The sequence below is a fragment of the Oerskovia flava genome (assembly GCF_026163685.1).
Taxonomy (GTDB): domain Bacteria; phylum Actinomycetota; class Actinomycetes; order Actinomycetales; family Cellulomonadaceae; genus Oerskovia_A; species Oerskovia_A flava.
The window spans coordinates 457,251-687,936 of record NZ_JAOXSR010000001.1 but is presented as its reverse complement, the minus strand read 5'-3'; the positions used below and the strand labels follow the sequence as shown (position 1 = coordinate 687,936).

Annotated in this window: 201 protein-coding genes and 4 tRNA genes (1 of these 205 running past the window's edge); 40 read left to right on the top strand and 165 right to left on the bottom strand. The window is 71.8% G+C overall.

Translation table 11 applies throughout. The features are described from left to right. Window positions 1–470, top strand: partial view of a malonic semialdehyde reductase gene (locus tag OHL10_RS03040; RefSeq protein ID WP_265520672.1) — the 3' portion only. It extends 184 nt beyond the left edge of the window; only the last 470 of its 654 coding nucleotides appear in the window; its start codon lies beyond the left edge, outside the window; the stop codon is at window positions 468–470. Between the two features lie 48 nt (window positions 471–518). Here OHL10_RS03040 and OHL10_RS03035 read toward each other — a convergent pair whose 3' ends face one another. The 8 genes from OHL10_RS03035 to OHL10_RS03000 all read right to left on the bottom strand — a co-directional run bounded on the left by OHL10_RS03035 (window position 519) and on the right by OHL10_RS03000 (window position 7,775). Next, the gene (locus OHL10_RS03035) at window positions 519–1,358 is read right to left on the bottom strand and encodes a sulfurtransferase (protein WP_265520671.1); all 840 of its coding nucleotides are present in this window, start codon (window positions 1,356–1,358) and stop codon (window positions 519–521) included. After that, window positions 1,355–1,891: a ribosomal protein S18-alanine N-acetyltransferase gene (gene rimI, locus OHL10_RS03030; RefSeq protein WP_265520670.1), complete on the bottom strand. Its 537-nt coding sequence runs from the start codon at window positions 1,889–1,891 to the stop codon at window positions 1,355–1,357. Before rimI ends, OHL10_RS03035 begins: the two co-directional genes overlap by 4 nt. Beyond that, window positions 1,888–2,619: a tRNA (adenosine(37)-N6)-threonylcarbamoyltransferase complex dimerization subunit type 1 TsaB gene (gene tsaB, locus OHL10_RS03025; protein WP_265520669.1), complete on the bottom strand. Its 732-nt coding sequence runs from the start codon at window positions 2,617–2,619 to the stop codon at window positions 1,888–1,890. Before tsaB ends, rimI begins: the two co-directional genes overlap by 4 nt. A gap of 4 nt (window positions 2,620–2,623) precedes the next feature. Beyond that, entirely contained in the window at window positions 2,624–3,157 is a 534-nt protein-coding gene (gene tsaE / locus OHL10_RS03020; RefSeq protein WP_265520668.1) for a tRNA (adenosine(37)-N6)-threonylcarbamoyltransferase complex ATPase subunit type 1 TsaE, read from the bottom strand. After that, on the bottom strand, window positions 3,154–4,446 hold the full coding sequence (alr, locus tag OHL10_RS03015; protein WP_265520667.1) for an alanine racemase: 1,293 nt from the start codon (window positions 4,444–4,446) through the stop codon (window positions 3,154–3,156). Before alr ends, tsaE begins: the two co-directional genes overlap by 4 nt. 37 nt (window positions 4,447–4,483) lie before the next feature. Beyond that, window positions 4,484–5,419: a pseudouridine synthase gene (locus OHL10_RS03010; protein WP_265520666.1), complete on the bottom strand. Its 936-nt coding sequence runs from the start codon at window positions 5,417–5,419 to the stop codon at window positions 4,484–4,486. A 62-nt stretch (window positions 5,420–5,481) separates the two neighbouring features. Then, window positions 5,482–6,117, bottom strand: a complete 636-nt coding sequence (locus OHL10_RS03005) for a nucleoside/nucleotide kinase family protein (protein ID WP_265520665.1) — start codon at window positions 6,115–6,117, stop codon at window positions 5,482–5,484. Further along, window positions 6,114–7,775 carry a bifunctional ADP-dependent NAD(P)H-hydrate dehydratase/NAD(P)H-hydrate epimerase gene (locus OHL10_RS03000; RefSeq protein ID WP_265520664.1) on the bottom strand — a complete coding sequence of 554 codons (1,662 nt, stop codon included), beginning with the start codon at window positions 7,773–7,775 and terminating at the stop codon, window positions 6,114–6,116. The genes OHL10_RS03005 and OHL10_RS03000 overlap by 4 nt, the downstream gene beginning before the upstream one ends. A gap of 71 nt (window positions 7,776–7,846) precedes the next feature. Between OHL10_RS03000 and OHL10_RS02995 the strand changes: the two genes are divergently transcribed. Next, on the top strand, window positions 7,847–8,908 hold the full coding sequence (locus tag OHL10_RS02995; RefSeq protein ID WP_265520663.1) for a TIGR03560 family F420-dependent LLM class oxidoreductase: 1,062 nt from the start codon (window positions 7,847–7,849) through the stop codon (window positions 8,906–8,908). Window positions 8,909–8,958: 50 nt separating this feature from the next. On the opposite strand, the gene OHL10_RS02990 is transcribed toward OHL10_RS02995, so the two are convergent. Together OHL10_RS02990 and glmS are read right to left on the bottom strand one after the other, a co-directional pair. Continuing rightward, window positions 8,959–9,309 carry a holo-ACP synthase gene (locus OHL10_RS02990; RefSeq protein ID WP_265520662.1) on the bottom strand — a complete coding sequence of 117 codons (351 nt, stop codon included), beginning with the start codon at window positions 9,307–9,309 and terminating at the stop codon, window positions 8,959–8,961. A 20-nt stretch (window positions 9,310–9,329) separates the two neighbouring features. Then, complete coding sequence (gene glmS, locus OHL10_RS02985) at window positions 9,330–11,195, bottom strand: glutamine--fructose-6-phosphate transaminase (isomerizing) (RefSeq protein ID WP_265520661.1); 1,866 nt, start codon at window positions 11,193–11,195, stop codon at window positions 9,330–9,332. Window positions 11,196–11,390: 195 nt separating this feature from the next. On the opposite strand from glmS, the gene coaA reads away from it, so the two are divergent. Further along, window positions 11,391–12,338 carry a type I pantothenate kinase gene (coaA, locus tag OHL10_RS02980; protein WP_265521005.1) on the top strand — a complete coding sequence of 316 codons (948 nt, stop codon included), beginning with the start codon at window positions 11,391–11,393 and terminating at the stop codon, window positions 12,336–12,338. A gap of 17 nt (window positions 12,339–12,355) precedes the next feature. Here the strand turns inward: coaA and OHL10_RS02975 are convergent, their stop codons facing one another. The 7 genes from OHL10_RS02975 to OHL10_RS02945 form a co-directional block, all read right to left on the bottom strand. Continuing rightward, window positions 12,356–13,297 (bottom strand): DedA family protein, encoded by a 942-nt coding sequence (locus tag OHL10_RS02975; protein WP_265520660.1) that lies wholly within the window; start codon window positions 13,295–13,297, stop codon window positions 12,356–12,358. Between the two features lie 281 nt (window positions 13,298–13,578). Next, window positions 13,579–14,280, bottom strand: coding sequence for a peptide deformylase (locus OHL10_RS02970; RefSeq protein WP_425498917.1), 702 nt, complete (start codon window positions 14,278–14,280; stop codon window positions 13,579–13,581). Beyond that, window positions 14,277–15,641 carry a phosphoglucosamine mutase gene (gene glmM / locus OHL10_RS02965; protein ID WP_265520659.1) on the bottom strand — a complete coding sequence of 455 codons (1,365 nt, stop codon included), beginning with the start codon at window positions 15,639–15,641 and terminating at the stop codon, window positions 14,277–14,279. The genes OHL10_RS02970 and glmM overlap by 4 nt, the downstream gene beginning before the upstream one ends. A 157-nt stretch (window positions 15,642–15,798) precedes the next feature. Continuing rightward, the gene (gene rpsI / locus OHL10_RS02960) at window positions 15,799–16,287 is read right to left on the bottom strand and encodes a 30S ribosomal protein S9 (protein WP_265520658.1); all 489 of its coding nucleotides are present in this window, start codon (window positions 16,285–16,287) and stop codon (window positions 15,799–15,801) included. 47 nt (window positions 16,288–16,334) lie between these two features. Continuing rightward, window positions 16,335–16,778 (bottom strand): 50S ribosomal protein L13, encoded by a 444-nt coding sequence (gene rplM / locus OHL10_RS02955; protein ID WP_265520657.1) that lies wholly within the window; start codon window positions 16,776–16,778, stop codon window positions 16,335–16,337. Between the two features lie 217 nt (window positions 16,779–16,995). Beyond that, on the bottom strand, window positions 16,996–17,916 hold the full coding sequence (trhO, locus tag OHL10_RS02950; RefSeq protein WP_265520656.1) for an oxygen-dependent tRNA uridine(34) hydroxylase TrhO: 921 nt from the start codon (window positions 17,914–17,916) through the stop codon (window positions 16,996–16,998). A 52-nt stretch (window positions 17,917–17,968) separates the two neighbouring features. After that, complete coding sequence (locus OHL10_RS02945; RefSeq protein WP_265520655.1) at window positions 17,969–19,669, bottom strand: ABC-F family ATP-binding cassette domain-containing protein; 1,701 nt, start codon at window positions 19,667–19,669, stop codon at window positions 17,969–17,971. Window positions 19,670–19,788: 119 nt separating this feature from the next. Here OHL10_RS02945 and OHL10_RS02940 point away from each other — a divergent pair, with 119 nt between their 5' ends. Next, complete coding sequence (locus OHL10_RS02940; protein ID WP_265520654.1) at window positions 19,789–20,190, top strand: DUF5709 domain-containing protein; 402 nt, start codon at window positions 19,789–19,791, stop codon at window positions 20,188–20,190. Window positions 20,191–20,235: 45 nt separating this feature from the next. On the opposite strand, the gene truA is transcribed toward OHL10_RS02940, so the two are convergent. Continuing rightward, a complete protein-coding gene (gene truA, locus OHL10_RS02935) occupies window positions 20,236–21,183 on the bottom strand; it encodes a tRNA pseudouridine(38-40) synthase TruA (protein ID WP_265520653.1) in 948 nt (315 codons plus the stop codon). Here truA and OHL10_RS02930 point away from each other — a divergent pair. Then, on the top strand, window positions 21,182–21,973 hold the full coding sequence (locus OHL10_RS02930) for an ROK family protein (RefSeq protein WP_265520652.1): 792 nt from the start codon (window positions 21,182–21,184) through the stop codon (window positions 21,971–21,973). The genes truA and OHL10_RS02930 overlap by 2 nt on opposite strands. On the opposite strand, the gene OHL10_RS02925 is transcribed toward OHL10_RS02930, so the two are convergent. The 43 genes from OHL10_RS02925 to OHL10_RS02715 form a co-directional block, all read right to left on the bottom strand. Beyond that, a complete protein-coding gene (locus tag OHL10_RS02925) occupies window positions 21,965–22,693 on the bottom strand; it encodes an alpha/beta fold hydrolase (protein ID WP_265520651.1) in 729 nt (242 codons plus the stop codon). The two genes, OHL10_RS02930 and OHL10_RS02925, sit on opposite strands and share 9 nt — an antisense overlap. Before the next feature lie 88 nt (window positions 22,694–22,781). Further along, window positions 22,782–23,360, bottom strand: coding sequence for a 50S ribosomal protein L17 (gene rplQ, locus OHL10_RS02920; protein WP_265520650.1), 579 nt, complete (start codon window positions 23,358–23,360; stop codon window positions 22,782–22,784). A 54-nt stretch (window positions 23,361–23,414) separates the two neighbouring features. After that, complete coding sequence (locus OHL10_RS02915; protein ID WP_265520649.1) at window positions 23,415–24,434, bottom strand: DNA-directed RNA polymerase subunit alpha; 1,020 nt, start codon at window positions 24,432–24,434, stop codon at window positions 23,415–23,417. A gap of 172 nt (window positions 24,435–24,606) precedes the next feature. Beyond that, a complete protein-coding gene (gene rpsK / locus OHL10_RS02910) occupies window positions 24,607–25,011 on the bottom strand; it encodes a 30S ribosomal protein S11 (protein WP_265520648.1) in 405 nt (134 codons plus the stop codon). A gap of 100 nt (window positions 25,012–25,111) precedes the next feature. Further along, a complete protein-coding gene (gene rpsM / locus OHL10_RS02905; RefSeq protein WP_265520647.1) occupies window positions 25,112–25,486 on the bottom strand; it encodes a 30S ribosomal protein S13 in 375 nt (124 codons plus the stop codon). Window positions 25,487–25,712: 226 nt separating this feature from the next. Beyond that, the gene (gene rpmJ / locus OHL10_RS02900; RefSeq protein ID WP_003956441.1) at window positions 25,713–25,826 is read right to left on the bottom strand and encodes a 50S ribosomal protein L36; all 114 of its coding nucleotides are present in this window, start codon (window positions 25,824–25,826) and stop codon (window positions 25,713–25,715) included. An 85-nt stretch (window positions 25,827–25,911) separates the two neighbouring features. Continuing rightward, a complete protein-coding gene (infA, locus tag OHL10_RS02895; RefSeq protein ID WP_135973020.1) occupies window positions 25,912–26,133 on the bottom strand; it encodes a translation initiation factor IF-1 in 222 nt (73 codons plus the stop codon). 246 nt (window positions 26,134–26,379) lie between these two features. Beyond that, a complete protein-coding gene (gene map, locus OHL10_RS02890) occupies window positions 26,380–27,228 on the bottom strand; it encodes a type I methionyl aminopeptidase (RefSeq protein WP_265520646.1) in 849 nt (282 codons plus the stop codon). 18 nt (window positions 27,229–27,246) lie between these two features. Next, complete coding sequence (locus OHL10_RS02885; protein WP_265521003.1) at window positions 27,247–27,804, bottom strand: adenylate kinase; 558 nt, start codon at window positions 27,802–27,804, stop codon at window positions 27,247–27,249. A 20-nt stretch (window positions 27,805–27,824) separates the two neighbouring features. Continuing rightward, entirely contained in the window at window positions 27,825–29,123 is a 1,299-nt protein-coding gene (gene secY, locus OHL10_RS02880; RefSeq protein ID WP_265520645.1) for a preprotein translocase subunit SecY, read from the bottom strand. Window positions 29,124–29,387: 264 nt separating this feature from the next. Then, window positions 29,388–29,975, bottom strand: a complete 588-nt coding sequence (gene rplO, locus OHL10_RS02875; protein ID WP_265520644.1) for a 50S ribosomal protein L15 — start codon at window positions 29,973–29,975, stop codon at window positions 29,388–29,390. Window positions 29,976–29,977: 2 nt separating this feature from the next. Next, the gene (gene rpmD, locus OHL10_RS02870) at window positions 29,978–30,160 is read right to left on the bottom strand and encodes a 50S ribosomal protein L30 (protein WP_030151924.1); all 183 of its coding nucleotides are present in this window, start codon (window positions 30,158–30,160) and stop codon (window positions 29,978–29,980) included. Beyond that, entirely contained in the window at window positions 30,160–30,816 is a 657-nt protein-coding gene (gene rpsE / locus OHL10_RS02865; RefSeq protein WP_265520643.1) for a 30S ribosomal protein S5, read from the bottom strand. The genes rpmD and rpsE overlap by 1 nt, the downstream gene beginning before the upstream one ends. 52 nt (window positions 30,817–30,868) lie before the next feature. Further along, complete coding sequence (rplR, locus tag OHL10_RS02860) at window positions 30,869–31,240, bottom strand: 50S ribosomal protein L18 (RefSeq protein ID WP_265520642.1); 372 nt, start codon at window positions 31,238–31,240, stop codon at window positions 30,869–30,871. Window positions 31,241–31,242: 2 nt separating this feature from the next. Further along, on the bottom strand, window positions 31,243–31,779 hold the full coding sequence (rplF, locus tag OHL10_RS02855) for a 50S ribosomal protein L6 (protein ID WP_265520641.1): 537 nt from the start codon (window positions 31,777–31,779) through the stop codon (window positions 31,243–31,245). 20 nt (window positions 31,780–31,799) lie between these two features. Then, on the bottom strand, window positions 31,800–32,192 hold the full coding sequence (gene rpsH, locus OHL10_RS02850) for a 30S ribosomal protein S8 (RefSeq protein ID WP_265520640.1): 393 nt from the start codon (window positions 32,190–32,192) through the stop codon (window positions 31,800–31,802). Window positions 32,193–32,267: 75 nt separating this feature from the next. Continuing rightward, window positions 32,268–32,453, bottom strand: coding sequence for a type Z 30S ribosomal protein S14 (locus OHL10_RS02845; RefSeq protein WP_021480434.1), 186 nt, complete (start codon window positions 32,451–32,453; stop codon window positions 32,268–32,270). A gap of 1 nt (window position 32,454) precedes the next feature. Next, on the bottom strand, window positions 32,455–33,033 hold the full coding sequence (gene rplE, locus OHL10_RS02840; RefSeq protein ID WP_265520639.1) for a 50S ribosomal protein L5: 579 nt from the start codon (window positions 33,031–33,033) through the stop codon (window positions 32,455–32,457). Beyond that, window positions 33,033–33,374: a 50S ribosomal protein L24 gene (rplX, locus tag OHL10_RS02835; protein WP_265520638.1), complete on the bottom strand. Its 342-nt coding sequence runs from the start codon at window positions 33,372–33,374 to the stop codon at window positions 33,033–33,035. The genes rplE and rplX overlap by 1 nt, the downstream gene beginning before the upstream one ends. A 2-nt stretch (window positions 33,375–33,376) precedes the next feature. Next, the gene (gene rplN, locus OHL10_RS02830; RefSeq protein WP_056653778.1) at window positions 33,377–33,745 is read right to left on the bottom strand and encodes a 50S ribosomal protein L14; all 369 of its coding nucleotides are present in this window, start codon (window positions 33,743–33,745) and stop codon (window positions 33,377–33,379) included. A gap of 235 nt (window positions 33,746–33,980) precedes the next feature. After that, on the bottom strand, window positions 33,981–34,277 hold the full coding sequence (gene rpsQ / locus OHL10_RS02825; RefSeq protein ID WP_265520637.1) for a 30S ribosomal protein S17: 297 nt from the start codon (window positions 34,275–34,277) through the stop codon (window positions 33,981–33,983). Window positions 34,278–34,284: 7 nt separating this feature from the next. Then, entirely contained in the window at window positions 34,285–34,524 is a 240-nt protein-coding gene (rpmC, locus tag OHL10_RS02820) for a 50S ribosomal protein L29 (protein WP_265520636.1), read from the bottom strand. Continuing rightward, entirely contained in the window at window positions 34,524–34,943 is a 420-nt protein-coding gene (gene rplP / locus OHL10_RS02815) for a 50S ribosomal protein L16 (RefSeq protein WP_265520635.1), read from the bottom strand. The genes rpmC and rplP overlap by 1 nt, the downstream gene beginning before the upstream one ends. Before the next feature lie 3 nt (window positions 34,944–34,946). Further along, window positions 34,947–35,789, bottom strand: coding sequence for a 30S ribosomal protein S3 (gene rpsC, locus OHL10_RS02810; RefSeq protein WP_265520634.1), 843 nt, complete (start codon window positions 35,787–35,789; stop codon window positions 34,947–34,949). After that, window positions 35,789–36,160 carry a 50S ribosomal protein L22 gene (gene rplV / locus OHL10_RS02805; RefSeq protein ID WP_265520633.1) on the bottom strand — a complete coding sequence of 124 codons (372 nt, stop codon included), beginning with the start codon at window positions 36,158–36,160 and terminating at the stop codon, window positions 35,789–35,791. The genes rpsC and rplV overlap by 1 nt, the downstream gene beginning before the upstream one ends. A gap of 60 nt (window positions 36,161–36,220) precedes the next feature. Beyond that, window positions 36,221–36,502, bottom strand: a complete 282-nt coding sequence (gene rpsS / locus OHL10_RS02800) for a 30S ribosomal protein S19 (protein WP_123307980.1) — start codon at window positions 36,500–36,502, stop codon at window positions 36,221–36,223. A 14-nt stretch (window positions 36,503–36,516) separates the two neighbouring features. Further along, window positions 36,517–37,353, bottom strand: a complete 837-nt coding sequence (gene rplB, locus OHL10_RS02795; RefSeq protein ID WP_265520632.1) for a 50S ribosomal protein L2 — start codon at window positions 37,351–37,353, stop codon at window positions 36,517–36,519. 32 nt (window positions 37,354–37,385) lie between these two features. Continuing rightward, entirely contained in the window at window positions 37,386–37,688 is a 303-nt protein-coding gene (rplW, locus tag OHL10_RS02790) for a 50S ribosomal protein L23 (protein WP_265520631.1), read from the bottom strand. Further along, the gene (gene rplD, locus OHL10_RS02785; RefSeq protein WP_265520630.1) at window positions 37,685–38,398 is read right to left on the bottom strand and encodes a 50S ribosomal protein L4; all 714 of its coding nucleotides are present in this window, start codon (window positions 38,396–38,398) and stop codon (window positions 37,685–37,687) included. Before rplD ends, rplW begins: the two co-directional genes overlap by 4 nt. Window positions 38,399–38,403: 5 nt before the next feature. Beyond that, window positions 38,404–39,066 (bottom strand): 50S ribosomal protein L3, encoded by a 663-nt coding sequence (rplC, locus tag OHL10_RS02780; RefSeq protein ID WP_265520629.1) that lies wholly within the window; start codon window positions 39,064–39,066, stop codon window positions 38,404–38,406. Between the two features lie 14 nt (window positions 39,067–39,080). After that, window positions 39,081–39,389, bottom strand: a complete 309-nt coding sequence (gene rpsJ, locus OHL10_RS02775; protein WP_012867945.1) for a 30S ribosomal protein S10 — start codon at window positions 39,387–39,389, stop codon at window positions 39,081–39,083. Window positions 39,390–39,971: 582 nt separating this feature from the next. Further along, window positions 39,972–41,168 (bottom strand): elongation factor Tu, encoded by a 1,197-nt coding sequence (gene tuf, locus OHL10_RS02770; RefSeq protein ID WP_265520628.1) that lies wholly within the window; start codon window positions 41,166–41,168, stop codon window positions 39,972–39,974. A gap of 127 nt (window positions 41,169–41,295) precedes the next feature. Then, a complete protein-coding gene (gene fusA / locus OHL10_RS02765) occupies window positions 41,296–43,398 on the bottom strand; it encodes an elongation factor G (protein ID WP_265520627.1) in 2,103 nt (700 codons plus the stop codon). Between the two features lie 109 nt (window positions 43,399–43,507). Continuing rightward, window positions 43,508–43,978: a 30S ribosomal protein S7 gene (gene rpsG, locus OHL10_RS02760; protein WP_265520626.1), complete on the bottom strand. Its 471-nt coding sequence runs from the start codon at window positions 43,976–43,978 to the stop codon at window positions 43,508–43,510. After that, window positions 43,978–44,352, bottom strand: coding sequence for a 30S ribosomal protein S12 (gene rpsL / locus OHL10_RS02755; protein ID WP_021479869.1), 375 nt, complete (start codon window positions 44,350–44,352; stop codon window positions 43,978–43,980). Before rpsL ends, rpsG begins: the two co-directional genes overlap by 1 nt. 329 nt (window positions 44,353–44,681) lie before the next feature. After that, window positions 44,682–48,557: a DNA-directed RNA polymerase subunit beta' gene (locus OHL10_RS02750; protein WP_265520625.1), complete on the bottom strand. Its 3,876-nt coding sequence runs from the start codon at window positions 48,555–48,557 to the stop codon at window positions 44,682–44,684. A gap of 178 nt (window positions 48,558–48,735) precedes the next feature. Beyond that, window positions 48,736–52,260 (bottom strand): DNA-directed RNA polymerase subunit beta, encoded by a 3,525-nt coding sequence (gene rpoB, locus OHL10_RS02745; protein ID WP_265520624.1) that lies wholly within the window; start codon window positions 52,258–52,260, stop codon window positions 48,736–48,738. 414 nt (window positions 52,261–52,674) lie between these two features. After that, window positions 52,675–53,064 (bottom strand): 50S ribosomal protein L7/L12, encoded by a 390-nt coding sequence (rplL, locus tag OHL10_RS02740; RefSeq protein WP_265520623.1) that lies wholly within the window; start codon window positions 53,062–53,064, stop codon window positions 52,675–52,677. Between the two features lie 98 nt (window positions 53,065–53,162). Beyond that, window positions 53,163–53,690: a 50S ribosomal protein L10 gene (rplJ, locus tag OHL10_RS02735; RefSeq protein ID WP_265520622.1), complete on the bottom strand. Its 528-nt coding sequence runs from the start codon at window positions 53,688–53,690 to the stop codon at window positions 53,163–53,165. Window positions 53,691–53,997: 307 nt separating this feature from the next. Beyond that, window positions 53,998–56,574 carry a CHAT domain-containing protein gene (locus OHL10_RS02730; protein ID WP_265520621.1) on the bottom strand — a complete coding sequence of 859 codons (2,577 nt, stop codon included), beginning with the start codon at window positions 56,572–56,574 and terminating at the stop codon, window positions 53,998–54,000. A 21-nt stretch (window positions 56,575–56,595) separates the two neighbouring features. Then, window positions 56,596–58,386 (bottom strand): S8 family serine peptidase, encoded by a 1,791-nt coding sequence (locus OHL10_RS02725; RefSeq protein ID WP_265520619.1) that lies wholly within the window; start codon window positions 58,384–58,386, stop codon window positions 56,596–56,598. A 137-nt stretch (window positions 58,387–58,523) separates the two neighbouring features. Next, window positions 58,524–59,033, bottom strand: a complete 510-nt coding sequence (locus tag OHL10_RS02720) for a hypothetical protein (RefSeq protein WP_265520618.1) — start codon at window positions 59,031–59,033, stop codon at window positions 58,524–58,526. Beyond that, entirely contained in the window at window positions 59,021–59,662 is a 642-nt protein-coding gene (locus tag OHL10_RS02715; protein WP_265520617.1) for an RNA polymerase sigma factor, read from the bottom strand. Before OHL10_RS02715 ends, OHL10_RS02720 begins: the two co-directional genes overlap by 13 nt. Window positions 59,663–60,018: 356 nt before the next feature. Here OHL10_RS02715 and OHL10_RS02710 point away from each other — a divergent pair, with 356 nt between their 5' ends. After that, on the top strand, window positions 60,019–60,429 hold the full coding sequence (locus tag OHL10_RS02710; protein ID WP_265520616.1) for a DUF4383 domain-containing protein: 411 nt from the start codon (window positions 60,019–60,021) through the stop codon (window positions 60,427–60,429). A 5-nt stretch (window positions 60,430–60,434) separates the two neighbouring features. Next, window positions 60,435–61,037 carry a hypothetical protein gene (locus tag OHL10_RS02705; protein WP_265520614.1) on the top strand — a complete coding sequence of 201 codons (603 nt, stop codon included), beginning with the start codon at window positions 60,435–60,437 and terminating at the stop codon, window positions 61,035–61,037. A gap of 84 nt (window positions 61,038–61,121) precedes the next feature. Here OHL10_RS02705 and rplA read toward each other — a convergent pair whose 3' ends face one another. The 5 genes from rplA to OHL10_RS02680 all read right to left on the bottom strand — a co-directional run bounded on the left by rplA (window position 61,122) and on the right by OHL10_RS02680 (window position 63,958). Next, entirely contained in the window at window positions 61,122–61,838 is a 717-nt protein-coding gene (gene rplA, locus OHL10_RS02700; RefSeq protein ID WP_265520613.1) for a 50S ribosomal protein L1, read from the bottom strand. A 192-nt stretch (window positions 61,839–62,030) separates the two neighbouring features. Beyond that, entirely contained in the window at window positions 62,031–62,462 is a 432-nt protein-coding gene (gene rplK, locus OHL10_RS02695; protein ID WP_265520612.1) for a 50S ribosomal protein L11, read from the bottom strand. Between the two features lie 90 nt (window positions 62,463–62,552). Continuing rightward, window positions 62,553–63,389: a transcription termination/antitermination protein NusG gene (gene nusG / locus OHL10_RS02690; protein ID WP_265520611.1), complete on the bottom strand. Its 837-nt coding sequence runs from the start codon at window positions 63,387–63,389 to the stop codon at window positions 62,553–62,555. A gap of 135 nt (window positions 63,390–63,524) precedes the next feature. Further along, on the bottom strand, window positions 63,525–63,800 hold the full coding sequence (gene secE / locus OHL10_RS02685; RefSeq protein ID WP_265520610.1) for a preprotein translocase subunit SecE: 276 nt from the start codon (window positions 63,798–63,800) through the stop codon (window positions 63,525–63,527). A gap of 85 nt (window positions 63,801–63,885) precedes the next feature. Next, window positions 63,886–63,958, bottom strand: a tRNA-Trp gene (locus tag OHL10_RS02680). A gap of 296 nt (window positions 63,959–64,254) precedes the next feature. Between OHL10_RS02680 and OHL10_RS02675 the strand changes: the two genes are divergently transcribed. The 6 genes from OHL10_RS02675 (at window position 64,255) to OHL10_RS02650 (ending at window position 70,295) form a co-directional block, all read left to right on the top strand. Continuing rightward, window positions 64,255–65,445, top strand: coding sequence for a pyridoxal phosphate-dependent aminotransferase (locus tag OHL10_RS02675; RefSeq protein WP_265521002.1), 1,191 nt, complete (start codon window positions 64,255–64,257; stop codon window positions 65,443–65,445). Between the two features lie 112 nt (window positions 65,446–65,557). Further along, the gene (locus OHL10_RS02670) at window positions 65,558–66,511 is read left to right on the top strand and encodes an ABC transporter ATP-binding protein (RefSeq protein ID WP_265520609.1); all 954 of its coding nucleotides are present in this window, start codon (window positions 65,558–65,560) and stop codon (window positions 66,509–66,511) included. After that, a complete protein-coding gene (locus OHL10_RS02665; protein WP_265520608.1) occupies window positions 66,508–67,383 on the top strand; it encodes an ABC transporter permease in 876 nt (291 codons plus the stop codon). Before OHL10_RS02670 ends, OHL10_RS02665 begins: the two co-directional genes overlap by 4 nt. Further along, window positions 67,370–68,605 (top strand): sensor histidine kinase, encoded by a 1,236-nt coding sequence (locus tag OHL10_RS02660; protein WP_265520606.1) that lies wholly within the window; start codon window positions 67,370–67,372, stop codon window positions 68,603–68,605. The genes OHL10_RS02665 and OHL10_RS02660 overlap by 14 nt, the downstream gene beginning before the upstream one ends. After that, complete coding sequence (locus tag OHL10_RS02655) at window positions 68,602–69,258, top strand: response regulator (protein WP_265520605.1); 657 nt, start codon at window positions 68,602–68,604, stop codon at window positions 69,256–69,258. Before OHL10_RS02660 ends, OHL10_RS02655 begins: the two co-directional genes overlap by 4 nt. Window positions 69,259–69,278: 20 nt before the next feature. Next, window positions 69,279–70,295: an adenosine deaminase gene (locus OHL10_RS02650; RefSeq protein WP_265520604.1), complete on the top strand. Its 1,017-nt coding sequence runs from the start codon at window positions 69,279–69,281 to the stop codon at window positions 70,293–70,295. A gap of 2 nt (window positions 70,296–70,297) precedes the next feature. Here the strand turns inward: OHL10_RS02650 and OHL10_RS02645 are convergent, their stop codons facing one another. After that, window positions 70,298–71,059, bottom strand: coding sequence for a methyltransferase domain-containing protein (locus tag OHL10_RS02645; protein WP_265520603.1), 762 nt, complete (start codon window positions 71,057–71,059; stop codon window positions 70,298–70,300). 113 nt (window positions 71,060–71,172) lie between these two features. Here OHL10_RS02645 and OHL10_RS02640 point away from each other — a divergent pair, with 113 nt between their 5' ends. From OHL10_RS02640 to OHL10_RS02630, 3 genes are read left to right on the top strand one after another with little or no spacing between them, the layout of a single operon-like run. Then, complete coding sequence (locus tag OHL10_RS02640) at window positions 71,173–71,508, top strand: hypothetical protein (protein ID WP_265520602.1); 336 nt, start codon at window positions 71,173–71,175, stop codon at window positions 71,506–71,508. Continuing rightward, entirely contained in the window at window positions 71,498–73,084 is a 1,587-nt protein-coding gene (locus OHL10_RS02635) for a sensor histidine kinase (protein WP_265520601.1), read from the top strand. The genes OHL10_RS02640 and OHL10_RS02635 overlap by 11 nt, the downstream gene beginning before the upstream one ends. After that, window positions 73,081–73,746, top strand: coding sequence for a response regulator transcription factor (locus OHL10_RS02630; protein ID WP_265520600.1), 666 nt, complete (start codon window positions 73,081–73,083; stop codon window positions 73,744–73,746). The genes OHL10_RS02635 and OHL10_RS02630 overlap by 4 nt, the downstream gene beginning before the upstream one ends. 66 nt (window positions 73,747–73,812) lie before the next feature. Here OHL10_RS02630 and OHL10_RS02625 read toward each other — a convergent pair whose 3' ends face one another. Next, a complete protein-coding gene (locus OHL10_RS02625; RefSeq protein WP_265520598.1) occupies window positions 73,813–74,226 on the bottom strand; it encodes a hypothetical protein in 414 nt (137 codons plus the stop codon). 1 nt (window position 74,227) lies between these two features. Next, window positions 74,228–75,634: an aminoglycoside phosphotransferase family protein gene (locus OHL10_RS02620; protein ID WP_265520596.1), complete on the bottom strand. Its 1,407-nt coding sequence runs from the start codon at window positions 75,632–75,634 to the stop codon at window positions 74,228–74,230. 127 nt (window positions 75,635–75,761) lie between these two features. Here OHL10_RS02620 and OHL10_RS02615 point away from each other — a divergent pair, with 127 nt between their 5' ends. From OHL10_RS02615 to OHL10_RS02605, 3 genes are read left to right on the top strand one after another with little or no spacing between them, the layout of a single operon-like run. Beyond that, complete coding sequence (locus OHL10_RS02615; RefSeq protein ID WP_265520595.1) at window positions 75,762–76,577, top strand: hypothetical protein; 816 nt, start codon at window positions 75,762–75,764, stop codon at window positions 76,575–76,577. Further along, window positions 76,574–77,482 (top strand): hypothetical protein, encoded by a 909-nt coding sequence (locus OHL10_RS02610; protein ID WP_265520594.1) that lies wholly within the window; start codon window positions 76,574–76,576, stop codon window positions 77,480–77,482. Before OHL10_RS02615 ends, OHL10_RS02610 begins: the two co-directional genes overlap by 4 nt. Further along, window positions 77,469–77,843 (top strand): GntR family transcriptional regulator, encoded by a 375-nt coding sequence (locus OHL10_RS02605; protein ID WP_265520593.1) that lies wholly within the window; start codon window positions 77,469–77,471, stop codon window positions 77,841–77,843. Before OHL10_RS02610 ends, OHL10_RS02605 begins: the two co-directional genes overlap by 14 nt. Here the strand turns inward: OHL10_RS02605 and OHL10_RS02600 are convergent. The 3 genes from OHL10_RS02600 to OHL10_RS02590 are packed head-to-tail and all read right to left on the bottom strand — an operon-like array spanning window position 77,833 to window position 82,004. Continuing rightward, window positions 77,833–79,053: a UDP-N-acetylmuramate dehydrogenase gene (locus OHL10_RS02600; RefSeq protein ID WP_425498916.1), complete on the bottom strand. Its 1,221-nt coding sequence runs from the start codon at window positions 79,051–79,053 to the stop codon at window positions 77,833–77,835. The two genes, OHL10_RS02605 and OHL10_RS02600, sit on opposite strands and share 11 nt — an antisense overlap. 9 nt (window positions 79,054–79,062) lie before the next feature. Continuing rightward, window positions 79,063–80,427 carry an MFS transporter gene (locus OHL10_RS02595; protein ID WP_265520592.1) on the bottom strand — a complete coding sequence of 455 codons (1,365 nt, stop codon included), beginning with the start codon at window positions 80,425–80,427 and terminating at the stop codon, window positions 79,063–79,065. Continuing rightward, entirely contained in the window at window positions 80,424–82,004 is a 1,581-nt protein-coding gene (locus OHL10_RS02590; RefSeq protein WP_265520591.1) for an MFS transporter, read from the bottom strand. Before OHL10_RS02590 ends, OHL10_RS02595 begins: the two co-directional genes overlap by 4 nt. An 83-nt stretch (window positions 82,005–82,087) precedes the next feature. Here OHL10_RS02590 and OHL10_RS02585 point away from each other — a divergent pair, with 83 nt between their 5' ends. Then, window positions 82,088–83,197, top strand: coding sequence for a LacI family DNA-binding transcriptional regulator (locus tag OHL10_RS02585; protein WP_265520590.1), 1,110 nt, complete (start codon window positions 82,088–82,090; stop codon window positions 83,195–83,197). 3 nt (window positions 83,198–83,200) lie between these two features. Here the strand turns inward: OHL10_RS02585 and OHL10_RS02580 are convergent, their stop codons facing one another. The 7 genes from OHL10_RS02580 to OHL10_RS02550 form a co-directional block, all read right to left on the bottom strand. Further along, window positions 83,201–84,658 carry a YyaL domain-containing protein gene (locus OHL10_RS02580; RefSeq protein WP_265520589.1) on the bottom strand — a complete coding sequence of 486 codons (1,458 nt, stop codon included), beginning with the start codon at window positions 84,656–84,658 and terminating at the stop codon, window positions 83,201–83,203. A gap of 88 nt (window positions 84,659–84,746) precedes the next feature. After that, window positions 84,747–85,178, bottom strand: coding sequence for a MaoC family dehydratase (locus OHL10_RS02575; protein ID WP_265520588.1), 432 nt, complete (start codon window positions 85,176–85,178; stop codon window positions 84,747–84,749). After that, window positions 85,175–85,636, bottom strand: a complete 462-nt coding sequence (locus OHL10_RS02570; RefSeq protein ID WP_265520587.1) for an FAS1-like dehydratase domain-containing protein — start codon at window positions 85,634–85,636, stop codon at window positions 85,175–85,177. The genes OHL10_RS02575 and OHL10_RS02570 overlap by 4 nt, the downstream gene beginning before the upstream one ends. A 47-nt stretch (window positions 85,637–85,683) precedes the next feature. Next, complete coding sequence (rpmG, locus tag OHL10_RS02565; RefSeq protein WP_265520585.1) at window positions 85,684–85,890, bottom strand: 50S ribosomal protein L33; 207 nt, start codon at window positions 85,888–85,890, stop codon at window positions 85,684–85,686. A 50-nt stretch (window positions 85,891–85,940) separates the two neighbouring features. Continuing rightward, window positions 85,941–86,017, bottom strand: a tRNA-Met gene (locus OHL10_RS02560). Between the two features lie 62 nt (window positions 86,018–86,079). After that, window positions 86,080–86,152, bottom strand: a tRNA-Thr gene (locus tag OHL10_RS02555). A 191-nt stretch (window positions 86,153–86,343) separates the two neighbouring features. Beyond that, window positions 86,344–86,425: transfer RNA gene (locus OHL10_RS02550), tRNA-Tyr, on the bottom strand. A gap of 177 nt (window positions 86,426–86,602) precedes the next feature. On the opposite strand from OHL10_RS02550, the gene rarD reads away from it, so the two are divergent. The 5 genes from rarD (at window position 86,603) to OHL10_RS02525 (ending at window position 91,190) form a co-directional block, all read left to right on the top strand. Continuing rightward, window positions 86,603–87,595, top strand: a complete 993-nt coding sequence (rarD, locus tag OHL10_RS02545; protein ID WP_425498915.1) for an EamA family transporter RarD — start codon at window positions 86,603–86,605, stop codon at window positions 87,593–87,595. A 100-nt stretch (window positions 87,596–87,695) separates the two neighbouring features. Then, window positions 87,696–88,190, top strand: a complete 495-nt coding sequence (locus OHL10_RS02540; RefSeq protein ID WP_265520584.1) for a YajQ family cyclic di-GMP-binding protein — start codon at window positions 87,696–87,698, stop codon at window positions 88,188–88,190. Between the two features lies 1 nt (window position 88,191). Beyond that, on the top strand, window positions 88,192–89,094 hold the full coding sequence (locus tag OHL10_RS02535) for an HAD family hydrolase (protein ID WP_265520583.1): 903 nt from the start codon (window positions 88,192–88,194) through the stop codon (window positions 89,092–89,094). A 34-nt stretch (window positions 89,095–89,128) separates the two neighbouring features. Then, on the top strand, window positions 89,129–91,051 hold the full coding sequence (locus tag OHL10_RS02530; protein ID WP_265520581.1) for a hypothetical protein: 1,923 nt from the start codon (window positions 89,129–89,131) through the stop codon (window positions 91,049–91,051). A gap of 7 nt (window positions 91,052–91,058) precedes the next feature. After that, window positions 91,059–91,190: a hypothetical protein gene (locus OHL10_RS02525; protein WP_265520580.1), complete on the top strand. Its 132-nt coding sequence runs from the start codon at window positions 91,059–91,061 to the stop codon at window positions 91,188–91,190. Here OHL10_RS02525 and htpX read toward each other — a convergent pair. The 37 genes from htpX to OHL10_RS02340 form a co-directional block, all read right to left on the bottom strand. Beyond that, a complete protein-coding gene (htpX, locus tag OHL10_RS02520) occupies window positions 91,184–92,059 on the bottom strand; it encodes a zinc metalloprotease HtpX (RefSeq protein WP_265520578.1) in 876 nt (291 codons plus the stop codon). The two genes, OHL10_RS02525 and htpX, sit on opposite strands and share 7 nt — an antisense overlap. Before the next feature lie 178 nt (window positions 92,060–92,237). Beyond that, window positions 92,238–93,635 (bottom strand): FAD-dependent oxidoreductase, encoded by a 1,398-nt coding sequence (locus tag OHL10_RS02515; protein WP_265520577.1) that lies wholly within the window; start codon window positions 93,633–93,635, stop codon window positions 92,238–92,240. 227 nt (window positions 93,636–93,862) lie between these two features. Further along, window positions 93,863–94,339: an LpqN/LpqT family lipoprotein gene (locus OHL10_RS02510; protein ID WP_265520576.1), complete on the bottom strand. Its 477-nt coding sequence runs from the start codon at window positions 94,337–94,339 to the stop codon at window positions 93,863–93,865. A 187-nt stretch (window positions 94,340–94,526) separates the two neighbouring features. Further along, window positions 94,527–94,799, bottom strand: a complete 273-nt coding sequence (locus tag OHL10_RS02505) for a WXG100 family type VII secretion target (protein WP_265520574.1) — start codon at window positions 94,797–94,799, stop codon at window positions 94,527–94,529. A 117-nt stretch (window positions 94,800–94,916) separates the two neighbouring features. Continuing rightward, complete coding sequence (locus OHL10_RS02500; protein WP_265520573.1) at window positions 94,917–99,374, bottom strand: type VII secretion EssC family protein; 4,458 nt, start codon at window positions 99,372–99,374, stop codon at window positions 94,917–94,919. Window positions 99,375–99,377: 3 nt separating this feature from the next. After that, entirely contained in the window at window positions 99,378–100,076 is a 699-nt protein-coding gene (locus tag OHL10_RS02495; RefSeq protein WP_265520572.1) for a hypothetical protein, read from the bottom strand. Beyond that, window positions 100,073–101,839 carry a serine/threonine-protein kinase gene (locus tag OHL10_RS02490; RefSeq protein WP_265520570.1) on the bottom strand — a complete coding sequence of 589 codons (1,767 nt, stop codon included), beginning with the start codon at window positions 101,837–101,839 and terminating at the stop codon, window positions 100,073–100,075. The genes OHL10_RS02495 and OHL10_RS02490 overlap by 4 nt, the downstream gene beginning before the upstream one ends. After that, complete coding sequence (locus OHL10_RS02485) at window positions 101,836–103,602, bottom strand: FHA domain-containing protein (protein ID WP_265520569.1); 1,767 nt, start codon at window positions 103,600–103,602, stop codon at window positions 101,836–101,838. The genes OHL10_RS02490 and OHL10_RS02485 overlap by 4 nt, the downstream gene beginning before the upstream one ends. Then, entirely contained in the window at window positions 103,599–104,438 is an 840-nt protein-coding gene (locus OHL10_RS02480) for a PP2C family protein-serine/threonine phosphatase (RefSeq protein WP_265520568.1), read from the bottom strand. Before OHL10_RS02480 ends, OHL10_RS02485 begins: the two co-directional genes overlap by 4 nt. Then, complete coding sequence (locus tag OHL10_RS02475) at window positions 104,435–106,120, bottom strand: RDD family protein (RefSeq protein WP_265520567.1); 1,686 nt, start codon at window positions 106,118–106,120, stop codon at window positions 104,435–104,437. The genes OHL10_RS02480 and OHL10_RS02475 overlap by 4 nt, the downstream gene beginning before the upstream one ends. After that, window positions 106,120–108,552: a transglutaminase-like domain-containing protein gene (locus tag OHL10_RS02470; protein WP_265520566.1), complete on the bottom strand. Its 2,433-nt coding sequence runs from the start codon at window positions 108,550–108,552 to the stop codon at window positions 106,120–106,122. The genes OHL10_RS02475 and OHL10_RS02470 overlap by 1 nt, the downstream gene beginning before the upstream one ends. Further along, complete coding sequence (locus OHL10_RS02465) at window positions 108,552–109,850, bottom strand: DUF58 domain-containing protein (protein ID WP_265520565.1); 1,299 nt, start codon at window positions 109,848–109,850, stop codon at window positions 108,552–108,554. Before OHL10_RS02465 ends, OHL10_RS02470 begins: the two co-directional genes overlap by 1 nt. 13 nt (window positions 109,851–109,863) lie before the next feature. Further along, window positions 109,864–110,838, bottom strand: a complete 975-nt coding sequence (locus tag OHL10_RS02460; protein ID WP_265520563.1) for an AAA family ATPase — start codon at window positions 110,836–110,838, stop codon at window positions 109,864–109,866. A gap of 60 nt (window positions 110,839–110,898) precedes the next feature. Next, window positions 110,899–116,967, bottom strand: a complete 6,069-nt coding sequence (locus OHL10_RS02455) for an Ig-like domain-containing protein (protein ID WP_265520562.1) — start codon at window positions 116,965–116,967, stop codon at window positions 110,899–110,901. A gap of 219 nt (window positions 116,968–117,186) precedes the next feature. Next, the gene (locus tag OHL10_RS02450; protein WP_265520561.1) at window positions 117,187–118,233 is read right to left on the bottom strand and encodes a polyprenyl synthetase family protein; all 1,047 of its coding nucleotides are present in this window, start codon (window positions 118,231–118,233) and stop codon (window positions 117,187–117,189) included. Then, the gene (gene nuoN / locus OHL10_RS02445) at window positions 118,230–119,993 is read right to left on the bottom strand and encodes an NADH-quinone oxidoreductase subunit NuoN (RefSeq protein WP_265520559.1); all 1,764 of its coding nucleotides are present in this window, start codon (window positions 119,991–119,993) and stop codon (window positions 118,230–118,232) included. The genes OHL10_RS02450 and nuoN overlap by 4 nt, the downstream gene beginning before the upstream one ends. Next, window positions 119,990–121,576 carry an NADH-quinone oxidoreductase subunit M gene (locus OHL10_RS02440; RefSeq protein WP_265520558.1) on the bottom strand — a complete coding sequence of 529 codons (1,587 nt, stop codon included), beginning with the start codon at window positions 121,574–121,576 and terminating at the stop codon, window positions 119,990–119,992. Before OHL10_RS02440 ends, nuoN begins: the two co-directional genes overlap by 4 nt. A gap of 12 nt (window positions 121,577–121,588) precedes the next feature. After that, window positions 121,589–123,619: an NADH-quinone oxidoreductase subunit L gene (gene nuoL, locus OHL10_RS02435; protein WP_265520557.1), complete on the bottom strand. Its 2,031-nt coding sequence runs from the start codon at window positions 123,617–123,619 to the stop codon at window positions 121,589–121,591. A 10-nt stretch (window positions 123,620–123,629) separates the two neighbouring features. Next, on the bottom strand, window positions 123,630–123,929 hold the full coding sequence (gene nuoK, locus OHL10_RS02430; RefSeq protein WP_265520556.1) for an NADH-quinone oxidoreductase subunit NuoK: 300 nt from the start codon (window positions 123,927–123,929) through the stop codon (window positions 123,630–123,632). A 1-nt stretch (window position 123,930) separates the two neighbouring features. Further along, the gene (locus OHL10_RS02425; RefSeq protein WP_425498913.1) at window positions 123,931–124,815 is read right to left on the bottom strand and encodes an NADH-quinone oxidoreductase subunit J; all 885 of its coding nucleotides are present in this window, start codon (window positions 124,813–124,815) and stop codon (window positions 123,931–123,933) included. Next, complete coding sequence (gene nuoI / locus OHL10_RS02420; protein ID WP_265520555.1) at window positions 124,812–125,477, bottom strand: NADH-quinone oxidoreductase subunit NuoI; 666 nt, start codon at window positions 125,475–125,477, stop codon at window positions 124,812–124,814. Before nuoI ends, OHL10_RS02425 begins: the two co-directional genes overlap by 4 nt. Further along, the gene (nuoH, locus tag OHL10_RS02415; RefSeq protein ID WP_265520554.1) at window positions 125,470–126,798 is read right to left on the bottom strand and encodes an NADH-quinone oxidoreductase subunit NuoH; all 1,329 of its coding nucleotides are present in this window, start codon (window positions 126,796–126,798) and stop codon (window positions 125,470–125,472) included. The genes nuoI and nuoH overlap by 8 nt, the downstream gene beginning before the upstream one ends. Then, a complete protein-coding gene (locus OHL10_RS02410) occupies window positions 126,795–129,554 on the bottom strand; it encodes an NADH-quinone oxidoreductase subunit G (protein WP_265520552.1) in 2,760 nt (919 codons plus the stop codon). Before OHL10_RS02410 ends, nuoH begins: the two co-directional genes overlap by 4 nt. After that, on the bottom strand, window positions 129,554–130,915 hold the full coding sequence (nuoF, locus tag OHL10_RS02405; RefSeq protein WP_265520551.1) for an NADH-quinone oxidoreductase subunit NuoF: 1,362 nt from the start codon (window positions 130,913–130,915) through the stop codon (window positions 129,554–129,556). The genes OHL10_RS02410 and nuoF overlap by 1 nt, the downstream gene beginning before the upstream one ends. Beyond that, window positions 130,912–131,775 carry an NADH-quinone oxidoreductase subunit NuoE gene (gene nuoE, locus OHL10_RS02400; RefSeq protein ID WP_265520550.1) on the bottom strand — a complete coding sequence of 288 codons (864 nt, stop codon included), beginning with the start codon at window positions 131,773–131,775 and terminating at the stop codon, window positions 130,912–130,914. Before nuoE ends, nuoF begins: the two co-directional genes overlap by 4 nt. Beyond that, on the bottom strand, window positions 131,772–133,154 hold the full coding sequence (locus tag OHL10_RS02395; RefSeq protein ID WP_425498912.1) for an NADH-quinone oxidoreductase subunit D: 1,383 nt from the start codon (window positions 133,152–133,154) through the stop codon (window positions 131,772–131,774). The genes nuoE and OHL10_RS02395 overlap by 4 nt, the downstream gene beginning before the upstream one ends. Continuing rightward, window positions 133,151–133,942 (bottom strand): NADH-quinone oxidoreductase subunit C, encoded by a 792-nt coding sequence (locus OHL10_RS02390; protein WP_425498911.1) that lies wholly within the window; start codon window positions 133,940–133,942, stop codon window positions 133,151–133,153. The genes OHL10_RS02395 and OHL10_RS02390 overlap by 4 nt, the downstream gene beginning before the upstream one ends. Continuing rightward, on the bottom strand, window positions 133,939–134,490 hold the full coding sequence (locus OHL10_RS02385) for a NuoB/complex I 20 kDa subunit family protein (RefSeq protein WP_265520549.1): 552 nt from the start codon (window positions 134,488–134,490) through the stop codon (window positions 133,939–133,941). Before OHL10_RS02385 ends, OHL10_RS02390 begins: the two co-directional genes overlap by 4 nt. A 79-nt stretch (window positions 134,491–134,569) precedes the next feature. After that, window positions 134,570–134,932 (bottom strand): NADH-quinone oxidoreductase subunit A, encoded by a 363-nt coding sequence (locus OHL10_RS02380; RefSeq protein WP_265520548.1) that lies wholly within the window; start codon window positions 134,930–134,932, stop codon window positions 134,570–134,572. 76 nt (window positions 134,933–135,008) lie between these two features. Beyond that, the gene (locus tag OHL10_RS02375) at window positions 135,009–136,322 is read right to left on the bottom strand and encodes a geranylgeranyl reductase family protein (RefSeq protein ID WP_265520547.1); all 1,314 of its coding nucleotides are present in this window, start codon (window positions 136,320–136,322) and stop codon (window positions 135,009–135,011) included. Window positions 136,323–136,560: 238 nt separating this feature from the next. Next, entirely contained in the window at window positions 136,561–137,292 is a 732-nt protein-coding gene (locus OHL10_RS02370; protein WP_265520546.1) for a hypothetical protein, read from the bottom strand. Between the two features lie 5 nt (window positions 137,293–137,297). Continuing rightward, on the bottom strand, window positions 137,298–137,909 hold the full coding sequence (locus OHL10_RS02365) for a signal peptidase I (protein ID WP_265520545.1): 612 nt from the start codon (window positions 137,907–137,909) through the stop codon (window positions 137,298–137,300). Continuing rightward, on the bottom strand, window positions 137,902–138,384 hold the full coding sequence (locus tag OHL10_RS02360) for a hypothetical protein (protein ID WP_265520544.1): 483 nt from the start codon (window positions 138,382–138,384) through the stop codon (window positions 137,902–137,904). The genes OHL10_RS02365 and OHL10_RS02360 overlap by 8 nt, the downstream gene beginning before the upstream one ends. Beyond that, window positions 138,381–138,905 (bottom strand): hypothetical protein, encoded by a 525-nt coding sequence (locus OHL10_RS02355; RefSeq protein WP_265520543.1) that lies wholly within the window; start codon window positions 138,903–138,905, stop codon window positions 138,381–138,383. Before OHL10_RS02355 ends, OHL10_RS02360 begins: the two co-directional genes overlap by 4 nt. 13 nt (window positions 138,906–138,918) lie before the next feature. Continuing rightward, complete coding sequence (locus OHL10_RS02350; protein ID WP_265520542.1) at window positions 138,919–139,461, bottom strand: alternate-type signal peptide domain-containing protein; 543 nt, start codon at window positions 139,459–139,461, stop codon at window positions 138,919–138,921. A 195-nt stretch (window positions 139,462–139,656) separates the two neighbouring features. Continuing rightward, window positions 139,657–140,610, bottom strand: coding sequence for an SH3 domain-containing protein (locus OHL10_RS02345; protein ID WP_265520540.1), 954 nt, complete (start codon window positions 140,608–140,610; stop codon window positions 139,657–139,659). Window positions 140,611–140,715: 105 nt separating this feature from the next. Next, complete coding sequence (locus OHL10_RS02340) at window positions 140,716–141,414, bottom strand: demethylmenaquinone methyltransferase (protein ID WP_265520539.1); 699 nt, start codon at window positions 141,412–141,414, stop codon at window positions 140,716–140,718. Between the two features lie 42 nt (window positions 141,415–141,456). On the opposite strand from OHL10_RS02340, the gene OHL10_RS02335 reads away from it, so the two are divergent. Together OHL10_RS02335 and OHL10_RS02330 are read left to right on the top strand one after the other, a co-directional pair. Continuing rightward, window positions 141,457–142,812 carry an isochorismate synthase gene (locus tag OHL10_RS02335; RefSeq protein WP_265520538.1) on the top strand — a complete coding sequence of 452 codons (1,356 nt, stop codon included), beginning with the start codon at window positions 141,457–141,459 and terminating at the stop codon, window positions 142,810–142,812. 88 nt (window positions 142,813–142,900) lie between these two features. Continuing rightward, the gene (locus tag OHL10_RS02330) at window positions 142,901–143,452 is read left to right on the top strand and encodes a GNAT family N-acetyltransferase (RefSeq protein WP_265520537.1); all 552 of its coding nucleotides are present in this window, start codon (window positions 142,901–142,903) and stop codon (window positions 143,450–143,452) included. 272 nt (window positions 143,453–143,724) lie between these two features. On the opposite strand, the gene OHL10_RS02325 is transcribed toward OHL10_RS02330, so the two are convergent. The 8 genes from OHL10_RS02325 to OHL10_RS02290 form a co-directional block, all read right to left on the bottom strand. Next, window positions 143,725–145,224: a S1C family serine protease gene (locus OHL10_RS02325; RefSeq protein ID WP_265520535.1), complete on the bottom strand. Its 1,500-nt coding sequence runs from the start codon at window positions 145,222–145,224 to the stop codon at window positions 143,725–143,727. Window positions 145,225–145,322: 98 nt separating this feature from the next. Next, complete coding sequence (gene menD / locus OHL10_RS02320) at window positions 145,323–147,155, bottom strand: 2-succinyl-5-enolpyruvyl-6-hydroxy-3-cyclohexene-1-carboxylic-acid synthase (RefSeq protein ID WP_265520534.1); 1,833 nt, start codon at window positions 147,153–147,155, stop codon at window positions 145,323–145,325. After that, window positions 147,152–148,162 carry an o-succinylbenzoate synthase gene (locus OHL10_RS02315; protein WP_265520533.1) on the bottom strand — a complete coding sequence of 337 codons (1,011 nt, stop codon included), beginning with the start codon at window positions 148,160–148,162 and terminating at the stop codon, window positions 147,152–147,154. Before OHL10_RS02315 ends, menD begins: the two co-directional genes overlap by 4 nt. A gap of 36 nt (window positions 148,163–148,198) precedes the next feature. Beyond that, window positions 148,199–148,828 (bottom strand): TetR/AcrR family transcriptional regulator, encoded by a 630-nt coding sequence (locus OHL10_RS02310; RefSeq protein ID WP_265520532.1) that lies wholly within the window; start codon window positions 148,826–148,828, stop codon window positions 148,199–148,201. Next, the gene (locus tag OHL10_RS02305; protein ID WP_265520531.1) at window positions 148,825–149,151 is read right to left on the bottom strand and encodes a DMT family transporter; all 327 of its coding nucleotides are present in this window, start codon (window positions 149,149–149,151) and stop codon (window positions 148,825–148,827) included. Before OHL10_RS02305 ends, OHL10_RS02310 begins: the two co-directional genes overlap by 4 nt. Window positions 149,152–149,255: 104 nt before the next feature. Then, complete coding sequence (locus OHL10_RS02300) at window positions 149,256–149,882, bottom strand: DUF1349 domain-containing protein (RefSeq protein WP_265520530.1); 627 nt, start codon at window positions 149,880–149,882, stop codon at window positions 149,256–149,258. Then, complete coding sequence (locus OHL10_RS02295; RefSeq protein WP_265520529.1) at window positions 149,879–151,120, bottom strand: MFS transporter; 1,242 nt, start codon at window positions 151,118–151,120, stop codon at window positions 149,879–149,881. The genes OHL10_RS02300 and OHL10_RS02295 overlap by 4 nt, the downstream gene beginning before the upstream one ends. Continuing rightward, entirely contained in the window at window positions 151,117–151,662 is a 546-nt protein-coding gene (locus OHL10_RS02290) for a TetR/AcrR family transcriptional regulator (RefSeq protein WP_265520528.1), read from the bottom strand. Before OHL10_RS02290 ends, OHL10_RS02295 begins: the two co-directional genes overlap by 4 nt. A 128-nt stretch (window positions 151,663–151,790) precedes the next feature. On the opposite strand from OHL10_RS02290, the gene OHL10_RS02285 reads away from it, so the two are divergent. Beyond that, window positions 151,791–152,771, top strand: coding sequence for a 1,4-dihydroxy-2-naphthoyl-CoA synthase (locus OHL10_RS02285; RefSeq protein WP_265520527.1), 981 nt, complete (start codon window positions 151,791–151,793; stop codon window positions 152,769–152,771). 48 nt (window positions 152,772–152,819) lie between these two features. On the opposite strand, the gene OHL10_RS02280 is transcribed toward OHL10_RS02285, so the two are convergent. Together OHL10_RS02280 and OHL10_RS02275 are read right to left on the bottom strand one after the other, a co-directional pair. Further along, a complete protein-coding gene (locus OHL10_RS02280; protein WP_265520526.1) occupies window positions 152,820–153,050 on the bottom strand; it encodes a hypothetical protein in 231 nt (76 codons plus the stop codon). Window positions 153,051–153,197: 147 nt separating this feature from the next. Continuing rightward, window positions 153,198–154,265: a DUF3048 domain-containing protein gene (locus OHL10_RS02275; protein WP_425498910.1), complete on the bottom strand. Its 1,068-nt coding sequence runs from the start codon at window positions 154,263–154,265 to the stop codon at window positions 153,198–153,200. Between the two features lie 109 nt (window positions 154,266–154,374). Between OHL10_RS02275 and OHL10_RS02270 the strand changes: the two genes are divergently transcribed. Then, window positions 154,375–155,562: an AMP-binding protein gene (locus tag OHL10_RS02270; RefSeq protein WP_265520996.1), complete on the top strand. Its 1,188-nt coding sequence runs from the start codon at window positions 154,375–154,377 to the stop codon at window positions 155,560–155,562. A 47-nt stretch (window positions 155,563–155,609) separates the two neighbouring features. Next, the gene (locus OHL10_RS02265; RefSeq protein WP_265520524.1) at window positions 155,610–156,479 is read left to right on the top strand and encodes a 1,4-dihydroxy-2-naphthoate polyprenyltransferase; all 870 of its coding nucleotides are present in this window, start codon (window positions 155,610–155,612) and stop codon (window positions 156,477–156,479) included. On the opposite strand, the gene OHL10_RS02260 is transcribed toward OHL10_RS02265, so the two are convergent. Further along, window positions 156,443–156,760 (bottom strand): DUF4229 domain-containing protein, encoded by a 318-nt coding sequence (locus OHL10_RS02260; RefSeq protein ID WP_265520523.1) that lies wholly within the window; start codon window positions 156,758–156,760, stop codon window positions 156,443–156,445. The genes OHL10_RS02265 and OHL10_RS02260 overlap by 37 nt on opposite strands. A gap of 30 nt (window positions 156,761–156,790) precedes the next feature. Between OHL10_RS02260 and OHL10_RS02255 the strand changes: the two genes are divergently transcribed. Next, on the top strand, window positions 156,791–157,348 hold the full coding sequence (locus OHL10_RS02255) for a PLD nuclease N-terminal domain-containing protein (RefSeq protein WP_265520522.1): 558 nt from the start codon (window positions 156,791–156,793) through the stop codon (window positions 157,346–157,348). Window positions 157,349–157,354: 6 nt separating this feature from the next. On the opposite strand, the gene ccsB is transcribed toward OHL10_RS02255, so the two are convergent. The 6 genes from ccsB to OHL10_RS02225 all read right to left on the bottom strand — a co-directional run bounded on the left by ccsB (window position 157,355) and on the right by OHL10_RS02225 (window position 163,059). After that, on the bottom strand, window positions 157,355–158,362 hold the full coding sequence (ccsB, locus tag OHL10_RS02250) for a c-type cytochrome biogenesis protein CcsB (RefSeq protein ID WP_265520521.1): 1,008 nt from the start codon (window positions 158,360–158,362) through the stop codon (window positions 157,355–157,357). Continuing rightward, entirely contained in the window at window positions 158,359–160,215 is a 1,857-nt protein-coding gene (resB, locus tag OHL10_RS02245; RefSeq protein ID WP_265520520.1) for a cytochrome c biogenesis protein ResB, read from the bottom strand. The genes ccsB and resB overlap by 4 nt, the downstream gene beginning before the upstream one ends. Then, entirely contained in the window at window positions 160,215–160,988 is a 774-nt protein-coding gene (locus tag OHL10_RS02240; protein ID WP_265520995.1) for a cytochrome c biogenesis CcdA family protein, read from the bottom strand. The genes resB and OHL10_RS02240 overlap by 1 nt, the downstream gene beginning before the upstream one ends. Window positions 160,989–161,053: 65 nt before the next feature. Continuing rightward, window positions 161,054–161,701, bottom strand: a complete 648-nt coding sequence (locus OHL10_RS02235) for a TlpA family protein disulfide reductase (RefSeq protein ID WP_265520519.1) — start codon at window positions 161,699–161,701, stop codon at window positions 161,054–161,056. A gap of 52 nt (window positions 161,702–161,753) precedes the next feature. Then, the gene (locus tag OHL10_RS02230; RefSeq protein ID WP_265520518.1) at window positions 161,754–162,446 is read right to left on the bottom strand and encodes a histidine phosphatase family protein; all 693 of its coding nucleotides are present in this window, start codon (window positions 162,444–162,446) and stop codon (window positions 161,754–161,756) included. Window positions 162,447–162,534: 88 nt separating this feature from the next. Next, complete coding sequence (locus tag OHL10_RS02225; protein WP_265520517.1) at window positions 162,535–163,059, bottom strand: MarR family winged helix-turn-helix transcriptional regulator; 525 nt, start codon at window positions 163,057–163,059, stop codon at window positions 162,535–162,537. A gap of 211 nt (window positions 163,060–163,270) precedes the next feature. On the opposite strand from OHL10_RS02225, the gene OHL10_RS02220 reads away from it, so the two are divergent. Continuing rightward, entirely contained in the window at window positions 163,271–163,822 is a 552-nt protein-coding gene (locus tag OHL10_RS02220; protein WP_265520516.1) for a YceI family protein, read from the top strand. Between the two features lie 87 nt (window positions 163,823–163,909). Here the strand turns inward: OHL10_RS02220 and OHL10_RS02215 are convergent, their stop codons facing one another. Together OHL10_RS02215 and OHL10_RS02210 are read right to left on the bottom strand one after the other, a co-directional pair. After that, window positions 163,910–164,590 carry a redox-sensing transcriptional repressor Rex gene (locus OHL10_RS02215; protein WP_265520505.1) on the bottom strand — a complete coding sequence of 227 codons (681 nt, stop codon included), beginning with the start codon at window positions 164,588–164,590 and terminating at the stop codon, window positions 163,910–163,912. 151 nt (window positions 164,591–164,741) lie between these two features. Next, the gene (locus tag OHL10_RS02210; RefSeq protein WP_265520504.1) at window positions 164,742–165,026 is read right to left on the bottom strand and encodes a glutaredoxin family protein; all 285 of its coding nucleotides are present in this window, start codon (window positions 165,024–165,026) and stop codon (window positions 164,742–164,744) included. A 66-nt stretch (window positions 165,027–165,092) separates the two neighbouring features. On the opposite strand from OHL10_RS02210, the gene OHL10_RS02205 reads away from it, so the two are divergent. Beyond that, window positions 165,093–165,890, top strand: a complete 798-nt coding sequence (locus OHL10_RS02205; RefSeq protein WP_265520503.1) for an HAD family hydrolase — start codon at window positions 165,093–165,095, stop codon at window positions 165,888–165,890. A gap of 160 nt (window positions 165,891–166,050) precedes the next feature. Here OHL10_RS02205 and OHL10_RS02200 read toward each other — a convergent pair whose 3' ends face one another. Beyond that, window positions 166,051–166,149, bottom strand: a complete 99-nt coding sequence (locus OHL10_RS02200) for a 30S ribosomal protein bS22 (RefSeq protein ID WP_003792170.1) — start codon at window positions 166,147–166,149, stop codon at window positions 166,051–166,053. 154 nt (window positions 166,150–166,303) lie between these two features. After that, window positions 166,304–167,548, bottom strand: coding sequence for an acetoin utilization protein AcuC (locus OHL10_RS02195; protein ID WP_265520502.1), 1,245 nt, complete (start codon window positions 167,546–167,548; stop codon window positions 166,304–166,306). 174 nt (window positions 167,549–167,722) lie between these two features. On the opposite strand from OHL10_RS02195, the gene OHL10_RS02190 reads away from it, so the two are divergent. Next, window positions 167,723–169,099 (top strand): TrkH family potassium uptake protein, encoded by a 1,377-nt coding sequence (locus OHL10_RS02190; RefSeq protein WP_265520501.1) that lies wholly within the window; start codon window positions 167,723–167,725, stop codon window positions 169,097–169,099. A 92-nt stretch (window positions 169,100–169,191) separates the two neighbouring features. Next, window positions 169,192–169,863, top strand: coding sequence for a potassium channel family protein (locus OHL10_RS02185; RefSeq protein WP_265520500.1), 672 nt, complete (start codon window positions 169,192–169,194; stop codon window positions 169,861–169,863). 77 nt (window positions 169,864–169,940) lie between these two features. On the opposite strand, the gene OHL10_RS02180 is transcribed toward OHL10_RS02185, so the two are convergent. The 19 genes from OHL10_RS02180 to OHL10_RS02090 all read right to left on the bottom strand — a co-directional run bounded on the left by OHL10_RS02180 (window position 169,941) and on the right by OHL10_RS02090 (window position 206,354). Beyond that, window positions 169,941–170,681, bottom strand: coding sequence for a hypothetical protein (locus OHL10_RS02180; protein ID WP_265520499.1), 741 nt, complete (start codon window positions 170,679–170,681; stop codon window positions 169,941–169,943). A gap of 263 nt (window positions 170,682–170,944) precedes the next feature. Then, on the bottom strand, window positions 170,945–173,542 hold the full coding sequence (locus tag OHL10_RS02175) for an immunoglobulin-like domain-containing protein (protein ID WP_265520498.1): 2,598 nt from the start codon (window positions 173,540–173,542) through the stop codon (window positions 170,945–170,947). 152 nt (window positions 173,543–173,694) lie between these two features. Next, on the bottom strand, window positions 173,695–178,602 hold the full coding sequence (locus tag OHL10_RS02170; RefSeq protein WP_265520497.1) for a family 43 glycosylhydrolase: 4,908 nt from the start codon (window positions 178,600–178,602) through the stop codon (window positions 173,695–173,697). Between the two features lie 271 nt (window positions 178,603–178,873). After that, window positions 178,874–181,252 (bottom strand): family 43 glycosylhydrolase, encoded by a 2,379-nt coding sequence (locus tag OHL10_RS02165; protein WP_265520496.1) that lies wholly within the window; start codon window positions 181,250–181,252, stop codon window positions 178,874–178,876. 342 nt (window positions 181,253–181,594) lie between these two features. Beyond that, window positions 181,595–185,515, bottom strand: a complete 3,921-nt coding sequence (locus OHL10_RS02160) for an alpha-L-arabinofuranosidase C-terminal domain-containing protein (protein WP_265520495.1) — start codon at window positions 185,513–185,515, stop codon at window positions 181,595–181,597. A 193-nt stretch (window positions 185,516–185,708) separates the two neighbouring features. Next, on the bottom strand, window positions 185,709–186,743 hold the full coding sequence (yjfF, locus tag OHL10_RS02155) for a galactofuranose ABC transporter, permease protein YjfF (protein ID WP_265520494.1): 1,035 nt from the start codon (window positions 186,741–186,743) through the stop codon (window positions 185,709–185,711). Then, on the bottom strand, window positions 186,743–187,795 hold the full coding sequence (locus OHL10_RS02150; RefSeq protein ID WP_425498949.1) for an ABC transporter permease: 1,053 nt from the start codon (window positions 187,793–187,795) through the stop codon (window positions 186,743–186,745). The genes yjfF and OHL10_RS02150 overlap by 1 nt, the downstream gene beginning before the upstream one ends. A 77-nt stretch (window positions 187,796–187,872) precedes the next feature. After that, window positions 187,873–189,411, bottom strand: coding sequence for a sugar ABC transporter ATP-binding protein (locus OHL10_RS02145; protein ID WP_265520492.1), 1,539 nt, complete (start codon window positions 189,409–189,411; stop codon window positions 187,873–187,875). A gap of 173 nt (window positions 189,412–189,584) precedes the next feature. After that, on the bottom strand, window positions 189,585–190,601 hold the full coding sequence (locus OHL10_RS02140) for an ABC transporter substrate-binding protein (protein WP_265520491.1): 1,017 nt from the start codon (window positions 190,599–190,601) through the stop codon (window positions 189,585–189,587). A gap of 416 nt (window positions 190,602–191,017) precedes the next feature. Further along, a complete protein-coding gene (gene araA, locus OHL10_RS02135) occupies window positions 191,018–192,526 on the bottom strand; it encodes an L-arabinose isomerase (protein ID WP_265520490.1) in 1,509 nt (502 codons plus the stop codon). A 117-nt stretch (window positions 192,527–192,643) separates the two neighbouring features. After that, the gene (locus tag OHL10_RS02130; RefSeq protein ID WP_265520489.1) at window positions 192,644–193,408 is read right to left on the bottom strand and encodes an L-ribulose-5-phosphate 4-epimerase; all 765 of its coding nucleotides are present in this window, start codon (window positions 193,406–193,408) and stop codon (window positions 192,644–192,646) included. Window positions 193,409–193,481: 73 nt separating this feature from the next. Continuing rightward, window positions 193,482–195,098: a xylulokinase gene (locus OHL10_RS02125; RefSeq protein ID WP_265520488.1), complete on the bottom strand. Its 1,617-nt coding sequence runs from the start codon at window positions 195,096–195,098 to the stop codon at window positions 193,482–193,484. Window positions 195,099–195,234: 136 nt separating this feature from the next. Then, window positions 195,235–196,308, bottom strand: a complete 1,074-nt coding sequence (locus OHL10_RS02120) for a LacI family DNA-binding transcriptional regulator (RefSeq protein WP_265520487.1) — start codon at window positions 196,306–196,308, stop codon at window positions 195,235–195,237. Beyond that, complete coding sequence (gene proC / locus OHL10_RS02115) at window positions 196,308–197,144, bottom strand: pyrroline-5-carboxylate reductase (protein ID WP_265520486.1); 837 nt, start codon at window positions 197,142–197,144, stop codon at window positions 196,308–196,310. Before proC ends, OHL10_RS02120 begins: the two co-directional genes overlap by 1 nt. Window positions 197,145–197,243: 99 nt before the next feature. Further along, window positions 197,244–197,939, bottom strand: coding sequence for a hypothetical protein (locus tag OHL10_RS02110; RefSeq protein WP_265520485.1), 696 nt, complete (start codon window positions 197,937–197,939; stop codon window positions 197,244–197,246). A 136-nt stretch (window positions 197,940–198,075) separates the two neighbouring features. Further along, window positions 198,076–201,183, bottom strand: coding sequence for a family 43 glycosylhydrolase (locus OHL10_RS02105; protein ID WP_265520484.1), 3,108 nt, complete (start codon window positions 201,181–201,183; stop codon window positions 198,076–198,078). Window positions 201,184–201,328: 145 nt separating this feature from the next. Continuing rightward, window positions 201,329–203,284: an Ig-like domain-containing protein gene (locus tag OHL10_RS02100; RefSeq protein ID WP_265520483.1), complete on the bottom strand. Its 1,956-nt coding sequence runs from the start codon at window positions 203,282–203,284 to the stop codon at window positions 201,329–201,331. Beyond that, window positions 203,281–205,536, bottom strand: coding sequence for a glycoside hydrolase family 127 protein (locus tag OHL10_RS02095; protein WP_265520482.1), 2,256 nt, complete (start codon window positions 205,534–205,536; stop codon window positions 203,281–203,283). Before OHL10_RS02095 ends, OHL10_RS02100 begins: the two co-directional genes overlap by 4 nt. A 272-nt stretch (window positions 205,537–205,808) precedes the next feature. Next, window positions 205,809–206,354: a potassium channel family protein gene (locus OHL10_RS02090; protein WP_265520481.1), complete on the bottom strand. Its 546-nt coding sequence runs from the start codon at window positions 206,352–206,354 to the stop codon at window positions 205,809–205,811. A gap of 116 nt (window positions 206,355–206,470) precedes the next feature. Here OHL10_RS02090 and radA point away from each other — a divergent pair, with 116 nt between their 5' ends. Then, window positions 206,471–207,940: a DNA repair protein RadA gene (radA, locus tag OHL10_RS02085; RefSeq protein WP_265520480.1), complete on the top strand. Its 1,470-nt coding sequence runs from the start codon at window positions 206,471–206,473 to the stop codon at window positions 207,938–207,940. A gap of 66 nt (window positions 207,941–208,006) precedes the next feature. Then, complete coding sequence (gene disA, locus OHL10_RS02080; RefSeq protein ID WP_265520479.1) at window positions 208,007–209,092, top strand: DNA integrity scanning diadenylate cyclase DisA; 1,086 nt, start codon at window positions 208,007–208,009, stop codon at window positions 209,090–209,092. Between the two features lie 175 nt (window positions 209,093–209,267). Here the strand turns inward: disA and OHL10_RS02075 are convergent, their stop codons facing one another. The 3 genes from OHL10_RS02075 to OHL10_RS02065 all read right to left on the bottom strand — a co-directional run bounded on the left by OHL10_RS02075 (window position 209,268) and on the right by OHL10_RS02065 (window position 219,301). Continuing rightward, window positions 209,268–213,041, bottom strand: a complete 3,774-nt coding sequence (locus OHL10_RS02075; RefSeq protein WP_265520478.1) for a PQQ-dependent sugar dehydrogenase — start codon at window positions 213,039–213,041, stop codon at window positions 209,268–209,270. A 341-nt stretch (window positions 213,042–213,382) separates the two neighbouring features. Then, on the bottom strand, window positions 213,383–218,095 hold the full coding sequence (locus tag OHL10_RS02070; protein WP_265520477.1) for a discoidin domain-containing protein: 4,713 nt from the start codon (window positions 218,093–218,095) through the stop codon (window positions 213,383–213,385). Between the two features lie 477 nt (window positions 218,096–218,572). Further along, complete coding sequence (locus OHL10_RS02065; protein WP_265520476.1) at window positions 218,573–219,301, bottom strand: hypothetical protein; 729 nt, start codon at window positions 219,299–219,301, stop codon at window positions 218,573–218,575. A gap of 131 nt (window positions 219,302–219,432) precedes the next feature. Here OHL10_RS02065 and OHL10_RS02060 point away from each other — a divergent pair, with 131 nt between their 5' ends. After that, window positions 219,433–220,356, top strand: coding sequence for an HhH-GPD family protein (locus OHL10_RS02060; RefSeq protein WP_322645510.1), 924 nt, complete (start codon window positions 219,433–219,435; stop codon window positions 220,354–220,356). Between the two features lie 19 nt (window positions 220,357–220,375). Here the strand turns inward: OHL10_RS02060 and OHL10_RS02055 are convergent, their stop codons facing one another. The 4 genes from OHL10_RS02055 to OHL10_RS02040 all read right to left on the bottom strand — a co-directional run bounded on the left by OHL10_RS02055 (window position 220,376) and on the right by OHL10_RS02040 (window position 225,776). After that, window positions 220,376–222,343: a glycoside hydrolase family 127 protein gene (locus OHL10_RS02055; protein WP_265520993.1), complete on the bottom strand. Its 1,968-nt coding sequence runs from the start codon at window positions 222,341–222,343 to the stop codon at window positions 220,376–220,378. Between the two features lie 118 nt (window positions 222,344–222,461). After that, window positions 222,462–223,367, bottom strand: coding sequence for a carbohydrate ABC transporter permease (locus OHL10_RS02050; protein WP_265520475.1), 906 nt, complete (start codon window positions 223,365–223,367; stop codon window positions 222,462–222,464). Window positions 223,368–223,375: 8 nt separating this feature from the next. Further along, a complete protein-coding gene (locus OHL10_RS02045) occupies window positions 223,376–224,332 on the bottom strand; it encodes a carbohydrate ABC transporter permease (protein WP_265520474.1) in 957 nt (318 codons plus the stop codon). 127 nt (window positions 224,333–224,459) lie between these two features. After that, complete coding sequence (locus tag OHL10_RS02040) at window positions 224,460–225,776, bottom strand: ABC transporter substrate-binding protein (RefSeq protein WP_265520473.1); 1,317 nt, start codon at window positions 225,774–225,776, stop codon at window positions 224,460–224,462. Between the two features lie 318 nt (window positions 225,777–226,094). On the opposite strand from OHL10_RS02040, the gene OHL10_RS02035 reads away from it, so the two are divergent. Further along, entirely contained in the window at window positions 226,095–227,126 is a 1,032-nt protein-coding gene (locus OHL10_RS02035) for a LacI family DNA-binding transcriptional regulator (protein ID WP_265520472.1), read from the top strand. A 21-nt stretch (window positions 227,127–227,147) separates the two neighbouring features. Here the strand turns inward: OHL10_RS02035 and OHL10_RS02030 are convergent, their stop codons facing one another. After that, window positions 227,148–227,717 carry an amino-acid N-acetyltransferase gene (locus OHL10_RS02030; protein WP_265520471.1) on the bottom strand — a complete coding sequence of 190 codons (570 nt, stop codon included), beginning with the start codon at window positions 227,715–227,717 and terminating at the stop codon, window positions 227,148–227,150. Window positions 227,718–227,777: 60 nt separating this feature from the next. Next, a complete protein-coding gene (locus tag OHL10_RS02025) occupies window positions 227,778–228,728 on the bottom strand; it encodes a sugar-binding transcriptional regulator (RefSeq protein WP_425498908.1) in 951 nt (316 codons plus the stop codon). Window positions 228,729–228,892: 164 nt separating this feature from the next. Between OHL10_RS02025 and OHL10_RS02020 the strand changes: the two genes are divergently transcribed. Beyond that, on the top strand, window positions 228,893–230,641 hold the full coding sequence (locus OHL10_RS02020) for a glycerol-3-phosphate dehydrogenase/oxidase (protein ID WP_265520470.1): 1,749 nt from the start codon (window positions 228,893–228,895) through the stop codon (window positions 230,639–230,641). The last annotated feature ends 45 nt before the right edge of the window (window positions 230,642–230,686 follow it).

Sequence of the window (230,686 nt, the reverse complement as noted above, 5' to 3'; positions counted from 1 at the left end):
CGACCGCGATGAACACCGTGCCGCTGCGCCTGCTGCTCGTGCGTACGCCCGAGGCCCGCGAGCGCCTCGTCGGCCACATGAGCGAGGGTAACCGGGCCAAGACGCTCGCCGCGCCGCTGTCGATCGTCGCGGCCGCCGACCTGAACTTCCACGAGCACCTGCCCGTCCTCGCCCCGCACATGTCGGGCGTGCAGGAGAACCTCGCCGTGGCCGGCGAGGAGGGCCGGGCACCCATGGCACGGACCTCTGCCCTCATCCAGGTGGGGTACCTCGTCGTGGGGCTGCGTGCCGCGGGCCTGCACGTGGGGCCCATGACGGGGTTCGACGCTGCCGCGCTCGACGCCGACCTGCTGGCCGGCACCGGGTGGACGTCCCTCGTCGTCATCAACGTCGGCACCCCGGCCGGTGAGAACGCCTCGCACCCGCGCCAGACGCGGCTGGCCTTCGACCAGGTGTCCGCCACCCTCTGACCGACGCACCTGATCGAGGGAGCAGGCCACCCGATCAGGCCGCCCCCGTCAGCGACGTCCCGGTCCGACCTCTACCGGTCGGGCCGGGTCGTTCGACCACTGCGACCAGGATCCCGCCCACAGCGCGGCATCGACGCCCACGGCGGCGAGCGCGGCCACCTCGTGCGCGGCCGTGACCCCGGAGCCGCAGTAGACGCCGACCCTGGCACCGGGCACGGCACCGAGGCCCCGGAACCGTGCCGCCAGCGCGCTCTCGTCGAGGAACGTCCCGTCGGTCGTGAGGTTGTCGGCCGTGGGCGCGCTCACGGCGCCGGGCACGTGGCCGGCCCGCGGGTCGACGGGTTCGATCTCGCCCCGGTAGCGCTCGGCCGCACGGGCGTCGAGCAGGACCCCGGTGCCCGACGACGCCAGGTGCGCCGCGTCGTCGGGCCCGAGCACGGGCATCGCGCCCGGGCGCACGACGACGTCGCCGGGCTCGGGGACGACGTCACCGGTCTCGAGGTCCCGGCCCGCACGCAGCCAGGCCTCGAGCCCCCCGTCGAGGATCCGCACCTGCCCGTGCCCGGCCCAGCGCAGCAGCCACCAGGCGCGCGCCGCAGACGTCCCCCCGACCGCGTCGTAGACGACGACGTCGCTGTCCGCGCGCACGCCCCACCGGCGCGCGGCGGCCTGCAGCGCATCCACGTCCGGGAGCGGGTGGCGCCCGGACGCCGGGGACGCCGGGGCGGCGAGCTCGCTCTCCAGGTCGACGTAGACGGCCCCGGGAAGGTGACCGGCCAGGTACTGCGCGTGACCGTCGGTCCGCCCGAGCACCCAGCGCACGTCGAGCAGGACGCAGCCGGGCGCCAGCCCTCCGACCGTGACGAGCACGTCGGAGCGAGCGCTCACGCGGCGTCGTCCCCGGGCTCGCGCGGCCCCGGGACGACGGCGTCCTCGTGGGAGAGCTCGAGGCGCATCGTGTAGGCGTCGACGTCCTCGGGCTGGTAGTACCGCTTGCGGATGCCGAGCTGCTCGAAGCCGAACTTCGCGTACATCCCGAGCGCCGCGTCGTTGTCGACGCGCACCTCGAGCAGGACCGCCTCGGCACGCAGCACGCGGGCCCGGTCGATGAGGGCGGTGAGCAGCGTGGAGCCGATCCCGAGGTGCTGCAGGGCCGGGTCGACGCCGATGGTCATGATCTGCACGACGTCCCCGTCGTACCAGAGCCCGGCGTACCCGACGAGGGGCTGCGAGCCCGCGGCGTCGAGCCGCACCGGCTCGGCGGCCACGTACCAGCGGCCCTGGCCGCCGAGCTCGGCGGCGAGCATCCCGTAGGTCCACGCTCCCCGGCCGAAGAGCTCGTGCTCGAGCTGCACGACCCGCGCGAGGTCTGCGGCCCGCAGCGGACGCAGCCGGACGTCGTGGGTCCGGTGCGGGCTCATGGTCGGGCCCCGTCGGTGGCCTCCGTCGTGGCCTCCGTCGCGCGCTTGCGGGCGGCGGGCTCCTGGACGTCGGGGCGGCGCAGGTACAGCGGTTCGGTGGGCTGGTCCACACCCGCGTCGCGGCGGGCGAGCGCGAGGCGCGCGAGGACCGTGGCGTCGGGGACCAGGGGTGCGTCGTCGGCGGGCGGCAGGTCGTCCGGGTAGAGGGCGGCGCCCTCGCCGACGATGACGGCTCCCGCGGCGGCGTCGGCCAGCGTGCTCGCGGCGCCGACCCCCGGGCCCGCGACCGTCTCGACGACGGGCGTCGAGTGCGGCCCCTCGTGGGCCACCACCCGGTAGCGCGCCCAGTACACCTCGCGGCGGCGCGCGTCGGTGGCGACGAACACCTCGGTGCCGGGGGTCAGGCCGAGGTCGCTGACGGCCTGCGCCGCGATCGCGTCGAGGCCGCAGACGCCGAGCACAGGGATGCCCAGCGCGAGCGCGAGCGCTCGGGCCGTGACCAGCCCGACGCGCAGCCCCGTGAACGGGGCCGGGCCCGTCCCGGCGACCACCGCGCCGAGGTCCCGGCGGTCCGTGCCGGTCTCCGCGAGGACCTCGTCGAGCAGCGGGGCCAGCGACTCGGCGTGCCGACGCCGCTCGGAGGACTCACGACGGGCCAGGCGCTCACCGCCGTCGCCGACGAGCGCGACCGTCACCGCGGCCGAGGTGTCGAGTGCGAGAACTACCACGGCCTCAGCCTACTGTCCCGCGCCCGGCGACCTGGAGGTCTGCCGCGTCGAGCGCCGCCCAGCGCTGCCCGACGCCGCGCACCGTCACGGTCCGGACCCCCGCCTCGGGAGCGTCGTCACCGTTCGTGCTGTCGCCCCCCGCACCGCGCGGGCGGACGAGCTCGATCTCGAGGCGGTCCCCCGCGAGCGACTCGACGAGCCCCGCGCCCCACTCGACGACCGTGACGGACTCGTCCAGCCCGGAGTCGAGGTCGAGCGCGTCGATCTCGTCGAGCGACCCGATCCGGTAGGCGTCGACGTGCACCAGCGCCGGCCCTCCGGTCACGGACGGGTGCTCGCGCGCCACGATGAACGTCGGCGACGCGATCTGTCCGCGCACCCCGAGGCCGGCACCGATCCCCTGCGTGAGGGTCGTCTTGCCGGCCCCCAGGTCGCCGGTGAGGACGACCAGGTCGCCCGCCCGGAGCAGGCCGGCGAGAGTGCGGCCGAACGCCCGGGTGCTCTCGGCGTCGGGCAGGCGCAGGGTGGTCTCGGTCATGACAGGTACTCCCTCGTGGGGTGCGGGTCCTCGAGCGGCGGGTGGGTCTCGTCACCGTCGACGTGGACGCGCGGGACCCGTGACCCGAGGCGGGTGGTGATCTCGTAGCTGATGGTGCCCGCCGCCTGCGCCCAGTCCTCCGCCGTCGGCGCCCCACCCCGCGCGAGGCCCGCACCGGGCCCGAAGAGGGTGACGACGTCGCCCGCCTGCTCGGTCGCGTACGGTCCGAGGTCGAGGACGAACTGGTCCATGCAGACGCGACCGGCGACGTGCAGCACCCGGCCGGTGCTCCCACCTTGGGCGACGTCCTCGACCGGCCCGCCCACGAGGACCGGGCCGCCGGGGTGCTCCGGGAGCAGCCCGGACGCGTGCCGCGGCACACCGTCGGAGTAGCCGAGCGGGACCACCCCGAGAACCGTCTCCTGCGACGTCGAGTACGCGTGGGCGTAGGAGACGCCGTGCCCGGCCGCGACCCGCTTGACCGTCACGAGCTGCGCCTCGAGGGTCATCGCGGGCGTCAGCCCGTAGTCCGCCGACGTGCCGAGCTGCGGCACCGGCGACAACCCGTAGACCGCGAGCCCGGGCCGCACGAGGTCGTGGTGCACGCGCCGGTTCGTCAGCGTCGCCGCCGAGTTCGCCAGGTGCCGCACCTCGAGGTCGGCCCCCGCCCGCTCGGCGCGGCGGACCGCGTCGTCGAAGACCTCGGCCTGGTGCAGCACGGTCGGGTGCTCGGGCTCGTCCGCGAACGCGAAGTGCGACCAGATACCGACGACACGCAGCACACCCTCCCGCTGCTGGGCGACGGCCGACGCGAGGACCGCGTCCAGCTCGTGCGGCATCAGTCCGTTGCGGCCGAGGCCGGTGTCCACCTTGAGGTGCACACGAGCGGTGCGCCCGGTCGCGCGGGCCGCGGCCACCACCTCGTCCAGCGCCCAGGGTGCCGCGACGGACACGTCGACGTCTGCCTCGAGGAGCGCGGCCAGCGGCGCGCCCGGTCCGTAGAGCCAGGTGAGCACGCGCGCGCGCTCGCTCCCGATGCCGGCCGCACGCAGCGCCAGGGCCTCGGCGACCTGCGCCGCCCCGAGCCACGTCGCGCCGCCCGCGAGCGCCGCCGTCGCGCTCGGCACGAGCCCGTGCCCGTAGGCGTCCGCCTTGACCACGGCCATGACCTGCGCGCCCGGCGCGTGCTCCGCGAGCGTCCGCACGTTCCCGCGGATCGCGGCGAGGTCGATCACGGCCCGCGCGGGGAAGTACCCGGCGCCCTGGCTGCTCGGCAGGCTCTGGTTCACGATCACCGATTCTCTCACCCGTACCGCCCGGAGCGGGCTATCCCCAGGCGTCGAGCCGGCGGTCCGTGGCGAACAGGCGCGGCCGACCGCTCAGCGGGTCCGTGAACTCGACGGACCGCGACACGAGCTGCAGGGGGCGGCTGTAGTCGTCGGGCGCGACGTCGTAGGGCTCGGGGTAGAAGTTGTCGTGCAGGATCGGCACGCCGAGGCGGTTCATGTGCAGCCGCAGCTGGTGCGTCTTGCCGGTGTGCGGGCGCAACCGGTAGCGCCCGAGCGTCCCACGGACGTCCACCAGCTCAACATGGCTCTCGGCGTTGGGCTCCCCGGGCACCTCCGTGGCCCGCATGACGCCCCGCTCCTTGTGGATGCGGCTGCGAACGGTGCACGGCAGCGCGAGCGCGGGGTCGAACGGCGCGACCGCCTCGTACTCCTTGCGGACCTCCCGCCGCGCGAAGAGCTCCTGGTAGGCGCCGCGGACCTCGGGCCGGACCGTGAGGACGAGCACACCGGCGGTCACCCGGTCGAGGCGGTGCGCCGGGCTGAGCTCCGGCAGGTCGAGGTCGCGTCGCAGCCGGACGAGCGCGCTGCGGGCCACGAACGCGCCCCGCGGGATGCTCGCCAGGAAGTGCGGCTTGTCGACCACCAGCAGGTTCTCGTCGCGGTGCAGGACGGCGATCTCGAACGGGACCTCCGGCTCGACCGGCGGGTCCCGGTAGAGGAAGACGAAGCCGCGCGGCTCGTACGGCGTGCGCGCCGTGACCGGGCGGCCACGCCCGTCGACGACCTCTCCCGCGGCGACCTTCACCGCGAGCCGCTCGGCGTCACCGGGGAACCGGTGCAGGACGTAGTCGAGCGTCCGCGTGAAACGCGCCGTGCTCACCGGGTCGTGCGGGAGCACGAGCCGGGTCGCGTTGAGCCCGTCGCGCACGGGCAGCGGGCTGCGCGCGCGGCGGCCTGGCTCGACGGGGGGCATACGCACCACGGTAGCGGTGCCCCTGGTCCACGGCCGCACCGCGTGACGCCGGCGCGACGGCGTCACTCCGGGACGACGACGGCAGCGTGCCCCCGGCCCGCGGCCACCAGCCGGGCGTTGGCCTCGTCGGGCCCCAGCGTCCAGGCGCGCGCCGCTGCCGGGGACTTGCCGTGCCGCACGTGCCGGGCCTCGAGCCGTGCCCGTCGGACGTCGTCCGGCACGTCGAGGTACCAGACCTCGTCGAGGAGGGTGCGGACCTGGTCCCACGGAGCGCCGTCGAGCAGGAGGTAGTTGCCCTCGGTGACGACGAGGTCCGTCTCGGGGCCGACCCGCACGGCACCGGCGACGGGCTCCTCGATCTCCCGACGGAACTCCGGCGCGTACACGTCGCCGCGCCTCTCCCGCGGCTCGGCCAGGCGGCGCAGCAGCGCGACGTACCCCGCGGCGTCGAACGTGTCCGGCGCGCCCTTGCGCTCACGGCGCCCGAGCCGGCGCAGCTCGATGTCCGCGAGATGGAACCCGTCCATCGGCACGACGACGGTGCGTACGTCCGCCAGCGACGCCACGAGGCGGTCGGCGAACGTCGACTTGCCCGCACCGGGCGGCCCGACCACTCCGAGCAGCGCGGTACGACCCTCGGCGTGCGCGCGGGCGACGACCGCTCGGCTGCGGTCGACGAGCGTGTCTGCCACGGTCATCGGCCCGCTCCGGCGAGCAGGTCGGCAACCACGGCGGGGACGGCGTGCGCGACGTCGAGTGCCGCCACCGGGCCGCCGGGCGTCGCGCGCTCGGCCGCGCGCCCGTGCACGAGCGCGGCCGCCGCGGCGAGGCGCGCGGGCAGGTCCGGCTCGGTCAGGACGCCGTCGTGGTGCGCTGCGAGCAGCGTCCCGAGGATCCCGGCCAGGATGTCCCCCGACCCGGCGGTCGCCGACCAGCCCGGCGCGTCCGCCTGCGCGAGGACCGCACCCGGGCCGACGACGACCGTCGCCGACCCCTTGAGCAGCACCGTGGCGCCCGTGAGCTCGTGCGCACGCCGCGCCCACCGCAACGGCTCGGCCTCGACACCGCGGCGGTCCACCTGCTCGCCGCGCGTCCGCAGGAGCGTCGCGAGCTCGCCCGCGTGCGGGGTGAGCACCACCCACGGCCCGCAGCGCTCGGGCAGCAACGACAGCGCCCCCGCGTCGACGACCGCGGGCACCCGCCCGCCGTCCGTGCCGGACAGCGCGGCGCGGAAGCGGTCGTGCTGGCCGCCGTCGTCCGGGACACCGGGGTCCTCACCGTCCGCGCCGGCGGCGCCGGGATCTCCCGACGCCGGGACGCCCGGGCCGAGGACCCAGGCCTGGACCCGGCCCGGCCCGGGCACGGCCTCCGGGCGGGCGGCGAGGACGTGGCGCGCGACGTCGTCGGGACCCAGGTAGCGCACCATGCCCGCGCCCGTGCGGATCGCGGCCGTGGTCGCGAGCACGGCGGCGCCCGGGAAGGTCGACGTACCGGCGACGACGCCGACCACCCCGCGCGTGTACTTGTGGTCGCTCGTCCCGGGGACCACCCAGAGGTGCGCGACGTCCCCGGCCTCCAGACGGACCACCGCCGCCGCGGGAGCGGCTGCCCGGTCGAGCCCGGACCCGAGGTCGAGCCCGAGGTCGACGACGGCTCCCCGCCCGGCCAGGTACGTGGCGGGCGGCAGCAGGAGGCCAGGCTTCGCCGCGCCGAACGTCACGGTGCGGTCCGCGGGCAGGACCGGGCCGTCGACCGCACCGTCGTCGACGCCGATGCCGCTCGGGGTGTCCACGGCGACGACCCACGGTCGGCGCGGGTGGTCGGGCAGCGCGCCGAGCACGGCGACGACCAGGTCACGGGCCCTCCCCCGCAGCGGCCCGGCGGCGCCGATGCCGACCAACCCGTCGAGCACCGCGTCGGCGGCGAGCACCCGCTCCACACTCTCCGGCAGGGACAAGGGCACCTGCGAGGCCGGCTGATCGACGTGCTCGTCGGGAGCTCCGACAAGCTCCGTGACCGTCCCGCCGGCCCGACGCAGCGCCGCGAGGCCGTCGCGGTGAGCCCGTGCGCTCGTGCAGATCGCCTCGACGTGCACCCCGCGTCGAGCCAGGTACGCCCCGGCGAACAGCGTGTCGCCCCCGTTGTTCCCGGCGCCCACCAGCGCCACCACCCGGGCGCCGGTCACCCGCCCGTCCCGCCGTCCGCCGTCGGGCGCCACCACCGAGCGCCGGTGCGCCAGGTCGCGCGCGGTGATCGTCGCGAGCGCGAACGCCGCCCGCACCATGAGGGGGACACCGGCCGCGAGCAGCGGCTCCTCGGCGGCGCGGACGTCGGCCACGGACCAGGCTTCGATCATGGCCCCATCCTGCCGCGCAGACGCCTCCGACGCCGCGCGGAGGTCCCCGCCCGGAGGATAGATTGGCGGCCATGCGATTCGGACTCTTCATCCCGCAGGGCTGGCGCCTCGACCTCGTCGGCATCGACCCCATCGACCAGTGGGAGACCATGCGCTCCCTCGCCCGGCACGCCGACACCGCGCTCGCCGGGGACGGGCTGCCCGGCTCGGCCAACGCCTGGGAGTCGATCTGGGTGTACGACCACTTCCATACCGTCCCCTCCCCGACCGACCAGGCGACCCACGAGGCGTGGACGCTCATGGCCGCGTTCGCGGCATCGACCGAGCGCATCCGCCTCGGGCAGATGTGCACGTGCATGGCGTACCGCAACCCGGCCTACCTCGCCAAGGTCGCCGCGTCCGTGGACCTCGTCTCGGGTGGCCGCACCGAGATGGGCGTCGGCGCCGGCTGGTACGAGCACGAGTGGCGCGCCTACGGGTACGGCTTCCCGCGCGCCGGGGAGCGGCTCGCCGCGCTCGACGAGGGCGTGCAGATCATGGCGCAGATGTGGCGCGAGGGCTCGGCGACGCTGGCGGGCACACACTTCCAGGTCGACGGTGCGCTGTGCCACCCCCAACCGCTGCAGCACCTCGAGCTCGGCACCGCGGGCAGCGGCACGGACGGCACCGTCCCGAGCATCCCGCTGTGGATCGCCGGCGGCGGGGAGAAGAAGACGCTGCGCATCGCCGCGCAGCACGCCCAGTACACGAACTTCGATGGGTCCCTCGAGGGCTTCGCGCACAAGTCGTCGGTGCTCGAGGGACACTGCAAGGACCATGGACGCGACTACGGCGAGATCACCCGCTCGGCGGACTACAACGTCGTCATCGGCGCCACCCAGGCGGAGGTCGACGACCGGCTCGCCTGGATCGGCGACCACTACCGCGCGACCGTGCCCGCCAAGGCCGACGAGACCGTCGACTCGTTCCGCAACGGGCCGCTCGTCGGCACCCCCGAGCAGATCGTCGAGACGCTCACCGCGCTGCGCGGCCTGGGCATGACCTACGCGATCACGTACTTCGCCGAGGCAGCCTACGACCGCAGCGGCATCGAGCTCTTCGAGCGCGAGGTCATCCCGGCCCTCCAGGACTGACCCCGGTCCGCCCCGCCCGTCGAGCACGTCCGGCGGACGGGGCGGCCGCGTCAGCTCTCGGCGACGACCATCGCCGAGGCGATCCCGGCGTCGTGCGAGATGGACAGGTGGAACCGGGAGATGCCCAGCGCATCGGCGCGGGCGGCGACCGTCCCGCTGACCTCGACCTGCGGTGGCCCGCCGGGCACACGGTGGACCGTCGCGTCCTGCCAGCTCATCCCGCCGGGAGCGCCCAGCGCCTTGGCGATGGCCTCCTTGGCGGCGAACCGCGCCGCGAGGGACGACGGCGCGAGGTCCCGCTCGGCGGGGGTGAACAGCTTCTCCCGCAGCCGCGGGGTGCGCTCGATGGTCTGCATGAACCGCGCGACGTCGACGACGTCGATCCCCACCCCGATGATCATGGCGTCACTGTACGGCGGTGCTACTCGACCGTGACGGACTTCGCCAGGTTGCGCGGCTGGTCGACGTCGAGGCCCTTGGCCGTCGCGAGCGCGCAGGCGAAGATCTGCAGCGGCACGACCGCGAGCAGCGGCGAGAGCAGCGTCGGAGAAGCCGGGATCCAGAAGATCTCGTCGGCGTACGGCAGCACGGCGTCGTCCCCGTCCTCCGCGATGACCAGGGTCCGCGCGCCGCGCGCACGGATCTCCTGGATGTTCGAGATGACCTTCGAGTGCAGCCCCTCGCGCCCGCGCGGCGACGGCACGACCACGAAGACCGGCTTGCCCTCGTCGATCAGCGCGATCGGTCCGTGCTTGAGCTCGCCGGCGGCGAACCCCTCCGCGTGGATGTACGCGAGCTCCTTGAGCTTGAGCGCCCCCTCGAGCGCGACCGGGAAACCGACGTGCCGGCCGAGGAACAGCACCGAGGCGGCCTCCCGCATCGAGCGGGCGACCGCGCGGACGTACTCGCCGCGCTCGATCACGGTCTGGATCTTCGCCGGCATGGCGCGCAGGTCCGTGAGGATCTCGGTGATCTCGTCCGGGAACTTGTTGCCCCGCAGCTGGGCCAGGTAGAGCCCGAGGAGGTAGGCGGCCGTGATCTGGGAAAGGAACGCCTTGGTCGACGCCACCGCGATCTCGGGGCCGGCGTGCGTGTAGAGCACGGCGTCGGACTCGCGCGGGATCGTGGAGCCGTGGGTGTTGACGATCGAGATGACCTTGGCGCCCTGCTCGCGCGCGTGCCGCACGGCCATGAGCGTGTCCATGGTCTCGCCGGACTGGGTCACGGCGACGACCAGGGTCTTCTCGTCGACGATCGGGTCGCGGTAGCGGAACTCGTGCGCGAGCTCCACCTCGACCGGGATGCGGCACCAGTGCTCGATCGCGTACTTCGCGACATGCCCGGAGTACGCGGCGGTGCCGCACGCGACGACGATGATCTTGTCGACCGCGCGGAGCACGGACTCGTCGATGCGCAGGTCGTCGAGGACGAGACGACCTGAAGGATCGGTCCGCCCGAGCAGGGTGTCGGCGACGGCGTGGGGCTGGTCGTGGATCTCCTTGTCCATGAAGGACGAGAAGCCGCCCTTCTCCGCCGCGGCGGCGTCCCAGTCGACGGTGAAGCGCTTGGCCTCGGCCGGCTTCCCGTCGAAGTCGATCACCTCGACCGCGTCCGGTGTGATGGTGACGATCTGGTCCTGCCCGAGCTCGAGCGCCTCCTTGGTGCGGGAGATGAACGCCGCCACGTCCGACCCCAGGAAGTTCTCCCCCGACCCCAGCCCGACGACGAGGGGCGAGTCGTGCCGCGCGCCGACGACCGTGTCCGGAGCGGAGGCGTGCACCGCGAGCAGCGTGAAGGTGCCCTCGAGCCGCCGCGCGACCTGGGTCATCGCGGTCGTGAGGTTCTCGGCCTCGCGGTAGGCCCGCGCGAGGAGCTGGGCGGCGACCTCGGTGTCCGTCTCCGACTCGAACGTCACCCCGTCGGCGAGGAGCTCGGCCTTGAGGACGGCGAAGTTCTCCACGATCCCGTTGTGGATGACGGCGAGGCGGCCGTCGTCGGCCAGGTGCGGGTGCGCGTTGGTGTCGTTCGGCGCACCGTGCGTCGCCCACCGGGTGTGCCCGATCGCGGACGTGGCGGCCGGCATCGGGTCGCGCTCGATGGCGTCGGTGAGGTTGACGAGCTTGCCGGACTTCTTCGCGACGGCGACCGTGCCGTGGCCAGGGTCGACGAGCGCGACGCCTGCCGAGTCGTAGCCGCGGTACTCGAGCCGAGCGAGTCCTTCGAGGACGACGTCGAGGGGTCGCCCCGACGCTTCGAGGGGGCCTGCGTAGCCCACGATTCCACACATGGTCCAGGATTCTAGCCGCCTCGCCGAGCAGTCGGACGGAGCGACAGGTCGCGGTTCTTTGTTAGGGCCCCGGCGGATCACCTGACGCAGCGCGGCCGGATATCCGGCAGAATCTCCCGGGTGGCCCCCACACGCGATGCCTCACCGACCGAGAGCGCGACGGCGCACGCCGCCGAGCCTGCGAACGGCTCGGCCCTGGCGGCGCTCACCCCGTCGTCCCCCTACGTCGATCTCGACCGGTCCGCCTGGAGCAGGCTCTCGGAGTCAACACCGCTGCCCCTCACCGACGAGGACGTCACCCGGCTACGAGGGCTCGGCGACCCGATCGACCTCGCCGAGGTCGACGCGATCTACCGGCCGCTCTCGCGGCTGCTCAACCTGTACGTGACGGCGACAGGCGGCCTGCACGAGGCGACGTCGACGTTCCTCCGGGAGAGCTCGACCCGCACCCCCTACGTCATCGGGGTGGCGGGATCGGTCGCGGTCGGCAAGTCGACGACGTCCCGCATCCTGCGGGAGATGCTCGCGCGCTGGCCCGAGACCCCGCGCGTAGAGCTCATCACGACGGACGGGTTCCTGCACCCCAACGCCGAGCTCGCCCGGCGCGGGCTGATGGACCGCAAGGGCTTCCCGGAGTCCTACGACCGCCGCGCACTCATCCGCTTCCTGTCGAAGATCAAGGCGGGGCACGCCGAGGTCCGGGCCCCGGTCTACGACCACCTCACCTACGACATCGTGGCGGGGGCCGAGGCGGTCGTCCGCAAGCCTGACGTCCTCATCGTCGAAGGGCTCAACGTCCTGCAACCTGCGCGACCGAGCGCGACCGACGAGTCCACGGTCGCAGTCAGCGACTTCTTCGACTTCTCCATCTACGTCGATGCGCGCACCCGGAACGTCCGCCAGTGGTACGTCGACCGGTTCCTCTCACTGCGCCAGACCGCGTTCGCCCGGCCGGAGTCCTTCTTCCACCGGTACGCCGCGCTGTCCGACGCAGAGGCGACGGCCAAGGCACTGTCGATCTGGGAGTCCATCAACGCCCCGAACCTCGAGCAGAACATCCTGCCGACCCGCGGCCGGGCCACGCTCGTGCTCACGAAGGGCTCCGACCACTCCGTGCAGCGCGTCCGGCTCCGCAAGCTCTGAGCCGCCGACGCCGGGCGTCAGGATCCCCCGTCGGCCCGGGCGGACGCCCTTCTCGCGACCGACCCGGCGCTCTCGGCGCGCGGGACGACGGTCGCCGAGCCCGCCCGCTGGTCACGTCCGGTCGAGGTCTCCGGGCCACCGCCCTGCTCCGGGTCGGCCGGCACCCCGTCCGGCTCAGTGCCGTCGGTCGTCGGCCCGGCAGGGTCCAGACCCTCTGACACCGGCTGCTCGCTCGTCCGCCTGGACGCCTGCGGCTCGCTGCCGTCGACCGCGGCCGCATCACCCGTCGTCCGCCGCGAGCGGCGGACCACCCCGGGCGCGGGACTCAGCGCCGCCGGCGACGGCTGGGCCACGCGTCGCCGCGTACGCGCCATGATGATCTGGTCGATGACGACCCCGAGCACCACACCGAAGACGACACCGACAGCCATGGCGAGCAGCGGCTCGTGGCCCAGCCAGCGGGCGGCGACCAGGCCGATGACGACCGAGTACAGCGCCCAGGTGACGGCGGCGATGCCCGAGAACGCCATGAAGCGACGGCGGGGGTACCCGACGGCGCCGGCCGTCATGTTGACCGCCACGCGTCCGATCGGGACGTACCGCGCCGCGAGAATAAAGGAAGCACCACGGTTCGCCAGGGCGCGTTCCGCCCAGCCGACCGCCTTGCGACCCCGTTCACCACGCAGGAACGGGACGCGTTCGGTCCCGATGGCGCGGCCGATCGAGTAGGCGATCTGGTCTCCCGTCCAGGCTCCTAGCGAGGCCACGAGGAGGACGACGGCGAGGTTCGGTGCGCCTGTCGTCGCGGCGGAGACAGCCAGCGTGATGACGACGGACTCGCTCGGGATCGGAGGGAAGAACCCGTCGATGGTCGCGAACGCGTACATGGCGGGGTAGACCCACACGGACGACGCGAGGGCAAGGATCCACGTCTCCAGGTGGTCCAAGAACGTCGTCAAGGCTTCGAGCACAGTCCCTCGGTTCGTCGGTCGGCGCGGGTGCCGGACTGGCGGACGGCGCGATCGGGCGCCACTGCACCAGCGTACGGACCCTGGAGGATCGGTTCATCAGGGAGAACCCGGGTTCACCCCTGACACCTCACCAGCCTGCTCGACCAGGAGGCTCCGCGTCCTCCACCGAGCGGATGACTTCACAGCACCTGCCGTCCACCCAGAGGTTGCCACGGACGCCACCGGGCGACCCCGCCGGTCGCACGGCCAGGCCGACCGTGGACGCCGGCTCAGGTGGTCGCGAAGCCCAGCACGTGCGCGGCGCGGGACGGGTCGGGGTCGTCCGCCCAGTACCGCGCCAGGTTGTCGTTGGACGACAGGGACCGCAGCTCCGCGTGGTCGAGGTACAGCTCGCCGCGCAGGTGGTCCGTCTCGTGCTGCACGATGCGCGCCGGCCAGCCGGTGAGGACCTCGTCGATCTCGACGCCGAGCTCGTCGCGCCCTGTCAGCCGGACCGCGCGGTGCCGGTTGACCACGGCCTGCCAGCCCTGCACGCTCAGGCAGCCCTCGAAGAAGGCACGCTGCTCGGTGCCGACGGCCTCGTACCGCGGGTTGATCAGGACGCGGTACGGCACCGGGACGCGCTCACGCTCGTCGTCCGGGTCCTCGACGGGCAGGCCCGGGTCCTGGACGACCGCGATCGCCAGCCCGATGCCGATCTGCGGTGCGGCCAGGCCGACACCCGGAGCCGCGAGCATGGTCCGGCGCATCGCCTCGAGGAGGTCCTCCAGCACGTCGCCGAGCTGTCCGGTGTAGGGCACCGACGGCGTCCGCAGGACGGGGTTGCCGGCCTGGACGATCGGCAGCACTCCGTCCTCGAACCCCTGCAGGTACGTCGCCACGGCATCCCGGAGCTCGACGTCGACCCCGAGCTCGGCGCTCTCGTCACCGAGCGCTCGGTCCGCACCGGCCGGCCGAGAGCCGCCGGTCACAGCGCGAGTCGCTCGCGGACGACACCGGCGAGGTCGGCGGCGACCTCGTCGGCCTGGTGCTGCGTCGAGGCCTCGACCATGACCCGGACCAGCGCCTCGGTCCCGGAGGGGCGCAGCAGCACCCGCCCCGTGTCCCCGAGCGCCTGCTCCGCGCGCGCGACCGCCTCGCGGAGCACCTCGTCGGTGCCGGCGCGCGCCTTGTCGACGCCCGCCACGTTCTGCAAGGTCTGCGGGAGACGTTGCACGACCGCGGCGAGGTCGGCGAGCTTCTGGCCGGTCTGCTGGACGCGCGCCGCGAGGTGCAGGGCCGTGAGGACGCCGTCCCCTGTCGTCGCGTAGTCGGACATGATGATGTGCCCGGACTGCTCGCCGCCGAGCGTGAACGCCCCGGCCCGCATCTCCTCGAGCACGTACCGGTCACCGACGCCCGCCTGGACGGTCCGGACTCCGGCGTCGCGCATCGCGAGCAGCAACCCGAGGTTGCTCATGACGGTCACGACGAGAGTGTCCTGCGCCAGCCGGCCGGCGTCCTTCAGCGCGAGCGCGAGGACGCCCATGATCTGGTCGCCGTCCACGAGGACACCGGCGTGATCCACGGCCAGGCAACGATCGGCGTCACCGTCGAACGCCACCCCGAAGTCCGCCTCCGAGGCGACCACGACCGCCTGCAGCTGCTCCGGGTGGGTCGACCCGCACTTCTCGTTGATGTTGCGACCGTCCGGGCTCGCGTTGATGACGACGACGTCGGCGCCTGCTGCGCGCAGGGCGGCCGGGCCGACCTCGCTCGCCGCGCCGTTCGCGCAGTCGACCGCGATGCGCAGGCCGGTCAGCGGGGCGGAGTCGTCGCTCCCGCCGATGCTCTCGACGAGATGGCGGACGTAGGCGGCGCCCGACTGGCCGGTGTCGGTGGACATCCTGCCGACGGCGGCACCTGTCGGCCGGTCCCAGTGCTCACCGAGGCGCTGCTCGATGGCGTCCTCGACGGCGTCGTCGAGCTTGACCCCGCCACGGGCGAAGAACTTGATCCCGTTGTCGGGCATCGGGTTGTGCGACGCGGAGATCATCACCCCGAGGTCCACGCCGAGCGCACCCGTGAGGTACGCGACCGCGGGGGTCGGCACCACACCGAGGTTGACGACGTCCACCCCCGCGCTGGCCAGTCCCGCCGCGACCGCGGCGCTCAGGAACTCTCCCGATGCCCGGGGGTCCCGACCGACGACGGCGCGCGGCCGGTGGCCCTCGAACTCGCCCGAAGCGCCGAGCACGTGCGCGGCGGCTACGCCGAGGTCGAGCGCGAGCTCTGCCGTGACGTCCTTGTTCGCAAGGCCTCGCACACCATCTGTGCCGAAGAGTCGTCCCATCGCCATCCTTCCTCACCGGCCGCACCATGAACGTGCGCCCGTACCGCCGACACGCACGGCTATGCGTGCGGCACTCCGAAAACCACACAGGCGACCATCCGCAGCGCCGTGGAACAGATCCACGGCGCCACCGGATGGCCGCCTGGCAAGCGCTAGGTCAGCGCTTGGAGTACTGCGGAGCCTTGCGGGCCTTCTTGAGCCCGGCCTTCTTGCGCTCCACGACGCGTGCGTCGCGGGTCAGGAAGCCGGCCTTCTTCAGCGCCGGGCGGTTGTGCTCGGCGTCGATCTCGTTGAGCGCACGGGCGATGCCGAGACGCAGCGCGCCGGCCTGACCCGAGCTGCCGCCACCGGTGATCCGGGCGACGACGTCGAAGCGACCCTCGACGTCGACGAGCTTGAGCGGGGAGTTGACCAGCTGCTGGTGGACCTTGTTGGGGAAGTACCCCTCGAGGGTCCGGCCGTTGATCTTCCACTGTCCGGTGCCGGGCACGAGGCGAACGCGGGCGATCGCCTCCTTGCGGCGTCCCAGGGCCTGGGCCGGCGCGGTGATGCTCTGGCCGCGGCCCGAGGGGGCCGTGGTCTCAGAGGTGTAGGTGCTGGGGGTTTCGTCGTCCAGCGTGTCGATGTCGACGGTGGTCTCGGCCACTGGTGGTGTCCTCGCGTCCTTATTCTGTCCGCTACGCCCGAAGGCGATTACTGCGCGACCTGGGTGATCTCGAACGGCTGCGGCTGCTGGGCCGCGTGCGGGTGCTCAGCGCCTGCGTAGACGTGGAGCTTGCCGAGCTGGGCACGGCCGAGCGAGGTCTTGGGGATCATGCCGCGCACGGCCTTCTCCACCGCACGCTCAGGGTGCTTCTCGAGCAGGTCGCCGTAGGCGACAGCACGCAGACCACCCGGGTAGCCGGAGTGGCTGTAGGCCAACTTCTGCTCGCGCTTGTTGCCGGTCAGGGCGACCTTGCCGGCGTTGATGACGATGACGAAGTCACCACCGTCGACGTGCGGAGCGAAGGTGGCCTTGTGCTTGCCACGCAGCAGGGTGGCCACGTGGGTGGCCAGGCGGCCCAGGACGACGTCGGTCGCGTCGACGACGTGCCAGTCGCGCTGGACGTCGCCGGGCTTCGGAGTGTACGTACGCACGGTCGTAGCCTTCGTTTCTGTCTTCGGTGTCTTCTTCGGCGCAGGAGTCTGCGGCCGACGAGGTCGGTCGTTGTGGATCTGCCGTCCCGGAACGATCCGAGAGCCTGATCATCGATCGAGCGTCCGCGTCATGCAGCGAGTGGGCGCGCTAGTGACGACGGAAAGTCGAAAGGGAATCACAACGACTCAACAGAGTACCTTCCCGGAGCGCGGGCGGTCAAAGTGACGCCGACCGCAGGGTCCTCAGGCCAGGTCGGGCTCGCGCGCACTCCCCGCACTGGCGCGCCCTGGCCAGCGGTGCGCACGCCGCGCAGTACAGCTCCAGGGTGCGGCAACCAGGGTCCCCACAGTTCTCGTACCCCGCCGTGGCACCGCTGCACTCACGGCACTCGCCCAGCGGCGTCGTGGACTCGCCGAACTCGACGTGCATCCGCTCGTCGAAGACGTACAGGGAGCCCTCCCACAACCCGGCGTCGCCGAAGGTCTCGCCGTAGCGCACGATCCCGCCGTCGAGCTGGTAGACCTCCTCGAACCCTCGCGAGCGCATGAGCGAGGACAGCACCTCGCAGCGCACGCCACCGGTGCAGTAGGTGACGACGGGCCGGGTCTTCAGGTCGTCGTAGCGGCCTGAGTCGAGCTCGGCGACGAAGTCGCGCGTGGTCTCGACGTCCGGCACGACGGCGCCCTTGAACCGCCCGATCGCGGCCTCGAACGCGTTCCGACCGTCGAAGAGCACGACGTCGTCGCCGCGACGCGCCACGAGCTCGTTGAGCTCGGCGGGGGCGAGCCGCGTCCCGGCGCCGACCACCCCGCCGCCGTCCACCCGGAGCTCGTCCGCGGCGCCGAAGCTCACCAGCTCCCGGCGGACCTTGACGGACAGCCGGGGGAAGTCGTGGCCCGTCCCGTCGGACCACTTGACGTCGATGTCCCCGAACCCGGGGTACCGGCGGGTGGTCTTCACGTACTGCTTGAGGTTCTCGACCGTCCCACCCAGCGTCGCGTTGATCCCGTGCTCGGAGACGAGGACCCGGCCGACGAGACCCCAGCGTTCGCCCAGCGCGCTCTGCCACAGCTGGACCGCCGTCGGGTCCGGCAACGGGGTGAAGGCGTAGAAGAGCACGATCTTGTGGACAGCCATGCCCCCAGGATAGGAGCCCTCGCAGGCCCGGCCGGAACCGGTGCCGTGAGGGCTACCGCACCCGCTGCACCCGCTCGACGTCCCACACCGGCTCGGTCGACCACACCACCTCGCCGTCCCCGCCGAGCACGAGGAACCGGTCGAAGCCCCGGGCGAACCAGCGGTCGTGCGTGACCGCCACGACGGTTCCCTCGAAGGCGGCCAGGCCCTCCTCGAGCGCCTCGGCCGAGTGCAGGTCGAGGTTGTCCGTGGGCTCGTCGAGCAGCAGGAGGGTCGCCCCGCCCAGCTCCAGGAGGAGGATCTGCAGGCGTGCCTGCTGGCCGCCGGAGAGCGTCTCGAAGCGCTGCTCGGCCTGGCCGACGAGCTCGTAGCGGTCCAAGGCGCGGCTGGCCGGCTCGCGCCCCATGCCTGACCGCGCGCCGTCTCCTCGGTGCAGGATCTCCAGCAGGGTGCGCCCGACGAGGTCCGGGTGCACGTGGTTCTGCGCGAACCAGCCCGGCCGGACGCGAGAGCCCAGCACCGCCCGACCGGTGTGCGCCACCGGGGCCAGACCACCGGTGGGCACGGAGTCCGCACCACCGACCGGCTGGTGCTCCACGTCGGGGTCCGACCCGCCGCTCGCGAGGAGGCGCATGAGGTGGGACTTGCCGGACCCGTTCGACCCCAGCACCGCGACGCGCTCACCGAAGAAGACCTCGCCGTCGAACGGTCGCATGAGCCCCGTCAGCTCCAGCCGGTCGAACGTCACGGCGCGCTTGGCGGTGCGCCCGCCGGTCAGGCGAACCGTGACCCGCTGCTCCCGGGCCATGACCGGGGGCGGCCCCGCCGCCTCGAACTTGCGCAGGCGTGTCTGCGCGGCCTGGTAGCGGCTCGCCAGGCCGTCGTTGAACGCCGCCTTGTTCTTCAGCGTGTTGACCAGCGTCACGAGCTGGGCGCGCTCCTCCTCCCACCGCCGCAGCAGTTCCTCCAGCCGGTCCCTGCGTGCGGTGCGAGCCGTCGCGTAGGAGCCGAACCCTCCGCCGTGCACCCAGACCGTCCCACCGGCCGCCGTCGGCTCGACGGTCGCGACGTGCGTCGCCGTACGGGCCAGGAGCTCGCGGTCGTGACTGACGAAGAGCACTGTCTTGGGCGACGCGACGAGCGCCTCCTCGAGCCACCGCTTGGTGGGCACGTCGAGGAAGTTGTCCGGCTCGTCGAGGAGAAGCACCTCCTCGGGACCGCGCAGGAGCGCCGTGAGCACCAGCCGCTTCTGCTCGCCGCCGGAGAGCGTGCGCACCTCGCGCCACTGGGCCGAGTCGAACGGCAGAGACAGCACCTCGTCGGTCACCTCGTCCCACGCGGCCTCGGCCTCGTAGCCCCGCACGTCCGCCCAGTCCGAGAGCGCCTGCGCGTAGCGCATCTGCGCGGGGGTGTCGTCGACCGTCATGATGTCGAGCTCGGCCGCGGCCAGCTCGCGCGCGGCGTCGCGGATCGCGGGCTGCGCGAGGTCGACGAGCAGGTCACGCACCGTGCGCTCGTCGTCGACGCGTCCGATGAGCTGGCGCATCACACCGAGGCCGCCGCTGCGCGCGACGGTGCCGGCGTGCGCGTCGAGGTCACCGGCGACGATGGAGAGCAGGGTGGTCTTGCCGGCGCCGTTGGGACCGACGAGCGCGACCTTGGCGCCGTCCGCCACCCGCAGGGACACGTCCGACAGGAGCTGTCGACCGTCGGGCAGGTAGTAGCTGACGTCGCGGAGGTCGATGTGGCCCATGGGTCCATCCTCGCGCCCCGGAGACCCGTCAGACCACCTGATTGCCGAGCACCGCCGTGCCGCTACCTGGCCGATCCCCCCGACGTGCTGCCTGCACGACCTGGTGCCAGGCTGGAGGGATGACCGAGGACACACCAGCCACCCGGACCGACCCCGCGCTCGGCTCGGAGGGCGACATGAACCAGCTGCAGCCCGAGGAGACGCTCCTCGACCGAGGCGTCGCCGACGTGCTCGACGAGGGCTACTCCCCTCCGGAACGCCCGCGGAGCAACCACTGGGGCGAGACCGCGCTCGAGGAGTCCATGGGAGAGAGCCTCGACCAGCGGCTGGCCGAGGAGGAACCGGAGACCTGGGACGACGACCCGCTCAACCGCCCCGACTCGAGCAGGGCCGGCCGGCTCGTCGCCGACGCCGACGCGCTCGACGGCCGTGAGAACGACACGTACGCGGCGGACGCCGGGATCGACGGGGCCGGCGCGAGCGCCGAGGAGGCCGCCGTCCACATCGTCGAAGAACCCTGACCTCGAGCAAGCCCTGACCTCGAGGACCGGGCTCCCGGTCGCACCTCAGGTGCGGGCAACCCGTGCCCCGCCGGGGGCGTCGTCGACGTCCTCGTCCATCCGCAGGGCCCGGACGCGTCCGGCACGTTCCGCCAGCGCGTCGTCCGGCGGGTAGATCACCTCTTCGAGGACGAGCCCGTGGGCAGGCACGACGCCGGCGCCTGCGTCCCGTCGCCGGGCCGACAAGAGCTCTGCCGGCCAGGTCACGTCGCGCCGGCCCTCGCCGACCGCGACCGCCGCACCCACGAGCGCGCGCACCATGTTGTGGCAGAACGCGTCGGCGCGGACGTGGGCCACGACGAGGCCCGCGTCGACCCCCTCCGACGGCCGGTGCCACCGCATCTCCTGGAGCTCACGGATGGTCGTCGCCCCCGGCCGGGGCTTGCAGTAGGCCGCGAAGTCCCGCACCCCGCGCAGCGGGGCCATCGCCTCCCCCATCGCCTCGACGTCGAGCGGGCGCCGGTGCCACAGGACCCACGCGCGCCGCAGCGGGTCGCGGAGCGTGACGTCGTCGGCGATGCGGTACGTGTAGCGACGATGGAGTGCTGAGAAGCGGGCGTCGAACCCCGCGGGTGCCGGCCCGGCCCGGTGGACCACGACGTCGGACGGGAGCACTCCCCCGAGCCGGGCGACGAGCGCGTCGCCCGACGAACGCCCCGACCGGCCGGGCAGTGCGTCCCACTGCGCAGGCGTGAGATCGACGTGCACCACCTGCCCGCGAGCGTGCACGCCGGCATCCGTGCGTCCCGCGACCGTGACGCGGGGCGCCGCGCCCCGCAGGAGCGTCGCCAGACCACTCTCGAGCGTCCCCTGCACCGTCCGCAGCCCCGGTTGCACCGCCCAGCCCGCGAAGTCCGTCCCCTGGTAGGCGAGGTCCAACCGCACGCGGACCAGCCTCTCGTCGTTCGTCACGGCATCCCACGCTAGCCGGTCCGCGCCTACTGTTGCTGCCATGACGACTCCGGAGCCGACAGCGGGACCGGCCACCGAGCGGCGCACGCTCGCCGTCGACTGCGGCGGCGGCGGGATCAAGGCCAACGTGCTGGATGCGGCCGGCACGGCGCACGCCACCGCCGTCCGGGTCCCCACCCCGTACCCGCTGGCCCCTGCGCTGCTCGTCGAGACCATCGCGGAGATCGCGGCACGGTTGCCCGCCGCGCACCGCGTCACCGTCGGGATGCCAGGCATGATCCGCCACGGCGTCGTCGTGCACACGCCGCACTACATCACCCGCAGCGGGCCCCGCTCGCGCGTCGACCCGGCCCTCGCCGAAGCCTGGACGAGCTTCGACGTGCGGGCCGCCGTCGCCGAACGGCTCGGGATCCCCGCTCTGGTGCTCAACGACGCGGAGGTCCACGGAGCGGGCGTCATCGCCGCCTCCGGGCTCGAGCTGGTCCTCACCCTCGGCACCGGGCTCGGGTCGGCCCTGTTCCACGGCGGGCAGCTCGCGCCGCACCTGGAGTGGTCCCGCGCACCCGTTCGCCGCGGCGCGACGTACGACGAGTACGTCGGCGAGCCGGAACGGCGCCGCCTCGGCAACGGGCTGTGGTCACGGCGTGTGCTGGCCGTCGTCGACGGGTTGCGGCCCGTCTTCTGGTGGGACCGTCTCTACCTCGGCGGAGGCAACTCCCGGCAGATCACCCCGACCGTGCTCGCCCGGCTCGGAGACGACGTCGTGGTCGTGCCGAACTCCGCGGCCCTCGTCGGCGGCGCCCGGGCCTGGGACCTGCCGTCCTCAGCCTGACCGGCTCGCGAGCGTGTGCCGCGCGTCGAGCACCGCCCGGTTGAACGGGACGGGGGCGTCCAGGCTCACCAGGTGACGCGCCCGCGGCACGACGACGAGCTCGGCGGGGGCCCCAACGCCGGCCGCGGCGCGCAGGTAGGCCCGCTCCGACGTCCGGAAGTGGTCCCAGCGGCCGTTGACGATCCACACCGGCGACGTGGCCGCGCGCAGGGCCGACAACGGGTCGCAGGCAGCGACCTGCTCCAGGACGTCCGCCATGACCTCGAGCGCGAAGCCACCCGCCCCGACGTCACGGGCACCCTCGACGCTCAGGGTGCGGTCGACGAGGCGCTGGTTGAGGGCCGCCCCGTGGTCGGGCAGGCGCTCGATCCGGCGCGCCACGACCAACCAGCCCGCCCGCAGCGGCGAGCGTGGCGGGGTGCAGCAGCCGGCCGCGACGAGGCCCGCGACCTGCTCGGGCCGGCGCGCACGATGCTCGATCGCGACGTACCCTCCCAGGGAGAGCCCGACGACGAGCGCACGGCCACCGACGTCGTCGACACCGGACGCCACGGCGTCGACCGCCGCCTCGAGCGTGAACCTCTCCCCCCGCCGCTCGCCGTGGCCCGGAAGATCGACCGCCAACGCGGGCACACCGGCACGGTCCGCCGCCTCGAGCTGCGCACGCCACATGGACCGTGACGTCCTCGCGCCGTGGACGAAGACCAACGGGAGGCTCATCTGACCAATCTACGGTCCGGGCGTCCCGGGACGCGAGCAGGGCCCGGAACCATGCGGTTCCGGGCCCTGCTCGTCGGTGCGGGAGGAGTCAGGCCTTGGTGGCCTCGTCCTTGTCCTCGACCGGTGCGTCTGCTGCCTTGTCCTCGACAGGAGCGTCCTCGACGGGCGCGTCCTCGACCGGAGCAGCCTTCGCCGCGGTCTTCTTCGACGGCTTCTTGGCGTCCCGCTCGGCTGCCTTCTCCGCCTCGCGGACGACGGCCTGCTTAGGGCTCACCGGCTCGAGCACGAGCTCGATGACGGCCATGGGGGCGTTGTCGCCCTTGCGGTTGCCGACCTTGGTGATGCGCGTGTAGCCACCGTTGCGCTCGGACATCGCCGGGGCGATCTCCGTGACGAGACGGTGCACGACCGTGTTCGCGTCACCGGGCTGGTCGGGGCGGCGCGGCGTCTTGTTGTGGATGACGCGGGCGACCTGGCGGATCGAGTGCAGGTCACCACGCTTCGCCTTGGTGATGAGACGCTCGGCGAGCGGCTGCAGGCGCTTGGCCTTGGTCACCGTGGTCGTGATGCGGCCGTGCTCGAAGAGGCTGGTCGCGAGGTTCGCGAGGATCAGGCGCTCGTGAGACGGGCCACCGCCGAGCCGCGGACCCTTGGTGGGGGTAGGCATTGAATGTGCTCCTTGAAGTCGGGTCGCGCTCCCGGCGGGCCGGGGCGCGGAAGGTCAGTACTGCTGCTCGGTGTCCGAGAGCGCCGCGTCGTCCTCGTCGCCGTCGTAGTAGTCGGCGGCAGAGGGGTCGAAGTCCAGCGGGGAGTCCTTGAGGGCCAGGCCGAGCTCAGCGAGCTTCTCCTTGACCTCGTTGATGGACTTCGCGCCGAAGTTGCGGATGTCGAGCAGGTCCGCCTCGCTGCGGGCGACGAGCTCTCCCACCTGGTGGATGCCCTCGCGCTTGAGGCAGTTGTACGAGCGGATCGTCAGCTGGAGCTCCTCGATCGGCAGCGCCAGGTCCGCGGCCAGGGCCGCGTCCGTCGGCGACGGGCCGATCTCGATGCCCTCGGCCTCGACGTTCAGCTCGCGAGCGAGCCCGAACAGCTCGACCAGCGTCTTGCCAGCCGAGGCCAGCGCGTCGCGGGGCGAGATGGCCTGCTTGGTCTCCACGTCGACGACGAGCTTGTCGAAGTCGGTCCGCTGCTCGACTCGGGTGGCCTCGACCTTGTAGGTCACCTTGAGGACCGGCGAGTAGATCGAGTCGACCGGGATCCGGCCGATCTCCGCGTCGAACGACTTGTTCTGGTTCGCCGAGACGTACCCACGGCCACGCTCGACCGTGAGCTCGACCTCGAGCTTGCCCTTGTCGTTGAGGGTGGCGATGTGCAGGTCCGGGTTGTGGACCTCCACGCCCGCCGGCGGGACGATGTCCGCAGCGGTGACGACACCAGCACCCTGCTTGCGCAGGTACATCACGACGGGCTCGTCGTTCTCCGAGGAGACGACGAGGTTCTTGATGTTGAGGATGATCTCGGTGACGTCCTCCTTGACACCGGGCACGGTGGTGAACTCGTGAAGCACACCATCGATCCGGATGGACGTCACGGCCGCGCCGGGGATCGACGACAGCAGCGTGCGCCGCAGGGAGTTGCCGAGCGTGTACCCGAAGCCGGGCTCCAGGGGCTCGATGGAGAAGCGTGAACGGCTCTCCGAGATGACCTCTTCGGTCAAGGTGGGGCGCTGTGCGATCAGCACTGGTGTGTTCCTTTCAGTGTGCGTCCGCTATATGACGCATCACGGGCGACGCTGTGCCGGGCGGGACTCGGTCCACCCGTCCGGTGATGGCTGGTCGCGCCGTCGCCCCGCGCCGTCGAGCAGGCGTGAACCTGGTCGTGACGGGCGGGGCAACGGCGCGCAGCGCGGAGGATCAGACGCGGCGGCGCTTGGGGGGGCGGCAGCCGTTGTGTGCCTGAGGGGTCACGTCCTGGATGGACCCGACCTCGAGGCCGGTCGCCTGCAGGGAGCGGATGGCGGTCTCGCGACCGGAACCCGGGCCCTTGACGAAGACGTCGACCTTCTTGACGCCGTGCTCCTGGGCACGACGCGCAGCCGACTCCGCCGCGAGCTGAGCCGCGAAGGGGGTCGACTTCCGCGAGCCCTTGAAGCCGACGTGGCCGGCGGACGCCCACGCGATGACGGCACCCGAGGGGTCCGTGATCGAGACGATGGTGTTGTTGAAGGTGCTCTTGATGTGCGCCTGGCCGTGAGGGACGTTCTTCTTGTCCTTGCGGCGCGGCTTCCTGGCCGCGGTTGCGCGAGTCTTGGGAGGCATGTGCTCTTTCTCTCCTGGTCTGAGGTGGTCGGACCGCGAGGGACGGGCGGCGGCCGACGACGGTCGGCCGTCCGGACCCCGTCCGGCGGACTACTGCTGCTTAGCGGGCCTTCTTCTTGCCGGCCACGGTGCGCTTGGGGCCCTTGCGGGTACGCGCGTTGGTCTTGGTGCGCTGCCCGCGGACGGGCAGGCCGCGGCGGTGACGCAGGCCCTCGTAGCAACCGATCTCGACCTTGCGGCGGATGTCAGCGGCCACCTCACGGCGGAGGTCACCCTCGAGCTTGAAGCTGCCCTCGAGGAAGTCGCGGAGTGCGACGAGCTCGGTGTCGGCCAGGTCCTTGACGCGCAGGTCCGGGCTGATCCCCGTCGCTGCCAGCGTCTGCTGGGCGCGGGTACGGCCGACGCCGTAGATGTAGGTGAGCGCAACCTCGAGCCGCTTGTCGCGGGGGAGGTCGACGCCGACGAGACGTGCCATATGCCTTTCGGCTCCCTTGTCCTTCGTTCGGAGGTCTGTCGCACCACCCTCCCGCGATGTCCGCGGGCCCCGGCCTCCGAGCCGAGGGTTCCCCTGCTGCCGGCCAGCGGCCGGCCGTCAGGTTCGTGGTGGTGCGTGGAGATGAGCTGGCGCGGACGAGGTCCGCGGGCTCACCGGGTGATCGTGCTGCCAGCAGCAGACCGGCGAACCGGTCTCGCGTCGGGTCTCAGCCCTGGCGCTGCTTGTGGCGCAGGTTGTCGCAGATCACCATGACGCGACCGTGCCGGCGGATCACCTTGCACTTGTCGCAGATCTTCTTGACGCTGGGCTTGACCTTCATCAGTGTTCCTCCGCCGCCGCACGCCGCACCGGTGGTCCCGGCGCCATGGCGGCAGTTGTCTCGAGTGGTGGTTGCGTGACGACGACTACTTGTAGCGGTAGACGATCCGGCCGCGGGACAGGTCGTACGGGCTGAGCTCGACGACGACCCGGTCCTCGGGGAGGATCCGGATGTAGTGCTGCCGCATCTTGCCCGAGATGTGCGCGAGAACTCTGTGACCGTTGGCCAGCTCCACGCGGAACATCGCGTTCGGCAGGGCCTCGATCACGCTGCCCTCGATCTCGATGACACCGTCCTTCTTTGCCATATCCTCCGCTAACTCTCGTCTGAACTGCGTTCCCACGCGCCGACGCCTCGCGAGAGGAGTCGGGACGTGGATGTCGTGTGCGCCGTGGACCGGCGACAGATCCGGAACCTTCCCGGACCGATCGGCGCACACGGACTACACCCAGCGGACTATCCTACGGCATCTGACAACCGGATGAAACCACGGCGGTCGTCGTTCGCCCGGAGCATTCCCCGGCGGGTGGTGACCTGTGGCGAGCGCGGTCGGTCAGACCGGCAGCGCCACCTGCACACCCAGCGGTGCGAGCTCGCTCGCGCCGCCGTCCTCCGCCGTGAGGACCCAGATCCCGTCGTCGAGGATCGCGACGCTGTGCTCCCAGTGCGCGGCACGGGACCCGTCGTCGGTGACGACGGTCCAGTCGTCCTCGCACACCTGCGTGAACCGCTCGCCGCGCGTGACCATCGGCTCGATCGCCAGGCACATCCCCGGGCGCAGCCGGGCGCCTCGCTCACGGGTCCGGTAGTTGAGGACCTCAGGCGGCTGGTGCATCGCGGAACCGATGCCGTGGCCCACGTACTCCTCGATGATCCCGTACGGCACGCCGTCGGCCGCGGACGAGGCCGTGATCGAGTCCTCGATCGCACCCCCGACGTCGCCCAGGCGCTCCCCCGTTGCGAGGGCCGCAATACCGGCCCACATGGCGGCGCGGGTCGCCTCGACGAGCGCGACGTCACCGGGATCGGCACCGTCCCCGGAGGCGGCGTCGAGCACGAACGAGATCGCGGAGTCACCGTGCCACCCGTCGACGATCGCCCCGCAGTCCACCGAGACCACGTCACCCGCCCGCAGCTCGCGAGGGCCCGGGATGCCGTGCACGACCTCGTCGTTCACCGACACGCAGAGCGTCGCCGGGAACCCGTGATACCCCAGGAAGGACGGGGTCGCGCCGGCGTCGCTGATGACCACCGCCGCGAGGGCGTCGAGGTCCGCCGTCGTCATGCCCGGACGGACGGCCTCACGCACCGTCCGCAGGGTCTGCGCGACGACGAGCCCCGCCCGACGCATCGTGGCGATCTGCTCCGCACTCTTGTACTCGATCCGATCCCGGCCGAACACCCGCTGCCCCCGTAACGGTCAGCTGAGCAGCGGCTCGAGCGCCGCCACCAGCCGGCCGGTGACGTCGTCGATCGCGCCGATGCCGTCGACCTGAGCGAGCACACCTCGCTCCGCGTACGCCGCCGTCAGCGGCGCCGTCTGCTCGTCGTAGATGTCCAGCCGACGGGCGATCGCCTCCGCCGTGTCGTCCTCCCGACCTTCGAGCTCGGCCCGCTTGCTCAGCCGCGCGAGGAGCTCGTCGCGGTCGGCCGTCAGCTCGACCACCGCGTCCAGCGAGACGCCGAGTCCGTCGAGGATCGCGTCGAGCTCGACGACCTGGGCCGCGTTGCGCGGGTAGCCGTCGAGGATGAAGCCGCGCGCGACGTCCGCCTCGGCGAGCCGGTCTCGCACCATCGCATTCGTCACCGAGTCCGGGACGAGGTCGCCCTTCGCGCTGTACTCCTGCGCCAGACGCCCGAGCTCCGTGCCGCCCTTGATGTTCGCCCGGAAGATGTCACCGGTCGAGATGGCGGGCACACCGTAACGCTCGGCGAGCCGGGCCGCCTGCGTGCCCTTCCCGGCGCCCTGGGGGCCCATGATGACGAGTCGTGCGGAGCTCAACGGAGGAACCCTTCGTAGTGGCGCTGCTGCAGCTGCGAGTCGATCTGCTTCACCGTCTCGAGGCCGACGCCCACGACGATCAGGATCGAGCTGCCGCCGAACGGGATGTTCGTGGACACGCCCAGGCCGATGAGGACCAGCGTGGGGAGCAGCGCGACGAGCGCGAGGTAGATGGAGCCCGCGGACGTGATGCGGGTGATGACGTAGTCGAGATACTCGGCGGTGGGACGGCCGGCGCGGATGCCCGGGATGAACCCGCCGTACTTCTTCATGTTGTCCGCGACCTCGTCCGGGTTGAACGTGATCGCCGTGTAGAAGAAGCAGAAGAAGATGATCATCAGCACGTAGAGCGCGATGTGCAGCGGAGCCTCGGGCAGCGCCAAGTTGCTGGAGACCCAGATGACCCAGCCGGCCGACGGGTCGCCGAACTGCGCGATGAGACCGGGGACCGCGAGGATCGACGCAGCGAAGATGACCGGGATGACACCGGACATGTTGATCTTGATGGGGATGTAGGTGCTCGATCCCCCGTACATCTTGCGGCCGACCATGCGCTTGGCGTACTGCACGGGCACCCGGCGCTGCGACTGCTCGACGAAGACGACGAGCCCGATGACCAGGACGATCACCACGATCATGATCGCGAACGCCACGATGCCACCGGAGCCGCCCGCGATCGACCAGAGCGCGGTGGGGAAGCTCGCCGCGATGGAGACGAAGATGAGCAGCGACATGCCGTTGCCGACGCCGCGCTCCGTGACGAGCTCGCCGAGCCACATGATGAGGCCCGTGCCGGCCGTCATGGTGAGCACCATGAGCGCGAGCGTGACGAAGCTGTCGTCCGGGATGACGTTCACGGAGCAGCCCGTGAAGAGGAACCCGTTGCGGGCCGTGGTGATGACCGTCGTCGACTGCAGGACCGCCAGCGCGATGGTCATGTACCGCGTGTACTGGGTCAGCTTCGCCGTGCCCGACTGGCCCTCCTTGTGCAGGGCCTCGAAGTGCGGGATGACGACGCGCAACAGCTGCGTGATGATGCTCGCGGTGATGTACGGCATGATGCCGAGCGCGAAGATCGACAGCTGGAGCAAGGCTCCGCCGCTGAACAGGTTCACCAGCCCGAGAAGGTTGTTGCCCTGTTCCGTCTCGGCGATGCACTGCTGGACGTTGCTGAAGTCCACGCCGGGGGTCGGGATGAACGAACCCACCCGGTAGATCACGATGATCGCGATCGTGAACAGCAGCTTGCGCCGCAGGTCAGGCGTCCGGAAAGCCCGGGCGAATGCGCTGAGCACCTATCCTCCTGGCCCGCCGAGGCGGGATGTCGTGTCGCCGCGGAGCGGCGAGATCTGACGCACCGTGCACGGAGCGCCATGGGCACCCTAGCCGCTGCGGTGTGTCGGACGGCAATCGAACGATGAACCGATCCGTGATTCTACTGTGCTGGTGCTCCTGCGCGACCAGCTGTCCGCGTCCACCCGTGCTCCTGTCGGCGCGGATGGTCCATGGACGCAGACAGGGCCGACGGCGCGGCTGCGCCATCGGCCCTGTCCGTCAGGTCAGTCCTCCGAGACCGAACCGCCGGCAGCAAGGATCTTGTCCTTGGCCGCGCCCGAGTACGCGTCGACCGCGACCTCGAGCTTGACGGTGAGCTCGCCCGTCCCCAGCACCTTCACGAGCTGGCCCTTGCGGACAGCCCCCTTGGCGACGAGGTCCTCGACGGTGACGGAGCCACCCTCGGGGTACAGCGCGGAGAGCTTCTCCAGGTTCACGACCTGGTACTCCGTGCGGAACGGGTTCTTGAAGCCACGAAGCTTGGGCAGACGCATGTGCAGCGGCATCTGACCACCCTCGAAGCGCTCGGGCACCTGGTAGCGGGCCTTCTGGCCCTTGGTGCCGCGACCTGCCGTCTTACCCTTCGACGCCTCACCACGACCCACACGGGTCTTGGCCTTCTTGGCGCCGGGAGCCGGACGGAGGTGGTGCATCTTCAGCGTCCCGCCAGCACCGGCCTGCGCGACCTCGGCCGGAGCCTCGGTCTTCGCGGGGGCCTTCTTCGCGGGTGCCTTCTTGGCGGGAGCCTTCTTCTTCGGCGTCGTGGCCGCCTCAGCGGTCACTGCCTCGTCCTTCTTGGCCTTCTCAGCCATGATCACTCGACCTCCTCAACGGCGACGAGGTGCGCCACCGTCGCGACCATGCCGCGGATCTCCGGACGGTCCTCCTTCACGGCGGTGTCGCCGATCCGCTTGAGGCCCAGAGTGCGCAGCGTGTCGCGCTGATTCTGCTTGCCGCCGATGGCGGACTTCGTCTGGGTCACCTTGAGTCGAGCCATCACGCACCTACCCCAGCTGCGCGTGCACGCAGGAGCGCGGCCGGAGCCACGTCCTCGAGCGGCAGACCACGGCGCGCTGCAACAGCCTCGGGCTGCTCCAGGTTCCGCAGGGCCTCCACCGTCGCGTGCACGATGTTGATCGCGTTGGACGAACCGAGCGACTTGCTCAGGACGTCGTGGATACCGGCGCACTCCAGCACGGCACGCACCGGACCGCCGGCGATCACACCGGTACCTGGCGCTGCCGGACGCAGGAAGACGACGCCCGCGGCAGCCTCACCCTGGATGGGGTGAGGGATGGTGCCCTGGATGCGAGGAACCTTGAAGAAGCTCTTCTTGGCCTCCTCGACACCCTTGGCGATCGCGGCGGGAACTTCCTTCGCCTTGCCGTAGCCGACGCCGACGGTGCCGTCACCATCGCCCACCACGACCAGCGCGGTGAAGCTGAAGCGACGGCCGCCCTTGACGACCTTGGAGACACGGTTGATCGTGACGACGCGCTCGACGAAGGCGTTCTTCTCGGCTGCGTCACCACGGCGGCCGTCACGACGGCCACCGTCGCGGCGGTCGCCGCCACGCTGCCGGTCGTTGCGGTCGTTCGACTCGTTGGTGGCGCCCGTGGGGGCGCCGGTGCTGCTGCGCTGCCCTGCAGCCATCAGAGAATCCTTTGCTTCGGTGCCGATGGGACGGCGGTGGTCACGGAGTTCGTCACAGGGCCAGACCGCCTTCGCGGGCCCCGTCGGCGACTGCCGCCACACGACCGTGGTACTTGTTGCCCCCGCGGTCGAAGACGACGGAGTCGATGCCGGCCACCTTGGCGCGCTCGGCGACGAGCTCGCCGACCTTGCGGGCCTTGGCGCTCTTGTCACCGTCCAGCGCACGCAGGTCGGCCTCGAGGGACGACGCCGACGCCACGGTCTGACCGATCGTGTCGTCCACGACCTGAGCCGTGATGTGACGCGAGGAGCGGGTGACCACGAGACGCGGACGAACCGCGGTACCGGTGATCTTCTTGCGCAGGCGCAGGTGCCGCCGCTTGCGCGAGACGGACTTGCCCTTGCCCAGAACCTTGAGAGCCATCGCTACTTACCAGCCTTTCCGACCTTGCGGCGGACGACCTCGCCGGCGTAACGCACACCCTTGCCCTTGTAGGGCTCGGGCTTGCGGATCTTGCGGATGTTGGCAGCGACCTCGCCGACCTGCTGCTTGTCGATGCCGGCCACCGAGAACTTCGTCGGGCTCTCGACCGCGAACGTGATGCCCGCGGGTGCGCTGATCACGACGGGGTGGCTGAAGCCGAGCGCGAACTCGAGGTCCGAGCCCTTCGCCGTGACGCGGTAACCGGTACCGACGATCTCGAGCTTCTTCTCGTAACCCTGGGTCACGCCGGTCACCAGGTTGGCGAGCAGGGTGCGGGTCAGTCCGTGCAGGGAGCGCGAGGCGCGCTCGTCGTCGGGACGGGTCACCACAAGGGTGCCGTCCTCCTGCGAGACCTGGATGGGGGTGGGCACGGTGTGCTCGAGGGCGCCCTTGGGGCCCTTGACCGTCACCAGTGCGCCGCTGATCGTGACATCCACTCCGGCGGGAACCGGAACGGGGATCTTGCCGATACGAGACATGGCGTATCTCTCCTTTCCGATTACCAGACGTAGGCGAGGACTTCTCCGCCCACGCCCTTCTTGCCGGCCTGACGGTCCGTCAGCAGGCCAGAGGACGTGGACAGGATCGCCACGCCGAGGCCGCCGAGCACCTTGGGCAGGTTGGTGGACTTCGCGTACACACGCAGGCCGGGCTTCGACACGCGACGCACACCCACGAGGGAGCGCTCACGGTTCGGGCCGTACTTCAGCTGGATGGTGAGGTTCTTGCCCACGCGGGCGTCCTCGACGCTCCAGCCGGAGATGTAGCCCTCGGCCTGCAGGATCTCAGCAATGTGCGACTTCAGCTTGGAGAACGGCATGGTCACCGTCTCGTGGTGCGCCGAGTTCGCATTCCGCAGACGTGTGAGCATGTCTGCGATCGGGTCGGTCATCATTGGGCTTCAGCCCTTCCTCGCCGTGGTATCCGGGCGTTCCTCGTCGGAACGCCCGGACCTACGACGTAGTTGTTACCAGCTGCTCTTGGTGACGCCGGGAAGCTCGCCACGGTGGGCCATCTCGCGCACGCAGATACGGCACAGGCCGAACTTGCGGTAGACGGAGTGCGGGCGACCGCACTTCTGGCACCGGGTGTAGGCGCGCACCGCGAACTTGGGCTTCGCGGCCGCCTTGTTGATCAGGGCCTTCTTCGCCATGTCAGTTCTCCTTGAAGGGGAAGCCGAGAAGGCGCAGCAGGGCGCGGCCCTCGTCATCCGTCGTCGCAGTCGTCACGACCGTGATGTCCATACCGCGGACGCGGTCGATCTTGTCCTGGTCGATCTCGTGGAACATCGACTGCTCCGTCAGACCGAAGGTGTAGTTGCCGTTGCCGTCGAACTGCTTCGGCGACAGCCCGCGGAAGTCGCGGATACGCGGCAGCGCGATGGACAGCAGGCGGTCGAGGAACTCCCACATGCGGTCGCCACGCAGCGTGACGTGCGCGCCGATCGGCATGCCCTCACGCAGCTTGAACTGGGCGATCGACTTGCGGGCCTTGGTGACCTGCGGCTTCTGACCGGTGATGGCCGAGAGGTCGCGGATCGCACCCTCGATGAGCTTGGAGTCCTTCGCAGCGTCCCCGACACCCATGTTCACGACGATCTTCGTGAGACGCGCGACCTGGTTGACGTTCTCGTGGCCGAACTCCTCGCGGAGGCCGGCGATGATCTCGTCACGGTAGCGCGCCTTGAGACGCGGCGTGGCGGGTGCTTCGATGCTCGTCGTTTCAGTGCTCATCAGATGTCCTTACCGGAGCGCTTGGCGACACGCACGCGAACCGTCCGCTGGCGACCGTCACGCTCGACCTCTTCGCTGCGGTACCCGACCCGGGTGCCCTTCTTGGTCTCCGGGTCGACGACCATCACGTTGCTCACGTGGATCGGGGACTCGACGACCTCGATGCCACCGGTACGGGTGCCGCGCTGCGACTGCCCGACCTTGGTGTGCTTCGTGACGCGGTTGACGCCCTCGACGATGAGACGGTCCGAGTCCTTGAGGACCTCCAGGACACGCCCCTGCTTCGCCTTGTCCTTGCCCGAGATGACGACCACGAGGTCGCCCTTCTTGATCTTTGCCATGGTCAGAGCACCTCCGGAGCCAGCGAGATGATCTTCATGAACCGCTTGTCGCGCAGCTCGCGGCCCACCGGGCCGAAGATGCGGGTACCACGCGGCTCACCGTCGTTCTTGAGGATCACGGCGGCGTTCTCGTCGAACTTGATGTAGGAACCGTCCGGACGACGGCGCTCCTTGGCGGTCCGGACGATGACGGCCTTGACCACATCGCCCTTCTTGACGTTCCCGCCCGGGATGGCGTCCTTGACGGTGGCGACGATCACGTCGCCGATTCCGGCGTAGCGACGGCCCGAACCACCGAGAACGCGGATGCAGAGGATCTCCTTGGCACCCGTGTTGTCGGCGACACGAAGTCGCGACTCCTGCTGGATCATGTAATGAACTCCTGTCGTCGAGCCGGTTCTCACCTCGGCCGATGCCGGGCGAGCCTTGCCGAACGGATAGCTGTCAGTGCCGGGTCCCTCGCGGGTGAGCCGGCCAGGTGTGGGCGGTGGACCCGCCTACCCTGTTTTCACTGGTTGCCGCACCGCGGTGCGGCACGAGAACGATCGTGACGGACGGAGGGCACCGCCCGCCACGATCCTTCCCTGGCGACATGTCGCCAGGTACTTACTTGGCCTTCTCGAGGATCTCCACCAGGCGGAACCGCTTGGTAGCGGACAGCGGGCGGGTCTCCATGATGAGCACCAGGTCACCGACGCCGGCAGCGTTCTGCTCGTCGTGCACCTTGACCTTGCTCGTGCGTCGGATGACCTTGCCGTAGAGCGGGTGCTTGACCCGGTCCTCGACCTCGATCACGACGGTCTTGTCCATCTTGTCGCTGACCACGTAGCCGCGCCGCGTCTTGCGGTTGCTGCGCTGCTCCGGAGTCACCGTCTCGGCAACGCCGTTCGTCTTGTCGCTCATTCCAGCCTCACTCACTCACGCTCGGCGCCGTACGGATACCGAGCTCGCGCTCACGCAGGATCGTGTAGATCCGTGCGATGTCGCGACGAACGGCCTTGAGCCGACCGTGGCTCTCCAGCTGACCGGTGGCCGACTGGAAACGGAGGTTGAACAGCTCCTCCTTGGACTTCTTCAGCTCGGCGACGAGCTTCTCGTCGTCGAACTTGTCGAGCTCGCTCGGCGCCAGATCCTTGGTTCCGATAGCCATCAGTTGCCACCACCCTCGCGCACCACGAAACGGCACTTCATCGGGAGCTTGTGGATCGCGCGGCGCATGGCCTCGCGAGCCAAGGGCTCCGGGACACCGGCCAGCTCGAAGATGATGCGGCCGGGCTTGACGTTGGCGATCCACCACTCCGGCGAACCCTTACCGGAACCCATGCGGGTCTCGGCAGGCTTCTTCGTGAGCGGACGGTCCGGGTAGATGTTGATCCAGACCTTTCCGCCACGCTTGATGTGGCGGGTCATGGCGATACGAGCAGCCTCGATCTGCCGGTTCGTGACGTACGCGGGCTCGAGAGCCTGGATGCCGTACTCACCGAACGAGATCTGGGTGCCACCCTTCGCCGCGCCGGAGCGCGACGGGTGGTGCTGCTTGCGGTGCTTGAGCCTGCGCGGGATAAGCATCGCTCAGGCCTCCGTTCCGGACTCGGGAGCCGGCTTCTCGGCGGCGGGGGCCTCCGCGGCTGCGGCAGGCGCCTCCGACGGTGCCGATCGCTCGGCCGGACGCTCGTTGCGACGACCACCACGACGGTCCGCACCGCGCTCGCCGCCGCGCGGGCCGCCACGGCCCTGACGAGGAGCGGCGGTCGCCTGCTGTGCGGCGAACTCCTTCTCCGTCATGTCGCCCTTGTAGATCCACACCTTGACGCCGATACGGCCGAAGGTGGTGCGGGCCTCGTAGAAGCCGTAGTCGATGTTCGCACGGAGCGTGTGCAGCGGCACACGACCCTCGCGGTAGAACTCCGAACGGCTCATCTCGGCGCCGCCGAGACGCCCGGAGCACTGGACACGGATGCCCTTGGCCCCGGCGCGCTGGGCGGACTGCATGCCCTTGCGCATCGCACGACGGAACGACACACGGCTCGCGAGCTGCTCGGCGATCCCCTGGGCCACGAGCTGAGCATCGATCTCAGCGTTCTTGACCTCAAGGATGTTGAGCTGCACCTGCTTGCCGGTGAGCTTCTCCAGCTCGCCGCGGATGCGGTCTGCCTCGGCGCCGCGGCGGCCGATGACGATGCCCGGGCGCGCCGTGTGGATGTCCACGCGGACGCGGTCACGGGTGCGCTCGATCTCGACCTTGGAGATGCCGGCGCGCTCGAGACCCGTGCTCATGAGCTTGCGGATCGCCACGTCCTCACGGACGTAGTCGCGGTACCGCTGTCCGGGCTTCGTGCTGTCGGCGAACCACCGCGAGCGGTGGTCGGTGGTGATGCCGAGACGGTACCCGTGCGGGTGAACCTTCTGTCCCACTATCGGGCCCTTCCCTTCGTGTCTTCGCGCGGAGCGACCACCACGGTGATGTGGCTGGTCCGCTTGAGGATCCGGCTCGCGCGCCCCTGTGCGCGAGGGCGGAAACGCTTGAGGGTCGGACCCTCATCGACGAACGCCTCGGCGACGAAGAGCTCCTGCTCCTCGAACGCCACGCTCGCGCGGTCGGCCTTCACCCGGGCGTTCGCGATCGCGCTCTCCACGACCTTGCGGATCGGCTCGCTCGCTGCCTGCGGTGCGAACTTCAGCACCGCGACTGCCTCAGCGGCCTGCTTGCCACGGATGAGGTCCACGACGCGCCGGGCCTTCTGGGGCGTGACACGGACGAACCGCGCCTGCGCCTTGGCTTCCATTGCTGTCCTGCCTTCTTCTCTCTTATGACCGTCGGGGTCACGTCGCTGCTGACCCGGGGGTCAGCGGCGACGGCCCTTCTTGTCGTCCTTCACGTGGCCGCGGAAGGTCCGGGTGGGTGCGAACTCACCGAGCTTGTGGCCGACCATGGACTCGGTGACGAACACCGGGGTGTGCTTGCGACCGTCGTGCACGGCAAACGTGTGACCGAGGAAGTCGGGCGTGATGACCGACCGACGGGACCAGGTCTTGATGACGTTCTTGGTCCCCTTCTCGTTCTGCACGTCCACCTTCTTCTGAAGGTGGTCGTCGACGAAGGGGCCCTTCTTCAGGCTGCGTGGCATCTGTCAGGCTCCTATCAGCGCTTCTTGCCAGTACGACGGCGCCGCACGATCAGCTTGTCGCTCGGCTTGTTGGGACGGCGGGTACGACCCTCCGGCTGGCCCCAGGGGCTCACCGGGTGACGACCACCGGAGGTCTTGCCTTCTCCACCACCGTGAGGGTGGTCGATCGGGTTCATCGCGACACCGCGGACGCTGGGACGCTTGCCCTTCCAGCGCATACGGCCGGCCTTGCCCCAGTTGATGTTCGACTGCTCGGCGTTGCCCACCTCGCCGACCGTCGCGCGGCAGCGCAGGTCGACGTTGCGGATCTCGCCGGAGGGCATACGCAGCTGGGCGTACGGGCCGTCCTTGGCGACGAGCTGCACCGACGCACCAGCCGAACGGGCGATCTTCGCGCCGCCACCGGGCTTGAGCTCGATGGCGTGGATGACCGTACCGGTCGGGATGTTGCGCAGCGGCAGGTTGTTGCCGGGCTTGATGTCGGCGCCGGCACCGTTCTCGATGACGTCGCCCTGCTTCAGCTTGTTCGGCGCGATGATGTAGCGCTTCTCGCCGTCCGCGTAGTGCAGGAGCGCAATACGTGCGGTGCGGTTCGGGTCGTACTCGATGTGAGCGACCTTGGCCGGCACGCCGTCCTTGTCGTGGCGACGGAAGTCGATGACGCGGTAGGCACGCTTGTGTCCACCACCCTTGTGACGGGTGGTGATCCGACCGGTGCTGTTGCGGCCACCGCTCTTGGAGAGCGGGCGGACCAGCGACTTCTCCGGCTCCGAGCGCGTGATCTCGACGAAGTCGGCAACGCTCGCGCCGCGGCGGCCCGGCGTCGTCGGCTTGTACTTACGGATTCCCATGGGGATCTGTCCTCAATCTGCTCTCGTCCGGCTCAGCCGACCGGCCCGCCGAAGATGTCGATCGTGCCCTCGCGGAGGGTGATGATCGCTCGCTTGGTGTCCTTGCGCTTGCCCAGCCCGAAACGCGTCCGCCGGGTCTTGCCCTTGCGGTTGATCGTGTTCACGGAGGCAACCTTGACCGAGAAGATCTGCTCGACGGCGATCTTGATCTCGGTCTTGTTGGCTCGCGGGTCGACGAGGAAGGTGTACTTCCCCTCGTCCAGGAGCCCATAGCTCTTCTCGGAGACGACCGGCGCGAGCAGGATGTCGCGAGGGTCCTTGGTGGGGGTGCTCACTTCGCAGCCTCCTCGGTGTCGGCAGCCTCGACCTCGGCCGCTTCGGCCTCGGTAGCCACGGCCTTGGCGGACGAGCCCGTTGCCGGACCGGCCAGGAACGCGTCGAGCGCGCCCTGCGTGAAGACCACGTCGTCCGAGATGAGGACGTCGTAGGTGTTGAGCTGGTCCGCGACGAGCAGGTGAACCTGCTCGACGTTGCGGAGCGACTTCACGGTCAGCTCGTCGCCACGCTCCACGACCACGAGGACGTGCTTGCGGGGCGAGAGGAGCGCGAGGGTCGTGACGGCGGTGCTCGTCGACGGCAGGCCGTCGACGCCGAAGCCGGTCACCACGTGCACACGACCGTTGCGGGCCCGGTCGGAGAGGGCACCGCGCAGGGCAGCAGCCTTCATCTTCTTCGGGGTGCGCTGGTCGTAGCTGCGCGGCGTCGGGCCGTGGACCGTGCCACCGCCGGCGAACTGCGGCGCGCGGATCGAGCCCTGACGGGCGCGGCCCGTGCCCTTCTGCTTGTAAGGCTTCTTGCCACCACCGCGGACTTCGCCACGGGACTTGGTGTCATGGGTGCCCTGACGTGCAGCTGCACGCTGGGCGACGACGACCTGGTGGATCAGCGGGACGTTCGTCTCGACGTCGAACACCTCGGCAGGAAGCTCGGCGGTGCCGGTCTTCTTGCCCTGGGGGTTCAGCACGTCAACGGTCTGAGCGGCCATCAGGCTCACGCTCCCTTCGCGGCGCTACGCACGAGGACGACGCCACCCTTGGAGCCGGGAACTGCGCCCTTGACGAGCAGCAGGCCCTTCTCGACGTCGACCGCGTGGACGGTCAGGTTCTGGGTGGTCTGACGGACATTGCCCATCCGACCTGCCATCCGCATGCCCTTGAAGACGCGCGACGGGGTCGAAGCCCCACCGATCGAGCCGGGCTTGCGGTGGTTGCGGTGCGAACCGTGCGAGGCGCCCACGCCGGAGAAGCCGTGACGCTTCATGACACCGGCGGTGCCCTTGCCCTTGGTGGTCCCCGTGATGTCGACCGTGGTGCCGGCCTCGAAGGCCTCCGCCGTGATCTCCTGGCCGAGCGCGAACTCGCCAGCATCGGTGGTGCGCACCTCGGCGACGTGACGGCGCGGCGTGACGCCGGCCTTCTCGAAGTGCCCCTTGAGCGGCTTCGTGACCTTGCGCGGGTCGATCTGGCCGTAGGCCAGCTGGACCGCGGCGTAGCCGTCAGCGTCCTGGGTGCGGACCTGGGTCACCACGTTGGTGCCCACCGCGACGACGGTGACGGGCACGAGGCGCCCGGCCTCGTCCCAGACCTGTGTCATCCCGAGCTTGGTGCCGAGCACGGCCGTAACCGGCCGGGCGTTCTGCTGGGGGGTAGTCATGATGTCCTCCAGCCTCAGAGCTTGATCTCGATGTTCACGTCGGCAGGCAGGTCGAGTCGCATGAGCGAGTCGACGGCCTTCGGCGTGGGATCGATGATGTCGATAAGCCGCTTGTGCGTGCGCATCTCGAAGTGCTCGCGGCTGTCCTTGTACTTGTGAGGCGACCGGATGACGCAGAAGACGTTCTTCTCCGTCGGCAGCGGCACCGGACCCACGACCGTCGCACCAGCGCGGGTGACAGTGTCGACGATCTTTCGCGCCGAGCTGTCGATCACCTCGTGGTCGTAGGACTTGAGCCGGATGCGGATCTTCTGTCCCGCCATGGCGTCGTCTGACTCTCTCTCTCGAACCGCTAGCTGTCCGACCCCCGCGTTCGGGCGTGTCGCCTAGAGCGACATACCTGAGCGCGCACACCAGGAACGGTGCGGGGCCGTTGGATATGTGAACCAGAGCTCGCGCGTCGGGCGGAGTGCCCGTACCCGACGCCTCAGCACCGATACACAACGTTGTCGAGCCTGTGATGTGGAACGTGTGTTCCGCAGGGCGCTCGATCCATGTCGACAGAGAGCTCAACCCGCAGAACCCCGGTGAGTCCGGGGAACGCATCTCGACGGATCGCGAGGATCTCGAGAAGCGGTTCAACACACTGTTCGACACATGAAAGAACGCGCCCGTAACAGGCAACCTGAACAGTTTGCCACACGGATGCGCAGAAGGCTAATCGCGGGAGCGACCACCCTCTTCCGCACCGCTGGCCCACCCTCTGCCAGCCGCTGGCCGGCCGTGCGGACCAGCGGACCGGACTGCCCGGCACGCCGCCTGCCACGGCACGAGGGCCCGGGCACCTCGCGGTGCCCGGGCCCTCGTGACCGGCTGCTCAGCGGTGCAGCACGTGACGCGTCAGATCACTTGAGGATCTTGGTGACGCGGCCCGAGCCGACCGTACGGCCACCCTCACGGATGGCGAAGCCGAGGCCCTCTTCCATGGCGATCGGCTGGATCAGCGCGACCGTCATCTCGGTGTTGTCGCCGGGCATCACCATCTCGGTGCCCTCGGGCAGCGTGATGACGCCGGTGACGTCCGTGGTGCGGAAGTAGAACTGCGGACGGTAGTTCGAGTAGAACGGGTTGTGACGCCCACCCTCGTCCTTGCCCAGGATGTAGACCTGAGCCTCGAAGTCGGTGTGCGGCGTGATCGAACCCGGCTTCACGACGACCTGGCCGCGCTCGACGTCCTCGCGCTTGATGCCACGCAGGAGGAGACCGGTGTTGTCGCCGGCCTGCGCCTGGTCCATCTGCTTGTGGAACGTCTCGATGCCCGTGACCGTGGTCTTCTGCGGGGAGCGGATGCCGACGATCTCGACGTCCGAGTTCAGGTCGAGCGTGCCACGCTCGACCTTGCCCGTGACGACCGTGCCACGACCGGTGATCGTGAAGACGTCCTCGACAGGCATGAGGAACGGCTTGTCCAGCTCGCGGACCGGCTCGGGGACGTTCTCGTCCACGGCCTCCATGAGCTCGACGATCTTCGAGGTCCACGCAGGGTCGCCCTCGAGCGCCTTGAGGCCCGAGACGCGCACGACGGGAGCGTCGTCGCCGTCGTAGCCCTGACCGGAGAGGAGCTCACGCACCTCCATCTCGACGAGCTCGAGGATCTCCTCGTCGTCGACCATGTCGGACTTGTTCAGCGCGACCAGCAGGTAGGGAACGCCCACCTGGCGGGCGAGCAGGACGTGCTCACGCGTCTGCGCCATCGGGCCGTCGGTCGCCGCGACCACGAGGATCGCGCCGTCCATCTGTGCGGCACCGGTGATCATGTTCTTGATGTAGTCGGCGTGCCCGGGAGCGTCGACGTGAGCGTAGTGACGCTTGGGCGTCTCGTACTCGATGTGCGCGATGTTGATCGTGATACCGCGCTGCTTCTCCTCGGGCGCCGCGTCGATCTCGTCGAAGTTGCGCTGCACGTTCGCCGGCAGGTCCGGGTACGTGTCCGCGAGCGTCTTCGAGATCGCTGCCGTCAGCGTCGTCTTACCGTGGTCGACGTGACCGATGGTACCGATGTTGACGTGCGGCTTGGTCCGCTCGAACTTGGCCTTCGCCACTGGGGTCCTCCTGGGACTTGGGTAGATGTGCCGAACGATGGCAGTTGTTGACCAGAAGAGCCTACATCTGCGGGGCGTTGCGGTTTCCTACAGGTTGATGGTTGAGCAGGTCTTCGACCTGTGGGACTTACTCGCCCCGGGTCTTCTTGATGATCTCTTCGGCAACGTTCCGAGGGACCTCGGAGTAGCTGTCGAACTGCATCGAGTACACCGCACGACCCTGGGTCTTGGACCGGAGGTCTCCGATGTAGCCGAACATCTCTGACAACGGTACTTGGGCCCGGACGACCTTCACACCCGTCGCGTCCTCCATGGACTGGATCATTCCACGACGTGAGTTCAGGTCACCGATGACGTCGCCCATGTACTCCTCGGGCGTACGCACCTCGACCGCCATCACCGGCTCCAGCAGAACCGGGTCTGCCCGCTTGACGCCCTCCTTGAGGACCATCGAGCCAGCAATCTTGAACGCCATCTCCGACGAGTCGACGTCGTGGTACGCACCGTCCAGCAGTGTCGCCTTCACGCCAACGAGCGGGAAGCCGGCGAGGACACCGAGCTGCATGGCCGACTGGATGCCCTGGTCGACGCTCGGGATGTACTCGCGCGGGATACGGCCACCGGTCACCGAGTTGACGAACTCGTAGAGCTCGCCCTCGGAGGTGTCGAGCGGCTCGAAGGTCACCTGGACCTTGGCGAACTGCCCGGAACCACCGGTCTGCTTCTTGTGCGTGTAGTCGATCTTCTCCGTCTTGCGACGGATCGTCTCGCGGTAGGCGACCTGCGGCTTGCCGACGTTCGCCTCGACGCGGAACTCGCGACGCATGCGGTCGACGAGGATGTCGAGGTGGAGCTCGCCCATGCCGCCGATGACGGTCTGGCCGGTCTCCTCGTCCAGCTTCACGCGGAACGTCGGGTCCTCCTCGGCGAGCTTCTGGATCGCCGTGGAGAGCTTCTCCTGGTCCGCCTTGGTCTTGGGCTCGATCGCGACGTCGATGACGGGCTCGGGGAAGCTCATCGACTCGAGGATCACCGGGTTCGCGAGGTCGCAGAGGGTGTCACCGGTGGTGACGTCCTTCAGACCGATGAACGCGTAGATGTGACCCGCCGACGCGTCCTCGACCGGGTTCTCCTTGTTGGAGTGCATCTGGAAGAGCTTCCCGATGCGCTCCTTCTTGCCCTTGGTCGAGTTGAGCACCTGGGCGCCCTGCGAAACCTTGCCCGAGTAGACGCGGACGTAGGTCAGCTTCCCGAAGAACGGGTGGGTGGCGACCTTGAAGGCGAGCGCGGCGAACGGCTCGGTCGCGTCCGGGTGTCGCTCCACGACGACCGTCTCGTCCTTGACGTCGAGGCCCTCGATGGCAGGCACGTCGAGCGGCGTCGGCAGGTAGTCGATGACCGCGTCGAGCATGGGCTGGACGCCCTTGTTTTTGAAGGCGGAGCCGCACAGGACGGGGAACGCCTCGCCACGGATCACGAGCTCGCGGATGCCGGCCTTGATCTCGGCGATCGTCGGCTCTTCGCCACCGAGGTACTTCTCGAGCAGCTCCTCGTTGGCCTCGGCGACGGCCTCGATGAGGTCCGCGCGGTACTGCGCGGCCTTCTCGACGAGGTCCGCGGGGATCTCCTCGGTCTCGTAGGCCTCGCCGAGCTTGGTCTCGCCGCGCCAGACGAGCGCCTTCTCCTCGATGAGGTCGACGACGCCGGTGAAGTCGTTCTCGGAGCCGATCGGCAGCTGGATGACCAGCGGCTTCGCCTTGAGGCGGTTGATGATCGTGTCGACGGTGAAGTAGAAGTCAGCGCCGAGCTTGTCCATCTTGTTGACGAAGCAGATGCGGGGGACGTTGTACTTGTCCGCCTGGCGCCACACCGTCTCGGACTGGGGCTCCACACCCTCCTTGCCGTCGAAGACGGCAACGGCGCCGTCGAGCACGCGCAGGGAGCGCTCGACCTCGACCGTGAAGTCCACGTGGCCCGGGGTGTCGATGATGTTGATCTGGTTGTTCTTCCAGTAGCACGTCGTCGCGGCGGACGTGATGGTGATGCCGCGCTCCTGCTCCTGCTCCATCCAGTCCATCGTCGACGCGCCGTCGTGCGTCTCACCGATCTTGTAGTTCACACCTGTGTAGAACAGGATGCGCTCGGTGGTCGTGGTCTTCCCGGCATCGATGTGGGCCATGATGCCGATGTTGCGGACCTTGTTCAGGTCGGTCAGCACGTCAAGTGCCACGGTGTACTTCCCTCTTGTGTGGGGTTGAGACGGGGGCGCTGCTTCTACCGACAAGCCGGCCGGACCCGCCGACGGCCCCGGGGTGTCACCCCAGGGCCGGTCGGTCGGACTACCAGCGGTAGTGCGCGAAGGCCTTGTTGGACTCGGCCATCTTGTGCATGTCCTCGCGGCGCTTGACCGCGGCGCCGAGACCGTTGCTCGCGTCGAGGATCTCGTTCATCAGACGCTCGGTCATCGTCTTCTCGCGGCGGGCGCGCGAGTAGTCCGTGAGCCAGCGCAGCGCGAGCGTCGTGGAGCGCACGGGGCGGACCTCGACAGGCACCTGGTAGGTCGCGCCACCGACGCGGCGGGAGCGGACCTCGAGCGCGGGGCGCACGTTCTCCAGAGCGCGCTTGAGGACGACGACGGGGTCACCGTCGGTCTTCGAGCGGACACCCTCGAGGGCGCCGTAGACGATCGCCTCGGCGGTCGACTTCTTGCCGTCCATGAGGACCTTGTTGATGAGCTGCGTGACGACCGGCGACCCGTAGACGGGGTCGACGATGAGCGGCCGCTTCGGGGCGGGGCCCTTGCGAGGCATTAGCTCTTCTCCTTCTTGGCGCCGTAGCGGCTGCGGGCCTGCTTGCGGTTCTTGACACCCTGGGTGTCGAGCGCACCGCGCACGATCTTGTACCGCACACCGGGGAGGTCCTTCACACGACCGCCGCGCACGAGCACGATGGAGTGCTCCTGGAGGTTGTGGCCGACACCGGGGATGTACGCGGTGACCTCGACCTGGGAGGAGAGCTTGACACGCGCGACCTTGCGGAGCGCCGAGTTCGGCTTCTTGGGGGTGGTGGTGTACACGCGCGTGCACACACCGCGCCGCTGCGGGGAACCCTTGAGGGCGGGAGTCTTGGACTTCCCGACCTTCGAGGTCCGCCCCTTGCGGACGAGCTGCTGGATCGTAGGCACTACGTCTCCGTGTCTTCTCGAGCGGTGCCGGGGAGCCCCCGGCTGTGGTCTTCGGGCTTCAGGCGCCGATCGCATGCGGCACCTGCGGCGCGTCAAGCGCCGCAATCGCCACGTACCACCGGCTCGATGGTCCAGCTCTGTCCGCCCGCGAAGGTCGATCAGGTCCGGAATGCCCGCGCACTCACATCGGCCCACTGGAAAACATCACAGAGGGCCCGACGGCGCGGGCACGAGTTGCAAGACTACCCGCCACCGGGCGGGCAGTCAAAGACGGTCACGATGCAGGGAGGTGCGGGGTGCCCGACAGGTCGCCGGGCACCCCGCAGACATCAGCGGTAGTCGCCGAAGTCCAGGTCCTCGAGCGGGATCGCCTCTCCGGAGCCCATACCGAGGGCCGGGAAGTCGATCTCGTCGTAGCCGAAGCTCGGGTAGAGCTCCGTCTTGGCCTGCTCGGTCGGCTCGACGTCCACGTTGCCGTAGCGGGGCAGGCCCGTGCCGGCGGGGATGAGCTTACCGAGGATGACATTCTCCTTGAGGCCGAGCAGCGGGTCGCGCCGTCCGCTCATCGCGGCCTCGGTCAGCACGCGCGTCGTCTCCTGGAAGGAGGCCGCCGAGAGCCACGAGTCGGTCGCGAGCGACGCCTTCGTGATACCCATCAGCTCGGGACGGCCGGAGGCCGGCTGGCCACCCTCCGCCACCGCGCGACGGTTGAGGTCCTCGAACCGGCCGCGCTCGGCCAGCTCACCCGGCAGGAGGTGGGCGTCGCCGGAGTCCAGCACGGTCACGCGGCGCAGCATCTGCCGCACGATGACCTCGATGTGCTTGTCGTGGATGTCCACACCCTGGGAGCGGTAGACCTCCTGGACCTCGTCCACCAGGTGCTTCTGCGTGGCACGGGGGCCGAGGATGCGCAGGACCTTCTTCGGGTCCACCGCACCCTGCACGAGCTGGGTACCGACCGAGACGTGGTCACCGTCCGCGACGAGGAGGCGCGAACGCTTCGTCACCGGGTAGGCGATCTCCTCGGAGCCGTCGTCCGGCGTGAGCACCAGGCGACGCGTCCGCTCGGACTCGTCGATGGTGATGCGCCCGGAGAACTCCGCGATCGGCGCCTCACCCTTGGGCGTCCGCGCCTCGAAGAGCTCCGTGACACGGGGCAGACCCTGCGTGATGTCGTCCGCGGAGGCCACACCACCGGTGTGGAAGGTACGCATCGTCAGCTGCGTGCCCGGCTCACCGATCGACTGCGCCGAGATGATGCCGACGGCCTCGCCGATGTCGACGAGCTTGCCCGTCGCGAGCGAGCGCCCGTAGCACTTCGCGCACGTGCCGACCCGAGACTCGCAGGTCAGGACCGAGCGGACCTTGACCTCCATGACACCCGCGCCGATGACCGCGTCGATCGCCACGTCACCGGCGTCTTCCCCGGCCTTCGCGACGACGTTGCCGTCGGCGTCCTTGACGTCCAGCGCGAGGGTCCGCGAGTAGATGCTCGTCTCGACCTTCGCGTGCCGCACGAGACGGTCGCCGAGCTGCTCGGCGACCGGCAGCGTCAGACCGCGCTCCGTGCCGCAGTCCTCCTCGCGGATGATGACGTCCTGCGAGACGTCCACCAGACGACGAGTCAGGTACCCCGAGTCGGCGGTACGCAGCGCGGTGTCGGCCAGACCCTTGCGGGCACCGTGCGTCGCGATGAAGTACTCGAGGACGGACAGGCCCTCGCGGTAGTTGGACTTGATCGGGCGAGGGATGATCTCGCCCTTCGGGTTCGCCACGAGACCGCGCATACCGGCGATCTGACGGACCTGCATCCAGTTACCACGCGCGCCCGAGCCGACCATCCGGTAGACCGTGTTGCGCTCGGGGAAGTTGTCCTTCATCACCGTGGCGACCTTGTCGGTGGCCTGGGTCCAGATCTCGATGAGCTCCTGGCGACGCTCGTCGTCCGTGATCAGACCACGCTCGTACTGCTGCTGCACCTTGAGCGCGCGCGCCTCGTGCTCCTCGAGGATGGCGGCCTTCTCGATCGGGGTCGCCACGTCGGAGATCGCGATGGTGACACCCGAGCGGGTGGCCCAGTGGAAGCCGGCCTCCTTCAGCGCGTCGAGCGACGCCGCGACCTCGACCTTCGGGTACTTCTCGGCGAGCTCGTTGACGATCGCGGAGAGCTGCTTCTTGTCCACCACACCGTTGATGTACGGGTAGTCGACGGGCAGCGTCTCGTTGAACAGCGCGCGACCGAGCGTCGTCGGGAAGAGGATCGGCTGACCCTGCTCCCAGCCCTCGGGCGCCTCGAAGCCCGACACCGGCGGCACGAGGTCCGTGAGCCGGATCGTGATCTCGGCGTTCAGGTCCAGCGAGCCCTGGTCGAAGGCCATGATGGCCTCGGAGACCGAGCTGAAGGAGCGGCCGGAGCCCTCGGCCTCAGCCCTGTCGCTGGTCAGGTGGTGCAGACCGATGATCATGTCCTGCGAAGGCATGGTCACCGGACGGCCGTCCGACGGCTTGAGGATGTTGTTGCTCGAGAGCATGAGGATGCGCGCCTCGGCCTGGGCCTCGGCGGAGAGCGGCAGGTGGACGGCCATCTGGTCGCCGTCGAAGTCCGCGTTGAACGCGGCGCAGACGAGCGGGTGCAGGTGGATCGCCTTGCCCTCGACCAGCTGGGGCTCGAAGGCCTGGATGCCGAGGCGGTGCAGGGTCGGTGCACGGTTGAGCAGCACGGGGTGCTCGGTGATGACCTCTTCGAGGACGTCCCACACGACCGGGCGCGCACGCTCGACCATCCGCTTGGCGCTCTTGATGTTCTGCGCGTGGTTGAGGTCCACGAGCCGCTTCATGACGAAAGGCTTGAAGAGCTCGAGCGCCATCTGCTTCGGCAGGCCGCACTGGTGCAGCTTGAGCTGCGGGCCGACCACGATGACCGAACGGCCCGAGTAGTCGACGCGCTTGCCGAGGAGGTTCTGACGGAACCGCCCCTGCTTGCCCTTGAGCATGTCGGAGATGGACTTCAGCGGGCGGTTGCCGGGGCCCGTGACCGGACGACCACGTCGACCGTTGTCGAAGAGCGAGTCCACGGCCTCCTGGAGCATCCGCTTCTCGTTGTTGACGATGATCTCCGGAGCACCCAGGTCGAGCAGACGCTTGAGGCGGTTGTTCCGGTTGATCACGCGGCGGTACAGGTCGTTCAGGTCGCTCGTCGCGAACCGCCCACCGTCGAGCTGCACCATGGGGCGCAGGTCCGGCGGGATGACCGGGACGGCGTCGAGCACCATGCCGGTCGGCGAGTTCGTCGTCGTGAGGAACGCGTTGACGACCTTGAGGCGCTTGAGCGCACGGGTCTTGCGCTGACCCTTGCCGCTGCGGATGGTCTCTCGCAGCGACTCGGCCTCGGCGTCGAGGTCGAACGTCTCGAGGCGCTTCTGGATCGCGGCGGCGCCCATCGAGCCCTCGAAGTAGTTGCCGTAGCGGTCCTGGAGGGCGCGGTACAGCATCTCGTCGCCCTCGAGGTCCGCGACCTTGAGGTTCTTGAAACGGTCCCAGACCTGCTCGAGGCGGTCGAGCTCGGCGTCGGAGCGCTTGCGCAGGGACGCCATCTCGCGCTCGGCGGAGTCGCGCACCTTGCGGCGCGCGTCAGCCTTGGCACCCTCGGCCTCGAGCGCGGCGAGGTCCGCCTCGAGCTTCTGGGCGCGGGCGTTGATGTCGTTGTCGCGGCGGTCGGTGATCTCCTTCTTCTCCAGGTCGATCTCGTTCTGGAGGTTCGGGAGGTCTTCCTGGCGACCGTCGACGTCGACCGACGTGATCATGTACGCCGCGAAGTAGATGACCTTCTCCAGGTCCTTCGGGGCGAGGTCCAGCAGGTAGCCCAGACGCGAGGGCACACCCTTGAAGAACCAGATGTGCGTGACGGGCGCGGCGAGCTCGATGTGGCCCATGCGCTCACGACGGACCTTCGAGCGCGTCACCTCGACGCCGCAGCGCTCGCAGATGATGCCCTTGAAGCGCACACGCTTGTACTTGCCGCAGTAGCACTCCCAGTCCCGGGTGGGGCCGAAGATCTTCTCGCAGAAGAGCCCGTCCTTCTCCGGCTTGAGGGTGCGGTAGTTGATGGTCTCGGGCTTCTTGACCTCGCCGTGCGACCAGGCACGGATGTCGTCGGCCGTGGCCAGGCCGATACGCAGCTCGTCGAAGACATTGACGTCGAGCAAGGTGTCCTACTTCCTTCGTCTGCCGGTCGCGCCGTCCGTCCGGAGTGGCTCCGAGAGGTGGCGCGGTGTCGGCACGGTGGAGATGGGGTGTGTCAGGTGTCGGTCGGTGACGGTGGTGCCGGGGCCGCGGACCCGGAGGGGTCCGACGGCTGGTCCGGCACCACCGCAGCGCCCGAGATCAGATCTCGTCGATGCTGGAGGCTGCGTTGGGGCGACGGGACAGGTCGATCCCGAGCTCTTCCGCGGCGCGGTAGACCTCGTCGTCGGACTCCCGCATCTCGATGGAGACACCGTCGCTGGAGAGCACCTCGACGTTCAGGCACAGCGACTGCATCTCCTTGAGGAGCACCTTGAACGACTCGGGGATGCCCGAGTCGGGGATGTTCTCGCCCTTGACGATGGCCTCGTAGACCTTCACACGCCCGGGGACGTCGTCCGACTTGATCGTGAGGAGCTCCTGGAGCGTGTACGCGGCGCCGTACGCCTCGAGCGCCCAGACCTCCATCTCACCGAAGCGCTGACCGCCGAACTGCGCCTTACCACCCAGCGGCTGCTGCGTGATCATCGAGTACGGGCCGGTCGAGCGCGCGTGGATCTTGTCGTCGACGAGGTGGTGGAGCTTGAGGATGTACATGTAGCCCACGGACACGGCCTCGGGGAACGGCTCGCCGGAGCGGCCGTCGAAGAGACGCGCCTTGCCGTCGGGGCCCACGGTCCGCACGCCGTCACGGTTCGGGAGCGTCGTACCGAGCAGACCGCTGAGCGCGTCCTCCTGCAGACCGTCGAACACCGGGGTACCGACCGGCCGTCCAGGCTCGGACGTCGCCGCGATGTCAGGGACGTTCGCCTTCCAGGACTTGCCGTTCTTGCCCACGGTGTCCTCGGCGAGCGAGATGTCCCAGCCCTGCTTCGCGACCCACCCGAGGTGCGTCTCGAGGACCTGGCCGACGTTCATCCGGCCGGGGACGCCGAGCGGGTTGAGCACGACGTCGACCGGCGTCCCGTCCTCGAGGAACGGCATGTCCTCGACGGGCAGGATCTTCGAGATGACGCCCTTGTTGCCGTGGCGACCGGCGAGCTTGTCACCGTCGGTGATCTTGCGGCGCTGGGCGATGTACACGCGGACCAGCTGGTTCACGCCGGCGGGCAGCTCGTCGCCGTCCTCCCGGTTGAACTCGCGGACGCCGATGACCGTCCCGGACTCGCCGTGGGGCACCTTGAGCGACGTGTCACGGACCTCACGGGCCTTCTCGCCGAAGATGGCGCGCAGCAGGCGCTCCTCCGGGGTGAGCTCGGTCTCGCCCTTGGGCGTGACCTTGCCGACGAGCACGTCGCCGGCGCCGACCTCGGCACCGATGCGGATGATGCCGCGCTCGTCGAGGTCCGCGAGGACCTCCTCGGAGACGTTCGGGATGTCCCGCGTGATCTCCTCGGGGCCGAGCTTGGTGTCGCGCGCGTCGACCTCGTGCTCCTCGATGTGGATGGAGGAGAGCACGTCGTCCTGGACGAGACGCTGGCTGAGGATGATCGCGTCCTCGTAGTTGTGCCCCTCCCACGACATGAAGGCCACGAGCAGGTTGCGGCCGAGCGCGAGCTCGCCCTCGTCCGTGGCAGGGCCGTCGGCGAGGACGGAGCCGACCTCGATGCGCTGGCCCTCGTCGACCAGCACACGCTGGTTGTAGCTCGTGCCCTGGTTGGAGCGGCGGAACTTCGCGGCGCGGTAGCTGCCGGTCGTGCCGTCGTCGTTGGCCACGAGGATGAGGTCCGCGGAGACCTCGGTGACGACGCCGGGCTTGGTCGCGACGATGACGTCACCGGCGTCGACGGCCGCACGACGCTCCATGCCGGTCCCGACGAGCGGAGCCTCGGAGCGCACCAGCGGCACGGCCTGGCGCTGCATGTTGGCGCCCATGAGCGCACGGTTGGCGTCGTCGTGCTCGAGGAACGGGATGAGCGCGGTCGCGACGGAGACCATCTGACGGGGCGAGACGTCCATGTAGTCGACGTTCGCGCCGGGGACGATCTCGACCTCGCCGCCCTTGGTGCGCACGAGGACGCGCTCGTCGGTGAAGGCACCGTCGGCGTTCAGGCTCTGGTTGGCCTGCGCGATGATGTAGCGGTCCTCGTCGTCGGCCGTCAGGTAGACGACCTCGTCGGTGACCTTGCCGCCGGTGACCTTGCGGTACGGCGTCTCGATGAAGCCGAACGGGTTGATCCGCCCGTAGGACGCGAGCGAGCCGATGAGGCCGATGTTCGGGCCTTCCGGGGTCTCGATCGGGCACATGCGGCCGTAGTGCGACGGGTGGACGTCACGGACCTCCATGCCGGCGCGGTCACGGGACAGACCACCCGGGCCCAGCGCGGACAGACGACGCTTGTGCGTCAGGCCGGCGAGCGGGTTGTTCTGGTCCATGAACTGCGAGAGCTGCGAGGTACCGAAGAACTCACGGATCGACGCCACCACGGGGCGGATGTTGATCAGCGTCTGCGGCGTGATGGCCTCGACGTCCTGCGTCGTCATGCGCTCGCGCACGACGCGCTCCATCCGGGACAGGCCCGTGCGGACCTGGTTCTGGATGAGCTCGCCCACGGCGCGGATACGACGGTTGCCGAAGTGGTCGATGTCGTCGGTCTCGACACGCACCTCGATGTCCTCGCCGTTGCGCTTGCCGGGCATCGTCGAGTGGTCGGCGTGCAGCGCGGCCATGTGCTTGATCGTCGCGACGATGTCGGAGACGGACAGCGTGGAGTCGGTCAGCGGCGCGTCGATGCCGAGCTTCTTGTTCACCTTGTAGCGGCCGACCTTCGCGAGGTCGTAGCGCTTGGGGTTGAAGTAGAAGTTCTCGAGCAGCGAGCGGCCGGCCTCGACCGTCGGCGGCTCACCGGGACGGATCTTGCGGTAGAGGTCGACGAGCGCCTCCTCCGCCGTGTGCACGTGGTCCTTCTCGAGCGTGTCGAGGACCGCGGGGTACGCCGCGAACTCCTCGCGGATCTCCGACTCGGTCAGGCCGAGGGCCTTGAGCAGCACCGTGACGGACTGCTTGCGCTTGCGGTCGACGCGCACGCCGACGGCGTCGCGCTTGTCGATCTCGAACTCGAGCCAGGCGCCGCGCGAGGGGATGATCTTCGCGGAGAAGATGTCCTTGTCGCTCGTCTTGTCGGCGGTGCGCTCGAAGTAGACGCCCGGCGAGCGGACGAGCTGCGAGACGACGACACGCTCGGTGCCGTTGATGATGAACGTGCCGCGAGCGGTCATGAGCGGGAAGTCGCCCATGAAGACCGTCTGGCTCTTGATCTCACCGGTGGTGTAGTTCACGAACTCCGCGGTGACGAACAGCGGCGCGGCGTAGGTGAAGTCCTTCTCCTTGCACTCCTCGGCCGTGTACTTCGGCGGCTCGAAGCGGTGGTTGGAGAAGGAGAGCGACATCGAGGATCCGAAGTCCTCGATCGGGGAGATCTCCTCGAAGATCTCCTCGAGGCCGGACGTCGCGGGGACGTCCTGGCGTCCGGCGGCGTTGGCCGCGTCCACACGCGCACGCCACGAGGCGTTACCCAGCAACCAGTCGAAGCTGTCGGTCTGGAGCCCGAGAAGATCGGGGACCTCGAGCGGTTCGTAGATCTTGGCGAAGGAGACGCGCCGGGAAGCGGTGCGGTTCGCGATAGCGTCGGCGGACGGAGCAGAAGGGATGCGCGAGGCAGCCAAGAGGGGTCCTTCCCTGCAGATCGAAAAGCACGCAGCACCGTCGGGCTGGGCACGATCCCCCGCCTCGAGCCGACCGAACGGACGCGCACGTACGTCGTCGGGGGGCTCGGGTATCTGAGATCGTGGGCACAAGACAGCGCAAAGCGTTAGCATAGCCCTCGCGCGCGCCCACGTCCAGTCGGGTCCGCGCGCCACCACCGGACGGTCGCGCTGGGCGTCCGCGCACCCGGTGCTCGGCTCGCACGGGCTGCTCCGCCCGTGCTGTCGACCTCGTCGTCGACACCGGCCATGGTGGCACACGCGGGCCCGATCCGTGAAGCCCGCGCCCCGTGGACGCGGCGAGGCCCGCACCCGTGACGGGTGCGGGCCTCGCGCGGTCCTGCGTCCGGTCCCGTCAGCGCGGGACCGGGGGTGTCACTTGACGGTGACGGTAGCGCCGGCGCCCTCGAGAGCGGCCTTGGCCTTCTCGGCAGCGTCCTTGGCAGCACCCTCGAGAACGGGCTTGGGGGCGCCGTCGACGAGGTCCTTGGCCTCCTTCAGGCCGAGGCTCGTGAGGGCACGCACCTCCTTGATGACCTGGATCTTCTTGTCACCGGCGGCCTCGAGGATGACGTCGAACTCCGTCTTCTCCTCCTCGGCCTCGGCGGCAGCGCCACCGCCGGCAGCGGCAGGAGCGGCAGCGGCGACGGGCGCCGCGGCGGTGACCTCGAAGGTCTCCTCGAAGACCTTGACGAACTCGGAGAGCTCGATGAGGGTGAGGCCCTTGAACTGCTCGATGAGCTCTTCGGTGCTGAGCTTCGCCATGATGGCGTTCCTTTCGGTTGGTGCTCTGCAGCGGCCCCGTCAGGGCCCTGCTGGAAGCAGAGGGGGTGTGTGCGTGCTACCTGGTCTCCCGAGGGAGGTCAGGCGGCGACGCTCTCCGATTCCTGCTTCAGGCGCAGGGCATCGATGGTGCGCGCGGCCTGAGCCGTGGGCGCGGTGAAGAGGTACGCCGCCTGGTAGAGCGACGCCTTGAACGCGCCGGCCAGCTTGGCCAGCAGGACCTCGCGGGACTCGAGGTCCGCGAGCTTGGTGATCTCCGCTGCGGTCAGGGAGCGCCCGTCGAGGACACCGCCCTTGATGACCAGCGCGGGGTTCGCCTTGGCGAAGTCACGCAGACCCTTGGCTGCCTCGACCGGGTCACCGGTCACGAAGGCGATGGCCGACGGGCCCTTGAAGTCGGCGTCGATCTCGACACCGGCTTCCTTGGCCGCGATGGCGGTCAGCGTGTTCTTCACCACGGCGTAGGTTGCGTTGCCGCTGAGCGACCGACGCAGCTGCTTGAGCTGCGCGACGGTGAGCCCGCGGTACTCGGTCAGCACGGCCGCGTTCGACTCGCGGAACTGGTCCGTGAGCTCTGCGACTGCGGCTGCCTTGTCCGGCCTCGCCATGGCAATCCTTCCGGTGGTGGTACCACCGGCTCCGCGGCCTCGTCGTGACGAGACCGGGCGCGAGGCCCTGAGAACGAGAAAGAGCCCCGCGCAGGCGCGGGGCTCGTTGTGCAGGCCTGGGCCTGCTCGTCGATGTCGCTACCTGCGCTGGCCCCCGCTGTTCACGGAGCTTCGGTCTTCCGCTCACCACAGAAGGCTCTGGGCAGCGTCGGACGACCGGCGGTCTTGGGTACTCGGACATCGTACGGGACGACGGCGCGTGGTCCAAACCTGCCCGGGCGTCACCCGGACGGGCAGGCACCCGGGGTCACAGCACCAGCGGGCCGAAGCACACGAGCGGGACGGGCTCGGGCTCGTCCGCCACGGCCCGCGCGAGGGCGACGCCCGGCATCGCGCCGTCCCGCAGCTCGGCGTGCAGCGCCGGCATGACCCGTGCCGCGACGTCGTCCCGCAGCGGCGCCACGCTCGCGACCACCGCTCGTGCGCCGAGCCGGAGCAGGACGCTCGTCAGACCGAGCGACTCTCCCCCGACGCGCGGCGTCGACAGGCCCACCTCGCACGCGGAGAGGACCACGACCACACCGTCGAGGTCGATGCCGTCGAGCTCGTGGGCGAAGAGCGGGCCGTCGGCGAGCCGCAGGGACGAGAACAGCGGGTTGTCGATGTCATGGGTGCCGTGCGCGGCGAGGTGGACGACCCCTGCCCGCGGGAGGCGCGAGACCACCTCGGCGCACGTCGCCTGCAAGCCCGACACCACACGGGCGTCGTCCCACACCCCCGCGACGAGCTTCGCCTCCGCCGTGGCGAACCGCAGCCCCGGTCCCGCCACGACGAGCGCCTCGCCCGGACGTCGGAGCGGCAAGCCGTGGCGGAGGTCGACCCACGAGTTCGCCCACGTCCGCAGCCCGTGGCGGGACGGCAGGCTCGCCCACGGCACGGCCAGCAGGAGGTTGCGCGCCGCGACGTGAAGATCTCCGTCAGCACCCAGCGGGGCGACGAGGGCGTCGTCGAGCCAGGTCAGCGTGCGCTGCAGCGAGGACACTGCGGCCGCCCGCATCGGGGCTGGGATGAGAGCGTTCGAGAGCACCGCGAAGTCCGCCCGCGCGCGCCGCACCCGTTCGGCGACCGCGTCGAGGGGCGCGAGGCGGACCAGGCGCGAGCCCTCCCGCGAGACCCGCACGGCGACCACGTCCCCGCCCGACAGCACGAGGTCGGCGACCACCGCGTCCGACCCGTCGCCCGCGAGGGCCGCACGGAGCGCCCGGGTCGTCGTGGGCGCCGGGGTCCCAGCTTCGCCCCCGATCCGCCAGGACCGTCGCCGTGCCTCGTCCTGAAGACGACGCGCCTCGCGCAGGTGCTGCTGGCGCCGGAGCTGCTCCTCGCCGGCGCCGCTCGCGCCGATGTCCCGTGCCGACTCGATCTCGCGCCGGGCCGCGGTGAGCAGCGCGGCGAGCGCCGCGTCGGAGGGTGGCCGGACGCGTCCCGATCCGGCAAAGGTCGCGCGCCCGCGCTCCACCGCGTCGAAGACGTCCGCCGCACGACCCGTCCTGAGCGCGGCCTCGACGTCCAGGTTGCCGAGCCGGACGCCGTGGACCGCCGTAGCCGTCACCGCGTCCACCGAGCCGAGCCGTGCCCGGTGCTCCGAGATCGCCCGCTGGCCGCCCCGCACCGCGCGTACGCCGCTGCGCCGGTCCCCCAGCGCGAACGCCAGCTGCGCGCGGACCGCCTGGTGCTGCACCCGGACCGGGAAGGGGGCCCACCCCGGCAGCCGTGGGACCTCCGCGAGGACGTCGCGAGCCCGGTCGAGCCCGCCCGCGAGGATCTCCCACTCCGCCGCGTGGAGTCGGGCGGGCACGCTGACCCCGAAGCGCGCGACCGCCCCCCGGGCGTCGCCCTCGCGCGCCACGTCCAGCGCGAGGACGCTGCGCCGGCGCAACCGCCGCCGTGCCGCGTCCTGGCCCGCACGGTCGGACGCGAGCATCGCCTCGAGCTCCACGACGCGGGCGTACAGGCTCCAGGTGGTGTTCCCCGATCGCGCGTACAGACGGCGCGCCTGCCCCGCGAGCGCCCGGGCGTCGTCGTACCGACGCAGGCCGACCAGGCAGCGGGCGCGGTCGAGCAGCGCCTCGGCACGCTCCTGCGCCAGACCGTCGTCGGCGAGGAGCTCCGCCGCCTCGGCGAGGGCGACCTCGGCCTCCGAGAGCAGGCCGACCTCGTACAGCACACGGGCACGCCCCACGAGCGCGAGCCCGTCCGGACCGTCCGGCAGGAGCGTCACGGACTCGTCGAACGACTTCAGCGCGGCCGGCATGTCGCCCCGGACGTGGTGCATGTACCCGATGTTGTGCAGCGCGAACGAGACGTAGTGGTCGTTCTGGACCAGGCGGGCGTGCTCGAGCGCCGTCTCGTAGTCGGCGAGGGCCTCGTCGAGGGCACCGATGTCGACGAGGGCCGAGCCTCGGTTCAGGCTCAGCACCGTGCGGTCGCGATGATCGGCAGGACCGGCGAGCTCGAGGGCGACCGTCAGCGGCCGGACCGCTGCCTTGCTGTCCCCCGACCGGAGCAGCAGCACGCCGTGCTGACCGTGGACGAGGCCGCGGAGCCGGTCGTCGAGCAGGCCGGCGGCCTCCTGCGCCCGCGTCAGCACCTCGCCCCCCGCCTCGATGCTCCCCGTGAGCGCGTACACGCAGGCCGCCTCGCCCACGAGTGCGCGGACCCGGGTCTCCCGGGACCAGTCAGTGGCCCCGGACTCCACCTCCCACTGCTCGACGTCCCGGACGAGCCGACGGAACTCACGAGAGGCAGGGCGGACCTTCGACAACGCGTTGAGCTCCTGCGCCCGGCGGAGGCGGTCGGCGAACGCGCGACGCACGTCGTCGTTCACACGACCACCCCCGGGCAGGGGTCACACCGTGGTGACTCCCTGCGCGAACAGTCCCGGCACACGTCGCACAGCATCCCACGCCCCGGCGGTACGGTGCGCGGCGGCACCCCCGACACCCGAGCTGGGCTCCTGGGCGCCCTGCTGCGCGCGAGACACGAGGATCTCCCGGGCGATCTCCGCGGCGAGGTACGGCGCCGAGAACGACGTGCCGCTCCACGATGCGAACCCGCCGCCGAAGTCGTCCGGGTCGACGGACGAGCGCACCCCCGGGCCCAGGCGCTCGGGGAGGCGGACGGACGGCGTCACCGGACCGTCGATGGTCGTCGGCATCGTGCTGACGACGGCCGCGCCGGGCTTCACCGTGGTCACCCACGGCCCGTCGTTGCTGAAGACAGCGATGGTCGAGTCCGGGTTGGTCGCGCCCACGGCGAATATCGGGGTGTACTCGGGCTTGAGGTCCTCGGGCTTGCGGGGCACCGCACCGCCGTCGGTCCGGTCCACCCGCGGCGTCCACGCGGCGGGGAACATGGGCCTGGTCGTCCCGTCGTTCCCAGCGGCGACGACCACCACGATCCCTGCCCGGCGCAGCGCCCGCAGGACCCGCCGGAGCGGGCCGTCGTAGCCGTAGTCCTCCGGCTGCTCGTGGTAGTAACCCATCGCGAGCACCACGACGTCCACCGGGTGGTAGCCGTCGTCGCCCCGCAGGCCACGACGGTGGAAGCGCAGGAGCCGCCACAGCGTGTGGAGGACCTCCCACTCGGGCACGTCGCCCGACCCCCCGAACGCGCGGACCGACAGCAGCACCGCGTCCGGGCACAGCTGGTGCACGATGCCCGCCTGGAACGTGCCGTGCCCGGCGACCGGATCGAGCGGCCCCGTCAGCGGGTCCTTGCTCATGCCCCCGTACTCGGCGTCCTCCGAGTCGATCGTCGGGATCGGGAACGTGCCGATCGGCGACCCGTCGAGCTCGGCGTCCCGCACCACGACCGAGTCGGGTCCGTCCGACGGCTCCCCCGGCACGTACGAGCCGAACCAGGGGTGCGAGCCGACGCCCGTGTCGACGAGCGCGACGGCGGGACGCGAGAACCCGTCCGCCGTGACCCAGGGGTTCGGGCCGTCGGCGAAGCGGCGCGCCGGCGGCGGGGAGATGAGTCGGACCGGGACGAGCCCACCGGAGCCGGGTACGCCGTACTCGTCGACGGCGCTCACAGGGAGCGGCGTCGAGCGAGGTCGGGAGACCGGGACGAACGGGAGGGGGGTCGTGCGGCGCTGGGCACGCATCACGTGGTCGAGACCGACGGCGGGCGCCTCGAGCCCGTCGTCCTCGACGAGGTCGCCGAGCTCGCGGCCGATGCGCTCGAGCACCTCCCACGTGTCGGCCTCGACGTCGTCCGGACGGACAGGCACGAACCTCAGCGCGTAGCCGAAGGTGTCGTCGTCCTCCTGCGTGTCCTCCTCCGTCACGAGGTCGCCGAGGCGCCCGTCGTACACGACCTGGTAGCCCAGGTCGGCCGCGATGCGCCGGACACCGTCGAGCCACGTCGTCGCGTCCTCGCCTTCCGCCCAGACCGGGAGGGCAACCTCGGCCGCGGACCCGCCGGCTCGGAGCGTCGCGGGATCGGCGAGCTCCCGCAGGTCCGCGGGCGGCGCACCGCGCACGATGAGGCGGTCCGCCACGTAGGCCGTGGGTTCGACGCGGGAGGCGCCCGGGCTGCGCCGGACGCGCTCCGGGTCGAGGTGCCGGACGGGACGACGCCCTCCCGCGGCGTCGCGGACCGTGCGGGCATCGGGGATCTCAGGGGTCTCGCTCACGTGCTCCTCCTCGAGGACGAAGGTCTCGTCGCCGGCCGTGCGGCTGCGCCACGGTCCGGTGCACGCGACGGGGACCCGTCGCGCGGTTGTTCAGGGCCCAGGCGCCGCGGGTCGACCGCGGCACGGCACCGGGCGTGCTAGAGCTCGACGACGGGGGTGCTCACGGCCCCGCCGGCGCCGTCGGCGCGGCGGACGACGAGGCTCGCGGGCCCGCGCTCGACGGCGTCGAAGACGAAGCGGCCGTCGTCGTCGCTCGTCGTCGCGGTCACGCCACCGGGTCGGTGCAGCTCGACACGCAGCGACGTCGCCGGGGCCGCCCAGCCGTCGATGCGGATGCGGCCGTCGTCCGTCGGGGACAGCGAGATCATGACGGTGACCGCCTCCGACGTGAAGGTGATGGTGCGCGCCTCGACGGGCGGCGCGTCCCCCCGCACCGACGTCGCGGGTGCGCGGACGTACTCGAGCTCCATGACCTCCGCCTCGAGCCCGGCGAGCGTCACGGCGAACAGCGCGCGATCGACGAGACCGGCCGGAACCGGGTCGACGATCTCGGTCAGGCGCGCGAGGTCGTCCAGGAGGCGCAGGTCCACCTCGTCCAGCGGCTCGTCCGGGCTGTACCCGGACGGCGCGCTCCTCATGCCTGCCATGTCTCGGCCCCCTGCTCGGTCTCGAAGATGTCCCGGAGCTTCGCCAGGCACCGCCCACGGTTGGACCCGATGCTGCCGACCGGCATGCCGATCGCGCTCGAGATGTACTTGTAGTCAGGCCGGTCCGCCAAGGAGATGAGTCGTAGCAGGCGCCGGCAACGTTCCGGGAGCCGCTCGAGCGCGCCCCACAGCGCACGGTCGCGCTCGTTGCGCAGCACCTCGACCTCCGGCGTGGGGGCGGCGGACGGCAGCGGCGCGACGGCGCCGTCGTCGAGGTCGTCCGGGAGCTCGGTGCGCTTGTGCTGGTCGTCGCGGTGCTTGCGCACGGTCTCCCACGCGGCGCGCTTCGCGGTGATGAGCAGCCACTTGAGCACCGCGTGAGGTTCCTTGATGGTCTGCGCGTTGCGCACCAGCGCGACCCAGACGTTCTGCACGACGTCGTCCGCGGCCTCGCGGTCGACGCCCTGGGCCCGCACGGTGTGCCAGAGGAGCGGGGTCGCCTCGCGGACGAACTCGCCGAGCGCCTCGTGCCGGCCCTCGCGGTACTCGAGCAGCGCGATCGCGCCGCGATCACCGAGGCTCGTGGCCGGCTCGTCGACGGATGGAAGTTCCTCCGAGGTTCGTGTCATCCGAGATAGCACGCTCATTCGGTCGGGTCGGGTCGGGGCGCCCCCCGGATCAGCCGAGTCTAGGGCTGAGCAACGAGCGGGGACAAGCACGTGCATGGGCAGCCATCTCCTCCGTCCGTCCACGGCATCGTCGTGCGCGGGGCTCCGGCGGGGCCCGTCACCGCAAGAGAGGGACGGGCGGGACGTTTGATACAGACCCGCCGAGATCCCTGTGAGGCGGGTGCACGGGCGCCCCCCGCCGGGACCGGCACCTGGGGAGCCGGTCCTGACCCATCCGCCGCGGTCGGCGCTCCGAACCTCGGTCGTCTCCGCCCGTGGAACACCGTCCACGCACGAACCAGAAAGTGGGAACCATCATGACCTCGTCCCCGAACAGACTCCTGGGCGCCGTCTTCGGCGCCGTCTACCTGCTCGTCGGGCTGGCAGGCTTCGCCGTGACCTCGGGTGTGGGCTTCGCCGGCACCGAGGGCGCCAACCTCCTCGTCTTCGCCGTCAACCCGCTGCACAACGTCATCCACCTGGCGATCGGAGCGGCGCTGCTGCTCGCGGCGACCCGGTCGGTGTCTGCGGCCAGGTCCGTGAACACGACGGTCGGTGCGGTCTACCTGCTCGTCGGGGTCGTCGGGCTCTTCCTCGTGGGCTCGGCCGCCAACATCATCGCGCTGAACGGCGCGGACAACGTGCTGCACCTGGCGAGCGCCCTGATCCTGCTCGGCGCGGGCCTCGGCGCCGAGAAGTCCGCCGAGCGCCGGCCCGTCACGGCCTGACCCCCGTGCCGTCGCCCGTCTCGTCCCGAGCACCGGTCCCGACCGTCGCCACCACCGAGCCGCGTGCCCCGCAAGCGGACCCGCGCGGCGGACTCGACGTCCTGGCCGTCTCTGCGGCCTTCGCCGTGCTCGGGGCGGGGCTGGTGAACCTCGCCGTCGCCGCGGGCGACCTCACCAGCGCCGCCGGAGCGTGGGGGGCCGCGCTCGGCCTCGCCGAGGTCCTCTGGGCGATCGTCGCCCTCCGCCGGACGGGTCCGGCCATCTTGCGCGTGACGCTCGGCTCACTCCTCGCGGTGAGCGCCCCCGCCGCGTTCTCCACGCCACCCGCGTCCGGCCCCGCGGGAACGGCCGTGATCGCCGTCGTCGCGCTGCAGGTCCTCGGGGCCGTGCTCGTCGCCCGCTGGCTGCGCCGCGAGACCGAGCCCGCGCCCGACCACGCCGCCCCCGCCACCACGGACCGCACCGGCCGACGGGTGCTGGCCCTGTTCGCCGCCGCCGTCCTCGTCGCAACGCTCACGACCGCCGGCCTCGCGGACACGCAGGCCGGCGAGCACGCCGTCCCCCACGACCAGCACCGCCTGCCCGGTCTCGGCACCCACCACGGCTGACGCACGACCGCACGCACGAACGCCGACGGCGCGGCTCCCGTCCGGGAACCGCGCCGTCGGCGTCGGTACGAGGTCGCGCTGCCGTCAGGCAGCGTCCTCCTCGAGGAGCTTCGTCGTCTTGGACTGGTCCAGCGGGATGCCGGGGCCCATCGTCGTCGTCATGGTCGCCTTCGTGATGTAGCGGCCCTTCGACGAGGACGGCTTGAGCCGCAGGACCTCTTCGAGAGCGGACGCGTAGTTCTCCACCAGCGACTTCTCGTCGAACGAGACCTTGCCGATGATGAAGTGCAGGTTCCCGTGCTTGTCCACGCGGAACTCGATCTTTCCGCCCTTGATGTCCGTGACGGCCTTCGTGACGTCCATGGTCACGGTGCCCGTCTTCGGGTTCGGCATCAGACCACGGGGGCCCAGCACCTTGCCGAGGCGACCGACCTTGCCCATGAGGTCCGGGGTCGCGACGGCCGAGTCGAAGTCGGTGTAGCCGGCGGCCACCTTCTCGATGAGGTCGTCACCGCCGACCTCGTCCGCACCGGCCGCACGGGCCTCCTCCGCTTTCGCACCGTTGGCGAACACGATGACGCGTGCCGTCTTGCCGGTGCCGTGAGGCAGGTTGACCGTGCCACGAACCATCTGGTCCGCCTTGCGGGGGTCGACACCCAGGCGGAAGGCGACCTCGACGGTCGCGTCGTACTTGATGCTCGACGTCTCCTTCGCGAGGCGCACGGCCTCGAGAGGGGTGTACAGCCGGTCGAAGTCGATCTTGTCTGCCGCGTTGCGGTAGGCCTTGCTGCGCGTTGCCATCTGCTTCTCCTCGTTCGAGCAGTCGTGGTCTGCGGGTCCGCGCGGACCCTGCCACCGCTCGTCGGGTCGATCCCGTCGAGCGTGATACTTCAGTGGGCTCGGGCTCAGCCCCAGCACTCACTCTCGGTCTGAGCGACGTTCACGCTTCGGCAGAACTCGCTGGCGCTCGTCCTACCTCCGCGTTCATTGTGCTCAGCCCTCGACGGTGATGCCCATCGAGCGCGCCGTGCCCGCGATGATCTTCGAGGCGGCCTCGAGGTCGTTCGCGTTGAGGTCCTCGAGCTTGGTCTCCGCGATGGTGCGGACCTGTGCGGAGGTGAGCTTCGCGACCTTCACGGTGTGCGGCGTCGAGGAGCCCTTGTCGACGCCCGCAGCCTTCTTGATGAGCTCGGCTGCCGGCGGGGTCTTCGTGATGAAGGTGAAGGAGCGGTCCTCGTAGACCGTGATCTCCACGGGGACGACGTTGCCGCGCTGCGCCTCGGTCGCGGCGTTGTACGCCTTGCAGAACTCCATGATGTTGACACCGTGCTGACCGAGCGCGGGGCCGATCGGCGGAGCCGGCGTCGCGGCTCCGGCCTGGATCTGCAGCTTGATGAGGCCGGAGACCTTCTTCTTGGGGGGCATGCGTTTTCCTGACTCTCTGTTTCGTGGACCGACGCCGTGGGCGATGACCCGGTTGCAGGTGCTGTCGACGCGGGGGACCCCGCGACAGGCTCAGATCTTGGCGACCTGACCGAACGACAGCTCGACCGGGGTCTCCCGGCCGAAGATCGAGACCAGCACCTTGAGCTTCTGAGCCTCGGCGTTGATCTCGGAGATCGTGGCGGGCAGCGTGTCGAACGGCCCGTCCGTGACGGTGACCGACTCGCCGACCTCGAACTCGACCTCGAGCGGCGCCCGCTGCGAGGCGGTCGCGGGCTTGCCCGCCTCCGGCTTCGGCGCCAGCGTCGGGGCGAGCATCGAGAACACCTCGTCGAGGGTCAACGGCACCGGCTGGTGGGTGTGGCCCACGAAGCCCGTGACACCCGGGGTGTGCCGCACGGCGCCCCAGGACTCGTCGGTGAGGTCCATGCGGACGAGGACGTAGCCGGGGATCCGAACGCGGCGGACGATCTTCTTCTGCGCGTTCTTGATCTCGGCGACCTCCTCCATGGGGACCTCGATCTGGAAGATGTAGTCCTCCATGTTGAGGCTCTGGATGCGGTTCTCCAGGTTCGCCTTCACACGGTTCTCGTAGCCGGCGTACGAGTGGATGACGAACCAGTCACCCGGCTTCGTGCGCAGCTCGCGCTTGAACTCCTCGATCGGGTCGAGGTCGTCGAGCACGTCTCCGTCCTCGTCGACACGTCCCTCGGCCTCCGCGGCCTCGTCGTCGCCCTCGGGCTCGTCGGCGGGAGCGTCGTCCTCGGTAGGGTCCTGCGTGGTGGCGTCAGCCTCGACCGACGTGTCGGTCTCGGTGTCGGCAGGTGCGTCGGACTCCACCTCGGCGCTCTCGGCGCCGGGCTCGATGGGGTCGACGTTCTCCGTCTGGTCCAGCGACTCCTGGGACACTAACGAACCTGCTTTCTGCTGACTGCTACGAGTTCTGCTTCTGAAGGGGATCTCCTCGGCGCGCCGCGGCCTCGACCGTGCGTCCGCCGACCGGCGCCGCACCTGCTCCGGGCCGGGAGTTCCGTCGTACGGACGTCAGTCCGCGAAGATCTGGAAGGCTGCCCAGCCGATCCCGAGGTCCAGGACGGTCACGAAGGCCATGACCACCACCACGAACACGAGGACGACCGTCGTGTAGGTGATGAGCTCGGACCGTGTCGGGGTGACGACCTTCTTGAGCTCGGCGATCACCTGGCGGACGAACAGGGCAATCCGGGCGAAGATGTTGGGCTTCTTCGCGTCGCGGCCCTTCTTCACCCCGTCGGCGCGTGCGCCTTCAGCACCCACAGCCTCGGACGGCGATTCGCTCACTGTTCTTCCCCACGTGGTGTTGGAACTGAACCCCTCTTGGTGTAACCCGTTGCCGGACTACGCGCCCCCTCGCGGGAACGCTGTGCAGGGTAGACAGGACTCGAACCTGCAACCTGCGGTTTTGGAGACCGCTGCGCTACCAATTGCGCCACTACCCTTCGACGACCGACGCCCACCGCTCCGGACTCGCGCCGCAGGCACGACCCATGAGGGTGACGTCAACCACCGAAGGAATACTGTACGCGAGACCCGGCGCAGGGTCGAACCGCGAGCGAGACCGTCCTCGGGCTGCACCGTTTCCGGCACCTGGGACCCGCCCGGACCGGCGCGTGCGCGGACGTCCGTGACGCCGTCGGGGGGCATCTGACACGATGGGCGGGTGAGCCAGCCCACCTCCTCCGAGAGCCCTGTCAGCGCCACCACCTCCGGCCCCGGGACCGGTGACCGACGACGCGTGTCCGCACGCCTCGCGGCGATCGCACCGTCGGCGACCCTGGCCGTCGACGCCAAGGCCAAGGCCCTCAAGGCTGCGGGCCGCCCCGTGATCGGCTTCGGTGCCGGCGAACCCGACTTCCCCACCCCGCAGTACGTGGTGGACGCCGCGATCAAGGCCGCGGCCGACCCGGCGAACCACCGCTACTCCCCCGCCGGGGGCCTGCCGGCGCTCAAGACGGCGATCGCCGAGAAGACGCTGCGCGACTCGGGCTACGAGGTCGACCCGTCGCAGGTGCTCGTCACCAACGGCGGCAAGCAGGCGGTCTACCAGGCGTTCGCAGCGCTCGTCGACCCGGGGGACGAGGTGCTGCTCCCGGCGCCGTACTGGACCACCTACCCGGAGGCCATCCGCCTGGCCGGGGGCGAGCCGGTCGAGGTCTTCGCGGGCGCCGACCAGGACTACCTGGTGACCGTCGAGCAGCTCGAGGCCGCGCGCACCGACCGGACGAAGGCGCTGCTGTTCTGCTCGCCGTCCAACCCGACGGGCGCGGTCTACTCCCCCGAGCAGACCGCCGCGATCGGGCAGTGGGCGCTCGAGCACGGCATCTGGGTCATCACGGACGAGATCTACGAGCACCTGGTCTACGACCACACGGTCTTCACGCCGATCGTGCGCGCGGTCCCGGCCCTGGCGGACACGACCGTCGTGCTCAACGGCGTCGCGAAGACGTACGCGATGACGGGCTGGCGGGTCGGGTGGATGATCGGCCCCACCGACGTCATCAAGGCCGCGACCAACCTCCAGTCGCACCTCACGTCCAACGTCGCGAACGTCTCCCAGCGGGCGGCGATCGCCGCCGTCTCCGGCACGCTCGCGGCCGTGGAGGAGATGCGGGCGGCGTTCGACCGCCGCCGGCGCACCATGGTCTCGATGCTCTCGGAGATCGACGGCGTGGTGTGCCCGACGCCGCAGGGCGCCTTCTACGCGTACCCGGACGTGCGGGGGGTGCTGGGCAGGACGCTGCGCGGACGGACCCCGACGACGTCCGCGGAGCTCGCGGCGATCATCCTCGAGGAGGTCGAGGTGGCGGTGGTCCCGGGCGAGGCGTTCGGCCCCAGCGGCTACCTGCGCCTGTCCTACGCGCTGGGCGACGACGACCTCGTCGAGGGCGTCTCGCGCATCCAGCGGCTGCTCGCCGAGGCAGAGTAGCCACCCGGCACCACCGCGGCGGCCGTTCGTCCCGGGGTCAACCGTTCGACGGACCCCCGGGACGGACGAACGACCGTCGCGGCGCCGGTGCCTCCCGCGGGACGCTGGTCGTATGGACATCACCACGCCACCGGCGAGCGCCGCGCACGGCCCCGCGATCCAGGTCAGCGGCCTGCGCAAGAGGTACGGCACCAAGCAGGCCGTCGACGGTCTCGACCTGCAGGTCGAGCGGGGCGAGATCTTCGCCGTGCTGGGGCCGAACGGTGCCGGCAAGACGACGACCGTCGAGATCCTCGAGGGCTTCCGCAACCGCGACGCCGGTGAGGTCAGCGTGCTCGGCGCGGACCCCGCGACCGCGGGCCGCGCCTGGCGCAGCCGGATCGGCGTCGTCCTGCAGGACTCCCGCGACCAGGCCGAGCTGACCGTCGCGGAGATGGTCAAGCACTTCGCCACGTTCTACCCCCGCCCGCGCGATCCCGACGAGGTGATCGACGCGACCGGGCTGCGCGAGAAGGCCTCCACCCGCGCCCGCCAGCTCTCGGGCGGCCAGCGCCGCCGGCTCGACGTCGCGCTCGGGATCGTCGGGCGCCCCGAGCTGCTGTTCCTCGACGAACCGACCACCGGGTTCGACCCGCAGGCCCGGCGCTCGTTCTGGGAGCTCGTGGAGTCCCTGCGCCACGACGGCACGACGATCCTCCTGACGACGCACTACCTCGACGAGGCTGCGCACCTGGCGGACCGGGTCGCCGTCGTGCGGGACGGGACCCTCGCCGCGCTCGGCGCCCCGGACGCGCTCGGCGGACCCGACGCCCGGCGACCCGTCGTGCACTGGGTCGAGGACGGCGAGCCCCGTGCGGAACGCACCGCTCGGCCGACGGCCCTCGTGACCTCGCTCGCTGCACGCCTCGCCGGCCCGGACGGCGAGCTACCCGGCCTGCGCGTCGTGCGGCCCAGCCTCGAGGAGGTCTACCTCGACCTCATCGGCGCTGCCTCTCCCGTCGACGCACGGGCCGAGGAGCCCGCCCCCGCAGCAGCCCGTCCGACGCACGAGGAGATCGCACGATGAGCACCACGGCCGGCGCGAGCCCCACCACCGGCGCGGGACGCACACCCACCTCCGGGGCGGTACGCCTGCCGGGGACGCTGCGCCTCGGCCTGGACCGCACGGGCGTCGAGCTGCGCGCGTTCTTCCGCGAGCGCGACGCGGTGATCTTCATCTTCACCTACCCCCTGATCATGATGGCGATCTTCGCGACCGTCTTCGCGGGGCAGGACCAGGGCACGGCGGACGCCAGCGTGCCGTTCGCCCAGTACTTCCTGCCCGGCATGATCGCGACGGGCGTGATGCTCACGAGCTTCCAGTCGCTCGCGATCTCCATCGCGGTCGAACGCGACGACGGCACGCTCAAGCGCCTGCGCGCCACGCCCCTGCCGGCGTCGAGCTACTTCTACGGCAAGATCGGGCTCGTCCTCATCACCACGGTCGTGCAGATCTCGCTGCTGCTGGTCCTGGCCACCACCGCCTACGACGTCCCGATGCCGGACGACGCGGCCGCCTGGGGCACCTTCGCCTGGGTCTTCGTCCTGGGCACCGCGACCGGTGCCGTGTGCGGCGTGGCGTTCTCGTCGGTGCCGCGCTCCGGGAAGTCCGCGACCGCCGTCGTGACGCCCGTGGTCCTGGTGCTGCAGTTCATCTCCGGGGTGTTCTTCGCGTTCTTCGCGCTCCCGTCGTGGATGCAGACGATCGCGTCGCTGTTCCCCCTGAAGTGGATGGCGCAGGGGATGCGCTCGGTCTTCCTGCCCGACGAGGCGAAGGTCTTCGAGGTAGGCGAGTCGTGGCAGCACGGCGCGACGGCTGCTGTACTGGTCGCATGGCTCGTGGTGGGCCTGGTCGTGGGGGTGCGGGTGTTCCGGTGGAGGCGGCGTGACGACGGCTGAGCGGCCTGCGGCCGAGGGGTCGGCGCTCGAGACGATCGACGGCACGTGGTCGCGCGACGTCGTGTGGTGGGACGTCGCTTTCTACGTGATCGTGGCGCTCAGCGCCCTGGCCCTCTTCACCGCGGGCATCACGGGCACGGCGCGGACCGTGACCCTCCTGGTGCTCGGCGTCATCATGCTGGCCTACGCGTTGGTCGGCCGCCGGGCGGCGCGCTCGCGCGACCAGCGCCTGGCCGTCACGTACCTGGTGGTGCTGGTCACGGGCACCCTGGTCATCATCACGCAGGCCCCGCTCAACACGCTGCTGCTGTTCGTGGCGTTCACCCAGGTGTGGATGCTCTCCGAGCGTCTCGTGGTCTCGGTCGCGTTCTGCGTCGTGCTCGCGCTGGGGACGGCGGGGGCGCTCGCGTGGGACGACGGCATCGACCTCGAGCGGTTCTGGCTGGTGCTCCCCGAGATGGGGGTCGTGCTGGCGTTCGCGCTCGGGCTGGGCGTGTGGGTGGCGCACGCGCTGCGGCAGTCGGAGAAGCACGCGCGGCTCGTCGACGAGCTGCACGCGACGCAGTCGGAGCTCGCCCGCTCGCACCACTCGGCCGGCGTCGCGGCCGAGCGGGAGCGGATGGCCCGCGAGATCCACGACACGCTCGCGCAGGGCTTCACGAGCGTCGTCATGCTGTCCCAGGCGGCCGTCGCGGACCTCGACCGGGGAGCGTCGGGCGAGGCGCGCGCCCGGCTGGAGCTCGTCGAGGCGACGGCCCGCGACAACCTCGCCGAGGCGCGGTCGCTCGTGGCGGCGTTCGCGCCCGTGCCGCTGCAGGACGGGTCGCTGGCGGATGCGCTCACCCGTCTGGCACGCCGCTTCGAGGAGGAGACCGGGGTGCGGGTACGCCTGGACCTCGACGTCACGCCCGGCGCCGGCGGGCGGTTGTCGAGCGCGCAGGAGGTCGTCGTGCTGCGCTCGGCGCAGGAGGCGCTCGCCAACGTCCGACGGCACGCCGAGGCGCGCTCGGTGTCGCTCACGCTCGACGCGCAGGGCACCTCGGTGTGCCTGGCCGTGGTCGACGACGGTCGGGGGATCGCCCCGGACTCCGCCGAGGGGTTCGGGCTGCGCGGGATGCGCGAGCGGGTGGCGGCGAGCGGCGGCGACGTGCGGGTGGAGCCCGTGCCCGACGGCGGCACGGCCGTCCGGGTCCAGCTGCCCGCGGACCGGAGGACGGCATGAGCGCGGGGGTGATCCGGGTCCTCGTGGTCGACGACCACCCCGTCGTGCGTGCAGGGCTGGTCGGTCTCCTCGCGGCCGAGACCGACCTCGTCGTCGTCGGCGAGGCGGGCGACGGCCGGCAGGGGGTCGCGCTCGCGGCCGAGCTGTCACCGGACGTGGTGCTCATGGACCTGCGGATGCCCGTCCTCGACGGGGTGGGGGCGACCACGGAGATCGTCGGCGGCCCCCGGGCGACGGGGCCGGACCGGACCGGCGCGCCGCACGTCGTCGTGCTCACGACCTACGACACCGACGGCGACATCCTGCGCGCGGTCGAGGCCGGCGCCACGGGCTACCTGCTCAAGGACACCCCGCGCGACGAGCTCGTCGCGGGCGTCCGGGCGGCGGCACGCGGCGAGACCGTGCTGGCACCGCGGGTCGCGACCCGGCTGGTGACGTCCATGCGCCGTGGCGAGCGGCTCACGGACCGCGAGTCGCAGGTGCTCGCGCTGGTGTCCGAGGGGTTGTCGAACGCGGCGATCGGCCGCGAGCTCTACATCACGGAGGCCACGGTCAAGACACACCTGCTGCGGGCCTTCGCGAAGCTCGACGTGGACGACCGCACCCACGCGGTGACGGTGGCCCGACAGCGGGGCGACCTGCCGAGCACGTGAGGGGATGCGAGACTGCCACGGTGCGCGATCTGGCGAAGCTCCCCAAGACCCACCTCCACCTGCACTTCACCGGTTCGATGCGGACGGCGACGCTCAAGGACCTCGCGGACCGGTACGACGTCCGGCTCCCCCACGCGCTGCTCGACGGCGACCCCCTGCGCGTGCCCGCGACCGAGCGCGGCTGGTTCCGGTTCCAGCGGCTCTACGACGCGGCGCGCGCGTGTGTGCGGTCCGAGGCCGACATGCGGCGCATCGTGCACGAGGCCGCCGAGGACGACGCGGCCGAGGGTTCGGGCCGCCTGGAGATCCAGGTGGATCCGACGTCGTACGCCCCGTTCGTCGGCGGCATCACCCCGGCGGTGGAGATCGTGCTCGACGCCGCACGCACCGCGAGCGCCGCGACGGGCGTGGAGGTCGCCGTCGTGGTCGCCGCCTCCCGGATGCGCCATCCGCTCGACGCGCGCGTCCTGGCGCGGCTGGCGGCGCAGCACGTCGGTCAGGACGCGGGCGAGGTCGTGGGTTTCGGGCTGAGCAACGACGAGCGGCGCGGGGACACCGCGGAGTTCGCGCGGGCGTTCTCGATCGCGCGCGATGCGGGTCTCGCGCTGGTCCCGCACGGCGGCGAGCTGCTCGGCCCCGTGCACGTGCACGAGGTGCTGCGCGAGCTGGACCCGGACCGCCTCGGCCACGGCGTGCGGGCGGCCGAGGACCCGCGGCTTCTGGCGGACATCGTGGAGCGCGGGATCGCCCTCGAGGTGTGCCCCGCGTCGAACGTGTCGCTCGGGGTGTACGACGATGACGCGCAGGTCCCGCTGGGCGCGCTGGTCGACGCCGGGGCGCAGGTCGCGCTGGGCGCCGACGACCCCTTGCTGTTCGGCTCGCGCCTCGTCGCGCAGTACGAGTCCGCGCGCACCGACCACGGGTTCTCGGACGCGGAGCTCGCCGACCTCGCCCGGTCCTCGATCCGGGCGAGCCGCGCCCGGGCGGCCACGAAGACCCGGCTGCTCGCCGGCGTCGACGACTGGCTCGCGGACTGACCTCAGGTGCGGGTCGCGACCACGAAGACGCGGCGGAACGGCAGCACCGTGCCGTAGGCCACGCGCGGGTAGGCGGCGCGGAGCGCCGCCCGGTACGCGTCCTCGAACTCCGGACGCAGGTCGGCCGGCAGGGCGTCGAGCACCGGTCGTGCGCCCGTCGCGGAGATCCACGCGAAGACCGGGTCCTCGCCCGGCAGCACGTGCAGGTACGTCGTCTCCCAGGCGTCGACGTGCCACCCCGGTCGCGCGAGGACGTCGAGATAGGTGGCGGCGCCGTGCGCGCCGGACCGCACGACGTCCGCCGTGTACGCGGCGTACGGCGGGTGCGCGGCGAGCTCGGCCAGGAGCCGGTGGCTCGCGCCGTCCTGGTTGCCGGGCACGGAGAACGCGAAGGTGCCGCCGTCGTCGACGTGCTCGGTGAGCTCCGGCAGGAGCTCGAGGTGGTCGGGCAGCCACTGGTAGGTCGCGTTGCTGAGGACGACGTCCGCGCGACGCTCGGGCGGCAGGTCCCGCAGGTCGGCCTGCACGTAGGTGCCGCGGCGGTCCTCGGCGCGCGCACGGGCGATCATGGCGGGCGAGGCGTCGACACCGGTGATCTCGGCGTCGGGCCAGCGCTCCCGCAGGAGGACCGACAGGTGGCCCGGGCCGCACCCGAGGTCGAGCACACGACGAGCCTGCCCCGGTACTCTGGCCAGCAGCTCGACCATAGGCCGTGACCGTTCGTGCGTGAACTGCAGGTAGCGGGTCGGGTCCCAGTCGCTCATCCTGGCCTTTCTCGTCGTCAAGATTCTTGATCTCAAGATATCACCGTCTCTTCTCATCCGCTTCTCATCGGTACGACCGATACTGGGTCCATGAGCCGGCAGGTGATGAACCCATGAGACGTCAGGCCCTCCTCGGCGCGGTGCTCGCCGTCCTCGTCCTCGTCGGCGGCGTCGTCGGCGTCGCCGCGGTCACCGCCCGACCCGCGAACCTCGAGCTGGGCGACGTCGTCGTCATCACCCCCGTACCGGCCACCGAGACCCCCGGGTCACCGACCGACGAGCCCACCGAGCCCGCGCCCGAGGCACCGACCACCCCGCCCGACAGCACCCCACCACCCAGCACACCGCCGTCCCGCGAGGACGACGACCGCGTCACGCCCGCACCACCGACCGGCCATGACGACAGCGACGACGACGACGACGACGACGATGACGACGATGACGACTGAGCCCACCCGCCGCGTCCTGACCGTCCGCACGCGCATCCTCGCCGCGGTGCTCACCCTCAGCGCGCTCGCTCTGGTCATCGCCGGCGCGACGGCCTATACGCTGCAACGCCACCGTGTCGACGACCGCATCGAGGAGACGCTGAACCGCAGCGTCCTCGAGCTCAAGCAGCTCGCGCTCACCGGGGTCAACCCCGTCACCGGAGAGCCGTTCGACTCGCCCGAGGACGTCGTCGTCGCCGCGATCCAGCTCACGGTGCCCGCCGGCAACGAGGGAATCATCGGCCTGCGCAGCGGGCGGTCTCCGCTGGTCTCCCAGCAGGACGTCCAGCTGCGTCTCGAAGACGACGAGGCACTCGTCGCCGAGCTCACCGCTCTCGTCGACTCCGACCACGTCGTCCTGCGGACCGTCACCACCCCGACGGCGAGCTACCGCGCCATGGTCTTCCCGGTCCGTGCGGACGGTGGCACAGCTACCACGACCGGCGACGCGGCCTCCGTCGACACCGCACCCGCCGCACTCGTGCTCGCCTTCGACCGCGACGCCGAACACGCCGAGTTCAACGAGGTATTCGCGACGTACGCGCTCGTCGCACTCGTGGCGCTCGTCCTCATCGGAGTCGTCGGCTGGGTCGTCGCCGGTCGGCTGCTGCGCCCCATCCGCGTCCTCGCGCAGACCGCGCAGCAGATCGGCGACACCGATCTCTCGCAGCGCATCGGGGTCTCCGGCAACGACGACCTCTCCGAGCTCACCCGGGCGTTCAACGCCATGCTCGCCCGCCTCGACGAGTCCTTCGAGTCACAACGACGCCTGCTGGACGACGTCGGCCACGAGCTCCGCACGCCGCTGACCGTGGTCCGTGGTCACCTCGAGCTCATGGACCCCGCCGACGTCGAGGACACCACCGCGACGCGCGACCTCGCGCTCGACGAGCTCGACCGGATGAACCGGCTCGTGGACGACCTCGTCATCCTCGCGACGGCGGGGCGGCCCGACTTCGTGCGCCCCACCGAGGTCGACCTCGGGCGACTCACCGACGACGTCCTCGACAAGGCCCGCACCCTCGGCGACCGGCGGTGGCTCGTCGACGCGCGCACCGACGCCACGGCGCGCGTCGACGCGCAACGCATCACCCAGGCGTGGTTGCAGCTCGCGGCGAACGCCGTGAAGTTCTCTGCCCCCGGCTCGACCGTGGCCCTGGGATCGAGGGTGTCCGACGACGGTGCACACCTGACCCTGTGGGTCCGGGACGAGGGCGTCGGGATCGAGCCCGCCGACCTGGAGCGGATCTTCGAGCGCTTCGCCCGCGCCGAGCACGGCATCGAGGCGCGCGACGGCGCCGGCCTGGGCCTCGCGATCGTCACCGCCATCGCCGCCGGGCACGACGGGCGGGTCGATGTCGCGTCCGTGCGAGGGGCTGGGTCCACGTTCACGCTCGTGCTCCCGGTCGTGGCGTCCACCCCGGCCGTCGACGCGCCGCCCGCCCCGCCGTCGGCCCTGCGCACGGCACCGACCGCCGCCACCGCGCCGAGCGCACCCACTCCCCCGCTGCCCCCACCCGGAAGGACCGCACCATGAGCCAGATACTCATCGCGGAGGACGAGGCACGCATCGCCTCGTTCGTCGCCAAGGGGCTCCGCGCCGCGGGCTACGCGTGCAGCACCGTCACCACCGGGCGCGAGGCGTACGACCTCGCGGTCAGCGGGGACTTCGACCTGCTCGTGCTGGACCTGGGCCTGCCGGACCAGGACGGCTTCACCGTGCTGCGGCGACTGCGCGAGGCCCGCAGCGCCATCCCCGTCATCATCCTCACCGCCCGCACCTCGGTGTCGGACACCGTGGCCGGGCTCGAGGGCGGAGCGGACGACTACATGGCCAAGCCGTTCCGCTTCGAGGAGCTGCTGGCACGCATCCGGCTACGGCTGCGGAGCGAACCAGCCGGCGAGGTCTCGGTCCTGTCCCACGGCGGGCTCAGCCTCGACCTGCGCACACGCCGCGCCCGCGCGGGCGACAAGGAGGTCGACCTGTCGGCCCGCGAGTTCGCGCTCGCCGAGGCTTTCCTGCGCAACCCCGGGCAGGTCCTCAGCCGCGAGCAGCTGCTCTCGCGCGTGTGGGGCTACGACTTCGACCCCGGGTCCAACGTCGTGGACGTGTACGTGCGCTACCTGCGCAACAAGCTGGGCGCCGAGCACTTCGTGACGGTGCGCGGGATGGGCTACCGGCTCGCCGACGCGGCCTGACCGCGCACGCCGCCGCCCGCCCCGTCGACACGGGGCGGGCGGCGGCGTGCGTGGCTGGGAGGCCGGTCAGTCGGCCGACGGGGCCGAGTCCGCAGACGCCGGGGACGGCGCGGACGCCGGCGACGGCGGGGTCACCGGGCTGTTGGGCGACGCCGGGCTGTTCGGCGACGCCGGGCTGGCGGGCGACGCCGGGCTGGCGGGCGACGCCGGGCTGGCGGGCGACCTCGGCGACTGGGCCGACGTCGGGCTGTTCGCCGACTGCGCGGTGATCGTCGTGATCGACGACCCGTTCTGCACGTCGGTGGGGCGCGGCGAGACGGTGGCCGTGGGTTCCGGGGTCGACGTCTCGCCGACGGTCACGGCCGGCGAGACGGTCGCCGGCTCGGGTGCGGTGAAGGTGCCGTTCGCTGCCGCGACGGTCGCGCCGAGGCCGACGGCCCCGAGAGCACCGGTGACGATCCAAGCGTTGCGAGTCTTCATGTCACTCGTCTCCTTCGAGTCGTGGGGCACCCGCGGGGGGCGGGAGACCCGGTGTGGACGACCTGGTGGTCGCCGTGTGCTGAACAGCCTGGTCGGGCCGGGTGAGAGCAGCAGGAGCCGACGATGAGAGGGTTCTCAGGAACTCCTCCGCGACGCCGCACCACGTGTGCGCGAGCCGCCGGTCGGCCGTGCTCGCCGCGAGGGACAGCACGACCGCGGCCGCGCGGGCACGCAGCGACCGCGGGTCGACCGCACGGTCGAACGTCTCCAGGCAGCGCGCGACGAGCCCTGCGGCGCCGCCGTAGACGTCCGGGGCGAGGCTCGGCAGGACGGCGAGGTGCCCGACGAGGCAGGCGAGGTCGTCGACCAGGTGCCCGGGGCCGAGGGTGTCGACGTCCAGGAGGGTGCGCACGCGGTCGCCGTCGAGCACGATGTTGGCCTCGTAGTAGTCGCCGTGCGTGGGCACCACCGGCCCCGCGTCAACGTCGTCGACGATCGCGCGCACCGCCCGCTCGAGACGGTCGACCCGCTCCGCGTCGAGACCGTGCGTGGTCCGCGCGGCCCGGGCGTAGTGCGCGGTCCGCTCGGCCCAGGCCGGTCGTCGCGTGAGGTCGAGCGCCCCGGCAGGCAGGGTGGTGAGCGTGTCGAGCAGGTGCTGCGGGTCGATGGCGGACGCCTGGTCGCCCGGCGCCGTGGCGGCGAGGTGCTGCGCGAGGGACTGCCCGGCCGCCTCCTGCAGGACGACCACACCGTCGGCCGACCAGGTGCGCACGACCGGTGCCGCGGGCGTCCGCCCGTCGAACAGCTCGTGGCGAGCCACCAGGTCGCGCACCGTGTCCGGGCGGACGACCTTGACGTAGACCGTGCTGTCGACAGGGCTCTCGACCGGGCCGCGGCGCAGCCGTGCGCGGAGCACCGCCCGCCGCAGCGGACGGTAGGCGACCATCTCGACGGACGTGACGACGTCGGGCACCTCGCCCCGCGTGCGCGGCGACCGGGCGAGCAGCTCGCCGAGCGCGGCCGCGTCGCACGCGGTCGCGAGGCCCGGCAGGAGGGGGTCGACGGGGTGGCGCCACACGTGCACCGACCGCGGCCCGTCGTCGAGGCGGACCACGCCGTGGCGCGCGGCCGCGGCGGGGAGCGCGGCGGTGGTCGCGACGAGGTACTCGGGCGCGGACCGCCCCCGGCGGGCGACGACGTCGTACCCGACGCTCACCTCCGCGCCCGGCCGGGCGTGCACCTGGTGCACGCGCCAGGACTCCAGGCCCGCGCCGTCGGCCGCGAGCGCCGCGGCGAGCAGGTCGCCCGCCTGCGCGCCCGTGAGCAGGTCGGCGGCCGCCGCGCTCCGGTACCACGGCGCCGGGGGCGCGGGCGGGGCGGTGGGTGCGCTGCGGACGGTCGTCTCCATGCACCCATCCGACCGCGGGCCGGTGGGACGGGCATGAGCCGTGCATGAGAGACCTCTCATGCGACGTGGCGCGGGCGCCGCCGTCCCTGTTGACAGCCCGGGTCACCGATGAGATTGTATCGATGTGTTGATACAAACTGCTGCCGCACGCCGGCACGCCGGACTCGTCACGGTGGCGGCGCTCGTCGCCGCGGTGCTCGCGGCCCTCTCGGCGCTCCCTCTTGTGCGAGGCACCACGAGCGGCCTGGTGACCGGGGTCGTGCTCGGCATGGTCCCGGCCCTAGTGGGCGCCGTGTTCCTCGCCGTGCACGCCGTCGGCGAGCTCACCTGGCCACGGCCCACCGGAACGGTCCGCGCCGCGAGCCTCTCCCGCCGCACGGTGCGTGACATCGCGCCGCGCGGCCTGCGTGTCCTCGTGTGGTCGCTGACCGTCGCCGTCGCCGCCGCGGTCGTGGTCGGCGGGCTCACCGCGGCGCCCGACGGCCGGTCGATGAGCCGTGCCACCGAGACGACCATGAGCGCCGTGAGCCCCTACCCCGGGTGGTTCTACGGGGTGCCGCTGCTCATCGCCGCGATCGTGGTCCTGGCCGGCACGGAGGCCGTGCTGCGGCTCGTCGCGCAGCGCGCAGCGGTCGTCGGGGTGGACACTTCGTGGGACCTGGCGCTGCGTCGCCTGTCCGCGCACCGCATCCTGCGCGCGGCGCAGGTGCCGCTCGCCCTCACGCTGTCGGGCGTGCTCGTGCTCGGGTCGAGCGCTGCCGCTCGGCTCGACCACCCGGGGGTCGGCGTGCTCGCCGGGGTCGGCGCGCTCGTCTCGCTCGGGTCGGTCCTCGTCCTGTGCCTACCCGGCCGGGCGCCGGGCGACCCCGAGCACGCTGGAAGGACCGCCTCGGCGCAGGCCGCGGACGCACCTCTCCACGCGACCGCGGAGGTCACCCGATGAGCGTCGTCGCCCTGCTGCTGATCCTTGTCCCCCTCCTTCTCGGGGTCGCGCTCGTGATCGCGATCGCCTACGGCGTGGTGCGCCTCACCAGCCCGCGTCGCGAGGGGACCGAGGCCGCGGTCCGCGCCGCGCGCCACCGCGTGGCGCTCGTGCACGTCTGCGCATGGCTCGCCGTGCCCTTCCTCGCCCTGCTCGTCGTCGTCCTCGTCGGCGCGAGCCTCACCGCGCTGCCGGCCACCGTGGCCCTCGTCCCGGCCGTGATCGGGCTCGGCTACGTCGCGGTCTTCGCCGTCGGCGAGTCCACGTGGCGGCGACCTGCCGGCGAACGGCGCAGCGCGAGCCTCACCGCACGCAGTGTCGCGACGATCTCCCCGGTCACGCTGCGCCGGCTCACGTGGGGGTGGCCGCTCCTCGCGCTGCCCGGGATCGTCCTCGGCGGCGTGAGCGCCGCACCGACCGGCGAGCTGCGGCGGCTGCGGACGCTGCCCGACGGCGCCAGCACCTGGTCGTTCGGCGAGCCCTACCCGTCGTGGGCCGTCGGGCTCGCGCTCCTCGCCGCCCTGGTCGCGGTCACCGGGGCGAGCGAGCTGGTCCTGCGATCGATCGCCGCGCGTCCGGCCGTCCCCGACGTCCCGTCCGAGTGGGACGCCGACCTGCGGCGGCTGACGGCGCACCGCGTCCTGCGCGGGCCCGTGATCGTCGGCGGGCTGACCGTCGCGGGCCTCTACGCCTGCCTCGGCGCCGCGTGGACCTCCGTCGGGATGCCGGCCGTGGGGTGGTCGCTCGTCGCGCTCGCGATCGTGTGCGCCGTCGTCGCGCTCTCCGTCACGTCCCACCGCGCGGACGTCACCCTCGGTGACCCGTCGGGCACGAGCGACGCTGAGGACGACCGTGCCCGCCGGTGAGCTTCAGGTCGAGATCGACCTCGGCTCAGGCGTCCCCCCGTACGAGCAGATCCGCTCGCAGATCCTCGCGCACATCGCCGCGGAACGGCTCGTGGTCGGCGACCGGCTGCCGACGATCCGCGCCCTCGCGACCGACCTCGGCGTCGCACCGGGGACCGTCGCCCGCGCCTACCGCGAGCTCGAGGGCGCCGGGACGATCGTCACGCGCCGCCGTGCCGGGACCGTCGTCGCCGACGGGGCCGACCCCGGCGACGTGATCGCCCGGCAGGCCGCACACGCCTTCGTCCGCGCCGCGCGAGAGGCAGGGCTCGCGGACGAGGCGATCCTCGACGTCGTGCGGGGTGCCCTGCTCAGAGAGTGACGCCCACCAGCACGGGCTCGGGGACGAGCTGGATCCCGAAGGCGTCCACCACGCCGTCGCGCACGCTGCGGGCGAGCGCGAGGAGGTCCGCCGCGGTCGCGCCGCCGCGGTTCGTCAGGGCGAGCGTGTGCTTCGTGGAGAGGGTCGCGGGGCTCGCGGGACCCACCACGCCGTAGCCCTTGGTGAACCCGGCGTGCTCGATCAGCCAGGCCGCGGACGTCTTGACGAGCGACGGGTCGATCTCGCCGAGGCTCGGACCCGTCGTGGTGCTCGGCACCGACGAGCGCACGGGGTAGCGCGGCGCGTCGGCCGGCAGCAGGTCGGCCTGCTCGGCGGCGACGACCGGGTTGGTGAAGAACGAGCCCGCGCTCCACCGGTCGTGGTCCGGGCCCGTGTAGCCGGGCGACGCCGGGTCGGCGTCGAGCAGCATGCCCTTCGCGCCCCGCAGCGCGAGGACGGCAGCGCGCACCTCGGCGCTCGGTGCCCGGTCGCCGACCTGCACCTCCAGACGGCGCGCGAGCTCCGGGTAGGCGATCGGCGCGGAGAGCGAGCCGAGGCGCAGCTGCATGCTGACGTCGAGCACGACGTACCGGGGGGTCGGGTACCAGGGGCCGCCCTCCGCGTCCGCGTGCATCGACGCCTTGAGCAGCGACGTGCGGTACCCGAAGCCCAGCGAGCCGACCGGCAGCGTCCGCACCCGGGACTGCGCACGGTCCCACACCCGCACGGTCGAGACAGCGCCCGCGACCTCCTGGCCGTACGCGCCGATGTTCTGCACCGGGGCGGCGCCCAGCGTGCCGGGGATACCGGAGAGCGCCTCGACACCGACCCAGTCCTCCTCGACCGCACGCGCCACGAGCTCGTCCCAGTCCTGGCCGGCAGGGCCCGTGATGCTCGCGCCGCCGCACGTGTCCTCGGCGGCGACCGTGATGCCGCTCCGGACGTCTCGCACGACGATGCCGCCGAAGCCCTCGTCCGACACGAGCAGGTTGGACCCCCCACCCAGCACGAGCAGGGGTTCGCCCGCCTCGTCGGCCGCCCGCACGGTCTCGACGAGCTCCGCCTCGCTCGTCGCCTCGACGTAGCGGTCGGCGGGGCCGCCGACGCGCAGCGTCGTCAGCTCGGCGAGCGCCGGGGCGTAGGTCTCGTCGTGCCGCGCGCCTGTGGGACGGTCGAGCTCGGGCGCGGGCGTACGGGGGCTGTCGGTCACGCGTACAGCCTAGTTCGGCTGGCCCGTCGCGACGTCCTCGGCCGGGTCCTGCGCCCGGTCCTCCGCCTGGTCTCCCAGCCCCTGCGCCGGGGCCGCGGCGTCGGGCGCGAAGCCCGCCGCACCCGGGAGCGGGCGAGCGGCGCTGATCGCGAACAGGCCGACGACCACGGGGAGAGCGATGACCAACAGGGCCTCGCGATACCCGACCACCTCGGCGAGGAAGCCGATGAGCGGCGGACCGACGAAGAACGCCGAGTACCCGATCGTCGCGACGACGCTCACCCGGACCGCGGCGTGGCGCGGGTCGTCCGAGGCAGCGCTCATCCCCACGGGGAACCCGAGCGCGGCACCGGTGCCCCACAGCGCGACACCGACGAGCGCGGCCCAGAGCGTCGGGACGAGCGCGAAGATCGTCAGCCCGACCAGGGCGAGCCCGGCGGACACTCGCAGGATCGCGACCCGTCCGAACCGGTCGAGCAGCCCCGTGCCGAGCAGCCGCATCCCCGTCATCGCGGTGAGGAACACCGCGAGGCCGACTGCGCCCATCGCGTCGGACGTGCCGAACCCGTCCACGACCGCGAGGCTCACCCAGTCGTTGGCCGCACCCTCTGTCAGCGCGGCGGCGAGCACGACGAGACCGATGAGCAGGGTGCGAGGCTCGAGCCAGGCGCGGCCTGCGCTGCGGGCGTTCTCCGCGGCCGAGATCGGTGCGGCTGCCGTCGCAGGGTCCGCCGACGCGTCCGGCGCGACGTCGGCCTCGTGGACCTCACCGGCCGGGAGGAAGTAGCGCACCGACCACAGCACGGCGACCAGGCTCATCGAGACCGCACCGACGAGGTGCCACTGCACCGGCACGAACAGGGCGGCCGCGACGATGCCCACCCCGGCGCCGGCCATGGTGCCGAAGGAGAACCCGGCGTGGAACCGCGGCATGATCGCCTTGCCGAGACGCTGCTCGACCGCCGCACCCTCGAGGTTCATCGCGGCGTCCCACACCCCGGTGCCGACACCGAAGCAGAACAGCCCGACGCGCACCGCGAGCGGGGAGCCCTCCCCGACGCCCAGGACGGCCACGACCAGCCCGGCGGTGCTGACGGTGGCGAACACGACCACCGCGCGCGACGCACCGATGCGCTGGACGACCATCCCGGACAGCGGCAGGGCGATGAGCGAGCCCGTCGCGGCGAACAGCAGGAGCAGCCCCATCTCGGCCTCGGCAAAACCGAGGGAGTCCCGGACCGCGGGCAGCCGTGAGGCCCAGGACGCGAAGTTGAAGCCGTTGAAGAAGAAGACCGCGAAGACCGCCCAGGACGCCGTCCGGCTCGTGCGGTCCCCCACCTCGGCGACCGCGGCGGAGGAGCGGGCACGGCTCACGGGGAGGTCTCCTCACGACGACGGGCGGAACGGGCGCCGCGACGGCCCCGTCCCAGGCTACGACCCGGTGCCCGACGGCCACCACGCCTGCGGTGGGTGCCTCGCACGTCGTGCGCCTCGTGCCCGTCGGACGCGAGGTCCGCGGTCACCACGACGCGCGCCTGCTGGTGCTCGTCCCGCTGCGGCTCCTCCGGCTGCTGCGTGACCGACACCGGCGGCTCGCCGCCGGTGAGCTCCGCCGGCAGCGGGGCGACGGGCGTCGAGGGTGCGGGTGGCGCGACCTGACGTGCCAGGAGCACGCTGAGCACCATCGCGCCGACGATGAGCACGAGGGCGTGCCGTGCGCCGATCGCCTCGGCGGCGAGACCGAGCAGCGGGGGCGCGGCGAGCGAGGCCATCGACGAGAACGCCGAGACGACGGAGACGCGGCTCGCGGCCCGCAGGGGGTCGTCGGACGCAGCCGCGATCCCGATCGGGACCGCGAGCGCCGCCCCGAAGCCCCAGGCGACCACCCCGACGCCCGCGAGGAGCAGCGTGGGCGCGAAGCCGAAGAGCAGCAGGCCGGCGATCGAGGTGATGCCCGAGGCCCGCAGGACCGTGACCCGGCCGAAGCGGTCGATGAGCCGAGCGCCCGCGAGGCGCATGACGGTCATCGCGCCGACGAACGTGCCGAACACGATGGCGCCCACGGCCTCGGTCTGGTCGAACCCGTCGACGACGGCGAGGGACAACCAGTCGTTCGCCGAACCCTCCGAGAGGGCGGCCGAGAGGATGACGAGGCCGATGAGCAGGGTGCGCGGCTCGCGCCACGCGCCGAGTGCCGCGCCGAGGCGGGTGCGCCGCGGGGCGAGGCGGACACCGGCGCTCTCGACGTCGACGACGGCGTCGGCGACCTCGCCGTGCACCGCGGGCCGGTCGCCCGCCGACGAGGCGGGGCGACGGGCCGTGTCGTGCACGATCGCCGGGATGCTCACGAGGCGCCAGGCGGTGGCGACCGCGCCGGTCACGAGGAACTGGACGAGGACGGGGACGTCCGCGTACGCGCACGCGGCACCCACGAGCGAGCCCGCGACGGCGCCGACGCTGAACGCGGCGTGGAACTGCGGCAGGATCGTTCGCCCGATCCGGCGCTCGATGCCGGCGCTCTCGACGTTCATGGGGACGTTACCGAGCGCGAAGGCGACACCGGTGAGGAAGATGCCGCCGGCGAGCAGCTCGACGCTGCCGAGCGTCGGCCCGAGGCCGAGCAGCGTGAAGGCGGCGCCGAAGAGCGCCGCGGAGACGACGAAGGCGATGCGACCGCCGAACCGGTTGACGATGGGTCCGGCCGCGGCGACCGTCACGAGCGCACCGACGGCGCCCGCGAGCAGCACCACGCCGAGATCGGCCGGCGACATGTCGAGCGCGTCGCGCACGGAGGGGATGCGCACGAGCCAGCTCGACATCGTGATGCCGGAGAGGAGGAAGATGCCGAGCAGGGCCCAGCGGGCACGGGTCAGGGAGGAATCGCCCGGTCCTGCGGTTCGAATCGATTCGAGCCGACCGTCGGACCTGGGCTTCGAATCGATTCGAGGCATGGTCACCAGTCTGCGGGTACGCTGGCCGCGCCGTCAATCTACTTTTCTGCAGAACTGTTCGAAGATCTTGTGAGAGGAACGCGATGAACGGAGCGACGCCGCGCCCGGCGACCCCGACCCACGGGTCCCGGCCGACGCTCGCGAAGGTCGCCGAGCTCGCGGGCGTCTCGGTCTCGACGGCGTCCCTCGCCTTCTCCGGCGCCGGCCCGATCACCCCCGAGACCCGGGACCGGGTCCTCGCGGCCGCGGCCGAGCTGGACTACACGGGACCGAACCCGCTCGGGCGCCAGCTGCGGTCCGGCCGCTCGGGGATCGTCGGTGTCGTCATCGGCGACCAGCTCAAGCGCTCGTTCCGCGATCCCGTCTCGGTACAGGTCCTCGACGGGCTCGTCTCCACGCTCGGCGAGAACGGTCTCGGGGTCCTGCTCATCCCCGGGATCCCGAGCGACGACCCGGCCCGCGCCGTCGACCCCCTCGTGGAGAGCGCCGCGATGGACGTCGCCGTCCTCGTCTGGGGCGTCAGCAGCGACGACGCGACCCTGACAGCGCTCCAGCGCCGCGGGGTCCCCGTCGTGGTCGGCGAGGGCCGCGCCGTGCCCGGGGCGGGACTCGTGGGGATCAAGGACCGGGAGGGCACCGCCGCGGTCGTCCGCCACCTCGTCGAGCTCGGCCACACCCGGATCGCGGAGATCGCGCTGTCCTTCGGCACCGCCGAGCGCACGGGCCCCATCGATGCCGCCCGGCTCGCGCAGGTCGACCGCACGCCCACGGCCAACCGGCTCGCCGGGGTCCGCGACGCCATCGAGCCGGTCATCACGTGGGAGACCGAGGCGTCGCTCGTCGAGCACGGCAAGACCGCCGGCCTCGCCCTGCTCGACGTGCCGGTGCGCGAGCGGCCGACGGCGCTCATCGCCCACTCCGACCTCCTCGCCGCCGGGGCTCTGCTCGCGGCGCACGAGCTCGGGCTGCGCGTCCCTCAGGACGTGTCGGTCGCGGGGTTCGACGGCCTCGACCTGCCGTGGCTCAGCCCCGACGTGCTGACGACCGTGCACCAGCCGCTCGCCGAGAAGGGCGCCGAGCTCGGCCGCGCCGTCATCGCACTCCTCGCCGGGGAGAACCCGGCCCCGGTGCTGCTCGACGTCGAGCTCGTCGTCGGCAGCACCACCGGCCCGGTTCCCACCCCGGCCGACTGACCGTCAGCCGAGACCGCCGACCTGCAGAGGGTTCGAGCGGGCCGCAGCCATCAGGTACCAGGCGGTCGCACCGACGTGCTGGACCTGGAAGTACCCGAAGCCGAACCCCGAGTCCAGCAGGCTCGACGCCGCGACCACCCCTCCGGCCGTCGGGAGCGGCGTCCCACCCATCGTCTGGCCGGCGCCCACCTCGTCCTGCACCAGCCGTGTCTGGGCCAGGAGCGCCTCGGCGCTCACGGCGTCACCGGCCGCGTCCCGGTCGGCGAACGCCGTCGCGAGCTGCGCCGTCCCCTCGAGCCACACTCCCTGGGGGTGGACCGGCAGGTCGTTGTAGACCGCCGTCGAGGTCAGGCTCGCGCTCGAGAACGTCACGCCCGACACCTGCGTCCCGGCGGGGAGCTGCGACGTCCCGTCGCCCGCGACGTCGTGGGTGGCCAGCTCCGTGGCCGCCCACCCGAGCGCGCCCGCGTACCCGGGCTCGCGCAGGGCGAGCCAGCCCCACGTCTGCGGGTCCAGCGGGAGCGGGTCGCGGTTGATCTCGGTGCCGTCGTTCGTGCCGGTGTAGAAGTAGCCGCCGTCGGGCTCCCACATCCGGTCGACGAACGCACGCGCGTGGGCCGCCGCGCGCGTCCACCGACGGTCACGCGTGGCCGCCGCGAGCTGGCGGAAGAACGCGACGCAGTCGATGTTGTGCTCGGTCGACCCGTTGGGGATCGGGACGTCGTTCCCGTCGACCCCGAACGAGTACCCGCCGAGCGGCCGGCGCGACCACGCGTTGTCGATGATCCACTCGCCGATCCGGTGCGCCGCCCGCAGGTACCGCCAGTCGCGGGTCGCGGCGTGCAGGTGCAGGAGCGCGATGCCGGGCCACGCCATGTCCCCCACCGCCGTGCCGAGGAAGCCGAACTGCCAGCCGATGTTCGCCGTGCCGTCGGGCAGCACGAGGCCGTGGTCCTGCGGGCTGCCGTCGTAGAAGACGTACGGGCCGACGTTGTACGCCTGCCGCAGCCGGAAGTCCGTGTGGACCGGGTCGTTCTCCAGGGCGAACACGAGCCCGTCCCCGAGCCCCCGGGCGCGGTCGACGTACGCGGGACCGCTCGCGAGGTACGCGCAGATCGCGAGCGCGTTGTCGTAGACGAACGCGGTCGAGAACAGGCCGAGCTGGTCCGCGTAGGACTGGGCCAGACGCGGACCGGCGAGGTCGGGGTACGCGTCGGCGGCGGCGTCGAGGAAGCCGAGCGCACGCTCGACGGACCCGTTCGCCGAGGCCTGTGCCGAGCTCTGCGCGCTCGTGAGACCACCGGCGCGGGCAGGACGTGACGGACCTGCCGCCGCGGGGGCGAGCCCGGTCAGGACGAGCGCCCCGGCGCCGCCGAGCGCGAGGAACGCGCGGCGGTCGAGCTGGGGCCGCCCAGACGTGGAGGTCGAGGGTACGGGGGCGCGGTGCGCGGCATTCGCCATGATCGTCTCCTTTGACGTGCGACTGCCGCCCACTGTAGTGGGAGCGCTCCCAGAGTGGAAGGTCTCTCGCAGGGAGGAGAGGTGTGCGTCAGAGGCGGACGACGGCCTGGGACTTGCCGAGGACGCGCGCGCCCTCGAAGGTGACGGTCAGGTCGATGCGGACCGTGCCGGCGTCGGCGTCGATCACGCCCACCGTGCCGGTGACCTCGACGGTCGCGGTACCCGGGTTCGGCACGGCGACGGGACGGGTGAACCGGGTCTGGTAGTCCACGACCGCCCCGGGGTCGCCGGCCCAGTCCTCGACGAGCGCGACGGCCGCTCCCATCGTGAACATCCCGTGGGCGATGACGCCGGGGAGCCCGACCTGCTCGGCGAACGTGTCGTTCCAGTGGATCGGGTTGAAGTCACCGCTGGCGCCCGCATACCGGACGAGACGCGCGCGGTCGACCTCGATGCTGCGGGTGCCGATGACGTCACCGACGCTCAGGTCCGCGAGGACGGGCTTGAGCGCGCCGCTCATGCGTCGCCTCCCCGCACGGCCAGGGTGGAGGTCACGGTCGCGACGGGCGTCGTCGTGCCGTCCGTCGCGAGGGCGGCGATCTCCGAGCGCGTGGTGACCATCGCGAGGCCGGCGCGCTCGACGATCGAGTCCACGTGCAGCACCGTCACGAGCTCGTCGCCCGCGACGATCGGTCGGTGGTGCGTGAACCGCTCGTCGGCGTGGACGACGCGGGAGAAGTCGATCCCCGCCTCCGGGTCCTCGACGAGCTGCGCCTCGGCGCGCTGCGCGACGATCACCGCGAAGGTCGGGGGGGCGATCAGGTCCGGATAGCCAGCACCCCGCGCCGCCACGGTGTCGTGGTGCACGGGGTGGGTGGAACCGACGGCCGCGGCGAACTCGCGGACCTTCTCGCGGCCGACCGAGTAGGGCGCGTTCACCGGGTACTCACGGCCGGCGAAGTCTGCGTTGATCGCCATGTCTGCTTGCCTGCCGGATCAGCCGTCGGTTCTGGTGTCGCTCGAGATCAGCGGGTCTCGCGGTGCGCGGTGTGCTTGCCGCAACGCGGGCAGAACTTCGCGAGCTCCAGGCGGTCCGGGTCGTTGCGACGGTTCTTCTTGGTGATGTAGTTGCGCTCCTTGCAGTCCACGCAGGCCAGCGTGATCTTGGGGCGAACGTCTGAGCTCTTGCTTGCCACGGTAGTGCCACCTCTCGCGCCTCCGGAGGGCGCCATGTGCGTGCAGGCCGTACGGCGCCGGCCGTCGTACGGGTGTTGTCAGGAAGTGGTAGCGGAGGCGGGGATCGAACCCGCGACCTCACGATTATGAGTCGTGCGCTCTAACCATCTGAGCTACCCCGCCGCGTGACTGAACGCGAGGCCGTTCGCCAGTATTCCAGCGAATCGGCCCCGCGTCATCCACAGAGCCCCGAAAGGGAATCGAACCCTTGACCTTCTCCTTACCATGGAGACGCTCTGCCGACTGAGCTATCGGGGCGGCGCGGGAAACTTTACACGGGTTGAGGCCTGGTACGAAATCGGCGCCGTTGCAACGCTGTGGCGCTCCTCGAGTGCTCGTCGCACACGAGTCGGCACCACCGCGAGCACCCACCGGAACCCTACCTCGGCCCGCGCTGACCCGTGGATGACGACGGGGCGACACCTTCGCAGGTGACGCCCCGTCGGCTGTGGCAGGTGAGGGATTCGAACCCACGTAGTCGATGACGGCTGATTTACAGTCAGCTCCCTTTGGCCGCTCGGGCAACCTGCCGGTGTGGAGTTGTCGCTCCTGGTCGACGTCCCGTGTCCCGCCCGACAGAGTCGGGAGTGCGACGGGCCGTCTGGCGCAGCCGTGCTGCACCCCGGGGGCCAGGTAACAATAGCGCCCCACCGCCCGTGGCACGAAATCCGTTCCCCCGCCCCGCCGATCGCGACCTACAGTGAGCAGGTGAGCCACCCCGCCGGCAGCCCCGGCAGCCCGCCGCCCTCTCCCCAGGGGGCGGCATCGTCCACCTCGGGGACCGCGCCCCGCGGCGGCCTCGACCGGTGGGGCCTCGTGACCGGCGCCGGCGCCTACGTGCTCTGGGGCGCCATGCCCCTGTACTTCCCGCTGCTGCAGCCCGCCGGGGCGCTCGAGATCATCGCCCACCGCATCGTGTGGAGCCTCGTGGTCTGCCTGCTCCTGCTGGCCGCGACCCGCCACCTGCACGCCTTCCGGAGCGTGCTGCGCACCCCACGGACGCTGGGCCTCTTCGCCGTCGCGGGCGTCCTCATCGCGACCAACTGGACGGTCTACGTCCACGGCGTGCTCACCGGCCACGTGCTCGACGCCGCCCTCGGGTACTTCATCAACCCGCTCGTCACCGTGCTGCTCGCTGTCGTCGTCCTCGGCGAACGGCTGCGTCCCGTCCAGTGGGTCGCGATAGGCGTCGGGACCGTCGCGGTCGTCGTCATCACCCTCGGCCTCGGCCGGCTGCCGTGGATCTCCCTGACGCTCGCGGTGTCGTTCGGCCTCTACGGCCTCGTCAAGAACCGCGTGGGGCGGACCGTCCACGCCCTGCCCGGCCTGGCGGTCGAGACCGCGGTGCTCACGCCGCTCGCGGTCGTGTACCTCGGCTGGCTCGCCGCGACCGGGGCCGGCACCTTCGCGACCGAGGGCTGGGGGCACTCGCTGCTGCTGGCGTCCGCCGGGCTCGTCACGGCGCTCCCCCTGCTCCTCTTCTCGGAGGCGGCCCGACGCCTGCCCCTGAGCATCGTCGGCATGCTGCAGTACCTCGCGCCCGTCCTGCAGTTCCTCGTGGGGCTGCTCGTCTTCGGCGAGGACATGCCGCCGGCGCGCTGGGCAGGGTTCATCCTCGTCTGGCTCGCTCTCGTGATCCTCACGGTCGACGGGCTCCGCCACGCCCGGGTGACACGGCTGGCGGTCCGCCGGGCGGCGTGACCCGACCTGGACCTCCACGACCGGACATCACCCGAGCCGACGCGCGCGACCCGATACGGTGGGACCAGCACCCCGGACACCTGCACGAAGGAGACCCACCATGGCCGACTCGTCGTTCGACGTCGTCAGCAAGGTCGACCGCCAGGAGGTCGACAACGCCCTCAACCAGGCCTCGAAGGAGATCTCGCAGCGCTACGACTTCAAGAACGTCGGCGCCTCGATCGAGTGGAGCGGCGAGTCGATCGTCATGAAGGCGAACTCCGAGGAGCGGGTCCTCGCGATCCTCGACGTCTTCCAGACCAAGCTCATCAAGCGCGGCATCTCGCTCAAGGCGTTCGACACGGGCGACAAGGAGCCCCAGGCCTCGGGCAAGGAGTACCGTCTCGTCGGCACCCTCAAGGAGGGCCTGGCGGGCGAGAACGCGAAGAAGATCACGAAGATCATCCGTGACGAGGGCCCCAAGGCGGTCAAGACGCAGATCACGGGCGAGGAGGTCCGCGTGACGAGCAAGTCCCGCGACGACCTGCAGGCCGTCCAAGCGCTCCTCAAGGGCGCCGATCTCGACATCGCCCTGCAGTTCACCAACTACCGCTGACGTGAGTCCCGCGGCGCTCCGGGAGGGCCCGGCGCGCCGTCCACGCGTCGTGGCCACCGACCTCGACGGCACCCTCCTGCGCAGCGACGGCACGGTCTCGTCGCGCACCCGGGCGGTGCTGGCCGAGGTCGAGGCCGCCGGGGTCGAGGTCGTCTTCGTCACGGCCAGGCCACCGCGCTGGCTCGGCGCCCTGACCGACCTCGTCGGCGGGCACGGTCGCGTGATCTGCCTCGGCGGTGCCGCCGTGTGGGACCTGGGGGCCGGGGAGGCGCTCGACACGTGCGGCTTCGCGCCCGACGCCGTCGCCGGGCTCGTCGGCGACCTGCGCGCCGCGGTACCCGGGGTCGCGCTCGCGCTGGAACGCATCGACGGCCCGGTGTTCGACCCGTGGTTCCCACCGGGCGAGCCCGACCTCCCGGCCGCGGTACGGGCGGTCCCGGTCGAGGAGTCGCTCGGCACGTCGGGCTCCACGGCACCGGTCGGCAAGCTGCTGGCGGTCTCCCCCGCCGCGCTCTCCTCCACCCGGCCGGGCGACGTCGGGCACGCTGACGGAGCCGACGACGACGCCCAGCAGCAGCTCTTCGCCCGCGTGCGCGACGCCGTCGGGGAGCGGGCACACCTGGCCTACTCGGGCGCCGTCGGACTGGCGGAGCTCCTCGCCCCCGGCGTCACGAAGGACGCCGCGCTCGCCCGCTGGTGCGCCCGCCTCGAGGTGGACGCGGAGGACGTGTGGGCCTTCGGCGACATGCCCAACGACCTGCCCATGCTCGCGTGGGCCGGCCGCTCCTTCGCGGTCAGCAACGCCCACCCGCAGGTCCTCGCTGCCGCGAGCGACGTCGTCGGGCACCACGACGACGACGGCGTCGCCACGGCACTCGAGGACGCCCTCGCCGCGATCGGATGATCCGCAGCGCCGCGAGAGTCGCTATGCTCCGCGCGTGAACCGTCCCGAGCCCCTGCTCGCCACCGACGTCGCCGTCTGGCGACGTCGCCCGCGGACCCGCCGCCTGGCCCTGATCGCCGCGGCAGTTCCCGTGCTGCTCCTCGCCGCCCTCGTCATCCTCGAGGAGGACGACGGGAGCGGCTACCCCGCCACGCTCGTCGAGGACCCCTCCTACTGGATGCTGGGCGTCGTCTTCGGGCTGGCTCTCGCCGGGGTCGCCACCGCGTTCGCTCTGCCCGGCGCCACCCCGTGGCTGGCCGCCGGGACGTGCGCGCTCCTCGCCACCACCGCACCCGCGGACGCTCGAGAGGGCATGGTCGTCGTGTGGGGACTCGCCCTGCTCTGCGCCGCGCCCGGGATCGCGGACCTGATCGGCGTGGCCCGTCAGCGCACGGAGGCGGCGGGCTGGCCAGGTGCGAGTGCACCACCGGTCGTGCCGGTGGTGGCACCTGCGATCCGCGCGGAGCTCTACCGGCTGCGCGCTGCACGCCTCGCGTTCCCGGCGCTCTGCGCGCTCGGCGGCATCGCGGCGGTCTGGTATTTCGCGGCGGCCACCACCTCCGCGCAGGAGTTCCGCGCGACGGCGACCGTGGCGACGGGCACGGTCACCGCCCTCGACGACGACGCGCTCGAGGCCGACATCGAGGTCGACGGGCGCCGGTTCACGATCAGCACCGAAGGCGTCGAACGCGTCGTCGGCGAGCAGGTCGGCGTCCGGTACGACGCGGCCGGCCGTGCCGAGGCCGTCGACGACGTCGACGACCCGTCGGGGGCGCTCCTCCTGGCCGCAGGGCTGCTCCTCGCCCCCGTCCTCCTCGTCCGGGAGATCCGTCGCCGAGACGCGGTGCGTCGGATCCTGCGGGACGGGGGCGTCGCGCACACCGTGCTCGCGACGTGGAATGACGGGCAGCTCCTTCTCGTCACCGCCGACGGGGATCGACCCGTGGCACGGGTGCGCGACGTGGTCGGTCTGCAGCTGGTTCCCGAGCCCGAGGCGGTCTCGTCCGAGAGCAGGACGGAGCGTCCCGTGGCCGACGTCGACGACGACGAGCTCCTCCGCCTCGCGGTCGAGCTGGCGCACGGGGAGCAGTCCGACGAGGCACCGGACGCATCGCAGGCACCGGACCGGTGGCACCGGACTCCGGTCACGGTCGTGGGGCTCGTCGCGGACGGGCTGCCCGTGGCTCTCCGTGGCCCGGACGGCGCCTGGTACGTCTCCGAGGTCGGGGTGCTCCGCCCTGCGACCTCCCTCTCCCGCGACCTCGCCTCCGATCAGTCGACGCCCGAGCAGCCGACGCCGCCCGACGCCGGGACCGCCGGGTCAGAGCTCGGCCACGGGCCACGGGCGGGTGCCGCCGAGGACGCTGCGGGGCCCGTGCTCCGGCTCGCCGTCGCGACCGGGACGGTCGGCCCGTGGCTCACCGTGCCCGCGGTCGCCGTGCTCGCGGCGTGGTGGGGGACCGAGCTCCACCTCGTCGGCCTGCTCTTCGGGACCGTCCTGGTGTGGTCAGCGCTCGGCGGTTGGGCGTGGCTGGCCGAACCGTCGCTGCGGATCACACCCCGCGCGCTGGTGAGCACCGGACGGCACCTCGACGAGCACGTCCCGTGGATCGCCGTCGAGGACGTGGCGGCCGACGGGCAAGCCCTCGTCGTCAGGGTGCGCGAGACCGCGACGAGCGAGGCGGACGCCATCATGGTCGCGCCGCCGTCCGGGTTCGACGTGCTGCCCGGGACGACGGACCCTCGTACCGCCCGCGAAGCCATCCTGGCAGCACGCCGACGGAGCACGACAGCGGCTGCGCCAGACCAGCCGCTCGAGCGCATCCCCCGACGGCCTTCGCGCGCGACGCTCGTCGGTGCGGCCGGGGCGGTCGCCGCCGTCACGGGAGTGGTGCTCGGCGGTGGCGGCGCCTGGTGACGAGGTCATGACCGAGGGCACCCGGCAGTGGCGGAGCGCGACCATGCACGTGCGCGCCCTGCTCGACGAGCTCGACCCCTACGGGCTCGAACCTGGCCTCCCTGGACCTGGGACCTCGGAGGGCGGCGGGTCTCAGTAGCGGGTGATGCCGCCGCCCGAGCCTGCCATCTTCTCGAGCCGGGCGATGCGCTCGGACATCGGCGGGTGGGTGGCGAAGAGCTTGCCGATGCCGGCGCCACGGAACGGGTTGGCGATCATCAGGTGCGAGACGTCGACGAGGTCGCGGTTCTGCGGCAGCGGAGCGCGCTGGGTGCCGGCCTCGAGCTTGCGCAGCGCCGACGCGAGCGCCAGGGGGTCGCCGGTCAGCTTCGCGCCGTCCTCGTCCGCGTCGTACTCGCGCGTCCGGGAGATCGCCATCTGGATGAGCATGGCCGCGATCGGTGCCAGCAGTGCCATGGCGAGGCCGGCGAGCGGGTTGCCCCCGCGGTTGCGGTCCCCGCCGAAGAACATGAGGAACTGCGCGAGCGAGGTGATGACCCCGGCGAGCGCACCCGCGACGGACGACGTGAGGATGTCCCGGTTGTAGACGTGCATGAGCTCGTGGCCGAGCACACCCCGCAGCTCGCGCTCGTCGAGGAGCGTCAGGATCCCCTCGGTGCAGCACACGGCCGCGTTCTTCGGGTTGCGCCCGGTCGCGAACGCGTTGGGGGCCTGCGTCGGGGAGACGTACAGCCGCGGCATGGGCTGCCGTGCGGCCGTGGAGAGCTCCCGCACGATCCGGTACATCGCCGGAGCCTCCAGCTCGCTCACTGGACGTGCGTGCATCGCGCGGATCGCGAGCTTGTCGGAGTTCCAGTAGCTGTAGGCCGTCGTCGCCAGACCGATGGCGACGAACACCCAGAGCAGGTTCGACCGCGCCCCGAAGAGCGCCCACAGGCCGAGGATCACGGCCCACATCCCACCGAACAGAGCGGCTGTCTTCAGGCCGTTGAAGTGCTGATGACCCACATCGAGCCCCTTTCGTGCGTGCACGGGGCGCCCATCGGCGTCCCGAGAGGTCAACGTCCGGCGCAGGCTCGTCGTTCCCGGCCACCGCCTCGCCCACCGCACGACGACGGCGCCCCGCCCCGAGCTGGGGAGAGGCGCCGTCGGTCGGCGGTACGAGCCGCGCAGCGTGCGCGGGCGATCAGTCGGTCGTCGTGCTCGCGATGATCGTCCCGAGCGCGATCGAGACCATGTCCTCGCGCGGCACGACCTTCACGCGCTCACGGCCCTGGGCCTCGCCCAGCGACCGCTCGTGCGCGTCGAGCACCTGCCAGCCGCTCCACTCGATGACGTGGACGCCCCGCTCGGCGAGGAACTCGGTGATGGCGCCCGGCTCACCGTGGGGCGCCGTACGGCCCTCCGCGTCGGCGGCGGTGACGTCCTCGACGAGGTTGCGGATCGTCTCCGACGCGTCGGACTTGGTGTGGCCGATGAGGCCCACGGGCCCACGCTTGATCCAGCCCGTCGCGTAGACGCCGGGGACCTGCTCGCCGTCGATGTCGACGACGCGGCCCTCGCGGTTCGGGATGACGCCCTTGAGCTCGTCGAAGGGGATCTCCGGCAGAGGCGAGCCGTAGTAGCCGACGGCCCGGTAGACCGCCTGGACGGGCCAGTCGTGGTGCTCGCCCGTCCCGGAGACGGTGCCGTCGCCGTTGAGCTGCGTGCGCTCGGTCCGCAGCCCGACAACCGTGCCGTCCTCGCCGAGCACCTCCGCCGGCGCGTGCAGAAAGTGCAGGTGCAGCCGCCGCGAGGCCGTGTGCTCGCTCGGGTCCTTGAGCGTCCAGTCCGTGAGGGTCTTGACGACCTGCTTGGTCTGGTTGGAGGAGTTGATCGCGGCCATCGAGCCCTCGTCGAACTCGAAGTCCTCGGGGTAGACGATGACGTCGACGTCGGGCACGTGACCGAGCTCGCGCAGCTCCAGCGGGGAGAACTTCGCCTGCGCCGGCCCCCGGCGGGCGAAGACGTGCACGTCGGTCACGGGCGAGCTCTTGAGCGTCTCGTAGACGTTCGCCGGGATCTCGGTCGGCAGGAGGTCGTCCGCGTGCTTCGCGAGGATGCGCGCCACGTCCAGCGCCACGTTGCCGGCGCCGAGGACGGCGACCTGCTGGGCTTCCAGGGGCCACGTGCGTGCCACGTCCGGGTGCCCGTCGTACCAGGACACGAAGTCCGCCGCGCCGTACGAGCCGTCGAGGTCGATGCCCGGGATCGGCAGCGCGGCGTCCCGGATCGAGCCCGTGGAGAAAATCACGGCGTCGTAGTACTGGCGCAGGTCGTCGAGCTTGAGGTCGACGCCGTAGTCCACGTTCGCAAGGAGCCGGACGTCGCCGCGGTCGAGAACCTTGTGGAGCGCGACGATGATCTGCTTGATGCGCGGGTGGTCCGGTGCGACGCCGTAGCGCACGAGGCCGAACGGCGCGGGCAGGCGCTCGAACAGGTCGATGCTCACGTCGAGGTCCGTCTTGGACAGGATGTCCGCGGCATAGATTCCGGCAGGTCCTGCGCCGACGATTGCCACGCGCAGTGGACGGGTGCTGCTCACGAGGATGGGCGCCTTCCGATCGAGGATGAGTGGTCGTCCGCCGTCGTTCCGTGCGTCGCGCTGTGCGCGCTGCTCCGGCCCTGCGACTGGTCGGGCAGACCAACTCGATTGTACGACTGCGTCAGTGAACCCTCACTGTGCCAGCCAGTCTCGCCAGATGGATACCCCGTCTCGCGATGTGGCCCAATGTAACACCGGCCTCGACCCGGCCAGGGATGCGGTGGACCTCAGGCTGTGATGCGCAGGCTGTCCTGGATCGCACGGATCTCCGGCCACGTGCCGGCCATCTGGTGGCCCGCGCAGGTGCCGGTCGTCTGGACCATGTCGAGGACGGGTCCCCGGTCGACGACCGTCAGGCGGACGGCCTGCGCGAGCGTCCCGCCCTGCGCGTCGGGGAACGACGCCTCGACGCGGAAGCCCGGGAAGCCTGCGACGTCGCGCTCCTCCCGCCCGATCTCCGTGTAGCCGTCGACGCCGGTGAGCTTGCCGAGGAGCTCGGCGACCGCCTGCTCCAGGCCGTACTGGCGGCGGACGCGCGAGACGATGACGATGACGTTCGGCCGGAACGCCCCCGCCTCCACGTCCTTCGCGAGGGCGAGCGGCACGGCGACGTCGGGCAGCGGCTGCCACCCCTCGGGCTGGTCGATCCCCACCCCGACCGGTCCGGGGAAGTCAGCGCTGGGATAGGCGAGCTGGGTGCTCATGATGGTCCTGGTCCGTCCTTCGTCTCGGGGGACCCGCGGCGTGCCGCCCACAGGTCAGGTCGGCGCCGTGCGCCCGACACACGCGGCACGATACGCGACCCGGCACCGCTCGCTGCCGGCGCCGCCGCCCGCACGCGCGAAGGGCGCGAGATCCGAGGATCTCGCGCCCTTCGTTCCCGAACCGGCGTCAGCCAGCGTTCGAGGTGCTCTCCTGCTCCGCAGCGTTCTGCTGAGCACGGTTGCCCGCCTCGGCGAGCGCCTGCGACACGTTGTTCAGCGCCGTCAGGTGGATGCTCTGCCAGTCGTCGCGGAAGCGCGTGGCGTCCGGGCCCTCCCAGGCCGTCGAGGCGAGACGCGACGTGAGCGTGCTGGCGATCGTCTCGATCTCACCGGACTTCGAGTTCAGCTCGACCGAGAGCTGCCGGACCTGCTCGACATCAAGACCCCACATACCAGCCATGTCCTGCTCCTTCGTTCGGGGCCGCCCCCTGCGGGCAGCCGCTCATGTTCTCGACACAGAGAACTCAACCATGCATCGACGGGGTCGTACATGGGGACCGGTCCCCATGTCCCCGCCTCACTCCGGAAGCGCGACGTGCATCTTCCGGGCGCGACCCGACACGACGAGGAAGCCTCGCCCGACCGGGAAGTCTGCCCTGCGGATCCGGCCGAGCGACGTGCCGAGGAGCAGGTCGCCGTCCGTGTCCCCCGGGGTCAGCAGCAGGCCTGTGCGGCCCGCCTTGAACGGCTTGGCGAGCGACCACGCCTGGCTCCAGGTGGAGGTCTCGGCCTCGCCGACCACCAGCTGGCCTGCACGGACGAGCGCCTGCACGAACTTGTCGAGCGGCGTCTCGGCGGGGGTGCCCGTGAACTCGGTGATGCTCTCGACCAGCACCACGATCTCCCCACGGCCGACCCGCCCGCTCTCGACGGACTCCTTGAGGTTCTCGACGACCTTGACGACCTCCTCGGGCGACGTCGCCGCCACGTCCCAGCACGGCAGTCCCGAGATCGGGGTGCTGCGCGGGGAGAAGTACACGACGCGCGTGCCGGGACGCGACCGCGCGACGGCCTGCGCCATGGCCACGAGCGCCGTCGTGCGGCCCGACGACGGCGGCCCGCCCAGCAGCAGCGTGCCCTTCTCGGGCAGGCCCACCGGGGCGATGTCCATGTCGTCCAGTCCGAAGACCGGGGTACCACCGACCGTGAGCGGCAGCGCGTCCAGCGGGAAGGAGTCCGGCAGGCGCTCGACCCGTGGCGCCTCGGGCACGCCGTTGCGCACCATCGCGTCCTTGAGGCGGGCGATCTCACGCGACTGGATCGAGACGTTGGCGTCGCCGCCGAGGACGGCGACCTGCACCTCGTTGCCCTCGAGCACACCCCGTCCCGGCGGGGAGGCGGCCGAGAGGACATCCTTGGGGGTGCCGAGCATCATGTAGTCGTCCGCGTTGGCCAGGCGCAGCACGAGGCGGCGCTGGATGGTGGAGCCCAGGGACGTCGGCACCGACGAGGGCCGGTCCCCGGTGACCACGACGTGCACCCCGACCTGGCGGCCGTCGGTCGCGATCTGGGAGAACGCGGCGAAGACCGGGAACCACGGCGTCGACTTGTACTCGTACTCGTCCCGGAAGGCGCCGATCCCGTCGACGAGGAGCAGGATGCGGGGCTCGGTCGGCACTGACGCCAGCGCCCGGTACTCGCCGATGGTGCCCGCCCGGACGCTCGCGTAGCGCGCCGACCGCTCGTCGACGACCGTGCGCAGCATGCGCAGCACACGGGTCACGCGCTCGGAGTCGTCGCCGGAGATCACGGCACCCACGTGCGGCAGGTCTTCGAGCATGCGCAGGCCGTTCGCGCCGCAGTCGATGGCGTACACCTGCACGGGCCCACCGCGCGCCGTGATGGCGGCCGAGACGGCGATCGAGCGCAGCGCCGCGCTCTTGCCCGACCCGCCCGTGCCGTAGATCGCCATGTTCCCGTCGCGGTCCGGCTCGTAGAAGACCGTGGGCTGCTGCTGGGTCGTCGGGTCGTCGACGACCCCGAGCAGCAGCCGCTCGTCGGTGCGCGGGTTGGGCAGGAGCGCCAGGTCGTACGTCGTGGCGAGCTCGGGCAGCCAAGGCTTGCGAGGCTCCGGCACCGCCGCGGCGCGCGCCGCGGCGGAGATGGTTGCCACCGCGAGCGCGATGTCGTTCGGCCCCGGGTCGGCGACCTCCTCGACCTCGGGTGCCGGGATGTCCCACTTCACGGACGTGCCGAAGGTCATCTCCTCGACGTCGAGGCGCGGACGCTCGGGCTGGTCGGTCGTCCAGCCGCCGGCATAGCCCGTCTGGAACGGCGTGATGCGACCAGGTCCGGTCTTGACCGCTCCGCGGCCCGGGATGGACGGGTCGAAGTGCGCGGCCATGGGGATGCCGAGGATGTCGGTGGAGTCCCCCTCGTCGGCCATGCGCAGCGCGACGCGCAGGTTCGTGTTGGCCCGCAGGTTGTCCTTGATGACACCGGCAGGGCGCTGCGTCGCGAGGATGAGGTGCAGCCCCAGCGAGCGCCCTCGTTGGGCGACATCCACGACGCCGTCGACGAACTCCGGGACCTCGTTGACGAGGGCGGCGAACTCGTCCACCACGATGAGCAGGCTCGGCGGGGTGTCCGGGTCGCCGGTGCGCTCGAGGGAGATGAGGTCCTTGGCCTTCTTCCGGTTGAGCAGGTGCTCGCGGTAGCGCAGCTCCGCGCGCAGCGACGTCAGCGCACGGCGCACGAGGTGCGGCGACAGGTCCGTGACGAGCCCGACGGTGTGCGGCAGGTTCACGCAGTCGGCGAACGCCGCGCCACCCTTGTAGTCCACGAACAGGAACGTCACCCGGTCGGGGCTGTGGGCCGCGGCCATGCCGAGCACCCACGCCTGGAGGAACTCGGACTTGCCGGCTCCCGTCGTCCCGCCGACGAGGGCGTGCGGCCCCTGCGTCCGCAGGTCGAGGTGGAGCGGCTCGGTGCCGGAGTGCCCGACGAGCGCGCGCAGCGTCCCGTCCGAACGCCGACGCACGGGCGGGGAGCCGTCACGCACGGTGAGCGAGTTGTTCTCCCGCCAGCGCTCGACGAGCGCCTCGGGGTCGCTCACGAGCGACTTCCCCGCGAGCGTCACGTAGGACACCGACCGCGGGAGGTCCGAGTCGTCGTCGACGGGAGCGCCGACGTCGACCACCGGAGCGAGGATCCGGGCGAGCTCGTGCGCGGTCGCCAGGTCGACGGGCTCGCACTCGACGGGGAACGTCAGCCGGCCGACGCGCACCTCCCCCGTCGTCGAGCCGTCCGTCCCGGTGAGCACGAAGGTGCGGCAGGCGGCGGGCAGCTGCTCGACCGTCGGCGCGACCCACACGACGTGCACGCCCACGTCCGGCCCGCGCTCCACGAGGCGGGTCAGGCGTGAACGGTCCACCGGGGCGTCGTCCTCCACGAGCACGACGACGGTCGGCAGGACCGGCTCGGGCAGCTTCTCGGTCTCCTTGTGCGGGTCGAGCTCCCCGCGCCGCTCCGCCGGCCGGTCGAGGTCCGCCCCGCGCGAGCCGATGAGGTCCTCCAGCCGCGAGAGGAGCGCGGCGCCCGCACCGGGGTTGTCCGCCAGGTGCGCGCCGTCGAGCGGGCTGTGCGGCGACCCCGTGTGGGGCAACCACTCGAGCCACTCCCACTCGGTCCGCGAGCGCGGTGAGGTGATCGCGGTGAGCACGAGCTCCGCGGGCGAGTGCAGGGCGGCGAGCTGGACGAGCACACCGCGGCCCACGGCCGCCGCCCTCGCGCTGGGCCCGGCGATCCCCGTGGCACCCGCGGTGCGCAGGTGGGCGACGATCGGGACGCCGTCGATGTGGGCGCAGTGCGCCTGGAGCTCCTCGATCTCACGGAGGAACTCGGGCAGCGTGTCGGCGGACCCGGCGTCCTCGACCTGAACGCGGGAGACCCCGCGCCCCAGGCCCAGCCGGACGCTGAGGAACGCCCGGTGCTCCGGGCGGTGCGTCCACAGGAGCCCGCCGAAGCGCCGGACGGCGTCGAGGGTGTCGGCGACGGACGGCGTCTCGGTCAGGCGTACGGCACGCTCGACGGCGTGGGTGCGCTCGATCGTCTCGTGCATCGCCGTGACGGATTCCTTGAACTGCGCCACCTGCGCCCGGAACCGCCGCCGCCCCGTGATCTTCTGGTCGATGTAGTTGCCGATCATGATCAGCGGGCTGAGCGCGATGAACACGACGGACAGCACGTTCTGCCGGATCGAGAACAGCACCACGCCCATGAGGAGCGGGGCCACCATCGCGACGAGGGGGAACCGGGCGGGCTGCAGCGGCTGCGGCGGCTTCGGCGGGGCCAGCTCCCGCTCGGGGAACCGGGCGACGACGCGCGGCGAGCGGTTGAACTCGATGATCGGGCTCGACGGCACCACGGCGGCGGCGGTGCGCTGCAGCGCGACGACAGAGACCGTGGTCCCGCCGATCTCGACGGTGTCCGCCGACGTCAGGTGCGCGCGGGTCATCCGCTCGCCGCCCATGACCAGACCGTTCGCGGAGTTCGTGTCGACGATCTCGATCGACTCGCCGACCGTGATCCGCGCGTGGCGCTTGGAGACGAGCGTGTCGCTGAGACGGATGTCCATGTCCCGGTCGCGGCCGAGGTAGCTCGTGCCGACGGGCAGCGGGAACTCGCGCCCGGCGTCGGGCCCCTCGAGGACCCGCAGGACGGCGACAGCCGGACCGCGGTCCTGCCCAGGGCTCTCGAACTGTTCCGAGACCCGGACGATCGAGACCGTGGACCCCGACCGCAGGCCGGCCTCGATGAGGTCGCTCGTGGGGCTCAGGACTCGTCCCTGCGAGCCCCGTGCCGAGTCGGTCGTGACCTCGAGGCTGAGCCGGTCCGGCACCGGGGTCCCCGCGCGGGCGGGGTCGCCCGCGAACAGCGCCTCGGCGACGTCGCGCACCGACGCGGTGGCGTCGGCGGTGACGGCGACGTTGGTCAGGGACGCGTCGGGGCGGTGCAGGGTCAGCTTGATGCGCACGGGTCAGACGTCCTCGGTCAGGTCGAGCAGCGGGAGATCCTCGGTCGTGACGAGCCGGGACGCGACCGCGTACTCGACGAGGCGCGCACGACGGTTCGTCGCGAGCGCGCCCGGCCCTCCGCGCAGCCCCTTGACCCCGATCCGGTCGAGCTTGTCGCAGACGTTGTCGAGCTTGCGGTTGAACCGCGTCGTGGCCCAGCCGAGCCGCGCGGCCGCGCCGGCCGAGCTGGGGATCTCCGACAGCCCGGTGCCGTCACGGCGCAGCATCGGCTCCGCGAGCGCCACGATGAGCTGCTTCTGGCTCGTCGTGAAGCTGATCATGCCGATCGTCGTCGCGCCGGTGTCGGGGTCCTCGGAGCGGATCTCCTGGTACGGCGCGCCCTTGAGCTGGGCGAGGATCTCGTACGTCGTCGGGCCAGCGGTGAAGACGATCGACGTCGTGGGGAAGACGATCGGCAGCCGGTTGCCCGGCGACAGCCAGGACTGCACTCCCCCGCCCGCGTCACAGACCGTCGCGGAGATGAGCGTGCCGACGTTGACGAGCCACCACAGCCCGGCCTCGTACGTGATGCACAGGAAGCGACGGTGCAGGTACGGGTTGTCCTCGATGGCGAGGTCACCGTCACGGCCGATGTCGAACGTCGGGCCGTCCGGGTCGGCACGGAACCACTCACCGCAGAACTCGATCGCCAGCTCGCTCACTCGGACTCCGTCCTCACGCAGGTCTGCTTGGGGTACGCCGACGCCCGCCCGTCCCGCACGAGCGTCACCTCGACACAGGTCTCGGGGCCCTCGACCGGCACCACGGCGTCGAGGTCGGCAGGCTCCCACGGCCCGGCGCTGCCGGCGCTCAGCCTCCGCCACCGATAGGTGTCGCCCTCCTCGTGGGACGGGGACTCCCAGGTGAACGTCACCTCGTCGGTGTCGGCGTCGTAGGTGCCGTCCAGGTCCGTCACCGAGGGGACGAGCGCGCCGAGGTTGTCCTGGGGCGTGGACTCGCCGGAGCCTGCGCCCGAGCCGGCGTCATCCTCCCCGGGCGACCCGTCGGTCGACGTGCCACCCGCAGTGCTGCTCGCCGTCCCGGTCGGTCTCGGGTCCGAACCGTCGGACGCGTCGAGCACGGCGTAGCCCCCGATCCCGACGCCGACGAGCACCACGGCGGCGACGATCGCCGGCCACAGCGCACGGCGCCGGGTCGGGGCCTCCTCGCCGGGGGTCGGGGCGCCCACGACGTCGGGCGTGCGGTGCACCGTGTCCTCGACCGGCGCCGTTCCCCAGCGCGGGGCCGGGGCCACGACCGGCGGCGGGGTCCGCACCGGCGCGACGGGCGGCGCCTCCTGCGCGGACGCTTGCTGCGCGTACCCGGCGGGCGTGTGCTGCGGCAACGGCACCGGACCGAGGTCCGACGTCGGCGAGGTCCCCGCGGGGGCGACCGCACCGCTCGTGCCCGTGCCCGTGCCCGCAGCGTACGGTGTCGTCCCGGACGGCCCGGTGGCAGGGGCCGCGGGCCGCGCGCCACGTGGGTCGATCGCGACGACCTGGCGCAGACGGGTGCCTCCGTCGTCGTCCGGTTCCTCGACATGCACCTGACCGGACCCGTCGACGACGTCGATCGGCGTCACCGCGAGCGAGAGCTCGGTCTGCACCTGCTGCAGCGCCCGCGCGAACGCGAGCATCGTCGGGTAGCGGGACCCGGGCGCCTTCGCCATCGCCGTGCCGAGCGTGCGCTCGAGCGAGGCAGGGACGTCCGAGCGGCCGATCCGCGCGAGCGGCGCCTGCTCGATCCGGCTCATCAGGCTCGCGCTCGAGTTCGACCCGCCCGGCACCTCGAAGGGGGTCCGGCCCGCGAGCAGCGTGTACGTCGTAGCGGCCAACGCCCAGATGTCCGTGGGCAGGCCGCTCTGCGGCGGGTCGCCGAACGACTCCGGCGGGGACCACGGGATCGACATGCCCTCCGCGCGGGTCGCGTCGGCGAGGGTCGCGGAGATGCCGAAGTCCGTGAGGACCGGGTGCCCGTACTCCGTGACGAGGATGTTCGCCGGCTTGATGTCGCGGTGCACGATGCCGAGCTGGTGGGCCGTCTCCACGGCCCCCGCGATCTGCACCGCCACGCGCAGCGCCTCCGCCACGCTGAACCTCTCGGCGCGGTAGCGCGCGCCGAGGTTGGGGCGCGAGCAGTACTCCATCGCGAGGTACGGGCGGCCGTCGTCCGCGACGTCGGCCTCGTACATCGTGACGATCGACGGGTGCGTCGACAGCGTCGCCATGAGGTCGGCCTCGGCGTCGAACGCGGCCCGCTGCGCCTCCCCCGACCACTCGTGCAGCAGGACCTTGACCGCCACCCGCCGACGCGGTCGCTGCTGCTGGTAGAGGAAGACGTCGGAGAACCCGCCGGATCCGATGAGGGAGACGTACTCGAAGCCCTTGATGAGCGGTGGTGCGGACGGCGCGCGCTTGCTGCTCACAGAAGGCCTTCGAACGTCATCGTCACCCCGTCGCCGAGGTCGACGACGTCGTCCGTCGCCACCATGACCGCCTCACCCGGGTGCAGGCGCCGGGCGGGCTGCCCGGGCCGGAGCAGGGTGGTGCCGTTCGTCGTGCGGAGGTCGCTGACGAGCACGTGCCAGTCCTCGAGCCGGATCTCGACGTGCGAGCGCGAGATGTCCTGCTGCGGGCTGGCGACCGTCACGAGTCGCGGCAGCTCAGAGCTCTGCCCGCGCTGCGACCGCGGCCGACGACCGACGACGACGGACCGGTCCAGCTCGACGACCTGACCGTTCGACAGCACGACCCGACCGAGCGACGGCCGGGCGACGAGCTGGGCGTCCGACTCGAGCCCCCCGCCGCACTGCGCGCACGTGTCGCGCGACGGCGGGTTCGGGTGGCCCTGCGCGCAGCAGCGCGCGAGGATCTGCTGGTCGCTCGGCGTCGCGTCGAACGCAGGCCCCGCCTGCGCCCCGGGACCGGGGACGGGTGGTGCGGGCGGAGCCGGCGGGACGCTCAGCAGCTCGTCGGCGAGAGTCGGCTCGCCCGACGACGGACCGGGAGGTGCGTGCTCCGCGGCGCTCGCCGCCGCCGCGCGCAGGTCGGCGATCGCCGAGGAGAACACGGTGTGCCCGTCGTGGTCGTCGACCTCTGCGTCCGTGGGCGCCCCCGGTTGCTCGGGTACCGCGACGTGCGCGGCCCGTTCCACGGCGGCCGGGGTCGCCCCCGTCCACTCGCGGGGAACCCCGGAGATCACTCCGCTGCCATCAGCAGCGGGCAGGTCGGTCGGCGGACCCACCAGCGCGTCCAACGAGGAGGGCGCAGGTGCCGTGCCCGGCACGGGAGCGGGGACCTCTGGTGCGGCGGCGGACCCGGCGACGGTCGGCGGGCCGGGGACGGGCGGGCCCGCGTCGTCGTGCTCCTCGTCCGACTCCTCGACGCGGACAGCCGCCTCTTCGACGGTGCGCAGGACGGTCGACCCCCACAGGTGGCCGTACCCGTCGTCGCCGACAGGAGCGGCTTCCGGCTCGTCGTCCGGAGCACCTGCCGCGACGTCCGCCGGCAGCCCGAGCAGGTCGCCGACCGTGTCCGCGCCGGGCACCCCGGCGTCCGCGGCTGCTCCGGCCGGGACCTCGGCGAAGGTCATCTGGTCCGGGGCGATCGTCTCCTCCGATGCGGGCCCCCGGACGGAAACCACCTCCGGGGCGGGGGCGGGGTCCGCCGGTGGGCCCACCACGTCCGCCGCTGGGCTCACCACGTCCACCGCCGCCGAAGGTTCCACGAGCCAGGTCCGTACGCAGCGCGTCAGCACGATCCCGGCCACCACCGGGAGATCGTCGAGCGTGCCCGCTCCACCGGGCGGGGGCGGGACGTCGAGGGCGGTGCCGAGCTGGACGGACACCGACTCGACGCCCTCGAGCGTGCGCTCGGACCACGTCGTGACGTTCACGCCCGACACGTGCACGGACTCGCCGGCGAGCCCTACCGTGACCGACAGCTCACCACGCACCGCGACCTGGACCCGGCGGCCCCGGACGACGACCGCCGCGAACGGCGGGATGCTGCGCAGGCTCGAGCCGAACGCCCCGGTGAGGACCTGGATCAGCTCGACGATCCCGGCATCGCCGCCGAGACGACCCCACAGCTCGTCGAGGAGGCTCGGCGAGACGCCCTCCGGAAGGAGCACGACCGCCCCGTCCTTGACCAGACCGAACGCCGGACCCGTCTCGTAGCGCAGCGTCACGACACGTCCCCCATCTGCAGCTGAATCTCTCGTGGCAAGGTGTCCTCGTCCGCGAGGCCGTCGCCGTCCCGGGGCGTGGTGCTGCCCCCGTCGGTGTCCTGCCGCAGACCCGTGGCGTCGATGACGAGAACTGTGATGTTATCGCGCCCGCCTGCGGTGATCGCCTCGTTGACCAGCAGCTCTGCAGCGTGCTGCGGGTCGTGCTGCGCGAGCAGGATCTCGCTGATCCGCCCGTCCGAGAGCTCGCCGGTGAGCCCGTCGGAGCAGATGAGGAAGCGGTCCTGCGTGCGGATCGGGATGTACCAGTAGTCCGCCTGGGGTGCGAGAGCGGACCCCAGCGCCCGCGTCACCACGTGCCTGCGCGGATGGACCTGTGCCTGCGCCGCGGTGAGGAGTCCCGCGTCGATGAGCTCCTGGACCTCGGAGTGGTCGACGCTCACCTGCTCCAGGACGCCGTCAGAGAGGTGATAGGTGCGGGAGTCGCCCACGTTCACCACCAGCCAGTACGGCACCCCCTCCTGCTCCGCGACGACCACGCCCGTGATCGTGGTGCCGGCACCACGGCCCGGTGCCGTGGAGATCGCCCGGACGCCGTCCTGCGCCTCGGCGAGACGCACCCGGATGTCCTCGGGCGACACCGCTGCCTGCGCACCGAGCGGCCGCAGCGCGTCGATCGCCGTGGAGCTGGCGACCTCCCCCGCCTCGTGACCGCCCATACCGTCCGCGACGAAGAAGACGGAGCGGCCGGCGAGGAACGCGTCCTCGTTGAGCGTGCGGCGCGCGCCGCGGTGCGAGCACGCGCCCCAGCTCAGGTGGACCCCGGTCTCGGTGCTCACGAGTGCTCCCGCTCACGGACGACGACCCGGCGGTCCCCGACCTGGATCGTCGCACCCGGGAGGACCGCCACCCGTTCTCCAGGTGCCGCGACACGCGGGGCGGCGCCGTCGGGCTCCAGCACGGTCCCGTTGGTCGACCCGCGGTCCGTCAACCAGATCCCGCTGTGGTCCACGCGCAGCTCGGCGTGGGTCTTGGACACCGACCGCGTCGGGTCCTCGACCCGCACGAGCGTCCAGGCCTCGCCGGCCGGCGCCTGCGGGTTGCGGCCGAGCAGCGCCCGACCCTCGACGAAGATCTCCTCACCCGCCTCCGTCACGAGCACCACCCCGGACCGGGGCAACAACGTCGCCTCCCCGGCGGTCGAGCGCAGCGCAGCCGGGCTCATCCGGGTGCTGTCCCAGTCCGGGTCCTCGGTCCCCGGATCGGCGGGCGCCGGAGCCTGGTGGGTCGGGTCGTGGGGGGCCCGGGCGCCGGGCTGCCCGTGGGCCGACGGCGCAGGGCTGGGCGGAGCAGGCGGGGCGGGTGCGGGCGTCGGCGGTGCAGCCGGCGCCGGTGCCTGCTGAGCAGGCGCCGGCGTGGGCGGGGTGGAGGACGGTGCAGGTGCAGGTGCCATGCCCGGGACGCCGGTGATGAGCCCGGACCCGTCGACCGGGGCGGGCGCGGGTGCCGGGAAGCTCCACGGGTCGGGTGCCGGGGCAGACGGCGGGGGCGGGGTCACCGACGTCGCGGTGGCAGGCTGCGGCGGCTGGTGCTGCGGGGCGTGCTGCTGGGCCGGGTGCTGCGGCGCGGGCCGGACCTGCTGGGCGGGTGCCTGCTCGATGTCGGCCGCGCGGACGTCGAGCACCACCGAGCGCGCGACCTTGTCGTGCCAGCCCTGGCGGCGACCGGAGCTGTCGAAGGCCGGGGACAGGACGACGACGTACTGCCCGATGCCGAACGCGATGGAGCCCAGGCCGATGATGATCCACCGCAGCGCGGCGCGACCGAAGCCGATCGGCGTGCGGTTCTCGGCGTCGAGGGTGCGGATACCGAGGATCGAGTTGCCGATCGTCCGGCCGGTGCGGCCCTCCCACAGCCACAGCCCGACCATCGCCGCGAGGGACAGCAGCCCTGCCACGGCGATGTACCCGGTCAGCGCCTGGATCTGGTCGGTCAGCTCGGCCTCGGTCGTGCTCGCCATCATGTCGGCGCCGGCCGTCGCCAGACCGATCCCGATGACCAGCCCGGAGAGCGTACCGACGGCCAGCCCGTCGAGGAGGTAGGCGGCGAACCGGCGGCCCGTCCCGGCGGTCGGCGCCGAACCGACACCGCCGACGTTCCTTGGTCCGTCCAACCCTCGTCCACCCGACGGCCCCGTGGGCGCCGGTGCCCACGAACCGTCCGCACGTTGTGTCATAGCCATGACCTCCGGTTCCGTGGTGATGCCGAACGTGGGCGAGCCCGGCTCGGCGTACCGTGCCGACCCGCCTGCCGACCCGCCTGCCGACCCGCCCGCCGACCCGCCTGCCGCGTCGCCCGTCCGCGCACCGTACCCGAGCTGCACCTGGCCCACCGGCGCGGGCGGCGGTGGCGCGGCCTGCGCGCCGGTGCGGGGGAACGCCGTCCCGCAGACCGCGCAGAAGGCCGCCCCCGCCACCTGGGTGGACCCGCACGAGGTGCAGGTCGTCGTCCGACGCTCCATCAGCTGCCCTTCGACGGGGTACCCGGACGGCGCCGGAACCGCTCGATCTGGACGGACCGCAGGGACAGCGCCGCACGGATCCGCTGCCGACGGTTCACCGTGGACCGCATCCCGGTGACGACGCCGTCGACCTCGTCCCAGAACGCCGCGATCTCCTGGTCGCTCGGCTCCCCCGACCCGAAGACGGTGGCGTCCGCGCGGTGCGCGAGCCTGGTCGTCGGGGACTGCGCCGAGGGGAACGAGTCCGAGAGCAGGCCCGCACCCTCTCGACGGGTCGCCCCGGCCGGGACGCCCGTCCCGAGGTCGGTGGCGTTGTCGAGCACCTCGCGCCAGCCCCCGCTGATGCGGTCGACGGGGCGCTCCGCCTCGCGACGCCGAGCACGACGCCGACCCTTGTAGAGCAGGATCGCGATGATCGGGATCGCAAGCAGCACGAGGGGGATCGCGACGATCGCGCTGACGAGGAAGAGCTGTCCCCAGTCGAACTCGTCGGCGTCGGCGTCCTCCTCGGCGTCCTCGTCGTCGACCGTGCCGGACTCGGCATCGGCCGGCTCCTCGGGCGGCTCCGGATCCTCGAGCACGGGCGGCTTCGGCACGGGGTCGCTGCGCGGCTCCGGCTCGACCTGGTTGTCCTCGTCGGGCACGGCGTCCACGGGCACCCAGCCGTAGCCCTCGAACGCGATCTCGGCCCAGGCGTGCACGTCGCCGCCCGTCACGATGTACGGCTGCCCCGGCTCCCAGGCACCCTCGTCGGGGTAGAAGCCCATGACGACGCGCGCGGGGATGCCGGCCTTGTTCGCCATCAGCGCGAGGGCCACCGCGAACTGCTCGTCGTCGCCGATCATCTCGTCGGCGGCGAGCAGCGTCTCGATCCGCTCCGCGGAGTGGCCCGGGCGCGACGGCAGCTGGTCCTCGAGTCCGCTCGAGTAGATGCCCGTCGCCTCGAGCCCGTCCCGCAGGTTGAACAGGCGCTCGACCGGGTCGGTCGCCGAGCCCATGAACTGCTCGCCCTTGGCGTCGGCCGCCTGGGGCACGACGCTCGGCTGGGGGACCTCGACGTCGGCGACGGTGGCCGAGCGCAGGTCCTCCTCGGTCGGCTGCGGCGCGATGATCGCCTCGAGCCGGTACACGTCGCCCGGACGCAGGCCCGCCGTCGCCAGAGCCGTACCGGTCGTCGAGTTGTAGTAGGTGCTGTCCGCGAGCTCGCCCGCACGCTCACCGGAGAAGCTGATCCCCGCGAGGTACCCCGCGTCGGGCATCCAGTAGCCCTCGTAGCCCGTGACCTCGATGTCCAGCGTGGCCCGCGTGCCCTTCTCGAGGGTCGCGATCCGGTCCCCTGCGCGCGTGAAGACACCCGAGCCCGGGGCGCCGGTCGATGCGTCGTAGACGACGCCGCTGTACTCGTCGAGCGTCGCAAGCCGGACTCGCGCGCCCTCGGGCAGGCCGCGGACCGTGAACAGCTCGGTGTCCGTCATGTCCTTCGTGTACTTGCGGAAGCTCATGAGCGGGCTGACGTACTCGTGCAGGTCGAGCGGCGGCACGACCTCCTCGCGCAGCACGGTGCGCCCGGTACCCGGCGTCACCATCGGGGCGAGCAGGACGGCGGCGAGCGCGCCGACCGCGAGCATCCCTGCCCCCGCGCGTGCCCGGTGCCAGCGCAGCCTGCGCACCGCGGCCCGGCTCGCCTCGGTCGAGACCGGGTGCTGACCCATCCGCTGCTCGGTGACGCGCCAGGACGCCCACAGCAGACCGACGACGCCGAGAACCAGACCCTGGACGAGCGGCAGGGCCGGGATGATCGTGCCGAGCAGGATGACCCCGACGAGCAGGGCGACCGCGGGCAGGAGAGCCCATGCCGCACGGCGGGCACGCCACGCGATGGTTCCGGTGAGGACCCCGGCGACAAGGAAGAGCAGGTACGGGACGACGGCGAGGTCGGGGAACGACTGCAGCGGCGGGACCGTCGTGACGATCCCCTTCCAGCCGGTGACCGCGCCGAGGAGCAGCTCGCGGAAGGTCGTCAACGTGGGCAGCACGCCGCCCAGGGTCGTGCCGCGCAGCGCGAGCGCCCCGCCGAGGAGCAGGTAGGCCACGACCGTGACGGCCGCGACGCTGATCGCGGGCCAGCGGCGCCACGCACCGAGCCAGGCCACGCCGAGACCGACGAGGGCGCCGCCCAGCGCGGGCAGCAGGTACGAGGCAGTCCCCCAGGCGGGACCGAGCCCGATCATGGCGGCGACCAGGAACGCGAGGACGGCCAGGCCGTCGACGAGGCCGACGAGGCGCACCGCGCGCGGCGCCTGCGGGCCGTTGCGCCGGGTGAGCCGCGGAGACGTCCCCGTGCCGCCGGTCCCGCCGGTCGTCCAGGGCTCGCCGGTGTTGCCGGCGTTGTCGGGCGTGGTCGCGCCGCGGGTCGTGGTGGGAGCACTCATCAGTCGTTCAGCCTCCGCAGGGCGTGGGGCAGCTCCGCGAGATCCCCGAGGGTGAGCACGACGAGCTCGGCGATCGCGTGCCGGCTGAGCGAACCGCCGGGTACGCACTGGATCGCCATGACCCGCACGTCCTGGGGCAGGCGGGCGGACGCGGCGCGCAGCTCGGTGGGCGTGACCTTGCTGCCGACGATCAGCGCGACGACCGAGGCGTCGGCGACGGTCGACCCGGCGACCCGTGCGAGGTCGACGAGGCTCGTGCTCATCTCCTTGGTCTCGATCGCGGAGAGGTCGTCGAGCAGGCGGGTGCGGTGGTCACCGCGGAGCGACCCGTCGTTGACGAGCACCGTCAGGCCACGGTCCTCCTTGATGGCCTGCAGCCCGAGCGAGCCGCACACGCTCACGGCGAGCTCGAACTCGTCGTCGTGCGCGTAGTCCTGCGCCCGGGTGGAGAGCACGACCGCGAGGTGCGAACGCCGGGTCTCCTCGAACTGGCGCACCATGAGCTGGCCGGTGCGTGCCGTCGTCTTCCAGTGGATGTGCCGGCGGTCGTCCCCGGGGACGTAGTCGCGCAGGGCGTGGAAGGACACGTCCGAGTTGGAGATGTCCTGCGTGACGCGGCCCTCGAGGTCCCGCAGGAACCCGGTCGAGGAGCCTGCGAGGTTCTTGGTGCGTGGGTGGACGTAGAGCTCCTCGGGCTCGGTCCACACGACCGTGCGCCGCAGGAGCCCGAGCGGGTCGGCGCGCACCGAGCGCACCGGGCCCACGGGGATGACCGAACGTCGGTGCGTGGGCACCGCGAAGACCTCCTCGTGGGCGGCCTTCGGCCGCAGGCGCGGCACCGGGAACGACGCGACCCCGGCCCCCACCGGCAGCTCCATGATGGATGGCAGGAGCGGGCGCGCGGAGTCGTTGCGCACGTCCAGCCGCCCGACGGCGCGGTCCCCCACCGTGACCCGCTGCTGCGCCAGGTCGAGGGCGACCGTGTAGCGGAACCGGCCGAGCACGAACACGACGGCGCTGAGCAGCGCCACCGTCAGGAGCACCGCGAGGACCACGACCTCGATCCACACGTACCACAGGCCTGCCCACCAAGTCGCGATCGTCCCGGCGAGCACGGCCCAGCCGAACGGGCTGACGACCCCGAGGACGGGACCGACGGCGTCGGCCACCGGACGGACCACCGGTCGTACGACGGGCTCGAGGCGCTTGCCGAGCGGAACGGTCGCGGCGCGCACGCCGGACGCCGCCCGGCGCGGCGCGGTGCGGACGGCCGAGAAGGCCGAGGTGAAGGAGGTCATGGAGCTTTCCGGGTCAGGCCGAGCGACGTTCCTGCGGCGCTGCGACGTCCGCGAGGATACGGCCCAGGACGGCCTCGTTCGTGGCCCCGGCGAACTCCGCCTCGGGGTCGAGGACCAGACGGTGCGCCCACACCGGCTGCGCGAGCTCCTTGATGTCGTCGGGCAGGACGTAGTTGCGGCCGTGGGCGGCAGCCCACACCTTGGCGCAGCGCACGATGGCGAGCGCCCCGCGCACCGAGACACCGACGCGCGCCTCGCTCGCGTTGCGCGTCTCCTCGGCGAGCCGGGAGATGTACTCCAGCACCGCGCCGTCGACGTGCACGCGCGCCGCGAGGTCGGCCATCTCGGTCACGGCCTGGGTCGTGATGAGCGGCTTGAGCGTCTGGCTGCGGTCACGCACCGACGCCCCCTCGAGGATCTCCACGGTCGAGGCGTGGTCGGGGTAGCCGATCGAGGACTTCATGAGGAAGCGGTCGAGCTGGGCCTCCGGCAGGCGGTACGTCCCCGCCTGCTCGATCGGGTTCTGGGTCGCGATGACCATGAACGGGCGGCCCACGGAGTGCCCGACACCGTCGACCGTGACCTGGCCCTCCTCCATGACCTCGAGGAGCGCGGACTGTGTCTTCGGCGAGGCACGGTTGATCTCGTCGGCCAGCACGATCGACGAGAAGATCGGCCCCGGGTGGAAGTCGAACTTGCCCGTCTTCTGGTCGTAGATCGTCACACCCGTGACGTCCGACGGCAGCAGGTCGGGCGTGAACTGGATGCGGTTCTGCGTGCCCTGCACGCTCGCGGCGAGCGACCGGGCGAGCGACGTCTTGCCCGTCCCGGGGGCGTCCTCGAGGAGGATGTGCCCCTCCGAGAGCATGCACGTCAGCGACAGGCGGACCACGTGGGGCTTGCCCAGCACGGCCAGGCCGACGTTCGTGACCAGCCGGTCGAAGGTCTGAGCGAACCAGGCGGCCTGCTCGGGGGTCATCGTTGCCATCAGATTCCGTTCTCGTCGTGCTCGTCGGTCAGGTGTTCAGGGAGTGCGGGCACCCGGCGGTCACCACCGCACGGACTCGGACCGTTGTCCGTTGATGACGACCCAGACGTTGTGCCCGGCGTAGTTCGGGGATCCCGACCCGATGTAGCACTGGGTCTGGATCTCGCCGTTCGCCGGCACGTTCACCCACGAGGAGGCGAACTGGTGTGGGCCGCTCCGGAAGTCGGTCCAGCACTGGACGGTCTGCTGTCCGGTCGCCTCCCAGTTCTGCGTGACCACGTTGACGTACTTGCACGTCGGGTCGCTGCAGTTGCTGTTGCTCATGGAGTTGCCCTTCGCTGCGCGAGCAGAGGGTTGCGGACGCGGGTTCGTCGTCGCGCTCCTCGTCGCTGACGCGGTGCCGGTCCGGTTCGGCGCTTCGGTCTCCACGGCGCGAGCCTGGATCGAATGGGTCTGGTCGTAGCCGTTGCCGACCGTCCGCGAACCAGAGTTGGCGACGTTCTCCCAGCTACCGCCGTTGATACGGATCTGCACCCGGTAGCTCCGACCGTGCGAGCCCGGGTCGGTCCACGAGAGCTGCACCTGCTGTGCGCCGGACTTGGTGGCGCTGACGCCGGGCACCCGGATGTCGCCGTACGGTCGCACCGAGTTCGCGGTGGCGGCCGTTCCCGGTGTCTGCGAACCGTCGACGCCGGCGACTCCCCGGACCTGGATCGCATATCCCTGCCCGTTGGTCAGCCCGGTCACCCGCTTGTTCGCGGCGAGCCCTTGCCACCCTCCACCCGCGTTGTACTGGTACGTGATCTCGTCGGCGCGCACGCCGGTGCCCGACGCGTTCCCGAACTCGAGCTGGACGGTGCCGTTGGCCCCCGTCGCCGTCGCGCGCAGGCCCGAGACGGCGCCCGGGGCTGCGTACGCGCGCACAGGGTTGGACACCCCGCTGAACTCGGCCTCGCCGAACTTGTCGGTGGCCTTGTTGTGCGCCCGCACCCGGAACGTGTAGTCCGTGGTGTTGGCCGGGACGTTGAGCGTCTGCGACGTCGCGCCGCCGCCCGCCGTCGCGGTCTGCACGACGGAGTCCCCGCGCAGCGCCTGGACGGTGTAGGACGTGATGTCGGCACCGTTGTTGTGCGGCGCGGTCCACGTCACGTTCATCTGCGACTGCTCGCCGATCGACGTGCGCGTCACCGCCGGGCGCGCGGGTGCCGCGGGCTTGCCCGCCGGGACCTCGGCCGCGGACGCGCCGCCCCAGTCCGAGGGGTCCGGTGCCGCGTTCACGGCCTGGATCTTCACCGTGTAGGCGGTGCCGTTCGCGAGCCCGTCCCAGACCACCGAGGACCCGGTGACGCCTTCCTTGTACCGCTCGCCCGACGGCGGGGTCGGGACGATCTCGAGGTTGACCGACTCGATCGGCGAACGGTCCGTGTACGACGCGTTCTGCCACGTCACCGTGAGGCTCTCGTCACCGAACTCGAGCGACGGCGGCGACGGCGGGTCGGGCTTCTCGTCCGGACGCGCCATCTCGGAGGCCGGCGACGGCTCGGACGCGCCGACGTCGTTCGTCGCGACCACCGTGAAGGTGTACTCGACGTCGTTCGTCAGACCGTCCAGGGTGCACGTCGTCGTCGCGCACTCCTTGGAGTAGCCCCGGTCCGAGCGCACCGTGTAGCCCGTGATGTCGGCACCGTTGTTGTTCGGCGGCGTCCACGAGAGCACCACCGTCCGGGACCGCACCTCCTCGACGCTCGGCCGTGTGGGGGTGTCCGGCCGTCCGAGCACAGTGAGCTTGATCCGGCCCTCGACCTCCCGGTCGACGTCCTGCGTGGCGTCCTGGATGCGGTACCGCACCACCATGACGCCGACGAAGTTCTCGTTCGGCGTGACCTGGACGTTCGACCCCGAGACCACGGCCTCGCCGCTTCCGGTCTCGACGACAGCGGCGACGAGCTCGAGCGGGGTGTCCGGGAACGGGTTGGAGTCGTTCGCGAGCACCGGGACGGTCTCGGTCCGTCCCTGGTGCACGTCGTTCACGACGTCCTCGTTGGCCCGCGCGAGCGGGCGTGTCGAGGCGACCACCCGCACGGCGAGCGACCCGTCCACCGGTGGGTTCTCGCCGTCGGACACCGTCAGGGGAATGGTCGCCGACGTTCCCTTCGGCAGCTGGGGGGTGGCCTGCACGACGGCGCGGCTGCCCTCGACCGTGACCGTCAACCCGTCGGGCGACGCGCCGGCGGTGAACGTCAGCGGGTCGTCGTCCGGATCCGAGGCGAAGCGCCCGAGGTCGACCGACGCGTCCTCGCCCGCCGCGACCTCGACCGATGGTTCCCGCAGCTCCGGCGGCAGGTTCTCCGGCGGCAGGACCGTGATGGGGAGCGTCAGGACGGCCGTGTTCCCGTCGGGGTCGTCCGGACCCGACCCGTCCGTCACCTCGAAGGAGACGGACGCCGGTCCGGAGTAGCCGTCGTTCGACGTATAGACGATCGTCGACTCGTCCGGAACCTCGCGTGAGCCTTCACGCGCGGTCACCTTCGACTCCACCGTGAGACGCGGAGCGCGACCCTCGAGCACCACGACGTAGTCCGTGATGTCGATCGACAGTTCCTCGCCCGAGTACACCTCGAGAGGCGCGATGCCGGGGCGAAGTGTCGGCTTCTGCTCCGCGATGCCCGGCACGTGCACGAACGCGCGCGCCGTGAGGCCGTCGATGTCCGTGATCGTGTAACCCAGCACCTGACGCTCGGTCGCCAGCGTCACCGTGACGGTGCCGTCGTCCTCGACGACCGCGGTCTCCTCGTCGACGGTCACCTCGAGCTCGCTCGCGGCGCCGTCCGGGTCGTCGTCGTTGGCCAGGACGTCGACGTTCACCGACTCCTGCCCGAGGATCGACTCGAGAGGCACGATGTCGTCGCGGGCGATCGGCTTGAGCAGCGGCGCGTCCTGGTCGACCTCGACCGTGATCGCGGCCGACGCCCGGGCGCCGTAGGTGTCCTCGATGGCGTAGTAGAAGGTGTACGACCCGGGCTCCGAGGGGCTCGTGAGCACGACCCGGTCACCGACGACCTCGGCACCCATGTCGTGCTCGTCCTCGATCGCGCCGGGCACGAGCGCGATGACGTCCCCGTCCGGATCGGTGTCGTTCGCGAGCGCGTCCACGGCCACGGTGCGCTCGGGGCGGACCGTCACGATGTCGTCGACCGCGACCGGCGGCTGGTTGGTGTCCGCCGGGCGCGCGATCCCGACGCGGACGACCCCGGTCGCGACCTCGCCGCGGGCGTCGAGGAGGGTGTAGGTGAACTCGTCGGCGCCGCTCGAGCGCGCCCCCGCCTCGTACTCGATGAAGGCGCCGTCGACCCGCGCGATGCCCTTGTCACCCTGCGTCGAGATCTCCGTCAGCTGGACCGAGTCGCCGTCGGGGTCGATGCCGTCGAGCGGGACCGCGATGCGCACGCTGCTCCCGGCGAGCACACGGGCCTCGATGTCGCGCGGCTGGGGCGGGGAGTTGTCCTCACCGTCGCGGATGTGGATCGTGATCTGGGCGGAGTCCTCCTGCCCGTTCTCGTCGCGCACGCGGTAGATCGCGTAGACGGTCCCCGCCTCGTCACCTGCCTTGAACCGGACGAGGTCCTCGGACACGAAGATCTCGCCCTGCTCGGGGTCGACGCCCTGCTCGAACTCGTCCTGGAGGAACAGCGGGAGTCCGTCGGGGTGCGTGTCGTTGCGCAGCACCGGGATGCTCACGACGTCCCCCGTGCGCACCGTCGCCTCGTCGGCGACCGCGTTCGGGGGCTGGAGCTTGGTCGGCGGTCGGACGGGGATGACACGCACCTCGCCCGTCGCGGTCTGCGTCCCGTTCGACACGGTGTACTCGACGGTCACCGGGTCCGTCAGCCGGCGGATCTCCGTGACCCGCAGCATCTGGTGGCCGAGGATGGCGACGGTGACACCGGCGTCGTCCGGGACGCGGACCGACTGCACGACGAGCACCCCGCCGGCGGGGTCGGTGTCGTTGGCCAGCACGTCGACGAGAGTGCTCCCGCCCGAGGGCAGCAGCGCCGTGTCGCTCACCACGATGGGTGCGCCCTCGTCGTCGGAGGGCGGCAGCACGTCGACCCGCACGAGCCCGGTCGTCTCGTTCGGGCCGTCGGTGACGACGTAGGGGATGTCGTAGGAGCGGGGCTCGTTCGACAGAAAGCGGAACGTGCCGGCGTCGTAGTTGGGTGTGATCTCCGCGGGCTCGAACTCGCCGACCGAGGTCAGGCGCAGCGGGTCGCCGTTCGGGTCGGAGTCGTTGCGCAGCGGTTCGATCGTCACCGGCTCGCCCGCCTGGACGACGACGTGGTCCTGGACCGCGATCGGCGGCAGCTGACCGGCACCTGAGACCTGCACGAGCAGGCGGCCCTCGAACGGCATCCCGAACGAGTCGACCACCGTGAGGCTGACCTCCTTGCGCCCCGTGGACCCACCGCCGTCGCGGAACTCGACCGTGCCGTCGGGACGCGAGCGCACCTCGTCCCCGTCGACCGTCGCGGCCGCCGACGACAGGTAGAGGTCGTCGCCGTCGGGGTCGCGGAAGTACGGCAGCACCTTGATGGTGGCCGACTTGCCCTGCTCGACGACGAGCACCGGCTCGCCCGTCTGCTCCGGGGCGTTGTTCTCCTCCCACGGCACGACGCGCAGGCTCACCGAGGCGTCGACGCGGCCGCCGGGGCGACCGTCGTCGACCGTGTAGCGGAAGCCGGCGGTGCCCGTCGCGTCGTCCGGGACGACGGCCTGCAGAGCCGCGCCACCCATGACCTGCTGGATCTCGATGCCGTTCGGCTGGTCCCCGGCGAGCTCGGCCGTCATGACGTCACCGTCCGGGTCGACGTCGTTGGCGAGCACCGGCAGGACCGTGCTGCGCCCCGGACGCACCCCGAAGTCGTCGTCGGCAGGCACCGGAGGCTGGTTCGGCTTCGACCGGTCGAGCACGACCTGGTCGACCTGCTCGGGGGCGGAGTCGTCCGCGTCGGACTCCTCGCCCTCCGCCTGCTCGGGCATCGTCTGGTCCCAGTCGTCGACGAGCTCGAACTCGTCCGCGGCCATCCACAGCGTGCCGGCGGCGAGGTCGTTGAGGACGATGACGTCGCGGTTGACCCGGTACTCCAGGCGCGACTGCGGGTCGACGCCCTCGAGCCGCATGTCCAGGTCACGACCGGTGCCCTCGCAGTCGCGCAGCACCTGACCCGACTGCGACCATGCGCCGTACGTGCACCCGCCGAGCTGGACCGGCCGCGCCGGGACGCCCTCTGCCCGGCGCACCTGCGCGTCGCCACCCGCGAGCGGCTGCTGGACCAGCCCGGTGGCCGTCGCGACCGCGACGGTCTCGGTCGCTGGACCTGGCTGCTGCAGCCGGGCGGAGTCGCCCCCGTCGATCGCGACGGTCGCGTTCCCGGGCAGCACGAGCCGCGACTGCGTCCGGTTGAGGATCACGGGCTCGTCGCCCACCACGGTCACCGAGACCGCGTCGCTCGGCGAGACGGCGAGGCTCGTGGTCTCGACCCCGCTCGGTGCACCGCGTCCGGTCACCTCGACCGTCGTCAGCTCGCCCTCGGCCGGCACCGCGACGAACACGGTGCCGTCCTGCGCCACAGCCAGCTCGCCGTCGGTGCCGAGCTCCGCCGTCGGCTCCTGGAACTCCGCGTCGAACGACGTGATGCCGGCGAACGGCATGACCCACAGCAGGCCGGTCTCGCCGTCGTAGACGGCCGCCGTCGGCCCCCCGGCCTCGACCGTCCCCTCGGCCGGGAGCGCGGCCGTGCCGTCGAACTTCAGGCGTGCGATGTCGATAGGGCTGGCGCTCCCGGACCCGGTGTCGGCGAGCAGCACCCGGTTGCCGGTCTGCGCGACGTCGAACGACGCGCTGCCGGCCAGGAGGGTGCCGTCGATCGCCTGCGACTCGTAGTTGAAGCGGGCGAGCTCACCCCCCGACGTGCGGGTGACCCACACGCCGGAGTCGTTGAGCTCGACGTCGGCCGTCGGCTCGCCGTCATAGGTGACCGCGAGGACCACGAGAGCCGTGGAGAAGATCGAGACGGTGGTCGCGGACGCGACCGTCCGACGCTTGTCGTACAAGCGCGACAGGAAGCTCACAGATCCTCCGAGGATGTGGGGCGTCGCGACCGGCCCCGTGCTCCGCGCGCTCAGGGCGCGCGTACCGGTCGCGCTCAGAAGGATAACTGTCTTGGCCCGGTTTCGACCCCCACGTCCGATGGGGAGAACTACCCTCGGACGGCGCCTGCCTGTCGACAACAGCCACACCGCACCTGTCCGACCAGGTCAGGTGCAGGCCTGGTGCAGCACGGGTGAAGTTCAGGCCGTGCGATCCGCCAGGGCTTGGGCGAACGCGACGAGCGCGTCCTTGACCGGACCGGCCGGGAGCGTCGCGATCTCCTCGACGGCTGCGCGCGCCCAGGACACCGCGAGCGCGCGGGTCTCGGCGAGGACCTCGTGGGCGCGCAGCGCCTCGACGACCCGCGCCAGGTCCTCGTCCGAGGACAGGTCGGCGTCGAGCATCCGCACGAGCTCCACGTCGGCCGCGCTCGCGCCCGGTGCCGCGGCGCGCGCTCGCAGCAGCAGCCCTGGCATGGTCGGGACCTGCTCCCGCAGGTCGGTCCCCGGGGTCTTGCCCGACTCGGCGCCCGACGACGCGAGGTCCAGCACGTCGTCCGCGAGCTGGAACGCGACGCCCAGCTTCTCGCCGTACGCGCTGACCGTCTCGACGATGTCGGCGGGGCAGTCGCCGAACATCGCCCCGAGACGTGCCGAGGTGGACAGCAGCGACGCGGTCTTGTCCGCGAGGACCTGCAGGTAGTGCTCGACGGCGTCCTCGCCGGCACGCGGCCCGAGCGTCTCGTGGAGCTGGCCCAGGCACAGCCGCTCGAACGTCCGGGCCTGGATGAGGACCGCCTCGGGGCCGAGCTCGGCGACCGTCGCGGCCGCGCGGGCGAAGAGCAGGTCCCCCGTGAGGATCGCGACCGAGTTGCCCCACACGGCGTGCGCCGACGGCGCGCCCCGGCGCACGGGCGCCGAGTCCATGACGTCGTCGTGGTAGAGCGACGCGAGGTGCGTCAGCTCCACGACCACCGCGGCCTGCGCCACCTCCGGGCGCCCACCGTCGCCGAGCTCGCCGGCGAGGAGCGTCAGCAGCGGGCGGAGCCGCTTGCCCCCGGCGTCGACGAGGTGCCGGGCCGCGGAGTCGACGAGGTCCTCGGCGTGCGCGACGGCGTCGCGCAGCCGGTCCTCGACGCCCGCGAGCCGGGCCGTGAGCCGCTCGGCGAGCTCCGGGTCGGCCAGCGGGATGGCCGAGGAAGTCTCGGGGGGCGAGCCGAGCGGAGAGACGGGAGGTACGGAGGTCACGGTCTGAACTTAACCGCCTCGAGGGCAAGATCGAGAACCGGGGACGGAAATACACCCAGCGCGACGACCCCGACGACGCACAGGACGAGCGCGACGGTGGTGAATCCCTGCGAGCGGACGACGGTCACACCGGGCGCGAGGCCGCCGTCGGGCTCGTCGCCCGTCGCCTCCGGACGCCCTCCAGGCGTGAAGAACATCAGCACGATGATCCGTACGTAGAAGAACACGGCCACCGCGGACGTCAGCACACCGATGACGACCAGGACCCACATCCAGCCACCGCCGCCGATCGCGGCCTGGAAGGCCGTGAACTTCCCGATGAAGCCGGCCGTCAAGGGGATGCCCGCCATCGAGAGCAGGAACAGGGAGAACGCGCCCGCGAGCCACGGGCTGCGCTTGCCGAGCCCGGCCCACTCCACGAGATGGGTGGCCTCGCCGAGGACGACGTCGCTCTCGGGGGCGCCCTCGACCCCGGCAGTGCTCCCGGCCCCGGCAGTGCTCCCAGCGTCCGCAGCGCCCGCGGTGCCGACGGCCACCGCCACCGGCTCCCGCCGAGGGGCGCGCTCCCGCACGAGCGTCACGACCGCGAACGCGCCGATCGTGGCCAGTCCGTAGGCGAGCAGGTAGAAGACCGTCGCGCGGATCGACAGCGCGTTGAACCCGATGACACCGACGAGCAGGAACCCCGCGTGGGCGATGGACGAGTACGCGAGCAGCCGCTTAATGTCGGTCTGCACGACACCGACGACCGTGCCGACGACCATCGTGGCGATCGCGACGACCCACAGCCCGACGAGCACGTGGTCGAGCTGCTCTTGCGGCAGACCCGAGCCGACGACGTAGAGCACCCGCAGGAGCGCACCGAAGGCGGCCGCCTTGGTGCAGGCCGCCATGAACCCGGTGATCGGGGTGGGCGCACCCTGGTAGACGTCGGGCGTCCACGCGTGAAAGGGCACCGCACCGATCTTGAAGAGCAGCCCGGCGAGCACGAGGAACAGCCCCGTGAGCACCATCGCCCCGGGCGGGCCGAACGGCGACGTACCGCTCACGAGCGCCTCGAAGATGCGGGCGAGGTCGACGGACCCGGCGTACCCGTACAGGAGCGCCACGCCGAAGATGAACAGCGCAGAGGCGAAGGCGCCGAGCAGGAAGTACTTGAAGGACGCCTCCTGCGACAGGAGCCGACGGCGGCGGGCCATCGCGGAGAGCACGTACAGGGGCAGCGAGAGCACCTCGAGCGCGACGAACATCACGAGGAGGTTCCCCGTCGCGGGGAAGATCATCATGCCGCCCACCGCGAAGAGGACGAGCGGGTAGACCTCGGTCTGCTGGACCCCGCGGCGCCGCGCAAGATCCTCGTACGGTGTACCGGGCACCGCCGCGGCGGTGGGGGCGAACGCGTCCTGGCCGGTGGAGGTCCGGTCGGCGACGACGAGCAGCCCGAGGACGGCCAGCAGCAGGACGATGCCCTGCACGGCGAGCGCGAACGGGTCGACGACCATGGACCCGCCGAGGATGCGGACGCCCGGGACCTCGTTCGGCAGACCCTGCACCCGCTCGTCGCCCCACAGGACGACGACCGCGGCGAGCCCTCCGAGGAGGGCACCGAGCCCGAGGACGATCTGCACCGGCCGGCGGGCGCGGTCGGGGACGAACGCCTCGACGAGGACGCCGATGACCCCCGCCCCGAGGACGACGAGGACGGGGACCAGGTAGGCCCACTCGATGACGGGCGCCACGAAGGCGGTGTCCGGGGTCACGAGTCGCTCCCTTCACCGGCGAGGAGTTCGATGTCGGCGGACGGGTCGGTGATCCCGACCGCGCCCAGGGTGGTCATGGTGACCTCGGCCGGCTCCCGCACGAGCTCGAGGGCCGGGGCGGGGTAGAACCCGAGGACCAGCAGGCCGGCGACCAGGACACCCGCCACCCACTTCTCGCGGGCGCCCAGGTCGGGCAGCGCCTCGAGACCGGTGGGCACCGGGCCGGTGAACACCCGCTGGTAGGTCAGCAGCACGTACAGCGCGGCGAGGACGACGCCGAGGGCCGCAACGAGCGCCGCGGGGCGGCTGGCCGCGAACGTCCCGACGAGCACCATGATCTCGCTGACGAACGTAGACAGCCCCGGCAGCGACAGGGCGGACAGGCCCGCCACGAGGAACGTGCCGGCCAGCACCGGGGTCACGCGCTGCAGGCCGCCGTAGTCCTCGACCCGTTGCGATCGCTGCGGGTGCCGGGCGACGAGGAACCCGGCGATGAGGAACAGCGCACCCGTCGAGATCCCGTGGTTGACCATGTAGAGCGACGAGCCGGAGATGCTCAGCGACGTGAAGGCGAAGATGCCGAGCACGATGAACCCGAAGTGGGAGACCGACGTGTACGCGATGAGCCGCATGATGTCGGACTGCCCGATCGCCATGAGCGCGCCGTAGAGGATCGACACGACCGCGAGGACGACGATCGCCGGTGCCGCCCAGCGGCTGGCCTCCGGGAAGAGCGGCAGGCACAGCGTGAGCATGCCGAAGGTGCCGACCTTGTCGAGCACACCCACGAGCAGGGTGGAGGTCCCTGCCGGGGCGTGCTGCGCCGCGTCGGGCAGCCAGGTGTGCACCGGAAACAGCGGCGCCTTGATCGCGAAGGCGAGGAAGAACCCGAGGAAGAGCAACCGCTCGGCCACCGGGTCGGCAGGCTGCGCGGCGAGGCTCGCCACGAGGTTGTCCGTGAGGTACGCCTGCTCCCCTCCGGGGCCCCAGAAGTACAGGCCGACGACCGCCGCGAGCATGATGAGCCCGCCCGCGAGGGAGAACAAGAGGAACTTCACCGCGGCGTACCGGCGCTGCGCCCCGCCCCCGAACCCGCCGATCATGAAGTAGACGGGCACCAGCATGGCCTCGAACACGACGTAGAAGAAGAACACGTCGCGAGCCGCGAAGACCGCGACCATCAGCGCCTCGAGCACGAGGACGAGCGCGAGGTAGTGCCTCAGCTTGCGGGCGTCCTCACCCTGCTCGCGCCACGCCGCGAGGATCACCAGGGGCACGAGCACGACCGACAGCGCGACGAGCAGCAGCGCCACCCCGTCGACGCCGAGCGCGTAGCTCACGCCGAGCTGCGGGATCCAGGGGTAGGTCTCGACGAGCTGGTGCGTGCCGGCGGTCGAGGTGTCGAACGCCGTGAAGGCGGCGACGAGGAGCGCGACCTGCACGAGCGACGCGCCGAGGGCGACGCCGCGCACGGCCCGCACCCCGGTCGTGCGCACGGGCAGGAGCGTGGTGAGCCAGACGGCGGCCGCACCCACGAGCGGCCAGGCGACGAGCAGCGTGAGCCAAGGAATCTGTGTCGACATGATGGTGTCCCCTCAGCTCGTCGGACCGGTCAGGGCGTCGGTGGCGTCTGCTCCGCCCGACAGGGCGAGGACCACCGCGATCACCACCAGGAGGCCGGCGAGCATGATCGCCGCGTAGGACCGGACGAATCCGTTCTGCATGCCGCGCACCCTCTCCCCGATCGAGCCGACGAGGCCTGCCAGGCCCATCCACCCGCCGTCGACCATCTGCCGGTCGGCGTACACGAGCGAGCGGGTCAGGTACTGGCCCGGGCGCATGACGACCGCCTCGTTGACGTCGTCCTGGTACAGGTCGCGACGGGCGGCGCGGGTGAGGACCGATCCCCGCGGGACCGCCACGGGGACGCGGGTCGTCACGTATCGGCGCCAGGCCAGCAGCACGCCGAGTGCCACGAGCACGAGCGTGAGCGTGATGATCAGCCACACCGGCAGGACCGGGTCCTCGTGCGCGGCGTGGCCGGTGACGGGCTCCAGCCAGTGCACGAACCCGTCCCCGAACGCGAGCAGGCCACCGAGCGCGACCGACCCGACCGCGAGGACGATCATCGGCACCGTCATCAGGCGGGGCGACTCGTGCGGGTGCTGCACGACGCCGTCCCGCGGCCCGCGGCCGTGCTCGTCTCCCGACCCGTCGTTCCAGCGGCGCTCGCCGTGGAACGTCATGAAGAACAGCCGCGACATGTAGAACGCGGTGATGCCGGCACCGAGGAGCGCGACGCCGCCGAACACCCAGGCGCGCCACGGCTCGCCGTCGACCGGCACGAAAGCGGCCTCGATGATCTTGTCCTTGCTCCAGAAGCCGGAGAACGGGGGGACGCCGAGGATCGCGAGCCAGCCGAGGCCGAACGTGATCCACGTGACCTTCATCGAGGTGCGCAGCGCGCCGAAGCGCCGCATGTTCACCTCGTCGCCCATGCCGTGCATGACCGACCCCGCGCCGAGGAACATCCCGGCCTTGAAGAACCCGTGCGTGACGAGGTGGAAGATCGCGAACGCGTAGCCGATCGGGCCGAGGCCCGCGGCGAGGATCATGTACCCGATCTGGGACATCGTGGAGGCGGCGAGCGCCTTCTTGATGTCGTCCTTGGCGCAGCCCACGATCGCCCCGAACAACAGGGTGACACCACCGACGATGACGACGACGAGCTGCGCGGTCGGCGCGCCCTCGAAGATCGGCGCCGAGCGCACCACGAGGTAGACGCCCGCCGTGACCATGGTGGCCGCGTGGATGAGGGCGGAGACCGGCGTCGGGCCCGCCATCGCGTCCCCGAGCCACGCCTGCAGCGGGAACTGGGCCGACTTGCCGCACGCCGCGACGAGCAGCGCGAGGCCGGTCGCGGTGAGCAGAGCGACGTCCGCGGCCGGAGCCTGCTCGAACACCGTCGCGAAGTCCACCGCGCCGAAGGTCGCGAACATCAGCATGAGCGCCGCGATGAGGCCCAGGTCGCCGATGCGGTTCATGACGAACGCCTTCTTCGCCGCCACCGCGTAGTCGCGGCGGTGGTTCCAGAAGCCGATGAGCAGGTAGGACGCGAGGCCCACACCCTCCCAGCCGACGAAGAGCAGCAGGAACGAGTCGGCGAGGACGAGGATCAGCATCGCCGCCACGAACAGGTTGAGGTACGCGAAGAAGCGCCGCCGGTCCTGGTCGTGCGCCATGTAGGCGACCGCGTAGACGTGGATGAGCGTCCCGACGAACGTCACGAGCAGGACGAACGTCATCGACAGCGGGTCGATCCGCATGCCGACCGCGACGTCGAGGCCCCCCGCGGAGATCCAGTCGAAGAGACGGTGGTCCACGACCCGCTCCTCGGCCGGCAGGCCGAGCATCGTCACGACCACCGCGACGGCGACCGCGAAGGCACCGGCCGACGTCGCGACGCCGAACCAGGCCCCCCAGCGGTCGCTCCGCCGGCCCGCGAGGAGCAGGATCGCGGCACCGACGAGCGGCAGCAGGACGAGCAGGGGTGCGAGCTGGAGGCCCGGGGGCACCACGTCGGTGGCGACCACGATCTCGGTCGGCCCGATGGCTGACGACAGCATTCCGGCCCTCTCAGTTCTTCAGCAGGTTGACGTCGTCGACCGAGGCCGACCGGCGGGTACGGAAGATGGCGACGATGATCGCGAGACCCACCACGACCTCGGCCGCCGCGACGACCATGACGAAGAACGCGACGACCTGACCGGTGAGGTCGCCGTGGATCCGCGCGAAGGTCACGAACGCGAGGTTCGTGGCGTTGAGCATGAGCTCGACGCCCATGAACACGATGATCGCGTTGCGGCGCAGCAGAACGGTCGTGGCACCGATCGCGAAGAGGATCGCGGCGAGGTAGAGGTAGTTCGACAGCTCCATGTCAGCGCTCCTGCCGGTCAGAGGTGTCGGCACCGTCGGCGTCGTCCGCTGCTGCCCCGGCGGTCGTGTCCGCAGAGGCGTCCACGGACGTGTCCGCCCGCAGGGCGGGCAGCGCCCGCTCGGGCTCGTGCTCGAGCAGCACGTCCCGCTCGGCGGCGAGGATCGTCCCGGCCGAGCGCTCCTGGCCCCGGATGCGCAGCACGCGCGAGACCGAGAGCTCGATCGGCCGCCCCTGGGGGTCGAGCGCCGGGGTGTCCATGGCGTTGTTCTGCGCGTAGACACCGGGCGCGGGCAGCGGCGTCAGCCGCCCGCCCGTGGCGAGGGCAGAGACCTTCGCGTCCGCGACCTCGCGCTGGCCGATCCTCGGGGAGAGGCGGCGCTTGTGCGTGAGGACCAGCGCGGCGACGGCGGCCGTGACGAGCAGGATCCCGACGACCTCCATGGCGAAGACGTAGTCGGAGAACAGGATCCGGGCGAGCGCCACCGGGTTGGTGACGGCGTTGGCCTCGGTGAGCCCCACCGACGGCGGGAACGCCGTCTGGGCGACGACCCCGACGAGGACCGACCCCAGGCCGAGCCCGAGCAGCACACCGATCCAGCGCTGGCCCTTGATGGTCTCGACCAGCGAGTCCGACGCGTCCACCCCGACGAGCATGAGCACGAACAGGAAGAGCATCATGACGGCGCCCGTATAGACCACGATCTGCACGACGCCGAGGAACGGCGCCTCCTGCGCGATGTAGAGGATCGCGAGGCTGATCATGACGAACACGACGCTGATCGCGGCGTGCACGGCCTTGCGCGTGAACAGCAGGCCGAGCGCGGCCACGACCATGAGCGGGGCGAGGACCCAGAACAGCACCGCCTCGCCGGTGGACGCGGTCACCGGACCACCTTCCGGACCTCGGGCGCCGGCGGGGGCGGCGTGGGCGGGAGGCTCGGGTCGTCGGGACGGTGCTCGCGCACCCAGTCGACCTGCTCGGGCACGGGGCCGCTCACCTCGCCGCGGTAGTAGTCGGTGTCGGTCGTCCCGGGCACCATCGGGTGCGGCGCGGCGAGCATCCCGTCGCGCAGCGGCGCGAGCAGGTCGTCCTTCTCCCAGATGAGCCCGGCACGCGTGGGTCCGGCCAGCTCGAACTCGTTGGTCATCGTCAGAGCACGCGTCGGGCACGCCTCGATGCACAGCCCGCAGAAGATGCAGCGCAGGTAGTTGATCTGGTAGACGCTGCCGTACCGCTCGCCCGGGGAGCGGTGCGCGCCGTCGGGCAGGTCGGCGTTGTCCGCGCCCTCGACGTAGATCGCGTCCGCGGGGCAGGCCCACGCGCACAGCTCGCAGCCGATGCACTTCTCCAGCCCGTCCGCGTAGCGGTTGAGCTGGTGGCGGCCGTGGTAGCGCGGCTTGGTCGGGACCTTCTCGAACGGGTACTGCTCGGTCACCGTCGGCTTGAACATGGACGCGAAGGTCACGCCGAAGCCGGCGACCGGCGCGAACAGGTCCGCGACGCCCTTCTTCCTCGGCACGAGCGGCTCGTACGGCTCCTCAGCCACGATCTGCCTCCTCGGTGGTCTCGGTCTGGGTGTCGTCGGCGGTCTCGGGCACCAGTGCCCGGCCGCGGCGCGGCGAGGGCGGGAGCTGCTGCCCCGGCAGCGGCGGGACGGGGAAGCCGCCCGCGAAGGCGTCGAACGGCGGGGGCTCGGCGGCGGCCGGCTTCTTCTCCGGCCAGAACCACAGGACCGCGATCGCGATCACGGCGATCACCCCGCCGACGACGAGGATCGTGGTGGTGTCGATCTCGAGGAACTGGCGGGCACCCTGGGTGAGCGCCAGCAGCACGATCCAGGCGAGCGCGAAGGGGATGAGGCGCGTCCAGCCGAACTTCATGAACTGGTCGTAGCGCAGGCGCAGGAGCGTGCCGCGGACCCACACGAAGAGGAACATAAAGCCCCACATCTTCACGAGGAACCAGAGGATCGGCCACCAGCCCTCGTTGAACATGCCGTCGTTGACCGCGGACAGCGGCCACGGCGCACGCCACCCGCCGAGGAACAGCGTCGTGGCGATCGCCGAGACGTTGATCATGTTGATGTACTCCGCGAGGAAGAACCACGCGAACTTCATCGACGAGTACTCGGTCATGTAGCCGGAGACGAGCTCGCCCTCGGCCTCGGGGAGGTCGAACGGCAGGCGGTTCGTCTCGCCGATCATCGCGATGACGTAGATGACGAACGCCGGCAGGAGCGGCAGCGCCCACCACAGCTGTTCCTGGGAGTCGACGATCTGCGACGTCGACATCGACCCCGCCATGATGAAGACACCGACGAGCGCGAGGCCCATGGCGAGCTCGTAGCTGATGACCTGGGCGGTCGAGCGCACGGAGCCGAGCAGCGGGTACGTCGACCCGGACGACCAGCCGCCGAGCACGATGCCGTAGACACCGACCGACGCGCACGCGAGGAAGTACAGGACCGCGACGGGGAAGTCGGTGAGCTGGGCCGGCGTGACGAAGTCGGTGAACGGGATCCGGACCTCGGGCCCGAACGGGATCACCGCGAACGTCAGCAGCGAGCAGAACACCGCGATCATCGGGGCCAGCAGGTAGACGAACTTGTCGGCCGCCTTGACGGTGATGTCCTCCTTGAGAAGGAGCTTCATCGCGTCGGCGAGCGACTGGAGCAGGCCGAACGGGCCGTGCACGTTCGGGCCCGGCCGGACCTGCATCCGGGCGACGACCTTGCGCTCGAACCAGATCGCGACGAGCACGCTCGTCAGCAGGAAGACGATGATGAGGACGGCCTTGACGAGGTACGTCCAGAACGTGTCGTTCGAGAAGTCCGCGGAGACGCCGGGGACGGTTGCGGCGGTGATCACGCCTGCCTCCCCTCGTCCGTCGTGGTCGTGCTGCCAGACCCTGGGTGACTCATACCCCTCGCTCCTTGCGACACGTCGGCGGAGGCCCCCGGGGCGAGCGTCACGAGCGCGCCGGGACCGGCCGCCAGCGACTCGTGGACGAACGACCCGGCCGACCGCAGCGGCAGCCACACGACGTGGTCCACCATGTCGGTCACGACCACGGGCAGCGTGACGGACCCGCGGTCCGTCGCGACGCGGACGAGTTCGCCGTCGAACACGTCGACGGCGGCAGCCGTCGCGGCCGACAGCCGCGCCACGGGCCTCTTCGCGGTCCCGGCGAGGAAACGCTCGCCGTCCTGGCCGCGACCGGCGTCGAGCAGCAGGCGCCAGCCCGCGAGCACGGCGGTGCCGGGAGCGACGGCGGGCGGCTCGGCGGCCTCGACGGCCGGGGCCTCGGCCCGGGCACCGTCCCAGCCGCCGAGCTCGTCGAGCTCGCGCCGGACGTCGTCGACCGTGCGGGTGCCGAGCGTCGCCCCGGCGGCATCGGCGAGGGCATCGAGCACGCGGTGGTCGGGCATGGCGGAGGACTCGAGCGCCGCGGGGAACGGGCGCAGGCGGCCCTCCCAGCTGCAGAAGGTCCCCTGCTTCTCGACCGGCGGAGCCACCGGGAGCACGACGTCGGCGAGGTCGGACACCTCGGAGCGCCGCACCTCGAGGCTGACGACGACGGCGGCCGCGGCGAGCGCGCGTCGCGCGTGGTCGGGGTCGGGCAGGTCGGCGAGCTCGAGGCCGCCGACGACCACGCCGGCGAGCTGGCCCACCGAGAGCGCGTCGAGGATCTCCCCCGTGTCCCGCCCCGGAGACTCGGGGAGGTGGTCGACGCCCCAGGCGGCGGCGACGTCGACCCGGGCCGCGGGGTCGGCCACCGGCCGACCGCCCGGCAGGAGCCCCGGCAGGGTCCCGGCCTCGACGGCGCCGCGCTCCCCCGCGCGACGCGGGATCCAGGCGACGCGTGCCCCGGTGCCCTGCGCGGCGCGCAGCACCGCGGAGTAGCCGCCCGGCGTGGTCGCGAGCCGCTCGCCGACGAGGATGACGGCACCGGGCTCGCGCAGCGCGTCGGCGGCGTCCGAGAGCTGCGAGGCGGCGTCGAGGGTGCCCGACCCGCCGGCGATGCCGTCGAGCCACTCCGCCTCGGTCCCGGGGGCCGCGGGCAGCAGCGTCCCGTGGCAGCGCTCGAGGCCGCGGCTGGCGAACGGCGCGATCGAGTACACCTTGAGACCGTGGCGCGTGGCGCCCTTGCGCAGGCGCAGGAAGGTCACGCCCGCCTCCTCCTCGGCCTCGAGGCCGACGAGGAGGACCGCGGGCGCCTTCTCCAGCTCGCCGAACGTCACGCCGATGCCCGTGCCCGCCACCGCGTGGGCGAGGAACTGGGCCTCCTCCGCGGAGTGCGCACGAGCGCGGTGGTCGACGTCGTGGGTCCCCAGGACGACGCGCGCGAACTTCGCGTACGCGTAGGCGTCCTCGAGCGTGAGCCGACCGCCCGGCAGCACACCGACGCCGCCGGCGTCGACCGCTGCGCGCAGCGAGTCCGCCGCGACCTCGAGGGCCTCGGCCCAGGAGGCCGGCCGCAGCTCACCGCGGGTCGTGCGTCCGGCGGCGTCCACGTGACGGTCGCGCACGAGGGGGTGCGTCAGGCGGTCCGGAGCGCTCTGCCACGCGAACGCGAAGCGGTCCTTGTCGGTGATCCACTCCTCGTTGACCACGGGGTCGTCGCCCGCGAGCCGCCGCAGCACGGTGCCGCGACGGTGGTCGATCCGGATCGCCGAGCCGCACGCGTCGTGCTCCGCGACCGACGGGGTGGAGACCAGGTCAAACGGCCGGGACCGGAAGCGGTAGGCGGCGCCGGTGAGCGCGCCCACGGGGCAGATCTGCACGGTGTTGCCCGAGAAGTACGACGCGAAGGGCAGCCCCGACTCGTCCTCGAGCGCGAGCCCGACCGGCCGCTCGCCGTCGCGCCCGCGCGACTGGCTCGCGTACTCGTCGGCAGGGCCGCGCAGCAGCGCGCCCTCGTCCGTGCGCCCGTCGGACGGACCCGCAGGCTCGGCGAACCCGAGCACGTTCTCGTCGAACCGGCCGATCTGCTGCTGCGCCCCGCGCTTCTGCAGGTCGATAAACGCGTCGCCGGCGATCTCGGCGGAGAAGCGGGTGCAGCGCTGGCACAGGACACAGCGCTCACGGTCGAGCAGGATCTCGGTCGAGATCGCGATCGGCTTGGGGAACGTGCGCTTGACGTCGACGAACCGGCTCGTGGCGCGGCCGTTGCTCATCGCCTGGTTCTGCAGGGGGCACTCGCCGCCCTTGTCGCACACCGGGCAGTCGAGCGGGTGGTTGATGAGCAGCAGCTCCATCACCCCGTGCTGCGCCTTCTCGGCGACGGCCGAGGTGCGCTGGGTCTGCACGACCATTCCGGCCGTCGCCTCGAGCGTGCAGGACGCCTGCGGCTTGGGCATCGGCCGCACGTTGCCCTCACGGTCGGGGGCGGCGACCTCCACGAGGCACTGGCGGCAGGCACCGGCGGGGGCGAGCAGCGGGTGGTCGCAGAACCGCGGGATCTGGATGCCCACCTGCTCGGCGGCCCGGATGACGAGCGTGCCCTTGGGCACGGCCATCTCGATGCCGTCGATCGTGAACGTCACCTGGTCGGCCGGCACGGGGGCCTTGCCCTGCGGCGGCTGAGCGGCGGGCGTGCCGGGCTTCGGTGTCGTCGTCGTCATCAGTGGGCTCCCGCCGTCTGGACCTGCCGGGCACGCCTCGGGGTGTGGTCGAAGAGCGCCGAGGCCGCGGGGTCGAACGGGCACCCGCGCCCCGTGATGTGCGCCTCGAACTCGTCCCGGAAGTACTGCAGCCCGCTCGTGATGGGCGACGTCGCACCGTCACCCAGCGCGCAGAACGAGCGGCCGAGGATGTTGTCGCACGTGTCGAGCAGGACGTCGAGGTCGGCCTCGGTCCCCGTCCCGTCCTCGACGCGCCGCAGGATCTGCTTGAGCCAGTACGTGCCCTCGCGGCACGGCGTGCACTTGCCGCACGACTCGTGCGCGTAGAAGTCCGTCCAGCGGCTGATCGCGCGTACCACGCACGTGGTCTCGTCGAAGATCTGCAGCGCGCGCGTGCCGAGCATGGACCCGGCCGCCGCCACGGACTCGTAGTCGAGCGGGGTGTCGAGGTGCTCGGCGGTGAACAGCGGCGTCGAGGACCCGCCGGGGGTCCAGAACTTCAGCGCGTTGCCGTCGCGCACGCCGCCGGCCATGTCGAGCAGCTCGCGCAGCGTGATCCCGAGCGGCGCCTCGTACTGCCCCGGTCGGACGACGTGGCCCGACAGCGAGAACAGGCCGTGGCCCGCGGACCGCTCCGTGCCCATCGACGTGAACCAGTCGGCACCCTGGGCGACGATCGCCGGCACGCTCGCGACGGACTCGACGTTGTTGACGACGGTCGGGCGGGCGTACAGCCCGGCGACCGCCGGGAACGGCGGCTTGAGCCGGGGCTGGCCGCGCAGGCCCTCGAGGGAGTCGAGCAGCGCCGTCTCCTCGCCGCAGATGTACGCCCCCGCGCCCGCGTGCACGGTGACGTCGAGGTCGAACCCGGAGCCCTGGACGTCCTTGCCCAGGTACCCGGCCGCGTACGCCTCCTCGACCGCGCGCAGCAGGCGGCGGTAGACGTGCAGCACCTCGCCGCGGACGTAGATGAACGCGTGGTCGCACCCGATCGCGTAGGACGTGATCGCCACGCCCTCGATGAGCAGCTGCGGGCTCGCGAGCATGAGCGGGATGTCCTTGCACGTCCCGGGCTCGGACTCGTCGGCGTTGACGACGAGGTAGCGCGGGCCGCCGTCGGGCGGGGGCAGGAAGCCCCACTTCATGCCCGTGGGGAACCCCGCTCCCCCGCGTCCCCGCAGGCCCGAGGCCTTGACGGTCGCGACGACGTCGGCCGGGTCCTGGGCGAGCGCGGCCTTCAGGCCGTCGTAGCCGCCGTGCTCGAGGTACGTCTCCAGCGACCAGGACCGCTCGGCGCCCCAGGTCCGGCTGAGGATCGGGGTGAGCGGGTCGGGCGTGGGGCGTGCGGTGGGTGTGCTCATGCTCCTGCTCCCTTCGACGCGTCCGGCTCGCCCTCGGGCGTGCCCGGCTTGGCGCCCGTGGCCGAGTCCGCGGGGGTCTCGGGCTCGCGCTCGGCGCTGGACTGCTCTTCCCCGACGGCAGCCTCGCCTGCGGCGGCGCCCGCGCCCTGCGCGGGTCCGGCGGCGTCCGCGGGCCCTGCCGCCTCGGCCTGCGAGCCGCTGGGCGCCGACCAGCCGTTGTCCTCGGCGAGCCGCAGCCCCACGAGGGTCGGGCCACCCGCGCCGACGCCCTCGTCGGCCCGGCCGTCCGAGAACCCGGCGAGCACGCGGCTCATCTGCTTGAAGCTGCACACGCTCGCCGCCCCGCGCGTGGGGGCGACCTGCTCCCCCGCACGCAGCCGGTCGGCGAGCTGGGTGGCGGTCGACGGCGTCTGGTTGTCGAAGAACTCCCAGTTGACCATCACGACGGGCGCATAGTCGCAGGCCGCGTTGCACTCGACGCGCTCGAGCGTGATCGCCCCGTCGTCGGTGGTCTCGTCGTGCCCGACGCCGAGGTGGTCGGCGAGCTCGTCGAAGATCGCGTCGCCCCCCATGACGGCGCACAGCGTGTTCGTGCAGACCCCCACCGTGTAGGTGCCGTTCGGGTGGCGCTTGTACTGCGTGTAGAACGTCGCGACCGCCGACACCTCGGCAGCGGTGATGCCGAGGTGGTCCGCGCAGAACAGGATCCCGTGGCGCGAGACGTACCCGTCCTCCGCCTGCACCAGGTGCAGCATCGGCAGCAGCGCCGAGCGCGCCTGCGGGTAGCGCGCCACGATCTGGTCCGCGTCGGCGGTCAGCCGTGCGCGGGTCTCGGCGTCGTAGCCGGTGTCGGTCGTCATCGGTCCACCCCTCCCAGCACCGGGTCCAGCGACGCGACGGCCACGACGACGTCGGCGATCTGGCCGCCCTCGCACATGGCCGCCACGGCCTGCAGGTTGTTGAACGACGGGTCCCGGAAGTGGGCCCGGTAGGGGCGTGTGCCGCCGTCGGACACCAGATGCACACCCATCTCGCCGCGCGGGTGCTCGACGGTCTGGAACGCCTGCCCCACCGGCACCCGGAACCCCTCGGTCACGAGCTTGAAGTGGTGGATCAGGGCCTCCATGGAGGTGCCCATGATCTCCTTGATGTGCTCGAGCGAGTTGCCCATGCCGTCGGAGCCGATGGCGAGCTGGGCCGGCCACGCGATCTTCTTGTCCCCGACCATGACGGGCTGCCCGGCGGTGCGCTCGAGGCGCTCCAGGCACTGCTCGACGATCCGTAGCGACTGGTAGCACTCCTCCAGCCGCAGCACGACGCGGGCGTAGCAGTCCGCGTCGTCGGACACCGGGACGTCGAAGTCGTACGTCTCGTAGCCGCAGTACGGGTCGGCCTTGCGCACGTCGTACGGCAGGCCGGCCGAGCGCAGCACCGGACCGGACAGCGCGAGCGCCATGCACCCGCTGAGGTTGAGGTGCCCGACGCCGACCAGGCGCGCCTTGAAGATCGGGTTGGCCAGCATGAGGTCACCGAGCTGGGCGAGGTACCCGCGGATGAGCGGGTCCGCGCGGCGCACCTGCTCGACGAGGTCGGGCGGGACGTCCTGCACGACGCCGCCGGGGCGGACGTAGGCGTGGTTCATGCGCAGACCCGTGACGGCCTCGAAGATCCGCAGGATCTCCTCACGCGCCGTGAACGCGATCGTCATGACCGTCGTGGCGCCCATCTCGTTGCCGCCCGTGCCCAGGCACACGAGGTGGGACGCGATGCGGTTGAGCTCCATCATGAGGACACGGATGACGCTCGCCCGCTCGGGCACGTCGTCGGTGATGCCGAGCAGCTTCTCCACCGCGAGGCAGTAGGCGGTCTCCTGGAACAGCGGGGCGAGGTAGTCCATGCGGGTGCAGAACGTGACGCCCTGCGTCCACGTCCTGTACTCCATGTTCTTCTCGATACCCGTGTGCAGGTAGCCGATGCCGCAGCGCGCCTCGGTGACGGTCTCGCCGTCGATCTCGAGCATGAGGCGCAGCACCCCGTGCGTCGACGGGTGCTGGGGGCCCATGTTGACGACGATGCGCTCCTCGCCGAGCTGCGCGGCCTCGGCGGCGATCTCCGCCCAGTCCCCGCCCGACGCCTCGAAGCTCGGGATCGACGGGTCGAGGTCGTCGGCCGGTGCGCGGGTCGCGTGCGGCGCCGCCCCTGCGGGCGCGCCCGACGTGCCGGATGTGCTGGTGCTCACGAGTACGACCTCCTCTGGTCCGGCGGGGGCACCGTGGCGCCCTTGTACTCCACCGGGATGCCGCCGAGCGGGTAGTCCTTGCGCTGGGGGTGGCCCGGCCAGTCGTCGGGCATCTCGATGCGGGCGAGCGCGGGGTGCCCGTCGAAGACGATGCCGAAGAAGTCCCAGGTCTCGCGCTCGTGCCAGTCGTTCGCCGGGTACACGGCCGTCGTGGACGGGATGTGCGGGTCGGCGTCGGGCACCGCGACCTCGAGGCGCAGGGTGCGACCGTGCGTGATCGACGTCAGGTGGTAGACGGCGTGCAGCTCGCGGCCGACGTCGTGCGGGTAGTGCACGCCGCTGACGCCCAGGGTCATCTCGAACCGCAGGTCCTGGTCGTCGCGCAGCGCCTGGACCACCTCGAGCAGGTGGTCGCGGTGCACGTGCAGCGTGAGCTCGGCGTGCGGGCCGGGCGGGTCCACGACCACCCGCTCGACGGCGCGCTCGAGGGGTGTGCCGCCGTCGGCCAGCACCTCGCCGAGGACGTCCACCACCTCGTCGAACCAGCCGCCGTAGGGTCGGGCGCTCTGACCGGGCATCGCGACGGGCTGCACGAGCCCGCCGTAGCCCGAGGTGTCCCCCGAGCCCTGGCCGCCGAACATGCCCGTGCGGACCTCGACGACCTCGAGGGTGCGCGGCGCGGCGCCGGCGACGAGGTCGCCGCTGCGCGGACCCATGACCTCCTCGGGCTGCGGCGCGGGCTTCGCTCCCCCGCCCGCGGCCTTGTCCGCCGGGGTGTCGGCCGTCATCGCAGCAGCCCCTTCATCTGGAACGTCGGCGTGGCCTCGAGCGCCGCGGCCTCGGCCGCCTTCGCGGCCTCGACCCGGTTGACGCCGAGCGGCTCCGCCTGGATCTGCTCGTGCAGGGCGAGGATCGCGTTGATGAGCATCTCGGGGCGCGGCGGGCAGCCCGGCAGGTACACGTCCACCGGCACGATGTGGTCGACGCCCTGGACGATCGCGTAGTTGTTGAACATGCCGCCGCTGGAGGCGCACACGCCCATCGACAGCACCCACTTGGGCTCGCTCATCTGGTCGTAGACCTGCCGGACGACCGGCGCCATCTTCTGGCTCACACGACCGGCGACGATCATCAGGTCGGCCTGGCGCGGCGAGGCACGGAAGACCTCCATGCCGAAGCGCGACAGGTCGTAGCGCGACGCACCTGCCGCCATCATCTCGATCGCGCAGCACGCGAGCCCGAACGTCACCGGCCACAGCGAGGCCTTGCGGAAGTAGCCCGCGAGGTTCTCGACCGTCGTCAGCAAGAAGCCCGAGGGAGCCTCCTCGATCCCCATGTGCGTTCCTCTCCCTAGCCGTTGCGGCGCGTGCGCGCCAGGTGCCGGTGCGCCGGAGCCCGCAGGCCCGGCCGAGGTCTCAGTCCCACTCGAAACCACCCCGGCGCCACTCGTAGACGAACGGGACGGTGATCAGCGCGAGGAAGCCCAGGGCGGCGACGAGCCCGAACGTCGCCAGCGTGGCGAAGTCCACCGCCCACGGGTAGAGGAAGACGATCTCGATGTCGAAGACGATGAACGTCATCGCGACGAGGTAGTACTTGATGGGGAACCTGCCGCCACCCACCGCCAGCGGCGTGGGCTCGATGCCGCACTCGTAGGCGTCGAGCTTGGCGCGGTTGTATCGCTTGGGGCCGATGATCGCGCTCGCGGCCACTCCGCCGAGAGCGAGCACGGCACCGATGCCCATGAGGACGAGGACGGGGACGTAAGGGTTGGTCATCGCTCTGCTCTCCTCGAGTGGGGGCTCGTGGTGCACGGGGTGCGGGTCGGCGTCGTTGCCGCCCGACGGGTGGTCGTCATGCCGATGGCACCACCCTCGTGAGCCCCGCGATGACGCGGTCGATGACGTCGCCGCCCCGGGGCTCGTAACAGTCGGACAGGAGCTTGAGGACGAAGCGCATGACGAGCGGGCGCGGCAGCCCGTACCGCGTGCACAGCCGCATGATCTCGGGGTGCTCGATGAGCCGCACGAAGTAGCGGCCGAGCGTGTAGTACCCGCCGAGGTCGCGGCGCATGATCTCGGGGTAGGTCGCGAGCGTGCGCTCGCGCGCGGCGTCGGTCGAGCGGGCGCGCGACTGGGCCACGACGTCGGCCGCGACCCGGGCGGCCTGCATGGCGTACGCGATGCCCTCGCCGTTGAACGGGCTCACCATGCCGCCGGAGTCGCCGACGAGGATCACGCCGCGCGAGTACAGCGGCGTGCGATTGAAGCCCATCGGCAGCGCCGCGCCGCGCACGGGGCCGACCTGGTTCTCGGGGGTGAACTCCCACTCGGCGGGCGCGTTGGCCATCCAGGTGGCGAAGAGGTCCTTGTAGTCGACGTTCGCGGCCGACTGCCGGGCCGGGGTGGAGTTCACCGAGCCGAGCCCGACGTTCGCGGTGCCGTCACCGAGGGCGAAGATCCAGCCGTAGCCGGGCAGCAGGTTCGAGCGGTTCGGCGCGCCGTCCCACAGCTCGAGGTGGGACTCCATCCAGGCGTCGTCGTGCCGGGGTGTGCGGAAGTAGGTGCGCACGGCCACGCCCATCGGGCGGTCCTGACGCTTCTCGAGGCCGAGCGCGAGCGCGAACCGTGAGGAGACGCCGTCGGCCGCGATGACCACCGGTGCGCGCAGCTCGCGCTCGTCCCCCGCGCGACGGCCCTTGTCGTCGAGCGGGCGGACCGTGACGCCGACGACCCGGCCGGTGCGCTCGTCGAGCAGCGGTCCGGTGACGTTGGTGCGCTCGAGGAGCTTGGCGCCGGTGCGCTGCGCGTGCTCGGCGAGCGTCTGGTCGAGGTTCATGCGCGAGCGCGCCAGGCCGTAGCTGGGGTAGCTCTTCAGCTCGGGCCAGGGCAGCTCCCAGGAGCGACCGCTCGCCACGACGCGCAGACCCTTGTTGCGGATCCAGCCGTCCTCGGGGGTCGTCGGCACGCCCATGCGGACGAGCTCGCCCACGGCGCGCGGCGTCAGCCCGTCGCCGCAGATCTTGTCGCGCGGGAACGAAGACTTCTCGAGGAGGAGGACGGACAGTCCCGCGGCGGCGCAGTAGTGCGCGGCCGTGGCTCCGGCAGGACCGGCCCCCACGACGATGACGTCCGCGTCGTCGCGACTGCCTACCACCGTGCTGACCATGTACTCACCTCACTCCGACGACCACGTCCGTGCTGCACATGCCTGCGACCGGGCGAAGGAACCCTCACCCCGATGTCCCGCGGTGTCATCGTGACCGACTCCCGGCCAGGTCGCAGCCGTCTTTGTGAAGACGGTCACAATGACTGAGGCGACTCTAGCCAGGAATGGGCAGGCTTGTGTACCAAGGCGGACCTTCCCTACGCCTCCGTAGGTTCATTACAGGTCCGACACACGACCCTCAGCCCGCTCGTCGGCGGGCGCGGAGCGCGCCGGCGCCTGCGCACGCCAGCAGCAGCGCAAGGGCTCCCAGCGCGGTGAGGTCCGCTCCGGTCGTCGCGAGGCCCCGCCCCGCACCGCCGTCCGCCCGCCCGTCGTCCTGCGCGCCCGGGTGTCCGGGCTCGGGCGGCCCGGAAGGCGACGGCGATGTCGGAGAGCCGGTGCTCACCAGCCGCACGGTGTCGACCACGGTGGCGCGGTCCGCTCGTGTCGCGTTCGGCGCCTCGGCCGGCAGGTGCACTCGGATCTCCACCCGCCTCGACTGCCCCGGGCTGAGGACCGGACCTCGCCACGTGCTGCTCGCCACCGCGGGGTCACCGTCGATCGCCACCTGGATCCAGCCGCCGAGCCCGGTCCCGGGCTCCGCGCCGGTCGAGACCTCGAGCTCGAGCCGGGCGTGCTCGCGGGAGGTGTTGCGGACCCAGAGGTCCGCGGCGACCGTCTCGCCGGGGACGATACGGACCGACGGACCGAAGAGAGCCGCCGGGAGCCGGTCGCCCCACGTCTCGCCGTCGACGCTCAGCTGGAGCCCGCCGGACTGCCCGTCGGGCAGGGCGTGAGGCACGACGTCGGGCACGGCGTGTGCCGGCGCAGCGGCGAGGAGGGCGAGCGGGAGCAGGAGCGCCGCGAGAAGTGCTCGGGCTCCGCGGCGGCGCCGCACCGGTGTGCGCGGACGGCGAGAGGACACGGGCACGGGGCTCACCGCACCCGGTCCGGTGCGGGCGCCTCGGACTCCGCACGCGCAGACGGTGGGGTCGCGGCATGCCGGGCCGGGCGACGTCGTGCCCGACGGCGCTCACGCACCCCGCCGGCGACCTGCCAGAGGCCGTAGAGGACCACCCCGCCCGCGACGAGGTAGAGCGCGGTGCGGCGCTCCTCGGCCCCGATCGCCGAGCTGACGTAGCCCGCCCAGGGGACGGCGTAGACCACGACGCCGCGCACCTGCCCGGGGACCACGGGATCGGGGTCCGGCAGGGCGTTCGCGTCGCCCTGCGCGGTGAACGTCCTGCCCTCGCTCGTGACGCCGACGCCGACGACGCGGTGCGTCACCACCTCGGGGCGCCCGGAGGCGATCTGGTAGGTGATGGCGTCCCCGACACGGATCTCCTCGGGCTCGGCCGGGCGGACGACGACGAGGCTGCCCGGGGGCATGTCGGGGCGCATGCTGCCGGTGAGCACCGCGTACGGCGTGGCCCCGAGGAACAGGGGGACGACGACGAGCAGCAGCGCGAGCGCGAGCGCCGCGGCCAGGAGCAGCGCGCCGAGCACACGGCCGAGCAGACGGCGCCGGGGCGCAGGGTCGTCACGCACAGACGATCCCCGCCTGCAGGAGGGGCGCGTTGCGCACGCCCACGGTCCCGGTGGGCACCGACACCCAGCCGCTCGAGTGCACCGCCTGCACGCTGACGTTGAGCACCGCTCCCCCGAGCAGCAGGTCGAGGATCGACCCGAGGAGGCCGCCCAGCAACGACTGGGAGATGACGAGCTGCGTCTGCGTCCCGGGCACCGTCGTGGTCGTCACCGTCGTGCCGGAGCGGATCGTCACGCGGTAGGACGCGGGGACCTGCGCGGCGGCGTTCCACGCCACCGTCGCGGTGCGCGTGAGGGTGCCACCCGTCGTCGTGCAGCGGATGTTCGTCGCCGGGGCGATCACGGCGGCCGTCGCGGTCGCCTGGACCGTCTGGCTCGCGGTCCACCAGGCCGCCGCGCCCGCACCACCGGTCAGCACCAGCGCGAGGGTGAGAACGAGTGGCCAGGCCAGCAGCCGACGTCGGGTGCGCGTCATGAGGGCCTGTTCTCGGCCGACGCGGTGAGGGTGATCTGGGAGGTGGCGCCCTGCAGGCCGGACGGCGCGTTCGCAGGCAGCGTGTACCGCACGCACACCTGGGCACTCCCGCCCCGCGGGAGCGTGGCCGCGCTCAGCGCACCCGACGCCACGGGTGTGCCGGTGCACGTCGCGCCGGCGTAGAAGGTCTCGGTGAGCGTCGGACGCAGCGTCCCCGTGTGGCTGGACGCCACGCGGTAGCGCCACGTGCCGTCGCCGCTGTGCTGGAGGGTCAGGACGCCGTCGCGCGACTGGCCCGGCAGGATCCCCGTGAGGTTCGGTGCGCTCGACCAGGTCGCGCTGAGCCCGAAGGTCCCCGAGGTCACCTGGGCCGAGCTCACGGGAGCCTGCGCACCCCACAGCGCCGACGCCGCCGACATCACGCCGAGCGCGCCGAGCGAGAGGAGCGGCACGATCACCCACCGCGCCGCCCCGCCCGCCCACCGTCCGCCCGGCCGTCGATCGTGATCGGTGGCCGTCATGGAGTGCGACCTCTCAGAGGTACTGCTCGAGGCTGAACGTGACGCTCGAGAGGTCCACGACGGCGTCGGTCGCCACCTGGTCGGGCGTGGCCTCGTCGAAGGTCAGCGTCACCCCGGCGTCGACGGGCGCGTACGCCGCGTCCGAGGGGGCGACGTCGAACGTGCCGTCCCCGTTGTCGGTCGCCCACGCGGGTGGGGTGTCGAACGTGAAGGCGAGGTCGAGCGCCGCCAGCAGGTCCGCGTCACCCGTCAGCCCCGCCGAGGAGACCGAGAGCGTGGACTGCAGCGTGTCGCCGATCGCCGTCACCGTGATCGGCTGGGTGAGAGCGAGCACGTCGCCCGGGACGATCCGCACCGCCGTCACGTCCGCGACGGCGGCGCCGTTCAGCGTCCAGGTGCCCTCCGTGCCGAGCTCGAGGTCGAGGTCACCGGAGGCGATCTCGCCGCTCTCGGCGACGCTCTGGGAGTCGGACCACAGGGCGTACGTCCCCGCCCCACCGAGCAGGAGGACCACCCCCGCGCCGACCGCTACTGCACCCTTTGTCAACTTGTCCATCGTCGAGCCCCCTGCGTTCGCATCGTTGCGTGCGCCTCGTGGCACCCCGTCGGAGTGCACCAAGGATCGTGCACACCGGCGTGCACGACTCCCCCACGGTACGAGGGTTCCGTCTGTACCGCGCGATCAGGCAGTTCGGCCGCAGACGATTCGGCCAGCGCGGACCCGGCGGACCGAGCGCCTGTCCCGAGCCCCCTACGACGTGCTGATGTGCACGTGGTCGAAGTGGTTCGCGGTCGCGCCGCCGCGGTCCGCCATCGGTGCCCACGCGCTCGCGGAGTCGCCCGCCATCCAGATCTTCTGCTCGTAGATGATGTAGGTGACACCCAGCGAGCCCGCGTTGGCCTGCACGTACCGGGCGATCTGCCACCCTGTCTCGCCGGTGATCATGACGTCGACGGCGCGGCCCGTGCCGTGGTCGCCGCCGTCGCCCGGGCGCAGCCCGCCGTACGAGGTGACCTGGGGGAATGCCGCGCACACCGCGCGATAGGTCGCGATCGCGTTGGCCTGCAGCCCGGACTCGATCTCCGGGTTGACCGAGCAGGCGGCGCCCGACGGACCGGACGTGCTCGCCGCCTGCTCCTCGGGCTCGGGCTCCGGCTCCGTCTCGGACAGGAAGGCCGAGCTGATCCAGGCGGCGGCCCCGTCCCAGACGACCTGGCTCCACCCGTCGTCAGTGGCGCCGGTAACGTCGACGACGGTGGCGGACGGAACGGTCGTGACCCTCTCGGCGTCCGCCGACGGCTCGGTCCTGACGTTGACGGCGTCCGTGGTCCACATCTGCCCGGTCACGTCGGGCACCGTCTCGGGTTCCGGCTCGGGCTCCGGCTCAGGTTCCGGATCGGGTGCGGGGACGACCTCCGGGGTCGGCTCGTCGGCGACCTCGAACGTCGGAGCGGGCGTGGGGTCCGTCGTGTCGGTCCTCGGCCCGGCGCCCAGCGTCGCCCGGTCGCCGGAACGGCTGGCGGCCTTCGCGTCGCGCTCCGACGTCGACCCGGCGAACGGGACGCCGGTGTCCTCGGTGCCGACCGCCACCTGGGGGCCCGAGCCGACGACCGCGGCGCCGAGGACGGCGATCAGCGCGAGCGCCGGGAGCCGCCGCGTGCGGGCGGGCGCAGCCGGTGCTGCACTGTGGCGACCTCTGGACATGGGGCACTCCGGGGGTGGGTGAACGAACGGGACCGCGCCAGTGTAACCAAATCGTTACCTGATCCGTCCAGCCGCCCGCCGTCCGGAGGCCAACCGACGAGCCTCCTACCGGGCGGGGCGGGTCCCGCGGTGCAGCGCGACGATACCGCCGGAGAGGTTGCGATAGGCGACCTGCTCCCACCCTGCCCGGACGAGCAGGCGGCCGAGCCGGACCTGGTCCGGCCACGCGCTGATCGACTCGGCCAGGTACTCGTACGAGCTCCCCTCGCGCGTGACCGCCGCGGCCACGCGCGGCAGGGCCTTCATGAGGTACTCGCTGTACACCGTGCGCAGCGGCGCCCACGTGGGCTGGGAGAACTCGCAGATCACGACCCGCCCGCCCGGCCGTACGACGCGCAGCATCTCGCGCAGGGCCGCGTCCGTGTCGACGACGTTGCGCAGGCCGAAGGAGATCGTCACGGCGTCGAACGTCTCGTCGGCGAACGGCAGGTGCGTCGCGTCGCCCGCGACGAACGACAGGTCGGGGCGGCGCTCCTTGCCGACCTGCAGCATCCCGAAGGAGAAGTCGCAGGGCACGACCCGCACGCCGTCGTCGGCGAACGGCTCGCTCGAGGTGCCGGTCCCGGCCGCGAGGTCGAGCACCTTCTCCCCCGGCATCGCCGCGACGGCCGAGACGGTCGCGCGGCGCCACCGCCGGTCCTGGCCCAGGGAGATGACGTCGTTCGTCAGGTCGTAGCGACGAGCGATGCCGTCGAACATCGACGCGACCTCGGTGGGCTTCTTCTCCAGGCTGGCGCGAGACATGCGGACCATGGTGTCACGCCGCCCGGCTTACCCTGGGTGGTGATGACTGCTGAATCGACGAGCGCCACCTCGGCCCACCCGCTCGTGGTGCGTTCCACCCCCGTCGCCGACCTCCCCGGTGGCCTCACCGCGCTCCTGGACGTCCTCCCGGACACGCGCCCGCTCGCGTGGGTGCGCCGCGGGGACGGCATCGTCGGCTGGGGCGAGGCGCTGCGCTTCGAGGCGTGGGGGCCCGGTCGGTTCGCCGACGCCGAGGCGGCCTGGCAGGACGTCCTCGCCCACGCCGTCGTGCGCGACGAGGTCGGGCTACCCGGCAGCGGCCCGGTCGCGTTCGGGTCCTTCGCGTTCGACGACACGGCCGGCACCTCGGGCGACGCGCGCGCGTGCGGCACGATCGTGGTGCCGCGCGTCGTGGTGGGCCGCCGCGGCGGGCGCACCTGGGTGACGACGATCGACACGGCGGGCTCGTTGACCCGCACGCCCGGCGCGCACGTCCTCCGCGCGGCCGACCGCGAGCCGGTCACCGCCCCGGGCGAGGTGACCACGGTCGACGGCGCGCTGTCCGCGACGGACTGGAGCGCCGTCGTCGGCGAGGCCGTGGAGCGCATCCGGGACGGGGCGCTGGACAAGGTCGTGCTCGCGCGCGACGTCGTCGCGACCGCGAGCGCCCCCATCGACCCGCGCTGGCTGCTCACCCGCCTCGCGTCGGCGTACGAGGCGTGCTGGACGTTCTCCGTCGACGGCATGGTGGGCGCGACGCCGGAGCTGCTGGTGCGCAGCGAGAAAGGCCTGGTCACCTCCCGCGTCCTGGCGGGCACGATCCGCCGCTCGCGCGCCGGGGTGTCCGACGACGACGCCCTCCTGCGCGCAGCCCAGCTCGCCCGGTCCTCCAAGGACCTCGAGGAGCACGAGTACGCGGTCGCGTCCGTGGCCGAGGCCCTCGCGCCGTTCTGCTCGTCGATGAACGTGCCGGACGCACCGTTCGTCCTGCACCTGCCCAACGTCATGCACCTGGCCTCGGACGTCACGGGCGTGCTCGCGGGCCACGCGGCCGACGGCGGTCCGGTGGCCGGTTCCGTGCCGTCCAGCCTCGCGCTCGCCGCGGCGCTGCACCCCTCGGCGGCCGTGTGCGGCACGCCCACGGCCGCGGCCCGCGAGCTCATCCGCGAGATCGAGGGCATGGACCGCGGCCGGTACGCCGCCCCGGTGGGCTGGCTCGGGGCCGACGGCGACGGCGAGTGGGGCATCGCCCTGCGCTCGGCCGAGCTGTCCGAGCGCGACCCGCGCACGGTGCGGCTGTTCGCCGGCTGCGGGATCGTCGCGGCCTCCGACCCGGCGGCGGAGCTCGCCGAGTCCGAGGCCAAGCTCGAGCCCATGCGGTACGCGCTGGGCGGTTGACCGGCGCCGGTTCGTCAGGTCCGCGCCGTCGTTCTCGTCCGGTGGACGACCCGTTTCGCGCCGCCGCGTCGGCTGCTACGTTCGCGTCGTGCCTGCCGACGAAAGCCCTGATCAGAGACATTCTGGAACGTCCCCCGTCGTGGTGCGCCGGGCGCGGGTCGCCGACCGCGAGGCCGTGTGGCCGCTCGTGCTCCAGATCCCGCGGCGCAGCCCGGAGCGGACCGCGTTCGACCGGTCGTTCGGACCGCTCCTCGGTGCGCTCGACACGTTCTTCGCCGTGGCCGAGACACCCGACGAGATCGTGGGGTACGTCCTGGCCAACCGGCACCTCACGTTCGCGTCCAACGGGCCGGTGACCTGGGTCGAGGAGATCGTCGTGACGTCGGACGCCCGACGCCGCGGGATCGGCGGGCAGCTGCTGCGTGCTGTCGAGGCCTGGAGCGGCGAGCACGGCGCCGGTCGTGTGACGCTCGCCACCGGCCTGTCGAAGGACTTCTACCGCACCAACGACTACGTCGAGGCCGCCGGGTACTTCGCGAAGGACGTCGCCGTCGTCACCGGCGCGGACCCGGGCGCGGGGTCGGGGTCCGGAGCGGACGACTCCGAGGCCGCGTGGGAACCGGTGGCGGACCCCGCCTGACCCACGGGAGGCCATGACTCGCTCTGACCTGTGCCGACCGGCGGGCGGGCGATCTCCTCGTCGCCCTCGACGCACGACGGTGCCCGGTCCGCGCTGCGCGCAGGCCGGGCACCGGGGTCGGACGCACCGTCCGGTACGGGGGCCGGGCCGGTCGTCTCGACCGTGCCCCGTCGGCGGCAGGGGAGACCTCCGACGGGACGAGGGTGGGGCTGGGAAGTGCTGGGGACACCGGTTCGCGGTACACCGCCCAGCCCCGGTTCGTGGGGGCTCCGTCAGCCCTGGGGCGGGAAGAGCTCGTCCAGGCCGGGGATGTTGTCCGGTCGGGTCGGGTCGCCCTGACCCTCCTGGCCCGAGCCGTCCTGGCCCGAGCCGTTCTGGCCGCCGGTCTCCTCGACCGCCCGGGCCGCGAGCGTCGCCCGGACCTCCTGGCTCTGCCCGGCGCGGACGACCGTGAGGGTCGTCTCGGCACCGGCGGTGCGCTCGCGCACGTACGCCGTGAGGGACTCGGCCCCGCTGACCGCGTCGCCGTCGATGGCGACGATCACGTCGCCCGAGACGATGCCTGCCTCGTCGGCCGCGGAGCCGGGGGTCACCTCCTCGACCTGCGCACCCCGGCGCGTGACGCCGTCGGAGGTGGCCGTCGCGTCGCTCAGGCTGACCCCGAGGAATGCGTGCTCCGCCTCGCCGTCGGCGATGAGCTGCTCGCCGATGTTCGACGCGAGGTTCACCGGGATCGCGAACCCGAGGCCGATCGACCCGGACTGGTTCGACCCGTTCGACATCGTCGCGATCGAGGACGTGATGCCGATGACCTCGCCCTGCGCGTTGAACAGCGGACCACCCGAGTTGCCCGGGTTGATCGCCGCGTCGATCTGGATCGCGTTCGTCACGACGACGTCCCCGCCGGTCGCGCCCGACGCCGAGACCGGGCGGTCGAGCGCGGAGACGATCCCGGTCGTGGCGGTGTTCGCCAGCCCGAGCGGGTTGCCCACCGCGAGGACCGACTCCCCCACGCTGACGGCGTCGGAGTCACCGATCGTCGCCGGGGTGAGGTCGTCCGGGGCGTCGACGAGCTGCACGACCGCGAGGTCCGTCGTCGGGTCCAGCCCGACGATGGTCGCCTCGAAGAGCCGCCCGTCGCTGAGGGTGACCTGCACCGTGTCGTCCACGGCGCCCTCGACGACGTGGTTGTTCGTCAGGACGTGCCCCTCGGTGTCGAGGACGACGCCGGACCCTTCGCCGCCGCCCGCGGACGTCTGCACCTGGATCGCGACGACCGACGGAGCGACGGCCTGCGTCACCGCCTGCCAGTCCGGGTTCTCCGAGGTGGAGCTCGCGACCGGGACCGTCTGCGCCTCGTCGTCCTGCTCGACCGTCGCGAGCGACGTCGGCTCGACCGCGCCCTGGTCGAACGCACCCGTCAGGCCGGCGGTGCCGAGGCTCGCGAGGAGCGCGGCACCCGCGGCGACGCCGACGATCGGGACCCACCCGCGACGTGCGGGGCGCTCGGCCGTTCCGGCAGGGACGCCCGAGCTGACCGGCGGCGCGGGCGGGTAACCGAATGCCGCGCCGGCAGCGGGGCCGGCCGTCGGGCCGGAGTGGACCTGCGCCGGGGCCGAGGGCCGACCCTGGTCGGGCGCGGGCGCGGGCACGGGCGGGAGCGGCAGCGGCTGCGTGGCGTGGAAGTCCGTGGGGCGCGTGTACGGCGCCGGGTGCACGGGCCGCGCCTGCTCCGGGTTGCTGGGGGTGTTCGGGGTGTTCTCTGTGGTCATGGTGGCCTCCTGGTCTCTGCACACCACTGAACACCCCGGCGCTGGTACGGGGCTTGAACCTGCCTGTGAGTTCGCTGCGAACTCCGCGCGGTCGCGCTTCAGCGGGCGCGGAGGACCTCGGCCACCGCGTCCCGGACCTGACCGGCGAGCGCGATCCCCGCCGTCCTGCGGTCGGCGCGCGGGACCGGTACCTCGATGACCTGGACGCCGTGGGTCGGGGAGGCGAGGGCGTGCCGCAGGCTCGCGGTGTCGGTGACGAGCTGGTGGTCGACGCCGTAGCCCGCGCAGACCTGCGCGAGGTGCGCGCCGTGCGGAGTCGAGAACACGCGCTCGAACGTGCGGTGCGCCGCTCTCGACCCGGCCGCGAGCGCCCCGTGCTCGAGCGAGGCGAAGATCGAGCCGCCGTCGTCGTTGACCACCACGATCTGCAGGTCGACGTGCTCCTCGGCCGGTCCGCGCAGCAGGCCCCCGGCGTCGTGGAGGAACGTCAGGTCCCCCAGCAGGGCGTGGGTCCGGCGACCGGCCCGGCCCGCGGCCAGCGCGATCCCGGTGGCGGTCGACACGGTGCCGTCGATGCCGGCGGCGCCGCGGTTCGCGACGACGTGCACGGCCTCGTCCCACCCGGCGACGAGGTCGAGGTCCCGCACCGGGTTGCTCGAGCCGACGACGAGCACGTCACCGGGGTGGCACGCGGCCGCGACCTCTGCGGCGACGGCGAGCGCCGTCGTCGGCCCCTGCAGGTGCGTCGCCACGACCGCGGCCGCGGCGTCCCCCGCGGCGACCCAGAGCTCGCACCACGCGCCCGGGCCCTCGACGGGTCGGTCCCACCAGGCGTCCGGGACGGCGGGCAGCACCACGGACGCGTTGCGTGCCGCGTCCGGCCACGGCCCGGCGCCGGGCGCGACGACGACCACCTCGACGCCCGGCCGTCCGAGCAGCGTCTGGACGGGCCGGGACAGGGTCGCGCGGCCCAGCACGACGACCCGCCGCACCTGCTCGACGAGCGCGTCCGCGCCGAGCACGAGCCGGTGCGCGCGCACCAGGTTCGCCCCGCCCGCCGCACCCGAGGAGGCCTCGGCGAGCAGCGGCCAGCCGCGCGCCTCGGCCAGCCTCCGCGCGGCCGCACCCGCGCCGTCGCCGGCCACGAGCACGGTCGGGGGCTCGGCGAGCCCGGCGTCGTCCGCCGCGCCCGTCGACCCCCACGGGACCGCGGTCAAGGACGCGACGGCAGCGACGGCAGGGACGACGACGGCCCGACGCTCCGGGCGCCGGTCCGTACCGGCGTCCGGCCCGTCCGGGGACCCGAGCGGCGACGTCGGGACGAGCGGGTCGCGGAAGGCCAGGTTGAGGTGGACCGGCCCGGGGTATCCCGAGCGGTCGCCGCGCGCGGCCGCGAGCGCCCGGGTCACGAGCGTGCTCAGGTCGCGCGGCTCGTCCGCGCGGCCGGTGGGGGCGGGGACGTCGACGGCCAGGCGTACGGCCGAGCCGTAGAGGCCCACCTGGTCGACGGTCTGGTTCGCGCCCGTGCCGCGCAGCTCGTGCGGCCGGTCCGCGGTGAGCAGCACGAGGGGCACGCCGCTGTGGTGGGCCTCCAGCACGGCAGGGTGCAGGTTCGCGGCGGCGGTGCCCGACGTCGTCACGACCGCCACCGGGGCCGCACGGGTCGCGAACGTGCTCGGCTCGCCCCCGTCGGGGCCGTCCCCCGCACCGGTGAGCGCGGCGCCGCGCGCGAGGCCGAGCGCGAGGAACGCCGCGGACCGCTCGTCGATCCGCACGTGCAGGCGCAGCCGGCCGGCGTCCGCGGCCTCCGCGACGGCGTACGCGAGCGGGGCGCTGCGGGAGCCGGGTGCGAGGACGACGTCGGCCACTCCCCCGGCGACGAGGTCGGCCACGAGCCGGCGGGCGGCGACGATCGAAGGCGGCTGGTTCATGTCGCGCCTCCGGGCGTGAGGGTGCGGGCGTCGAGCACGGTGCCGACGCGAGCGAGGCGGGCGAGCCAGCGGTCGGTGGTCTCGACGTCCGCGGCGGTGGCGTCGAGGCGGGCGACGGTCGGCTCCGGACGGCGTACGGGGATCTCGCCGTCGACGGGCAGCAGGGGGTGGTCCACGACGTCGTCGACGAGCAGCTGCGACGTCGCGAGCCCGCACGCGAACGGGAGCTCGGGCAGCGCTGCGGCGAGCGCGAGCCCGGCGGCGAGCCCGACCGAGCTCTCGAGCGCCGAGGAGACCACGACCGGCAGGCCGATCTGCTCGGTGAGGTCGAGGCACGCCCGGACCCCGCCCAGCGGCTGCACCTTGAGCACCACCACGTCCGCGGCCTCGGCGCGCACCACCGCGAAGGGGTCCTCGGCCCGGCGGATCGACTCGTCGGCCGCGACCGGCACGTGCGTCGCGCGGCGGACCGCCGCGAGCTCCGGCACGGTGGCGCACGGCTGCTCGACGTACTCCAGACCCCCCGAGGCGCGGTCGAGGTGCCGCAGGCGGGCGAGCGCCTCGGTACTCGTCCAGGCACCGTTCGCGTCGATGCGGATGCGCCCGCCGGGGCCGAGCGCGTCCCGCACCGCCTCCAGCCGCTCGATCTCCGCGGCCAGGGGCTCGAGACCCCCGGGTCCGTCCGGGTCGCGCTGCGCGACCTTGACCTTGGCCGTGCGGCAGCCGCCGGACGCCGTGACGATCGCGGCCGCGCGGGCGCCGTCGACCGCGGGAACCGTGACGTTGACCGGGACGTGCGTGCGCACGGGAGCGGGCCAGCCGAGGTGCGCGGACTCCCGGGCCGCGGCCAGCCACGCGGCCGACTCCGCGTCGTCGTACTCCCAGAACGGCGAGAACTCGCCCCACCCGGCTTCGCCGCGCAGCAGCACGCCGTCGCGCACGTCGAGGCCTCGGAACCGGGTGGTCAGACGGGTGCGGTAGACGACCGTCGCGTCGAGGGCGGGCACGCCTCCCAGGCTAGGCCACCGGGGCTCACGAGCGGCTCACGCGCCCTGGGCGGGCCGTCCGGCCGTGGCCAGCAGCCCGGACACGAGGTGCGCGGCGAGGTCGCGCACGTCGCGACCCTCGCTGAGGGCGCTCACGGCCGCGCCGTCGACCACCGCGACGAGGAGCGCCGGCGCGAGGTCGACGTCGAGCTCGGCGAGCAGCTCGGCGATCGCGTCGTCGAGGAGCTGGCGGCCGTCGGCGTAGGCACGGGCCAGGGCCTCGTGGCGTCCCGCCGCGACGAGGTGCTCGTAGAAGCCGCGCAACTTCGCGACGCCCGTCTGCGGCAGGACGGCGCGCACGAGCAGCTCGGCCCGCTCCCCCTCGGTCAGCGGGACGGCGCCCGGTGCCCGGCGCTCGGCCAGACCCTCGACCACGGCGCGCGCGTGGTCCGCCCACCCCGCGGCGATCCGGGCGCCGGCCGCGGCGACGAGGTCGTCCAGGCCGGTGAAGTAGTACGTGGTCGCCGCGAGCGGGACGTCGGCGTGGGCCGCGACCGTGCGGTGCGAGAGCCCGGCCGGGCCGTCCCGCAGGATGAGCTCGACGGCGGCAGCGACGATCGCGTCCCGCCGCTGGGTACCGCGCGCCTGGCGCCGCGGCGCGCTGCTCGCCGTGCTACTCGGGGTCATGCGTGGCCTCCGCCCGACAGGTTGAGTCCGACGACTCCCGCGATGATGAGGACGAGGGAGACGATCTTCAGCACCGTGACCGTCTCGTCGAACAGCACGACCGCGACCACGGCCGTGAGCGACGCGCCGATCCCGACCCACACACCGTAGGCGATGCCGACCGGAAGGGTCCGCAGCGCGTAGCTGAGCCCGACCATGCTGAGGACGAGCAGGACGACGAACGAGACGCTCGGCCAGAGCTTGGTGAAGCCGTCGGACGCCTTGAGGCTGAGCGCCCAGCCGGCCTCGAGCATGCCGGACAGGACGAGGATGACCCATGCCATGAGATGACCTCCTGTGTCCGCCGGGTGGCAGGTCCGCCGTCGCAGGACACGATGTGGTACTAGCGTACCACTTTAGCCTTCAAGGCGGCCGCTCCTCGCGCCGTTCACGACCCGTCGCGCAGGTCCTCCAGCCGCGCGCTCGTGAAGGTCACCTGGTCGAAGACCACCCGGCACCCCTCGCCGTGCGGGGACTGCGCCTCGAAACCGATCGACGGCGTCAGGCCCGGGGCGTCGAGGACGAAGGCCCGGACCAGGCGCCACGTCCGTCCGTCGACCGACGCGTGGTAGGCGAAGACACGCCCGACGCGCGAGACCCGCAGGAAGATCGAGGCGCCGTCGACGACGAAGGCGTTGGCGTCGTCGGACACCTCGCGGTTGACCACCGAGACGACCATCGCCTCGTCGTCGGGCGAGAGCTCGAAGCAGAGCTTGGCCCAGTGCTTCTCGTCCAGCCACAGGAGCAGGACCCCCGCGTCGAAGGTCGCGCCGAAGTCGGCCGTGACGCGAGCGGTCAGCTGGAAGTCGCCCGCCGGTGCCTCGCCCAGCAGCGTGACCGCGTTGAGCAGGGTGTGCGAGGTCACCTGGTCACCCTCGCCCGGGTCGACGAAGATGTCGCTGTGCGGGGCCGCGGTGACCTCGAGAGCCCCCGCAGCGGGGTCGACCTGCCAGGACGAACCTGGCGAGGGGCGCAGGTCGACGGGGATGCCGGGCACGTGGAGCGTCGGGCTCATGAGGGGTCCTCTCGGTGGGTGGGTGACGGGCGCTCGCGCACCGCGCCGGAGAACAGGGTGGTGGCCAGCACGGCGACCATGACGACGAGGATCGCGGCCCGCAGCCCGACCTGCTCGCCGAGCAGGCCGAGGATCGGCGGCCCGACGAGGAAGGCCGCGTAGCCGGCTGTCGCGACCGCGCTGGCCCGCTTCGCGGCGTGCTCGGGGTCGTCACCGGCCGCCGAGAGCGCGACGGGGAACCCGAGCGACGCGCCGAGCCCCCAGAGCAGCACTCCGACGGCGGCGAGCCACGGACCGGGCGCGAAGGACACCATCGCGATCCCGGCCGCCGCCACGACGGCGCTGGTGCGCATGACCGGCGCCCGCCCGAATCGGTCGATGACCCGCCCGCCGGTCAGCCGCCCGACGGCCATCGACAGGCCGAAGAAGGCGTAGACGAGCGCTCCCACCGACTCGGAGAGCCCGTAGCCGTCGACGACGATGAGGGGCAGCCAGTCGTTGGCCGAGCCCTCCGCGAGCGCCATCCCGAGGATGATCGCCGCGAGGGCGAGGAGCCGGGCGTCGAACCAGGGCCAGCGCTGCCCGCGTGGCACGGCGGCGCCACGCATCGGGTCGGCGCCTGACGTGCGCGCCGTCGCCCCGGTGCGCGCGGGAAGCTGACCGACCAGCCACACCGTCCCGGCGCCCACGAGGAGGGTCACGGTCGCCATGTGGACGAGCACCGGCACGGCGGCCGCGTTCGCCGCGAGCCCGGCGAGACCCCCCACGAAGATCCCGAGACTGAAGCAACCGTGCAGCCCGGGCACGACGCTGCGGCCCACCGCGACCTCGAGCTCGACACCCTCGACGTTCAGGCCGATCTCGCCGGAGCCCATCCCGTAGCCGAACAGCGCCAGCCCGGTCGCGACGACGAGCCCGTGCGACAGCCCCGCACCGAGGCCGACGACGAGGACGCCGGCCACGATCGCGGACATCCCGCAGGCGACGACGAAGCGCGCGCCGCGGCGTGCGACGAGGAGCCCACCGACGCCGATCCCGATCACCGAGCCGACCGACAGCCCGGCGATGATCAGCCCCATCTCCGCCGTCGACGCCCCGAGGACGTCCCGGATGCTGGGGGTGCGCGTGACCCAGGTCGCCATCCCCAGGCCGGTCCCGAAGAACGCCACGACGAGTGCGGCGCGCCACCGTCCGAGGCCGACCCGCTCGCTGCCCTCGACCAGCGCGGCCCGCGTCATGCGGGGTCCTGCCGGAGGAGCGCGCGGAAGGTGCCGCGGACGACGTCCTCGGTGAACACCTCGGGCATGAACCACCGGTGCAGCCCGAGCCCTTCCTGCACGGCGTCGAGGACGTGCGGCTCGACGCCCTCGATGCGACCGGCGAAGAAGCCCTGCGCCCGGCGCATCCAGTCGCGGACGAGCTCGGCGTAGCGCTCGTCGCGGAAGGCCAGCACCATGAGCTCCGCGAGCAGGATCCGGAACCGCTGGCCGTCGCCGGCGAGGACGACCGCGGTCATCGCCTCCACGGGGTCGGCAATCTGTGCCGCCTCGGCGCTCAGCGGCGTAAAGCTCTCGTCGGCGAAGCGGCGGAAGGCGGCGAGCAGCAGGTCGTCGCGCGTCGCGAAGTGGTAGGTCATCGAGCCGAGCGGGACGTCGGCCGCCGCCGAGATCGTCCGGTACGTCGCGCCCGCGAGCCCCCGTTCGACGATGAGGTCCAGTGTCACCTCGACGATCCGGTCGCGCCGGTCAGGGTCGTGCCGTCGGGTACCAGACCCCGCCATGGTGCCTCTCCGTCCGTCTTCACCGCGCGGCGCGCGGCGCCTCGGCAATCTATCAGAACGTACGAATAGATCGCCGCACCGACCGACGGTGAGAGCCGCTCGTGCGAGGACGACCTAGGCTGGCGCACGTGAGCAGCCTCCCGCCCCGTGTGTCCGAGACCTTCGACCCTCGCGCCTGGCGCGCCGTCACCGGCTTCGAGGGCCTCACCGACATCACCTACCACCGCGGCGTCGACCGGGAGGGTCCCACCGAGCGCGACCTGCCCGTCGTCCGCATCGCCTTCGACCGGCCCGAGGTGCGCAACGCGTTCCGGCCGCACACCGTCGACGAGCTCTACCGTGTGCTCGACCACGCCCGCATGACCTCCGACGTCGGGACGGTGCTGCTCACGGGCAACGGCCCCTCCCCCAAGGACGGCGTCTGGGCGTTCTGCTCCGGCGGCGACCAGCGCATCCGCGGACGCTCCGGGTACCAGTACACGACCCCCGTCGAGAACCCGGCCGGGCAGGGCGAGCAGCTGGGCGAGACGGCGGACCACGTCGACCCCGCCCGCGCCGGGCGGCTGCACATCCTCGAGGTGCAGCGGCTCATCCGCACCATGCCCAAGGTCGTCATCGCGGTCGTCAACGGCTGGGCCGCGGGCGGTGGGCACTCGCTGCACGTCGTGGCGGACCTGTCGGTCGCGAGCCGCGAGCACGCACGGTTCAAGCAGACCGACGCCGACGTCGGGTCCTTCGACGGCGGCTACGGCTCCGCGTACCTCGCGCGGCAGGTCGGGCAGAAGCGCGCGCGGGAGATCTTCTTCCTCGCCCGCGAGTACTCGGCGCAGGACGCGTACGAGTGGGGCGCGGTCAACGAGGTCGCCGACCACGCCGACCTCGAGGCCCTGGCGATCGACTACGCCCGGACCATCGCCGCCAAGTCGCCCCAGGCGATCCGCATGCTGAAGTTCGCGTTCAACCTCGCGGACGACGGGCTCATGGGCCAGCAGGTCTTCGCCGGCGAGGCCACCCGCCTCGCGTACATGACGGACGAGGCGGTCGAGGGCCGCGACGCGTTCCTCGAGCGGCGCGCACCCGACTGGAGCGGCTTCCCCTACGCGTTCTGACGGCGGGTCGGGCGCAGGGCTGTCGCGGGCCCGCAGGGAGATCGACCGTCAGCCGCCGGCCAGCAGGCCGGACAGCATCCCGATGATCCCGCGCCCGACGAAAGCCGCCGCCACCGCGAGCCCGAACAGCAGGGCGACGGAGACGACGACAGGGACGGCGGAGCTCGCAGCGCCCGGTTCGTCCGCCGGCGGGAACGCCGGCGGCGGGGTCGGCTCGAAGGACGGCGGGGCGGGGACGTGCTCGCCGAAGGGGCCTGTGTGCGGTGTCGTGGTTGCCATGCCTCCAGCGTCGCGCGCCGCCACACTCGTCCGCGTCGGCCTCGCGTCGCGACCTCACCGGTCCGGCGTCACCCCTCGGTCGGAGACGTGCTCCCCCCGCAGGCGGACACGGTCGCCCCGGCGGTGGTCAGCTGCCCGAGATGCCCGTCATCCGGCGGTGTACGACCCGCCGGGCACCAGCTCGATCCAGGTGGTGCCGGGCTCGAGCAGCACGGCCGTGCCGTCCGCGGTCGTCAGCGTCAGCGGGGCCTCGACGGCGGCCTTGGACCACGACACCGGGATCCACCGACCGCCGCTCGCGACGTGCCCGACGCCCGACGCGACCAGCTCGGTGCGCGGGACCGCCGCACCCCCCACGTCGCGGAACTCGGTGTTGACGAGGACGACGTCGAGCAGCACGACGTTGGCCGCGGACAGCCGCTCTCCGTCCGCCGAGACGGCCGGCGTGGTGCCCTCGTCGCGCAGGTAGGCGCTGTCGTCCGCGCTCCAGTGCCAGACGGCCGAGCTCGCGAACGTGAGCCGCACGTCGATCCGCTCCGCGGGGTCGCCCTCGGTGGTCGCGGAGCCCTCGCCCGCCCTGGCGTGGACGAGCTCGGCGACCGGCGGCACCGTGCGGTCGGCGTCGGCCTGGTCCCAGAAGCTCTCGAGGTCGCCGTAGATGTTGTGCGGGGCGCGCCGCTCCGGCATTCGGACGAACCCGGGGTCGCCGGCGTCCATCACCACCGACTGGACGCCGGCCGCGGCGACGGCGTCGACGAACGGTCGCTGCCCGCCGGTGTAGGCGAGGACCCCGTGCTGGGGCGCGACGATCGCGGGGTCCGTCGGTCGCACCGAACGGACGGGGCCGACGAGCTCGGGCGCCCGCGAGTGGTAGACGGCGACGAACCGCGTGATCCCACCCTCGACGACCTGCTCCCACACGATGTCGGCATCCTCGAGCCCGGTCTGCGGACGGGACGCCACCGAGTTCTCGATCTTCACCGCGAGCGCCGGTCGGTCGGCGACCTCGTCGGTCTCGATGCCGGTGAGGGGCCAGACCAGCGGGACATCGGGAGTCGGCGGCACCCCGCGGCGGGCGTCGAGGGGGGCGGGCACGGTCTGCGTGACGGGTGCCGCGGGAGGTTCGCCCCCGCACGCGGCGACGACTCCCAGCGCCAGGACGAGCAGGGCTGCGGCAGGCGCTCGGCGCCAGCCGTCGACCGTGGTCACGTGCATCCTCGCCCCCCGGGTCTCGACCCTGGTCCGCTCGACCGGACGTGACGGACGTCACCACCGGCCTGCCTCGTTGGGGCCCACCCTACGCGCGACCTACGCTGGTGCGGTGATGCGCGCCGCCGTCCTCGACCCCGACGACGTCGCCGCGCTGCGCACCGCCCTCGCGCGCGCCCTCGACGGCGCGGGCCCCCCGGTCGCGACGGCTCCCGTGCCGGACCCGCTGCCCGACGACGTCCCGGCGGGCACGGCGCTCGTGCTGCGGACCTCCGGGTCGACGGGGACCGCCCGTCAGGTCGCGCTCGGCGCGGCGGCGCTGCGGGCGTCGGCGACCGCCACGCACACACACCTCGGCGGCGCCGGGCAGTGGTTGCTCGCACTGCCCGCGTCGCACGTCGCGGGGCTGCAGGTGATCGTCCGCGCCCACGTGGGCGGGCACGGGCTCGTCGTGGCACCACCGGGCGAGACGTTCACGCCAGCGACGTTCGCGGCGGCCGCCGCACGCCTCGACGGCCCCCGCCGCTACGTGTCCCTCGTGCCGACCCAGCTGCACCGGCTCGTCGCGGCCGCGTCCGCGGGCGACACCGCGGGCCTCGACGCGCTGGGCGCCTTCGACGCCGTCCTGCTCGGCGGGGCCGCGACCCCGCCCGGGCTGCTGACCCGCGCCCGGGACGCCGGGGCCCGGGTCGTCACGACGTACGGGATGACCGAGACGTCGGGCGGCTGCGTGTACGACGGCGTCGCGCTCCCCGGTGTCCACGTCCGGCTGGGAGCCGGTGGCGTCGTCGAGATCGGGGGCGACGTCCTCGCGAGCGGGTACGTCGGCGAGCCCGACCTCACGGCCGCCGCGTTCCGCGACGAGCCCGCCGGCCCGCCTGCCCGCTGGTTCCGCACGAGCGACCTCGGTGCGCTCGGCGCCGACGGCACGCTCACGGTCCTGGGCAGGGCGGACGACGTGCTGGTCAGCGGCGGTGTGAACGTCGTTCCGGCTGCGGTCGAGGCGACGTTGTCGCACGTCCCGGGAATCGGCGAGGCCTGCGTCGTCGGGGTCCCGGACCCGGAGTGGGGTCAGCTGGTCGTCGCGGTGATCGCGGGCACGACGTCGCGGCCCGGTGTTCGCGACGCCGCTCCCCACCTCCTCGCAGCGGTGCGCACCGCTGTCAGCACTACGCTGGGGGCGGCCGCCGCGCCGCGCCGCCTGCTCGTCGTCCCCGACCTGCCCCGCCGAGGGCCAGGGAAGGTGGACCGGGCGGCGGTGCGGGACCTCGCCGTCGGGCACGTGGCCACGGCACCCACCTGACCGGCGCACGCACACTCGTCACCTCTCGATCCACCGAACGGAGCACCATGGCCACCCCAGCCGAATGGATCGCCGGCGCACGGCCCCGCACCCTGCCGGCGGCGGCGACGCCCGTCCTGGTCGGGTCGGGCGCGGCCGCGCAGGTGGACGGATTCGCGGCCGGTCCCGCGCTGCTCGCGCTCGGCGTCGCCCTGGCGCTGCAGGTCGGCGTGAACTACGCCAACGACTACTCCGACGGGGTGCGCGGCACGGACGCCGAGCGCGTCGGCCCACGGCGTCTCACGGCCTCCGGCGCCGCACCAGCCTCCCGGGTGCGCGGCGCGGCCTTCGCCGCCTTCGCGACCGCCGGGGTGCTCGGCCTCGTGCTCGTCGCCGTCACGGGGTACTGGTGGCTGCTCGCAGTCGGCGCAGCCTCGATCGTCGCCGCCTGGTACTACACAGGGGGCAAGAACCCGTACGGGTACCGCGGCCTGGGGGAGGTCGGGGTCTTCGTGTTCTTCGGCCTCGTCGCCGTGCTCGGGACGACCTACACCCAGGCGGGTCAGGTGCCGTGGACCGGGTACGTCGCCGCCGTCGCGGTCGGGCTGCTGGCGTGCGCCCTGCTCATGGTGAACAACCTGCGCGACATCCCCACCGACACCGTCACCGGCAAGCGCACGCTCGCCGTGCGTCTCGGGGACTTCCGCGCCCGGCGCGTCTACCTCGCCATGATCTGGGTGCCGCTGCTGCTCGCCGTGGTGTGCGCCTTCGCCGCGCCGTGGTCGCTCCTGACGCTGCTGCTGCTCCTGCCGGCCGTGCTGCTCAGCATCCCGGTCGTCGTCGGGGCACGTGGCCCGCTGCTGGTCCCGGTGCTGGCCGGCACCGGGCTGTACGAGCTGGGCTACGGCCTGCTGCTGGGCTTCGGCCTGTCGCTCTGAGGCGCCTCGGTCTCCGCGTCCTCCGCGGCGGCGTCCTCGTCGAGCGACCGCGCGAGCCGGCCCGGGCGGCGCCCGCCGCGCTCGGCACGCGCCGCCGCCCGGTCCGCGAGGTAGCGGGCCGCGGCCTCCCGCGGTCCGCGCAGCGTGAGGTAGGACACGAGGAACGCGAGGAGGATCGCGGCGAGGGGCAGCAGCCATCCCCGCATCCCCACCCCGTAGAGGATGCCGAGGAGCGCCCCGAGAATGACGATCCGGAGGGCTGAGTACGTGACCATGGGCATGCACTCAGGGTAGGCGCATAGGCTGTGGGCATGTTCTTCCGCGTGATCGTGCCCCTGCTCGCCATCGGCCTGGCGGTCTATGCGATCGCCGACTGCGCCTCGAGCGAAGAGGACGAGCGCGGCGGCGTCCCCAAGGGTCTGTGGTTCGTCCTCATCATCTTCCTGCCGCTCGTGGGACCCGTCGCCTGGATCCTCGTCAAGCGCTCGCAGCGCACCCGCTACGCGGCGGGCGGCGGGTACCCCCAGCGTCCCGGGATGCCGTCCTCCGGCCGCGGGTCGGCCAAGCGCCGACGCCGCGGACCGGTCGCGCCCGACGACGACCCCGACTTCCTGTGGCGCCTCGAGCAGGAGCGCCGACGCCAGGAGCGCGCGGCGGGCGGCGGCACGTCGGACGACGCCGCCGGTGGCGATGGAGCCCCCGGGGAGCGCACGAGCAACGGCACCACGGACGCCGACGCCGCGGACAGCACCGCGGACACCAGCGACACGGCGAGCGGTGCCTCGTCGGAGAGCGGCGAAGACGACGCCGGACCGGCATCGGACGACCGGCGTGGTCCGGCCGGCTCGGACGGCAGCGACCCGAGGTAGGGCACGCTACTCCTGGCCGGGCAGACCTGAGTAGGAGTGCAGGCCGTCGAAGAGGATGTTGACGCCCGTGAAGTTGAACAGCACGCAGGCGTAGCCGACGAGCACGAAGTACGCCGCGCGGCGGCCCGACCAGCCGCGGGTCGTGCGTGCGTGCAGGTAGGCGGCGTAGACGATCCAGACGACGAAGCTCCAGACCTCCTTGGGGTCCCAGCCCCAATACCGGCCCCAGGCGTCCTCCGCCCAGATCGCGCCGCCGATGAGGGTGAACGTCCACAGCACGAACGCGACCGCGTTGATGCGGAAGCTCAACGCCTCCAGGACCGCCGGTCGGGGGGTGGAGTCGAGCCATCGCCATGCCCGTCGGCCGAGGAACGCGCTGCCGCCGTCTCGCGAGTCGCGCAGGAGCTGGACCGCGGACGTGGCGAAGGCCACCGTGAAGATCCCGGTCGCCGCGACGGCGACACCGACGTGGATCACCAGCCAGTACGACTGCAGAGCCGGCTGGACACCCGTCGCCACGACGTAGAACGAGTTCTGCGCGAGGACGAGGAACAGGACGGACAGCCCGGTGACGAACGCCCCGAGGTACCGCACGTCGCGTCGCAGGCTCACACCGAGGAACACGGCGAGCGCGAAGAACGTGCCGACCAGCGCGAACTCGTACATGTTCGCCCACGGGGCCCGACCGGCCGCGACCCCACGGGTCACGATCGCCGCGAGGAGCAGGATCGTCCCCAGCCACGTCGTCGAGATCCCGATGCCGGCGGCCTTGCGGGAGACCGGGGCACCCTCTGACCCGGCGCGCTCGGTGCTGTCCGGGCCGTAGGGGGTCGGTGAGGAGCCCGTGGTCGCCTCGGTGGACTCAGCCGAGGTCACGGCGGCGGGCACGGCCGTCGCGCGCGCCGGAGAGCGGCCCGCGAGCCGGGCGAGGTCGAACGCGAACGCGACGAGCCCGACGGTCAGGGCCGTCGCTGCGGCCCAGACGAGGTCGACGCTCAGGTCGGCGAGGGTCATCGGTCAGCCTTTCCTGCTCCGCGCCCCGTGGCGCGGTCCTGAGGGTGGGGTCCTGCTGAGTCGTGCGAGGTGCCTGCCGGTCCGTCCGACTGCTCGGCGCCGGGAACCGCGTGCCGGACGGCGTCGACCTCGCCCTGGAGACCGGCGTCATCACCACGGGCGAGGCCCGCGATCTGCACCACGGTACGCCGCGCGGTGCCGCCCGTGGAGGTCGTCCCGGGACGGGCGTCGCCCGCCGCCCCGTCCTCGCTCCACGTGCGCACCCACACCCGGCGCCGGGGTGTGAAGAGCGAGATCGTCAGACCGGCGAGCGCGCCGAGGGCGAACACGAGGATCCAGCCGAGCGCCGGGTCGTGCCGCAGGTCGAGGGCGACGAAGCGCGGCAGCTCCTCGTCGAGGGTGATGGTGCCCAGGCCGTCCGGGAGCTCGACGGTCTCCCCCGGGGCGACGAGCACCTTGACGCGCTCGCCCTCCTCGTCCACCGACGCCGTGAGGTCGTCGGTGTCGAGGGTGTACACGTTCTGCGGCAGGCCCTCGTCGAGGCCGAGGTCGCCGCGGTACACGTCGAGCACGAGCAACGGGTCGAGCGCCTCCGGGAAGACCGAGCGGGCACCGGCCTCGGTCACCTCCGCCGTGGGCAGCAACGTGCCGACGAGACCGATCTGCTCAAGGCCCGGCGCGACGTCGGGCACCTTGACGACCCCGTCCGAGGTGTACATCGTGTCCTCGGGCAGGAACGGCACCCGGCCGGAGAACGCGACCTCCCCGCTCGCGTCGTGCACGGTGATGCCGGGTGCGTAGCCGTTGCCCTGCAGGTAGATCTTGGCGTTGCCCGCCTGGAGCGGGTGGTTCACCTTGATGGTCTCGACGTGCTCCGTGCCGTCGGGGTCCCGCACCGTGACGAACGCCGTGAAGTCGCGCGACTGCGCGAACGCCAGGGCGTCCGTCGCGAACTCCGCCTCGAACCCGTCGAGGGTCATGGAGAACGGCACGAGCGACGACGGGGAGAACAGCGAACCGTTCTCGAACGTGTCGTAGTCGACGACCGCGTTGGCGAAGCCCCGGCCCTCGGTGATGATCGCCTGACCCCGGTAGTGCAGGAGCTGACCGGTCGCGACCGCGACGAGCAGTCCGAGCAGGGACAGGTGGAACAGCAGGTTGCCCGTCTCGCGCAGGTAGCCCCGCTCGGCGGCGACGGTCCGCTCGACGCGCGGCCCGCCCGATGAGCGTGTCTCCTGGGTACCCGTGTCGACGCGGAAGGTCGGCAGCCAGGCGAACCGGCCCCGCAGGTGGCGCGCGACGGCGTCGGTCACCTCGTCCGGGGACGCGGTGGTGACCACGGTGGCCTGCGCGGGAAACCGGTCGAAGCGGCGCGGGGTGCGCGGCGGACGGTTGCGCACGGCCCGCAGGTGCGCGCCCGTGCGCGGCAGGATGCACCCGACGAGGGACACGAACAGCAGGATGTAGATCGCCGAGAACCACACCGAGCTGTAGACGTCGAAGAAGCCCAGCCGGTCGAGCCACTCCCCCGCCGTCGGGTTGTCCTGCAGGTACCGCAGGACCGCGGCCGGGTCCTGCGGGCGCTGCGGCAGCACCGAGCCGGGCACCGCCGCCACGGCCAGGAGCATGAGCAGCATCAGCGCCACACGCATGCTCGTGAGCTGGCGCCACGTCCACCGCAGGGTGCCGCGCAGCCCCAGCGCGGGGAGGGACGGTTGCCCGTCCGCCGGCCCGCTCGCCGGCTTCTCGGCCGGGGGCTCCGCGGTCGCGACCGGGGCGCTGAAGGAGTCGTCGATGCCCTCGGGACGGTAGGCGCCGCGATCGGGTCGCGGGTCGGGCTCGCGCGTGCTCATCACACCACCAGGGTCATGCCGTCGAGCCAGCCCTGGACGACGCCCGTGAGCAGGCTCCACAGACCGGTCACGAGCGCGAGGCCGATGAGGACGAGCATGGCGCCGCCGAAGCGCATGATCGCCAGGCGGTGGCGGCGCAGGAACCCGAGCATGCGCTGCGAGCTCTGCAGACCGAGCGCGATGAGCAGGAACGGGACCCCGAGGCCGAGGCAGTACGCGACACCGAGGAGTGCGCCGCGACCGGCGGAGGCCTCGTCGAGCGCGAGCGCCTGGACCGCGACGAGGGTGGGGCCGAGACACGGGGTCCAGCCGAGGCCGAAGACGATCCCGAGCAGCGGCGCACCCCACAGACCGGCGCGCGGGCTCGGGTGGAACCGGCGCTCACGCTGCAGGAACGGCACGGCACCGAGGAACGCCAGCCCCATGAGGATGACCACGACACCGAGCACGCGCGTGATGACGTCCTCCCACCGCAGCAGGTGGACGCCCACGGCCCCGGCGGCCGTCATGAGCAGGACGAACACGAGCGTGAAGCCGCCGACGAAGAGCCCGACGCCGAGCAGGACCCGGCCGCGCGCAGGCGCCGCGGTCGCGACCGCGGTGCCCGTCGAGCCGCCACGTGCAGTGCCGCCGGGCCCGGCGGGAGCCGGGCCGGCGTTCGCCGCCGCCATCCCGCTGACGTACCCGACGTAGCCCGGCACGAGGGGCAGCACGCAGGGGGACGCGAAGGACACGAGCCCCGCCAGCAGCGCGACGGGGATCGCGAGGAACATCGACCCGCTGAACGCCGTCGTCGCGAACGTGGAGCCGACGTCCGCCGCGACGGCGCCGTACCCGATCACGTCGACTCCGCCACGACGTCGTCGACCAGCGCCGAGAGCGTGGTGCCTTCGACGAGCCCGATGACCCGTGCCGCGACCCGGCCCTCGCGGTCGAGGACGACCGTCGACGGGACGGCCTGCAGCGGCACGGCGCCCGAGAGCGCCGCGACGGCCTGGCCGCTGCGGTCGTCGATCGACGGGTACGGCACGTCGAACGTCCGCTGGAAGGCCTGGGCAGCTCCCGGCTCGTCGGTGGTGTTGATCCCGAGGACCCGCACGCCGTCGTCGGCTCGGTCGACGGCGAGCTCCACGAGGTCGGGCGCCTCCGCCCGGCAGGGCGCGCACGCCGCATACCAGGTGTTGAGCACGACGACCTCCCCCAGCCAGACGCTCGTGTCCACCGCCTCGCCCTCGAAGTCCGTCCCCGTGACGGTCACCGGCTCGGACCGGTCGCCGGCGTCCCAGGTGCGGACCGAGCCGTCGCCGGAGACGTACCCCTGGCCGACGACGTCGGCCGGGCTCGTGCTGCCCGAGTCCTGGGCGCACCCTGCCAGGAGCAGGGCCCCGCCGGCGAGGACCGCGCCCGCCCGCACCCGCACGCCGTGCTGGGTGCGGCGACCACCACGGGTGCGGGCGCGAGAACGACGGGTACGAGCGCGGATCATGACAGCACTGTCTCCCAGATACCTGAGGGAGACCTGAGAGCAACCGGGGACGTCACGCGCCGGACACCTTCGTGGCGCCGGGCAGGAGGTCCGCGACGGGCTCGGTGTAGTGGATGCCGACGAGCCGGTCGTCCTCGAAGCGGAGCGACGTCAGCGACGCGAGGGAGCACTGGCGCTTGCGCGGGTCGTGCCAGAGACGCTTGCCCTCGAAGCTCAGACGGGTGACCCACACCGGGAGCTGGTGGCTCACCAGCACGGCCTCACGACCCTCGGCCTTGACGCGGGCGTCCTCGACGGCAGCCCGCATGCGCGCCACCTGCTGCGTGTACGGCTCGCCCCACGACGGGCGGAGCGGGTTCCACAGGTACGGCCAGTGCTGGGGGTGACGGAGCGAGCCGTCCCCCACGCCGAAGGTCATGCCCTCGAAGTGGTTGCCCGCCTCCAGCAGGCGCTCGTCGGTGCCCAGCTCCAGGCCGAACGCCTCGGCGACGGGCGTCGCGGTCTCCTGCGCCCGCTGCAGGGGCGAGGCGATGACCACGGCGACGTCGAACGGGTGCTCCGCCCCGCCGTCGGGCACCGGCTGCTCGCCGTCCGAGGAGGACGAGCCGGACAGGTGGGCGGCGACGCGACGAGCCATCTCGTGCCCCAGCTCGGACAGGTGATATCCGGGCAGGCGTCCGTAAAGGACACCCTGGGGGTTGAAGACTTCGCCGTGACGCATGAGGTGGACCGTGGTTGCGACCATGGACCCAGTCTCCCAAAGATCTCCCCGCCTCCCGACGACCTCAGGGACACGACCTCACGGACACGACCTCACTGCCGCGCCGGAGCGCTCACAGCACGTGGTCGTGCTTGCACACCTCGGAGATCGCGGCCATGGACTCGCCGAGCACCCGGAGCTGCTCGGGGGTCAGGACGTCGACCATCAGGCGACGGACCGCCGCCACGTGCGCAGGCGCGGACGCGACGAGGAGGTCGTACCCCTGCTGCGTCATGACGCAGTGCACACCCCGACGGTCGTCCGCGTCGGCCGTGCGGCGCACGAGCCCACGCCGCTCCATGCGGTGCACCGTGTGCGTGACACGGCTGCGGGACTGGGCGAGACCGTCGGCGAGGACGGACATGCGCACGGAGCGACCCGGGCTCTCGGAGAGGCGCACCAAGAGCTCGTACTCGCCGAGGGAGACCGCCGAGTGCACGTCGTGGTCGTGCCCGAGGGCCTCGACGAACCGCGCGGTGCCCTCGAGGTACTGGCGCCATGACCGCTGCTGGTCCTCGTCGAGCCAACGGGGCTCCACGGGGTCGCCGACGGCGTCGGACACCGAGGGTTCGGTCGAGCGGTCGGTGCTGCTGGCCATCGGGCTGATCCTCCACGTGCGGGCCGCGGCCGACCCGCGCCCGGTGAGCGGTCGTCGATCCGGGGCGTGTCCGGTGCGTCGATCCGGGGCGTCGACGGTCGTCGTGCCCTGTGGGAATAGAGGTTACGGGGGCTGTGTTGATACGGGCGCATGAAGTTGAATCTTCAACGAGCTTGACCGAGACCGTCCCACCGAACCTAGGAGACCCATCATGGCGACGCCCCTGCCGAACGGCCTGACCGCTGGCACCTACACCATCGACCCCTCCCACTCGCAGGCGGCCTTCACGGTCCGCCACGCCGGCATCTCGAAGGTCCGCGGGACCATCGCCATCTCGTCCGGCAGCATCACCATCGGCGAGGAGGTGGAGAACTCGACCGTGCAGGCAGAGCTCGACGCCGCCTCGGTGAGCACCGGCGACGCCGGTCGCGACGGCCACCTCAAGAGCCAGGACTTCTGGGACGCCGAGAACAAGCCGACGTGGACGTTCACCTCCACCAAGATCACGACCGACGGTGACGACTACGCGATCGAGGGCGACCTCACGATCAACGGGGTCACCAACACCGTGACGCTCGAGACCGAGTTCGCCGGCACCGCGACCGACCCGTTCGGCAACCCGCGCGCCGGCTTCGAGGCCAAGACCGAGATCTCCCGCAAGGACTACGGGCTGACCTGGAACGCAGCGCTCGAGACCGGCGGCGTCCTCGTCGGCGACAAGGTCAAGATCGCGCTCGACCTCTCGGCCATCAAGCAGGCCTGAGACCCCACCTGCACGACCGACGCCCGCGGCACCTGCGTGCCGCGGGCGTCCGCGCTCTGAGACTCCGGCGGTGCGGCGCGGTGCGTCTCAGGCGCCCGCCACCGCGCCACGGGCCACCCCGGACGCCAGCGCGCGCGCCTGGGAGTGGAACGCGAGGATCTGCAGCTCGCTGCCCACGTCGACCGACCGCACGTCCACGTCGTCGGGCACCTGCAGCGCGCACGGCGCGAAGTTGAGGATCTCCTTGACCCCCGCCGCCACGATCCGGTCGGTGACCGGCTGCGCGGCGGACGCGGGCGTGGCGAGCACCACGATCGACACCCCGTGGCGGGCGACGACGTCCTCGAGCGCGTCCGTGTGCTCGACGACGAGCCCTGCCGCGGTCGAGCCGACCACGGCCGACGACGCGTCGAGCAGCGCCACCACCTGGAAGCCCCGCGACCCGTAGCCCGAGTAGTTCGCGAGCGCGTGACCGAGGTTCCCGATGCCGACGATGGCGATCTTGTGCTCCTCGACCAGCCCCAGTGCGCTCGAGATGTACGTCGCGAGCGAGTCGACGTCGTACCCGACCCCGCGCGTGCCGTAGGAGCCGAGGAACGACAGATCCTTGCGCAGCTGCGCCGACCCGACCCCGGCGAGCTCGGCGAGGTCCACCGACGACGTCGTGCTCACACCGCGCGCCGCGAGGTCACGCAGGGCGCGGAGGTAGAACGGCAGGCGCGCGACCGTCGCCCCAGGGATACCCGACTCGTTCACGGACTCGACCACGCGTTCCACCCATCACCCCGTACGTCGTCGCCCTTGACGACGTGCTGACGAGACGGAGCCGGCTCACGGCCCGACCCCCGACGACCCGGGCCACCAGCGGCCGGGCCGGAGCCCAGGAGGGCTCCGCACCGATCATCCCAGGTCCGCGCGGTCAGCCGAAATCGGGGCGAGTCCGCGCCAGCGCCCGCGCGAGCCGGGCGGCGTCCACCCGCCAGAAGCCCTGCTGGACGCCGTCGACCGTCACCACGGGCACGTAGTCCCCGTACTGCTCGCGCAACGTGCCCGTGGGATCTGCCTCGAGGTCGTCCACGTCGCGCTCGACCCAGGCCGCCCCGGCCTCCGCGCAGACCTGTGCCACGACCCGGCGCGCGTCGTCGCACAGGTGGCACCCGTCCCGGGAGAAGAGGACCACACGTGCGTCGCCGAGAGTGCTCACCAGCACAGCGTACGCACGTGCGCGGACGGGACAGCGAGGCCCGCCCACCCCGATAGAGTGGGGCATATGCCGACGTCACAGCCCGGGTCCGCCCAGTCCACGGCTGCGTTCTTCGACGTCGACAACACCATCATCCGCGGGGCCTCCTCGTTCCACCTGGCGCGGGCGCTGCACCAGCGGGAGTTCTTCTCGACGCGCGACCTCGTGACGTTCGCGTTCCACCAGGCCCGCTACCTCGCGTTCGGCGAGAGCAAGACCCAGATCGACCGGGTGCGGTCCCGTGCGCTCACGCTCATCGCGGGCCGCTCCGTCGCGGAGGTGACCGCCATCGGCGAGGAGGTCTACGACCAGGTCCTCGCCCTGCGGATCTACCCGGGCACCCAGAAGCTGCTCGACGAGCACCTCGCGGCCGGTCACCAGGTGTGGCTCGTGTCCGCTACGCCCCGGGAGATCGGTGAGCTCATCGCCCGTCGGCTCGGCGCGACGGGGGCGCTCGGCACTGTCGCCGAGCACGAGGACGGCTTCTACACCGGCCGCCTCGTGGGCGACATGATGCACGGTCGGGCGAAGGCGGCGGGGGTCCGCGAGCTCGCCGAGCTGCGAGACATCGACCTCGACGCGTCGTACGCCTACGGCGACTCGCTCAACGACGTGACGATGATGCAGGCCGTCGGCCACCCGTGCGCGATCAATCCCGACGCGCGGCTGCGCCGCTTCGCCCAGGACATCGGCTGGCCCATCCGCGAGTTCCGCGGTCGACGCCGGCGCGTCGCCCGCAGCGGTGTGAGCACAGCGAGCTGGGCCGGCGCCGCCTGGGTCGTAGGCCTGGTCCTGCGCGCCCTGCGCCGTACCCTCCGCGGCTGACCACCCCGTTTCCCGCTGTGGGCGGGATGATGGCGTGAACACGGCGGCGGATTCACGCCGTCATCCCGCCCGCACGCAGGTGGGGGACGCACGAGAGCCCGGCGCCTCCTCGGAGGGGCCGGGCTCTCGTGGTGACTCGCGCGTCAGGACGCGCGAGTCGTCACTTCTTGTTGCGGCGCTGGTGGCGCGTCTTGCGAAGCAGCTTGCGGTGCTTCTTCTTGGCCATACGCTTGCGGCGCTTCTTGATGACGGAGCCCATGGGTCCTCGCAATGCTGATCGGTGAGCGATCGGGGTCGCCCCGATCATGGTGGTCCACGGTTGATCGTGAACGACCAACGCGATAAAAGTCCGTCTCCGAGGATACCCGTTCCCCGCCCAGTCCCGTAATCGAGCCCGCACCCGAGGCGGCGGGTCAGTAGTGCGGGTCGATGCCCAGCAGCGGGAAGACCGCCGTCCGCGTCGCCGCCACGGCTCGATCCACGTCGTCGGACGGGTCGTAGCCGCCGCTCCAGGGGCGGAAGTCCAGGTCGTCGAGCTCGACGACCGCGGGCACCCGTGTCCCGGAGAGGACCTCGACCTGCTCGCGCCATCCGCTCGGCACCGCGCACGACGTCCCGAACGGCCGGTGGACCGCCTCCGCGAGCAGAGCTGCCCACGCGAACGGCACCACCCGCACGACGGCGTAGCCCCCGCCCCCGAGCGCGACCCACCGGCCGTCGGCGACCTCGTGCGCGAGCGCGTGCATCCAGGCCGCCGCCGTGCGTTGCGCGCCGAGCGAGACGTCGAGGTCCGAGAGCGGGTCGTCGCCGTGCGCGTCGCACCCGTGCTGGGTCACGAGGACCTCCGGGCGGAACGCGCGCAGCACCTCCGGCACGACGGCGTCGATCGCCCGCAGCCAGCGCGCCCCGTCCGTCCGGGGCGGCAGCGCGACGTTCACCGCCGAGCCAGGCGCCGCGAGGCCGCCGGTGTCCACGGCGTGACCCGTCCCCGGGAAGAGGGTCGTCCCGCTCTGGTGCACCGAGACCGTGAGCACGCGGGGGTCGTCCCAGAAGATCGACTCCACGCCGTCGCCGTGGTGCGCGTCCAGGTCGACGTACGCGACCCGCTGCGCGCCGTCGTCGAGGAGGCGTCGCACGGCGGCCGCCGCGTCGTTGTAGACGCAGAACCCCGACGCCGCCCCGACCTGCGCGTGGTGCATCCCGCCCGCGATGTTCACGGCGTGCCGGACCTCGCCGGACCAGACCGCGCCGGCCGCGTCGTAGGACCCCGCGAAGATCCGTGCCGCAGCCTCGTGCATCCCCGCGAAGACCGGGTCGTCCTCCGTCCCGAGCCCCCGCGCCGGATCGACGCGCCCGCCGTGCGAGGCGGCGCGCACGGCCGCGACGTAGGCGGGGTCGTGCACGAGCTCGAGGACGCGGTCCGGCGCGGCCTGCACCTCGACGACCTGTACCGCGGGCGCGTCCAGCAGACCCAGGTCCCGGGCGAGCCGCATCGTGAGGTCGAGCCGCGTGGGCGCCATCGGGTGGCCACGGCCGAAGTCGTATGCGAGGAGCTCGGGGCTCCACACCACGCGGACGGGACCTTCACAGCGGGTGACGAGCTCGCGGGCTACGGGTTCGATCACGGTCCGTCCCTCGGGGATGGCGGCTCTGGGCATGGACCACCGTAACGCCGCGCGGGCGCCGCGCGACCCACCGACCGTGCACCGAGAAGCCCGGTGGTCCGTGACTCACCCCTGCCCTCGTGGCAGAGTTTGCCCAGAGCGCGCCCACCGGCGCGTGCACCTCGCTCGCGGTCCACACGCGGGAACGGACGCAGATCAGGAGACCGGATGGCCAAGGGGGTGACCGCTCGCCTGTTCTCCGCGCGGGAGTTCGTCGACCGGGTCGCCCGGCAGTCGCCCGCGCGCCTCGCGATCACGGTCTTCGCCGCCGTGATCGCCCTGTTCACCGCGCTGCTCATGGCGCCGTGGGCGACGACGACCGGCCGGTCCGCGGCGTTCGTCGACGCCCTGTTCACCGCGACATCGGCCGTGTGCGTGACCGGGCTGGTCGTCGTCCCGACGGGGACCTACTGGTCGACCTACGGTCAGGTCGTCATCATCGTCGGCATCAAGGTCGGTGGCCTGGGGATCATGACGCTCGCATCGATCCTCGGGCTCGCCGTCTCCCGACGGATCGGCCTGACGCAGAAGCTGCTCACGGCCTCCGAGACCAAGACGACCCGGCTCGGCGAGGTGGGCTCGCTCGTGCGGGTCGTCATCCTCACGTCGACCGCGATCGAACTGCTCATCGCGCTCATGCTCTTCCCGCGGTTCCTCGTCCTCGAGGAGAGCATCGGCGAGGCCGCCTGGCACGGCGTCTTCTACGGCATCTCGGCGTTCAACAACGCCGGGTTCGTCCCCACGGCCGAGGGCCTCGCCCCGCACGTAGGTGACTGGATGCTGTGCCTGCCGATCATCCTCGGAGTCTTCATCGGCTCGCTCGGCTTCCCGGTGATCCTCAACGTCCTGCGCAGCCGACGCGACACGCGGCGCTGGAGCCTGCACACCAAGATCACCCTCACGACGAGCGCCGTCCTCGTCGTCGTGGGCGCCGTTCTCATCGGCGCCTTCGAGTGGCGCAACGACGAGACGCTGGGCGAGCTGAGCGTGCCGTCGAGGATTCTCGCGGCCCTGTTCGCCGGCGTCATGCCCCGCTCGGGTGGCTTCAGCACGGTCGACACCGGCGACATGCTCGAGTCGAGCTGGCTCATCACCGACGCCCTGATGTTCGTCGGCGGCGGCAGCGCCTCGACAGCGGGGGGCATCAAGGTCACGACGCTCGCCGTGATGATCCTCGCCATCGTCTCCGAGGCGCGCGGCGACCGCGACACCGAGGCGTACGGACGCCGCATCCCCCGCGAGACCCTGCGTCTGGCCGTCGCGGTGTCGTTCATCGGCGCGACCGCCGTCCTGCTGTCCAGCCTCGTCCTGCTGTCGATCACAGGGTGGACCCTCGACGTCATCCTCTTCGAGACGATCTCCGCGTTCGCGACCGTCGGGTTGTCGACCGGCGTCACAGGCGATCTCCCCGAGGCGGGCAAGTACGTGCTCACCGCGTTGATGTTCGTCGGCCGCACGGGCACGATGACCTTCGCGGCGGCGCTCGCGCTGCGCGACCGCCGCCGGATCGTCCGCTACCCCGAGGAGCGACCGATCATCGGCTGACGGACCGACGGGCCCGGCAACAGCACGGGCCGGACGCAGCACCCCGGACCGCACGGTCCGGACCGACGCAGAACGCAGAGAGGTGAAGCCACGTGGCGGAGAAGAAGGCACCCACGAGAGACGCCGGTGTGCTCGTCGTCGGCCTGGGCCGGTTCGGGTCGTCCCTCGCCACGACGCTCGACCGCCTGGGACAGGACGTGCTGGCGGTCGAGAAGTCCCCCGACCTGATCGCCCACTGGAGCGGACGCCTGCCCCTGGTGGAGGCCGACGCCTCGAACCCGACGGCGCTCGAACAGCTCGGCGCACGGGACTTCGCCGTCGCGGTCGTGGGCGTCGGCACGTCGCTCGAGGCAAGCGTCCTCATCACCGGCAACCTCGTCGACCTCGGGACGCCGCAGATCTGGGCCAAGGCGATCTCCGCGGAGCACGGCCGGATCCTCCAGCGCATCGGGGCTCACCACGTCGTCTTCCCCGAGGCTGACGCCGGCAACCGGGTGGCGCACCTCGTCTCCGGAAAGCTCCTCGACTACATCGAGGTCGAGGACGGCTTCACGATCGTCAAGATGCGGCCGCCCAAGGAGACGCAGGGCTTCACCCTCGCGCAGTCCAAGGTGCGGGAGCGCTACGGCGTGACGGTCATCGGCGTGAAGTCCCCCGGTATCGAGTTCGTCTACGCGACCCCCGAGACCCGGATCTCGGCGAACGACCTGCTCGTGTGCTCCGGGCACGCCGAGCTGCTCGAACGGTTCGCCGCCCGGCCGTGAGCGTGCCGGACGAGCGCCCGACGACGAGCGGGCGCTCAGCCTGACAGGTCCGTGCCGTCAGGTGCCGTGAGGTGCCGTCAGGTGCCGTCAGGTCCGTACCGGCGCCGCGACAGGTAGACGCCGCCGACGACCAGGCCCGCGGCGAGCGCGAGCAGCCCGCCGAGCGCCGCACCGGTCACCGGGAGCGCACCCGGCCGAGCCGGGCCCGATGCACCCGGGTTCGCGGGCGCCTCCGGGGCGCCGGGTGCCTCGGGGGCCCCGGGCACGCCCGGGCTCCCCGGACCGCCGTCAGCGCCCGGCAGGTCCGGGTCGACGGGGTCTGGACCGCCCGGGTCCACGGGTGCGCCGGCGAAGACCTCGAACGGCGCCGACTCCACGACGGCACCTCCGTCGAGCACGGTGACGCTCACATGGTGCATACCGGGGGCGATCGACGCCGGGAGCACGAGCTCGATCTCGAGTCGCCCCTCGGCGTCGGTGCGTCCCACGCCCAGGAGCAGACGGTCGGAGTGCAGGTGAACCTGGACGTCGCTGTTCGGTAGGAGTCCCCAGGCCCGGACAAGGATCGTCGACCCCGGGACCGGCCGGTCGGCGACGACCTCGACCCCCGGGCGCTGGGGGCCCTCGCGCTCCTCGATGTCGACGGTGATGTCGATACCGCGCTCGGGCCCGGCGGCGGCTACCGCCGGCGGGACGACTCCGGCACCCACCACGCTCAGGGCCAGCACCGCCAGGGCGAGGGCTCCGGCGCGCAGCGCCCGGGCACAGCGAGCGATGCGCTTCGGGCGCGCGAGATCGAGGGCAGGGCGGGTCGTCACGGGGGGAGGCTCCTTCGTCCTTCGCCCCCTGGCCGACGTGTGCAGTGACGATCCTGCCAGGTTTTCCCGCCGATCTGGACACTTGTCCAACTCCGCACCGGGATTTCACCCACGCCCCCCTCCGGGCACGACGACGCCCGGCGCCACGACGGCCCGCGGAGGCGGGCTGACGTGGCGCCGGGCGCGGACCCCGCGCGGTGCCGGCACACCACGCGGGGGGCTCAGGTTCGAGCCCACCCGACGTACCGGGCGGGCTCAGGCCGTCAGCAGGTCGTCGCGAGCAGCGGCGCCTCCTGGTCCGACGTGATGGTCGCCCCGTCGAGGGTCGCGGTCCCGGTGACCATGACCGACCCGGCCGGGACGGAGGTCGCACGGGCGTTGAACGACTGGTAGGCGGCCTTGCCCGGTGCGACGGCCGCGAAGGAGCGTGTCCCGTAGGGAGTGACGACCTCGACGTCGACCGGCACAGCCTCCGCGTTGGTCACCGAGACCGCCACGTACGCCCTGCCCGCCAGGCAGCGCGGTGCGACGTCGACCGCGAGGTCGAGCTCCTCAGCGGGCTGCTCCGGACCGAACGCGTCGAGCAGACGTGCGTGCTCGGCGGCGGTGACCGGCATGACCGTCCCGTGACGCGGGCTGGTGGGCAGCGCGGCACCCTCCGCGAGGGTCCACTCGCCGGTCGACAGGTCCGTCGACTCGAACGGCACGTAACCCTGCCCGCCGTGATAGCTGGGCTGGTCCATGAAGAGGTACCACTTCTCCTCGGTGTTCGACTTGAAGCCCGTGGGCCCCTCGGCGGCCGTGAAGGTGCCGCCGTACCCGTTCGGCTGCCCGAACCCGATGCGCTCCGCCACGAAGTCCCAGTCGAGATCGCGCAGGTCCGTGGACGTCTCGAGCCGCATGCCCATGTAGCTCTCGTCCTTGGTGAACCGGTAGTAGGTCCCCTCGTGCTCGATGATCGACGAGTCGATCATGCCGAGGCCCGCGCCCCGCTGCTCGTCGATCCAGATCTGCGGCTCGGTGAAGGTCACGAAGTCGCGCGTGGTCGAGTACATCATCCGCTGGTAGCTGTTGCGGTAGTTGCGTCCCGCGGTCTCCGTCGTCGGGTACAACGCCGACGCCCAGTACACGATGTACTCCCCGCGGGCGGCGTCCCAGTGCGCCTCGGGCGCCCACGTGTTGCCCGCGAACGCGCTCGAGACCTGGACCTGACGCTGGTCGGACCAGGTCACGAGATCGTCGGACTCCCAGATCATCAGCGAGCGGCTGCCGCGCTCCTGCGCATTGGCGAAGCTGTTGCCGCCGTAGATCTTCAGGTCGGTCGCGATCATGAAGAACCGGTCACCCTCGGGCGAGCGGATGAGGAACGGGTCCCGCAGGCCCCGCTCCCCCAACTCGGAGCTGAGCACGGGCTCGCTCTCGTTGAGCTCGAGCCACTGCAGCGGGTCGTTCCCGTCGCTCGCCGCGAAGAAGACCGACTCGCCGTCGGGTGTGCTCTCGCCCTCGAAGTACGGGAAGAAGTAGCCCTCGTAGTCCGCCTCGGCCGGCAGCGGCGCCACCGTGGCGACATACTCGTGCGACGCGGTCGCGCCGCCCTTGGTAGCCGTCACGGTGAGCGTCACGACGACGGCGTCCGCACCGTGCGCCGGCCGGTCCACCTCTCCCGTGGTCGTCACGACCTCGGGGTGGGAGGTGCCCCACGTGAGCATCGAGCCGTACTCCCCGGAGGTCGGCAGCGTGACGTTGCCGCGGACGTCGTCAAGGTTCGGGACGACGACGTGCGAGGCGTCCCAGGCCACCGACTGCTCGGCGTCGAAGGAGGCGAGGACCGTGACCGGGACGTCGACCGTCCGGGTCGCCACACCGCGGGTGAGCGTCGCGCTGAGCGTCACCTCGGCGTCGGGCTCCCCCGGCTCGGGTCGGGTGACCGTACCGTCGGGCGCGACCACTGACGCGTCCGAGGACTCCCAGATGATGACGGAACCCTGGTCGCCGCGCTGCGGAAGGACCAGGTCACGGGTCACGGCGCTCGTGTCGCCGAGGTCGAGCGCAGCGGCGTCGGCCTCGACCGCCGCGTCTGCGACGGGCCCGGCCAGCTCGGCGACCTCCGCCTGCTCGAGCGCCCGGTCGTAGAGCCGGAAGTCGCGGACCTGGCCCGCGAGGTACCGGTCCGCGGAGTACAGGGAACGGCCGATGTAGTTCGCCAACGTGGACCCACCGCCGATGGCGCCCGGGTCGGTCGTGACGTTCGTGTTCTGCCCGACCTGGACCCCGTCCTCGAAGATGCGGGCCGTGGTGCCGTCGAGCGTGTAGGTGATCGAGGTCCACGTGCCGCGCGGGAGGTTGTTGCCCGCGCCCTTTGTGACGATCTGCTCGGTCGACCAGTTGCCCGACGCGATGGCGGCCCGGTAGGGGTTGCCGGTCGCGAACAGGTAGCCGTTGCCGTTGCTCCCGCTGGAGTTGCCGAGCCCCCAGATGAAGTAGGGCGTGCCCTGGGTCGTGGCGATGTTCACGTCGAGACTGACGGTCACGTCCGTGAGGCCGGCGAGCAAGCTGTCCGGGAGGTCGACGTAGTCGTCCACCCCGTCGAGGGTGAGCCCGTCCGCGCCGGGCAGACCGCCGTGGACCGTGGCCGGACCGAAGGTCGAGCCCTCGGCCAGGTTCGCGGTCGTCCCCCCGGTCGTGGCGGTCGCGTCCAGCGGGTACCAGGCGACCAGACCGTCGTCCGTGGCCCCGCCGACATCGGCCGCCACGGGTGTCGCTGCGGCGGCGATCAGTACGGACGCCAGCAGGGCGCCCGCCAGTGTGCCGGCGAGGGCTGCGCTGCCCCGCCGTCGGTCCTGCGTGGTTCGTGCTCTCATGTCGTCCTTCTCCTCGTCGAGATTCCGGCACTTCCCCTGCCGAGAGAGAACCCAGGTGCGCGAGGTAGTACCGGGGGAACGATCCCCGGTACTACCTCGCGGACTGCGGTACTAGCTCGCGGACTGCGGTACTACCTCGCGCTTCGGCGTGGTCAGCAGGTCGAGGCGTCGTACTCGACGTCCCGAACGGTCGTGACCTCCTCGCCGTCGAGGAGGGCCGTCGCGGCGACCGTCGCCGTGCCGGCCGTCAGACTCGCCGAGCGCGTCGTGAACGCCTGGTAGGCGACCTTGCCCGGCGCGACGTCCGCCACCGTCCGGGAACCGAACGGCGTCGCGAGCGTGATCGTCGCCGGCACGTCCCCGGCGTTGGTCGCGCTCACCGCGAGGTAGACGCGGCCTGCGACGCAGCGGGGTGCCACCTCGACCGTCATCTCCACCTCGGGCTGCGGCGCCGCATCGAGCGGCTGCACCCCCTCGAGGGTCGGGGTGACGGGGAGCATGAGCCCGTCCTCGCCGAACGTGAGGCGATCGATCGTCGTCTCGCGGTTCGTGCCGTTGCCACCGGGCATCGCGAAGCGGTGGTACGCGATGTACCAGTCGTCCGTACCCTTGACGTTGAGGATCGAGCTGTGCCCGGTCCCGAGGAGACCCTGCGTCGCGTCCTTCTCGAGGATGACGCCGCGATAGGTCCACGGCCCCTCCATGCTGGTCGCCGTGGCGTACCCGACCCGATAGTTCTCCGAGCCGGTGTCGTCGATCGAGTACGTGAGGTGGTAGAGCCCGCCACGCAGGTTGACGAACAGGCCCTCGCGGAAGCCCGTCAGGCCGGGGATCCGGCGCAGGGTGTCCTGCTTGATCGACGTCATGTCGTCGTTCAGCTCGGCCATGACCGGGCCGTTCGTCGGCCCGCCGTTGCCCCACAGGAGCCAGTACTTGCCCGTCTCGGGGTCGTGGAACGTGGCGGGGTCGATGGCCTGACCCGACGCGATCGACTCTCCGTTGGTGATCATCGCCGTCGGCTCGGCCGTGAACGGGCCCTCGGGGCTGTCCGCGACCGCGACACCGATGGTCTTGCGGTTGTACGTCGGGTTGTGGCCCGAGAAGTAGAAGTAGTACTTCCCCTCCCGCTCCGCGATCGTCGGGGCCCACGCGTTGCCGGTCGCCCACGGGACGTTCCCGTTCGCACCGTCGAGCGTGAGGAACGGCTCCTCCGAGCGCTCCCAGTCGACGAGGTCGCTGGACTTCCAGACGTAGAACTCCTTGCCACCCCAGCCGGCGTACCCGTCCGACGTCGCGTAGATGTAGAACGTGTCGCCGAACTGGACGATGTTCGGGTCGGCGTACAGGCCCGGCAACGAAGGACTGTTCATGATCTTCGCCTGGACGGACCACGTGCGCGACGCTCCGCCCGGGCCCGCCACGGTGTACTCGACCGGGTCGGTGAAGTCCTGCACCGACCCGTTCGCCGGGGTCACCGTCGCCAGCGCCGAGACCGTGAGCTCCGGCGCGAGCGCCGTGAGGTCCGTCCCGGGCTCGACCGGGAGGGTGACCGTCGAGCTCGCCGCGTGCACGACCGCCGGGACCTTCAGCGTGTCGAGCTCGGCGCCCGTCACCGCGGTGTGGTCCGCCCCGACGGCAGCGACCTCGTCGGCCGTGAGCGCGCGGTCGTAGATCCGGAAGTCGCGGACGTTGCCCTGCAGGTACCGGTCGCCGGTGTACACCGAGCGGCCGATGTAGTTGGCGAGAGTCGACCCGCCACCGATGTCCTGCGGGTTGATCGTCACACCCGTCTGACGCCCGACCTGGACGCCGTCCTCGTAGAGCGTGGCGGTCGTGCCCTCGAGCGTGTAGGTCAGGTGCTTCCAGACCCCGCGGTCGAGGTTCGACCCCTTCGTGACGGTCTGCTCGGTCGACCAGTTGCCCGTGGCGATCGAGGTCCGGTACGCGTTGCCGGTCGTGAACAGGTACCCGTCCCCGGTGGTCCCGCTCGTGTTGCCCATCCCGTAGATGAAGTACGGCGTGGCCTGCGCCGCGGCGATCTTCACGTCGAGGCTCACCGAGATGTCGGTCAGCCCGGCGAGCACGTGGTCCGGCAGGTCGACGTAGTCGTTCGTGCCGTCGAGCGCCACCCCCTCGTCGCCGGTGAACGCGGCGCCGTTGACGAGCGCGGCCGCGCCGAAGCTGCTGCCCGGGGCGGAGTTCGCCGCGGACGTGCCGCTCGTCTCGTCGAGCGCGTAGCGCACGACCAGCCCGGGCACGTCGGCCGTGACCTCGACCGCCACGTACACGGTGTGCTCGCCGTCGGCGGTGGTCGCGGTGACCATCGCGGTGCCCTCGCCGACGCCCGTGACGAGGCCGTCGGCCGAGATCGTGACGACGTCGGGGTCCTCCGACGCCCACGTGATGGCGCGCGCCGTGGCGTTCGCCGGGCTGACCGTCGCGACCAGCTGCCGGGTCCCCCCGATACCCACCTGCGCCGAGGCGGGCGTGACGCTCAGGCCCTCGACGGGGACGACGTCGTCGGTCACCGTGACGACCGCGCGGGCGCGGACGCTCACACCGCCGCCCAGCGACCCCTCGACGACGAACACGCCGGCCTGCGCGAACGACGCCGCGTCGACGGCGTCCCACGTGACGTCGGCCGGACCCGTGGACCCGTCCGCGAAACGGGCGGTCACGCTCGACGGGAGGACGGGCGCGGACCCGACCTGGACCGTGACCTCGACGTCGTCCACGGCCTCGACGAACGCGTCGGGCTGGTACGTCTGGAGCAGGCGGTCGTACTCGGCCTGCGTCACCGGGAGCACCGTGCCGTGGCGCGGGCGCGACGGCATCTCGTAGCCGGTGGACATCTTCCACTCGGCCGCGTCGAGGTCGGTGGTCTCGAAGGGCACGTAGCCTCGTCCACCGAACTCGTCGATGAACATGTACCACTTCTCCTCGGTGTTCGACTTGAAGATCGTCGGGCCCTCGCCCTGGTTGATCCCCGCGCCGAGCGAGTTCGCCCTGCCGATGCAGTCGGTGATGAACTCGTAGTCGGTCGAGCGCAGCTCGGACGACTTCTCCCCGATGATGAACTTCGAGCAGGGCGTGCTCGAGGTGTTGTTCCGCTCGTCCTTCGTGAACCGGTAGTACTCACCGTCGTGCAGCATGACCGTGGAGTCGATGACCGAGTAGCCCGGGTCGACCCACACCTGCGGGTCCGTGAACGTCACGAAGTCCCGCGTCGTGGAGTACATCATGCGGTTGTAGGTGTTGCCGGTGTGGTTCGGGTCGTCCTCGGCGTAGAGCTTGGACGCCCAGAACACGACGTACGCGCCGATCGTCTCGTCGTAGTACGCCTCGGGTGCCCACGTGTTGCCCGCGTTCTCGGGCGAGACCTGCACGAGCCGCTGGTCCGTCCAGTTCACGAGGTCGGTGGACTCCCAGACCATGATCGACTTGGACCCCCGGCGCTGGAACCCGTCCCAGTCCCACGAGCCGTGCACCTTGAGGTCGGTCGCGATCTGGTAGAACTTGTCGCCCTCGGGAGAGCGGATGATGAACGGGTCGCGCAGGCCCTCGTCGCCCAGCTCGGAGGTCAGCACCGGCTGGTTGTCGTTGAGGTCGATGTAGCGCAGCGGGTCGTTGCCCTTGCTGAGCCCGAAGTAGACCTGCTCGCCGTCGGCCGTGCCCTCGCCGATGAAGTAGGAGAAGAGGTAGCCCTCGAGCTCCTCGTCCTGCGGCAAGGGCGGCACGTGGGCCTCGAACGTCCGCTCGACGACCGCGTCGCCCAGCGTCACGGTCGCGGTGAGGGTCACGGTCTCGGCCTCTTCACCGTGCGCGGGCCGGGTCACCTCGCCCGTGGGCGTGATGGTGCCCGACGACGCAGCCCAGGTCACGCTCGTGCCGTCGAGACCGGTGGTGGGCAGCGTGAGGTGTCCGCGGACGTCGTCGAGGTTCGTCACCTCGAGGGCCGCCGCTGCGGCGTCGACCGTCACCTGGTCGTCACCCCCGGCCTCGCCCGGGAGGACCGTGACGTCGAACGTGCGGGTCTCGGACGCGCCCCGGAGGGTGACGGTCGCGGTGAGCGTGACGGTCGTGGGGTTCTCCGCCGGGCGGGTCACCCGGCCGTCCGTAGCGACGACCGACGTGTCGGAGGACTCCCACGCGACCGCCGAGCCACCGGCGCCCCGAGCAGGCAGCGCGAGGTCGGCGACGACGGCGCTGGTGTCACCGAGGTCGAGCGCGGCGGCGTCCGCGGTGACGGCGCCTGCCGCGGCGTCGGCCGCGACGTCGGCGACCTCCTGCGCGCTCAGGGCGCGCTCGTAGAGGCGGAAGTCCTTCATGCGGCCCTTGAAGAGGCCGTCCGCGGCGTACGCGGACTTCCCGAGGAAGTTGGCGGTCGTGCTGCCCCCGCCGATCGCGCCGGGCGTGTGCGTCACCGCGGCGTTCTCGCCGACCTGCGCGCCGTCCTCGTAGAGGCGCGCGGTGCCGTCGGCGAGCGTGTAGGTGACGGTCTTCCACACGCCGCGCGCGAGGGCGCCGGCGGGTGCCTTGACCGTGTTCTGCTCGCGGCCCCACGCGACGTCGGAGATCGTCGCGCGGTAGTTCGCGTTCCCGGTGGAGAAGAGGTAGCCGGTCCCGGACTGCGGGGTGCCGACGGCGGCGTTGCCGAGGTTGTAGAAGAAGTAGTTCCCGGTCAGGGACGTGTCGATCCAGACGTCGGCGCTGACGGTCACGGCGTCGAGGTCCGCGAGGAGATCGTCGACCAGCTCGACGTGGTTGCTCCCGCCGAACTCGAGCCCTTGGCCCGCGCGCCAGCCTCCGCCGGCCCCCGTGAGCGTCGCGTCGAGCCCGTTGCCGGACTCGTCGTGCGCGACGGTCCCCTCGGTCTCGTCGAGCGGCAGCCACAGTCTCAGGCCGTCCGACGGTGCGGCGGCGAGCTGGAGGGTCGGTGCGGGAGCGGCCGTGGCGGGGGCGGTCAGCAGCGGCGCGGTGAGCGTCAGGCCGAGCAGCCCGCCGAGCACGCGGCGGGGCATCCGCCTGCGGGTCGGTGGTGGTTCGTGGCGTGAGGTCATCGGTGACTCCTCGTCGTCGTGCCCCGGCAGCCTCGCCGGGCGGCCCGTCCGTCGTTGGACCGGCGCGTGTGAACGCTAACATGTGCCCTTGCGCTTGAACAGAGCCGGTCAAGAACGAACAATTGTCGATAACGATGTCGACCTGGGCCGCCGAGGGAGAACTCCCGTGCGCGAGGTAGAACCGGGGTGAGTACCCCGGTTCTACCTCGCGCACCCCGGTTCTACCTCGCGCACTGTGGTTCTACTTCGGTGGGGCGCGGGATGCTCCGGGTCAGCTGCAGCCGGCTGCCTCGAAGGGGGTCTCGAACGTCGTGGTCACCTCCTCGCCGTCGAGCGTCGACGTACCCGTCACCGACGCCACACCCGCAGGGACGGACGCCGTCCGCGCCGGGAACGACTGGTACGCGCCCTTGCCCGGCGCGACCTCCGTGAAGACCCGGCTGCCGTACGGCGTCGACAGCACGACGTCGACCGCGGCGGCGTCGTCGTTCGTGGCACGCACCGCGAGGTACGCCTTGCCCGCCACGCAGCGGGCCTCGGCCGTGACGGACAGGTCCACGGACGCACCCGCCTCCGCCGGTGCGAACTGCCAGGTGTCGACCTCGACGAGGTCCTGACCGGCCGGGCCGCTGAACGTGAAGTACACGTCCCGCACCCCGGTCGCGCCGTCCAGCTCGGCGGTGATCTCCGCCCACTCCCCGACCGCGGTGTCGAGCGGGATCGTCCCCACCACCGGTGCGGTGCGGTCGTCCAGCCGGACCTCGATCCGGCCACCCTCGACGAGCGGCTTGACGCGCGCGGTGACGCTCCCCGCGCCGTCCGCCCCGAGGTCCACCGACGACAGCGCCGACCAGTCGCCGTCGTCGACGTCACGGACCACCAGGTTCGGGGCGCCGTCCCCGAACTGCGCGGAACCACCCTCGACCTTCGCGGTGGCCAGACCCTGCTGCCACGCGAAGGTCTCGGCCTCGATCACCCGGTACGGGTCGAGGTCCCTGACCTGCTCCGGGCCGGCGAAGTCCCCGACGACCTGCTGGATGGTGCCGTCCTCGTCGAACGTCAGCTCCTGGATGTGCGGGCTGCGATACCCCTGGGTCGTGTTCCCGTTGATCCGCTTATTGAGCGTCGGCGCGTGGTAGGTGAAGTAGAACTTCCCGTCGAGCTCGAACACGGACTGGTGGTTGTTGCCCCCGGTCCCGGCCCCGAAGAACTGGGACTGGTTGGGGAACAGGACGCCCGCGTAGGTCTCCTTCGGCCACGTCATGGGGTCGTCGGACATCATGTAGCCGATCTGCCCACCACCCGGGTACCCGGGCAGAGGCGTCTGGTTGCCACCGAAGTCGCTCCCGCCGAAGTGCGACGAGTAGGACAGGTAGTAGATGCCCTCCCGCTCGAACACGTGCGCGGCCTCGAACGCCACCGGGGCGTCCACCACGACGGCCGACCCCGTCGTGGAGACCATGTCGTCGCCGAGCTCGATCGCGCGGATGTTCTTCGGGTTGTTGAAGCGCTCCGCCGCGGGCATGCTCGTCGACGCCGGGCCGCCACCGAAGTAGAGGTAGCCCGTGCCGTCGTCGTCGACGAACGGCGCCGGGTCGAAGGGCCAGGCGACACCCTCGACGCCCGGGGTGCTCGCGTTGACGAGCGTGCTCGTCCGCTCGCTCGCCCACGGCCCGAGCGGGGACTCGCCCGTGAGGACGTTGCTCGAGCCGCCGCCGTTGGCGTAGTAGAGGAAGTACTTCTCCACGCCGTCGACGACCTTCTTGGCGAAGCCGGGAGCCCACGAGTTGTTCGTGAAGGGGGCCACGCCGTCAGGGCCTGCCACCTGGATCTCACCGTGGTCGGTCCAGTTCACCAGGTCCTCCGAGGAGATGAGGGTGATCTGGTTGATGTCCCCGTAGTTGATCTGCGGCGAGATCCCGGTGACCGGGTCCGGCGCGTACCCCTGCGTGTCGTTGGTCAGGTACATGTAGACCCGACCGTCCTCGACGAACCCGAAGCCGTCCGCACCGAACTTGTGCGAGACGAGCGGGTTGTGCTCCCCCGGGACCTTGCCCAGGACCTCGATCGTCCGCGACGCGGGTGGCGGCGGCGGAGCGCCCACCACCGACACGTCGTCGAGGGTGAAGTCCATGAGGTGCGTGCCGGGGTCGGCCGACGGGTTGGCCGTCCACGGCGTCTCGAAGAACAGCCGCGCGGTCGTCACGTCCTGCGCCGCGGGGATCGTGAAGGTCCCCTCCATCAGTGCCCACTGCCCCTTCGTCGCGACGACGCTCACGAGGTTCGTGTAGCTGCTCCCGCCGTAGTGCATCGTGGCGAAGAACTCCTTCGTCGCGGGGGCGTCCGCGGCGTCGTACCTGATGCGGGCGCTGAGCTCGTAGGCCTCCCCCGCCTGGACCAGGCCGCTGAGGTCCTGCATCGGTCCCGACCCGGTCGTCGCCCGCTCGGTGGTGAGCGCGGCGGCCGCACCGGAGAACGCGTCGTCGGTGGTCGAGAGCACACCGGCGTCCGTCGCGTTCCCGTCGTTGACGAACCAGCCCGTCGTCCCGTCCTCGAAGCCGCCGTTGACGACGAGCTCCTCGTCCGCGGCGTACGACGGCAGCGCCGCGAACGACGCCGTCAGCAGTGTCGCGACCGCTGCCGCGGCCACGGTCCCTCGAAGACGACGTCGTCGTCCACGTTGACTCTCCATCAGTTCCTCCTGGTGTTCTGTCCATCGTCTGCGCCCTGCCACCGGCGCTCGGTCGTGCCGGGCCGGGTCAGGGTGATCGCGCGTAGCCCTCCCGCGGGCTCTCACCTCCTCTCGGGGCGGCTTCCTCGGAGAGCCCCCCTCTGGTTCGAGATCGTTAGCGATACCGATATCGAATCGGACCGAGAAGATCCGCGCGGAGCCCGTGGCCCGGAGGCCCCCGGAGGGGCCGCCCGGGCCACGGGTCACACGCGGTCAGGCCTGATCAGTCGTGCCCGGCCAGGCGGGCATGATCACGCCGGGTCAGGTGCAGTCGACCGCCGGGTGGTCGACGTCGTACGACGTCGACCGGTCCCCGAGCGTCCCGGTCACCGTGACCGTGCCCTCCTCCACCGCCCGCTGGCGGGTGCTGAAGGCCTGGTAGGCGCTCGCGCCCGGCGCCACGGCGGCGAACGTCTTGCTGCCGAACGGCGTCTGGAGCCGGACAGAGGCCACCTCGTCCTCGCCGTTGACCGCACGCACCACCACGTAGGCCGTGGGACCCGTGCACCGGCTGCTCGCGGTCACGTCGAGAGCCACGGAGTCCGTGGCCGAGGTCTGCAGCCGCACGAACGTGATCGAGTGGGCCGGGAACTCGTACGAGAACTCGTCCCCCGCGCCGTCCCACGCGCGCTCGACCGGCACCAGGTGCGTCGGCGCGGCCTTCGTGTTGGTGTCCGACGGCGACCCCACCATCTCCGTCACGGTCGCCTCGGGCGCCACCTCGATCCCGCCGTCGAGACGGACGGTGGTGCGCGCGGCGGTCTCGGTGGGGTTGACCACCTTGACGACCATGTCGCCCGTGTCCTCGTCGTGGGTGACGACCTGGTAGAGCGACTTCGCCGACGGCTGCTCGTAGGACATCTGCAGCTCGTCGTCGAGGTAGAGCTCGATCGTCGAGCCCTCGACCACGATCTTGATCCGGTACGGCTGACCGGTCTCGATGCTCTGCCCCTCGATCGCCTGCACCTCGGCGGCGCTGCCACCGGAAGCGCGCTGCAGCACCGACCGGGTGTTGTTCCACCCGCCGAGGTTCCACCAGTAGTACTCGTTCGGCCCACCGGCGGCGAACCCGACGAGGAAGCCCTCGCTGCCCGCGAGCTTGCGGGCGTCCAGCTCGAGCGTGTAGTCGGACCAGTTCTTCGCGTACGCGCCCTCGACGATGCTGCGCGCGTCGGTCACGGTCGTGGACGACTGCACGTAGGAGCCATCGTCCACCGCCCAGGTGCCCGCCTGGGGTTCCCAGCCGGCACCGTCCGCGAAGTCGTCGGAGAACAGCACGTCACCGGACGCGTTGTCGGTCACCCGGACGTTGGCGTACGCGGCGGACGTCGCCCACGTCGAGAGGAACACACCGCCGTCGAGCACGGCGTCTGCGACCGGAGGTCCCGTGTGCGTGCTCGGGACGACCTCGTCACCGTCGTTCTCGGCGAACATCGTCTGCACGTAGTAGTTCACCGAGCCCCACGACTCGTCGTTGTCGAACCAGATGGCGTCCGGCGACCACTGCACGTAGTCCTCGTTCGCGAGCAGCGGAGCGTAGGCGGCGAGCTTCACGACGTCCGCGTTGCGCTCGAGACCTGTCATGAACGCGGCCTCCGACAGGGCGTTCGCGAAGGTGTTCCCCCGCGAGGCGTACTCGCCGAGGAAGACCGCCGGGCCCTCGCGGTCGTAGGAGTCGTAGCGCTCGTCGTTCTCGAGGAACCACGACGGGTCGTTGTAGTAGTGCTCGTCGACCATCGCGACGCCCTGCTCGCGGTTGAACTCCCACAGCTCGTCGAAGCGCGCACCGCTCGACAGCGGGCCCGAGTTGGAGATGATCGTGATCTCGGGGTGCTCGGCCTCGAGCGCGTCCCGGAACGCCGGGAAGTTCGCCTCGAAGGTCCGCGTGTTCTCCTCGTTCCCCAGGCCGATGTACTTGAGGTCGAAGGGCTCGGGGTGCCCGAGCTCGGCCCGCACCGCACCCCACTGCGTGTCGACGTCACCGTTGGCGAACTCGACGAGGTCGAGGGTGTCCTGCACCCAGCGCGCGATCTGGACGGGGTCGGTCATCTCGGGGATCGTGCTGCCGCAGCCGTTGGCACCGACGGACACCACGGGGAGCGGCGTCGCGCCGAGGTCCTCCGCGAAGAGGAAGTACTCGAGGTAGCCGATGCCGTAGGACTGGTTGTAGCCCCAGAAGTTCCAGTTCGTCGCGCGCTCCTCGACGGGACCGATGGTCTCCTTCCACTGATACGTCCGACGCCGGTCGGTGAAACCGCTCTCGGCGTACGTGCGGAACGTCCCCACGTTCGTGACGCAGCCGCCCGGGAACCGGAAGAACCGCGGGTCCATGGCCTCGATCTTCTCCGCGAGGTCCTTGCGCAGCACCGACCTCCCGTTGACCGGCCCTTCCCAGGTGTCCTGCGGGAACAACGAGACCATGTCGAGGTTCACGGTGCCTGCGGCGCCCGTGAGCACCGCGAGGCGGCCGGACGTCGTGGTCCCCTCGGCGCTGAGCGTGATGTCGTGCTGCACCCACTCGTCGCTGCCGTCGACGTCGACGGTACCGCTCGCGAAGGCCGCCGTGCCCGCGGCGTCCTCGACGCGCACGGTCAGCGTCTGCGCGACCGTGGAACGGACCCAGACCGAGAAGTCGTAGTCCGCGCCCTCCTCGACGAACAGGCCGGTGTTGTAGCCGGCGTTCCGCACGCCGGCGCCCGCACCCGTCGAGACCAGGCGCAGGTAGTTGCGGTTCGTCTCGTTGAGCCGCCCGGCGTCGTTGACGACCGTGGTCGTGGCGCTCGCGCCACCCCGGTTCACCGCGGACCAGGCCGTCATCCCAGTGAACGACCCGTTGTCCTGGTTGTTGAACTCGAACGACCGGTTGCGGACGAGCTCGGCGTACAGGCCGCCGTCGGCCGCGTAGTTGATGTCCTCGTAGAAGACCCCGTACAGCTCGTCGCTCATCTGCGTGCGCGTCGCCTGGGTGTCGACCGTGATCTCGTGCTCCGCGGAGGACACGGGGGTGATCGTCAGCCGCACGGCGTCCTCCCGCCCGCCCAGGACCAGCGCACCGTCGGCCGCCAGGCCGGCGTGAGCCTCCGGGTCCGTGGCGTCACGCAGGACGACCCGGCCGCCGCCCGCGTCGGTCAGCCGCAGCGTAGCGGCGTCGGCTCCCTCGGCACCGAGCGTCAGACGCGCGTCGTCCACCACGACGGGCCGGTCACCGACCGACAGCGTGATCGGCTGCGACCCGTCGCTCCCGGGCTCACCGACCGGCGTCGCACCGAGCGCGACAGTGGTCGACGGGCGCTCGTCGTCGAGGGCGAGACCCTCGTCCGTCGAGACCAGGTACCGGAACGGGGCAGGGCCCGACAGCGTGAATCGACCGGTCGGGACCTGGTCGGTCCCGGGCGCGGCGTCGAGCGCCACGTAGTCGAACACGGCCTCGTGCGCGGTACCGTCCTGCGCCGCGAGCGCGTACAGGCCCACCTGAGTGATCGGGAAGTCGAGCTCGACCGCCCCGGCGTCGGCCCAGACGCCCGCAGGCTCGTCCCAGAACGACGTGGTCAGGGTGTCGCCGGCGCGCTGCATGCGCAGCGTCTCTCCCGTCGACCCGGGCCGGTCGGTGAACTCGTTCGCCGTGAACACACCGCCGGTCTCGACGTCGTTCTCGATCGCACGGCCCGATGGCGACAACGACCCGACGAACGTGAGCCCGGAGCGGACGTAGTTGTCCATGTCCTGCCAGGCGATGAGGCCTGCCCCCTGGTACACCTGCGACACCGGCGCGTCGACCCGTGTGACGACGGTGAAGTCGCCGTCGGGCACGTCGAGCATCAGGATGTTGCGGGCGCTGTTGGTGGACTGCCACGTGTCCCCCGGCTGCGACGTGAGCCGCAACGCCCCGCCCGACACCTCGAGCGCTTCGGAGGCCGGGTTGACCACCGTCCAGTCGGCGCCGAGCGCGTCGCCGTCGAACTGCTCGATCCAGGCGCCCTCCGGCAGCTCGGGCTCGGCGGCGGCGGCGGGCAGCGTCCCGGCGACGAGCGCGCCGGTGGCGAGGAGGCTCGCCGAGACGACGCCGGCGACGGCCTGCCGGCGGCGGCGTCCGATTCGGTGTGCGTCCGCAGCCCGTGGGGGTCGTGGGCTCGGTGGTGGCGCGACGGACGGTTCGTGCGGGTGGTGCGTGGATGCTGACATCAAGTACCTCTCCTCGTTGAGAGACCTGGGAATCCGTCGACCGTCGTTGATGTTAACGATCACACGACCGGGCGGCGTCCCCCTGGACCCGTTCTCGATGCGCACGGGGTACCGGCCCCCTGCTGTGGTCCCGGCGCGCACCGGCGCACGTCGGGACTCGTCGGGTGCCGGGACGTGCCCGGCACCCGACGACCTACGTCCGGCGGACCGCCAGGACCCGCTGCAGGATCACGAAGATCAGGAGCAGCGCGCCGATGACGATCTTGGTCCACCAGGAGCTGAGCGTTCCTTCGAAGGTGATGATGGTCTGGATGAGTCCGAGGACGAGCACACCCAGCACGGAGCCGAGCACGAATCCCGTCCCGCCGGTGAGCAGCGTGCCTCCGATCACGACCGCGGCGATCGCGTCGAGCTCCATGCCGACGCCCGTCAGCGAGTAGCCGGACCGGGAGAAGAGGGCGAACAGCAGTCCCCCGAGCCCCGCGCAGGTCCCGCTGATGACGTAGACGAGGACCTTGGTGCGTGCGACGGGCAGACCCATGAGCATGGCCGACTGCTCACCGCCGCCGATCGCGTAGACGGTCCGGCCGAACTGCGTGTAGTGGAGCACGTAGAAGCCGATCGCGACGACCACCAGCGCGATGACGACGCTCGCGTTGATCCGCCACGTCTCGCCGATCGGCAGCGACCAGCTCGCGAGCTCCACGAACGTCTCGTTCGTGATCGTGATCGACTCGAGGCTGATGACGTAGCTCAGTCCACGCGCGAGGAACATCGCGGCCAGGGTCGCGATGAACGGTTGTATCTCGAAGACGTGGACCATGATCCCGACGACCAGGCCGAGCGCGGAGCCGATGAGCACGACGAGCGGGATGACCACCGCGGCCGGCCACCCGGTCTGCAGGAGCGAGGCCGCGGAGATCCCCGACAACGCCACCACCGCTCCGACCGACAGGTCGATGCCGCCGGTGAGGATCACGAACGTCATCCCCACTGCCAGCACGATGAGGAACGAGTTGTTGATGAACAGGTTCGAGATGACCCGTCCCGACAGGAAGTTGTCGTAGCGGGTCGCCCCGACCACGAGCATGAGCGCGAGGACGACGAGCGTGCCGAGCACCGGCAGGTAGCGGCGGTCGATGTGCAGTCGGCGGCGCAGGCCGGAGACGGCCGGTACGAGCCCGCCGGACCTCTTGGTCTCGGGCGCCTGGATCTGGTCGATGGACATCAGGCTGCGACCTCCGTGCGGGCGGACGTGCTGTCGGTACCGGCCTCCGACGCCTTGCGGCGCCGTCGGGCGGCGAGCTTCTTGCGCACCACGGGAGCCTGCATGAGGCACACGGCGATGACGACGATCGCCTTGAACAGCGGCGTCACGGACGGCGAGATGCCAAGCATGGTCACGGTCAGAGTGAGGGTCTGGATGACGAAGACGCCGACCAGGGTGCCCGAGAGCGAGAACTTGCCTCCTGCCAGCGACGTCCCCCCGATGACGACGGCGAGGATCGCGTCCAGCTCGATGAACAGTCCGGCGTTGTTCGCGTCGGCCGCCATGACGTTGGAGCTGATCATCAACCCGGCGAGGCCGGCGAACAGCGCCGCGACCGCGTACACGGTCCACACGATGTTGCGCGCCTTGACCCCGGCGAGCCTGCTCGCCGCCGGGTTGATGCCGACGGACTCGATGAGCATGCCCAACGCCGTGCGCCGCGTCAGGACCGCGACGAGGGCGAAGACCCCGCCCGCGATGAGGATCGCGACCGGGAGGCCGAGGAAGAAGCCCGAACCGATCGTCTTGAACGGAGGGCTGTTGACCGTCGTGATCTGACCGTTCGTGATGAGCATCGCGATGCCACGACCCGCCGTCATGAGGACGAGGGTCGCGATGATCGGTTGTATCCCGAGCACCGAGACGAGGAACCCGTTCCAGACGCCGAGCACGAACGACAGCGTCAGCGCGATCCCCACGGCGACGAGCACCGTCGTCACGCTCGTAGGGTCGGGCGACGAGGCGATGAAGCTGCACGCGACCGCGCCCGAGATCGCGACCACGGCGCCGACCGACAGGTCGATCCCCCGGGTCGCGATGACGAGCGTCATACCGAGGGCCACGAGCAGCAGCGGCGCACCGTTGCGCAGGATGTTGATCGTCGCCCCGAACAGGTTGCCGTCCTGGAGGCGAACCCCGAGGAAGCCGGGGTTCTTGATCGTGTTCGCGACCACCAGCAGGACCAGCGCGGCCACGGGCCAGAAGAGCCGGTTCTGCGTGAAGCTCGTCAGGCCGCGGCGGGTGTCACCCGGTGCGCGCGACCCGACGCTCGTGCCCGGGCGGTCCGCGGGGGCGGGTGCCTGCGTGCTCATCGGTGCTGACCTCCGCTCGCGATCAGCTCCACGAGGTCGCTGACCGTGACGTTCTCGTTGTTGGTGACCTCTGCGATCTTCTCGCGGTCCCGCATGACGGCGATCCGGTGGCTGAGCCGCAGGACCTCCTCCAGCTCCGCGGAGATGAAGACGACGGACATGCCGTCGGCGGCGAGCTGGGCGACCAGCCGCTGGATCTCCGCCTTCGCGCCGACGTCGATGCCGCGGGTCGGCTCGTCCAGCAGCAGGAGGCGGGGTGCGGTCGCGAGCCACCGGGCGAGCAGCACCTTCTGCTGGTTGCCGCCCGAGAGGTTGCGGATCAGGGCGTCGGGGTTCGCCGGCCGGATGTCGAGCGCGGTCATGTAGCGGTCGACGATCTCGTCCGCCCGCTTGCGCGGGAGCCGGCGGGCCCAGCCGCGGTCGGCCTGGACCCCCAGGATGATGTTCTCCCGGACCGTCAGGTCACCGATGATGCCCTCGGCCTTGCGGTGCTCGGAGGAGAAGGCGATGCCGTGCTGCATGGCCGCGCGTGGGGTGCGCAGGCGCGCGAGCGCGCCCGCGATGCGCGTCAGACCGGAGTCCGCGCGGTCGGCGCCGGCGAGCAGCCGAGCAAGCTCGGTACGGCCGGACCCCAGCAGGCCCGCCAGCCCGACGACCTCGCCCTCGTAGAGGTCCAGGTCGAACGGCTGTACCGAGCCCTTGCGCCCGAGCCCGACGGCCTGGACGAGCGGAGCGGTGTCGGGGCGCTCGGCGACTGATCGCTTGGGCGCCTCCTCGAGCTCCTCGAGCACCTCGAGCGAGGTACCGATCATCTTCGAGACCAGCTCGAGGCGGGGCAGGTCGGCCGTGCGGTACTCACCGACGAGCTGACCGTTGCGCAGAACGGTCATCCGGTCCGAGATCTCGTAGATCTGCTCGAGGAAGTGCGAGACGAAGAGGATCGCGACGCCCTGGTCGCGCAGAGACCGCATCACGGCGAACAGCTGCGCGACCTCGTCCGCGTCCAGGCTCGAGGTCGGTTCGTCGAGGATGAGGACCTTGCAGTCGACGACCATGGCACGGCAGATCGCGACCAGCTGCTGGACGGCGAGCGAGTGCGCCGACAGCGAGGAGGCCGGGTCGATGTTGAGGTTCAGCCGCGTGAGCAGCTCGCCCGCGGTGCGCCGGGTGGCACGCCAGTCGATCGCGCCGGCACGGCGCGGCTCGTGACCGAGCATGATGTTCTCGGCGACCGAGAGGTTCTCGCAGAGATTCACCTCCTGGTACACGGTGCTGATGCCGGCGGACTGGGCCTGCCCGGGACCGCTGAACTCCTGCTCCTGGCCGTCCACGACGATCCGGCCGGAGTCGATCGAGTAGACGCCCGTGAGCGCCTTGATGAGCGTGGACTTGCCGGCGCCGTTCTCCCCCATGAGGGCGTGGACCTCGCCCGCGCGAAGGGTGAAGTCCACGGCCTGCAGAGCTTTGACTCCGGGGAACTCGATCGAGATCCCCGTCATCTCGACGACCGGTGGGGCGTCGTGTGGCGTAGTCATCGTTGACCTTCCGTGCCGAGCCCGCGCGGGGCGCGGGCGGCGTGCTGTGCAGCGTGCGGGACTGCGGGGTGTCGGCCGTGCACCAGGGCCTCGAAGCACCTGGTGCACGACCCGTCCGTGGTAGCGGTGGGGACGCGGTGCCGCGTCCCCACCGTCAGGTCGTGCTGTCCGCGTCAGTACTCGCGGGTGGGGAGCGCCTCGATGGCTGCTTCCTGGTCGAACGCGAGGTCCTCGACGACGATGCGCTTCTCGACCGGCTCGCCGGCGATGACGCTCTTGATGATCTCGGCCAGGTCCGGGCCGAGCAGCGGGTTGCACTCGACGATGTAGTTGATCTTGCCGTCGGCCAGCGCCTGCATGCCGTCCTTGACCGCGTCGATCGTGACGATCTTGATGTCCTCGCCGGGCACCATGCCGGCGGCCTCGATCGCCTCGATCGCACCGAGGCCCATGTCGTCGTTGTGCGCGAAGACCAGGTCGATGTCGTCGTGGGCCTGCAGGAAGCCCTCCATGACCTGCTTGCCCTCGGTCCGCGTGAAGTTGCCGGTCTGAGACGCGATGATCTCGATGTTCGGGTTGCCGGCCGTGGCCGACTCGAACCCGGTCTTGCGGTCGATCGCGGGCGCGGCGCCGGTGGTGCCCTGGAGCTCGACGACGTTGAGCTGCTCGGCCGCGAGGTTCTCCGAGACCCACTCACCGGCCATCTCACCCTCGAGGACGAAGTCGGAGCCGATGAAGGACTCGTAGAGCGTGTCGTCCTCGGAGTCCACGGCCCGGTCCGTCAGCACGACGGGGATGCCCGCGTCGCGAGCCTCCTCGAGCACCGAGTCCCAGCCGGACTCCACGACAGGCGAGAAGGCGATGACGTCGACGCCCTGGGCGATGTAGGACCGGATCGCCTGGATCTGGTTTTCCTGCTTCTGCTGCGCGTCGGAGAACTTGAGGTCGAAGCCGTTCTCGGCGGTCAGGGTGTCCTGGATGGACTTGGTGTTCGCCGCGCGCCAGCCGCTCTCGGCGCCGACCTGCGAGAAGCCGACGACGATCGTGTCGCCGCTCGTGCCGCCGTCGCCGTCACCCTCGGCGCCGCCACCGCCGTCGGTGTCGCCGCCGCCGCAGGCTGCGAGCGCGAAGATCGCCGCACCGGCGAGAACTCCTGTCAGACGCCTGCGCGCCGTGAAAGTGCTGAACATGCTCTCCTCCTTGAGATGCCGGTCCTGGCATCGTGCCCGGACCGTTCCGTGCGTGACCGACCGCATCCTGTTGGGCGCTGTCGGTGTCTGTTCAGGTTTGTCAATATCTAGCGGTGTCAACGTCCGAATGACAAATGAAACCCGTCAAACCGAAGCTCATCGATCAGCTCGACCGACTCGAAGCACCTGTGCCTCGAACCCGGTTCCGCTGTGTGAACGCTCACACCCCCCTGGCTCCGATGTTAGCGCTCACACACACCGGGCGAAAGCCCTCTGGGTCACGGTTCGATCACGACCTACCGACCCCCGGCAACGCACCCGGACAGGCCGTGGCGCACCGGGTCGACCGTGGCCGGTCCGCCCGGCCACGGTCCCCGGCGACCGCCCGTAGGGGTGTGCCGCCCCGTGAGGGAGACCTACAGGCCCTGGGCGAGGCGGTAGTAGGCCTGGTTCCAGCGCACCTGGTCGCGGAACCCACGACGCGTTGTGCTCTCGTCGATGACAAGGAGCTCGGTGCCGGCGATGTCGGCGAAGATCTCGAACGCGTCGACACCCGCCCCGGTGGACAGCACCGTGTGGTGCGCGCCGCCGGCGGTGAGCCACGACTCCGCCGAGGTCGCGAAGTCCGGACGCGGCTCCCACACGGCGCGCGCGACCGGCAGGTGGGGCAGCGGAGCGGTCGGCGCGACGACGTCGACGACGTTGGCCGTCAGACGGAACCGGTCCCGCATGTCGGCGAGAGACACGACGACACCCACACCGGGGTCGGCGTCGAACACCATCCGGACCGGGTCCTCCTTGCCGCCGATGCCGAGCGGGTGGATCTCCACGCGGGGCTTCGAGGTGGTCAGCGACGGGCAGACCTCGAGCATGTGGGCGCCGAGGATCCGCTCGTGGCCCGGGGTGAGGTCGTAGGTGTAGTCCTCCATGAGAGAGGCCCCGCCCGGCAGGCCCTCGCCCATGACCTTGGCCGCGCGCACGAGCACCGCCGTCTTCCAGTCGCCCTCGGCGCCGAACCCGTACCCCTTGGACATCAGGCGCTGCACCGCGATGCCGGGCAGCTGGCGCAGGTCACCGAGGTCCTCGAAGTTCGTCGTGAAGGCCTTGGCCCCCACGGACTCGAGGAACGTCTCGAGCGCGATCTCCTGCCGCGCGGCGTAGCGCAGCGATTCGTGCCGGTCGCCGTCCTTGCGCAGCTCCGGGGCGACGTCGTAGAGGTTCTCGTACTCGAGCACGAGGCTGTCCACCCGGGCGTCGTCCACCGCGGCGACCGCCTCGACGAGGTCGTTGACACCCCACGTGTTCACCGAGACGCCGAAGCGCAGCTCGGCCTCCGTCTTGTCACCCTCGGTGACCGCGACGTTGCGCATGTTGTCGCCGAAGCGGGCGAGGCGCAGCTCGTGCGTCGCGGCCCAGCCGGCCGCGGCGCGCGTCCACGCACCGATGCGCGCGGTCACGGCGGGGTTCGACGCGTGGCCGACGACGGTCGTGCGCGCCACGCCGAGGCGCGTCGCGATGTACGCGTACTCCCGGTCGCCGTGCGCGGCCTGGTTGAGGTTCATGAAGTCGAAGTCGATCGTGTCCCACGGGAGCTCGACGTTCGCCTGCGTGTGCAGGTGCAGCAGCGGCTTGCGCAGCGCGTCGAGACCGCCGATCCACATCTTCGCGGGGCTGAACGTGTGCATCCACGTGACGACACCGAGCACGCGGTCGTCGGCGTTCGCGTCGAGCATCGCGCGGCGGATGGCGCCCGCATCCTTGAGCACCGGCTTCCACACGACGGTCGCAGGCACGTCGGACGACGCGTCGAGCGTTCGCGCGACCTCCTGCGACTGCTCGGCGACCTGTCGCAGCGTCTCCTCGCCGTACAGGTCCTGGCTCCCGGTGAAGAACCAGATCTCGCGGTCCGCGTAGGGCTTGGTCATCTCGTCCACATCTCTCGTGTCGTGGGCCGGGGTCCGCGTCGGCGCGGGCCCCTCCCGTGTGCTGTCGTACCGGTAACTGCTGGGTCGTTCGGTGCTGCGGTCGTGGCGGGTGCTGCCTCAGCGCGCCGGCTGCTGGCCGTAGACGTTCTGGTAGCGCGCGTAGAGGGAGTCGACGTCGTCCTGGGCGATACGCGTCGGCTCGCCGAGCTGGCGGCTGATGTGGACGGTCCGTGCGACCTCCTCGCACATGACGGCCGCCTTGACGGCCGAGCGCGCGTCCTTGCCGATGGTGAACGGGCCGTGGTTGCGCATGAGCACCGCCGGGCTGCGCGAACCGCTGAGGGTCTCGACGATGCCCCGACCGATCGAGTCGTCACCGATGAGCGCGAAGGGGCCGACGGGGATGTCTCCGCCGAACTCGTCGGCCATCATCGTCAGGACGCACGGCACGGGCTCGCCGCGCGCGGCCCACGCCGTCGCGTACGTCGAGTGGGTGTGCACGACCCCGCCCACCTCGGGCATGTGGCGGTAGACGTAGGCGTGCGCCGCCGTGTCGGACGACGGCGCCCGGTCGCCCTCGACGAGGTTGCCCTCGAGGTCGCACACGACCATCGCCGCGGGGGTGATGTCGTCGTACGCGACCCCGGACGGCTTGATGACGAGCAGGTCGCCGGTGCCCGGTCCGCCCGGGTCGCCCGGGTCGCCCGAGGCACGGACACGCTCGGAGACGTTGCCCGCCGTCCAGACCACGAGCTCCCAGCGGGGCAGCTCGGCGTGCAGCGTCGCGACCCGTTCCTTCGCGGCGTCGACGGACTCCCGCAGGGCGGCCGGCACCTCCTGCAGGGGCGACCGCAGGGCGTCGGTGGGGCTCGGCGTGCTCATCGTCTGGTTCTCCTTCGTGGGTCCCGGTCCGGGCGGGTCCGTCCGCTCGGCGGGTCTGATCGGTGGTCCCGGGCTAGAGCGCCGCGGTGGCGGCGCGCTCGACGGCGAGCCCGGCGCTGTACCGCTCGAGGTACGCGCCGAACCCGGCGACGTCCGCGGCGTCGGGCGCCACGGTCTCGAGCTCGGCCGTGGCGAAGACGTGCTCGCGCAGGTAGGTGCCGAGGTCGGACGCGCCTGGCTGCTGCGACCGCGCGTGCTGGTACGCCGCAAGCACGGCGATCCCCCAGGCGCCGCCCTCGCCCGCGGTCCGCCCGACGGTCACGGGGGCGTCGAGCGCGGCGGCCAGCAGCCGCTGCGCGACCCCGGCCGTCCTGAAGAGCCCCCCGTGGGCGAACATGGCGTCCAGCGCGACGCCCTCGCCGTCGAGCACGCGCATCCCGAGGGCGAGCGTGCCGAACGCACCGTAGATCTGCGCGCGCATGAAGTTCGCCAGGGTCAGGCGGCTGTCAGGCGTGCGGACGAACAGGGGCCGGCCCTCGTCCAGGCCTGTGATCGGCTCGCCGGCCAGGTAGTTGTACGCCAGCAGCCCGCCCCCGTCGGCGTCGCCGGCGAGCGCCGCACGGAACAGCGCCCCGAAGACCTCGTCCGGGCCGGCCTGCGCGCCCAGCGCGCTCCCGAGCTCGGCGAACATGTCCGCCCAGGCGCTCAGCTCGCTGGCGCCGTTGTTGCAGTGCACCATCGCGACCAGGTCACCGGCGGGAGTGGTGACGAGGTCCAGCTCGTGGTGGCGGTTCTCGAGGGGGCGCTCGAGGACGACCATGGCGAAGATGCTCGTGCCCGCGCTGACGTTGCCCGTACGGGGGGCCACCGAGTTCGTGGCGACCATGCCGGTGCCCGCGTCGCCCTCGGGCGGGCACAGCGTGATACCGGGCTGCAGCGCGCCCGTCGGGTCGAGGAGCGCCGCGCCCTGGGCGGTCAAGCGACCGGCCTCCTGGCCGGCGACGAGCACCTCGGGCAGCAGCTTCTCGAGCGTGGTGCCCGGGCGGCGCTCGGCGACGAGCGCGTCGAAGGCCTCGAGCATCCGCCGGTCGTAGCCACCTGTCTGCGGGTCGATCGGGAAGACGCCGGAGGCGTCCCCCACCCCCAGGACCGTCCGCCCCGTGAGGCACCGGTGGACGTAGCCCGCGAGCGTCGTGAGCGAGGCGACGTCGGCCACGTGCGGCTCGTCGTCGAGGATCGCCTGGTAGAGGTGCGCGATCGACCAGCGCAGCGGGATGTTGTGCCCGAACAGCTCGGAGAGCTCGGCCGCCGCCGGACCGGTCGTGGTGTTGCGCCAGGTACGGAACGGCACCAGCAGCTCGTCGTCGGCGTCGAAGGCCAGGTAGCCGTGCATCATCGCGGACACGCCGATCGCGCCGAAGGTGGTCGGCCGCACGCCCGCCCGACGTTCGACGTCGTCCGCGAGCCGCGCGTAGGCGTCCTGCAGCCCGGTACGGACCGCGTCCAAGGAGTACGTCCACGTGCGCTCGACGAACTCGTTCTCCCACTCGTGGCTGCCGCTCGCCAGGGGTGTGCCGTCCAGCCCCACGAGGCACGCCTTGATCCTGGTCGAGCCCAGCTCGATACCGAGGGCGGTCGCTCCGGAGGTGACGACCTCCCGAAGGTCGGGGGCCTCGCCCTGCTGCACCATCGCTGCTCCTCCTCGTCGCGGCCGCTCTGCCGCGTGTGTGTCGCCGTACTGCCGTCCAAGAATGTTAGCGCTCACACGCGCAGGATCCAACCCCTGACTCGAACCGGTTCCGCGCAGGTCCCGTCAACCCCCGCGCTCACCCCCTGGGGCCGGCCGAGCTGTCGCGGACCACGAGCACCGGCGCGATCTGCGTGCTGCGTACCTGCGCGCCCCCCAGGGCGTCGACCACCATCGCCATGCACCGGCGGCCCAGCTCGGCGAACGGCTGGCGCACCGTGGTCAGCGGCGGGATGAAGTGCGCGGCACCCGCGACGTCGTCGAACCCGACGACGGAGACGTCACGAGGCACCCGGACCCCACCCTCCCAGAACGCCCGCAGGAGCCCCAGCGCGAGCTGGTCGTTGCTCGCGAACACGGCGGTGGGCCCGTCCCCGGCACGGACGGACTCCGCGAGCTCTCGCCCCACGTCGTACCCGCAGTCCGAGGACCAGTCGCACGCGATCGGGTCGGGGATCTCGGCGCCATGCGCCTCGAGCGCGTCCCGCCACCCCGTCTCGCGCTCGCGGGCGTCGAACCAGTCGAGCGGGCCCGAGAGGTGCAGGACGCTCGCGTGACCCAGCTCGAGCAGGTGCTCCGTGGCGAGCCGGGCGCCGAGCTGCTGGTCCACCGAGATCGGCAGGATGCTCCCGGCGGACGTGCCCACCACGGCGGACGCGTCGGCCTCCGCCGGCTCGTGGTGCTCCCGGGCCGCGATCATGATCACCGGCACCGGGGCACGGAACGAGTCGACCGCGGCCGCGACGTCCGTCTGCGGGGCGATGACCACGATGCCCTCGACGCCCTGCGCCATGAAGTGCTCGAGCGCCCGGTGCATGGTCTCGGCGTCGTACCGCCGGATGGTCGCCACGCTCACGTAGTAGCCCTGCTCCCGGGCGGCCTCCTCGACGGCGATCAGCGTGCTGGTGGGGCCGTAGAGCGCAGAGCCGGTCGTCACCACGCCGACCGTCGCGGAGCGCATCGTCACGAGCGCACGGGCGGCGCTGTTGCGCCTGTACCCGAGGGTCGCGATGGCGTCGAGGACACGCTCGCGGGTCTCCGACCGCACGCTCGGATGGTCGTTGAGCACCCGCGACACGGTCTGGTGGGAGACACCCGCGAGGCGCGCCACGTCGGACATCGCAGGTGGGCGCACCCGGGCAGGTTCCGCCATCAGTCGCGCTCCAGCGCCGCGGCGAGCTCCTGGGAACGGTCCCGCGCCGCCTCGAGCGCGTCGAGGAACGCCGCCCGGACCCCACCGGCGTCCAGCCGTCGCACCGCGGCGACCGTGGTCCCGCCGGGCGACGACACCCGCTCCCGCAGCACCGCCGGGTGCTCACCCGTCTCCTGGAGCATCGCCGCGCTGCCGGCCACGGTCGCGGTCGCGAGCCGGAGCGAGAGCTCACGGCTCAGGCCGAGCAGCACCCCGGCCTCCGCGAGCGCGTCCACCACGTAGAACACGTAGGCCGGGCCGGACCCGGACAGGGCCCCGACGGCGTCCTGGTCCTTCTCCGGGACCCGCACCACGAGACCGGTCGCGGCGAGCACCCGCTCGACGAGAGCGACGTGGTCCTCCGTGGCGGCGGCCCCGCCGCTCACGGCGCTGACCCCCGCCCCGATCACCGACGGCGTGCTCGGCATGACCCGCACGACGGGCGTGCCCGACGGCAGGCGCGACTCGAAGAAGGTCGTGGGGAGCCCGACGGCGACGCTCAGGACGACCGCGCCAGGCGCCAGGTGGTCCGCGACCTGCGCGAGGAGGGTGGCGACGTCCTTCGGCTTCACCGCGACCACCACGACGCCGGCGCCGGAGACCGCCTCGACGTTGTCGTGCGTCACCTCGACCTCGTGGCGCACGCGCAGCTCGGCCGCACGCTCGTCACGCCGGACCGTCGCGACGACGTCGTCCGGCGACCAGCCGGCCGCGAGCGCCCCCGCGAGCACGGTCTCCCCCATCACGCCCGCGCCGAGGACGGCGATCCGCGTCACGGCCTCGTCGGTTCCGGTCATGTCCTGCCTGCTTCCTCGTCGTCCGCCCGGCGCGGGCGGCGGCTTCCACCGACGCGCCGGTCATGGTGTGGGGTGCCGGGCGCCTCCCGGCGCCTCGGGTCAGATCGGGAAGACCGTATAGAAGTCCTCGATGTCCTCGACCGGTCCCGTGGCCTGCACCACCGCGGTGCCGTTGTACCACGTCACCGTCGCCGTGCCGTCCTCGGCGGGGGTGACGGCGTAGGTGCCGGCAGTCTCGCCGTCGACCAGGACGTCGCCGGTCGAGGTCGGGGTGCCTGCCTCGGCGACCAGCGCCTCGGCCACGGTCCGGGCCTCGGCATCGGTGGACCACTGGCCGGCGACGACCGTGACCCTCGTGGCGTCGTCGCCCGCCGCGTCGGCGTAGACCAGCTCGTAGGCCTCGAGCGGGTCCCACCCGTCGAGCGCCTCCGTCTCGCCCTCGCTGCGCAGGGCGAACCGCAGGACCTCGGATGGCAGCGCCTGCGCGAACTGGGCGTCCAGCGTGCGCTCGACGGGGTCGATCGTCGGCGTCTGCGGGGGCTCGGTGACCGTCACCGTGGGGGCGGGCTCCTCCTCGGCCGCGGGGCGGGCGAACCCGGGCCACACGACGGCGAGGAACACCACGACCAGGACCACGGCGAGCAGCGCGGCGAGACCCACGACGAGGCGACGACGCCGGTACACCTCGGGCGACGGGCGGCGGCGGTGCCGGAGATCGGTGGCACCGAGGGCGTCCGGCGTCCGGCCGACAGGGCGCCGGGGCGCGTCGGCACCGTCGTGCGGCGACTGGCTCATGCCACCCTCCCTCCGGCTGGAGCTGCCCGACCGGGCTGATGATCGCCCAGCCTAGGGTGCGCCCGGCCGTGCCCACGACACGCCGCGCGGCGGGAAGCGCACGTTGGCCTCCCGCCGCGCCTCGTCCGGCCGTGGATCAGCCGCAGACGATCGGCTCGTAGGGCACCACGACGTCGACGCTCACCTCCTGGCCGCCGACGCTCCCCTTCGCGCGCACGACGGCGTCGCCGCCGTCGACGTGGGCCGCGCGGACCGCGAAGGACTGGTAGGCGCTCTTGCCCGGTGCCACCGCGTCCACCGTCCGTGACCCGTGCGCGGTCTCGAGCGCGACGTCGACGGGCCCGTCATGATCGTTGACCGCACGGACCACGACGTAGGCCCGGCCCGCCACGCAACGCGTCTGCGCGGTCGCGGTCACGGCGAGCTCCGGGACGACCGGACCCGTGCCCGGGTCGTCCGCGAACACGCGCCACTCGGTGATCGCGACGGCGGAGTACGTCGAGCCGTTGCCGTTCGCCTGCACGGTGGCGCGCAGCCGTGAGGTCGTCACGGGCTCGAAGGTGACGGTGTTGAAGGCCGTGGTCGACGTGCCGTACCCCGACGCGTCCGCGACGTCCGCCCAGGCGCCCGCGTCGTCGTCCCAGTACTCCAGGGACCACCCGTCGGGCGCAGCGACCCCGTCCCCCGTGCCCGGGTTCGAGTCCCGCCAGAACTTCAGCTCGGCCCCGGTGAGCCGGACCGGACGGGCCCAGTCGTAGCGGACCCACTGGCTCGCGGGCCGGTTGCCCGACCACGTGCCCCAGATCTGGGCCTGGCTCGGGGTGGCGGGGTCGGCGCCGTCGTTGAGGGCGCCGACGCTGTTCCAGCCGGCCGTGTACGACGCGCTCGCCGTGGCGATCGGTGCGACGTTCCCCGTGAGCGGTCCCGAGATGTCGGCCGGGATCGTCACGACCTTCGGCGTCTCGGTGTTGCCCGCCGCGTCGACCGCGCGGAAGGAGACCCGGTGCTGGCTCGCGTCCGGTGCGGCGACCGGGCCGTCGTAGACCTGCCACGCGCCCGTGCCGATCGCGACCTCGACGAGCGCGACGCCGGACGTCGCGTCGGTCGCCGTGACCGTCACGGTCCGGGCGTCGGGGTCGAGCGTGCCCGTGCTGACCGGGGCCACCCGGTCGACGAGGACGTCGAGCGCCTCCTCGTCGGAGACGTTGCCCGCGCGGTCTGTCGCCCGTGCCACGACCCGGTGCTCGCCGTCGCCCGCCACCACGACCTCGGTGGTGCGCGTCGGCTCAGTGGTGACCGGGTCGTCGTCGTCCACCTGCGTGGTGAGCACGACGCGCCCGCCCGAGTCGTCCGCGGCGTCGACGCGCACGCGCACGTCCGAGCGGAACCAGCCGTCGCTGCCCGCGCTCCCGAGGGGCGTGAGCGTGAGTGTCGGCGCGGTCTCGTCGCCCTCGGCGGCCTGCGCCGGGATCACCGTGACCTCGGCGCCCACCCGTCCGTCCGCGTGGCCGAGGACGGACCCCTCGACGGTGAACGTCCCAGGCTCCGCGACGTCGTCGGCGGTGACCTCGTCCCAGAACGCGGGGACCGCGAGCGTCGTCCCGCCCGGGAACGTCACCGGGACGGTCCCCGGCAGCTCGGTCTCCCCGACCTCGACGGTCATCGCGGGCGGCTCGACGGCCTCGGGCTGCTGGGCGAGGACCTTCCACTCCTCGACGGCCACGCCCGAGTAGGTGCTGCCGTTCGTCGAGGCGTCGAAGACCGCACGCACCTGCGTCGTCGTGACGGGGTCGAAGGTCGTCGACTGGAAGCCGTTCGTCGCCGTGCCGTAGGCGCTCGGGTTCGCGACGTCGACCCACGCACCCGTGCCCGACGCGTCCCAGTACTGGATGCGCCAGGACGCGGGTGCTGCGACGCCGACCCCCGTGCCCTGCGGCTGGTCGTTCCAGAAGTCGATCTGTGAGCCCGCGAGCCGCATCGGCTGGTCCCAGGTGTACTGCACCCACTGCTGGGGCGGGTTGTTGCCCGTCCAGGTCCCCCACATGTCCGGCGGGAGCGGGTTGGGGCGCACGATCTCGTCGTTGAGCGCCTTCTTCCAGTACTGCGTGGGGACGGGCTCGTTCGACACCGTGACCGTCGCCTCCTGAGCGACGTTGGCACGCGGCGTGACGTCCTTGGTCCGCTCCGGTGTCGTGACGACAGGCTTGATCCGCGGCGGCGTCTGGCTGTCGTCCCACTCGACCCGGTCGATCGCGACCGAGCGGCGGAAGTGGTTGCCGCCCACGGCGTCGGCCGTGTGGTACGCCAGCCACCACTCGCCGTCGTGCTCGACGATGCCGGGGTGGCTGGTCGTCGAGGAGACCGGCGAGAGGATGGTGCCGCGGTACGTCCAGGGGCCGGTGGGCGCGGGCGCCGTCCCGTAGGCGAGGCACGCGTGGTAGTTCGCGGGGGTGCACGACGACGTCGGTCCGGCGTTGTTGCCGGCGTACGCCATGTAGTAGGTGCCGTCGCGCTCGAACGCCCACGCCCCCTCGAAGAACCCGGTCAGGCCGGTGACCGTGCTCACCTGGCCCACCGGCGTCTTCATGTCCTGGTCGAGCTCGAGCATCCGCAGGTTGCCGAAGCTCCCCCAGTAGACGTAGACGCGCCGGTCCTCGCCCTCCCCGTCGACGAGCACCGTCGGGTCGATGTTGTGGATGGTGTTCGGCGTCGGGAGCCGCTGGGAGATGATCGGGGCCCCGACGTGGTCGGTCCACGGCCCGGTCGGGGTCTCGGACACCGCGATGCCGATGCCGAACCGGTCGCTCGCGGTGCTCGCCGCCTCGTGGACGGGCACGTACCAGTAGTACCGGTCGTCGATGCCGCGCACGACCTGCCCGGCGTACGCGCGGCCGGGCGACGCCCAGTCGAACACCTGCTCGGGACGCATGAGCGACGGGTGGTGCGTCCACTCGCCGGCGTCCACGTCGGCCGTCACGAACGCGCCCCACTCGTTCATGATGAAGTCGTTCGTCGTCGGCCCGGCCTCGTCGTGGCCCGTGTAGACGTAGAGCTGGTCGGCGCCCGTGTCGTTGCCCGGCGCGCCCGCCGGCACGACGAGCGGCGCCGGGTCGGCAGAGTAGTAGCTGCCGTCACCGAGGATCGGGTTCTGCGTCGAGGTGAACGTCGCCGCTGCGGCCGGCGACGCGACCGCTCCCACGACCGCCGTGGCCGCGACGAGCGCGGTCACGAGCGCGCCGGCCACCGGCGGACCTGAGCGGGAACGGGGTCGGGAACGATGCCGGTGCCGCGAGCGGGTTGCGGCAGATCGGTGGTCGTGTCGTGCTCGGGAGGTCGTCATCGTCTCTCCTCGAAGGGTGCTGGTGGACGGGTTGGTGGGACGGCCGGGGTCAGCCGCAGTCGGTCGCGGGGAACGCCACGGAGACGGTGGTCGGGTCGCCGCCGGCCGTGGCCGTGACCGCCACGTCCCCGCCGTCGACCGACGCCGCGCGGGCCGTGAAGGACTGGTACGCGGATCGACCCGGGGCGACGCCCGGCACCGACCGGTTCCCGTAGGGCGTGCTGAGCTCGACGTCGAGCGGCACGTCCTCGGCGTTCGTCGCGCGGACCGCCACGTGGACCGTCCCGGCGAGGCAGCGCGGCGTGACGACCACGTCGACGTCAAGGCCTTCACCCCGCGCAGGGAGCTCGAGACGGCCGCGCTCCTCGACGTTGCCCGCGGCGTCCGTCGCCGCGAACTCGATCACCTGCACCTCGTCGGTCAGCGCGCGCGTGAACGGCTCGGAGTACGTGCCCCAGAAGGTCCCCGGGCCCTCCCACTGGATGCGGTCGACCCCCGAGCCGGCGTCGGTCGCCTCGAGCGTGATCTCCACGCCCGCACCCAGGTCGCGGACCGTCGCGGTGGTCACCGGCGCGACCGTGTCGACGCGCAGCTCGCGCACCGCCTCGCCGACGTTCCCCGCCTCGTCGGTCGCGCGGGCACGGACCGTGCGCACCCCGTCCTGGTCGACGGCGAACGGCCCCGCGTAGGGCGTCCACGCGCCGTCGTCCACGCTGATCTCGACCGCGGGCGACGGGTCGCGGTTGTCGCTCGCCACCACCACGACCTCGGGGTGCGTCACGATCCATCCCGACGTCGTCGGGCCGGGCTCCGCGGTGATCGTCACCGTGGGCGGCAGGGTGTCCTCGACGTCGTCCGGTGCGAGCACGAACACGACGGCCTCTGCCTCCAGGTCCGTGCCGGCCACCGTGCCGGGGACGAGGAAGAACCCACCGGGCTCGGCGTAGTCCGCCGGTGCGACCGGGCCCCAGGACACCTCGGTCCGACTGTCCCTCGACCCGTCCTCGTACGCCGCGGTGACGACCGGCGAGAGCACGGGAGCGACGCCCGCGAGCGTCACGACGCTCACGGGGTCGACGCCGACGACGGCGCCCGGCTCGCCCGCGCGGACGTGCACGGTGCCGCGCACGAGGTCCGCGAACGCCTCGGTGGTGCCGGTGACCTCGAGGGCGCCCGGTTGCGCGACGTCGTCGGCCGTCACCTCCTGCCAGTCGACCGCGACGCGCTCGACCCGTCCGTCCACGAAGACCGCGTCGACCTTGGCCGGGAGGTCCGGCAGGACACCCACCGGGGTCGGGACGTGCACCGGGGCGACGTCGATCGGGCCGTGCGGGTCGACGGGCTCGGGCTCCTCGACACCGCCGGAGCCCCAGACCTCCCACTCGGAGACGCCCACGGCCGAGAAGGTGCTGCCCGGTCCGCCAGGGAGGGCCGAGAACGTCGCCCGCAGGCGCGTGGTGGACACGGCGTCGAACGTCGTCTCGTTCGGTTCGAGCCGCGCCACCGGGAAGCCGCTCGGCTCCGGCAGGTCGGCGAAGGCTCCCGCCGCGGCGTCCCAGTACTGGATCGTCCACGACTGCGGCACCCGGACGTTGTCACCATTGGCGTCCGCGCCGTCGGACCAGAAGCGCACGACCGACCGGTCCACCGTCACCGGTGCGGGCCACGAGTACTCGAGCCACTGCGTCGCGGGCCGCGGGTTCTGCCCGTAGGTCCCCCACGTCGCACCGTGCGCGCCGCCCGTGCTCACGCCCGCGCCGTCGTTGACCGCCTCGAGGGTGTTCCAGGCGGCCGTGTAGCTCGCGGCGGGCTCACCGACGAGCGCGACGTTCACCGGCTCGGCGGCAGCCGCGGTGGCGTTCGCCGAGGACGTGGACGCCGCGAGCGAGGCGTTCACCGTGGCGCCGAGGCCCGCGAGGCACGTCAGGACCACCGCGACCGCGACGGCCAGCCGGGCACGGGCGCCGGTGCCGGCACCGGGCCATGTGCTCGTCCGGGCGCTCATGCGAGCCTCGCCCGGCCGGCGGTGACCAGGATGCGCTGGGCGTCCCGGCGGCTCAGCAGGCCCGCGCCGACGAAGTCGTCCGCGGTCCGCTGCACGGTCGTGAGGAATTCGTGGCGGGAGGAGAAGCCGCCCGCCTCCCAGACGACGTCGAGGAAGGAGGTCCCGTCGGCGCGCGCGGCGTTGCGCACGCCGCTGTCGAGGCCGGCGAAGGCCACCCTCGGCTCATGTCGTTCGACGTACATGTGGTACTGGGTGTCGTCGCCGGACCACGCCGGTTCGAGAACGAGGTCGCCGAGGCGGAAGTACCCGTCCCCGAGGTTGGTGAGCGCGGCGTCGAGCGACCCGTCGAGGCCGAGGTGGGTGGACAGCGAGAGCCGCAGGAAGCTGCGCGAGGTGCTGCGGGCGAGCAGGACCGTCGGGCCGTGCTCGATGCTCTGCACCCGCGGGTTGTCGGGCGTCGGCACCGCTCGCACGCTCATCGGCATGTCGATCTCCACCCGGTCGCCGCGGCTCCAGGCGCGCGAGACGCTGACGTACGTGCCCGGGACGGCGTCGATCTCCTGCTCCGCGCCGTTGACGCGCACACGGAACCCGCGCCGGACCCATCCCGGCACCCGGAGGCGCAGGTCGAGCGGACCGTCGCCGTCGACCGTCAGCACGCTCGACCCGACCCGCGGGTACTGCGTCTCCTGCACGACGCGGAACCCCTCCTCGGGCCAGTCGAGCGTCGACGCCAGGTAGAGGTTGACGTAGAGCACACCGCCGTCGACCGCGCGGAAGTACACCGAGTCGCGGTACTTCACGTGGTTCTCCAACCCGGTGCCCCCGCAGCACGTCCCCGTGTTGCCGTACTCCCGGCGGGTCCCGGGATTCACGCCGTACATGTACGTGACCTCGGGGCTCGTGGTGGACTCGACGTCCTTCTTCGACCCCACGACGTGGTTGAGCAGCGCGCGCTCGTAGTACTCCATGTACCGCGCGTCGAGGGTGTGGAAGAACAGCAGGCGGCTGAGCTTGAGCATGTTGTAGGTGCCGCACGTCTCGGCGTTGCGGGCACCGATGTCGCCGGCGACGATGCCCGGAGGCCCGAAGAGCTCGCCCTCGCCGTGCCCGCCGTGCGCATAGGTGCGGCCCGGGACGACCATGCCCCAGAAGTTCTCGGTGGCGTCGCGGTAGCGCTCGGAGCCGGTGATGTCGTAGAGCTTGAGGTACCCGGGGAACTGCGGGATGTGCTGGTTCGCGTGCTTGCCGTCGAGCGTGTCCTGGTCCTGCGCGCACGCGTCGACGAGCGATGTGAGGTCGAACAGCCGCGCGGTCTCGGCGTACGCGTTCTCGCCCGTGTGCACCGCCAGGTCCGCGAGGACCTCGTTCATCCCGCCGTACTCGCCCGCGATGTAGATGCCCCACATCCGCTCGAGCTGCGCGGCGGGCAACCCGCTCAGCCGGTGGTCGACCCAGTCCGCCATCGACGCCGCGATCTCGAGCGCCTGCCCCGAGCCCGTGAGCCGGTACGCGTCCACGAGCCCCGCCATGATCTTGTGGCACGTGTAGTAGGGCGCCCAGATCTCGCCGTAGGGGGCGTACTCCTCGAGCCTGCTGAACTGCCACTCCCCGTAGGCGGCGAGGAAGCCGGGATGGCTGTACCGCCCCGTCGCGGCGAGCGCCGCCTGCACCTCGCCGAGACCGTCGACGACGGCGTCGGACTTCTCCTTGAGCACGGGGTCGCCGGTGCTCGCATAGGCGAGGGCGAGCATCGACAGGAAGTGGCCGCCGTAGTGCCCGCGCAGGAGGTTCGCCGTCTGTGTGCTCGCCCGCCCCGGGTAGTCGTCCGGGCCCCATGCCCGCTCGTTCGCGTGCCCGAACCCCTCCCAGCCGCCGGGCGCGGCCGCGCCGCGAGTGTCCAGGCCCGCGTTGCGTCGGAAGACCGCGAGGATCCGGTCCACCGGATAGGCGCGGGCGAGGTGCAGCGCCTGGTCCTGGGCCCGCGTCGCGACGCTCGGCGCCAGCGTCACGTCCGCCATGGCGAAGGGCTCCGCGACCCAGCGGTCGAAGGTGACCGACCGGTCCGCCGCACGCAGGAGCGCGGACCCGACAGACGGGCGGGCCGCGGGCGTCACCAGACCTCCCGCGCTCCCCGTCCGCCCCGCCGCGGCGGGTGCGCCCGCACCCGCCAGCGCGACGGCACCGACCGTCGCGAGCGCCCCGTACCGCAGGACGGTCCGTCTCGACGGCTTCACGTCGTTGTGCTGCATGCCTGCTCCTCGTTGAGGTCGACCGGGTCGACGCGGGCCGGCGCGCGCTGGCGGTCGACCCGGGACCCTCGGTGCACGTCGTCGTGCGGGACATCAGGGGGAACATGCCACAGACAGAAACCTCTTCGCAATGGTTTTCGGTTGACCGCTCGTGCAACCGTGCTCTGCAGGAGAACCGACTCAAGGCGTGGACCAGCGCCTGACCAGGGAAGACGTGGCAGTACGAATGCGCGAGGACCCGCCGCGCCCCGCAGGAACTCGAAACGGCTGGATCAGGACTTTTCGGTGCGGTGCTGAGCCCGGGCGTCGTCTCGGTGGGCCACCCGGCCCTGCGCCCGCGTCGCGGCGACGGCGAGCAGCACACCGACGACCGCGAGGTCGAAGATGATCTGGACCATCGTGACGACCTTCGCCGCGTCGCCCGTGGGGTGGATGTCGCCGAAACCGACCGTGCCGAGGGTGACCACCGTGTAGTAGAGAGCGTCGGTCCGCGACTCGATCCCCTCGAACTGGCCCGTACCGTCGACCGCCAAGAGGTAGTAGACGATCGCGAAGAACACGATGATCGGGAAGAACAGCCCGACGACCGACTGGACCTGCACCGACGCGTCGGCGCTCGCCCGCATCTGACGACGCCCGAGGATCACCATGAGCCAGGTGAGCGCCAGCACACCGACGCCGAAGACCACCGCGCTCGCTGGGCCCGGCAGCAGGTCGTCGCCGAGCGGGAGGCCGTAGAACACCAGGACGCACGAGACCACCGACCCGGCCGTGGCGATCACGGTCCACCACGGGCTGTCGTGCGGGATCCGGCGCATGCCCCCAGGATCGCAGCGGATCGCCCCCGGACGGTGGACTCCGGCGCACGTGTCGGCACGGGAGTGCCGGTGCACGTGCTTGCGCGGCTGTCGGACGCCCCGGCTACCGTCGAGCCGTGACCTCGACCAGCACGTCCTCAACCACCGCGAAGTCGTCCAAGCGCGGCACCCGCCCCGGCTACCGCTGCAGCGAGTGCGGCTGGACCACCGCCAAGTGGGCGGGCCGCTGCGGGGAGTGCCAGGAGTGGGGCACCGTGACAGAGGAAGCCGCCGCCGCGGCCGGGCCGCGGACGACGGCGGTCACCCCGACGCGCTCCCCCGCCCGCCCGATCGGCGAGATCAACGTCGAGTCCGCCCGGGCGACGCCCACCGGGGTCGCGGAGTTCGACCGGGTGCTCGGTGGCGGTATCGTCCCGGGCGCGGTCGTGCTGCTCGCCGGGGAACCGGGTGTCGGCAAGTCCACGCTGCTGCTGGCGGTCGCCTCCAACGTCGCGTCCGGCGCGACCGACCTGCCCGGCGTCGCGGCCTCCGCGCCGCGCACCGTCCTGTACGTCACGGGCGAGGAGTCCGCCGGTCAAGTACGGCTGCGTGCCGAACGGATCGGCGCCCTCGCGCCCGGGTTGCTGCTCGCCGCCGAGACGGACCTCGCGACGATCCTCGGGCACGTCGAGGCCGTCGACCCGGACCTTCTCGTCGTCGACTCCGTCCAGACGATCGCCTCCGCGCAGGTCGACGGCGCGCCGGGCGGCGTCAGCCAGGTGCGGGAGGTCGCGGCATCACTCATCGCCGCGGCGAAGGGCCGGGACCTGCCCGTCGTACTCGTCGGGCACGTCACCAAGGACGGCTCCGTCGCGGGCCCCCGCACGCTCGAGCACCTCGTCGACGTCGTCTGCCAGTTCGAGGGCGACCGCCACTCGCGCCTGCGCCTCGTGCGCGCCGTGAAGAACCGGTACGGGCCCACCGACGAGGTCGGCTGCTTCGACCTCTCAGAGGCCGGGATCGTGGGCCTCGCCGACCCGAGCGGGCTCTTCCTGTCGCACACCGGCATCGGCGTCCCGGGCACCTGCACCTCGGTCACCCTGGAGGGCCGCCGGCCGCTCGCGCTGGAGATCCAGGCACTGGTCGTCCCCAGCTCGCTCGCGAACCCGCGGCGCACCACCAGCGGTATCGACAACAGCCGCCTCGCGATGATCCTCGCCGTGATGCACCGGCACGCGGGCGTGCGGGTCGTCGACCAAGACGTCTACGTCTCGACCATCGGAGGCGCCCGCGTCTCCGAGCCGGCCGCCGACCTCGCCATCACCCTCGCGGTGCTCTCCGCGCGGGAGAACGAGGGTCTGCCACCGGGCACCATCGCGTTCGGCGAGGTCGGGCTGGCCGGCGACATCCGCCCCGTCGGCGGGCTCGACCGCCGGCTCGGGGAGGCCGCACGGCTTGGCTTCACGCGCGCCGTCGTCCCCCGGGGGTCCGCCGTGAAGCCCGTCGCCGGCATGACGATCCTGCCCGCTCAGCACCTCGGCGAGGCCGTCGAGCTCGCACGGGGTGCAGCACGGCCCGCGCCTGGACACACCGCAACCGAATCGTGACCAGATCTTGCCAGGTCCGGGCGCTCCACCGCGGCGTGACAGCGTCGGCAGCGTAAGATTCTGCCCGTGGCAAACTCCCCCGCGCACCTGGACGACCTGCTCCGGGAGACCCTTGCGGCCGTCGCTCCCGGGACCGAGCTCCGCGACGGCCTGGAACGCATCCTGCGCGGGCGGACGGGTGCCCTGATCGTCCTCGGCCTGGACAAGACCGTCGAGGCCATGTGCTCGGGTGGGTTCGTCCTCGACGTGGGCTTCTCCGCGACCCGGCTGCGCGAGCTGTCCAAGATGGACGGCGCCGTCGTCCTCGACCGCGACGCCAACCGGATCCTGCGCGCGGCGGTCCAGCTGCTGCCCGACCCCACGATCGAGACGACCGAGTCCGGCACCCGCCACCGCACCGCTGAGCGGGTCGCCAAGCAGTCCGGCTACCCGGTCGTCTCGGTGAGCGCGTCCATGCGGATCGTCGGGATCTACGTCGGCGGTCAGCGCTACGTGCTGGAGGACTCCGACACGATCCTCTCGCGCGCCAACCAGGCCCTGGCCACGCTCGAGCGCTACCGCGCCCGCCTCGACGAGGTGAGCGGAACCCTGTCCGCCCTCGAGATCGAGGACCTCGTGACGGTGCGCGACGTGTGCGCCGTGGTCCAGCGGCTCGAGATGGTCGGCCGCATCTCCGAGGAGATCGCGGGCTACGTCATCGAGCTCGGCACCGACGGGCGTTTGCTCGCCCTGCAGCTGGACGAGCTCATCGGCGGCATCGGCTCGGACCGCGAGTTCGTCATCCGCGACTACGTCGAGCTCGCCCGCAAGGAGAGGTCGCTGGCGGACGTGCAGCGCGCGCTGTCCTCACTGGACTCGACGCAGCTGCTCGACCTGGGGCAGATCGGCCGAGTCCTCGAGCTCCCAGGTGGCGGCGACGCGCTCGACGCCGCCGTCGCGCCCCACGGCTACCGGCTGCTCTCGAAGGTTCCCCGCCTGCCGGGCGCCATCATCGACCGGCTCGTCGCGCACTTCGGCGGCCTGCAGAAGTTGCTCGCGGCGAGCATCGACGACCTCATGGCGGTCGACGGCGTCGGCGAGCAGCGGGCCCGCGCGGTGCGCGAGGGCCTGTCGCGCCTCGCCGAGTCGAGCATCCTCGAGCGCTACGTCTGATCCTCACCCGGCCCTGACCAGGTTTGCGCTGACCTGACCGGTCTGCCCTGCTCAGCCCTGGCGCGCCCGCACTACCCCGGACAGCGGTGTGCCCGCCGCGGTCGTGAGGACCGCGGCGGGCACACCTTCCGGGACGGGCGAGGCGGGGTCGGACCCCGCCTCACCCGTCGTGGCGTCAGCCGCAGCTCAGAGCGGCGTACCCGGACTCGACCGTGGCCGTCCTCCCCTCGGCGTCGGTCGTGGTGACGGTCGCCGTGCCGGCGTCGACCTCGTCGGCCCGCGCGTTGAACGTCTGGAAGGCGTTCTTGCCCGGGGCCACGTTCTCGACCGTCTTGCTGCCGTACGGCGTGTCGAGCGTGATGGTGAGCGGGACCGTGTCCTCGTTGAGGGCGCGGACCGCGACGTACGCACCGCCGGCGAGGCACCGCGTCTGGACGGTCACCTCGACGGCCACGTCCGGCTCTCCGGCCGGCAGCCCTGTGAGGTACTCGAACCCGGTCACGGCGAACTCCTCGCCCGCCGGGGCCAGGTCGTACTCCATCACGTAGTACGCGACGCCTGCCTCCTGACCCGCGGCGAGGATCTCCTGCAGCGGCATGTCGCCCTCACCCAGGTTGGTGAAGGTCGGACGACCCTCACCAGCCAGACCGATCGCGTCCTTGACGTGCAGCAGCTCGATCCGGTCGCCGTACTGCTCGATCAGCGCCGGGACGTCGACACCCGCATGAGCCGCCCACGCCACGTCCAGCTGGAACGTCACGAACTCCGGGTCGGTCTCCGCGACGAGGATCTCCCACGCGGAGAGCTCCTCACCGTCGTGCTCGTACGTCGTCGTGAACTCCTGGTCGTGGTTGTGGCCGAAGAACTTCTCCAGCCCCGCGTCCACGGTCCGCTCACCCAGACGGTTCATCGCCTCGGCCGTCGCCAACGTGTTCTCGTACGAACCGATCCCCGGCTGCGGGAACCCGCCCGAGCCCACGTACTCCTGGCCCAGCGTCGAGACGTAGTCCAACGTCTCGTCGAACGTCCCCTCGTTCACGTTGTAGTGCGACGACGGCACGTTCAGACCGTACGAGTCCGCCAGCTCACGGAACTCCTGCGCGGTGTACCCACCGAAGTTCCCACCGAACGGCTCGATGTTCTCGAACCCGATCTCACCCAGACGCTCCAGCACCGCCTCCAGACCCACCTCGTTCACCCACGGGATCAACGAGAACATCTGGATCGACACCTGCTCGACCGGAACCGTGAGCGGCTCGCCCTCACCGTCGCCGACGGCGAAGGTGAGGGCGTCGACGTCGACCCCACCGGTGCTCGTCACGACGACGGAGCCCGAACCCTCGGGCACGCTGGTCAGCGTCTGCGCGACGTCCCGCCAGCCGTCCTCGCCGGTGAACTCGAACTGGGCGAGCGGCTCACCGGCCGCACCGTCCTCGTCCGCCCACCCCAGCGTGACCGTGCCCTCACCGCTCCCGCGGACGGTGACCTGGTCGATGGTGTCCCCGGTGGGGGCGTGCACGAAGCTCATCGGACGGAAGGTGAACGAGTCGCCCTCGTCGAGCGAGGTCACGTAGGACCCGGCGCTGGCGTCCGCACCGTCCACGACCTCGATGCCCTCGGCGGCGTCATACCACTCCGCCTGCTGCACCTCGGGCTTGAGGATGTTCGTGACCTCACCGGTCGTCGCGGGCACGTCGCCCTGCGCCTGGTCGGTGTACCGCACGACGAGGGTGCCGAAGATCTTCTCGCCCTCACCGTGCTCGACGGCATCCTCGCTCGTCTGGATGGTGAACCCGCAACCAGCCTCGGTGTCCGCCGCTCGACCGCTCACCTCAGGGTGCGCGTGCTCGTTGTGCCCGAGACCGAACGTGTACTGGATGTTGCGGCACGTCGGGTCGTCCCCGTCCTCGGCGTCGTTCACCGAGACCGTGTACGAGACGGCGTCGCCCCAGTTGAAGATGGCGCCGTCCGGGACGTCGAGCGTGATCTCGGGCGCGGTGTTGCCGACCGTGATCTGCTGGATCGCGAGCCCGAAGTTGCCCTCGGGGTCGGTGACGCGCAGCTGCACGTTGAACTGGCCCCGCTCGGTGAACGTGTGCGTGACGGACACGCCCTCGGCGTCGTACTCACCGTCGGCGTCGAAGTCCCACTCGTACGTGAGTTCCTCGCTCGGGCTCTCCGCGTCACGAGAGGCCGAGGCGTCGAACGTCACCTCGAGCGGTGCGTCACTGCCCGAGATCGGGTCGGCCGAGATGAAGGCCTGCGGGGTCAGGTTGTCCGCGCCGTAGCCGATCCGGTACAGCCCGGCGTCGGGGTTCTGGCGGAAGAAGCCGTCGCCGTACTCGAGGACGTAGAGCGCGCCGTCCGGACCGAACTCCATGTCCATGACGTTGTCCCAGATGGGCTGGCCGACCGACTCGAGGTGCTCGTTCGGCAGGAAGTTGGTGACCTCGGTGACCTCACCGTCGGACGAGAGCTCGTCAAGGGTGAACGCGGCCACGTAGTCCTGCGAGAACTCGGCCATGAGCGGCTTGCCGTCCCAGTGCTCCGGGAACTTGATGTCCGACTCGAGGCTCTCGTCGTAGCGGTAGATCGGGCCGCCCATCGGCGCCTGACCGCCGCCGCCCCACTCGACCAGCGGGTCGAGCAGCTCGGGCTGGTCGCCGGGGTTGTCGCCGTAGTAGACCTGCGGCGCGATCGACGGCGGGAGGTCGTCGAGACCGGTGTTCCAGGTGGAGGTGTTCACCAGCGCGTCGCAGTCGAAGAACTCTCCCGGCGTCCCGGCCTCGAAGTCCCACTCGTTGTAGGCCTCGTTCGGGCCGTGGCAGTACGGCCAGCCGCCGTTCATCGGCTCGGTCGTCAACTGCCACTCGACGTACCCCATCGGGCCACGATCGGGGTTCGCCGCACCGGCGTCAGGACCGTAGTCGCCCCAGAACAGGGAGCCGGACTCGACGTCGTAGTCGATCCGGAACGGGTTGCGCAGACCCATCACGTAGATCTCCTCGCGCACCAGCTCCGGGTCGGCGTCCGTGCCGTCGAAGAGGTTCCCTTCGGGGATCGTGTAGGTGCTGCCGGGGCCGGGCTCGGTGTCCGCGGCGATGTCCTCGATCGGGTTGATCCGCAGGATCTTCCCGCGCAGGTCGTTGGTGTTGCCGGCCCCTCGGCGGGCGTCGAAGCCCGGGTTCATGCCGGGGGCGTTGTTGATCGGCGTGTAGCCGTTGGCGCCCGGGGTACCGGCCGGTGTGTTGTCCCCGGTGGACAGGAACATGTTGCCGTCGGCGTCCCACGCGATGTCGGCGCCCACGTGGCAGCACTGGCCTCGCTGGGCCGGGACCTTGATGATCTCCCGCTCGGTGGCCAGGTCGATCGTGCTGGACCCTTCGTCCCAGGTGAACCGCGAGAGCTGGTTGTACCCCAGCCACTGGTTCCAGTAGCTCTCGTCCTCACCAGCGGGCAGCGAGTTCGGAGCACTACCCTGCGGCGTCGTCTCGGGGTACTCCACCCCGTCGGGCGAGGTCCCGTCCATCACCCGAGGGGAGTAGACCATGTAGACGTAGCCGTTCTCCGCGAAGTCCGGGTCGAGGGAGATGCCCTGGAGCCCGTCCTCGGAGTTCGCGTAGACGTCGAGCTCGGCGACCTCGGTGGTCCGACCGGTTGCCGAGTCCGTGAGGCGCACGACGCCGTCACGGGCCGTGTGCAGCACCCGCGAGTCGGGCAGCACGGCCAGGTCGATCGGCTCGCCCGTGTTCTTGGTGAGCAGGTTCTTCTCGTACTCGTTCCAGTCCAGCGCCGCCGCGTCCGCGGCAGCCGGTGGGTCGATGGTCGCGTCGTCGTGTCCGGGGTGGGCGCTCGCCCCGCTGATCGTCAGTGGTACCAGTACCGCAACAGACAGCGCTGCGGCGGCACCGCGGGTCAGCCAGCGGCGGCCCGGGATAGGTCTGTGCACAACGTCCTCCTTGACGTATATCGAGGAGCCGGAGGCCCTCGATCGGCGACAACACCTGGCACCGACATCGGCTACCGCGCTGTTCGCAGATCGGTGGTCCCGGACGGAGCCGTCAGCGCTCGTCGACGAGCGCTCACGCGCGACACGGGGATTGTTGCCCACGTCACTCGAGCGACCATACCGGCCACTTCTGCCGATGCCAAGACGAAAGTTGCTATCCAGAAATCCGAGTTGCGAAAACCTACCACCTGAAGTATTACGGTCCGCGCAACGGCAAGAGCCGGGTGGGGCGGGGGCTCCTGACCCCGCCCCACCCGGCCCGAGTGGCCGGTCAGCGCGACTCAGCCGCAGGTCAGCGCGTCGAACGCGGACGTCGCGGTGGTCGACCTCCCCTCGGCATCGGTGACGGTCACGGTCGCTTCGCCGGCGGAGACCGCCGCCGCCCGGACCGCGAACGACTGGTACGCGCTCTTGCCCGGCGCCACCCCGTTGACGGTCTTTGTGCCGAACTCCGTGTCGAGCCGCACCGTGAGCGGCACCTCGTCGTCGTTCACGGCACGGACCGCCACGAACGCCTTACCGGCGACGCACCGCGTGTCGGCCGTGACGGTGACCGCCGGGCCATCTGGTGCACCGTCCCCGACCGTCAGCCGGAGCGTGGTCGTGGTCGTCCCCGCCGTCCCGACGTAGTCGGGCAGGACGAGGTCACCCGTCACCGTGTAGACGCCCGGTGTCTCGACGAGGGCTTCGTCGAAGTCCCAGTCCACCCCGATCGCCTGGTTGTCGCGCGACCCGTCGTTGTACGACACGAGGACCTTCGTCGGCAGGTGCGGCAGCTCACCGACCTCGACGGTCCGCTCGAACTGCTCGGCACCCTGGATGGAGATTCCTCCCGGCGAGTCCTCGGGGCGGACGTACACCTGCGCCTCGGCGATCAGACCGTACGTGGTGTTCGTGCCGTACACGACGAACGGCTCCACGTTGGTCTCGGCCACCATGGCCGGCGTGATCACCTGCCAGGTGAAGTCCAGCGCACCGCGCGTCCCGGTCGAGAAGACGACATCGAGCTGCTCGGGCAGCGTCGGCACCTGGCCCGTCACGGTCCGCATGATGACGGGGCTCGCGACCGACTCGACCGTGTCCCCGTTCACCCGCCAGCGCAGGACCCCTGTCCCCGCTCCGCTCCCCTGCACACCCGTGATCCGGATCCGCAGGTACTGGGCCTCGACCGGCTCGAAATCGATCCGGTTGTACGCGTTACGGGTCAGCGCCCCGGCGTACGTCGAGCCCTCGGCGAGGGTCACCGGTGTCCAGCTCGTTCCGTCGGCGGAGTGCTCGACGACGTAGGTGTCGGCCCGTGGCATCCGCGTGCCGCCGTTGTCGTCGTACCAGTAGATCTCGGTCGACGCGACCAGCACCGGCGAGCCCCAGGCGTACCGGATCCACGCCGCGTTCGCGGCGCTCGTCCCGTTGTTCGGCTGGCCCCACGTGCCCCAGCCGTTGCCAGCACCCGGTGCGGAGCTGGCCGGGGTCGTCGCTTCGTTGACCCGGTTCGCGTTCTCCCAGGAGGCAGAACCGCTCGTCGTGATCGTCGCCGCCGCACCGAACTCCGCGGACATGGCCTTCTCGGCGAGGGTGACCTCGACCTCCCGCTCGGTCGTCAGCTCACCGTCCGACGCGGTGAGCCGGAAGACGTAGTCCCCCGCCACGGTCCCCGTGACGGACGTCGTCAGGCTGCTCGCGTCGCCGAAGATCACGCCGGCACCCTCGGGCGCCGAGACGACCTCCCAGCCGTACGTGAGCTCGCCGTCCTCGGGGATGCCGTCGTCGCTCACCGTGGCGACGAGCCGCGTCGAGAGGTTGCCGTCGGCGGACGTGTCGACCGAGATCGAGACCGTCGGCGGGTCGTTGACGACCTCGGGCACGTCACGCCCGGAGTCGAACACCTGAATCTCGGAGATCGCCGTGAAGAACGACGGTGCGTTCGTGAACGCGACCCGGACCCGATCCGTGGTCACCGTCTCGAAGAGCGCCTCGTTGAACTTCGGGCCCGGGATCTTGGGCGCCTTGAACTGGTCGGGGACCGACGTCCACCCACCGTCACCGTCCGGGACCTGGATCGAGTAGCGCAGCGGCTCGCGGTACCCGCCGGCCTGGCGGTCGCTGACGAACCAGACCTTGACGTTGTCGAGGGTGGTCGCCTCGCCGAGGTCCAGCTCGACGTACCCCGTGTCGCCGGTCGTGCCGTGGTTGCCCCAGTAGGGCTCGTTCACCGTGACGCCGTCGGTGACCGCGTCGAGGGACACCGCGCGCTCGGTCGTGCTGATGGCACCCGGGGTGTAGTTCATGGACCCCGTGCTCCACCCCGGCGTGTGGAAGTTCCGCCACGGGGTGGGGCGAACGCCCTCCTGCGTGGCCGACGACGAGAGCTCGGCCCCCACCGCGAGGTTCGTCGCCTCCTCGTCGAGGTCCAGACCGGCCGTCCGCAGGTAGGACACGACCCGCTCGTCCTCGATCGGGGTGTCCTTGGCGGTGCGGAAGTCCGACGCGGCCGAAGCCACGACCGAGACCTCGAGCCCGTCGTCGGCCTCCACGACCTCGTTCGACGTCGGGTCGTAGACGAAGCGGCCCAGCTCGTCCGCGGTGGCCTTCTTCTCACCGTCGACGAACAGGCTGTACCCGGCGCCGAGGTCGTAGCGCGACCCGTCCGGGTCCCACACGATGGTGATGTCGCTGCCGTGGTAGCGCAGGTTGTTCACCATGAAGTGCTCGTAGCCCAGGTCGATGGGCCAGAGCTCGATCTTGTCGTCGGAGCGTGGCTGGATGCCGCCCATGTCCTCGACGAAGATGTAGTTCATGTTCCCGAGCATCACGTGGTTCGGGTTGTTGCGGTTGAACGTCTTCGTGGTCGGGTTCCAGTTCGAGTAGTACTCGGCCTGGTTGGGCACCCGCACGTCTCCGCCGGGGTAGATGCTCCACGCCATCCAGTCGAGCAGCCGCGAGGCGTACGCAGGCGTGACGTAGGTGTGCTCGGGGTCGTAGTGCCGCAGCCCGGCTCGCACACCGCGGTACTGGACCGTGAAGTTGATGTTCGAGAAGTTGTTGGACCCCCCGATGCCGTACTTCGCGCGGTCGTACTGGTTGGCGGTGTAGAACGGGAAGATCGGGAAGTTGTCCCCGTAGCGCAGGAACCGGTACCCGTCGACGTACTGCTCGTGGTCCTCGAACGGGATGAGGTTCTCGGCGTAGATGTCGTAGAGGTTCGACTCCTTGGCCGGGATGAGGTCACGCTCCGCCTCGGACAACGGGTTCAGGCTCCCGCCCGACCGCGCGCCGTGGGACGTCCCTGCGAGGAACATCCGCGTCTCCTCGCTCCACAGCCGGTCGAGGATCGCGTCGCGGATCTCGTCGGCCGTACCACCCATCTCGTCGACCTTCGCCTGCTCGGCGCCGGCGATCTCGTAGAGCTGGCGTGCGGCGTCGAACGCCCCCCAGACGTACGCCGACTCGGGCCGCTCGATCGTGCGCGCCCCAGGAGCCCCGGCGTTCACCCGCGGGTAACCGAACGTGATCGCGTCCGAGTCGTTGCCCGGCATGTAGTTCGTGTCGTACGCGATGAGCTTGTCGTCGTTGCCGTCGTAGTGCTCGAGCTGGCCCTTGCCGTCCCACTCGAAGTAGTGGGCGAACTTCTCCGCGAGGTCCGCGCCACCACCGTGCACGTTGTAGGCCTCGAGGCCTGCCGTGCCGAGGTACTGGGAGTAGTGGTTGTTCCAGCTCGTGTGACCTGGGCTGTCGAGGAACGCCGAGGATCCCGAGAGCTCACCGATGTTGAGGATCTGCCCGTAGGGCAGGTACGGCGTACGGATCCACTTGGTGTCCTGCAGGTGCATCGGCTGCGTGAGCGCGATCGAGTTCTGGTAGAGGTTCACACCCTCGATCGTCGTGGGGTACTGGTACACGTAGCCCGGCTCGTTGGCGTCGAGGCTGTTGTACCGCTCGCCCCACCACCGGTAGACGATCGCCTTCTCGATCGCCGCGCTCGGCACGTCGATGTACGGGATGTCCGCCGCCCACCGGCGGTTGAACTCGGTGACACCGGTCCGGAACGCCTCGTCCGGATCCATCTGCGCGTAGTCCTCGAACGCGTCCCGCGACCCGGTCAGGGTGTCGGTGTACAGGACGCCGACGACGGACAGGTCGAGCGTGCCGCCCGCCGGCACCGTGATCTCCCGGTCGAGGGCGGCGCCGCTGCGCTCGAAGCCCTCCGCCTTGAGCCCGACGGTCACGTCCGACCACGGGGTGTCGACGAGCCCGTTGTTGGACCCGCTGGTCAGCGTCCGCGTCCCGGTGAGCTCGTCGTCCGCGTCGGTCGACGTCGTGGCGATCGGCGAGGCCGCCCGGACCGTGAAGGTCGCGTCGGCGCCGCCCGGGTTCGTGAACGTCAGGGCGGTGACGGCGACGTTGTCGTAGGTGATGAGCTTCTTGAGGTCCGCGACCACACCCGTCTGGCCGATCGTGTAGCGGCTCGACGCATGGCTCGGCGCGTTGAACCGCTGCGCACCGACCTCGCTGACGGTCACGCCCGGGACCGTGACGGTATAGAAGTTCCCGAGGTTGTTGGGGCCGCCCGCGAACGCGCTGCCCGCGAAGCCCATGACCCCCCAGTTGCTGCCGCCCCGCATGTACAACGTCCGGCCGCGGGTCTGCAGCACGCCGTTGCCCGCCGTGCCGCTCACGCCGAGCACCCGGTCGAGGTAGTAGTCGGTCCCGCCGGCGGCGAGGTCGGCGTCGAAGATCGCGTCGTGCATGCTGTCGGCGGTGAACGGGACGTCGGGCTCGAGGAGCCCGGCGATCTCGGCCTCGTTGACGAACGCGGGGTCACCGATCTCCATGACGTCGGACTCGCCGTTGGTGTAGAGCCCGACGTCGTCCTCGTTCCCTGGTTGCACGGGGGACGCGGCGTGGGCGGAGGCGGGCAGCAGCACGAGGCCGCCGCAGACCATCGCGCCCGTCACGGCCGCCGCGACGGCCTTCCTGAACGATCTTCCCGACATCATCGTGTCCTCTCGATCGGGATCTGGGACGGAGCGTCGCGCCGACGGGACGATCGGCAGGGAACGATCGGCACCCTGGCCGCCCTGCTCTCGTGGCGCGCCGACCTGCGACTCACCGTGGGGGGCCTGCCGTGGGCTCCGCGACGCCCTCGGGACGCCGTGCACCAGCGCACGTCGTCCACGGCATCGTGATGGAGCAGCACCCCGGGCCTCTCGACGGTGAGATCGGCGGTCGCCCGACAGTCAACCACCACCGACGCGCAGACCGCAATCCTTTTCGGTATTTTCGGCTGCACACGGCAGCACCTTCTCCGCCACAGGTGTCGCGAACAGCGCGCTGATCTGCAGCATTTCTCTCGCCAGGAGAGTCGGACGACCCACGACGCCGCGTGGTCACGCTCCAACAAGACCGAAACTCTGCTGCACTGTTTTCTCCGAGGTCTGCTCGGATCGGACGACCAGCGGTGAAGCGAACCGCTACGAGTCCTCGCCGCCCACCTCGTCGTCCTCGTCCTCGCCCTGCTCACCGGTCGGCTCGTCGGTCGGCTCGTCGGTCGGCTCGTCGGTCGGCTCGTCGGTCGCGTCCCCGGACGGCTCCTCCTTCGGCGTCGGAGGTGCGGCGAGCACGACGGTCACCGGTTCGCTGACGGCTCCGTCCACGCCCTCGATCGAGAGCACGGCCTCGTAGGTGCCCGGCGGCAGCGCCTCGGGCTCGCCCTCGCACTCCGGGGCGGACGTGTAGCGCTGCCAGCGCGTCTGCGCGCTGTCGGCGTCTCCTGCGCCCAGCAGGAGCATGCGCTCGCCGCTCGCGCAGTCCCCCGACGACCAGACGCGCTCGCCGTCGGAGGTGATCGTCACCCGGCGCGCGACGTCGGACCCGTCGACGAGGCACTCCCGGGAGCCGACGTGGGAGACCGCCATGGTGAAGAGGACGTTCTGCCCGGGGGCGTACTCCTCCTCGTCGCTCGTGAGGGTGAGCTCGAGGTGCCGGGCCTCGCAGTCCTGCGGAGGGCCGGACGCGGTCGGGCTCGGTGGCGCGGTCTTCCCCGCCGGCTCGTCTCCCCCGGTGAGCAGGGGCTGCACAGCGCGCACCGCGAGCGACCCGAGCAGCACGAGGCCGGCGACCACGCCCGCCAGCACCGCGAGCGCCACGATCCGCCTGACCCACAGGACACCGGCGCTGGGTCTGGTGGGCCCCGTGCTCACGCGTGCTCCGTCCGTCGTCCCGTCGGGTGCGGTCGTGCGACCGACCGCGATGCGACCACGGTACGTCGACCCGCGCGCGGGGCGGACCAGCCGCGCCGTGGTCTGGTCGTGGTGCGTGAGAATAGGGACCGATGGCCTCTCCCAGCACCTCCGTCAGCATGTCCGGCACCCCCTCGGGGAAGCAGCACGCGGACCTGCGGGCCGCCGTCGTGTCCTGGTTCGACGTCGCCGCGCGCGACCTGCCCTGGCGGGCGGCGGACCGGACCGCGTGGGGGGTGCTCGTCAGCGAGGTGATGCTGCAGCAGACCCCGGTGGTCCGGGTGGAGCCCGTGTGGCGGGCATGGATGGCGCGATGGCCCGAGCCCGCCGACCTGGCGGCGGCGCCGACGGCCGACGTGCTGCGCGCCTGGGGCCGGCTCGGCTATCCCCGCCGCGCCCTGCGCCTGCAGGACTGCGCCCGCACCGTGACGGACCAGCACGGCGGGGTGGTCCCGCACGGGGTCGACGAGCTGCGGGCGCTGCCGGGTGTCGGTGAGTACACCGCGGCCGCGGTGACGGCGTTCGCGCACGGACGGCACGCCGTCGTCGTGGACACGAACGTCCGCCGGGTCATCGCCCGCGCCGTCACCGGCGTGGCCCTGCCGGCACCGGCCTACACGGCCGCCGAGCGACGCCTCGCGTCGACCGTCGCGCCGACGGGCGACGACGAGGCCGTCGCCTGGGCGGCGGCCTCGATGGAGCTCGGGGCGCTGGTGTGTACCGCGCGGTCGCCGCAATGCGAGGCGTGCCCCGTCGCCCCACGGTGCGCGTGGCGCCTCGCGGGAAGCCCTGCGGACGAGCATGCCGCCCGACGTCGGACGCAGGCCTGGGAGGGCACCGACCGGCAGGTACGGGGCCGGGTGATGGGTGCGCTCCGCGACGCGCCGGGCCCGCTCGACCGTGCGGTCGTCGCCGGGTTGTGGCACGACACCGCCCAGCTGGGCCGGTGCGTGGCGAGCCTGGTCGAGGACGGCCTCGTCGAGCAGGACGGCGACGTCTACCGCCTCCCGGCGTGAGCGCCGGCGGCCGGCGCCCTCAGTGCGTCGGCAGCCAGATCCGCATCGTGGCCGGCCCGCGGTTGGCCCAGTCGTGGTACGGCACGAGCGGCACGTCGTACGCCTGGTCATCGACCGCCCGTGCGGGGTCGCCCGCCCCGTCGTCGGAAGGGCTCGGTGGCGGCACCAGCGGCCGGTACGGCCACGACGGTGCACCCTCGCGCGGTGTGCGCACCATCGCCCGGACGAGCACCCGGTCCCCCGCGAGCCACGGCGCCACGCTCGTGTCGACCCGCAGGTCACCGACGTCGCCGCTGCCCGGGACGTGGCCGAGGTCGACCGACTCCACGCACAGCACCTCCGGCCCGCGCTGCACGGCGACGCAGCCGCGGACGGCGTCGACGCGGTCGTCCGGCTGGACGAAGTAGGGCGCCACGTCGAGCTCGAGGACGACGACGCTGCCCGCGCGCAGGTCACCGACGAGCACCCGGCCCTGACCCGCCGTGCGGGCCGCGCCCCCGTCGATGCTCAGGGTCGCGCGCCGTGACCAGCCGGGCACCCGCAGCGTGAGGGACCACGGGCGGTCCGGTGCCTCCACGACCCGGACCGTGACCCGGCCGTCGGCGGGGAACCGTGTCTCGACGTCGAGCGCGACCGGCTCCCCCGTCGTCAGGGTCGCCCGAATCTCGCTGGTCGCGTACTGATGGAGCTGGAGCCCGTCGGCGTCGACCGTCGCGACGTACGCCGCGAGGCTCGCGAAGGTACGCGCGACGTTCGGCGGACAGCAGGAGACCTCGAACCAAGGGGCGCGCAACGACGACTCGGCGCGCTTGCTCGGCTCGTCCTGGCTCGCCGGCTCCCCCGGCACCCGCTGGTGCAGGGTGTTCGCGTAGTAGAAGGCCCGGCCGTCGTGCGCCGGGGACGTCGCGACGACGTTGAACAGGGCGCGCTCCACGGCGTCGGCGTACCGCGGGTCGCCCTCGGCGAGCAGCAGCCGCCACCCGACCATGACCGACCCGACCCCGGCGCACGTCTCCGAGTAGGCGCGGTCGGGGGGCAGCACGAAGTCGTCCCCGAACGCCTCGTCCTGGTGGTGCGAGCCCTGCCCGCCGGTGACGTACGTCCGCCGCGCGGAGGTGCGCTCCCACTGCCGGACGACGGCGTCGACCAGCGCGCCGTCCGCCCGTTCGACGCCGACGTCGAGCGCACCGGCCGCGAGGTAGTTGGCGCGCACGGCGTGCCCGCGAAACACCTCGGCATCCCGCACCGGGACGTCGTCCTGGTAGTAGGAACGGCCGAACTCGATGTCCCGCAGGGTGCCGTGGCCGTGCCGCTCGACGAACAGGGCCGCCTGCTCGACGTACCGCGGTTCGTCCAGCGCCCGGCCGAGCTCGACGAGCGCGACCTCGATCTCCGCATGCCCGCAGATCCCCTCGATCCCCCCGGGTCCGAACGTCGCGCAGACGTGCTCCGCGGAACGGCGCGCGACCTCGACGAGCAGGTCGTCGGGGTGCCCGGTGCGGATCCGGGCGACCGCCGCCTGCAGGAGGTGGCCCTGGCAGTACAGCTCGTGACCCCACTCGAGGTCGGAGTACCGCGCGCCCTGGCCCGGGCGACCGAACATGGTGCCGATGTACCCGTCGGGTTCCTGCGCCGCCGCGACCCGCGCCACGATGGCGTCGCGCCGGCGCTCGAGCACGTCGTCGGGCCGTCGCCCCAGCTCCCAGGCCATGGCCTCGAGGAGCTTGTAGACCTCCGAGTCGGCGAACTCCCGGCCGCGACGCGCCCCCGGCAGCGTGCCGCGGACCGCCGCGTCGAAGTTCCCCAGCCAGCCCTCGCGCTCCAACCAGTGCTCGATGTGCCCGAGCGTCGCGGCACGGTTGACCTCCTGCCGCTCGGCCCAGAACCCGCCGGTGATGCGGACCTGGTCGATGCCAAGTGGCTGCAGGCGGGACCTGCCGGGCGCGACCGGGACACCGGTGCCCGGCACGGGGTACCCGGGGCGCACGGCGGGCTGCGGACGGGTCGACGGATGAAGGGTCACGGGATACCTCCGGTGGCGGCGGACGCCGCATCGGTGCGGGTGCTCGAGCAGGGACGGGGACGACGTGGTCAGGGGGGCGGGCTCATCCCTTCAGGGCTCCCGTCATAAAGCCCTGCACGTAGTGGCGCTGCAGGAGGAGGAACAGCACGACGCACGGCAGCGCGAGCACCACGACCCCGGCCTGGGTCGCGCCGTAGTCGACGACGCCCATGACCTGCTGACGCATGTTGGCCACCGCGAGGGGCAGCGGCGCCTTCGCCGAGTCCGTGATGAGGATCAGCGGGGCGACGAAGTCGTTCCAAGCCGCGAGGAACGCGAACAACCCCACCGTGATCAACCCCGGCTTCACGGCCGGTAGGAGGACCCGGCGCAGCGCGCCGAACGACGAGCAGCCGTCGACGAGCGCGGCTTCGTCGAGCTCGCGCGGCACCGACTCGAACGAGATCCGCATCATGAACGTCGCGAAGGGCAGCTGGAACATGGTGAGCACGAGCGCGAGGCCCAGCAGCGAGTTCTGCAGCCCGAGGGAGTTGAGCAGCACGTAGAGCGGGATGAGGAGCGTCGCGTACGGCACCATGAGGATCGCGAGCACGACGAGGAAGAGCACGTTGCGCCCGGGGAACCGGAACCGGGCGAACGCGTAGCCGCCGAGCAGCGAGACGACGAGCGTGAACAGCACCGTCAGGCCCGAGACGACGACCGAGTTCGCGACGTACTGCCACACCCCGGCCTGGTAGCCGGCGAGGGTCACGTAGTTGCCGAGGCCCCAGCCGTTGATCTGGTTGCTGCCCGGTTGGGGCGAGACCGACGCGACGCCGGCCCACACGAGCGGGAAGAGGAAGACGACGGCGAGCGCGCCGGTGAACACCCAGTAGGGCGTGCGCAGCGCCAGCCCCGCGATCCGGGTCTGCGGTGCCCGACGGCGGGGGCGGGCCTGCGCGGGCCCGCTCGCCGGCGTCTCGTGCTGCGGTGTGACGGTCTGCGTCATGGCCGGTGTCACTTCCCCTCCGGTGCGCGCATGGCGCGGAACTGCACGACGTTGATCACGACGAGCGCCGCGAGCACGATGAACGACAGCGCCGCGGCGATGCCGAGGTCGTTCTGCCCCTGGAACGCGACGTTGTAGATGAGCTGGACGACGGTGATGGTGCTGTTGTCCGGGCCGCCCTTGGTGAGGATGTAGAACTGGTCGAACGCCAGCAGCGAGCCGGTGACGCACATGATCGTGCAGAGCGCGAGGGACGGCCGCAGGAGCGGGAGCGTGATCCGCGCGAAGGTCTGCCGACGGTTCGCGCCGTCCATCCGGGCCGCCTCGAACACGTCGTGCGGGATGCCCTGGAGGCCGACGAGCAGCAGCAGCATGTAGAAGCCCGCGAAGCGCCACACGATGAGGAAGACGGTCGACCACAGCGCCGCCCCGGGCGAGCCGAGGAAGGAGACCGGGCCCTCGACGAGCCCCAGCGCCTCCAGCAGCGGGGAGATCGGGCCGCTCTGCGGGGAGTACAGCGCGTAGAAGAGCAGGGACGCCGACGCCAGGCCGAGCGCGCTGGGCACGAGGATCGCCGTGCGCAGGAAGCCCTTCCAGCGCCCCGACTCCTGGACGAGCAGCGCGAGGCCGAGTCCGAGGCCGATGAGCAGGACGGTCGCGATGACGGTGTACGTCAGGGTGAAGACCACCGAGTCCCAGAAGAAGCGGTTGTCGACCGCGTCCCGGAAGTTGTCGGGGGCGTTGAACCCGCGGTTCCCGGCGAGCAGCGGCCAGTCGGAGACCGACATCTGCCCGACGAGCAGGATCGGCAGGACGAAGAAGACGAGGACGAACAGCGCCGTCGGCGCGGCGTAGGCCCACCCGCGCAGGGCGGCGCCGCGGGAGGACCGCAGCCGGCGGGCGCGGGACCTGGGTGGCAGACCGCCGGCGGGCGGCGGTATCACGGGTGCTTGCTGCACCGACATGTCGAGCTCCAGAGGACGGACGAGCAGGGGCGTTCGAGCGGTCGTTCGGTTGACGGCCCGGAGACCGGTGGGCCCGGCGGGCCGTGGGTCCGTGCGCCGCCGGCGAGACCGGCGGCGCACGGGGCCGTCACTGCTGGAGGACCGCGGTGATCTCGTCGTTGTCCTCGGGCACCGTCGTGCCGCCCTCGAAGACGGCGTTGCGGATCAGCGTGAGCCACGGGCTCGTCGGCGCGTTGAACGCCTGCTGGAAGTTGCGCGCGACGGGCGTCCGGCCCTGGCTCGCGACCTCGTTGATCGTCACGACCCGCGGGTCCTGCGACGAGTACTCGTTGTCGGCGAGGTCGGCCCGCGACGTGACGTCACCGTTCTTCGCGAGCACCTCGACCTGCGCGTCCTCGGACATCATCCAGGACAGGAAGTGCCACGCCTGGTCGGACGACTCCGAGTCCTTGGAGATCCCGATGCCGTCGCCGCCCACGAAGGTGGAGGCGCCGCCGTCAGGCCCGGGGATCGGGGCGACGCCGACGTCGACGGACTCGTCCGTCGTGGCCAGCAGCGTCGCCGGGTACGGCATCACACCGACCTTGCCCTCCTGGAAGGGAGCGACCCAGGTCGCGCCGGTCTCGTCCCGCGTACCGGCCCCGACCGCGTCGGACGCGACGAGGTCCGCGTAGATGTCGTAGACCTCCTGGGCGGTCTCGCTGGCGAGGAGCGACTCGGTGCCGTCGTTCGCCATGACCTCGTCCCCGGCCGCCCACACGGACGGGAACCAGGTGAAGACGAGGCACCCGCCGCAGTTGCCGCCGAAGAAGGTCCCGTCCACGTCACCGCCGAGGGCGTCGACCGCCTTGGCGTGCTCGGCCATCTCCCGCAGCGTCGTCGGCGGCGCCTCGGGGTCGAGGCCGGCCTGCTCGTAGAGGTCCTTGTTGTAGAACAGCACCGAGATGTCCAGGACGAACGGCAGCACGTGCGCCGCGTCGTCGTAGGTCCCGGCCTCGAGGTGCCCGGCGTTGATCTCGTCCTTGAAGGGGAGCTCGTCGATCCGGCCCGTGAGGTCCTGGAACAGGCCCTGCTCGACCCAGTTCGGCACGTAGACGATGTCCGCGGCGAAGAGGTCGGGCAGTCCGCCGCTGCCGGCGGCGGCCCCGACCTTCGCGACGTAGTCGTCGTTGGGCACGATCGTCAGGTCGACCTGGTTCTCGTGGCTCGCGTTGTACGCGTCCACGAGGAGCTTGGCCTGCTGCTCCATCGGGGCGCGGGTCCACAGCGTGAGCGAGGTGCCGTCGTCGACACCCTCGACCCCGCCGGCTCCCGGCCCCGGGTCCGCACCCGGGCTCGTGCCGGACCCGGAGGTCCCGCAGGCGGCGAGGCCGAGGGCCATCAGGCCGATCACCGCGGCCGAGGTCATCCTGGTGACCGTCGAGCGCTTCCGGTCGTTCGTCATTCGCGTCTCCTACCACTCGTCGTCGAGCTGTCGCGTCCATCGCGTCTTGTCCAGCCGTGCCCGTCCACCGTGCGTGCCGTGACCCCTCTGCATCCGAGTGGTGCGAGCACCTTTCGGTCAGCGTGTCGCCGTCGACTCGTCCGCCTGGCCGTACGTCCCTCTCCCGCACTACTCTTCGATGAAGACCCACTCACCGAAACTCGCCGAAAAGGTTTTCTGAATGTATTGCAGCAGGCGCGACCCGTCAAGCAGCCGGAAGGGTTACAGTTCGGTCACGGGAACCGCGGTACCCGTCGCACCGGAAGGGGGCCGCGACACATGACCAACCAGACCTCCGGCACGCCGCCGCGCGCTGCGACCCTCACCGACGTCGCCCGCCTCGCCGGCGTGTCGATCGCGACCGCCTCCAAGGCGATCAACGGACGTGACCAGGTCAAGGCCGAGACCCGGCTGCGGGTCCTCGAGGCGGCCGAGCGGCTGTCCTTCGCGCCCAACGCCCTGGCCCGCGGCCTGCTCAAGGGCCGCACCGGGACGGTCGGGCTGCTCACGAGCGACCTCGAGGGCCGCTTCTCGATCCCCGTGCTCATGGGCGCCGAGGACGCGTTCGGCGCCGGCCGCGTCTCGGTGTTCCTCTGCGACGCGCGCGGCGACGCGATCCGCGAGCAGCACCACGTGCGCGCGCTGCTCTCGCGCCGGGTGGACGGCCTCATCGTCGTCGGGTCCCGCACGGACCCGCGCCCTCCGCTCGGCGCGGAGGTCCCCGTGCCGGTCGTCTATGCCTACGCGCCGTCCGAGGACCCCGAGGACATGTCGATCACGGCCGACGGCGTCGGTGCCGGACGCCTCGCGGTGGAGCACCTCCTGTCCTGCGGGCGTCGCAAGATCGCCCACGTGTCGGGCGACCCCGCCTACAAGGCGGCGCAGGACCGGGCGACCGGCGCAGCGGCCGCGCTCGAGGCGGCCGGCCTCTCGCTGGTCGGCAACCAGACCTACTTCGGCTCGTGGAGCGAGGGCTGGGGCCGCGGGGCGGCGCGGATGATCGTCGAGCAGCACCCCGACGTCGACGGGTTCTTCTGCGGCAGCGACCAGATTGCGCGCGGCGTCCTGGACGCCCTGCGAGAGCTGGGGCGCGACGTCCCCGGCGACGCGTCGGTCATCGGTTTCGACAACTGGGAGGTGCTGACCACCAACGCGCGCCCGCAGCTCACGAGCGTCGACATGAACCTCGAACGGGTCGGGCGCATCGCGGCCCAGCGGCTCTTCGCCGCGATCGACGGCACCCGCCGCCCCGGCATCGAGGAGCTCCCGTGCCGCGTCGTCACCCGGGAGTCCACCGCCCCCATCAGCTGAGGACCCCGGGACGCGAGGGGGTCAGTCCAGCTCGATGAGCATCCGCGTGTTTCCCAGGGTGTTCGGCTTGACGTGCGCGAGGTCGAGGAACTCCGCGACGCCGTGGTCGTGCGAGCGCAACAGCTCGGCGTAGACGTCGGGCGCCACGGGTGTCCCGTCGATCTCGTGGAAGCCGTGGGCGGTGAAGAAGTCCACCTCGAACGTCAGACAGAAGACGCGCCGAAGTCCGAGCGCCCGGGCACGCGCGAGCAGCTCGACGACGAGCCCGTGCCCGACGCCCCGGCCGAGCCACCGCCGGTCGACGGCCAGTGTGCGGATCTCCGCGAGGTCGTCCCACATGACGTGCAGCGCGCCGCAGCCGACGACGTCGGACGTGCCCGCCCGCCCGTCCCCGGGGGTGCCCGCGTCGGCGACGACGAACTCCTGGACGGCCTCGTAGTAGCCGACCATCTCCTTCGCGAGGAGGATGCGCTGCGCCGCGTAGGGCTCGACGAGGTCACGGATCGTGCGCACGTCTGCCGGGACGGCCGCACGGACCACGAAGTCACGGGCGGCGCGCTCGCCGGACGGCGTGGGATGCGTCTCGGTCACGTCGACAATCTACGCGGTCGTGACCCGCCCTGCATACTCATACACGCGGAGGTATAGTTTCTAGAGGTCTTCGACGAGCCGGACCGCGGTCATCTCGTCGACCACGAGGTCCGTCACCACCCCGGCCCGCAGCGCGGCCCGCAGCGGCGCGACCTTGTTGTAGCCCGCCACCGCGCACACCCGGCGAGGGATCCGGCGCAGCTCGGTCGGGGTCGGTCCGGTCGCCCGCTCGTTGAGCGCGATGTCGCTGTAGGTGCCGTCGCCCCGCAGGAAGACCGTGCACACGTCACCCACCACCCGCTCGGCCTCGAGGACCGCGACGTCCTCAGGGTCGAGGTAGCCGGCCGAGTACACGTGCGAGGGCACACCGCCCGAGACGGCCCCCACCGAGAACAGCGCGACGTCGGCTCGCTGCTGCACGTCGAGCACCCGTCGGACCGACCGCTCACGCCACATCGCCTGCTTGGTCTCGGCGTAGTCGAAGAACGCCGGCACTGGGAAATGGTGCACGTGGGCGTCGAACGCCGTGCCGAACCCGGCGATGAGGTCACCCGCGTAGTGGACCCCCGAGGTCCGGGTGTTCGCGGCCCCGTTGAGCTGCACGACGGCGGAGCCCCGGGTCGGCTTGCGGGGCAGGTGACGGGCGATCGCCGCGAGCGTCGTGCCCCACGCGAGCCCCAGCACCATGTCGGAGTCGAACCACGAGCCGAGGAGGCGTGCGGTCGTGAGCGCGACCTGGTCGAGCCGGTCCACCTGAGCAGCGGAGTCGGGCACAGGCACCACGTAGGCGTCGATGCCGTACGCCGACGCGAGGTGCTGGCCGAGCCCCGGTGCACGGCTGCGCGTCGGGCGCAGGGAGATCTCCACCAGGCCGGTCTCCCGCGCCTTCTTCACCAGCCGCGAGACGGTCGAGCGCGAGGTGCGCAGGTGCTTGGCGATCGCCTCCATCTTCATGTCCTGGAGGTAGTACATGGACGCGGCCCGGAGGACGTCCTGCTCACGGTCAGGCATCAGTCAACACCTCTTCTGCTTGCACGTTTGTGCACTGCGGTTGCGCGGACGTTCCTGCCGTGCTGACGTTAGTACGTGCCGACCGTGCGCGACACCTCGGACGACCCGTCGCCGAACCCCGCGACGGCACGTTCCGCGACCACCGACGAGAGAGGGCGAAACGGATGGCCTCCACCCGACTCACCGCCGAGTCCCGGCAGCAGGCTCTGACAGCGCTCGAGGCGAGCGCGCAGGCCGACAGCGAGCTCGACGTCCTCGTCATCGGCGGTGGCGTCACCGGGGCCGGCATCGCGCTCGATGCCGTCACCCGTGGCCTGTCCACCGCGATCGTCGAGGCCCAGGACTGGTCGGCAGGCACCTCCAGCCGGTCGAGCAAGCTCGTGCACGGTGGCCTGCGCTACCTGCAGATGCTCGACTTCCACCTCGTGCACGAGGCGCTCACCGAGCGCGACCTCCTGCTCAAGGACATCGCTCCGCACCTCGTGCGGCCCGTACCGTTCCTCTACCCGCTCGAGCACCGCGTCTGGGAACGTGCCTACGTCGGCGCCGGCATCGCGCTGTACGACACGCTCGCGACCGCGGCTCCCGGCAAGCGCGCGCTCCCCCTGCACCGCCACCTGTCCCGCAAGGGGATGGAGCGCAAGTTCCCGGACCTCGCCCACGACGCCGCGATCGGTGCCATCCAGTACTGGGACGCCTCCGTCGACGACGCCCGGCTCACGACGACCCTCGTGCGGACCGCCGCCTCCTACGGCGCGCACGCCGCGTCCCGCACCCAGGTCGTGCAGCTCACCAAGGGATCGACCGGGACGGTCAACGGCGCGGTCCTCGTCGACCTGGAGACGGGCAAGGAGGTCTCCGTCCGCGCCCGCCACGTCATCAACGCGACCGGCGTCTGGACCGAGGACACCGAGTCGCTCGCGGGCGACGAGGGCGGTCTGCGGGTGCTCGCGTCCAAGGGGATCCACATCGTCGTGCCCCGGGAACGGATCAAGGGCAAGGTCGGGCTGATCCTCCAGACCGAGAAGAGCGTCCTGTTCGTCATCCCGTGGTCGCGCTACTGGGTCATCGGCACCACCGACACCCCGTGGGAGCAGGAGCTCCAGCATCCCGTCGCGACGTCGGCCGACATCGACTACGTGCTCGAGCACGCGAACGCCGTGCTCGCCCAGCCCCTCACGCGTGACGACATCATCGGCACCTGGGCCGGGCTCCGCCCGCTCCTGCAGCCCGGCACCAAGGAGGGCACGAGCTCGGCGAAGGTCTCCCGCGAGCACACCGTGGCCTCGCCCGTCCCGGGTCTGACCGTCATCGCCGGCGGCAAGCTCACCACCTACCGGGTGATGGCGAAGGACGCCGTGGACTTCGCCATCGGGCAGCGGGCGGCCGCGCTGCCGTCCGTCACGCACCGCATCCCGCTCGTCGGGGCAGAAGGGCTCGTCGCCCTCCAGCGCCAGGCCCGCACGCACGCCTCGCGGTACGGCTGGACACCTGCGCTCGTCGACCACCTGCTGCACCGGTACGGTTCCGCCCTGCGCGACATCGTCGCGCTGTGCGAGGAGGACCCGTCGATGGCGCGCCCGCTCGAGCACGCGCCCGCGTACCTGCGCGCCGAGATCTCCTACGGCGTCACGCACGAGGGCGCCCTGCACCTCGAGGACCTGCTGCTGCACCGCACGCGCCTCAACTACGAGGTGCGGGACCGCGGTCTGGCCGCGCTCCCCGAGATCGCCGACGTCGTCGCGCCCCTGCTGGGATGGGACGACGAGACCAAGGCCGCGGAGATCGCGTCCTACACGGCCCGTGCGGAGGCCGAGGCCGCTGCCGAGAAGCAGCCCGACGACGCCACCGCCGAGCGCTCGCGCCTCACGGCCGACGACGTCGCACCCCTGCAACCCCTCCGTACCTCCTGACCCCCCTGCCGACCCCGCGCAGGGACTGCCCCTCCGAGCACAACT

Bases quoted from the DNA above. Each gene is read 5' to 3' on its own strand.
- OHL10_RS02345 (WP_265520540.1), bottom strand. From the start codon at position 140,610: ATGTCCAGAGGTCGCCACAGTGCAGCACCGGCTGCGCCCGCCCGCACG.
- OHL10_RS02620 (WP_265520596.1), bottom strand. From the start codon at position 75,634: ATGGAGACGACCGTCCGCAGCGCACCCACCGCCCCGCCCGCGCCCCCG.
- OHL10_RS02645 (WP_265520603.1), bottom strand. From the start codon at position 71,059: ATGAGCGACTGGGACCCGACCCGCTACCTGCAGTTCACGCACGAACGG.
- OHL10_RS02465 (WP_265520565.1), bottom strand. From the start codon at position 109,850: ATGACCTCCTTCACCTCGGCCTTCTCGGCCGTCCGCACCGCGCCGCGC.
- OHL10_RS02090 (WP_265520481.1), bottom strand. From the start codon at position 206,354: ATGCGCCGGATCCCGCACGACAGCCCGTGGTGGACCGTGATCGCCACG.
- OHL10_RS02475 (WP_265520567.1), bottom strand. From the start codon at position 106,120: ATGGAGCGTCGGACGACGACCTGCACCTCGTGCGGGTCCACCCAGGTG.
- rpsK (WP_265520648.1), bottom strand. From the start codon at position 25,011: ATGCCTCCCAAGACTCGCGCAACCGCGGCCAGGAAGCCGCGCCGCAAG.
- rplN (WP_056653778.1), bottom strand. From the start codon at position 33,745: ATGATCCAGCAGGAGTCGCGACTTCGTGTCGCCGACAACACGGGTGCC.
- OHL10_RS02040 (WP_265520473.1), bottom strand. From the start codon at position 225,776: ATGACGAACGACCGGAAGCGCTCGACGGTCACCAGGATGACCTCGGCC.
- OHL10_RS02540 (WP_265520584.1), top strand. From the start codon at position 87,696: ATGGCCGACTCGTCGTTCGACGTCGTCAGCAAGGTCGACCGCCAGGAG.
- OHL10_RS02225 (WP_265520517.1), bottom strand. From the start codon at position 163,059: ATGGCCAGCAGCACCGACCGCTCGACCGAACCCTCGGTGTCCGACGCC.
- OHL10_RS02060 (WP_322645510.1), top strand. From the start codon at position 219,433: ATGGCCTCTCCCAGCACCTCCGTCAGCATGTCCGGCACCCCCTCGGGG.
- OHL10_RS02575 (WP_265520588.1), bottom strand. From the start codon at position 85,178: ATGAGCGGCGCGCTCAAGCCCGTCCTCGCGGACCTGAGCGTCGGTGAC.
- OHL10_RS02270 (WP_265520996.1), top strand. From the start codon at position 154,375: ATGCGCGCCGCCGTCCTCGACCCCGACGACGTCGCCGCGCTGCGCACC.
- rpsM (WP_265520647.1), bottom strand. From the start codon at position 25,486: ATGGCACGTCTCGTCGGCGTCGACCTCCCCCGCGACAAGCGGCTCGAG.
- OHL10_RS02110 (WP_265520485.1), bottom strand. From the start codon at position 197,939: ATGAGCCAGTCGCCGCACGACGGTGCCGACGCGCCCCGGCGCCCTGTC.
- OHL10_RS02610 (WP_265520594.1), top strand. From the start codon at position 76,574: ATGAGCGTCGTCGCCCTGCTGCTGATCCTTGTCCCCCTCCTTCTCGGG.
- OHL10_RS02140 (WP_265520491.1), bottom strand. From the start codon at position 190,601: ATGTTCAGCACTTTCACGGCGCGCAGGCGTCTGACAGGAGTTCTCGCC.
- OHL10_RS02280 (WP_265520526.1), bottom strand. From the start codon at position 153,050: ATGGCAACCACGACACCGCACACAGGCCCCTTCGGCGAGCACGTCCCC.
- rpsH (WP_265520640.1), bottom strand. From the start codon at position 32,192: ATGACCGACCCGATCGCAGACATGCTCACACGTCTGCGGAATGCGAAC.
- OHL10_RS02990 (WP_265520662.1), bottom strand. From the start codon at position 9,309: ATGATCATCGGGGTGGGGATCGACGTCGTCGACGTCGCGCGGTTCATG.
- OHL10_RS02585 (WP_265520590.1), top strand. From the start codon at position 82,088: ATGAACGGAGCGACGCCGCGCCCGGCGACCCCGACCCACGGGTCCCGG.
- araA (WP_265520490.1), bottom strand. From the start codon at position 192,526: ATGACCAAGCCCTACGCGGACCGCGAGATCTGGTTCTTCACCGGGAGC.
- OHL10_RS02240 (WP_265520995.1), bottom strand. From the start codon at position 160,988: ATGTTCCTCGCGATCCCCGTCGCGCTGCTGGCGGGGCTCGTGTCCTTC.
- OHL10_RS02170 (WP_265520497.1), bottom strand. From the start codon at position 178,602: ATGACCTCACGCCACGAACCACCACCGACCCGCAGGCGGATGCCCCGC.
- OHL10_RS02440 (WP_265520558.1), bottom strand. From the start codon at position 121,576: ATGTCGACACAGATTCCTTGGCTCACGCTGCTCGTCGCCTGGCCGCTC.
- ccsB (WP_265520521.1), bottom strand. From the start codon at position 158,362: ATGACCCTCGCCGACCTGAGCGTCGACCTCGTCTGGGCCGCAGCGACG.
- OHL10_RS02460 (WP_265520563.1), bottom strand. From the start codon at position 110,838: ATGGCAACGATGACCCCCGAGCAGGCCGCCTGGTTCGCTCAGACCTTC.
- glmM (WP_265520659.1), bottom strand. From the start codon at position 15,641: ATGGGACGACTCTTCGGCACAGATGGTGTGCGAGGCCTTGCGAACAAG.
- OHL10_RS02035 (WP_265520472.1), top strand. From the start codon at position 226,095: ATGACCAACCAGACCTCCGGCACGCCGCCGCGCGCTGCGACCCTCACC.
- OHL10_RS02380 (WP_265520548.1), bottom strand. From the start codon at position 134,932: ATGACCAACCCTTACGTCCCCGTCCTCGTCCTCATGGGCATCGGTGCC.
- OHL10_RS02715 (WP_265520617.1), bottom strand. From the start codon at position 59,662: ATGACACGAACCTCGGAGGAACTTCCATCCGTCGACGAGCCGGCCACG.
- OHL10_RS02200 (WP_003792170.1), bottom strand. From the start codon at position 166,149: ATGGGCTCCGTCATCAAGAAGCGCCGCAAGCGTATGGCCAAGAAGAAG.
- OHL10_RS02025 (WP_425498908.1), bottom strand. From the start codon at position 228,728: ATGCCTGACCGTGAGCAGGACGTCCTCCGGGCCGCGTCCATGTACTAC.
- OHL10_RS02220 (WP_265520516.1), top strand. From the start codon at position 163,271: ATGGCGACGCCCCTGCCGAACGGCCTGACCGCTGGCACCTACACCATC.
- OHL10_RS02655 (WP_265520605.1), top strand. From the start codon at position 68,602: ATGAGCGCGGGGGTGATCCGGGTCCTCGTGGTCGACGACCACCCCGTC.
- OHL10_RS02930 (WP_265520652.1), top strand. From the start codon at position 21,182: ATGACGACTCCGGAGCCGACAGCGGGACCGGCCACCGAGCGGCGCACG.
- nuoE (WP_265520550.1), bottom strand. From the start codon at position 131,775: ATGACGACCGACACCGGCTACGACGCCGAGACCCGCGCACGGCTGACC.
- OHL10_RS02375 (WP_265520547.1), bottom strand. From the start codon at position 136,322: ATGGTCAGCACGGTGGTAGGCAGTCGCGACGACGCGGACGTCATCGTC.
- OHL10_RS02325 (WP_265520535.1), bottom strand. From the start codon at position 145,224: ATGACCACAGAGAACACCCCGAACACCCCCAGCAACCCGGAGCAGGCG.
- OHL10_RS02295 (WP_265520529.1), bottom strand. From the start codon at position 151,120: ATGACGCGGGCCGCGCTGGTCGAGGGCAGCGAGCGGGTCGGCCTCGGA.
- rpsE (WP_265520643.1), bottom strand. From the start codon at position 30,816: ATGGCTGCAGGGCAGCGCAGCAGCACCGGCGCCCCCACGGGCGCCACC.
- glmS (WP_265520661.1), bottom strand. From the start codon at position 11,195: ATGTGTGGAATCGTGGGCTACGCAGGCCCCCTCGAAGCGTCGGGGCGA.
- OHL10_RS02355 (WP_265520543.1), bottom strand. From the start codon at position 138,905: ATGACGGCCACCGATCACGATCGACGGCCGGGCGGACGGTGGGCGGGC.
- OHL10_RS02290 (WP_265520528.1), bottom strand. From the start codon at position 151,662: ATGGCGGGGTCTGGTACCCGACGGCACGACCCTGACCGGCGCGACCGG.
- OHL10_RS02635 (WP_265520601.1), top strand. From the start codon at position 71,498: ATGACGACTGAGCCCACCCGCCGCGTCCTGACCGTCCGCACGCGCATC.
- yjfF (WP_265520494.1), bottom strand. From the start codon at position 186,743: ATGTCCATCGACCAGATCCAGGCGCCCGAGACCAAGAGGTCCGGCGGG.
- OHL10_RS02195 (WP_265520502.1), bottom strand. From the start codon at position 167,548: ATGCCCAGAGCCGCCATCCCCGAGGGACGGACCGTGATCGAACCCGTA.
- OHL10_RS02630 (WP_265520600.1), top strand. From the start codon at position 73,081: ATGAGCCAGATACTCATCGCGGAGGACGAGGCACGCATCGCCTCGTTC.
- OHL10_RS02305 (WP_265520531.1), bottom strand. From the start codon at position 149,151: ATGGCATGGGTCATCCTCGTCCTGTCCGGCATGCTCGAGGCCGGCTGG.
- rplA (WP_265520613.1), bottom strand. From the start codon at position 61,838: ATGGCAACGCGCAGCAAGGCCTACCGCAACGCGGCAGACAAGATCGAC.
- OHL10_RS02590 (WP_265520591.1), bottom strand. From the start codon at position 82,004: ATGCCTCGAATCGATTCGAAGCCCAGGTCCGACGGTCGGCTCGAATCG.
- OHL10_RS02275 (WP_425498910.1), bottom strand. From the start codon at position 154,265: ATGCACGTGACCACGGTCGACGGCTGGCGCCGAGCGCCTGCCGCAGCC.
- rplK (WP_265520612.1), bottom strand. From the start codon at position 62,462: ATGCCCCCCAAGAAGAAGGTCTCCGGCCTCATCAAGCTGCAGATCCAG.
- OHL10_RS02255 (WP_265520522.1), top strand. From the start codon at position 156,791: ATGTTCTTCCGCGTGATCGTGCCCCTGCTCGCCATCGGCCTGGCGGTC.
- rpsQ (WP_265520637.1), bottom strand. From the start codon at position 34,277: ATGAGCGACAAGACGAACGGCGTTGCCGAGACGGTGACTCCGGAGCAG.
- rpmG (WP_265520585.1), bottom strand. From the start codon at position 85,890: ATGGCGCCCTCCGGAGGCGCGAGAGGTGGCACTACCGTGGCAAGCAAG.
- OHL10_RS02510 (WP_265520576.1), bottom strand. From the start codon at position 94,339: ATGAGCACCCAGCTCGCCTATCCCAGCGCTGACTTCCCCGGACCGGTC.
- OHL10_RS02625 (WP_265520598.1), bottom strand. From the start codon at position 74,226: ATGAAGACTCGCAACGCTTGGATCGTCACCGGTGCTCTCGGGGCCGTC.
- OHL10_RS02300 (WP_265520530.1), bottom strand. From the start codon at position 149,882: ATGAGCCCGACGCTCCACGTGCCCGGCATCCCCGTCGACCTGCGCCCC.
- rplL (WP_265520623.1), bottom strand. From the start codon at position 53,064: ATGGCGAAGCTCAGCACCGAAGAGCTCATCGAGCAGTTCAAGGGCCTC.
- OHL10_RS02020 (WP_265520470.1), top strand. From the start codon at position 228,893: ATGGCCTCCACCCGACTCACCGCCGAGTCCCGGCAGCAGGCTCTGACA.
- OHL10_RS02125 (WP_265520488.1), bottom strand. From the start codon at position 195,098: ATGGTGCAGCAGGGCGAGGCCCCCGACCTTCGGGAGGTCGTCACCTCC.
- menD (WP_265520534.1), bottom strand. From the start codon at position 147,155: ATGAACCAGCCGCCTTCGATCGTCGCCGCCCGCCGGCTCGTGGCCGAC.
- OHL10_RS03000 (WP_265520664.1), bottom strand. From the start codon at position 7,775: ATGATCGAAGCCTGGTCCGTGGCCGACGTCCGCGCCGCCGAGGAGCCG.
- OHL10_RS02720 (WP_265520618.1), bottom strand. From the start codon at position 59,033: ATGGCAGGCATGAGGAGCGCGCCGTCCGGGTACAGCCCGGACGAGCCG.
- OHL10_RS02885 (WP_265521003.1), bottom strand. From the start codon at position 27,804: ATGGGCCCCCAGGGCGCCGGGAAGGGCACGCAGGCGGCCCGGCTCGCC.
- OHL10_RS02525 (WP_265520580.1), top strand. From the start codon at position 91,059: ATGACCGAGGGCACCCGGCAGTGGCGGAGCGCGACCATGCACGTGCGC.
- OHL10_RS02640 (WP_265520602.1), top strand. From the start codon at position 71,173: ATGAGACGTCAGGCCCTCCTCGGCGCGGTGCTCGCCGTCCTCGTCCTC.
- rplV (WP_265520633.1), bottom strand. From the start codon at position 36,160: ATGGAAGCCAAGGCGCAGGCGCGGTTCGTCCGTGTCACGCCCCAGAAG.
- OHL10_RS02505 (WP_265520574.1), bottom strand. From the start codon at position 94,799: ATGGCTGGTATGTGGGGTCTTGATGTCGAGCAGGTCCGGCAGCTCTCG.
- OHL10_RS02130 (WP_265520489.1), bottom strand. From the start codon at position 193,408: ATGAGCACGCCGAGCCCCACCGACGCCCTGCGGTCGCCCCTGCAGGAG.
- OHL10_RS02095 (WP_265520482.1), bottom strand. From the start codon at position 205,536: ATGCAGCACAACGACGTGAAGCCGTCGAGACGGACCGTCCTGCGGTAC.
- rplR (WP_265520642.1), bottom strand. From the start codon at position 31,240: ATGGCTCTCAAGGTTCTGGGCAAGGGCAAGTCCGTCTCGCGCAAGCGG.
- resB (WP_265520520.1), bottom strand. From the start codon at position 160,215: ATGAGCACGCGCGAGCCCGACCCGCGACCCGATCGCGGCGCCTACCGT.
- OHL10_RS02945 (WP_265520655.1), bottom strand. From the start codon at position 19,669: ATGGGCCACATCGACCTCCGCGACGTCAGCTACTACCTGCCCGACGGT.
- rplD (WP_265520630.1), bottom strand. From the start codon at position 38,398: ATGGCCGCTCAGACCGTTGACGTGCTGAACCCCCAGGGCAAGAAGACC.
- OHL10_RS02470 (WP_265520566.1), bottom strand. From the start codon at position 108,552: ATGAGTGCTCCCACCACGACCCGCGGCGCGACCACGCCCGACAACGCC.
- OHL10_RS02670 (WP_265520609.1), top strand. From the start codon at position 65,558: ATGGACATCACCACGCCACCGGCGAGCGCCGCGCACGGCCCCGCGATC.
- OHL10_RS02410 (WP_265520552.1), bottom strand. From the start codon at position 129,554: ATGACGACGACGACACCGAAGCCCGGCACGCCCGCCGCTCAGCCGCCG.
- OHL10_RS02045 (WP_265520474.1), bottom strand. From the start codon at position 224,332: ATGTCGGTGCAGCAAGCACCCGTGATACCGCCGCCCGCCGGCGGTCTG.
- tsaE (WP_265520668.1), bottom strand. From the start codon at position 3,157: ATGACCGAGACCACCCTGCGCCTGCCCGACGCCGAGAGCACCCGGGCG.
- proC (WP_265520486.1), bottom strand. From the start codon at position 197,144: ATGACCGGAACCGACGAGGCCGTGACGCGGATCGCCGTCCTCGGCGCG.
- OHL10_RS02145 (WP_265520492.1), bottom strand. From the start codon at position 189,411: ATGACTACGCCACACGACGCCCCACCGGTCGTCGAGATGACGGGGATC.
- OHL10_RS02310 (WP_265520532.1), bottom strand. From the start codon at position 148,828: ATGACCCCGAGTAGCACGGCGAGCAGCGCGCCGCGGCGCCAGGCGCGC.
- OHL10_RS02390 (WP_425498911.1), bottom strand. From the start codon at position 133,942: ATGACGGCCGACACCCCGGCGGACAAGGCCGCGGGCGGGGGAGCGAAG.
- rpsG (WP_265520626.1), bottom strand. From the start codon at position 43,978: ATGCCTCGCAAGGGCCCCGCCCCGAAGCGGCCGCTCATCGTCGACCCC.
- OHL10_RS02710 (WP_265520616.1), top strand. From the start codon at position 60,019: ATGACCTCGTCCCCGAACAGACTCCTGGGCGCCGTCTTCGGCGCCGTC.
- rpmC (WP_265520636.1), bottom strand. From the start codon at position 34,524: ATGGCTATCGGAACCAAGGATCTGGCGCCGAGCGAGCTCGACAAGTTC.
- trhO (WP_265520656.1), bottom strand. From the start codon at position 17,916: ATGGCTGTCCACAAGATCGTGCTCTTCTACGCCTTCACCCCGTTGCCG.
- nuoK (WP_265520556.1), bottom strand. From the start codon at position 123,929: ATGGAGCTGTCGAACTACCTCTACCTCGCCGCGATCCTCTTCGCGATC.
- OHL10_RS03005 (WP_265520665.1), bottom strand. From the start codon at position 6,117: ATGACCGTGGCAGACACGCTCGTCGACCGCAGCCGAGCGGTCGTCGCC.
- rimI (WP_265520670.1), bottom strand. From the start codon at position 1,891: ATGAGCCCGCACCGGACCCACGACGTCCGGCTGCGTCCGCTGCGGGCC.
- rplC (WP_265520629.1), bottom strand. From the start codon at position 39,066: ATGACTACCCCCCAGCAGAACGCCCGGCCGGTTACGGCCGTGCTCGGC.
- infA (WP_135973020.1), bottom strand. From the start codon at position 26,133: ATGGCAAAGAAGGACGGTGTCATCGAGATCGAGGGCAGCGTGATCGAG.
- OHL10_RS02070 (WP_265520477.1), bottom strand. From the start codon at position 218,095: ATGTCGGGAAGATCGTTCAGGAAGGCCGTCGCGGCGGCCGTGACGGGC.
- OHL10_RS02340 (WP_265520539.1), bottom strand. From the start codon at position 141,414: ATGTCTCGCGCCAGCCTGGAGAAGAAGCCCACCGAGGTCGCGTCGATG.
- OHL10_RS02190 (WP_265520501.1), top strand. From the start codon at position 167,723: ATGGCCAAGGGGGTGACCGCTCGCCTGTTCTCCGCGCGGGAGTTCGTC.
- OHL10_RS02205 (WP_265520503.1), top strand. From the start codon at position 165,093: ATGCCGACGTCACAGCCCGGGTCCGCCCAGTCCACGGCTGCGTTCTTC.
- rpmJ (WP_003956441.1), bottom strand. From the start codon at position 25,826: ATGAAGGTCAAGCCCAGCGTCAAGAAGATCTGCGACAAGTGCAAGGTG.
- OHL10_RS02175 (WP_265520498.1), bottom strand. From the start codon at position 173,542: ATGAGAGCACGAACCACGCAGGACCGACGGCGGGGCAGCGCAGCCCTC.
- rplB (WP_265520632.1), bottom strand. From the start codon at position 37,353: ATGGGAATCCGTAAGTACAAGCCGACGACGCCGGGCCGCCGCGGCGCG.
- OHL10_RS03010 (WP_265520666.1), bottom strand. From the start codon at position 5,419: ATGCCCCCCGTCGAGCCAGGCCGCCGCGCGCGCAGCCCGCTGCCCGTG.
- rpmD (WP_030151924.1), bottom strand. From the start codon at position 30,160: ATGGCTCGACTCAAGGTGACCCAGACGAAGTCCGCCATCGGCGGCAAG.
- OHL10_RS02665 (WP_265520608.1), top strand. From the start codon at position 66,508: ATGAGCACCACGGCCGGCGCGAGCCCCACCACCGGCGCGGGACGCACA.
- OHL10_RS02995 (WP_265520663.1), top strand. From the start codon at position 7,847: ATGCGATTCGGACTCTTCATCCCGCAGGGCTGGCGCCTCGACCTCGTC.
- rpsS (WP_123307980.1), bottom strand. From the start codon at position 36,502: ATGCCACGCAGCCTGAAGAAGGGCCCCTTCGTCGACGACCACCTTCAG.
- OHL10_RS02335 (WP_265520538.1), top strand. From the start codon at position 141,457: ATGACTGCTGAATCGACGAGCGCCACCTCGGCCCACCCGCTCGTGGTG.
- OHL10_RS02845 (WP_021480434.1), bottom strand. From the start codon at position 32,453: ATGGCGAAGAAGGCCCTGATCAACAAGGCGGCCGCGAAGCCCAAGTTC.
- OHL10_RS02925 (WP_265520651.1), bottom strand. From the start codon at position 22,693: ATGAGCCTCCCGTTGGTCTTCGTCCACGGCGCGAGGACGTCACGGTCC.
- OHL10_RS02350 (WP_265520542.1), bottom strand. From the start codon at position 139,461: ATGGACAAGTTGACAAAGGGTGCAGTAGCGGTCGGCGCGGGGGTGGTC.
- OHL10_RS02580 (WP_265520589.1), bottom strand. From the start codon at position 84,658: ATGGCGAATGCCGCGCACCGCGCCCCCGTACCCTCGACCTCCACGTCT.
- OHL10_RS02120 (WP_265520487.1), bottom strand. From the start codon at position 196,308: ATGGCGGAACCTGCCCGGGTGCGCCCACCTGCGATGTCCGACGTGGCG.
- rplE (WP_265520639.1), bottom strand. From the start codon at position 33,033: ATGAGCACTGAAACGACGAGCATCGAAGCACCCGCCACGCCGCGTCTC.
- nuoF (WP_265520551.1), bottom strand. From the start codon at position 130,915: ATGAGCACACCCACCGCACGCCCCACGCCCGACCCGCTCACCCCGATC.
- OHL10_RS02235 (WP_265520519.1), bottom strand. From the start codon at position 161,701: ATGATCCGCGCTCGTACCCGTCGTTCTCGCGCCCGCACCCGTGGTGGT.
- rplX (WP_265520638.1), bottom strand. From the start codon at position 33,374: ATGGCAAAGATCAAGAAGGGCGACCTCGTGGTCGTCATCTCGGGCAAG.
- rplJ (WP_265520622.1), bottom strand. From the start codon at position 53,690: ATGGCGAGGCCGGACAAGGCAGCCGCAGTCGCAGAGCTCACGGACCAG.
- OHL10_RS02160 (WP_265520495.1), bottom strand. From the start codon at position 185,515: ATGTCAGCATCCACGCACCACCCGCACGAACCGTCCGTCGCGCCACCA.
- OHL10_RS02230 (WP_265520518.1), bottom strand. From the start codon at position 162,446: ATGGTCGCAACCACGGTCCACCTCATGCGTCACGGCGAAGTCTTCAAC.
- rplO (WP_265520644.1), bottom strand. From the start codon at position 29,975: ATGGCTGAGAAGGCCAAGAAGGACGAGGCAGTGACCGCTGAGGCGGCC.
- OHL10_RS02050 (WP_265520475.1), bottom strand. From the start codon at position 223,367: ATGACGCAGACCGTCACACCGCAGCACGAGACGCCGGCGAGCGGGCCC.
- rplQ (WP_265520650.1), bottom strand. From the start codon at position 23,360: ATGCCTACCCCCACCAAGGGTCCGCGGCTCGGCGGTGGCCCGTCTCAC.
- OHL10_RS02100 (WP_265520483.1), bottom strand. From the start codon at position 203,284: ATGAGCGCCCGGACGAGCACATGGCCCGGTGCCGGCACCGGCGCCCGT.
- truA (WP_265520653.1), bottom strand. From the start codon at position 21,183: ATGGCAGCAACAGTAGGCGCGGACCGGCTAGCGTGGGATGCCGTGACG.
- nuoL (WP_265520557.1), bottom strand. From the start codon at position 123,619: ATGCTGTCGTCAGCCATCGGGCCGACCGAGATCGTGGTCGCCACCGAC.
- OHL10_RS02260 (WP_265520523.1), bottom strand. From the start codon at position 156,760: ATGCCCATGGTCACGTACTCAGCCCTCCGGATCGTCATTCTCGGGGCG.
- OHL10_RS02265 (WP_265520524.1), top strand. From the start codon at position 155,610: ATGGCCACCCCAGCCGAATGGATCGCCGGCGCACGGCCCCGCACCCTG.
- OHL10_RS02385 (WP_265520549.1), bottom strand. From the start codon at position 134,490: ATGGGGATCGAGGAGGCTCCCTCGGGCTTCTTGCTGACGACGGTCGAG.
- rplP (WP_265520635.1), bottom strand. From the start codon at position 34,943: ATGCTTATCCCGCGCAGGCTCAAGCACCGCAAGCAGCACCACCCGTCG.
- OHL10_RS02570 (WP_265520587.1), bottom strand. From the start codon at position 85,636: ATGGCGATCAACGCAGACTTCGCCGGCCGTGAGTACCCGGTGAACGCG.
- OHL10_RS02940 (WP_265520654.1), top strand. From the start codon at position 19,789: ATGACCGAGGACACACCAGCCACCCGGACCGACCCCGCGCTCGGCTCG.
- rplF (WP_265520641.1), bottom strand. From the start codon at position 31,779: ATGTCTCGTATCGGCAAGATCCCCGTTCCGGTTCCCGCCGGAGTGGAT.
- rpsJ (WP_012867945.1), bottom strand. From the start codon at position 39,389: ATGGCGGGACAGAAGATCCGCATCCGGCTCAAGTCCTACGACCACGAG.
- OHL10_RS02360 (WP_265520544.1), bottom strand. From the start codon at position 138,384: ATGACGCGCACCCGACGTCGGCTGCTGGCCTGGCCACTCGTTCTCACC.